This is a genomic window from Streptomyces sp. cmx-4-9 (assembly GCF_046548835.1).
Lineage (GTDB): Bacteria > Actinomycetota > Actinomycetes > Streptomycetales > Streptomycetaceae > Streptomyces.
Window position 1 is genome coordinate 400,794 of sequence record NZ_JAEBEE010000005.1, and the last position, 185,363, is coordinate 586,156.

General features: G+C 73.4%; 161 protein-coding genes and 1 pseudogene (1 of these 162 only partly in view). 82 read left to right on the forward strand and 80 right to left on the reverse strand.

The window, feature by feature from the left end; all coding sequences use genetic code 11:
• Positions 1 to 618: the 5' portion of a xylose isomerase gene (gene xylA, locus ACLJTM_RS17965; RefSeq protein WP_411104614.1), read on the reverse strand. Its footprint begins 555 nt before the window's first position; the window shows 618 of its 1,173 coding nt (coding positions 1-618); its start codon is at positions 616 to 618; the stop codon falls past the left edge of the window.
• Between the two features lie 93 nt (positions 619 to 711).
• Between xylA and xylB the strand changes: the two genes are divergently transcribed.
• Together xylB and ACLJTM_RS17975 are read left to right on the forward strand one after the other, a co-directional pair.
• Positions 712 to 2,142, forward strand: a complete 1,431-nt coding sequence (gene xylB / locus ACLJTM_RS17970) for a xylulokinase (protein WP_411104615.1) — start codon at positions 712 to 714, stop codon at positions 2,140 to 2,142.
• Positions 2,143 to 2,155: 13 nt separating this feature from the next.
• Positions 2,156 to 3,367 (forward strand): ROK family protein, encoded by a 1,212-nt coding sequence (locus ACLJTM_RS17975; protein ID WP_411104616.1) that lies wholly within the window; start codon positions 2,156 to 2,158, stop codon positions 3,365 to 3,367.
• A gap of 186 nt (positions 3,368 to 3,553) precedes the next feature.
• Here ACLJTM_RS17975 and araA read toward each other — a convergent pair whose 3' ends face one another.
• Both araA and ACLJTM_RS17985 read right to left on the reverse strand, forming a co-directional pair.
• A complete protein-coding gene (araA, locus tag ACLJTM_RS17980; RefSeq protein WP_411104617.1) occupies positions 3,554 to 5,065 on the reverse strand; it encodes an L-arabinose isomerase in 1,512 nt (503 codons plus the stop codon).
• A gap of 85 nt (positions 5,066 to 5,150) precedes the next feature.
• Complete coding sequence (locus tag ACLJTM_RS17985; protein WP_411104618.1) at positions 5,151 to 6,845, reverse strand: ribulokinase; 1,695 nt, start codon at positions 6,843 to 6,845, stop codon at positions 5,151 to 5,153.
• A 492-nt stretch (positions 6,846 to 7,337) separates the two neighbouring features.
• Between ACLJTM_RS17985 and ACLJTM_RS17990 the strand changes: the two genes are divergently transcribed.
• The 5 genes from ACLJTM_RS17990 (at position 7,338) to ACLJTM_RS18010 (ending at position 13,369) form a co-directional block, all read left to right on the forward strand.
• The gene (locus ACLJTM_RS17990; protein ID WP_411104619.1) at positions 7,338 to 8,336 is read left to right on the forward strand and encodes an ABC transporter substrate-binding protein; all 999 of its coding nucleotides are present in this window, start codon (positions 7,338 to 7,340) and stop codon (positions 8,334 to 8,336) included.
• A gap of 107 nt (positions 8,337 to 8,443) precedes the next feature.
• Positions 8,444 to 10,003 (forward strand): sugar ABC transporter ATP-binding protein, encoded by a 1,560-nt coding sequence (locus tag ACLJTM_RS17995; RefSeq protein ID WP_411104620.1) that lies wholly within the window; start codon positions 8,444 to 8,446, stop codon positions 10,001 to 10,003.
• The gene (locus ACLJTM_RS18000; RefSeq protein ID WP_411104621.1) at positions 10,000 to 11,100 is read left to right on the forward strand and encodes an ABC transporter permease; all 1,101 of its coding nucleotides are present in this window, start codon (positions 10,000 to 10,002) and stop codon (positions 11,098 to 11,100) included. The genes ACLJTM_RS17995 and ACLJTM_RS18000 overlap by 4 nt, the downstream gene beginning before the upstream one ends.
• Positions 11,097 to 12,119 carry a galactofuranose ABC transporter, permease protein YjfF gene (gene yjfF, locus ACLJTM_RS18005; RefSeq protein ID WP_411104622.1) on the forward strand — a complete coding sequence of 341 codons (1,023 nt, stop codon included), beginning with the start codon at positions 11,097 to 11,099 and terminating at the stop codon, positions 12,117 to 12,119. The genes ACLJTM_RS18000 and yjfF overlap by 4 nt, the downstream gene beginning before the upstream one ends.
• 104 nt (positions 12,120 to 12,223) lie before the next feature.
• Positions 12,224 to 13,369, forward strand: coding sequence for an aldose epimerase family protein (locus tag ACLJTM_RS18010; RefSeq protein ID WP_411104623.1), 1,146 nt, complete (start codon positions 12,224 to 12,226; stop codon positions 13,367 to 13,369).
• A gap of 175 nt (positions 13,370 to 13,544) precedes the next feature.
• Here the strand turns inward: ACLJTM_RS18010 and ACLJTM_RS18015 are convergent, their stop codons facing one another.
• Positions 13,545 to 14,621, reverse strand: a complete 1,077-nt coding sequence (locus ACLJTM_RS18015; RefSeq protein WP_411104624.1) for a LacI family DNA-binding transcriptional regulator — start codon at positions 14,619 to 14,621, stop codon at positions 13,545 to 13,547.
• A gap of 319 nt (positions 14,622 to 14,940) precedes the next feature.
• Between ACLJTM_RS18015 and araD the strand changes: the two genes are divergently transcribed.
• Positions 14,941 to 15,687 (forward strand): L-ribulose-5-phosphate 4-epimerase AraD, encoded by a 747-nt coding sequence (gene araD, locus ACLJTM_RS18020; protein ID WP_411104625.1) that lies wholly within the window; start codon positions 14,941 to 14,943, stop codon positions 15,685 to 15,687.
• Positions 15,688 to 15,759: 72 nt separating this feature from the next.
• Here araD and ACLJTM_RS18025 read toward each other — a convergent pair whose 3' ends face one another.
• Both ACLJTM_RS18025 and ACLJTM_RS18030 read right to left on the reverse strand, forming a co-directional pair.
• Positions 15,760 to 16,092: a hypothetical protein gene (locus tag ACLJTM_RS18025; protein ID WP_411104626.1), complete on the reverse strand. Its 333-nt coding sequence runs from the start codon at positions 16,090 to 16,092 to the stop codon at positions 15,760 to 15,762.
• A 3-nt stretch (positions 16,093 to 16,095) separates the two neighbouring features.
• Positions 16,096 to 16,605, reverse strand: a complete 510-nt coding sequence (locus ACLJTM_RS18030; protein WP_411104627.1) for an RHS repeat domain-containing protein — start codon at positions 16,603 to 16,605, stop codon at positions 16,096 to 16,098.
• A 1,147-nt stretch (positions 16,606 to 17,752) separates the two neighbouring features.
• Here ACLJTM_RS18030 and panD point away from each other — a divergent pair.
• The 3 genes from panD to ACLJTM_RS18045 are packed head-to-tail and all read left to right on the forward strand — an operon-like array spanning position 17,753 to position 19,169.
• The gene (panD, locus tag ACLJTM_RS18035) at positions 17,753 to 18,172 is read left to right on the forward strand and encodes an aspartate 1-decarboxylase (protein ID WP_411104628.1); all 420 of its coding nucleotides are present in this window, start codon (positions 17,753 to 17,755) and stop codon (positions 18,170 to 18,172) included.
• Positions 18,173 to 18,186: 14 nt separating this feature from the next.
• A complete protein-coding gene (locus ACLJTM_RS18040; RefSeq protein WP_411104629.1) occupies positions 18,187 to 18,540 on the forward strand; it encodes a GNAT family N-acetyltransferase in 354 nt (117 codons plus the stop codon).
• The gene (locus ACLJTM_RS18045; RefSeq protein WP_411104630.1) at positions 18,534 to 19,169 is read left to right on the forward strand and encodes an aspartate/glutamate racemase family protein; all 636 of its coding nucleotides are present in this window, start codon (positions 18,534 to 18,536) and stop codon (positions 19,167 to 19,169) included. Before ACLJTM_RS18040 ends, ACLJTM_RS18045 begins: the two co-directional genes overlap by 7 nt.
• Before the next feature lie 411 nt (positions 19,170 to 19,580).
• Here ACLJTM_RS18045 and gndA read toward each other — a convergent pair whose 3' ends face one another.
• Positions 19,581 to 21,026: an NADP-dependent phosphogluconate dehydrogenase gene (gene gndA / locus ACLJTM_RS18050; RefSeq protein WP_411104631.1), complete on the reverse strand. Its 1,446-nt coding sequence runs from the start codon at positions 21,024 to 21,026 to the stop codon at positions 19,581 to 19,583.
• Between the two features lie 186 nt (positions 21,027 to 21,212).
• Between gndA and ACLJTM_RS18055 the strand changes: the two genes are divergently transcribed.
• Positions 21,213 to 22,502 (forward strand): transglycosylase family protein, encoded by a 1,290-nt coding sequence (locus ACLJTM_RS18055; protein ID WP_411104632.1) that lies wholly within the window; start codon positions 21,213 to 21,215, stop codon positions 22,500 to 22,502.
• A gap of 111 nt (positions 22,503 to 22,613) precedes the next feature.
• Here the strand turns inward: ACLJTM_RS18055 and ACLJTM_RS18060 are convergent.
• A pseudogene (locus tag ACLJTM_RS18060) lies at positions 22,614 to 23,336 on the reverse strand (DMT family transporter); the annotation flags it as partial.
• 316 nt (positions 23,337 to 23,652) lie between these two features.
• Between ACLJTM_RS18060 and ACLJTM_RS18065 the strand changes: the two are divergent.
• From ACLJTM_RS18065 to ACLJTM_RS18075, 3 genes are all read left to right on the forward strand, one after another.
• Positions 23,653 to 25,128: an SDR family NAD(P)-dependent oxidoreductase gene (locus tag ACLJTM_RS18065; RefSeq protein ID WP_411104633.1), complete on the forward strand. Its 1,476-nt coding sequence runs from the start codon at positions 23,653 to 23,655 to the stop codon at positions 25,126 to 25,128.
• Between the two features lie 681 nt (positions 25,129 to 25,809).
• Entirely contained in the window at positions 25,810 to 25,980 is a 171-nt protein-coding gene (locus tag ACLJTM_RS18070) for a hypothetical protein (protein WP_411104791.1), read from the forward strand.
• Between the two features lie 161 nt (positions 25,981 to 26,141).
• Positions 26,142 to 27,125, forward strand: a complete 984-nt coding sequence (locus ACLJTM_RS18075; RefSeq protein ID WP_411104634.1) for an NAD-dependent epimerase/dehydratase family protein — start codon at positions 26,142 to 26,144, stop codon at positions 27,123 to 27,125.
• Here the strand turns inward: ACLJTM_RS18075 and ACLJTM_RS18080 are convergent.
• Genes ACLJTM_RS18080 through ACLJTM_RS18090 form a run of 3 tightly spaced genes read right to left on the reverse strand, consistent with a single transcriptional unit; the run spans position 27,111 to position 29,973 of the window.
• Positions 27,111 to 28,550, reverse strand: coding sequence for a lipase maturation factor family protein (locus ACLJTM_RS18080; RefSeq protein ID WP_411104635.1), 1,440 nt, complete (start codon positions 28,548 to 28,550; stop codon positions 27,111 to 27,113). The genes ACLJTM_RS18075 and ACLJTM_RS18080 overlap by 15 nt on opposite strands.
• Before the next feature lie 20 nt (positions 28,551 to 28,570).
• On the reverse strand, positions 28,571 to 29,104 hold the full coding sequence (locus ACLJTM_RS18085; protein WP_411104636.1) for a DUF1990 family protein: 534 nt from the start codon (positions 29,102 to 29,104) through the stop codon (positions 28,571 to 28,573).
• Positions 29,101 to 29,973: a YndJ family protein gene (locus tag ACLJTM_RS18090; protein WP_411104637.1), complete on the reverse strand. Its 873-nt coding sequence runs from the start codon at positions 29,971 to 29,973 to the stop codon at positions 29,101 to 29,103. The genes ACLJTM_RS18085 and ACLJTM_RS18090 overlap by 4 nt, the downstream gene beginning before the upstream one ends.
• Before the next feature lie 228 nt (positions 29,974 to 30,201).
• On the opposite strand from ACLJTM_RS18090, the gene ACLJTM_RS18095 reads away from it, so the two are divergent.
• The 4 genes from ACLJTM_RS18095 (at position 30,202) to ACLJTM_RS18110 (ending at position 35,009) form a co-directional block, all read left to right on the forward strand.
• Positions 30,202 to 31,428, forward strand: a complete 1,227-nt coding sequence (locus ACLJTM_RS18095) for a DUF6777 domain-containing protein (protein WP_411104638.1) — start codon at positions 30,202 to 30,204, stop codon at positions 31,426 to 31,428.
• Positions 31,429 to 31,435: 7 nt separating this feature from the next.
• A complete protein-coding gene (locus tag ACLJTM_RS18100; RefSeq protein WP_411104639.1) occupies positions 31,436 to 33,526 on the forward strand; it encodes a SpoIIE family protein phosphatase in 2,091 nt (696 codons plus the stop codon).
• Positions 33,527 to 33,703: 177 nt separating this feature from the next.
• Entirely contained in the window at positions 33,704 to 34,564 is an 861-nt protein-coding gene (locus ACLJTM_RS18105; protein ID WP_411104640.1) for an Fpg/Nei family DNA glycosylase, read from the forward strand.
• A gap of 25 nt (positions 34,565 to 34,589) precedes the next feature.
• Complete coding sequence (locus ACLJTM_RS18110) at positions 34,590 to 35,009, forward strand: hypothetical protein (protein WP_411104641.1); 420 nt, start codon at positions 34,590 to 34,592, stop codon at positions 35,007 to 35,009.
• Here ACLJTM_RS18110 and ACLJTM_RS18115 read toward each other — a convergent pair.
• Both ACLJTM_RS18115 and ACLJTM_RS18120 read right to left on the reverse strand, forming a co-directional pair.
• On the reverse strand, positions 35,006 to 35,506 hold the full coding sequence (locus ACLJTM_RS18115) for a hypothetical protein (protein WP_411104642.1): 501 nt from the start codon (positions 35,504 to 35,506) through the stop codon (positions 35,006 to 35,008). The genes ACLJTM_RS18110 and ACLJTM_RS18115 overlap by 4 nt on opposite strands.
• A gap of 202 nt (positions 35,507 to 35,708) precedes the next feature.
• Positions 35,709 to 36,248, reverse strand: a complete 540-nt coding sequence (locus ACLJTM_RS18120) for a sigma-70 family RNA polymerase sigma factor (protein WP_411104643.1) — start codon at positions 36,246 to 36,248, stop codon at positions 35,709 to 35,711.
• A gap of 334 nt (positions 36,249 to 36,582) precedes the next feature.
• Here ACLJTM_RS18120 and ACLJTM_RS18125 point away from each other — a divergent pair, with 334 nt between their 5' ends.
• Positions 36,583 to 37,782, forward strand: a complete 1,200-nt coding sequence (locus ACLJTM_RS18125; RefSeq protein ID WP_411104644.1) for a CapA family protein — start codon at positions 36,583 to 36,585, stop codon at positions 37,780 to 37,782.
• A 36-nt stretch (positions 37,783 to 37,818) separates the two neighbouring features.
• Here ACLJTM_RS18125 and ACLJTM_RS18130 read toward each other — a convergent pair whose 3' ends face one another.
• A complete protein-coding gene (locus tag ACLJTM_RS18130; RefSeq protein ID WP_411104645.1) occupies positions 37,819 to 38,280 on the reverse strand; it encodes a universal stress protein in 462 nt (153 codons plus the stop codon).
• 60 nt (positions 38,281 to 38,340) lie between these two features.
• On the opposite strand from ACLJTM_RS18130, the gene lysX reads away from it, so the two are divergent.
• Positions 38,341 to 41,664, forward strand: coding sequence for a bifunctional lysylphosphatidylglycerol synthetase/lysine--tRNA ligase LysX (gene lysX, locus ACLJTM_RS18135; protein ID WP_411104646.1), 3,324 nt, complete (start codon positions 38,341 to 38,343; stop codon positions 41,662 to 41,664).
• Positions 41,665 to 41,774: 110 nt separating this feature from the next.
• Positions 41,775 to 42,665 carry a polysaccharide deacetylase family protein gene (locus ACLJTM_RS18140; protein WP_411104647.1) on the forward strand — a complete coding sequence of 297 codons (891 nt, stop codon included), beginning with the start codon at positions 41,775 to 41,777 and terminating at the stop codon, positions 42,663 to 42,665.
• 94 nt (positions 42,666 to 42,759) lie between these two features.
• Here ACLJTM_RS18140 and ACLJTM_RS18145 read toward each other — a convergent pair whose 3' ends face one another.
• Positions 42,760 to 43,422: a class F sortase gene (locus ACLJTM_RS18145; protein WP_411104648.1), complete on the reverse strand. Its 663-nt coding sequence runs from the start codon at positions 43,420 to 43,422 to the stop codon at positions 42,760 to 42,762.
• A 363-nt stretch (positions 43,423 to 43,785) separates the two neighbouring features.
• Between ACLJTM_RS18145 and ACLJTM_RS18150 the strand changes: the two genes are divergently transcribed.
• Positions 43,786 to 44,304, forward strand: coding sequence for a hypothetical protein (locus ACLJTM_RS18150; protein WP_411104649.1), 519 nt, complete (start codon positions 43,786 to 43,788; stop codon positions 44,302 to 44,304).
• 307 nt (positions 44,305 to 44,611) lie between these two features.
• Here ACLJTM_RS18150 and ACLJTM_RS18155 read toward each other — a convergent pair whose 3' ends face one another.
• The 3 genes from ACLJTM_RS18155 to ACLJTM_RS18165 form a co-directional block, all read right to left on the reverse strand.
• Positions 44,612 to 45,241, reverse strand: coding sequence for a hypothetical protein (locus ACLJTM_RS18155; RefSeq protein WP_411104650.1), 630 nt, complete (start codon positions 45,239 to 45,241; stop codon positions 44,612 to 44,614).
• A 183-nt stretch (positions 45,242 to 45,424) separates the two neighbouring features.
• Entirely contained in the window at positions 45,425 to 46,195 is a 771-nt protein-coding gene (locus ACLJTM_RS18160) for a hypothetical protein (RefSeq protein ID WP_411104651.1), read from the reverse strand.
• Between the two features lie 37 nt (positions 46,196 to 46,232).
• Positions 46,233 to 46,448 carry a hypothetical protein gene (locus ACLJTM_RS18165; protein WP_411104652.1) on the reverse strand — a complete coding sequence of 72 codons (216 nt, stop codon included), beginning with the start codon at positions 46,446 to 46,448 and terminating at the stop codon, positions 46,233 to 46,235.
• A 1,052-nt stretch (positions 46,449 to 47,500) separates the two neighbouring features.
• On the opposite strand from ACLJTM_RS18165, the gene ACLJTM_RS18170 reads away from it, so the two are divergent.
• Both ACLJTM_RS18170 and ACLJTM_RS18175 read left to right on the forward strand, forming a co-directional pair.
• Positions 47,501 to 48,331 carry an SAM-dependent methyltransferase gene (locus tag ACLJTM_RS18170; protein WP_411104653.1) on the forward strand — a complete coding sequence of 277 codons (831 nt, stop codon included), beginning with the start codon at positions 47,501 to 47,503 and terminating at the stop codon, positions 48,329 to 48,331.
• 86 nt (positions 48,332 to 48,417) lie between these two features.
• Positions 48,418 to 50,574: a putative bifunctional diguanylate cyclase/phosphodiesterase gene (locus ACLJTM_RS18175; RefSeq protein ID WP_411104784.1), complete on the forward strand. Its 2,157-nt coding sequence runs from the start codon at positions 48,418 to 48,420 to the stop codon at positions 50,572 to 50,574.
• 699 nt (positions 50,575 to 51,273) lie between these two features.
• Here ACLJTM_RS18175 and ACLJTM_RS18180 read toward each other — a convergent pair.
• Positions 51,274 to 52,356, reverse strand: coding sequence for an FAD-dependent monooxygenase (locus ACLJTM_RS18180; RefSeq protein WP_411104654.1), 1,083 nt, complete (start codon positions 52,354 to 52,356; stop codon positions 51,274 to 51,276).
• A 105-nt stretch (positions 52,357 to 52,461) separates the two neighbouring features.
• Between ACLJTM_RS18180 and ACLJTM_RS18185 the strand changes: the two genes are divergently transcribed.
• Positions 52,462 to 53,109, forward strand: a complete 648-nt coding sequence (locus ACLJTM_RS18185) for a TetR/AcrR family transcriptional regulator (RefSeq protein ID WP_411104655.1) — start codon at positions 52,462 to 52,464, stop codon at positions 53,107 to 53,109.
• A 387-nt stretch (positions 53,110 to 53,496) separates the two neighbouring features.
• Here the strand turns inward: ACLJTM_RS18185 and ACLJTM_RS18190 are convergent, their stop codons facing one another.
• Entirely contained in the window at positions 53,497 to 54,375 is an 879-nt protein-coding gene (locus tag ACLJTM_RS18190; RefSeq protein ID WP_411104656.1) for a LysR family transcriptional regulator, read from the reverse strand.
• Positions 54,376 to 54,469: 94 nt separating this feature from the next.
• Here ACLJTM_RS18190 and ACLJTM_RS18195 point away from each other — a divergent pair, with 94 nt between their 5' ends.
• The 5 genes from ACLJTM_RS18195 (at position 54,470) to ACLJTM_RS18215 (ending at position 60,628) form a co-directional block, all read left to right on the forward strand.
• Positions 54,470 to 55,174, forward strand: coding sequence for a succinate dehydrogenase cytochrome b subunit (locus ACLJTM_RS18195; RefSeq protein ID WP_411104657.1), 705 nt, complete (start codon positions 54,470 to 54,472; stop codon positions 55,172 to 55,174).
• Positions 55,175 to 55,176: 2 nt separating this feature from the next.
• On the forward strand, positions 55,177 to 57,153 hold the full coding sequence (locus ACLJTM_RS18200; RefSeq protein ID WP_411104658.1) for a fumarate reductase/succinate dehydrogenase flavoprotein subunit: 1,977 nt from the start codon (positions 55,177 to 55,179) through the stop codon (positions 57,151 to 57,153).
• Positions 57,150 to 57,896: a succinate dehydrogenase/fumarate reductase iron-sulfur subunit gene (locus ACLJTM_RS18205; RefSeq protein WP_411104659.1), complete on the forward strand. Its 747-nt coding sequence runs from the start codon at positions 57,150 to 57,152 to the stop codon at positions 57,894 to 57,896. The genes ACLJTM_RS18200 and ACLJTM_RS18205 overlap by 4 nt, the downstream gene beginning before the upstream one ends.
• Before the next feature lie 170 nt (positions 57,897 to 58,066).
• Entirely contained in the window at positions 58,067 to 59,914 is a 1,848-nt protein-coding gene (locus tag ACLJTM_RS18210; protein ID WP_411104660.1) for a stealth family protein, read from the forward strand.
• A gap of 63 nt (positions 59,915 to 59,977) precedes the next feature.
• Positions 59,978 to 60,628, forward strand: coding sequence for a hypothetical protein (locus tag ACLJTM_RS18215; RefSeq protein WP_411104661.1), 651 nt, complete (start codon positions 59,978 to 59,980; stop codon positions 60,626 to 60,628).
• On the opposite strand, the gene ACLJTM_RS18220 is transcribed toward ACLJTM_RS18215, so the two are convergent.
• Positions 60,561 to 63,122, reverse strand: a complete 2,562-nt coding sequence (locus tag ACLJTM_RS18220; RefSeq protein WP_411104662.1) for an ABC transporter — start codon at positions 63,120 to 63,122, stop codon at positions 60,561 to 60,563. The genes ACLJTM_RS18215 and ACLJTM_RS18220 overlap by 68 nt on opposite strands.
• A 10-nt stretch (positions 63,123 to 63,132) precedes the next feature.
• Positions 63,133 to 64,164, reverse strand: coding sequence for an LLM class flavin-dependent oxidoreductase (locus ACLJTM_RS18225; RefSeq protein WP_411104663.1), 1,032 nt, complete (start codon positions 64,162 to 64,164; stop codon positions 63,133 to 63,135).
• Positions 64,165 to 64,192: 28 nt separating this feature from the next.
• On the opposite strand from ACLJTM_RS18225, the gene ACLJTM_RS18230 reads away from it, so the two are divergent.
• Positions 64,193 to 64,687 (forward strand): hypothetical protein, encoded by a 495-nt coding sequence (locus ACLJTM_RS18230; RefSeq protein ID WP_411104664.1) that lies wholly within the window; start codon positions 64,193 to 64,195, stop codon positions 64,685 to 64,687.
• Positions 64,688 to 64,927: 240 nt separating this feature from the next.
• Here ACLJTM_RS18230 and ACLJTM_RS18235 read toward each other — a convergent pair whose 3' ends face one another.
• Positions 64,928 to 65,143, reverse strand: coding sequence for a dodecin (locus ACLJTM_RS18235; RefSeq protein ID WP_411104665.1), 216 nt, complete (start codon positions 65,141 to 65,143; stop codon positions 64,928 to 64,930).
• Between the two features lie 166 nt (positions 65,144 to 65,309).
• Between ACLJTM_RS18235 and ACLJTM_RS18240 the strand changes: the two genes are divergently transcribed.
• The 3 genes from ACLJTM_RS18240 (at position 65,310) to ACLJTM_RS18250 (ending at position 68,516) form a co-directional block, all read left to right on the forward strand.
• Complete coding sequence (locus ACLJTM_RS18240) at positions 65,310 to 66,572, forward strand: extracellular solute-binding protein (RefSeq protein WP_411104666.1); 1,263 nt, start codon at positions 65,310 to 65,312, stop codon at positions 66,570 to 66,572.
• Positions 66,573 to 66,726: 154 nt separating this feature from the next.
• Positions 66,727 to 67,608, forward strand: a complete 882-nt coding sequence (locus tag ACLJTM_RS18245) for a GNAT family N-acetyltransferase (protein WP_411104667.1) — start codon at positions 66,727 to 66,729, stop codon at positions 67,606 to 67,608.
• Positions 67,605 to 68,516 (forward strand): lysophospholipid acyltransferase family protein, encoded by a 912-nt coding sequence (locus ACLJTM_RS18250; protein WP_411104668.1) that lies wholly within the window; start codon positions 67,605 to 67,607, stop codon positions 68,514 to 68,516. The genes ACLJTM_RS18245 and ACLJTM_RS18250 overlap by 4 nt, the downstream gene beginning before the upstream one ends.
• On the opposite strand, the gene egtD is transcribed toward ACLJTM_RS18250, so the two are convergent.
• From egtD to ACLJTM_RS18285, 7 genes are all read right to left on the reverse strand, one after another.
• A complete protein-coding gene (egtD, locus tag ACLJTM_RS18255) occupies positions 68,447 to 69,421 on the reverse strand; it encodes an L-histidine N(alpha)-methyltransferase (protein WP_411104669.1) in 975 nt (324 codons plus the stop codon). The two genes, ACLJTM_RS18250 and egtD, sit on opposite strands and share 70 nt — an antisense overlap.
• Positions 69,418 to 70,191 carry an ergothioneine biosynthesis protein EgtC gene (egtC, locus tag ACLJTM_RS18260; RefSeq protein ID WP_411104670.1) on the reverse strand — a complete coding sequence of 258 codons (774 nt, stop codon included), beginning with the start codon at positions 70,189 to 70,191 and terminating at the stop codon, positions 69,418 to 69,420. The genes egtD and egtC overlap by 4 nt, the downstream gene beginning before the upstream one ends.
• Positions 70,191 to 71,504 carry an ergothioneine biosynthesis protein EgtB gene (egtB, locus tag ACLJTM_RS18265; protein WP_411104671.1) on the reverse strand — a complete coding sequence of 438 codons (1,314 nt, stop codon included), beginning with the start codon at positions 71,502 to 71,504 and terminating at the stop codon, positions 70,191 to 70,193. The genes egtC and egtB overlap by 1 nt, the downstream gene beginning before the upstream one ends.
• A complete protein-coding gene (gene egtA, locus ACLJTM_RS18270; RefSeq protein ID WP_411104672.1) occupies positions 71,501 to 72,850 on the reverse strand; it encodes an ergothioneine biosynthesis glutamate--cysteine ligase EgtA in 1,350 nt (449 codons plus the stop codon). Before egtA ends, egtB begins: the two co-directional genes overlap by 4 nt.
• A 617-nt stretch (positions 72,851 to 73,467) precedes the next feature.
• On the reverse strand, positions 73,468 to 73,932 hold the full coding sequence (locus ACLJTM_RS18275; RefSeq protein WP_411104673.1) for a type II toxin-antitoxin system PemK/MazF family toxin: 465 nt from the start codon (positions 73,930 to 73,932) through the stop codon (positions 73,468 to 73,470).
• Complete coding sequence (locus ACLJTM_RS18280; RefSeq protein WP_411104785.1) at positions 73,929 to 75,344, reverse strand: amidase; 1,416 nt, start codon at positions 75,342 to 75,344, stop codon at positions 73,929 to 73,931. The genes ACLJTM_RS18275 and ACLJTM_RS18280 overlap by 4 nt, the downstream gene beginning before the upstream one ends.
• 241 nt (positions 75,345 to 75,585) lie before the next feature.
• Positions 75,586 to 76,746: a glycoside hydrolase family 64 protein gene (locus ACLJTM_RS18285; RefSeq protein WP_411104786.1), complete on the reverse strand. Its 1,161-nt coding sequence runs from the start codon at positions 76,744 to 76,746 to the stop codon at positions 75,586 to 75,588.
• Between the two features lie 333 nt (positions 76,747 to 77,079).
• On the opposite strand from ACLJTM_RS18285, the gene ACLJTM_RS18290 reads away from it, so the two are divergent.
• The 5 genes from ACLJTM_RS18290 to ACLJTM_RS18310 all read left to right on the forward strand — a co-directional run bounded on the left by ACLJTM_RS18290 (position 77,080) and on the right by ACLJTM_RS18310 (position 83,054).
• A complete protein-coding gene (locus tag ACLJTM_RS18290) occupies positions 77,080 to 78,120 on the forward strand; it encodes a LacI family DNA-binding transcriptional regulator (RefSeq protein ID WP_411104674.1) in 1,041 nt (346 codons plus the stop codon).
• A 201-nt stretch (positions 78,121 to 78,321) separates the two neighbouring features.
• Entirely contained in the window at positions 78,322 to 79,521 is a 1,200-nt protein-coding gene (locus tag ACLJTM_RS18295) for a thiolase family protein (RefSeq protein ID WP_411104675.1), read from the forward strand.
• 131 nt (positions 79,522 to 79,652) lie between these two features.
• Complete coding sequence (locus ACLJTM_RS18300; protein WP_411104676.1) at positions 79,653 to 81,092, forward strand: aldehyde dehydrogenase family protein; 1,440 nt, start codon at positions 79,653 to 79,655, stop codon at positions 81,090 to 81,092.
• Between the two features lie 94 nt (positions 81,093 to 81,186).
• Positions 81,187 to 81,582 (forward strand): thioredoxin family protein, encoded by a 396-nt coding sequence (locus ACLJTM_RS18305; protein WP_411104677.1) that lies wholly within the window; start codon positions 81,187 to 81,189, stop codon positions 81,580 to 81,582.
• Between the two features lie 41 nt (positions 81,583 to 81,623).
• A complete protein-coding gene (locus ACLJTM_RS18310) occupies positions 81,624 to 83,054 on the forward strand; it encodes a dihydrolipoyl dehydrogenase family protein (protein WP_411104678.1) in 1,431 nt (476 codons plus the stop codon).
• Between the two features lie 173 nt (positions 83,055 to 83,227).
• Here the strand turns inward: ACLJTM_RS18310 and ACLJTM_RS18315 are convergent, their stop codons facing one another.
• From ACLJTM_RS18315 to ACLJTM_RS18345, 7 genes are all read right to left on the reverse strand, one after another.
• Positions 83,228 to 83,479 (reverse strand): DUF2087 domain-containing protein, encoded by a 252-nt coding sequence (locus tag ACLJTM_RS18315; RefSeq protein ID WP_411104679.1) that lies wholly within the window; start codon positions 83,477 to 83,479, stop codon positions 83,228 to 83,230.
• Between the two features lie 308 nt (positions 83,480 to 83,787).
• Positions 83,788 to 84,438, reverse strand: a complete 651-nt coding sequence (locus ACLJTM_RS18320; RefSeq protein WP_411104680.1) for a hypothetical protein — start codon at positions 84,436 to 84,438, stop codon at positions 83,788 to 83,790.
• A complete protein-coding gene (locus ACLJTM_RS18325) occupies positions 84,435 to 84,989 on the reverse strand; it encodes a DUF6114 domain-containing protein (protein WP_411104681.1) in 555 nt (184 codons plus the stop codon). The genes ACLJTM_RS18320 and ACLJTM_RS18325 overlap by 4 nt, the downstream gene beginning before the upstream one ends.
• Positions 84,980 to 85,612: a DUF6230 family protein gene (locus ACLJTM_RS18330; protein ID WP_411104682.1), complete on the reverse strand. Its 633-nt coding sequence runs from the start codon at positions 85,610 to 85,612 to the stop codon at positions 84,980 to 84,982. The genes ACLJTM_RS18325 and ACLJTM_RS18330 overlap by 10 nt, the downstream gene beginning before the upstream one ends.
• A 107-nt stretch (positions 85,613 to 85,719) precedes the next feature.
• Entirely contained in the window at positions 85,720 to 86,487 is a 768-nt protein-coding gene (locus ACLJTM_RS18335) for a MerR family transcriptional regulator (RefSeq protein WP_411104683.1), read from the reverse strand.
• 28 nt (positions 86,488 to 86,515) lie between these two features.
• Positions 86,516 to 87,709 carry a methyltransferase gene (locus ACLJTM_RS18340; protein WP_411104787.1) on the reverse strand — a complete coding sequence of 398 codons (1,194 nt, stop codon included), beginning with the start codon at positions 87,707 to 87,709 and terminating at the stop codon, positions 86,516 to 86,518.
• A gap of 70 nt (positions 87,710 to 87,779) precedes the next feature.
• The gene (locus tag ACLJTM_RS18345) at positions 87,780 to 88,130 is read right to left on the reverse strand and encodes a tetratricopeptide repeat protein (RefSeq protein ID WP_411104788.1); all 351 of its coding nucleotides are present in this window, start codon (positions 88,128 to 88,130) and stop codon (positions 87,780 to 87,782) included.
• A 104-nt stretch (positions 88,131 to 88,234) separates the two neighbouring features.
• On the opposite strand from ACLJTM_RS18345, the gene ACLJTM_RS18350 reads away from it, so the two are divergent.
• A complete protein-coding gene (locus tag ACLJTM_RS18350; protein ID WP_411104684.1) occupies positions 88,235 to 89,200 on the forward strand; it encodes a pirin family protein in 966 nt (321 codons plus the stop codon).
• A gap of 207 nt (positions 89,201 to 89,407) precedes the next feature.
• Positions 89,408 to 90,721, forward strand: a complete 1,314-nt coding sequence (locus ACLJTM_RS18355; protein ID WP_411104685.1) for a hypothetical protein — start codon at positions 89,408 to 89,410, stop codon at positions 90,719 to 90,721.
• A 166-nt stretch (positions 90,722 to 90,887) separates the two neighbouring features.
• Here the strand turns inward: ACLJTM_RS18355 and ACLJTM_RS18360 are convergent, their stop codons facing one another.
• Genes ACLJTM_RS18360 through ACLJTM_RS18380 form a run of 5 tightly spaced genes read right to left on the reverse strand, consistent with a single transcriptional unit; the run spans position 90,888 to position 95,629 of the window.
• Complete coding sequence (locus tag ACLJTM_RS18360) at positions 90,888 to 91,607, reverse strand: potassium-transporting ATPase subunit C (RefSeq protein WP_411104686.1); 720 nt, start codon at positions 91,605 to 91,607, stop codon at positions 90,888 to 90,890.
• Between the two features lie 20 nt (positions 91,608 to 91,627).
• Entirely contained in the window at positions 91,628 to 93,733 is a 2,106-nt protein-coding gene (gene kdpB, locus ACLJTM_RS18365; protein ID WP_411104687.1) for a potassium-transporting ATPase subunit KdpB, read from the reverse strand.
• Complete coding sequence (gene kdpA, locus ACLJTM_RS18370) at positions 93,730 to 95,394, reverse strand: potassium-transporting ATPase subunit KdpA (protein WP_411104688.1); 1,665 nt, start codon at positions 95,392 to 95,394, stop codon at positions 93,730 to 93,732. Before kdpA ends, kdpB begins: the two co-directional genes overlap by 4 nt.
• 5 nt (positions 95,395 to 95,399) lie before the next feature.
• Positions 95,400 to 95,489 carry a K(+)-transporting ATPase subunit F gene (kdpF, locus tag ACLJTM_RS18375; RefSeq protein ID WP_063789431.1) on the reverse strand — a complete coding sequence of 30 codons (90 nt, stop codon included), beginning with the start codon at positions 95,487 to 95,489 and terminating at the stop codon, positions 95,400 to 95,402.
• Complete coding sequence (locus ACLJTM_RS18380; RefSeq protein ID WP_411104689.1) at positions 95,486 to 95,629, reverse strand: hypothetical protein; 144 nt, start codon at positions 95,627 to 95,629, stop codon at positions 95,486 to 95,488. Before ACLJTM_RS18380 ends, kdpF begins: the two co-directional genes overlap by 4 nt.
• Positions 95,630 to 95,969: 340 nt before the next feature.
• Here ACLJTM_RS18380 and ACLJTM_RS18385 point away from each other — a divergent pair, with 340 nt between their 5' ends.
• Positions 95,970 to 96,185, forward strand: a complete 216-nt coding sequence (locus ACLJTM_RS18385; RefSeq protein WP_411104690.1) for a DUF6243 family protein — start codon at positions 95,970 to 95,972, stop codon at positions 96,183 to 96,185.
• 115 nt (positions 96,186 to 96,300) lie between these two features.
• Here the strand turns inward: ACLJTM_RS18385 and ACLJTM_RS18390 are convergent, their stop codons facing one another.
• Positions 96,301 to 96,978 carry a hypothetical protein gene (locus tag ACLJTM_RS18390; RefSeq protein ID WP_411104691.1) on the reverse strand — a complete coding sequence of 226 codons (678 nt, stop codon included), beginning with the start codon at positions 96,976 to 96,978 and terminating at the stop codon, positions 96,301 to 96,303.
• A gap of 210 nt (positions 96,979 to 97,188) precedes the next feature.
• Between ACLJTM_RS18390 and ACLJTM_RS18395 the strand changes: the two genes are divergently transcribed.
• The gene (locus ACLJTM_RS18395; protein ID WP_411104692.1) at positions 97,189 to 97,725 is read left to right on the forward strand and encodes a TspO/MBR family protein; all 537 of its coding nucleotides are present in this window, start codon (positions 97,189 to 97,191) and stop codon (positions 97,723 to 97,725) included.
• A gap of 59 nt (positions 97,726 to 97,784) precedes the next feature.
• On the opposite strand, the gene ACLJTM_RS18400 is transcribed toward ACLJTM_RS18395, so the two are convergent.
• The 4 genes from ACLJTM_RS18400 to ACLJTM_RS18415 all read right to left on the reverse strand — a co-directional run bounded on the left by ACLJTM_RS18400 (position 97,785) and on the right by ACLJTM_RS18415 (position 100,268).
• The gene (locus tag ACLJTM_RS18400) at positions 97,785 to 98,201 is read right to left on the reverse strand and encodes an STAS domain-containing protein (RefSeq protein WP_411104693.1); all 417 of its coding nucleotides are present in this window, start codon (positions 98,199 to 98,201) and stop codon (positions 97,785 to 97,787) included.
• 122 nt (positions 98,202 to 98,323) lie between these two features.
• Positions 98,324 to 98,692 (reverse strand): ATP-binding protein, encoded by a 369-nt coding sequence (locus tag ACLJTM_RS18405; RefSeq protein ID WP_411104694.1) that lies wholly within the window; start codon positions 98,690 to 98,692, stop codon positions 98,324 to 98,326.
• Positions 98,693 to 98,835: 143 nt separating this feature from the next.
• The gene (locus ACLJTM_RS18410) at positions 98,836 to 99,849 is read right to left on the reverse strand and encodes a DNA topoisomerase IB (RefSeq protein ID WP_411104695.1); all 1,014 of its coding nucleotides are present in this window, start codon (positions 99,847 to 99,849) and stop codon (positions 98,836 to 98,838) included.
• 86 nt (positions 99,850 to 99,935) lie between these two features.
• Positions 99,936 to 100,268, reverse strand: a complete 333-nt coding sequence (locus ACLJTM_RS18415; RefSeq protein ID WP_411104696.1) for a plasmid stabilization protein — start codon at positions 100,266 to 100,268, stop codon at positions 99,936 to 99,938.
• A gap of 371 nt (positions 100,269 to 100,639) precedes the next feature.
• On the opposite strand from ACLJTM_RS18415, the gene ACLJTM_RS18420 reads away from it, so the two are divergent.
• The 9 genes from ACLJTM_RS18420 (at position 100,640) to ACLJTM_RS18460 (ending at position 110,091) form a co-directional block, all read left to right on the forward strand.
• Positions 100,640 to 100,774, forward strand: a complete 135-nt coding sequence (locus ACLJTM_RS18420) for a hypothetical protein (protein ID WP_411104697.1) — start codon at positions 100,640 to 100,642, stop codon at positions 100,772 to 100,774.
• A 56-nt stretch (positions 100,775 to 100,830) separates the two neighbouring features.
• Positions 100,831 to 101,781: an SDR family oxidoreductase gene (locus tag ACLJTM_RS18425; RefSeq protein WP_411104698.1), complete on the forward strand. Its 951-nt coding sequence runs from the start codon at positions 100,831 to 100,833 to the stop codon at positions 101,779 to 101,781.
• Between the two features lie 197 nt (positions 101,782 to 101,978).
• Positions 101,979 to 103,073: a glycosyltransferase family 1 protein gene (locus ACLJTM_RS18430; protein ID WP_411104699.1), complete on the forward strand. Its 1,095-nt coding sequence runs from the start codon at positions 101,979 to 101,981 to the stop codon at positions 103,071 to 103,073.
• A 5-nt stretch (positions 103,074 to 103,078) separates the two neighbouring features.
• A complete protein-coding gene (locus ACLJTM_RS18435) occupies positions 103,079 to 104,140 on the forward strand; it encodes a glycosyltransferase (protein WP_411104700.1) in 1,062 nt (353 codons plus the stop codon).
• Positions 104,137 to 105,156 carry a glycosyltransferase gene (locus tag ACLJTM_RS18440; RefSeq protein ID WP_411104701.1) on the forward strand — a complete coding sequence of 340 codons (1,020 nt, stop codon included), beginning with the start codon at positions 104,137 to 104,139 and terminating at the stop codon, positions 105,154 to 105,156. Before ACLJTM_RS18435 ends, ACLJTM_RS18440 begins: the two co-directional genes overlap by 4 nt.
• Positions 105,141 to 105,956, forward strand: coding sequence for a glycosyltransferase family 2 protein (locus ACLJTM_RS18445; protein ID WP_411104702.1), 816 nt, complete (start codon positions 105,141 to 105,143; stop codon positions 105,954 to 105,956). The genes ACLJTM_RS18440 and ACLJTM_RS18445 overlap by 16 nt, the downstream gene beginning before the upstream one ends.
• Before the next feature lie 7 nt (positions 105,957 to 105,963).
• Entirely contained in the window at positions 105,964 to 106,446 is a 483-nt protein-coding gene (locus ACLJTM_RS18450; RefSeq protein ID WP_411104703.1) for an MSMEG_6728 family protein, read from the forward strand.
• Positions 106,447 to 106,617: 171 nt separating this feature from the next.
• On the forward strand, positions 106,618 to 107,802 hold the full coding sequence (locus ACLJTM_RS18455; protein ID WP_411104704.1) for a zinc-dependent alcohol dehydrogenase: 1,185 nt from the start codon (positions 106,618 to 106,620) through the stop codon (positions 107,800 to 107,802).
• A gap of 36 nt (positions 107,803 to 107,838) precedes the next feature.
• Positions 107,839 to 110,091 carry a catalase gene (locus ACLJTM_RS18460; protein ID WP_411104705.1) on the forward strand — a complete coding sequence of 751 codons (2,253 nt, stop codon included), beginning with the start codon at positions 107,839 to 107,841 and terminating at the stop codon, positions 110,089 to 110,091.
• Positions 110,092 to 110,169: 78 nt separating this feature from the next.
• Here the strand turns inward: ACLJTM_RS18460 and ACLJTM_RS18465 are convergent, their stop codons facing one another.
• On the reverse strand, positions 110,170 to 110,628 hold the full coding sequence (locus ACLJTM_RS18465; protein WP_411104706.1) for an RrF2 family transcriptional regulator: 459 nt from the start codon (positions 110,626 to 110,628) through the stop codon (positions 110,170 to 110,172).
• A 35-nt stretch (positions 110,629 to 110,663) separates the two neighbouring features.
• Positions 110,664 to 111,851: an acyl-CoA dehydrogenase gene (locus tag ACLJTM_RS18470; RefSeq protein ID WP_411104707.1), complete on the reverse strand. Its 1,188-nt coding sequence runs from the start codon at positions 111,849 to 111,851 to the stop codon at positions 110,664 to 110,666.
• 572 nt (positions 111,852 to 112,423) lie between these two features.
• Here ACLJTM_RS18470 and ACLJTM_RS18475 point away from each other — a divergent pair.
• Positions 112,424 to 113,734, forward strand: a complete 1,311-nt coding sequence (locus tag ACLJTM_RS18475) for a hypothetical protein (RefSeq protein ID WP_411104708.1) — start codon at positions 112,424 to 112,426, stop codon at positions 113,732 to 113,734.
• A gap of 55 nt (positions 113,735 to 113,789) precedes the next feature.
• Here the strand turns inward: ACLJTM_RS18475 and ACLJTM_RS18480 are convergent, their stop codons facing one another.
• On the reverse strand, positions 113,790 to 115,757 hold the full coding sequence (locus ACLJTM_RS18480) for a transglycosylase domain-containing protein (RefSeq protein ID WP_411104709.1): 1,968 nt from the start codon (positions 115,755 to 115,757) through the stop codon (positions 113,790 to 113,792).
• Between the two features lie 418 nt (positions 115,758 to 116,175).
• Here ACLJTM_RS18480 and ACLJTM_RS18485 point away from each other — a divergent pair, with 418 nt between their 5' ends.
• Entirely contained in the window at positions 116,176 to 117,321 is a 1,146-nt protein-coding gene (locus tag ACLJTM_RS18485) for an amidase domain-containing protein (RefSeq protein ID WP_411104710.1), read from the forward strand.
• 58 nt (positions 117,322 to 117,379) lie between these two features.
• Here the strand turns inward: ACLJTM_RS18485 and crcB are convergent, their stop codons facing one another.
• From crcB to ACLJTM_RS18515, 6 genes are all read right to left on the reverse strand, one after another.
• Positions 117,380 to 117,757 carry a fluoride efflux transporter CrcB gene (crcB, locus tag ACLJTM_RS18490; protein ID WP_411104711.1) on the reverse strand — a complete coding sequence of 126 codons (378 nt, stop codon included), beginning with the start codon at positions 117,755 to 117,757 and terminating at the stop codon, positions 117,380 to 117,382.
• A 60-nt stretch (positions 117,758 to 117,817) separates the two neighbouring features.
• Positions 117,818 to 118,153 carry an STAS domain-containing protein gene (locus ACLJTM_RS18495; RefSeq protein WP_411104712.1) on the reverse strand — a complete coding sequence of 112 codons (336 nt, stop codon included), beginning with the start codon at positions 118,151 to 118,153 and terminating at the stop codon, positions 117,818 to 117,820.
• 477 nt (positions 118,154 to 118,630) lie between these two features.
• Positions 118,631 to 118,792 carry a hypothetical protein gene (locus ACLJTM_RS18500; protein ID WP_037792689.1) on the reverse strand — a complete coding sequence of 54 codons (162 nt, stop codon included), beginning with the start codon at positions 118,790 to 118,792 and terminating at the stop codon, positions 118,631 to 118,633.
• 68 nt (positions 118,793 to 118,860) lie between these two features.
• Positions 118,861 to 119,985 carry a PP2C family protein-serine/threonine phosphatase gene (locus ACLJTM_RS18505; RefSeq protein WP_411104713.1) on the reverse strand — a complete coding sequence of 375 codons (1,125 nt, stop codon included), beginning with the start codon at positions 119,983 to 119,985 and terminating at the stop codon, positions 118,861 to 118,863.
• 342 nt (positions 119,986 to 120,327) lie between these two features.
• Positions 120,328 to 120,777, reverse strand: a complete 450-nt coding sequence (locus tag ACLJTM_RS18510; RefSeq protein ID WP_411104789.1) for a DUF1622 domain-containing protein — start codon at positions 120,775 to 120,777, stop codon at positions 120,328 to 120,330.
• A gap of 84 nt (positions 120,778 to 120,861) precedes the next feature.
• A complete protein-coding gene (locus ACLJTM_RS18515; protein ID WP_411104714.1) occupies positions 120,862 to 123,066 on the reverse strand; it encodes a SpoIIE family protein phosphatase in 2,205 nt (734 codons plus the stop codon).
• Positions 123,067 to 123,500: 434 nt separating this feature from the next.
• Here ACLJTM_RS18515 and ACLJTM_RS18520 point away from each other — a divergent pair, with 434 nt between their 5' ends.
• A complete protein-coding gene (locus ACLJTM_RS18520; protein ID WP_411104715.1) occupies positions 123,501 to 124,547 on the forward strand; it encodes a fatty acid desaturase family protein in 1,047 nt (348 codons plus the stop codon).
• A gap of 138 nt (positions 124,548 to 124,685) precedes the next feature.
• Here ACLJTM_RS18520 and ACLJTM_RS18525 read toward each other — a convergent pair whose 3' ends face one another.
• Together ACLJTM_RS18525 and ACLJTM_RS18530 are read right to left on the reverse strand one after the other, a co-directional pair.
• Positions 124,686 to 126,164, reverse strand: coding sequence for an ABC transporter substrate-binding protein (locus tag ACLJTM_RS18525; protein ID WP_411104716.1), 1,479 nt, complete (start codon positions 126,162 to 126,164; stop codon positions 124,686 to 124,688).
• A gap of 4 nt (positions 126,165 to 126,168) precedes the next feature.
• The gene (locus tag ACLJTM_RS18530; RefSeq protein ID WP_411104717.1) at positions 126,169 to 128,172 is read right to left on the reverse strand and encodes a hypothetical protein; all 2,004 of its coding nucleotides are present in this window, start codon (positions 128,170 to 128,172) and stop codon (positions 126,169 to 126,171) included.
• Between the two features lie 202 nt (positions 128,173 to 128,374).
• On the opposite strand from ACLJTM_RS18530, the gene ACLJTM_RS18535 reads away from it, so the two are divergent.
• Complete coding sequence (locus ACLJTM_RS18535) at positions 128,375 to 128,752, forward strand: hypothetical protein (RefSeq protein WP_411104718.1); 378 nt, start codon at positions 128,375 to 128,377, stop codon at positions 128,750 to 128,752.
• 138 nt (positions 128,753 to 128,890) lie between these two features.
• Positions 128,891 to 130,006 carry an AI-2E family transporter gene (locus ACLJTM_RS18540; protein WP_411104719.1) on the forward strand — a complete coding sequence of 372 codons (1,116 nt, stop codon included), beginning with the start codon at positions 128,891 to 128,893 and terminating at the stop codon, positions 130,004 to 130,006.
• Positions 130,007 to 130,091: 85 nt separating this feature from the next.
• Here the strand turns inward: ACLJTM_RS18540 and ACLJTM_RS18545 are convergent, their stop codons facing one another.
• Complete coding sequence (locus ACLJTM_RS18545; protein ID WP_411104720.1) at positions 130,092 to 130,832, reverse strand: tyrosine-protein phosphatase; 741 nt, start codon at positions 130,830 to 130,832, stop codon at positions 130,092 to 130,094.
• Positions 130,833 to 130,894: 62 nt separating this feature from the next.
• A complete protein-coding gene (locus tag ACLJTM_RS18550) occupies positions 130,895 to 132,454 on the reverse strand; it encodes a sensor histidine kinase (protein WP_411104721.1) in 1,560 nt (519 codons plus the stop codon).
• 112 nt (positions 132,455 to 132,566) lie between these two features.
• Between ACLJTM_RS18550 and ACLJTM_RS18555 the strand changes: the two genes are divergently transcribed.
• A complete protein-coding gene (locus ACLJTM_RS18555) occupies positions 132,567 to 133,340 on the forward strand; it encodes a response regulator (protein ID WP_411104722.1) in 774 nt (257 codons plus the stop codon).
• A gap of 98 nt (positions 133,341 to 133,438) precedes the next feature.
• Here the strand turns inward: ACLJTM_RS18555 and ACLJTM_RS18560 are convergent, their stop codons facing one another.
• Positions 133,439 to 133,912, reverse strand: coding sequence for an ATP-binding protein (locus tag ACLJTM_RS18560; RefSeq protein ID WP_411104723.1), 474 nt, complete (start codon positions 133,910 to 133,912; stop codon positions 133,439 to 133,441).
• A gap of 231 nt (positions 133,913 to 134,143) precedes the next feature.
• Here ACLJTM_RS18560 and ACLJTM_RS18565 point away from each other — a divergent pair, with 231 nt between their 5' ends.
• Together ACLJTM_RS18565 and ACLJTM_RS18570 are read left to right on the forward strand one after the other, a co-directional pair.
• On the forward strand, positions 134,144 to 134,557 hold the full coding sequence (locus ACLJTM_RS18565; protein WP_411104724.1) for an SsgA family sporulation/cell division regulator: 414 nt from the start codon (positions 134,144 to 134,146) through the stop codon (positions 134,555 to 134,557).
• 310 nt (positions 134,558 to 134,867) lie between these two features.
• Entirely contained in the window at positions 134,868 to 135,746 is an 879-nt protein-coding gene (locus tag ACLJTM_RS18570; protein ID WP_411104725.1) for a SigB/SigF/SigG family RNA polymerase sigma factor, read from the forward strand.
• A 74-nt stretch (positions 135,747 to 135,820) separates the two neighbouring features.
• Here the strand turns inward: ACLJTM_RS18570 and ACLJTM_RS18575 are convergent, their stop codons facing one another.
• The 3 genes from ACLJTM_RS18575 to recQ form a co-directional block, all read right to left on the reverse strand.
• Positions 135,821 to 136,483, reverse strand: a complete 663-nt coding sequence (locus ACLJTM_RS18575; protein ID WP_411104726.1) for a lysophospholipid acyltransferase family protein — start codon at positions 136,481 to 136,483, stop codon at positions 135,821 to 135,823.
• Between the two features lie 168 nt (positions 136,484 to 136,651).
• Positions 136,652 to 137,197, reverse strand: a complete 546-nt coding sequence (locus ACLJTM_RS18580) for a DoxX family membrane protein (protein WP_411104727.1) — start codon at positions 137,195 to 137,197, stop codon at positions 136,652 to 136,654.
• 141 nt (positions 137,198 to 137,338) lie between these two features.
• Positions 137,339 to 139,372 carry a DNA helicase RecQ gene (gene recQ / locus ACLJTM_RS18585; RefSeq protein WP_411104728.1) on the reverse strand — a complete coding sequence of 678 codons (2,034 nt, stop codon included), beginning with the start codon at positions 139,370 to 139,372 and terminating at the stop codon, positions 137,339 to 137,341.
• 327 nt (positions 139,373 to 139,699) lie between these two features.
• On the opposite strand from recQ, the gene katG (ACLJTM_RS18590) reads away from it, so the two are divergent.
• Positions 139,700 to 141,889 carry a catalase/peroxidase HPI gene (gene katG / locus ACLJTM_RS18590; protein WP_411104729.1) on the forward strand — a complete coding sequence of 730 codons (2,190 nt, stop codon included), beginning with the start codon at positions 139,700 to 139,702 and terminating at the stop codon, positions 141,887 to 141,889.
• 148 nt (positions 141,890 to 142,037) lie between these two features.
• Here the strand turns inward: katG (ACLJTM_RS18590) and ACLJTM_RS18595 are convergent, their stop codons facing one another.
• Both ACLJTM_RS18595 and ACLJTM_RS18600 read right to left on the reverse strand, forming a co-directional pair.
• Entirely contained in the window at positions 142,038 to 143,639 is a 1,602-nt protein-coding gene (locus ACLJTM_RS18595; RefSeq protein WP_411104730.1) for a DUF4139 domain-containing protein, read from the reverse strand.
• Positions 143,640 to 143,647: 8 nt separating this feature from the next.
• Positions 143,648 to 145,843: a DUF4139 domain-containing protein gene (locus ACLJTM_RS18600; RefSeq protein WP_411104731.1), complete on the reverse strand. Its 2,196-nt coding sequence runs from the start codon at positions 145,841 to 145,843 to the stop codon at positions 143,648 to 143,650.
• Positions 145,844 to 146,112: 269 nt separating this feature from the next.
• Between ACLJTM_RS18600 and ACLJTM_RS18605 the strand changes: the two genes are divergently transcribed.
• The 5 genes from ACLJTM_RS18605 to ACLJTM_RS18625 all read left to right on the forward strand — a co-directional run bounded on the left by ACLJTM_RS18605 (position 146,113) and on the right by ACLJTM_RS18625 (position 154,456).
• Positions 146,113 to 147,393, forward strand: coding sequence for an extracellular solute-binding protein (locus ACLJTM_RS18605; RefSeq protein ID WP_411104732.1), 1,281 nt, complete (start codon positions 146,113 to 146,115; stop codon positions 147,391 to 147,393).
• Between the two features lie 296 nt (positions 147,394 to 147,689).
• Positions 147,690 to 150,335 (forward strand): class III lanthionine synthetase LanKC, encoded by a 2,646-nt coding sequence (gene lanKC, locus ACLJTM_RS18610; RefSeq protein ID WP_411104733.1) that lies wholly within the window; start codon positions 147,690 to 147,692, stop codon positions 150,333 to 150,335.
• Positions 150,332 to 150,469 carry a SapB/AmfS family lanthipeptide gene (locus tag ACLJTM_RS18615; protein ID WP_411104734.1) on the forward strand — a complete coding sequence of 46 codons (138 nt, stop codon included), beginning with the start codon at positions 150,332 to 150,334 and terminating at the stop codon, positions 150,467 to 150,469. The genes lanKC and ACLJTM_RS18615 overlap by 4 nt, the downstream gene beginning before the upstream one ends.
• Positions 150,470 to 150,536: 67 nt before the next feature.
• The gene (locus ACLJTM_RS18620) at positions 150,537 to 152,498 is read left to right on the forward strand and encodes an ATP-binding cassette domain-containing protein (RefSeq protein ID WP_411104735.1); all 1,962 of its coding nucleotides are present in this window, start codon (positions 150,537 to 150,539) and stop codon (positions 152,496 to 152,498) included.
• Positions 152,495 to 154,456 carry an ATP-binding cassette domain-containing protein gene (locus tag ACLJTM_RS18625; RefSeq protein WP_411104736.1) on the forward strand — a complete coding sequence of 654 codons (1,962 nt, stop codon included), beginning with the start codon at positions 152,495 to 152,497 and terminating at the stop codon, positions 154,454 to 154,456. Before ACLJTM_RS18620 ends, ACLJTM_RS18625 begins: the two co-directional genes overlap by 4 nt.
• A 54-nt stretch (positions 154,457 to 154,510) precedes the next feature.
• Here ACLJTM_RS18625 and ACLJTM_RS18630 read toward each other — a convergent pair whose 3' ends face one another.
• Positions 154,511 to 155,119, reverse strand: a complete 609-nt coding sequence (locus tag ACLJTM_RS18630) for a response regulator transcription factor (RefSeq protein WP_411104737.1) — start codon at positions 155,117 to 155,119, stop codon at positions 154,511 to 154,513.
• A gap of 418 nt (positions 155,120 to 155,537) precedes the next feature.
• On the opposite strand from ACLJTM_RS18630, the gene ACLJTM_RS18635 reads away from it, so the two are divergent.
• Positions 155,538 to 155,900 (forward strand): transglycosylase family protein, encoded by a 363-nt coding sequence (locus tag ACLJTM_RS18635; RefSeq protein ID WP_411104738.1) that lies wholly within the window; start codon positions 155,538 to 155,540, stop codon positions 155,898 to 155,900.
• A gap of 854 nt (positions 155,901 to 156,754) precedes the next feature.
• Here the strand turns inward: ACLJTM_RS18635 and ACLJTM_RS18640 are convergent.
• Positions 156,755 to 156,901: a hypothetical protein gene (locus ACLJTM_RS18640; RefSeq protein ID WP_411104739.1), complete on the reverse strand. Its 147-nt coding sequence runs from the start codon at positions 156,899 to 156,901 to the stop codon at positions 156,755 to 156,757.
• 156 nt (positions 156,902 to 157,057) lie between these two features.
• On the opposite strand from ACLJTM_RS18640, the gene ACLJTM_RS18645 reads away from it, so the two are divergent.
• Complete coding sequence (locus ACLJTM_RS18645; protein WP_411104740.1) at positions 157,058 to 157,570, forward strand: SRPBCC family protein; 513 nt, start codon at positions 157,058 to 157,060, stop codon at positions 157,568 to 157,570.
• 61 nt (positions 157,571 to 157,631) lie between these two features.
• On the opposite strand, the gene ACLJTM_RS18650 is transcribed toward ACLJTM_RS18645, so the two are convergent.
• On the reverse strand, positions 157,632 to 158,861 hold the full coding sequence (locus ACLJTM_RS18650) for a dipeptidyl aminopeptidase (RefSeq protein WP_411104741.1): 1,230 nt from the start codon (positions 158,859 to 158,861) through the stop codon (positions 157,632 to 157,634).
• Positions 158,862 to 159,222: 361 nt separating this feature from the next.
• On the opposite strand from ACLJTM_RS18650, the gene ACLJTM_RS18655 reads away from it, so the two are divergent.
• Both ACLJTM_RS18655 and ACLJTM_RS18660 read left to right on the forward strand, forming a co-directional pair.
• Positions 159,223 to 160,035, forward strand: coding sequence for an NPP1 family protein (locus tag ACLJTM_RS18655; protein ID WP_411104790.1), 813 nt, complete (start codon positions 159,223 to 159,225; stop codon positions 160,033 to 160,035).
• A 109-nt stretch (positions 160,036 to 160,144) separates the two neighbouring features.
• Positions 160,145 to 160,645, forward strand: coding sequence for a histidine kinase (locus ACLJTM_RS18660; protein ID WP_411104742.1), 501 nt, complete (start codon positions 160,145 to 160,147; stop codon positions 160,643 to 160,645).
• 97 nt (positions 160,646 to 160,742) lie between these two features.
• On the opposite strand, the gene ACLJTM_RS18665 is transcribed toward ACLJTM_RS18660, so the two are convergent.
• A complete protein-coding gene (locus ACLJTM_RS18665) occupies positions 160,743 to 161,195 on the reverse strand; it encodes a hypothetical protein (protein WP_411104743.1) in 453 nt (150 codons plus the stop codon).
• 320 nt (positions 161,196 to 161,515) lie between these two features.
• On the opposite strand from ACLJTM_RS18665, the gene ACLJTM_RS18670 reads away from it, so the two are divergent.
• Positions 161,516 to 162,862, forward strand: coding sequence for a hemolysin family protein (locus ACLJTM_RS18670; RefSeq protein WP_411104744.1), 1,347 nt, complete (start codon positions 161,516 to 161,518; stop codon positions 162,860 to 162,862).
• Positions 162,859 to 163,872, forward strand: coding sequence for a hemolysin family protein (locus tag ACLJTM_RS18675; protein WP_411104745.1), 1,014 nt, complete (start codon positions 162,859 to 162,861; stop codon positions 163,870 to 163,872). The genes ACLJTM_RS18670 and ACLJTM_RS18675 overlap by 4 nt, the downstream gene beginning before the upstream one ends.
• Before the next feature lie 101 nt (positions 163,873 to 163,973).
• Here the strand turns inward: ACLJTM_RS18675 and ACLJTM_RS18680 are convergent, their stop codons facing one another.
• Positions 163,974 to 165,233: a cation:proton antiporter gene (locus tag ACLJTM_RS18680; protein WP_411104746.1), complete on the reverse strand. Its 1,260-nt coding sequence runs from the start codon at positions 165,231 to 165,233 to the stop codon at positions 163,974 to 163,976.
• 6 nt (positions 165,234 to 165,239) lie between these two features.
• The gene (locus tag ACLJTM_RS18685; protein ID WP_411104747.1) at positions 165,240 to 165,710 is read right to left on the reverse strand and encodes a cation:proton antiporter regulatory subunit; all 471 of its coding nucleotides are present in this window, start codon (positions 165,708 to 165,710) and stop codon (positions 165,240 to 165,242) included.
• Between the two features lie 308 nt (positions 165,711 to 166,018).
• Here ACLJTM_RS18685 and ACLJTM_RS18690 point away from each other — a divergent pair, with 308 nt between their 5' ends.
• Positions 166,019 to 166,987, forward strand: coding sequence for a HAMP domain-containing sensor histidine kinase (locus ACLJTM_RS18690; protein WP_411104748.1), 969 nt, complete (start codon positions 166,019 to 166,021; stop codon positions 166,985 to 166,987).
• A complete protein-coding gene (locus ACLJTM_RS18695) occupies positions 166,984 to 167,649 on the forward strand; it encodes a response regulator (RefSeq protein WP_411104749.1) in 666 nt (221 codons plus the stop codon). The genes ACLJTM_RS18690 and ACLJTM_RS18695 overlap by 4 nt, the downstream gene beginning before the upstream one ends.
• Before the next feature lie 62 nt (positions 167,650 to 167,711).
• Here ACLJTM_RS18695 and ACLJTM_RS18700 read toward each other — a convergent pair whose 3' ends face one another.
• Entirely contained in the window at positions 167,712 to 168,446 is a 735-nt protein-coding gene (locus tag ACLJTM_RS18700) for a carbonic anhydrase (protein ID WP_411104750.1), read from the reverse strand.
• Between the two features lie 199 nt (positions 168,447 to 168,645).
• On the opposite strand from ACLJTM_RS18700, the gene ACLJTM_RS18705 reads away from it, so the two are divergent.
• The 3 genes from ACLJTM_RS18705 (at position 168,646) to ACLJTM_RS18715 (ending at position 171,786) form a co-directional block, all read left to right on the forward strand.
• Positions 168,646 to 169,980, forward strand: a complete 1,335-nt coding sequence (locus tag ACLJTM_RS18705; protein ID WP_411104751.1) for a cytochrome P450 family protein — start codon at positions 168,646 to 168,648, stop codon at positions 169,978 to 169,980.
• Positions 169,981 to 170,061: 81 nt separating this feature from the next.
• Positions 170,062 to 171,105, forward strand: coding sequence for an amidohydrolase family protein (locus tag ACLJTM_RS18710; RefSeq protein ID WP_411104752.1), 1,044 nt, complete (start codon positions 170,062 to 170,064; stop codon positions 171,103 to 171,105).
• 18 nt (positions 171,106 to 171,123) lie between these two features.
• Entirely contained in the window at positions 171,124 to 171,786 is a 663-nt protein-coding gene (locus tag ACLJTM_RS18715) for a hypothetical protein (protein WP_411104753.1), read from the forward strand.
• A gap of 27 nt (positions 171,787 to 171,813) precedes the next feature.
• Here ACLJTM_RS18715 and ACLJTM_RS18720 read toward each other — a convergent pair whose 3' ends face one another.
• Positions 171,814 to 172,845 carry a medium chain dehydrogenase/reductase family protein gene (locus ACLJTM_RS18720; protein ID WP_411104754.1) on the reverse strand — a complete coding sequence of 344 codons (1,032 nt, stop codon included), beginning with the start codon at positions 172,843 to 172,845 and terminating at the stop codon, positions 171,814 to 171,816.
• A gap of 173 nt (positions 172,846 to 173,018) precedes the next feature.
• On the opposite strand from ACLJTM_RS18720, the gene ACLJTM_RS18725 reads away from it, so the two are divergent.
• A complete protein-coding gene (locus ACLJTM_RS18725) occupies positions 173,019 to 173,696 on the forward strand; it encodes a TetR/AcrR family transcriptional regulator (protein WP_411104755.1) in 678 nt (225 codons plus the stop codon).
• A gap of 31 nt (positions 173,697 to 173,727) precedes the next feature.
• Here ACLJTM_RS18725 and ACLJTM_RS18730 read toward each other — a convergent pair whose 3' ends face one another.
• Together ACLJTM_RS18730 and ACLJTM_RS18735 are read right to left on the reverse strand one after the other, a co-directional pair.
• Entirely contained in the window at positions 173,728 to 174,552 is an 825-nt protein-coding gene (locus tag ACLJTM_RS18730; RefSeq protein WP_411104756.1) for a DUF1206 domain-containing protein, read from the reverse strand.
• Positions 174,553 to 174,713: 161 nt separating this feature from the next.
• The gene (locus ACLJTM_RS18735; protein WP_411104757.1) at positions 174,714 to 175,151 is read right to left on the reverse strand and encodes a hypothetical protein; all 438 of its coding nucleotides are present in this window, start codon (positions 175,149 to 175,151) and stop codon (positions 174,714 to 174,716) included.
• A 178-nt stretch (positions 175,152 to 175,329) separates the two neighbouring features.
• Between ACLJTM_RS18735 and ACLJTM_RS18740 the strand changes: the two genes are divergently transcribed.
• On the forward strand, positions 175,330 to 176,016 hold the full coding sequence (locus tag ACLJTM_RS18740) for a M15 family metallopeptidase (RefSeq protein ID WP_411104758.1): 687 nt from the start codon (positions 175,330 to 175,332) through the stop codon (positions 176,014 to 176,016).
• 123 nt (positions 176,017 to 176,139) lie between these two features.
• On the opposite strand, the gene katG (ACLJTM_RS18745) is transcribed toward ACLJTM_RS18740, so the two are convergent.
• Positions 176,140 to 178,371, reverse strand: coding sequence for a catalase/peroxidase HPI (gene katG / locus ACLJTM_RS18745; protein WP_411104759.1), 2,232 nt, complete (start codon positions 178,369 to 178,371; stop codon positions 176,140 to 176,142).
• A 348-nt stretch (positions 178,372 to 178,719) separates the two neighbouring features.
• Between katG (ACLJTM_RS18745) and ACLJTM_RS18750 the strand changes: the two genes are divergently transcribed.
• Positions 178,720 to 179,145, forward strand: coding sequence for a Fur family transcriptional regulator (locus tag ACLJTM_RS18750; RefSeq protein ID WP_411104760.1), 426 nt, complete (start codon positions 178,720 to 178,722; stop codon positions 179,143 to 179,145).
• Positions 179,146 to 179,229: 84 nt separating this feature from the next.
• On the opposite strand, the gene ACLJTM_RS18755 is transcribed toward ACLJTM_RS18750, so the two are convergent.
• From ACLJTM_RS18755 to ACLJTM_RS18765, 3 genes are all read right to left on the reverse strand, one after another.
• Positions 179,230 to 179,433 carry a hypothetical protein gene (locus tag ACLJTM_RS18755; protein ID WP_411104761.1) on the reverse strand — a complete coding sequence of 68 codons (204 nt, stop codon included), beginning with the start codon at positions 179,431 to 179,433 and terminating at the stop codon, positions 179,230 to 179,232.
• A gap of 147 nt (positions 179,434 to 179,580) precedes the next feature.
• Entirely contained in the window at positions 179,581 to 181,989 is a 2,409-nt protein-coding gene (locus tag ACLJTM_RS18760) for a polysaccharide lyase 8 family protein (protein WP_411104762.1), read from the reverse strand.
• Positions 181,990 to 182,132: 143 nt separating this feature from the next.
• Positions 182,133 to 183,389 (reverse strand): Gfo/Idh/MocA family protein, encoded by a 1,257-nt coding sequence (locus ACLJTM_RS18765; RefSeq protein WP_411104763.1) that lies wholly within the window; start codon positions 183,387 to 183,389, stop codon positions 182,133 to 182,135.
• Positions 183,390 to 184,338: 949 nt separating this feature from the next.
• Here ACLJTM_RS18765 and ACLJTM_RS18770 point away from each other — a divergent pair.
• Positions 184,339 to 184,746, forward strand: coding sequence for a luciferase family protein (locus ACLJTM_RS18770; RefSeq protein ID WP_411104764.1), 408 nt, complete (start codon positions 184,339 to 184,341; stop codon positions 184,744 to 184,746).
• Positions 184,747 to 185,363: the final 617 nt, after the last annotated feature.

The following is a 185,363-nucleotide window of genomic DNA, read 5'->3' on the forward strand; positions in this document are numbered from 1 at the left end:
GATGAACGCCAGGGCGTGGCCGATGGTGGGCAGCAGGATGTCGCCGCGCGGCTCGTTGGGCTTGGGTTCGATCGCGAAGCGCAGGTCGTATCCCTGGTTCTCGACGTACTCGCCCAGCAGGTCGAAGGCCTCCTTCAGCCGGTCGAGTGCGGAGCGCACGTCCTTGGCCGCGCCCGACTCCGCGCCTTCGCGGCCGCCCCAGGCGACGTAGACCGAGGCGCCGAGTTCCACGGCCAGGTCGATGTTGCGGATCGTCTTGCGCAGCGCGTACCGGCGGACGTCACGGTCGTTCGCGGTGAAGGCGCCGTCCTTGAACACCGGGTGGGTGAAGAGGTTCGTCGTGGCCATCGGCACCTTCAGCCCGGCCGTGTCGAGTGCGGTGCGAAAGCGCTTGACCGCCTGCTCGCGGGCGGCGTCCCCGGCGCCGAAGGGGATCAGGTCGTCGTCGTGGAAGGTGACGCCGTAGGCGCCGAGCTCGGCCAGCCGCTCCACGCTCTCGACCGGGTCGAGGGCGGGTCGGGTGGCGTCACCGAAGGGGTCCCGCCCCTGCCAGCCGACGGTCCACAGGCCGAAGGTGAACTTGTGCGCGGGGGTGGGGACGAGCGGGTCGCTGGTCATGAGGCGCTCCGGATCTGGGCCGAGGGCTATTTGTAAGGGCGAAAAACAAATTAGTATGCCGAGACGCCAGACGGAACCCCACCGGAGGAACGCATGTCTGCTCAGCGTGTCGTGATCGGTGTCGACAGCTCGACCCAGTCCACCAAGGCCCTCGCCGTCGACCTGGACACCGGTGCCGTCCTGGGCGAGGGCCGCGCCCCGCACGCCGTCAGCGCGGGCGCCGGACGAGAGAGCGACCCCGAACAGTGGTGGCGGGCACTCGCCGAGGCCGTGGCAGGCACCGGCTGGGCGGATCGCGCCGCCGCCTGCTCGATCGCCGGCCAGCAGCACGGCCTGGTCACCCTCGACGCGGCCGGACGGCCGGTGCGCCCGGCACTGCTCTGGAACGACGTCCGCTCCGCCCCGCAGGCCGCCGAACTCGCGGCCGCATTCGGCGCGGCAGAGCTCGCCCGCCGCACCGGAAGCGTCCCCACGGCCGCCTTCACGGCCGCCAAATGGGCCTGGCTGCACGCGAACGAGCGGGCCGCCGGCGACCGCGTCGCGGCCGTCCGGCTTCCCCACGACTTCCTGACGGAGCGGCTGACCGGTGAGGCGGTGACGGACCGCGGAGACGTCTCGGGAACCGGCTGGTGGGGGCCGGACGGCTACGACCAGGACGTCCTCGGCCGGATCGGCCTCGACCCCGGGATGCTGCCGCAGGTCCTGGCGCCGGGAGCCCGGGCGGGCGTCGTCCGGGCCGGGATGCCGCTGCGCGAGGGCGCACCGGTGGCGACCGGGACCGGCGACAACATGGCCGCCGCCCTCGGTCTGGGCCTGACCCCCGGACGGCCGGTGCTGAGCCTCGGCACCTCCGGCACCGTCTACGCCGTCGGCCGGACCCGGCCCGCCGACCCGAGCGGAACCGTCGCCGGCTTCGCCGACGCCCTCGGCGGCTGGCTGCCGTTGGCCTGCACGCTCAACTGCACCCTTGCCGTCGATCGCTTCGCCGCCCTCGTCGGCCGCGACCGCGAGGCCGTCGAAGGAGGCGGCACGGTGGTGGTGCTTCCCTACCTGGACGGCGAGCGCACCCCCGACCTCCCGGGTGCTTCCGGCCTCGTGCACGGCCTGCGCCACGACACCACGCCGGGCCAGCTGCTCCAGGCAGCCTACGACGGCGCCGCCCACGCCCTGCTCGCGGCACTGGACGACGTGCTGCGCGCCGGAGGCGAGAGCCCAGCACCGGACGAACCCCTGCTGCTGATCGGCGGCGGAGCCCGCGGCCGGGCCTGGCAGCGGACCGTCCTGCGACTGTCCGGCCGAGCGGTCCAGGTGCCCGAGGCCCGGGAACTGGTCGCGCTCGGGGCCGCCGCCCAGGCCGCAGCACTGCTCACCGGTGAGCCCGCCGATGCCGTCGCCCGGCGCTGGCGGACCGCCGAGGGCCGGGTACTGGAGCCCGTACCCCGTGACGACGAAACGCTCGAACGGATCACCAGTACGCTGCGGCGGGCGCGGGCCTTGCAGGAGGTCCCGCCGGGAGAACGATAGGAGAGTCGGGTCGATGACGGGGACCGGCAGGGCGAGCGGGGGCGCGGAGGCCGCGCCCGCCTCGCAGCAGGGGATGCGCCGGCGGAACCTCGCGGCGGTGATCGGCGTGGTCGCCGCGCACGGACCGCTCTCCCGGGCGGACGTGGCCGGGCTCACGGGCCTGACCAGGCCGGCCGTCTCCTCCATGGTCGACGAGCTCATCGGCCGGGGAGCACTGACCGAGACGGAGACCGCACCCAGCGGACGGGTCGGCCGTCCCGGACGGGCGCTGGCCCTGAACGACCGGGGTCCCGCGGGCCTCGGCCTGGAGATCGGCGTCACCCACCTCGCCGCGTGCGTCGTGGACCTGCGCGGTGAACCCCGGGTCTGGCGTCGCGTGGAGCGGGCCAACGCGGGCCGGCCGGCCGGAGAGGTGCTGGCGGAGGCCGCCGCGCTGGGCGCCGAGGCCGAGTCCGAGGCCGCGGACCTCGGCCTGCGCGTCGATGGCCGCGTCCTGGCCGTGCCGGGGGTGGTGCCGAACACGCCGGACGGGCTGGTCGCGAACGCGCCGAACCTCGGCTGGCAGGCAGTGCGCCCCGCCGACCACTGGCCCGACCCCGACACCGCGCCCGAGCCGGAGAACGAAGCCAACCTCGGGGCGCTGGCCGAGCAGTGGCACCGGGGCGACCCCGCCGAGACCTTCGTACACGTCTCCGCCGAGGCCGGAATCGGTGCCGCACTGGTCATTGGCGGAAAGCTGTTCCGGGGCGCCCGCGGCTTCGCGGGCGAACTCGGTCACCTGCCCGTCCACCCGGAGGGCGCCCCCTGCGCCTGCGGGGCACGCGGCTGCCTGGAGCAGTACGCGGGCGAAGCGGCCGTGCTGCGCGAGGCCGGGCTGGGACAGGTCGGCGACCCGGTGGCCCTGCTCGCCGAGCGGGCAGCCGCCGGGGACGCCGCGACCCGGCGCGCCCTGGACCGCGCAGGGCGTGCCCTGGGCCTCGCCCTGACCTCGGCGGTGAACCTGATCGACCCGGACGGCCTCGTCCTGGGCGGCGCCTACGCCGAACTCGCGGAGTGGCTCCTCCCGTCGGTACGCGCCGAACTGGCCGCCCGGGTCACCGTCCGGCCCTGGAACCCGGAGGCGGTACGCCGCTCCGCCCTGGGGCGCAGCGGACCGGTCCTCGGTGCGGCATGGTCGACGGCCCAACAGATCATCGCCGACCCCACCCGCTTGCCGGCCCGGTAGCGCCGTGACCGCGTCGGTTCGCCTGGCTGGTGGCCGCTGTTCCCCGGTGCACCGGGGCGGTGAGCCGTCGACCGCGCTCACAGCGCGTCTCGCACGGACGGGCGGCCGGACACTGCTCCACGGCCGCGAGGTGAACGGCTCCGGCCGGTACCCGGGCTGCGCGGACCGTGCCGGGCTTCGGCTGGTTCACAGCCCCAGTGCCAGCCGGTGGTAGGCCTGGTTCCAGCGGAGGTCGCGCCGGAACTGCTTCGGGGTGGTGGTCTCGTCGATGAGGGCGAGTTCGAGGCGGAGCATCTCCGCCAGGTCGTCCAGGTGGTCGGAGGTGAGGGCGGTGCTGAGGACGGTGTGGTGCGGTCCTCCGGCCGTCAGCCAGGATTCGGTGGAGGTCCGCAGGTCGGGGCGGGGCCGCCAGACCGCGCGGGCGACGGGCAGGGCCGGCAGCGGGTGAGGGGGCGCCACCACCTCGATGTCGTTGGCGATCAGGCGGAAGCGGTCGCCGAGGTCGGCGAGCCCGACCACCACGGCCGGGCCGGGGGCCGCGTCGAACACCAGGCGCACCGGGTCCTCCCGCCCGCCGATGCCCAGGGGGTGGATCTCGCAGCTGGGCCTGGCGGCGGCGATGCTGGGGCAGACCTCCAGCATGTGCGCGCCGAGGATGAGTTCGTTGCCGGGTGTCAGGTCGTAGGTGTAGTCCTCCATGAAGGAGGTGCCGCCCGGGAGGCCGGCGGCAGCCACTTTGAGGGCGCGCAGCAGGACGGCGGTCTTCCAGTCGCCTTCTCCTCCGAAGCCGTACCCCTGGGACATGAGCCGCTGCACGGCGAGTCCGGGCAGCTGGCGCAGTCCGCCCAGGTCCTCGAAGTTGGTGGTGAAGGCCCCGAAGCCGCCCGTTTCGAGGAAGGTGCGCAGGCCGGCTTCGATGCGGGCCGCGTAACGCAGCGCGTCGTGCCGTTCGCCGCCCGGTCGCAGTTCCGGCGCCAGGTCGTACAGGTCGGCGTACTCCTCGACGAGGGAGGCCACCTCGGTCTCGTCCGCGCCGTCGACGACCTCCACAAGGTCGTTGACGCCGTAGGTGTTGACGGAGACGCCGAAGCGCAGCTGGGCCTCGACCTTGTCGCCCTCGGTGACGGCTACGTCGCGCATGTTGTCGCCGAAGCGGGCGACCTTGAGGGTGGCCAGTTCGGACCGCGCGGCGGCCGCCCGCGCCCAGACCGCGACGCGCGCGCTCGTCACCGGATCGGTGACATGGCCCGCCACGGTCTTGCGGGGTACGCCGAGACGGGTCTGGATGTGCCCGAACTCGCGGTCCCCGTGCGCGGCTTGGTTGAGGTTCATGAAATCCATGTCGATGGTGTCCCAGGGCAGGGCCACGTTCGACTGGGTGTGGAGGTGCAGCAACGGCTTGCGCAGCGCGTCCAGTCCGGCGATCCACATCTTGGCCGGCGAGAAGGTGTGCATCCAGGTGATGAGCCCGGTGCACCGATCGTCGGCGTTCGCGTCGAGGCACACCCGGCGGATGGCGTCGGCATCGGTCAGTACCGGCTTCCACACCACACGCGTGGGAATGCCGGAGGCGTCGGCCAGCGCGGTGGCTATCTGCCGCGACTGTTCGGCGACCTGCTTCAGCGTCTCCTCCCCGTACAGGCCTTGGCTGCCGGTGAGGAACCAGATCTCCTGGGCGGGGAATGTTCGGCTGGGCACATGGACTCCTGAAGGTGACGTCCCGCAGCACTGGTGAGGGCGGTGCGCGGGCGGGGATTCGGGAACGGACAACGGGGGCGGGGGGTCAGCCCGCGGTGTGGGTCGCGTCGCGGAGGTGCCGCAGGCGGTGCAGCAGGCCGCCCGTGGCGAAGTGGTCGTGCAGGAGCCGGTATTCGGCGAAGAGGGCGTCGTAAGCGTCGGCCCGCGCGCCGTCGGGCACGTAGACGGCCGGCAGCCGGCGGCCCATGGCGGCGGTGGCCGTCCGTACGTCGCCGTACGCGCCGGCGGCCACGGCGGCGTGGATGGCCGACCCGAGGGCGGGGCCCTGGTCGGACGCGGCGAGGGAGACGGGGCGGCGCAGCACGTCGGAGTAGATCTGCATCAGCAGTTCGTTCTTGGCCAGTCCGCCCGCGACGATGAACTCGTGGACCGGTACGCCGCCTGCTTCCAGGGCCTCCACGATGACGCGGGTGCCGAACGCCGTGGCTTCGAGCAGTGCGCGGTAGACGTCCTCCGGGCGGGTCGCGAGGGTGAGACCCACGATGACTCCGGAGAGGTGGTGGTCGACGAGGACCGAACGGTTGCCGTTCAGCCAGTCGAGGGCGACCAGTCCGTGTCCGCCGACCGGCTGGCCGGCGGCCTTCCGGGTCAGCAGGGTGTGCAGGTCCTCACCCCGCTCGGCGGCCTCGGCGAGGTAGTCCGACGGGACGCCTTGGTCCAGCACCCAGGCGAAGATGTCACCGACCGCGCTCTGGCCGGCCTCGTAGCCGTAGGTCCCCTCGACGATCCCGCCGGCCACGACACCGCAGATGCCGGGGACGTCGGCCAGGACGGGGGCGTTCACGACGTGGCAGGTGGAGGTCCCCATGATGGCGAGCAGTTGTCCGTCCTCGACGGCCTGGGCCGCCGCCGCGGTGACATGGGCGTCGACGTTGCCCGCGGCCACGGCGATGCCGGGCCGCAGCCCTGTCCACGCGGCCGCCTCCGTACTGAGCGAGCCCACGCGTGAGCCCAGAGCGGAGAGGGGGAATGCGAGGCGGGCGCGTGCGAAGTCGGCGAACCCGGGGTTCAGCGCGGCCAGGTACTCCTCGCTCGGATAGGCGCCGTCCTGGTGGATGCCCTTGTATCCGGCGGTGCAGGCGTTGCGGGACTCGCTTCCGGTGAGCTGCCACACGATCCAGTCGGCGGCCTCGATCCACCGCGCGCAGCGTTCGTAGACGAGCGGATCCTCCTCCAGGACCTGCAGCGCCTTCGCGAACTGCCACTCGGCGGAGATCCGGCCACCGTAGCGGGCGATCCACTTCTCCCCGCGGGCGTGGGCGAGTTCGTTGATGCGGTCGGCATGGGACTGGGCGGCGTGGTGCTTCCACAGCTTGGGCCAGGCGTGCGGCCGTCCGGCGAGCTCGGTCTCGGCGAGGGGAGTCCCGTCGGCCAGCGTGGGCAGGACGGTGCAGGCCGTGAAGTCGGTGGCGATGCCGATCACCGCGGCGGGATCGACCCCTGCCGCCGCCAGGGCCTGCGGGACGGCGTGGCGCAGTACGTCCCGCCAGTCCTGGGGGTGTTGCAGGGCCCAGTCCGGGGGCAGCGGCACGCCGCCTTGCGGCAGGTACCGGTCGATGACGCCGTGCCGGTAGGCGTGGACGGCCGCGGCCAGTTCCTGACCGTCGCGAACCCGCACCACCACGGCGCGGCCCGACAGCGTGCCGAAGTCGACGCCGACCGTGTACTGCTCCGATTCCTCGGAACACGGGGCGGGCGCGAGGAGAGGGGGTGACGTCAACAGAGTGCCTTTCGAAGGAGCCGTGGGGCGGCACGCGGCGCGGCGCGGCAGCCGGAGATGCCGTCCCGACCATCCTGGCGGTCGTCGGAGGCCGATGAGCTTGCAGTGTGAGCGCTAACAATGTCGAGAGGCAAGGGTTCTGCGTGGATCATGTGGGAGATCCGCCGGGCGCGGCGGCCCTCGTACACGGGAGCCTCGCCCCGATGTGTCCCTGATTCCAGGCGGGTTGATCTCTCCGACTCGGGGGGCGGGGTCGATGGTCGCGCGAACGGCTGGAGCCTGCCTTGTTGTCGCACACCGCGCGGTAACGGACAGGTAACGCGCGCACAGGGGTTGAGAACCCGGCTTGTTAGCGCTCACAATGCGACGGCGCCCCCTCAAAAGCAGCCAGCTCCTGCCACCCCGCCCCGGCCCCGCCACGCCCTGACCACGGGCGCAGCCCGGCACCGGCCGTGCGGAGCATCATCCGTGGCCCCCGAAAGGACACCCGTCATGGCTCGCAGAGCAGCCCTTGCCCTCACCGTCGCCCTCCTCGCCTCCTCGGCGTTGACCGCCTGCTCGACCGAGGGCCCCGCCTCCGCCCCGGCCGCCGGGGTCACAACGGGCTCCGGCGGCGCCATCACCATGGGCTTCGCCCAGGTCGGCGCCGAGAGCGGTTGGCGTACCGCCAACACCAAGTCCGTCCAGGAGGCGGCGAAGAAGGCCGGTATCGAACTCAAGTTCTCCGATGCGCAACAGAAACAGGAGAACCAGATCAAGGCGATCCGCACCTTCATCCAGCAGAAGGTCGACGTGATCGCCTTCTCGCCGGTCGTGGAGTCCGGCTGGGACACGGTGCTGAAGGAGGCCAAGGACGCGGGCATCCCGGTCATCCTCACCGACCGCGCCGTGGACACCAAGGACACCACCCTCTACAAGACCTTCCTGGGCTCGGACTTCGTCAAGGAGGGCAAGTCCGCGGGCGAGTGGCTGACCGGCGCCTACGCGAACGAACAGGGCCCGGTCAACATCGTCGAGCTCCAGGGCACCACGGGCTCCGCACCCGCCAACGACCGCAAGGCCGGCTTCGCCGACGCCATCGGCGCCGACGGCAAATTCAAGATCGTCGCCTCGCAGACGGGCGACTTCACCCGCGCCAAGGGCAAGGAGGTCATGCAGGCGTTCTTGAAGTCCCAGAAGGACATCGACGTCCTCTACGCCCACAACGACGACATGGCCCTCGGCGCCATCCAGGCCATCGAGGAGTCCGGCAAGAAGCCCGGTACGGACATCAAGGTGATCTCGGTGGACGGGATCAAGGACGCCTTCGTCGCCATGACCGAGGGCAAGATCAACGTCGTGGTGGAGTGCAACCCGATGCTCGGCGACCAGCTGATGGAGCTGGCCAAGAAGGTCGTGGCGGGGGAGAGCGTGCCGACCCGGGTCGAGACCCAGGAGGGCGTCTTCCCGCAGGACAAGGCCGCGGCCGCCCTGCCGACGCGGACCTACTGAACCCGGAACAACTGAACCCGGAACTACTGAAACGGCAGACTCCGGTGCCTCCTTCACCAACCGGAGCCCGCTCCACCACCCCACACTCACACTTGAGAGGAGGGCGGATGGCATCTCCGTCCACCCCGCCGCCCACGGGCGCCGGCGGCCCGCGGCCGGTTCTGGAAGCCCACGACATCCGCAAGCGGTTCCCGGGCGTGCTCGCCCTCGACGGAGTCGGCCTGCGGCTCTTCCCCGGTGAGGTGCACGCCCTGATGGGCGAGAACGGCGCCGGAAAGTCCACCTTGATCAAGGTACTCACCGGCGTCCACCCCACCGACGGCGGCACCATTCTCGTGGACGGCCGGCCCCACGCGTTCACGGACCCCCTCCAGGCGCAGCGGGCCGGAATCAGCACCGTCTACCAGGAGGTGAACCTCTGCCCGAACATCTCGGTCGCCGAGAACATCCTCATCGGGCGCGAACCCCACCGGTTCGGCCTCATCCACTGGTCCGCGATGCGGCAGCGGGCGGCCGAGCTGCTGACGGAACTCGACCTCGACCTGGACGTCACCAGTCTCCTCGACTCGCATTCCCTGGCGGTGCAGCAACTCATCGCCATCGTCCGGGCGGTGGACGTCTCGGCGAAGGTGCTCGTGCTGGACGAGCCCACCTCCAGCCTGGATCGCGAGGAGGTCGCCCAACTCTTCACCCTGGTGCGGCGCCTGCGGGACCGCGGTGTGGCCATCCTGTTCGTCACGCACTTCCTCGATCAGGTATTCGATCTCTGCGACCGCGTCACCATTCTGCGCAACGGCCGGATGGAAGGTGAGTACCCCATCGGCGAACTCACCCCCGTGACCCTGGTGCAGCGCATGATCGGCGGAGAACTGGCCACCCTTGAGCAGCTGTCCGGCCGCGCCCACCAGGAAGCGGCCGAACGGGCGACCGGCGAGCCGTTCCTCCGGGCGCGACAGCTGACCCGTACGGGCTCGATCGAACCGTACGACCTCGACATCCATGCCGGCGAGGTCATCGGCTTGGCCGGCCTCCTGGGCTCGGGCCGCACCGAGGTGGCGCGCCTCCTGTTCGGCGCGGACAGCGCAGACGCCGGAGCAGTGAGCATCGAGGGCAAGAAGGTCCTCCTGCGCACCCCCCGCCACGCCATCGCCCGGGGCATCGCGTTCTGTTCCGAGAACCGCAAGTCCGAGGGACTGGTGGGGGAGCTCACGGTCCGCGAGAACATCGTCCTCGCGTTGCAGGCCGCCCGCGGCTGGAGCAGGCCGCTGGCCCGTGCGAAGCAGGAAGAGCTGGCACGGCACTGGATCGACGCCCTGGACATCCGCCCCGCCGACCCCGAAGCGCAGGTACGCCACCTCAGCGGAGGCAACCAGCAGAAGGTCCTCCTCGCGCGCTGGCTGCTGACCGCACCCCGGCTCCTGATTCTCGACGAACCCACCCGGGGCATCGACATCGGCGCCAAGGCGGAGATCCAGAAGCTCGTGGCCCGCCTGGCGGACGAAGGCACCGCGGTGCTGTTCATCTCGGCGGAACTCGAAGAGGTCCTGCGCCTGAGCCACCGCATCGCCGTCCTCCGCGACCACCGCATGGTGGCCACCCTCGCGAACGACGACACCGTCACGCCCGAACGCCTCCTCACGACCATCGCCACCGGATCGGACTCATGACCACCCAGCCCGCCACGTCCGCGGCGGCCGCCGCGATCGGGAAACGGCTGGCCGGCCACCGCCTGCTGTGGCCCGCGCTCATCCTGCTCGCCCTGCTCCTCGGCAACCTCGCGTTCCACCACGACTTCTTCTCCGTCCATGTACGCGACGGTCACCTCTACGGCAGCCTCATCGACATCCTGCAGTTCGGCGCGCCCCTCATCCTGGTGGCGCTCGGCATGACCCTGATCATCGCCACCCGCGGGATCGACCTCTCGGTGGGTTCCACCGTCGCCATCGCCGGCGCCCTCGCCTGCGGGCACATCTCCACCGCCGCGCATCCCGGCAGCGTCGCCACCCTGCTCACGGCCGTAGCCCTCGCCCTCGGCGTCGCACTCGTGCTGGGCCTGGCCAACGGCTTCCTGGTGTCCGGGCTGGGGGTGCAGCCCATCGTCGCCACCTTGATCCTCATGGTCGCGGGCCGCGGCGTCGCCCAGCTGATCACCGGCGGCCAGATCATCACGGTGACCAGCTCCCCCTACAAAATGATCGGCGGGGGCTACTGGCTGACCTTCCCGTTCGCGGTCCTCCTGGCAGCCGCGCTCGTCGCGCTCACCGCCCTCGTCACCCGCCGCAGCGCACTCGGCATGCTGATCGAGTCCGTCGGCGGCAACCCCGCCGCCAGCCGCCTGGTCGGCATCCGGGCCGGCGGTCTCCTTGCCTTGGTCTACGTCTTCAGCGCGCTGTGCGCCGCCGTCGCCGGGCTGATGATCAGCTCCAACGTCTCCAGCGCCGACGGCAACAACGCCGGACTGTGGATCGAGCTCGACGCGATCCTCGCCGTCGTCATCGGAGGCACCGCACTGACCGGAGGACGCTTCTCCCTCGGTGGCACCGTCCTGGGCGCCCTGATCATCCAGACCCTGTCCACCACCGTCTACACCCTCGGCGTCCCGCCCGAGACCACCCTCGTCTTCAAGGCCTTCGTCGTCATCGTCGTCTGCCTCGTGCAGTCCCCGGTCTTCCGGGCCAAGGTCCCGCGCCGCCGCAGGACGACCACTCCCCGATCCCACACCACTGCGGGCGCCACTCCGCAGCAGCAGGAGGTACGCGCATGACCATCGGCATCGCGAGCGCCGCCGCGCACCTCACCCGACCCTTCGCGGCCGTGTCCGCGCGCACCCGCACCCGTATCCCACTGATCGTCACGGCCGTCCTGCTGGCCGCCATGTTCGGCGTCGGATCGGTGCGCTACGAGGGCTTCCTCTCCGCCCAAGTCGTACTGAACCTGCTGATCGACAACGGATTCCTCCTGGTCGTCGCGGTCGGGGCGACCTTCGTCATCCTCACCGGCGGCATCGACCTGTCCGTCGGCTCCATGGTGGCACTGTCGACCATGCTCACCGCCTGGCTGGTCGAGTCGCACGGCTGGCCCCTGGCCACCGTCATCCCCCTGGTCCTGCTGGTCGGCGCCGCGAGCGGGACGCTCATGGGCTGGATCATCCACACCTTCGAGATCCAGCCGTTCATCGTCACCCTGGCCGGCATGTTCCTCGCCCGCGGGCTCTGCTACACGATCAGCACCGAATCCATCACGATCAGCGACCCCACCACGGCGGGAATCGCGCAGACCCGGCTGTACGGCCCGGGAGGACTGTTCGTCTCGATCCCGGTGGTCATCGCCCTGGCCGTGCTGGTGATCGCCTTCGTCGTACTGCACCACACGCGCTTCGGCCGCAACGTGTACGCGCTGGGCGGCAATGAGTCCTCCGCACGCCTGATGGGCCTTCCGGCGGGCTCCACCAAGATCGCCGTGTACGCCGTCAGCGGCCTGTGTTCCGCACTCGGCGGCCTGTTGCTGACCTTCTACATGCTCTCCGGCTACGCCCTCCACGCCATGGGCATGGAACTCGACGCGATCGCCGCCACCGTGATCGGCGGCACGCTGCTGACCGGAGGTTCCGGCTTCGTCCTGGGCACCGCCCTCGGCGTGCTCGTCCTCGGCACGATCCAGACGGTGGTCAACTTCCAGGGCACGCTCAGCTCCTGGTGGACCCGGATCGTCATCGGCGCCCTGCTGCTCGTGTTCATCGTGCTGCAACGCCTGATGAGCGGACGCCGCCCTGCCGCCGACTGACTCCGGCTCAGCAGCCCGCCCGCCCGCGCCACCGCGTTCGCGCGCCGCGATCACCGCTTGGTCCCGGCACGCCTCCGGTGGACCGACTTCCAGGGAATGCCGTCATGGAACACGCATACGAATCTGTCGCCCAGGATGCCGAGTCTGTCGGCCAGGACACCGAGCCCAGGCAGAAGGCCGCCTGTCCGCGGACGGCCCGCCCCCTGCGTCCGGACGACGACGGAACGGGGGAGAGGTGGCGGTTCGGCTTCCCCGGCAGGGCCGGCGCGGAGGTGCACACGCGCGGCGCCCGGCTCCGTTCCCTGATCCTTCCGGACCGCTGGGGCCACACCGCTGACGTGGTGCTCGCGCCCCGCGACCCCGCGGCCTGCGAGGGTTCCGCACGCTATTTCGGTGCGACGGTGGGCCGTTACGCCAACCGCATCGCACACGGCGGGCTCGTCGTCGACGGCGTCACCCACCGGCTCGCCACCCAGGAGACCGGGCACACCTTGCACGGTGGTCCCGACGGGTTCGACCAGCGCCTGTGGCGGTGCGAACCCTTCCACTCGGCGCACCGCACCGGTGTCCGTCTGTTCCTGCACAGCCCCGACGGCGACCAGGGATTCCCCGGTGCCCTGGACGTGCGCCTCACCTACACACTGGACCGCGACGACAACCTGACGATGTCCTACCAGGCGGTCACCGACGCCCCGACGATCGTCAACCTCGCCAACCACGCCTACTGGAACCTCGAAGGGGAGGGGCGCGGCAACGTCCTGGCCCACCACCTCCAGGTCGCGGCCCCCCTCTACACCCCCGTCGACGCCGAGTTGATCCCCGACGGCCCCCACCGCCCGGTCAGCGACACCCCGTTCGACCTCCGTCGGCACCGGCGGCTCTCCGACGTCCTGACCCATACGGATCCGCAGCTGGCGCTCGCCGGCGGAGGCTTCGACCACAACTGGGTCCTCGACGGCGCCCTGCAGGCCGGTCCTCGTCCGGCCGCCGTGCTGTACGCCCCCGCATCCGGCCGCCGCATGGAGGTGCGCACCACGGAGCCGGGCATCCAGGTCTACACCGCGCAAGGCCTCACCGGTGACATCACGGGCAAGGCAGGCAGGCCGTACCACGCCTACGCGGGGGTCGCGCTGGAGACCCAGCACTTCCCGGACTCCCCGAACCGCCCCGACTACCCGGCGGTCGTGCTGCGCCCGGGCGAGCTGTACCGGTCGACCACGATCCACCGTTTCACCACGGTCGCCGCCTGAGAGGGGGCGGCGGCGGCCGTAGCCGCTGTCCGGTGCCGGGGGGCATCGACAGCGGCTTGCGCGCCGGCGCCGGCTTCCGCCGTACGCGGCGCCCCGGGGCCCGGGGCTTCCGCCGTACGCGGTGCCCCGGGGCCCGGTTCCCTGCGGGAGGGGTCAACAGCCGTTCAGGTGGGGGTCATTCGCCGGGGGACGCGATCCTGCGGGCCGTGCTGGCGCGCACGATGAGCTCGGGCGCCACCACCAGGTGGGTCGACTCCTCGGTCCTGCCCTCAATGTGGTCCAGGAGCAGCCCGATGCTGTCGCGGCCGAGCGAGGCGAAGTCCTGGCGGATCGTCGTCAGCGGGGGCGGGAAGAACTCCGCCTCGGGGATGTCGTCGAAGCCGGCGACCGCCACGTCCTCGGGCGTCCGCAGGCCCGCTTCCCGCAGGGCCCGTAGGACACCGAGGGCCATCTGGTCGTTGGCGACGAACACCGCTGTGAGGCCGGCTCCCGGCCCTCGTGATGCCAGGACCCGCCCCGCCAGCTGCTGGCCGGCCTGGTATCCCGACAGCGGACTCCAGTCGCCTCGCAGCACGGGCGGCACCTCGGCGCCTGCATCGCGCAGCGCGTCCTCCCACCCCTGGGTGCGGGCCTCGCTCTCGAGCCAGTCGGGGGGGCCCGCCACGTGCCACACCGTGGCGTGGCCCGACGCGAGAAGGTGCTCCGTGATCATGCGGGCGCCGAGGTTCTGGTCCAGCGACACCCCCGGCAGGTCGAGGGTGTGGCCGCCTTCCACGGTGACCACGGGGCACGGTGCCTCCAGTGCCGCCAGGGCGCGCACCGCGGCGCGTTGCGGGGTGACGGCGACGATCCCCTCCACGCCCCACCCGGCGAGGTGCTGCATGGCTTCGGCGAGCGCCGTCTGCGTGGCGGTGCGCAGCGTGACGGCGGAGGTCAGGTAGCCGCGGTCCCGAGCCGCCTCCTGCACTCCCGCCACGGTGCTGGCGGGCCCGTGCAGGGTGGTGTTCACCGCGATGACGCCCAGCGTGTGGGTCCGGCGGGTGGCCAGGGCCCGGGCCGCCGAGTTGCGGCGGTACCCCAGCTGCTCGATGACCTGCGTCACCGCGGCCCGGGTCTTGGCGCTGACGTTCGGGTGGTCGCTGAGCACCCGTGAAACGGTCTGGTGGGACACGCCGGCGACGCGCGCGACGTCCGTCATCGTGGGCGCTCGCGAGACGTCTGGGAGCTGGGTCAACTCTCTTCCTTTCCTCATCGAGCGGCCTTCCCTCAAGGTATCGAACCAGCCGCGGTCCGCACACATCTCGGACCGACCGGAAGACTGTCGACCAGGTAGGGATGTTGGCGTTCACATTATGCAGCGTTGATCGCATGTCGTGGGCAGAAATCTGCTCGCATCTCTTGAGATTGCCGCGTGTTAGCGCTCACAATCTGAACGGGGCGCCTAGCCCGGCCAGCCGCGATGCCTGCTGCGGCCCCCGATCAGTCCTGCCCACTCATGTGCGACCGCGGGACCCCCGGACAGCGGTCCCGGAGGAGCCCGCCGCGCATGCCGGAGAGACGGTGAGAGCGTAGTGAGCGAGACCTTCCTGGGGGACCTCCGTCGTGAGGTCCTCGCGGCCAACCTGCGCATCCCGGAGGCCGGTCTGGCCACCCTCACCTGGGGAAACGTCAGCGGAGTGGACCGAGATGCCGGCGTCTTCGTGATCAAGCCGTCCGGGGTCCCCTATGCCGACCTCACCGAAGAGGACCTGGTGGTGGTGGCACTGGAGGACGGGCGGGTCGTCGAGGGACGCCTCAGGCCGTCCACCGACACCGAAACCCATCGATGCCTCTACCGGGCCTTCCCCTCCATCGGCGGCGTCACCCACACGCACTCGACGCACGCCGTCGCCTTCGCCCAGGCGCGCCGCCCGATCCCCGTACTCGGCACCACGCACGCCGACACCTTCAACGGGCCCGTCCCCGTGACGGAGGACCTCACCGCCGAGCAGTGCGCGCGGGACTACGAGTACAACACCGGACAGGTGATCGTCGCCCGGCTCAACGGTGACCCCCGGCTGGCCGACGAGGTTCCCGGAGCGCTCGTCTCACGGCACGGACCCTTCACCTGGGGTGCCACCGCGAAGGCGGCGCTGGAAAACGCCGTCGTCTGCGAGGCCGTGGCGGAGATGGCGCTGCACACGCTGGCACTGGGGCCCCGCCTCGGGGAAGCCTCCGAACCGCCGAAGCACCTGCTGGAGCGACACTTCACCCGTAAGCACGGACCGGACGCCTATTACGGCAACGCCCCTCACGCCCCTCACGCCCCGAGCGTCTGAAGCCGCGCACCGTCTCCGGTCCAACCTGCGCCGAGGCTGGGGTGGCAGGCGGCTTGCTCCCTGTGATGGGCATTACGGCACCGTGAACCAGCAGATGTCACCGGAGTCGGGCAACCGGGAATACCCGTCGACCTCTGCTGCGACTCGCGCCAAAGCCCCGGCCTTGTCCGAATTCCATGGCAGGAAGGGGACCTGTTCCGACTCCGTCAAATCTCCCGGTCGCGCCCCGACGTCGTACAGATCGGCGACGATCCGAAGGAGCAGTCCCAGCTGTTCCTCGAACGTGGCGCCCCGTCCGAACAAACTCCCCACGGCTCCGCTGATGACCGAGAAACCGAGCCAGTCGTCGTGTGCGTACTGGCAGAGATAGTCCAGCTCTCGGCGGTACGCCTCGTCATTCACCATCGCTCAGTCCCCGTGCTGTGGGATGTGGAATCGTTTCATTTCCAGCCCGTCCACGTCGTTGTAGTCAATGGTCGCTCCGCCGGACTTACTGAACGGCCGGTAGGTCACGGTCGATTTCGGGTCGTCCGACAACTGCCACACCTCGATGTTGCCCTTCGGCGTGGGCTTGACCTCGGGATCGCCGAGTTTGGCGTGCAGGTCCAGGCGGATTCTCTCCAGCTCCACGTCGTCGACCATTCTGACGCCAGGGCTGTCCTCCTCACCCCTCATCCTGCCGTCACTGTCGACGGCGGTCTCACGTGCGGAATCATGCCGGACCTGGTCATCAGGGTCGAGACACTTCAGTCCCAGTGGATCCAACCAGACGAAGGGGTTGGGTACGAAGGTGTGGTGGTTGGGCGCGGCGCTCAAGCCCAGTGGGTCGGGTGAGGCATAGCCGGCGAACTGGGGGTCGTAGTAACGGAAGCAGTTGTAGTCGAGGCCCGTCTCCTGCGCTGTGCAGAACTGCGTCATGGCCGTTCACCGTGACCACCTCGGTCTGTGGACCAACGGCGTTGCAGTGTCCTCCCTCGCCTCTGTCAACGGCTCCGGCCAGGGAGGCCGCCATCACCGCGCCGCGCCGTCGGAAGAAGACGTACGGATAGCCGGAGCCCGGATTCAGCCGTTGACGGCCTCCAGGCGTCGTCGGACTGGGTCAATGGACCCATGGCGATCGGGAGCACGGGGCCTGTCGAGCAAGGCCGAGGGAATTGGGTGGTGCACTGCGCCGAGCGGAGACCGTCCGAGTAGGTGGCACCGGCAGATCCGGGAGCGTCCACGCGCGCTTCTTGAATGGTGACGCGACCGGCCTCCAGGAATCGCCATCCGGGCGGATGACGCGGCGGAGCGGGCCCTGGCCGAGACATCGAGGGCAGTGCGGGGAAGCATCGAATTGGAGGCGGCCCGGATGATCCTGGGCTTCGTCCGACCCGAGGGGCGGCTACGTCTGCGTAAGGACTCCTCACAAAATGGGATGGGCGTGTCCTCTGTGGGTGACGCCGTCGGGTGTGTGTGGGCAAGCGCGATCCATCCACGGGTAGACAGGCACGGGGCTGACGGTCGTGGTGAAGGAATGCACCAAGGGCACGATCGCCGAATGCGCGACGGCGTGGTGGACCGAGATTGCCCGGTGCGGCGACGCGATGGCCTTGGCCGCCGAGTGGCACCGCCAGGTGCTGTCACGCGGACAACACCAATGGTCACGAGAATCCCCGGTTTGCTGACCGGGCTCTTGCCGCTAGGTTGCGCGCCCGCCTGGTAGTGCCGTTGCCCATGGCGAGCCGCCGGCGGCGGCGCCCTGGGCGGGTGATCCGTATGCAGGCGCAGGCACGTGCCGACCGTCTGCCCGCCGCCGTGGATCCGCTCACAGTGAAGGTGGTCCTGGACGACTGCCGACGGTCGTTGCGTAGGCTGGCGTCGTCGTCGCGGTGGGGAGTGCGAGTGAGCCGGCTGAGCCCCTCGAAACCCGCCTGACGGTGCGTCAGGAAAGTCGGCAATTGGTCAGCATCAGTCCTCAAAAACCTGGTGAAAGCTGACCGGACACGCGACTCGTTGTAAGGTAGGGAAACCGCACTTGACCTGCAAAAATGCAGGCAGGGAGCCTAGATCCAGGGGTACCTCGATGATGCGTACGATGTTCAAGTCCAAGATCCACCGGGCGACCGTGACGCAGGCCGACCTGCACTACGTCGGGTCCGTGACCGTCGACGCCGATCTGCTCGACGCGGCCGACCTGCTGCCCGGTGAGCTGGTGCACATCGTCGACATCACCAACGGTGCGCGCCTTGAGACCTACGTCATCGAGGGGGAGCGCGGGTCCGGGGTCATCGGGATCAACGGGGCCGCCGCGCATCTCGTGCACCCCGGGGACCTGGTCATCCTCATCAGCTACGCACAGGTCGAGGACGCCGAGGCGCGGGCGTTCAGGCCGCGCGTCGTCCATGTGGACGGCGACAATCGGATCGTCGCGCTGGGTGCGGATGCCTCCGCCCCGGTGCCGGGAACGGACCAGGAGCGCAGCCCCCACGCAGTGGCCGGCTGAGGGGAGTCGGGGACATGGTGCAGAGCACACCGATGGAGTTCACGGACGAACGCGGGGCCGGACGGCTGTTGGCCGTCGAGGACGGGGCGGTGGTCGGGTACATCGCGTACTTCGTGCTCGCCGAGGCCCCGCACGCCCTCGTGGCGGTGCACACCATCGTCGAGCCGGCCCATGAGGGGCGCGGCATCGCGGGCGGACTGGTGCGCCGTCTTTACGGGATCGCCGCCGCCGAAGGCGTGCCCGTGGTCCCGCTGTGCCCGTATGCGGCGAGCTGGGCCGCCAAGCACCCGGACGAGGCCCCCGAGGCCCCGGCCGCGCTCGTCGCGGCGGCCAAGGCGCAGCTGGCCGCCGACCGGGACCAGTGGTGACGGGCCTGCTCCTGCTGCACACCTCACCGGTGCACGTCCCGGTCTTCGACGCCCTGCGTGACCGGGGGCACCCGGGGGCCGGGCTCCGGCACCTCGTCGTCCCGGAGCTGCTGGAGCGGGCCCGGCGGGACGGGCCGGACTCGGTGGCTCCGGCCTTGCGGGAACTCCTCGCCGACGCCGGGCCGGGGCCCGTGCTGGTGACCTGCTCGACGATCGGCGCGGTGGCGGAGGCCCTGGCCCCCGCCTTGGGCCGTCCGGTGCTGCGGGTGGACCGGCCGATGGCCGCCGCCGCGGTGCGCACGGGCCCGCGGATCACCGTACTGGCGACCGTGGAGTCGACCCTGGGGCCCACCCGGGCGCTGCTGGCCGAGGAGGCGGAGGCGGCCGGAGCCGCGGTGTCGGTCCGCACGCACCTGGTCGCCGGGGCCTGGGAGCGCTTCGAGGCCGGGGACACGGAGGGCTGCCTCGCCCTGGTGGCCGCGGCGGCCGACGCCGTGACCGGGGCCGACGTCATCGTGCTGGCCCAGGTCTCGGCGGCCGGCGCCGCGGAGCGGACCACGGCCCGGGTCCCGGTGCTCGCGAGTCCCGCTGCGGGCCTGGCCGCGGGTCTGGCGGCCCTGGCGGGCTGACCGCAGCCCGGCCATGCCCGGCCATGCCCGGCCATGCCCGGCCATGTCTGGCAGTCGGGCAGTCCGCAGGGGCCCGCAGGGCGGGCGTGGGCCGGGGACGGCGTACCGGAGCGCGTATCCGGGGGTTCCCGGGGGAAGGTGGGACACATGGTGCGAGAACCAGAGATGACCCAGCCCCCCGTCCCCGGCCCCGACCCCGTCCCGGCACCCGTCCCCGAGCCCGACCCGGTCCCGGCGCCCGCCCCGGTCCCCGGCCCCGGCCCCGTCCCCTCCCCGGGCCCCTTCCCGGATCCCGGGCCGCAGCCCGCGCCGCCGGCGCCCGGCCCGGTGCCCGAGCCGGACCCCATCCCGCCGCCGCCGGGACCCGCGCCGGTCCCGCAGCCCGGGCCCCTGAGCTGAGCGGTCCGCGGGTCAGCCCGCGGCGACCTCGGAGCGGTCCCCGCCCCAGAGGGTGTGGAACGAGCCCTCGCGGTCGGTGCGCCGGTAGGTGTGCGCCCCGAAGAAGTCGCGCTGCCCCTGGGTGAGGGCTGCCGGGAGACGCTCCGTGCGCAGGGCGTCGTAGTACGCCAGCGAGGCGGAGAACGCGGGCACCGGGATGCCGTGTCCGACCGCGGCCGAGATCACCGCCCGCCAGTCGTCCTGGGCGGCGCCGATCTCGCCCGCGAAGTCCTCGTCGGCCAGCAGGCTCGGCAGGTCGGGCCGCGCGTCGTACGCGGCGCGGATCCGGTCGAGGAAGGCTGCGCGGATGATGCAGCCGCCGCGCCAGAGCGAGGCCATCGCGCCCAGGTCGACGCCCCAGTCGTACTCCTCGCTGCCGGCCCGGATCTGGTGGAAGCCCTGGGTGTAGGCGACGATCTTGGACGCGTACAGGGCCTGCTCCACCTGCGCGGCGAAGGCGTCCGCGGCCTGCGGGGACAGCGCGGCGGCCGTCGGACCGGGCAGCCCCCGCGCGGCCTTGCGCAGGTCCGCGTGGCCGGAGACCGAACGGGCGAAGACGGCCTCGGCGATCCCCGACACCGGCACGCCGAGGTCCATGGCGATCTGCACGGTCCAGCGGCCGGTGCCCTTCTGCTCGGCCGCGTCCGCCACCACGTCGACGAACGGGCGGCCCGTCGCGGCGTCCGTGTGGGCGAGGACCTCCGCCGTGATCTCGATCAGGTAGGAGTCCAGGCGCCCCCGGTTCCAGCCGCGGAAGGTGTCCGCGATCTCGGCCGGCGAGTACCCGGCCACCTCCCGCAGCAGGTGGTAGGCCTCGCCGATGAGCTGCATGTCGGCGTACTCGATGCCGTTGTGCACCATCTTCACGAAGTGCCCGGCGCCGTCGGGGCCCACGTGCGAGGTGCACGGGGTCCCGTCGGAGGCCTTGGCGGCGATCTTCTCCAGCAGTGGCCCGAGGGACTTCCAGGACTCCGCGGAGCCGCCGGGCATGATGCTCGGCCCGAGCAGCGCGCCCTCCTCGCCGCCCGAGATGCCCACTCCCACGAAGTGGATGCCCTGCTCGCGCAGTTCCTTCTCGCGCCGCCGGGTGTCCTGGAAGTGGGCGTTGCCGCCGTCGATGATGACGTCGCCCTCCTCCAGCAGCGGGGCGAACTCGCGGATGACGGCGTCGGTGGGATCGCCCGCCTTCACCATGACGACCAGGCGCCGCGGGCGCTCCAGGGCGTCGACGAACTCCTTGGCCGACTCGGCTGCCACGAAGGCGCCCTCGTGCCCGAACTCCTCCACCAGCGCCGTGGTCTTCGCGGTGGTCCGGTTGTGCACGGCCACCGTGAAACCGTTGCGGGCGAAGTTGCGGGCCAGGTTGCTGCCCATCACGGCGAGCCCGGTGACGCCGATCTGGGCTGTGCTGGTGCTCATCTCATGTGCTCCTGCGTGCTTCGGTGTGCGGGGACTGCCGACGCTACCCCGCTGCCCCCGCCCGCCGGCGGCCCCCACGTCGAGGCCCTGTCAAATTCCGCTGGCACGCGCCCTGTTGCGCCCCTTGTCACGCCCTGTGCGTGCCGTTAGGTTGTGCGGTTCCTGATGTCTTCAATGGGGGCTCCCATGGGTTTACGGGGCCGGCACCGCCGGTATCAGCCGAGCAGTATCAACCGGGCCTCGCTCGCCGTCACCGCCGGCGGTGCGGGTATAGCCCTGCCGCTGATCGGCGCGGGAGTCGCCCAGGCCGCCTCGGTGGACACCTGGAACAAGGTCGCCACCTGCGAGTCCACCAACAACTGGCAGATCAACACCGGCAACGGCTACTACGGCGGGCTGCAGTTCACCCAGAGCACCTGGCGCGCCTTCGGCGGGACGGTGTACGCACCCCGCGCCGACCTGGCCACCAAGGACCAGCAGATCGCGGTCGCGGAGAAGGTCCTCAAGGGGCAGGGGCCCCAGGCCTGGCCCGCCTGCGGCAAGAAGGCCGGGCTCTCCCGCAGCGGACCGGCCCCGGCCGCCGTCACCCCGCAGGGCCACGGCGTCAAGGCCCCGGTGCAGCAGGCCGCGGCCGGAGCGCAGCCGCAGGGCGTCGCCCCCCGGCCGACCGGGACGCCCGTCCTGCCCAACCCGTACGTCGTCGCGCCCGGCGACTCCCTGTCGGCGATCGCCACCCGCCAGCACGTCGAGGGCGGCTGGCAGGCCCTGTACGAGACCAACCGGGCCACGGTGGGCGCCGACCCGAACCTGATCCTCCCCGGTCAGCGGCTCACCCTGCGGATCACGGCCGCGCCGCCGGCCCCGCACCCGGAGAAGCCGCCGCGCACCGCGGAGCCGGTGAAGCCGGTGGAACCGGCCGCCGGGAAGCAGGCCGACAGACCCGCGCCGAAGCCGGCGGAGAAACCGCAGGCCGAGCAACCGAAGAACCAGAAGCCGGCTCCGAAACCCGCTCCGAAACCGGCTGCGAAACCCGCGCCCGAACCCGCCTCAGCGCAGCAGAAGCCGGCCGGGGGAGGCTTCTTCGCCCCGGTCGACGCCGGCCTGGGCACCGCCTACCGGGTCTCCGGTTCGTCCTGGTCCAGCGGCTACCACACGGGCATCGACTTCCCGGTCGCGACGGGCACCACCGTCAAGTCCGTGGGCCCCGGCCAGATCGTCTCCGCGGGCTGGGCCGGTGCGTACGGGTACCAGGTCGTCATCCGCCACACCGACGGGCGGTACTCCCAGTACGCCCACCTGTCGGCGCTGTCGGTCAAGGCCGGGCAGCAGGTGGCGGGGGGCCAGCGGATCGGGCGCTCCGGATCCACTGGCAACACCACCGGCCCCCACCTGCACTTCGAGATGCGCACGGGGCCCGGCTACGGCTCCGACATCGACCCGCTGAAGTACCTCCGCGGCCACGGGGTCTCCATCTGACCCGCGGGTGTGCGCGGGTACGACGGTGAGCAGGACCAGTCCGTACGCCGCGAGCGCGGCGCTGGCCAGCGCCGCCGCCGTGCCCGCGGCCCCGTACCGGAAACCCTCCTCGAAGAGGGAGATGCCGACCACCGCGGCGACCACCGGGTTGACCACGGTGACGGTGGCCAGCGGCGCGGTGAGCCCGGCGCCCCGGTAGGCCGCCTGCGACAGCAGCAGCCCGCCCGCCGCCAGCAGCGCGATGGCCGCGAGGTCGGGCGCCAGGGCGGCCGGGGAACCCGTGCCGAAGCCGTCCGCCACCGATTTGGTGAACACCGAGGCCATCCCGAAGGACAGGCCCGCCGCCGCGGCGAGCAGCACGCTGTGCAGCACCGGCCGGTGCATCCGGTGCGCGGCCAGGAACAGCGCGGCCGCCCCGGCCCCGGTCACGACCAGCAGCAGGGACCGCTCGGAGCCCGCCAGGCTCTGCCCGGCCCGGCCGCCGCCCGTCAGCGCCAGCAGCCCGGCCAGCCCCGCGGTCGCCAGCACCGCACCACGCCAGGCGGCCCGGCCGGACCGGCGGCCGACGAAGAACGCCGCCAGCGGCAGGGCGAAGACGATGGTCAGCGCACCGAGCGGCTGGACCAGGCTCAGCGGACCATAGGCCAGCGCCACCACGTGCAGCAGGGCGCCGAGACCGTTCAGCCCGACCGCCGCCCACCAGCCCGCCCGGCGCAGCGGCGCGTACCGGCGGTCCGGCGTCGTCGCCGCGACCCGTTCCTGGACGATCGCGCCCCCGGCGTACGCGAGCGCGGACACCAGGCAGAGCAGGACCGACAGCGCGAGGGCACTCATGCTGTCCACAATGCCGCACCGCGACGGGCTATTCCTCCCCCTGGAGGAGGTCCCGAGTCATCCTCCAGACGTGGTCCAGGAGGAGTACAGGACCACCGCAGGAGTAGTGCGGTTGCCGTACGGCGCCGGTACAGGTGCAGTACGGCAACCGCGGCCGGCACGGCGCGGGCGGCCGGTCCGGGGTGACGGAGCGGATCGGTCCGTGAGGGGTGCGTGACCGGGTTTTGTCGGGGGCGCAGGGAATCCGTACAGTTTCCCTTTTGGGGACTTCCGCAGCAGGCGGATGCGGACGAGTGATCAAGGAACGGCAGCGGCCATGACGGTGACCGAAGACAGCCAGGAGTACGGGCAAGCCTACGGACCGGGCATCGACCCCGAGCGGCTGGCGCTCTGCCTCAGCGTGCTCGACGAGCTGGACAAGCTCGACGTCGACCACCCTGACGCCGTCACCGTACGCCGCGCCACCGCCGGGCTCTACCGCACGGTCAAGCAGCGCCGCCGCCAGGAGCGCCGCGCCGCCAAGACCGCCAACGACAAGGCCGTCACCGAGGCCACCGCCACCGGCTCCGCCGAGCGGATCGACGACGAGACCCAGGGCAATGCCCTGACCGCCGCCACCAAGGGACCGATCGCCGGAATACTCCAGCGCCCCCGCTCCTGCTACATCTGCAAGACGCGCTACGTCGAGGTCGACGCCTTCTACCACCAGCTCTGCCAGGACTGCGCCGCCTTCAACCGCGCCCGCCGCGACGCCCGCACCGACCTGAGCGGCCGCCGCGCCCTGCTCACCGGCGGCCGCGCGAAGATCGGCATGTACATCGCGCTGCGGCTGCTGCGCGACGGCGCGCACACCACCATCACCACCCGCTTCCCCAATGACGCGATCCGCCGGTTCAAGGCCATGCCCGACAGCTCCGACTGGCTGCACCGCCTGAAGATCGTCGGGATCGACCTGCGCGACCCGGCCCAGGTCGTCGCCCTGGCCGACTCGGTGGCCGCCGAGGGCCCGCTCGACATCCTGATCAACAACGCCGCGCAGACCGTGCGGCGCTCCCCGGGCGCCTACAGCGAGCTGGTCGCCGCGGAGAACGCCCCGCTCCCCGCCGGCGAGCTGCCCTCCGCCGAGGTCATCGGCACCTTCGGCAGCGGCACCGTCGACCGCGTCGCCGCCCTGCCCACCGGCAGGGGCGAGAAGCTCACCGCGCAGGACGTCACCGAGCTCGCGCTGGTCTCCGGCTCCGCCTCCCTGGAGCGGATCGCGGCGGGCACCGCCATCGACGCCGGCGGCCTGGTGCCCGACCTGCACGACACCAACAGCTGGATCCAGACGGTGTCCGAGGTGGACCCGATCGAGCTGCTGGAAGTGCAGCTGTGCAACTCCACCGCGCCGTTCATCCTGATCAGCAAGCTCCGCCCGGCCATGGCCGCGGCGGAGGCCGGGCGCCGCTACGTGGTCAACGTCTCCGCGATGGAGGGGGTCTTCAGCCGCGGCTACAAGGGCGCCGGACACCCGCACACCAACATGGCCAAGGCCGCGCTGAACATGCTCACGCGCACCAGCGCGCAGGAGATGTTCCAGAGCGACCGCATCCTGATGACCGCGGTCGACACCGGCTGGATCACCGACGAGCGCCCGCACCCGGACAAGGTGCGCCTGGCGGAGGAGGGCTTCCACGCCCCCCTCGACCTGGTCGACGGTGCGGCCCGGGTCTACGACCCGATCGTGCGGGGCGAGGCCGGCGAGGACCTGTTCGGCGTCTTCCTGAAGGACTACGCCCCGGCCAACTGGTAGGCCCCGGCCCCAGCCCCGGCCTCACCCGACCCCACCCCACCCCTCCCGTCCCGCGCCCCGCCCGGCCGTCAGCGCGCGGGCCGGGGCCGGACGGCACGTCCGGGCGGGGCGCCCCCGCCCGGACGTGCCGTCCGGCCGGGGGCGCCCCGCCCGCCTCGTCCGGGTGGCGCGGCCACCGCGGCCTCCGCGCCGGAACCGGCCGTCACCACATCGGCCGTCCTCACCCGGACGGCGTACCCGTCCGAGGCCGCGGATCCCCCGCATCCCCGCTGCGATCGGGCATGCCCCGGGCCCCCGGCGGGCGAGCGGCAGACCCTTCGGCCCCCCGACGCAAGCGGCCGCGGTGAGCGGCAGAACCCTCGGCTCCTCGACGCAACCGGCCGCCACCCCAACGGACTTCGCCCCTGGCGGCTCCCTTCCGCCTGCGTGCACCGCCGCGGGCGGACCGCCCGCCACCGGTGCGCGCGCCGACGCGTTCCTGCACGCGCGGCGAAAAGAAGTGGTCGGTGTGGATTTTGCCTTTCCATCGAGCAGGGGTCCGCTCAAATGTGTACGCTGAGGGGCACCAAGACGGCTCGAAGAGGGCCACGCTCCACCACGGCGCCACCGCGTCCGGTATCCCCTTTCTCCCTTGCCCGGCGCGGTCCGCCTGCCGGGTTACGCGACACAGAGGAGTGCGCGGTGACTGACACGAAGAATCCCGACCAGGTCCTGGAAGCCAAGGGGCCGAAGAAGAGCCCCCGCTCGGACGAGCTCGGCAGCCTTGAGGTCTGGGCCCGTTCCGCCCCGATCCGGCTGGCCGGCTACGAGGACGACCTCGCCGAGGCGCACATCCTGCCCGGAATCGACTGACCCGACGCCCCGCCGAGCGCCCCCCGCACCCGCCGGTGCCGGGGGCGCTGCCCCGACCGCTCCCACCAGCCCCGGGTTCCCGCAATCCCTACGCCGACAGCGTCATCGCTGAGGGCGATCATGCCTTCCGGAGCCTTCCGGGCCCCGGAAGGCTGTGCCGCATGAAGCTTCTGATGCTGGGTGGTACCGAGTTCGTCGGACGTGCCGTCACCGAGGACGCCCTGGCCCGCGGCTGGGACGTGACCGTCTTCCACCGGGGCCGCCACGCGCCCCCGCCGGGCGTCACGTCCCTGCACGGTGACCGCACCGCCCCGGAGGGCCTGGCCGCCCTCGCCACGGGGGAGTGGGACCACGTCGTCGACACCTGGGGTTTCGCCCCCATCGCGGTCCGCGACAGCGCCCGGCTGCTGGCCGGCCGGGCCGGCGGGTACGCGTACGTCTCCAGCCGGTCCGTGTACGCCTACCCGGCTCCGGCCGGCCAGGACGAGTCGGGGCCCGTCGTCGAGGGCTCGGCCGATGCCGACGCCACCGCCTACGCCGAGGACAAGCGGGGTGGCGAACTGGCAGCCCTGGACGCCTTCGGGGACCGCGCCCTGCTGCTGCGCGCCGGGCTGATCCTGGGACCGTACGAGAACGTCGGCCGCCTGCCGTGGTGGCTGAACCGGGTGGCCCGCGGCGGACCCCTCGTCGCCCCCGGGCCCCGCGACCTGCCGCTCCAGTACGTGGACGTCCGTGATCTCGCGCGCTTCGCCCTGGACGCCTCGGTGGCCGGACTCGGCGGCGCCTACGACGTGTCCTCCCCGACCGGGCACGCCACCATGGGCAGCCTGCTGGACGCCTGCGCCGAGGCCACCGGCGCCGCGGCCGAGCCGCGGTGGACCGACGCGGCGGCCATCGAGAAGGCCGGGGTCGAGCCCTGGACCGAGCTGCCCGTCTGGCTCCCCGAGGGAGAACTGCACGACTACATGTTCGGCGCCGACGTCACCAAGGCCCACCGGGCGGGACTGGCGTGCCGTCCGGTCGAGGAGACCGTGGCCGACACCTGGGCCTGGCTGCAGTCCCTCGACGGACCGGCCCCCCAGCGCGCCGACCGGCCCAGCCGGCGCATCACCGCGGAGCAGGAGGCCGTACTACTCGGGCTCTGAGCGGGCGGCCTCCGCGAGACGGGTCGGCGGCAGGTACTCGCGCAGCAGCGTGCGGTGCCACCAGTCGCCCGTCTCGCGCCGCTCCCGCCGCGTGGTGAAGCGGTAGCGGTACAGCAGGGCCCGCACATGGCGGGGCGGGGCGTCCGGGAAGGGGTTGTGGCGCAGCAGCCGCAGCGTGTCCCGGTCACCCGCCAGCAGCCGTTCGACGAACGGCCCGAACCAGTCCCGGGCGTAGCCGGGGGACAGCGCGGCGAACCACATCAGCCAGTCCAGCCGCAGATGGTACGGGGCGAACTGGCGCGGCATCCGGTGCGGTTCCCCCGGCTTCCCCTTGAAGCCGTACTCCCGCCAGTCCCCGTCCGGGCGCGGCGCCGCGTCCGCGGTGCCCTCCACCACCACCTCGTCGCGGACCCGGCCCACGCTGCCGAAGGCCCCGTACGAGTTGACCAGGTGCAGCGGGTCGAAGGAGCGGTTCATGACCTGGCGGCGGGAGGCCAGATTGAGCACCGGCCCCCTGCTCAGGGCCAGCACCAGGGCGGTGACGGCGCAGACCAGGACCACGAACCAGAGCGGTGCGGCGCGGGCGGCGGCCGCCGGGGGAGCGCCTGCGAGGGCGGTGAAGTCCACGGCCGACAGGGCCAGCGCGATCGTGAGCCAGTTCAGCCAGGCGAAGTTCCCCGACAGGACCAGCCACAGCTGGGTGGCCGCGATCGCGCCGGCGGCGCAGGAGGCCACCGGCTGCGGGGTGAACAGCAGGACCGGGACCAGGAGTTGGGTGACGTGGTTGGCCGCGCACTCCACCCGGTGCAGGGCGGGGGGCAGATGGTGGAAGAACCAGCTCAGCGGCCCGGGCATCGGCTGCGTCTGGTGGTGGAAGTACAGGCAGGTCAGCTTCCGCCAGCAGGGGTCGCCGCGCAGCTTGATCAACCCGGCGCCGAACTCCACGCGGAAGAGCACCCAGCGCAGCAGCCACAGCACCAGCACGGGCGGCCCGGTGCGGGCGTTGCCGAGGAAGACGGCGAGGAAGCCCACCTCCAGCAGCAGCGACTCCCAGCCGAAGGCGTACCAGGTCTGCCCCACGTTCACGACGGAGAGGTAGAGCAGCCACAGCAGGGCCCACCCGGCCATGGCCGCGGGGAGCGGCACCCGGTCACCGGCCCCGGCGGCCAGCGCCGCGGACAGCGCCGCCCCGGTCCAGGCGCAGCCGGCGAAGAGCCGGTCCGAGTAGTGCAGTCGGAACAGGCTGGGGGCGCGCCGGAAGGGCACCTGCCGTGCGTGGCGCGGCACGGGCAGCATGCCGTGCGCCCCGATCAGGGCCCGGAACTGCAGGGCGGCCCCGACGAAGGCGAGGAGGTACACGCCGGCCAGGGTCCGCTGGAAGACCAGCCGGGCCAGCCAGTAGCCGGGTGCCGTGAACCAGTCCATCGCCTCCAGTATCGGACCGGTCAGGCGCCGGCGGCCAGCCTGCGCACGGTGCGTCCCAGTCGGCGGGCGTACTGCCGCTGGCAGAACGGGACCACGGGGCCCGCGAGCCGGGTGTACCAGGTGCCCGGGCGGCTGAAGGCGCTCACGGTGAACCAGACCGTGCCGTCGGCGTCGGTGCTCACGAGGAAGGACTCCTCCCCGGTCTCGGGATGGCCGTCGAGGGTGCCGTACGCGAAGCCGGTCCGGGTGGGCTCGTACGCGGTCCAGACCACCTCGCACGGAGCGGTGATCCGCAGCGGCCCCAGGCCGATGCCGACCTCGACCCGGGCGCCGGGCCGGACGGCGCGGGCGTCCGCCCGTACCCGCATCCCGGAGGTGCGGTGGGCGAGGAAGGTGGTGACGGCGACGCCGGCGGCCTCGAAGACCCTGCGGCCCTGGCCGATCCGGGTGCGGTGCCGCAGGTGGTGGTATCCGGCGGGCAGGGGCAGGCGGGCCGTGGCCCCCCGGTCCGGGTAGGTGAGGCGGCTGCGGGCCGCGCCGACGAGTCGGGTCATGGGGTGTCCTCCGGATGACGGGTGGGTGCGGGGCGGGTCAGCCGGCGCCAGGCGAGCACCGAGCAGAGGGCGAAGCCGAGGGCGTTGCCGAGGCCGTGGGTCGCGGCCATCCAGGTCAGGGTGGGGTGGACGATGCCGGTGGCCTCGCCGGTCGCCCACCACAGGGCGAGCAGCATGGTGGCGACGAGGACCGCGGCCGACACCGCCAGCAGGGCCCGGGTGGTCCGGTCGCGGCCCGAGGGGCGGATCTCCCGCCAGGTCAGCAGGGCCACGGCCCACATCCCGCCGGTCAGGACCACCGCGCCCAGCAGTTCGGCCCAGTCGTCGACGAAGTAGCCGAGCAGGACCAGCAGGGTGCCGGCGGGGACGCTGTACGCCGCGCCCCGGGTCCAGGGCCCGGGCCGCGCGGCCCGGCACACCAGGCCGGCGACCAGGGCGGCCGCGAAGCCGGCGTAGTGGAAGTGCGGCACGGTGAGCGCCAGGATGTCCAGGTCGAAGCCGAAGAGCCGGTGCCCGGCGCGTTCGGCCACCAGGGCGGTCCCGGCGACCGAGGGCGAGGCCAGCGCGGTGGCCACGGCGATCTCGGGCGGGGTGGGCGCGGTCCGCCGGCCCGCGGCATCCGGGCGCCGGCCCTCCAGCAGCCGGGCTGCGGCCCGGGCCGCGAGGGTCAGGGTGGCCGCCGCATAGAGCGTCGCGAGCCCCGTGGCGAGGGCGCCGCGCGGCAGCCACAGGCTCAGGACCCCCGGTGCGGCGAGCAGGGGCCACAGGCGGGCGGTGCGGCGGAGCCCGGCCGGGTCGATCAGGCGCAGCCCCGCGGGCAGCACGTAGAGCATGCCCAGGGTGACGATCAGGTTCACCAGGACCTGCATGGGCACTCCCTCCCGAGAACCAGAGCACGCTTTGAACGCGTTCAACCGCTGTGTCGACTCTACGAGGTTCCTTGAACATGTTCAAGAAGTGTTCCGGTTGCGGTGTCCGTGCGGATGCGGCAGACAAGAGGAAGCAACCGGGGCGAAAGGGAGAAACGCGTGCACGCTCTGACACCTCCGACATCTCGTCAGGTACCGCGCCGTCACGGGCCCGTCGGCGCCGCCCTCTTGGCGGCCATCGGCCTGTTCGCCGCCGGGTGCGGCAGCTCCGACAAGCCCGTGAGCGCGGCCGGACCCGAGAGCCAGGAGGTCCACCTGGAGGCCGTGGGCGCCGCCGGGCCCGCCCCCTTCACGGCCTCCTCCGCCACCCGCGAGTCCGCACCCGTACAGCCCCCGCTGCCGAACCCCACGGGACGGGGCATCCGGACGGTGAACGCGGCCACCCCCGGCCTGTACGGCGGCACCCAGCGGCTCGGCAGCTGCGACGTGGAACAGCAGGTCGCCCACCTCACGGCCGACGAGGCCAAGGCCCGCGCCTTCGCCGAGGCCTCCGGCATCGAACAGGCGAAGGTCCCCGAGTTCCTGCGCGGCCTCACGCCCGTCGTGCTGCGCGCGGACACCCGGGTCACCAGCCACGGCTTCCGCGACGGCCGGGCCGACAGCTTCCAGTCCGTCCTCCAGGCGGGCACGGCCGTGCTGGTCGACGACCACGGCATGCCCCGGGCGCGCTGCGCCTGCGGCAACCCGCTCCAGTCGCCGCGCGCGGCCAAGGGGTCCCCGGTGCACAAGGGCGACGCCTGGAGCGGCTACCAGCCCAACCAGGTCGTCGTCATCGAGCCGACCCCCCAGGTGATCGGCAACCTGGTGATCGTCAACATCACCGACAACACCTGGATCGAGCGCAAGACCGGCGACGACGGAGCCCAGGACCGCACCCCGGCGACGCCGCCCCCCTACGACCCGGCGGAAGGCATCCCCGACGGCCCCGGCACCCCGCAGAACCCCGCCGACCCCTGCGCCACCAACAGCCTGGCCCGGACGGCCCCGCCGGCGGAGCCCGGCACCCCCAGCACGCCGGGCAGCCCCGCCGCCCCGGCCCCGCTACCCCCGGCGCCTCAAAGCACCCCGTGCCCGCCCAGCCCGCCGGGCACCGTCCCCGACACGCGGCGCGAGAGCCGCCCGGACCGGCCCCTGACCCCGCAGGTCCCGCAGCAGCCGCCGAACGGGCTCACCCGGGAGCAGCCCGGGGACATCCCCCCGGACGGCATGTCCGATGTGCCCTCGGAGCTCCCGCAGACCCCGCAGGCCGACCCGAACGACCCGTTCGCCATCCCGGAGCTCCCGATGGAATCCGACGGCACGACCGGGGTCCCGGTGGATCCGAACGACCCGTTCGCCGTCCCCGAACCCCAGCAGCAGCCCGCGGACGCCGGACTTTCGCTGGAGAGCGCCTGACCGGCCGGTGTGTCATGGTGGACCGGTGCCGAGCACCGTTTCCCTCCCGGACGACTGGCCCGCGCATCCGGACCGGTCGCTGGCACTGAACCGCATGGGCAGCTTCGACTGGGACCTGGTCACCGGGCTCATGCACCTGGACGCCGCCGCCCTCGAAGTCTTCGACACCCTTCCCGAGGCCTACGACGGGCGGCCGGAAGCCCTCTCGCCGCGCGTCCCGGCCGCGGAGGCCACCCGCCTGGACGCCGTGGTCTCCAGTGCCCTCAAGAGCCGGGAGGACACCTACGGCGCCTACTTCCGCATCCGCTGCCAAGACGGCCGGCTGCGCTGGACGCACACCCAGGGCCGCGTCATGCGCGGCCCGGACGGGCGCCCGTACCGGATCATCGGCATCGTCCGCGACGCCACCGAGGAACTCAGCCACTCCGCCGAACGCCTCGGCCTCGACGAGGAGAGGCGGCGCCAGACGACCGTGGTCGAGAGCACGACCGCCGCCCTCGCCCACGCCCGTACGGTCCAGGACGTCATCGACGTGATCGGCGACGCCCACGGCCTCGAACGGCTGGGCTCCATGGGGATGGTGATGGGCCTCGTCGAAGCCGGCCGGATCCACCTCGTCGCCGAGGGCCCGGTCGGCAGCTTCGTCCCCGGCACCCGCTACACCCGCATCGACGAGCCCTACCCGATGAGTGAGGTCGTCCGCTCGCTCCAGCCGCGCTTCCTCGACTCCGCCGAGGAGTTCGCCGAGGGCTACCCCGCGCTCTGGGCGAAGATCTCCCCCATGGACATCTCGGCGGCCGCCTACCTGCCGCTGATCGCCCAGGCCCGACCGATCGGCGCGATCGGACTGCTCTACCGGGACAAGGACGGCTTCACCCAGGACGAGCGGAACCTGCTCGTCGCCCTCGGCAGCAGCATCGCCCAGAGCCTCCAGCGGGCCATGCTGCTGGAACAGGAGCACGATCTGGCGGAGGGCCTCCAACAGGCCATGCTGCCCCGGCGAATCCCGTCCGTGCGGGGCGGTGAGATCGCCGTCCGCTACCGCTCCGCCCGGATGGGCCAGGACATCGGCGGCGACTGGTACGACGTCATCCCGCTCCCCGGCGGCTCCCCGGCGGGCGGCCGGACGGGAGGCCGGGTGGGCGCGGTCATCGGCGACGTGCAGGGCCACGACACCCACGCGGCAGCCGTCATGGGGCAGCTGCGGATCGTCCTGCGGGCCTACGCCGCCGAAGGGCACTCCCCGGCCACGGTCATGGCCCGGGCCTCGGTCTTCCTGCACGAACTCGACACGGACCGCTTCGCGACCTGCACGTACGTGGAGGCCGACCTGTCGACCGGCGTGCTCCAGATGGTCCGCGCCGGCCACATCGACCCCCTGCTGCGCACCCGGGACGGCGAGTGCCACCGGCTCCCGGTGCGCGGCGGGATGCCGCTCGGCCTGTCGGTGGAGTTCGGCCGCCTCGAATATCCGGTGACCACCGTGGAACTGGACCCGGGCGAAACGCTCCTGCTGTGTACCGACGGCCTGGTGGAGCAGCCCGGAGCCGATCTCGACGACGGGATCCGGCTGCTCACCGAGCTGGTCCGCAACGGCCCCGCCGACCTCCAGCAGCTCGCGGACCGGCTGTGCGGGGTCGTCGACGAGCGCGGCGGCGACGACGACATGGCGCTGCTCCTGCTGCACCGCGACACCGAGGACGTCCCGCAGGGCGGCGGCCGCCTCCAGCAGCACGTGGCACCGGGCGACCCGGAGGCCCTGGTCGCGGCCCGGCACATGATCGGGGCGGCGGTCCGGGCCTGGGGCGCACGGGACCGCGCCGACGAGATCGAGCTGGTCGCCGACGAGCTGATCGTGAACGCCCTGATGCACACCGACGGCCCCGCGATCGTGACCCTGCGGGTCCTGAGCGGCGCCGGACGCCGGCTCCGGGTGGAGGTCGAGGACCGCTCCAGCGCCCTGCCGCGCCGCCGGGAAGCGGGGGACTCGGGCGTCTCCGGGCGCGGCCTGCTGCTGGTGGACCGGCTGGCGGACGACTGGGGAGTGGAGCCGCGCGGCAGCGGCAAGTCCGTGTGGTGCGAGTTCGCGATGGCGTGACGGCGCGCCCGGACACCGCGGTCGTCGCCCGCCACCGCCGTCCCCCCCCGGTCCGGTCTCCCGGGCCGACGCGCCGGCGGTCGGCGCCCGGCTGGTTCACCCGGCGCCCGCCCCGCCCGTCACCGCTCCCCGCGCGCCCGGCTCGCATTTCGTCCGGGGCGGCGGCAGGCTGGGAGCATGCCCGAGCTGCCGGAGGTCGAGGCCCTGCGCGGGTTCCTCGACGAGCACCTCACCGGGCGGGTGGTCGAGCGCGTCCACCCGGTCGCGGTCAGCGTGCTGAAGACCTATGACCCGCCCGTCACCGCCCTCGAAGGCCGGCCGGCCGGGCCCACCGCCCGGTACGGCAAGTTCCTCGCCGTGGCCGTCGGCGACCTCCACCTCGTCACCCACCTGGCCCGCGCCGGCTGGCTGCGCTGGCAGGAGGCCCTGCCCGAGCAGCCGCCCCGCCCCGGCAAGGGGCCGCTCGCCCTGCGGGTGGCGCTGGAAGGCGGCGCGGGCTTCGACCTCACCGAGGCCGGCACCCAAAAACGCCTCGCCGTGTACGTGGTCCGCGACCCCCAGGACGTACCGGGCATCGCCCGCCTGGGCCCCGACCCGCTCGCCGCAGAGTTCGACCAGGCCGCGTTCGCCCGGTTGCTGGCCGGGGAGCGGCGCCAGATCAAGGGCGTGCTGCGCGACCAGGGCGTCATCGCCGGGATCGGCAACGCGTACAGCGACGAGATCCTGCACCGCGCCCGGGTCTCCCCGTTCAAGCTGGCCGCGTCCTTCGACGAGGAGCAGACCGCGCACCTGTACGACGCGGTCCAGGACACCCTGCGCGAGGCCGTCGAGCGGGCCCACGGGGTGGCCGCCGGGCAGCTCAAGGCCGAGAAGAAGAGCGGCCTGCGGGTGCACGGCCGGACCGGGGAGCCGTGCCCGGTGTGCGGGGACACCGTCCGCTCGGTGTCCTTCGCGGACTCCTCGCTCCAGTACTGCCCCACCTGCCAGACCGGCGGCAAGCCGCTCGCCGACCGGCGGCTCTCCCGGCTCCTCAAGTAGAGGGTCGCTGCGTAGACTCACCGCCATGGCCGAGGAGCAGCAGGCGCCGCCCCGCCGCGAGACCGTCACCGGGGTGCCCCGCGGCGCGCGCCGCCGCCCGCCCGGACACACCCCGGCCCGCTCGGAGATCTCCGAGCAGACCACCCTCGGCGCCACGTACGTCCGGGCCCTGATGCGCAGCCAGCTGCGGGCCGGGCTGGGGGCACTGGCCGCGCTCGCGCTGCTGGTGGGGGTCCTGCCGCTGGTGTTCGCGCTGCCGTCGGCGCGGTCGGGCCCGCTGGTCTGGGTGGGCCTCGGCCTGCTGGTCTACCCGGTGATGTGGCTGATCGCCCGGCGGTACGTCACCCGGGCCGAGCGCAACGAGGCGGACTTCACGGGGCTGGTGACGGACCCAGCCGAGGCCCCGGGCGTGCGCCGCCCGCCCCGGCGGGACCCTGCGCGCTAGAAGAGGTGCATGGCCAGGTGGCCCAGGGGCAGACCGAGCTGCCAGGCCGGGGTCCAGACGCGGGCGTTCTCGTCCACCTCCGGCGGCAGCTCCGCCCGGACGGCCCGGCCGGAGTCGAGGTTGGTGGCGAAGAGCTCGGTGCGGTCCAGCCAGCGCCAGGCCGCCCGGGCCAGTGCCAGGTCCGGGTCCTCGCCGTCGCCGCGGTCCCTGGCTTCCTCGCCCAGGGCGAGGAAGCGGGTGTGCACCCAGTCGCGCCAGGGGTGCCCGTACGCCGTCAGCGAGAGCCATTCGTCGAGCTGCGAGACCACCCGGATCCCGGAGAGCTCGCCAGCCGCGTCCGAGAGGTAGATGGTCAGGGCCAGGGTGTCGCGTCCGGCCCGGAACTCCAGGGTGCTGACCGGGATCAGCCGGCCCGTGCGCAGCAGTTCGTCCGCGATGTACTCGGCGTAGAGCCATGCCATGGGCACCGCGAGCCCGCCGTCACTGGTGCCGTTCATACCCTCGGGCTGCACCGTTCCACCTTCTCCCGCGCAGTGAGCGTCCCGTCGTCAGCCCCGAGCCTTCCCCCAGTGGCCGCCGGAGCGGGGGATGTTTACTCAACTTGAACGGTCTGGTGCCGATTTTCTTGCGCAATCTGTCGGTTCCGTTCACGTGCGGGTCGCCCTTTGTGCCTCCGGGGAGTGTCTCCGGGGAGTCCCCTCAGGCGCCGAGCCCGTACCCGTACCCCTGCAGCCCCTTGCGCAGGGCGCGCAGGGCGTAGTGGGTGCGCGACTTGACCGTCCCGGCCGGTATGCCGAGTTCCGCCGCCGCCTCGGCCACGGAGCGGTCCTGGAAGTAGACCTGCATGAGCACCTCCCGGTGCTCGGGGCCGAGCGAGCCGACGGCCCGCCGGACGTCGATCGCGGTGACCGAACCGGCCACCGCGTCCACCGGTGCGGCCGCCTGCTCCAGGCCCTCGGGATCCACCTCCTGGGGCCGGGACAGCCGGGCCCGCCGGGCGTCGATCGCGAGCCGCCGCGCCACCGTGAACAGCCAGGGCCGCAGGGAGTCGTGCGCGCTGGCCAGCACCTCGGGATGCTGCCAGACCCGCACCAGGGTCTCCTGGACCAGGTCCTCGGCGCGCTGGGCGTCGCCGGCCGTGAGGCCGAGCAGGAAACCGAACAGGGCCCGCCCGTGGTCGCGCTGGAGTTCGGCCAGGGCCTCGGGGTCCGTGCGGCGGAGCGTGGGGGAGAGCGGCACGAGGGGCTCCTTCCGAGGTGCGGGCCATCCACGGGGCGGGTCGATGCGTTCACCCTGACCTGCACGGGGCCCACCGGGAACCGTCCGGCCCGGGCTTTGCGGCCAAGCCCCCGGGTCGTCCGGTGGGCGGCCGCACGAGTCGGTGAACGGTCGAACGGCACGGCGAACGGCAGGGCGGCGCCGCCGTCCGGGTGGAAGCGGGCCGAGCGGACGGAGCCGTTCCTTGACTTGGCGCGTCGCGTTCTATGGATTACGAGGAGGTAGATAGTCGTATTAAAGCCATATCGCCCTCTCGGTAGGGGGCACGGTGACGTCCGAGAAGGAGCCGCGTCAGATGACCCAGTGCACCCGGCAGACCGTCGCCGTCCTCGCGGCCCTCCTGCTGTCCGCCGCCGCCGGCTGCTCCGGCAGCGGACCCTCCGCACCGGCGCGGCTCGCCCGGTCCGGGGCGCCGGCCCCGGCCCCCACCACCGCCGCCGGCGCCCCGGCGGCCAAGGGCTTCACCCTGGTCGCGAGCGGGGACGTGCTGCCCCACACCTCCGTCATCCGGCAGGGCGCCGCCGACGCCGACGGGCAGAGGTACGACTTCGGGCCGATGTTCTCCGGTGTCCGGCCGGTGGTCTCCGCGGCCGACCTGGCCCTGTGCCACATGGAGACCGTCTACGGCGAGGACGGCGGCCCCTACAGCGGCTACCCCGCCTTCGTCTCCCCGCCCGAGATCGCCGACGCCCTGAAGGACACCGGCTACGACGGCTGCTCCACCGCCTCGAACCACACCCTGGACGACGGCGCCGACGGACTGCGCCGCACCCTGGACCGCTTCGACAAGGTCGGCCTGGGGCACGCCGGTTCGGCCCGCACGGCCGCCGAGGCGGCCGCCGTGACCACCTACCGGGCCGGTTCCGCCAAGGTCGCCCACCTCGCCTACACCTACGGCACCAACGGCTACCCGATGCCCGACGGACAGCCGTGGGCGGTCAACCTCATGCAGCAGGACAAGATCGTCGCGGACGCGCGGGCCGCCCGGAAGGCCGGCGCCGACGTGGTCGTGGTGAGCGTGCACTGGGGCACGGAGTGGGAGACGGAACCGGACGACACGCAACTCTCCCTCGGCAGGTCCCTCACCGCCTCGCAGAGCGCGGGCCGGCCCGACATCGACCTGATCCTGGGCACCCACGCGCACGTCCCGCAGGCGTACGAGAAGGTCAACGGCACCTGGATCATCTACGGCATGGGCGACCAGGTGGCCGGCCAGATGTTCAACCCCTCCGGGGACGAGGACCCGCGCGGCGGATACGGCTCCCTCGGCCGCTTCACCTTCGCCCCGCCGGCCGCAGCCGGCCGGCGCTGGCAGGTCACCAAGGCCGAGTTCGTCCCGCAGCTGATGGACCGCGGCGCCGGACGGGTCGTCAACCTCACGGACGGCCTCGCCGCCCGGCCCGACCGCGAGGACTACCGCACCGCCCGGGACGAGATCACCGAAGCCGTCCTCGGCCGCGGCGCCGCCAAGGACGGACTGGCTGCCGCCCGCTAGTGCCGCGACCGCCCAGGGGGCCGGCGCGCGCCGCGGTCAGGGTACGACGGTCACCGGCCACCGGCCCGCCTTGACCAGACGGATCGCCACCGAGCCCACGAACCGGTGGCCCGCCTGCTCGGACGCGCCGACCACCACGGCATCCGCCGTCAGCTCCTCCGCCGCGCCGACCAGGCCCGCGTACGGGTCCCCGCGGAAGGTGTGGAACTGCCAGCGCACCTCGTAGATGCCCTTGAGCCGCTCCGCCGACGCACGGATCTCCTCCACCAACCCCTGCGCGATCTCCCCGGTGGCATCGGAGACCGGAGCACCCATCGCCGCCCCGGCCGCCATCACCGGCTGGACGTACACCAGCGCCAGCAGCGCGTTCTGCCGGCGCGCCAGCCCCGCCGCGTAAGCCGCCGCCCGCAGGGACGACGGGGACCCGTCAACCCCGGCGAGGATCACCTTCGGACCGTCCGTACCGCGCTCGAATCCCGTGTTCACGTGCTCCGTCACCCTTCCGAGGCTAACCGGTTCGGCGCGCGGACCGGCGCCGCCCTCCCTACAGTGCGAACCATGAGTGCCAGCACGCAGGAGACCCGTACGCAGGAGACCCAAGGGACCGGGACCCGGAACCGCTTCCTGCACCGGGTACCCGACGGATTCGGCGCGTTCTTCGCCGTGCTCGGCCTGCTGTGCGCCCTGCTGGCGCTCTCGCCGACGCTGCGCAGGCTGCTGCGCCACGTCGTGCGCTTCCTCGACCTCGTCGTGGTGCCGGTCAGTGCGAACCTCGCCTACGCCGTCTTCCTCTTCCTCCTCGCCGCGGCCCTCGGCACCCGCAAGAAGGTCGCCTGGTGGATCGTCGTCACCTATCTGGCCCTGCTGATCCTCGACGACGTCGCCGACATGGCCGTCGGCGACTACTGGATCGGCGTCCCCTCCATGGTGCTGGCGGTCGCCGCACTCGTCCTCCTGATCGCCGCCCGCCGGGAGTTCTACGCCGCCTCCCGCCCCGGAGCCCTGTGGCGCGCCCTGATGGTCCTCGGCCTCGGACTGCTCGCCGCCGTCCTGGCCGGCTGGGGCCTGGTCGCCCTGTTCCCCGGCACCCTGCCCCGGGGCCAGTGGCTGGACTGGGCCGCCAAGCAGGTCTTCGGCGGCCTCTTCTCCGCCCGGCAGTTCGACGGGCGCCCGCCCCGCCCGCTGTACTTCCTGCTCGGCCTGTTCGGCGCCGCCGCCCTGCTGAACGCCGCCGCGACCCTGTTCCGCTCCCAGCGGCTGACCGCCGCCCTGCACGGCGACGAGGAGCCCCGCATCCGCGCCCTGCTGGGCGCGTACGGACGAGCCGACTCCCTCGGCTACTTCGCCACCCGGCGGGACAAGGCCGTCGTCTTCGCCCCCAACGGCATGGCCGCCGTCACCTACCGGGTCGAGGCCGGCGTCTGCCTCGCCAGCGGCGACCCGGTGGGCGACCCCGCCGCCTGGACCCCCGCCATCGACGCCTGGCTGGCCGTGGCAGGCCGCTACGGCTGGCAGCCCGCCGTCATGGGCGCCTCGGAGGCCGGGGCCACCGCCTACGCCCGCTCCGGCCTCGGCGCCCTCCAGCTCGGCGACGAGGCCATCCTGCAGGTCGCCCGCTTCGACCTCGACGGCCGTGACATGCGCGTCACCCGCCAGGCCGTCAACCGCGTCCAGCGCACCGGGGCCACCACCGTCATCCGCCGCCACCGCGCCCTCTCCGAGGACGAGATGCAGATGATCGTGGACCGGGCCGACCGCTGGCGCGACACCGAGACCGAACGCGGCTTCTCGATGGCCCTGGACCGCCTCGGGGACGCCGCCGACGGCGACTGCCTGCTGGTCGAGGCCCTCGATGCCGAAGGCGAGCTGATCGCCCTGCTCTCCTTCGTCCCCTGGGGCAAGGACGGCATCTCCCTCGACCTGATGCGCCGCGACCGCACCGCGCCCAACGGCGTCATGGAGTTCATGGTCGCCCAGCTCTGCGCCGCCGCCCCGGGCCTCGGCGTACGCCGGATCTCCCTCAACTTCGCCGTCTTCCGCTCCGCCTTCGAGGAGGGCGGCCGGATCGGCGCCGGCCCCGTCCTCAAGCTGTGGCGCAAACTGCTGCTGTTCTTCTCCCGCTGGTGGCAGCTGGAGGCCCTCTACCGCTCGAACGTCAAGTACGGACCCGAGTGGTACCCGCGGTTCCTCTGCTACCAGGACGCCGGCTCGCTCGCCCGGGTCAGCCTCGCCTCCGGCATCGCCGAGGGCTTCGTCTCCGTCCCCAGCCTGCGCACCCTGTGGGGCAACGGCCACCCCAAGGGCCTCACCAACCCCGCGACCACCGAGGGGCTGCCCTCCCTCGCCTCCCTGAACCTGGACGCGGTACGGCAGGAGGGCGACGCCCTCCCGGCCGAGCGGCTCCCCGAGCAGGTCCGGGTGCGCCACGACAAGCTGGAGCGGATCAGAGCCGCGGGCACCGACCCCTACCCCGTCGGGATCCGCCCGCGCACCCACACCGTCGCCGAGCTGAAGGCCCAGCACCCCGGCCACCCGCCCGGCACCCGCACCGGCGCGGAGGCCACCCTGGCCGGACGCGTGATGGTCGTGCGCGACCTCGGCGGGGTGGTCTTCGCCGTCCTGCGCGACTGGTCGGGGGACATCCAGCTGATGTTCACCCGCGACGAGGCGGGGGCCGGCGTCCTCGACACCTTCACCTCCCAGGTCGACTTCGGCGACCACGTCACCGCGACCGGCGAGGCCGGTACCAGCCGCAGCGGCGAGCTGTCCCTCGTCGTCCGGTCCTGGCAGCTCACCGGCAAGTGCCTGCGCCCGCTCCCCGACAAGCGCAAGGGCCTGGCCGACCCGGAGGCACGGGTCCGGCGCCGCTACCTCGACCTCGTCGCCAGCCCCGGGGCCCGGGACGTCGTACGGGCCCGCTCCAGCGCGGTGCAGGCCCTGCGGCAGGGCCTGCTGGACCGCGGCTACCTCGAGGTCGAGACCCCGATGCTGCAGCAGATCCACGGGGGCGCCAACGCCCGCCCCTTCCGCACCCACATCAACGCCTACGACCTCGACCTGTACCTGCGCATCGCACCCGAGCTGTACCTCAAGCGGCTCTGCGTGGGCGGCATGGAGAAGGTCTTCGAGATGGGCCGGACCTTCCGCAACGAGGGCGTCTCCTACAAGCACAACCCCGAGTTCACGATGCTGGAGGCCTACCAGGCCTTCGCCGACTACGACGTGATGCTCGACCTCACCCGCGAACTGATCCAGAGCGCCGCCACCGCCGCCTTCGGCTCGCCCGTCGCCCACAAGGCGGGCCCGGACGGCAAGCTCGTCGTCCACGACATCTCCGGCACCTGGCCGGTCAAGACGATGTACGGGGCGATCAGCGAGGCCCTCGGCGAGGAGGTCGACGCCGACACCGGGGAGCAGGCGCTGCGCCGGCTGTGCGACCGGGCGAAGGTGCCGCACACCCCTGAGAACACCCGGGGCGATGTGGTCCTGGAGATGTACGAGCGGCTGGTGGAGGAGCGGACCCTGCTGCCCACCTTCTACAAGGACTTCCCGACCGACGTCTCCCCCCTCACCCGCCAGCACCGCAAGGACCCCCGGCTCGCCGAACGCTGGGACCTGGTCGCCTTCGGTACCGAGCTGGGCACGGCCTACTCGGAGCTGACCGACCCCGTCGAGCAGCGGCGCCGGCTCACCGCCCAGTCGCTGCTGGCCGCGGGCGGCGACCCGGAGGCGATGGAGCTCGACAACGACTTCCTGGACGCCCTCGAGTACGCCATGCCGCCCACGGGCGGACTGGGCATCGGCGTCGACCGGCTCGTGATGTTCCTGACGGGCCTGACGATCCGCGAGACCCTGCCGTTCCCGCTGGTACGCCGGGGCTGACGCAGGAGCCGGGGTCCGCGGCGAGCGGCTGCCGGTCCGAACGGGTGAGGCGAAGGAGGTCCGTCCGCGCCCCTCGACATCCGCGGCGATGTCGTTGATACGTAGTAAGAATGAAAAATGACGAGCCGACAGTAGGGCGACGCGTGCTCCTGCGCACCGCCGTCTTCCTCGGAGTCGCCGCCGCCTCCGGACTGCTCAGCGGGGGCGAGGGCGGCACGCCCGGGACCGGCGGCGGGTCCTCCGGCCCCGCCCCGGCGGCCGGACCCGGCGCGAACCCCGCCGCGGGAGCCCCCGGCGCCCTGCCGGGCGCCCTGCCGGAACGGTCCTACCGGCTGCAGCCCATGACCGCCGAAGCCCCCGCCCGGCAGGCCGCCGCGAAACCCGCGGTCCGCACCCGGCCCATCCTGGAACTCCCCTCCGACCGGAGCGCGGCCCCCTCCATGGTGCTCACCTTCGACGACGGGCCCGACCCGCGCTACACCCCGGGCATCCTCGACACCCTCGCCCGGTACGGCGTAAGCGCGATGTTCTTCGTCTGCGGGGAGATGGCCGCCGAGAACCGGGACCTGCTGCGCCGGATGGCCGCCGAAGGCCACGTCATCGGCAATCACACCTGGACGCACCCGCACCTCACCCGCCTCAGCCGCCCCGCCCTCGCCTCCGAGATCGCCCGGACCAGCGACGTGGTCGAGGAGACCCTCGGCGAGGCACCGGTGTGGTTCCGGGCCCCGTACGGGGAGTGGAACCGCGCGGCCTTCGAGGTCGGGGCGGAACTGGGCATGGAGCCGCTCGCCTGGACCGTGGACAGCCTCGACTGGACCGAGCCCGGGACCGCCACGATCGTCTCCCGCATCCTGGGCGGCGCCGCCCCCGGCGTGATCGTGCTCTCGCACGACGCCGGCGGCAACCGCACGCAGAGCGTGCAGGCGCTGTCCTCCTACCTGCCGCAACTCTTGTCACGGGGCTACCGCATGACCCTGCCGACGCTGCCGCCCCGCTGACCTGCGCGGCGCTGCGGGGCGGGGGTCGGCGGGCGCGGGTCGGGGCGGGCGCGGGGTCGGGACGCCCCAGCCCCGCGCCCGCGCCCGCGGCCGCTCAGCGGGCCTCCACCATCCGGGCGAAGACGACCACGTTGCCGTCGTAGCCCCGGGCCTTGGAGTAGCCGCCGCCGCAGGTGATGACCCGCAGCTCCGGGTGGCCGGTGTCCCCGTACACCCGGGCTCCGGGGAAGGTCTCCTTGGAGAACACCTCCACGCCGTACACCTCGAACACGGCGGTGCGCCCGTCGTAGCGCTGGACCTCGATCTGGTTGCCGGGCTTGACCGAACCCAGGCCGTAGAAGACCGCGGGGCCCTGCGCGTTGTCCACGTGGCCCACGATGACCGACGAACCGCGCTGGCCCGGCGAGATGCCGTTCAGGTACCAGCCCGCCAGGTTGCGGTCCTGCGGCGGTGGGGCGTCGATCCAGCCCTCCGCGTCCAGCCCGACCGTCATCACCGGCGCGTCCACGCTGATCGAGGGAATCCTGATGCGCTGCACCGACGAGTGGTCCAGCACCTCCAGGTCCGCCGGCGGTTGCGGTGGATTCGCCGGCAGCTGCCCGGCCGACACCGCGACGGCCGAGGCCGCGGTGGGCTGGGGCGGCCCGTCCTCGAAGTCCACGCCGTTGCGGACCATGGCGAGGCCGCTGAGCATGACGAGGGCGAGTACGCCCCACGGTGAGCGTTTGCGCGACTGCCCGGTCTCGTCCTCGCCCATCGTTCTCCCTTCCCGACGCGGGGGTCCCGACCCGCGATCCTGTCCCGCCCCAGTACGCCCTACGTCACGCACGCTAAGGCTGCGTCGGCAGGACGGCGAGGGGGGAGGGGCGAACGGGTGGCACGGGGCTCGGGGGACCGGAAGGGGTGCGCCCATCCAGGTAATCGTCACATAAATGACTGACGGGTCGTGACCTGCGGATCCGTCAGTTCCGCCCCTTCCTCATCGGCGTGTCGCTCAACCGAGCGGACCAAAGCCGGACATGCGCGGCTTGCGGACCGGCCTGAGGGTTCGTCGTGGGAGGCGTTCTCGTCGATCATCCGGGGCCGACGCTCCGGGGCGCTTCCCGCTGGAGGTTCCACCATGCGTGTCTTCCGCGCTCTCAGCGTGACGGCGGCTGCCTGCGCCGTGATCGCCCTCAGTGCTCCTCTCGCGTCCGCCGACCCCCCGGGCGGCGGGGTGGGCGGCAACGGCGGGGGCAACGGTCCCAGCAACATCTCGGTCAACCCCTACGCCGTGCACCAGGGCTCCACCATGCAGGTGAGCGCCTCGGGCTGCGGCCACGGCGGCACCGTCAGCTCGCACGGCCAGTTCCCGCCGGCGAACCTGTCCGCGGGATCGATCGGCTTCGCGACCGTCCGGATCTTCAACCACGCCTCCCCGGGCAACCACACGCTGTCGGTGAAGTGCAACGACAGCAACCTGATCGCCACCCACCGCTTCCGGATCCTCGAGGGCAACGGCGCCCAGGGCGGCCTCGGCGGGTCCATCGGCCCGTCCACCGCCGAGACGGCGATCGGTGCGAGCCTCGTCGGCGCTGCGGCACTCGGCGCGGGCGCGCACGTGGTGCGCCGTCGCCGGCCGCTCGGCAACCAGGCCTGACCCCGCCCTGCCGGTCGGCGCCCGGAAGCCTTGACCGCTGCTCGCCCCGAGTCCTGAACCAGGGCCCGGGGCGACCGGCGGTCCGGGGGCGGAGCGCCGGAGCGCGGGAGTGCCGGAGCGGTTCGGTCGGCCGGCGGCCTGGGTGCTTCCGGGTGGGTGGGCTGCCCGCAGAGGGCGGGTAGGCGACCGCGGCAGTGCCGGGGGAGCAGCCTGTGGCAGTGCCGGGGAGCAGCGGGGCCGGGGAAAGCAGGGGGCCGGGGAGCAAGAAGGCCAGAGGGGCGGACTGCCGGGCGGTGCCCGGCAGGTCTCAGTGGCTGCGCCCGGAGCTCCGCCTGCGCAGGGCGTACGCGATTCCTCCCGCAGCGCCGAGGAAGAGCGCCGAACCGGCGCCGAGCTCCACCGGGTTCAGGCCGGCCACGCTACCGCCCATACCGCCGCGCACACCGCGCGCGGAGGGGGTGGTCAGGGCGCCGGCGGGCCGCGTCGGGACGGCGGGGACGGCGGGGACGGGCGCCGTCGGCACCGCGGGCGCCGCGGTGGCGGTCCGGGTGGAACTGGCGGTGGGCAGGCTGGTGCCGCCGGCGATGGTCAGATCCGCCGAGCCGTTCTCCCCGTTGCAGGTGAAGGTGACGGAGTAGAGGGCGCCGCGCCGGGCGTCCCGGTCCACCGTGACCCGTGCGGTCTTGCCGCGGTCGATGCTCACGGTGTCGAAGACACCGGAGGACGCGGTGGCGAACGCGGCGTCACAGCCGCTGACGGCGAGCACGACCTGGCCGCCCGGGGCGACGGTCGAGGGGGTGAGGGTGAAGCCGAACGAGGTGATGGGCGCTGCCTCGGCCGCCGTTGCGGCGGGTGCGGCGAAAGCGCCGAGTACGAGTACGGCGCCCGTGGCGCCGGCGCTCAGCAGGGCGGTGGCGGAGGTACGTATCGCACCCATGGTTGATTCTCCGGATCCCCGAGGAGCAGCCGCGGAACGGATTTCCGCACGTGGGGGTTCGTGCGCCTCGATGTCCGCCACGCTAGGCGCGACGACCGGGACCCGCGATCAGGAGCGGGCGAATGGGTCACGGCGTTGCGCCGAACCGGGGACGGGGCCCCCGCCCCCGGTTTGCGGACGGCCCTAACCGCCCAGGTCCAGCTTCGGGAACAGGGCGATGAAGGGCTCCGCGGTCGCGGAGATCCCCCGGCCGAACGGGGCGTCGAAGTCCCAGATCAGGAACAGCAGGAACGCGATGAGCGCGCTGAACAGGCCGGCCAGCAGCAACTCCCGGAACGACCGCCTGATCTGCAGGGTGAAGATCAACCCCACCGTCACCAGGGCCCCGGCGATCAGCCCGAACCACACCACTCCCGGCATGGTCGCCCCGGCGCTCAGGCCCCGGGCGTTGCGGGCGTCGTCGGCCACCGCGACCTGGTCGACGAGCGGCTGGTAGGCCTGCCCCTCGTGGTCGGTCTGCGGCGCGTAGTCGGTGACGTCGCGCCGGATGCGCTCCAGCAGCTCCCCGCCCCGGTCGGTCAGTTCGTTGCTCTTCGTCATCTCCTTCCACTCGGTGTCCACGACGTACGTGACGTACGCGTCGACGTCCGAGCGGATCTTCTGGCGCACTTCGGCCGGGTAGACCTCGGCGCGGACGTGGACTTCGTGCAGGGCCTGCGCTTCCTGGCGCACGTACTCCTGGGCGGCCCCGCGGCCCTCCCAGACGCCCGCGATCGCCAGGCCCAGCACGATGGCGTAGATCACGCCGATCATCATCGTCATGTACTCGATGACATCGGGGGTTTCGTTGGGATCGTCGTTCTCGCCGATCCGGCGGTGATGGAAGAAGACGATGGACAGCACCACGGCGCAGGCCGCGGCCATCGCGAGGGACAGGACGAGCCATTCCGACAAGATGACTCCCAGATGGGTGACAGACAGGGCGCCGCGGCTACCGGGGGCGCAGCGCGACGATGGCGAGCACCGCCGGGGCGGCGGTCATGAGGGTGAAGGCCACCGGTGAGATGTGGTGCTCGACCGGCTTGCGGGCGGGGGCGTGGTACGCGGGACGGGCCACCGCTTTCGGCGGGGGCGCCGGGGTGGTCACCACCGGGGCCGGCGCCGGGGGTGGCGGAGCGGGCGCCGGGATCGCGCGGGGCGGAGCCACGGCGGGCTTCGGCGGGACCGGTGCGGGCAGGACGGGCCGGGGGGCCGGCTGCGGCGGCGCCGGCGGGGGCGGTGGTGGCGGAGTGGGCTTCAGGGGCGGCGGGGTGGGCGGCGGAGGCGGCGGAGTGGGGGTGGGCGTCGGCTTCGGCGGCGGAGGGGGCGGCGGGGTGGGCGGCGGAGTCGGCTCCGGCGGACACGGGGGCGGGGGCGGCGGCGGACAGGGGCGACCGCCGTGGTGACCGCCGTGGTGGCCGCCGTGGTGGCCGCCGTGGTGACCACTGGGGGGACCGCCGGGACGGCTGCCGTGATGGCCACTGGGGGAAGCGCCGTGGTGGCCACCTCCCTGGCCACCGGCGTGAGCTCCGCCCTGGCCCTTTCCCGGGGCGTGGCCAGGGCCCTTGCCCCGGTCCTGGCCGCCGTCCTTCCCTTGGCTGCGACCCGGGCCCGGGCTCGGGCTCGGGTCGGGGGTCCTTCCGTGCGCGCGGGCACGGTCCGTTGCGGGGCCCTTGCCCCGGCCCTCTCCTGGTTCGCCGCCGTGATGTCCGCCACCCGGGCCGCCTCCGCGGCCACCGCTGCCGGCGATCGCGACCACGACGGCGGAGGCCGCGCTGTCGTCGGATCCGGTCGTTGCGTAGGCGCGGCTATCAGCCACGGCCGGCGTGGCGGACAACGCCGCCCACAGCAGCACGGGGACGGCCAGCAAGCGCCTGGCACAGGCTCTGTTCACCCCGGGAGCATGGGGCTCCGCGCGCCCGCGCGCGCGGGCCTCGGCCCTGGTTCGCCTGAACGGGTGGCATGCAGACCGTAGAGGTTTGAGCCAATCTCGGTTCGGTCCCGGGCGGAGTCTGATCGGTCCCCTACCAATTCCCGCAAGGGATGTGCCGGTATCGATCAATGCCGCCGCGGGGTGCGCCGCGGGGCTTTGGTGTGTGACGAAGAACGGATCAGCAATTTCCGCTTTTGCTCGCCCTGTTGGGAAATGATCAGTACATTCGGCTCGGACAGGAGTCCGAACCAGGACGGACCACCGCAGCAACAAGGCTTGGAGACCCGATGGAGCGCCCCGCCTGGGCCCCGCCAGGCATCGACATATCGGTGCCGAGCGTGTCCCGCATCTACGATTACTACCTGGGCGGCTCGCACAATTTCGAGGTCGACCGCCAGGCGGCCCGCCGGGCCATGGAATTCATGCCGGGCCTGCCCAAGATCATGCAGGCGAACCGGGCATTCATGCGCCGCGCCGTCCGGTACGCCGTGGCCGAGGGCATCACCCAGTTCCTGGACATCGGCTCCGGCATCCCGACGTTCGGCAACGTCCACGAGATCGCCCACGCCGCCAGCCCCGAGGCCCGCGTGGTCTACGTCGACCACGACCCGGTGGCCGTCGCCCACAGCCAGGCCGTGCTCGGCGGGGACGACCGGACCGGCGTCGTCGCCGCCGACCTCCGCAAGCCCCAGGACATCCTGGGCTCCCCCGAAGTGGGGCAGCTGCTGGACTTCGACCGTCCGGTCGCCCTGCTGCTGGTCGCCGTCCTGCACTTCCTGGAGGACGCGGACGAGCCGTACGCCGCCGTGGCCGAGCTGCGCGACGCCCTGGCCCCCGGCAGCCTGCTGATCCTCACCCATGCCTCCTTCGAGGGCATCCCGCTCACGGAGGAGGTCGTGGGCGGAACCGTGGGTGTGTACCGGGACATCCGCAACCCCCTCGTGATGCGCAGCGGCGAGCAGATCAGCCGCTTCTTCGACGGCTTCGAGTTGCTGGAGCCCGGCCTGGTGGCCATGCCCAACTGGCGGCCCGACGGCCTGGAGGCCGCGGACGACGGTGAGGCCCAGGAGGACCCGTACGCCTTTTCGGGCTTCGGCGGAGTGGGACGCAAGGCGTGAGACTTCCGGCACAGACAGCGGGTGCGCCGCAGGCAACGGCGCAGCCCGTCCCGGCCCCGGCCCCGCAGTCGGAACCCGCGGCCGCCCTGCAGGGCGGCCTCGAGGACCGGATCGCGCGCTTCGCCACGATCTGGGGGCGGGCGATCTTCCCCGTCACGGCGACCTCGCTGACCCGCGTCGAGTTCGAACGGCACCTCGTCCCGCTGACCCGCACCCTCACCGAGGCCCTGCACGCGCGGCGCTTCGACGCGGGCGTCGCCCAGCGGGTCGGTGCGGAACTGGTCGCCGTGCACTGCACCGACCCGGAGGCGCTGGCCGGCACCCTCGGCGTCATCGAGTCGTACCTGGTGCTCTACTGCGGCTCCCCGAGCCCCGACTGCCCCGGCTCGGAAGGCACCGAGGAGTACCGCTCCCGCTGCGCCCGGCTCCAGCACGGGATCGCGGCCGGCTTCGCCCGCGCCCTGCGCGAGCGCACCCTGCGGGAGCAGGAGGCGATCGCCCGCTCGGCGCTCACCGCGCGGATCGACGCCCAGCAGGCACTGCACGCCAGCGAGGAACGCTTCCGCGCCGTCTTCGAGGGGGCTGCCGTCGGCATCGGCATCGCCGACCTCGACGGCAACGTCCTGGAGGCCAACGACGCGCTGCTCCAGATGTTCGGCGGCCTGGAGGGACACGTCCGCAGTCGCAACGTCAGCGAATGGGGTCACCCCGACGACACCCCCCACGTCTGGCGGATGTACGGCGAACTGGTCCGCGGCGAGCGCGACAGCTACCGCGTGGAGAAGCCCTACTACCGGCACGACGGCACGGTGCTCTGGACCAACCTGACGGTCTCGCTGCTGCGCGACGCCGACGGCAAGCCGCAGTACCAGCTGGCCCTGATGGAGGACACCACCGAGCGCCGGCTGCTCAACCTGCGCCTGCGCTACGAGGCCACCCACGACGCGCTGACCGGGCTGCCCAACCGGACGCTGTTCTTCGAGCGGCTGGAGAAGGCCCTGAGCGGAACGTCGGACGACAGCCGCTTCGGGCTCTGCTACCTGGACCTCGACGGATTCAAGGCCGTCAACGACAGCCTCGGCCACTCCGCGGGCGACCGGCTGCTCGTGGAGGTCGCCGACCGCCTCCAGAGCTGCGCGACCGGACCCGGCGAGGTGGTGGCCCGGCTGGGCGGCGACGAGTTCGTGGCCCTGACCACCGGCTCCGACACCGAGGAGAAGGTGACCGACCTCGCCGTGCGGATCCTCTCCGCCCTCTCCACGCCCATCCGGCTGGAGGGCCGCGAGCTGACGGTGCGCGGCAGCATCGGCATCGTGGAGGGCCGGGCCAGGGAGCGCACCCCGGCCGAGGTCCTGCGCAGCGCGGACATCACGATGTACCGGGCGAAAGCGGCCGGCGGCAACCGCTTCGAATTCGCGGACGCCGAGGCCGACGCCCGCGCCATCACCCGGCACGGCCTGACCAACGCCCTGCCCGCGGCTCTGGAACGCGGCGAGTTCTTCATCGAGTACCAGCCGCTGGTCCACATGCACGACGGCAGCGTGCACGGCGCCGAGGCGCTGGTGCGCTGGTCGCACCCGCAGTACGGGGTACTCGGCCCGGACCGCTTCATCCCGCTCGCCGAGCGCACCGGCCTGATCGTCCCGCTCGGTCGCTGGGTCCTGGAGGAGTCGGTCCGCCAGGCCCGCAACTGGCAGCGTCAGCACGGCGGAGCCTCCCTGCGCATCAACGTGAACCTCTCCCCGACCCAGCTGCACCACCCCGGTCTGGTCGCCGACACCGTGGCCGTCCTGGAGAAGTCCGGCCTGGCGCCCGGCGCGCTGTGCCTGGAGGTCACCGAGTCGGCCCTGATAGGTGCCGACGACGAACTCCTCGAACCCCTGCGCCGCCTCGCCGCCCTCGGCGTGGACATCGCCCTCGACGATTTCGGTACCGGCTACTCGAACCTGGCCAACCTGCGCCGCCTCCCGGTCAGCGTTCTGAAACTGGACCGCTCCTTCACCCAGGGCATGCAGCAGCAGCCCGCCAACCCGGTCGACGTCAAGATCGTGGAAGGCATCGTCGCGCTGGCGCACAGCCTGGAACTCGCGGTCACGGTCGAGGGCGTCGAGACCGGTGTCCAGGCCGCCCAACTGCGAGCCCTCGGCTGCGACACCGCGCAGGGCTGGTACTACGCCCGCCCCGGAGCCCCCGACCGCATCCACACCCTCTCGCTCTCGGACGCCATTCCCACCGCCTCCTGACCCCGCCCCGTCCCGCGGCCCCGACGGCCTGGGCGGCCACCGTGCCGAAGCAGTCTCCGCCGGGGCCCGGGGCCCGGGGCCCGGTGCCCGAGGCCGGAGGCCCGGGGACGGAGGCTCGGGGACCGCGCCCCGGGGCCCAGGAACCGAGACCTGGGGACCGGGGGACGGAGGACCGGAGGACGGAGGACCGGGGACGGAGGTCGGGGACCGAGGCTCGACCTGGGGACCGGGGCCCGGTGACCGAGGCCCGAGACCTGGGGCCCGGGGACCGGTGCGGGGGTCCGGCCCGAGGCCGGGGTGGGGGCTGAGGCTGCGGCGGGGTTGGGGCTGAGCCTGGGGCGGGACTGACCCTGCGGTGGTGCCGGCGCCGACGCCGGGGCCGAGGCTGATGGGTGTCCGGGTGCGACGGCCTGCGTGCTCACGCCCTGGCCGCGGGCCAGGATGGGTGCCGAGAGCCGAGAGCCGAGAGCCGAGAGCCGAGAGCCGAGAGCGGGGAGAGCCCCCTGCCCAGTGCCACGTTCCCGTGGCGTGGCCGGCCAGCCGCCCAGAGCAACCTCCCCATACCTGCGTCGGGTTGTCGGGCATGTCCCGTGTGGCCCGGGGGAGTGGCCGGGTGAGCAGGTCGGACAGGGCGTCCCTGGCAGGGACGCGCGACCTGGACAAGGGCGCCCGGAGGACGCCGGAGTGCCGACGCCGGGGTCAGTCCGCCGCAGGCCGGTCGAGGCCTGCCTCTGTTCCTCTGCCCGGCTCGCGAACTGCCGCCAGGACCCGCTCCATCCGTTCGGCCGTGTCTTCCAGCAGCGCGGCAGCCACCGGCAGGCGCTCGGATTCGTAGGTGTCGAGGAAGCGGTCACCGGCAGGACCGCCGAGTGCGGCGGCCAAGGCCCGGCCGAGGGCGACCGCGTCCCGTATGCCGGTGTTCATGCCGAGCCCGCCGGCTATGGGATGCACATGCGCCGCATCCCCGGCGAGGAGGACCCGGCCTTCGCGCAGGCGTGATGCCATCCGTACGTTGGACCGCCAGGCCGAGAGCCAGGTTGCTTGACCCAGCCGTATGCCCGGCACCCGGGCGTGCCGGTCGAACAGGCGCTGGAAGCTTTCCAGCGAGGGGGGCAGTGGCTCGCCCTGCTCGTCCAGCTCTCGGGAAGCCTGGAACTGGAAGATCTCCGTCCCGGGTATCGGGCACATCAGCACGCCCCCTCCGTCCGAGCTGAACCACTGGTGCCAGAACTCCCGGCTCAGCCCGGGCGCCGTCACGTCTCCCAGCGCCATGACCTCTTCCTCGGCTGTACTCCCCCCGAAGGGGATCCCCAAGAGTTCGCGGACCGTGCTGTGTCCGCCGTCGCAGCCGGCCAGATATCTGCCACGGACGACCGCTCCGTCCGCGAGGTGGGCACTCAGTCCGGACCCGTTCTGGTCGATCCCGGTGAGCCGGGCTCCGTACTCGACGTTCACCCCCCACTCCGACAGCCGCTCCCGCAGCACCTCTTCGACCCGCCACTGTCCGATGAGCAGGCCTCCGACCACCTCGGTGTCTCTGACGTGGGCGCCGTCGAAGTATTTGCGGAGAGTGATCACCCCGCTGCCGGTGGCGGCCATCCGCTCGGCGATCCCCAGCGGCTCCAGGACCTGAAGGCTGGCCGCATCAAGGCCCTTGCCGCGGGATTCGCGGTGCGGTGCGCGGCGCTGCTCGATGACCCGCACGGCCGCGCCGCGTCGGGCGAGGTCGCAGGCCAAGGTGAGTCCGGTGGGGCCGGAGCCGGCGATCACTACGTCGGTCATCGGAGGTCCTCTCGTCGTCGTTGTCCCAAGGAAAGCGGATCCGGGCAGAAAAAGCAACCCGGTAAAAAAAGTTACTCGGTCATGAATCCGTGCTACGGTCTGTCCATGGAGAACACGACGGGTCTGCGCGAGAACAAGAAGCTCCGTACGCGTCGCCAGCTGGCGGCCACGGCGCTGGAACTCTTCCTGGAACGGGGCTTCGATGCGGTGTCGGTGGCCGATGTGGCCGCCGCGGCGGAGGTGTCCAAACCGACCCTGTTCCGGTACTTCCCCAGCAAGGAGGATCTGGTCCTGGACCGGTTCTCGGACCACCAGGACGAGGTCGCCCGCATCGTGCGCGACCGTCCGGCGGAGCAGGGTCCGGTGCGGGCCGTGCATGCGCACTTCCGTGCGGCCCTCGCCGAGCGGGACCCGATCACCGGCCTGTGCGACCACCCCAATGTGCTTGCATTCCAGGAGCTGCTCTACTCCACAGCGAGCCTGCAGGCGCGGATTTCCCACTACACCGCCCGCGAGGTCGAACTGCTGGCCGCCGTCCTGGAGTCCGAGTCCGCATCTCCTCTGGCTGCCCGGCTATCTGCCTTGCACCTGGTGACTGTCCGCCATGAACTCGGCCGGGAGAACTGGCGCCGAATCGCCGCCGGCCAGAGCGCCGATGAGGTCCACCCCGCAGCCGTGGCTGACGCCGACATGGCCTTCGGAATGCTGGCCCAAGGCCTCGAACCGGAGCGGCCGCCGATACCCAGCGCCTGACGGCGACCACCCGCACCGGGCCGCCCGGGCCCCGGGCACGGCCACGGCGGCGCTCCATTCGAAGCCGCCTTCCAGCCCAGCCAGCCCACGAGCCCCGGCCCCGCCCCGGCCTCCGCGCACCAGCGTGACTGCACCCAGCCGTCCCGCCCCAGCCTCCGCGCACACACCCTGAGCGCACCCGGCCGCCCCCCCGCCCCGCCGCCGCCAACCCCCGCCTGCGGCCGGGACCCCGCCCCGCGGCCACCCACCCCGCCTCCGGCCGGGACCCCGCCCCGCGGCCGCCCGCCCCACCTCCGCCCGGGCAGCCCGCCTCCGGCCGGGACCCCACCCCAGCCCCGCGGCCACCAACCCCACCTCCGGCCGGGAACCCACCCACGGCCGGCCCTGTCAGGCCAGCAGGATGCGCTTCAGTTCGCGAGCTGCGCGTGGGGGTGCGACGTCCGTGCGGTGGGCCAAGGCGATCGTGCGGCGAAGGGGGGAGCCGGCGAGCGGGGTGGCCCGCAGGCCCGGGCTGGCGTGGTCCACCACCATGGCCGGGACGACGGCCACGCCGAGGCCGGCTCGTACGAAGCCCAGGACCGCGTCCATCTCCCCACCCTCCACGGTGAACACCGGCTCGAAGCCCTCCGCACGGCAGGCCGTCACGGTCAGCTCCCGCAGGTCGTAACCGTGGCGGAACATCACCATCGGCTCCGTGCGGAGCCCCGACACGGTCAGTTCCCCACCGCCGCCCGGCGGCGGGAGTTCCGCCGAGGACACCACCACCAGGTCCTCCGTCAACAGCTCCACCGTGGTCAGTGCCGGGGCCGAGGGCGGCAGCGGCATCGCGATCACGGCCAGGTCCAAGGCGCCCCGCGCCAGTTCCCGCACCAGGTCGAGGGATCCGCTCTCCTCGATCAGCAGCTCGATCCCCGGGTGCGCGGTGTGGAAGGCGCGGAGTACGGCCGGCAGTAGTCCTGTGCACACGCTCGGGGTGGCGCCCAGCCGCACCCGGCCGCGGCGCAGCTGCGCCAGCTCCTGCACCTCCAGCCGGGCCGTGTCCGCGTCGGCGAGGATTCGCCGCGCCAGCGGCAGGAGTGTCTCACCGGCATCGGTGAGGGTGATGTTGCCGCGGGCCCGGCTGAAGAGTTCCGCCCCCAGCTCCCGTTCCAGTGCCTTGATCTGCTGGGAGAGCGAGGGCTGGGCCACGTGCACGCGTTCCGCGGCCCGGGTGAAGTGCCGGGTCTCGGCAACCGCCACGAAGTAGAGGAGCTGTTGGAACTGCATCACCCCAGGATAGAGAGTCGATAGGAGACAGCTATGGATATCAGCCTCATCATGTCTTGGACCTTTCGGGACGTTGGTCCTTACCGTCGAAGGCATGGCTCTGGCAACGCGGACGGGTCGACGGCCGTCCACCACGCGCACACTCTGGGACTCCACCGTCGGCAAGAAGTCCGTGATGGCCGTGTCCGGCCTGATCATGCTGGGCTACCTGGTGGTCCACATGCTCGGCAACCTCAAGATCTTCTTCGGGGCGGACGAGTTCAACGGCTACGCCCACTGGCTGCGCACCCTTGGCTCGCCCTTCCTGCACCACGAGTGGGCCCTGTGGATCGTGCGCGTGGTCCTGCTCGCAGCCGTCGTCGGGCACGGGGTCTGCGCCTACCAGCTGAGCCGCCGCGATATCGCGGCCCGCCCGGTGAAGTACGTCCACAAGCGCCGCGGGGCCAGCTACGCCACGCGCACCATGCGCTGGGGCGGCATCATCCTCGCCCTGTTCATCGTCTGGCACCTGCTCGACCTCACCACGCTCACGGTCAACGAGCGTGCCTGGGCGGGCCACCCGTACGAGAACGTCCTGGCCACCTTCTCCACCTGGTACGGGAACACGATCTACATCGTGGCGATGGCCGCCGTCGGCCTGCACGTCCGGCACGGCTTCTGGAGCGCCGCCCAGACCCTCGGCGCAGGCAGCGCCCGGCGCGAGCGGACCCTGAAGTTCCTGGCCAACGCCGTGGCACTCGTCCTCTTCGCGGGGTTCGTGTCCGTCCCCGTAGCCGTCATGACCGGAGTCGTGAACTGACCATGAGCGCCCCCACCCACCGCCCGCGGTACGCGGACTACACCACCGGCGACCCCCTCGCCGACACCAAAGCCCCCGAGGGCCCCATCGCGGACCGCTGGGACCGCCGCCGCTTCGAGGCCAAACTCGTCAACCCCGCCAACCGCCGCAAGCACACCGTCATCGTTGTCGGCACCGGGCTCGCCGGCGGCGCGGCGGGCGCCACTCTCGCGGAACAGGGCTACCACGTGGTCCAGTTCTGCTTCTCCGATTCCCCGCGCCGCGCCCACTCCATCGCCGCCCAGGGCGGCATCAACGCCGCCAAGAACTACCGCAACGACGGCGACTCGGTGCACCGGCTGTTCTACGACACGGTCAAGGGCGGCGACTTCCGCGCCCGCGAGTCCAACGTCCACCGCCTCGCCCAGATCTCCGTGGAGATCATCGACCAGTGCGTGGCCCAGGGAGTCCCCTTCGCCCGCGAGTACGGCGGTCTCCTCGACACCCGCTCCTTCGGCGGCGTCCAGGTCTCCCGCACCTTCTACGCCCGCGGCCAGACGGGCCAGCAGCTGCTGCTCGGCGCCTACCAGGCGCTGTCCCGCCAGATCGCCGCCGGCGCCGTCGAGATGCACGCGCGCACCGAGATGCTCGACCTGATCGTCGTCGACGGCGCAGCCCGCGGCATCGTGGCCCGCGACCTGGTCACCGGCGAGATCTCCACCCATTACGCGGACGCCGTGGTCCTGGCCAGCGGCGGCTACGGCAACGTCTTCTACCTCTCGACCAACGCCATGAACTCCAACGCGACGGCCGTCTGGCGGGCCCACCGGCGCGGCGCGTACTTCGCCAACCCCTGCTTCACCCAGATCCACCCCACCTGCATCCCGCGGACCGGCGAGCACCAGTCCAAGCTCACGCTGATGAGCGAGTCCCTGCGCAACGACGGCCGCATCTGGGTCCCCAAAGCCCACGGCGACACCCGGGCCGCCGCGGGCATCCCCGAGGAGGAACGCGACTACTACCTGGAGCGGATCTACCCCTCCTTCGGCAATCTCGTCCCCCGCGACATCGCCTCCCGCGCCGCGAAGAACGTCTGCGACGAGGGGCGCGGCGTCGGCCCCGGCGGCCAGGGCGTCTACCTGGACTTCGCCGACGCCATCCGCCGGATGGGCCGGGACAAGGTCGCCGAGAAGTACGGCAACCTCTTCGAGATGTACGAGCGGATCACCGCGGAGAACCCGTACGAGGTCCCCATGCGGATCTATCCCGCCGTGCACTACACGATGGGCGGCCTGTGGGTCGACTACGACCTGCAGACCACCGTCCCGGGCCTCTTCGCCGTCGGCGAGGCCAACTTCTCAGACCACGGAGCCAACCGGCTCGGGGCCTCCGCGCTGATGCAGGGCCTCGCGGACGGCTACTTCGTCCTCCCCTCCACCATCAACGACTACCTCGCCCGCCGTCCCGCCGAGACCGCCGCCGAAGCGGTCGACGACACCCACCCGGAGTCCCTGGCGGCCCTACGGGAGACCCGGGAACGGCTCGGACGGCTCCTCGCCGTCGACGGCGACCGCACCCCGGACTCCTTCCACCGCGAAATCGGGGAACTCATGTGGGAGCACTGCGGAATGGCCCGCACCGAGGAAGGTCTGCGCAAGGCCCTCGACCGGATCCCCGAAATCCGGGAGGAGTTCTGGCGGCGCGTCAAGGTCCCTGGCAGCGGAGAGGAGTTCAACCAGTCCCTGGAGAAGGCCAACCGCATCGTCGACTACCTGGAACTGGCCGAGCTGATGTGCCTCGACGCGCTCCACCGCACCGAGTCCTGCGGCGGCCACTTCCGCGAGGAGTCCCAGACCCCGGACGGCGAGGCCGAACGGCGCGACGAAAGCTTCTCGTACGTCGCCGCCTGGGAGTTCTCCGGTCCGGGCGCCGCCCCCGTCCTGCACAAGGAAGACCTCGTCTTCGAGTACGTCCACCCCACTCAGCGGAGCTACGCATGAAGCTCACCCTGCGCGTCTGGCGCCAGAGGAACCCCGGCGCCCCCGGCGCCATGGCCTCCTACGAGGTCGACGGCATCTCGGCGGACATGTCCTTCCTGGAGATGCTCGACACCCTCAACGAGGACCTCATCCTGCGCGGTGAGGACCCGGTCGCCTTCGACCACGACTGCCGCGAGGGCATCTGCGGGGCCTGCAGCCTCGTCATCAACGGCGACGCCCACGGCCCCGAGCGGACCACCACCTGCCAGCTGCACATGCGGTCCTTCGCCGACGGCGACACCATCGACGTCGAGCCCTGGCGGGCCGCCGCCTTCCCGGTGGTCAAGGACCTCGTCGTCGACCGGACCGCCTTCGACCGGATCATCCAGGCCGGCGGCTACATCAGCGCCCCCACCGGTTCCGCCCCGGAGGCCCACGCGACCGCGGTGCCCAAGGCCGATGCCGACCACGCCTTCGAGCACGCCGAGTGCATCGGCTGCGGAGCCTGTGTCGCGGCCTGTCCGAACGGTTCGGCGATGCTCTTCACCTCCGCCAAGGTCAACCACCTCAACGTCCTCCCGCAGGGTTCGCCCGAGCGTGAGACGCGGGTGCTGGACATGGTGGCCCGGATGGACGAGGAGGGCTTCGGCGGCTGCACGCTGACCGGGGAGTGCGCCACGGCCTGCCCGAAGGGCATCCCACTGCCCTCCATCACCGCCATGAACAAGGAATGGCTGCGTGCGGTCCGCAAGGGGCCCCGGTGACGGCCCCGGTAACGAGAGCCCCGGTAACGAGAGTGAGAGTCGGATGAGAAACGGACGAAGGTCCTAGGTCCCGGTCACCGGGCGTTCACCACCGCTTATGCTGGCGTTGGCCAAGGGGGCTGCCGGGCACGGCAGAGGCCTGGCGTGTCCACGAACCCCGAGGTGTGCAGATGAGTGTCATCCGACGGTGCCTGAACTGGTCGGGACTGCGACGTGTCGCCCGGGTGCTGAACCCTGAGGGCCGCATCCCCCGCCAGCCCGCGCCCGCCCAACGGGAGCGGACAGCCCCCGCCGACCGGACTGCCGCACCCCGGCCGCCCGGCCGCGAGGACGAGCTCCTGGCCGCCCTGGCCCCCGCCGAGGGCGTCGTACGCTACCGGGGCCGGCTGGCCGTCGTACGGGACGACCTGCTGCCCGCCGACCTGCGCGCTGCGAACCTGCGGGCGGCCGCCGAAGCCCTGGAGTCCGCGGACATCGCCTACGGCCTGGTGCCCGACGGCGGGCTCCTCCACCGCGTGGCCGTCCCGCCGGGCTCTCGGGACGCGGCCCTGCGGGCATGCGCCGCAGCCTTCGCAGCCCGGCCCGTCTACGCCGACCTGCTCGGCGACGGCGGAGTGCTCGCGACGGTCCTCGCCGAATCCCTCCCCGCAGCCGTGGACCGCGCCGAGCGGCCCCCGGCAAGGGCGGCGGACGGCGGCGCCACGGACGCCGCGGGCGCTGCGGACCCGGCCGAGGGGGAGCCGGCAGCACCCGAGGTCAAGGGCGTCCGGCTGTACCAGCAGGTGGTGACCTCCGGCCGCACCCTCCACCTCGGCTCCGACCACGGCTGCGACCTCGAATTCTGGAGCGCCCCGGAAACCGGTACCGGAGGCGTCGCCTCGCTCCGGCAGACGCCCTTCGGCTGGTGGGTGCCCTCCCTGGCGGCCACCGCGACCCGACGCGTCGGCGACCGCGACTACCCCGTCCTGGAAGCCCTCGCCCGGCGCTTCCCCGACGACATCGACTTCCCCATCGACGCCGTCGTCACCTGGGTCGACGCCTCCGATCCGCGCTGGCGCCGCCGCCGCGAGCAGGCCCTGGCCGCTGCCGGCCCCGCGACCGCGCAGGCCCCCGGCGCGGAGTCCGGCGCCGACGAGGCCGTCGACAGCGGCGAGCACCGCTACCGCGACCGCGGCGAGCTGCGCTACTGCCTGCGCTCCATCGCCGCCTACGCCCCCTGGATCCGGCACGTCTTCCTGGTGACCGACGACCAGGTGCCCGCCTGGCTGGCCTCCGAGCACCCCGGCCTCACGGTCGTCGCCCACCGGGACCTGTTCGCCGAACCCGCAGTCCTGCCCGTCTTCAACTCGCACGCCATCGAAACGCAGCTGCACCGCATCCCCGGGCTCGCCGAGCACTTCGTGTACTTCAACGACGACATCTTCCTCGGCCGGCCCCAGCAGCCGCAGAACTACTTCATCCCCTCCGGCCTTCCCAAGGTGTTCCACGACGACCGGGCCGTCCCGCCGTCCCACCCGGACAGCGCGGACGACGTCTTCACCGCCTCCCAGCGCGCCACGCGCCGGGCCGTCGAAGCCGCCGCCGGGCGGACGTACCCGCGCATCCTCGCCCACACGCCCTACCCGCTCAGCCGCTCCCTGTTCGACCGGGTCGAGGACCGCCTGCCCGGCGGCCTCACCGCCACCAGCCGGTCCGTGTTCCGCAGCGCCACCGACATCGCCCCCGTCACCCTCGCCGCGCACCTGGCCCTCGCCGAGGGGCGGGCCGTCGAAGGGGAGCTGACCGCCGCCTACGTCTCCACGGGCCGGGCCGACCACATCGACCGGCTCGGCGACATGGTCCACGAGCGCGCCTGCGACGCCTTCTGCCTCGCCGACGACGAGGGCACCGACCTCTCCCCGCAGGCTCAGCAGCACGCGGTCGCCGCCTTCCTGGAGGCCTACTTCCCGCTTCCCTCCCCGTTCGAGAAGCCGCCCGCGGCGGACGGCGACAGAGCGGCTCCTGCGCCGATCGGCTGACCGTGGCGACCCGGTCCGCGCCGCGGACCGGCCGGCCCGCGGCCATGGGCCACAGTGGGCCGCATGCCACAAGCCCCCGCCGGTTCCGGTCCGCGCCGCAGAGCCGTGCTGGCCGCCGCCCTCGCCCCCTTCGCCGCCTCCGCTTGCGGCGCGCAGGAGGAGCCGGCAGGCCCGGCCCCCGGCGGGCCGGGACAGCCGAAGGACGCCGTGGTCATGATCATCCGGCATGCGGAGAAGCCGTACGCCGGCGCCCTGGGCGAGGACCCCGAGGGCAACGAGGACCCGGGTTTCCTCGCCGGCCGCGGCTGGCGCCGCGCCGAGGAGCTGCCGCGCCTGTTCCGGCCCGCCCGCGCCGCCGCACTGCCCCGTCCGGCCGTGGTCTTCGCGGCCGGCGGCCCGGCGGGCGCCCCGCAGCGCTGCCGGCAGACCGTGACGGCCCTGGCGCAGGCCTTGAAGACCCCCGTGCGCGCCGAGTTCGCCGTCGGCGCCGAACCGGCCCTGGCGCGCGCCGCGCTGGCCGCCACCACCCCTGTGCTGATCTGCTGGGAGCACACCGGCATCCCCCGCCTCGTCCGGGCCCTCGGTGCCCACGAGGTGCTCGGGGTGCCCACGTCCTGGCCCGACCGCCACGACCTCGTCTGGACGTTCACCCGCCACCAGGGGCAGTGGAGCTTCCGTGAGCTTGCGCAGCACCTGCTGCCCGGGGACGCATAGGCGGCGCACCGGCCAGCGCCCGCGCCAGGTAGCCCGCCGTGTGGCCCAGGCCGGCCGCCGCCACCTCGGCAGGGGTGCCCGCCGCCACGATCCGGCCGCCCTGCGCCCCGCCGCCCGGCCCCAGGTCGACGACCCAGTCCGCCTCCGCCACCACCGCCATGTCGTGCTCCACGACCACCACCGAGTGCCCGGCGTCCACCAGCCCGTGCAACTGCCCGAGCAGGACCCGTACGTCGGCGGGGTGCAGTCCGGTCGTCGGCTCGTCCAGCAGGTACAGCGTGTGGTCCCGGCGCAGCCGCTGGAGTTCGGTGGCCAGCTTGATCCGCTGCGCCTCGCCACCCGACAGCTCCGTCGCGGGCTGTCCGAGCCGCAGGTAGCCCAGGCCGATCCCGTCCAGTGCGGCCAGGGTGCGCGCCGCGGCCGGGACCCCCGCGAAGAAGGAGGCTGCTGACTCCACCGTCAGGTCCAGTACCTGGGCGATGTCCAGCCCCTCGTACCGGACCTCCAAGGTCTGCGCGTTGTAGCGGGCCCCGGCGCACTCCGGGCAGGGCGCGTACGTGCTCGGCAGGAAGAGCAGCTCCACCGACACGAACCCCTCGCCCTGGCAGGTCTCGCAGCGGCCGCCCGGCACGTTGAAGGAGAACCGGCCCGCCTTCCAGCCGCGCGCCCTGGCCTCCGGCGCGGCCGTGAAGAGCCTGCGCACCACGTCGAACAGTCCCGTGTAGGTGGCCAGGTTGGACCGGGGGGTCCGGCCGATCGGCTTCTGGTCGACCTCCACCAGCCGCCGTACGGGGAACCCGGGCTCGGCGAGCCGCTCCGCGACCTCCCGGGCCAGCGCCTGGCCCACCAGCGTGGACTTTCCCGAGCCGGACACCCCGGTGACCGCCGTGAACACCCCGAGCGGGAACTCGGCCGACACGTCCCGCAGGTTGTGCCGGTCGACGCCCTCCAGCCGCACCGCACCCGTGGGCGTGCGCGCCGGCCGGGCCGGGGCCGCCTCCGGCCCGGCGAACAGGTGGCGCGCCGTCGCCGACCGCGCCACGTCCGCCAGTCCCTGCGGCGGCCCGCTGTACAGCACCTCGCCGCCGTGCTCACCGGCCAGCGGTCCGACGTCCACCAGCCAGTCCGCGTGCCGCACCACGTCCAGGTGGTGCTCCACGACGAACACCGTGTTCCCGGCGGCCTTGAGCCGGTCCAGTACGCCGAGCAGGGCCTCGGTGTCGGCGGGGTGCAGCCCCGCCGACGGCTCGTCCAGGACGTACACCACCCCGAAGAGCCCCGACTTCAGCTGCGTCGCCAGGCGCAGCCGCTGCAGCTCGCCCGCCGACAGGGAGGGCGCCGTCCGATCCAGGCTCAGGTAGCCGAGTCCCAGCTCCACGACGGGGGCGATCCGGGACCGCAGGTCCTGCGCAAGCACCCGCGCGGCCTCGCCGCCCGTGTGCGCCGAGGCGAGCACGGCGTCCAGCTCGGTCAGCGCGAGGCCTGCCAGCTCCGCGATCGTCCGGCCGTCGACGGTCACGGCCAGGGCCTCGGGCCGCAGCCGGCGCCCCTCGCACACCGGGCAGGGGGAGTCGGTGAGGAACCGCTCGGCGCGGGCCCGCAGGGTGGCGCTTTTGCTGTCGGCAAAGGTCCGCATCACATAGCGGTGCGCGCTCATGTACGTGCCCTGGTAGGGGCGTTGAATCCGGTCCGCCTCCCGCACCGGGTGCACCGTGACCACCGGCTGCTCCTCGGTGAACAGGATCCACTCGCGGTCCTGCGGGGGCAGCTCCCGCCAGGGCCGGTCCACGTCGTGACCGAGCGCCGCCAGGATGTCCCGCAGGTTCTTACCCTGCCAGGCACCCGGCCAGGCCGCGATCGCGCCCTGGCGGATCGACAACCCCGGATCCGGCACCAGGAGGTGTTCGTCGGTCCGGTGGATCCGGCCCAGGCCCTGGCAGGAAGGGCAGGCGCCGGCGGCGGTGTTGGGGGAGAAGGCATCCGAGTCGAGCCGTTCGGCGCCCGCGGGGTAGCGGCCCGCCCGGGAGTACAGCATCCGCAGGGAGTTGGACAGCAGCGTCACCGTGCCGACCGAGGACCGCGATCCGGGAGAGGAGCGGCGCTGCTCCAGGGAGACGGCGGGCGGCAGCCCGGTGACGGAGTCCACCTTCGGGGCGCCGACCTGGTGAATGAGCCGCCGCGCATACGGGGCCACCGACTCGAAGTACCGGCGCTGGGCCTCGGCGTAGAGCGTGCCGAAGGCGAGCGAGCTCTTGCCGGATCCGGAGACCCCCGTGAACACCGTCAGTGCGTCGCGCGGGATGTCCACGTCGGCGCCGCGCAGATTGTGCTCGCGGGCGCCCCGGACGCGCACGTACGGATCGTGGGCGTGGCCGGCGGGGTCGTGGCCGGCGGGGTCGTGGCCCCGGGGATCGCGGTCGCTGCAGCCGTGGACGGAGGCTCCGTGGGGTGCGTGCGAGCCGGAGGCGGCGTGAGGATCGGCGGGCGGATGCATTCGCCCCACTTTAGGGTGTGGTGGCGCGGGGAAGCCCGGCGAGGCGGGCCAGCCGCGTGAAGGAGTCCAGCAGCGCCGTCCGGTCGTACGTGGACGTGGTGACGAGCAGCTCGTCCGCGCCGGTCAGCGCCGCCACCTCGGACAGTTGCGCCGCGACCTGCTCCTCGGTGCCGTGGACGTGCCCGGTGAGGGCGGCCTCGTACAGCTCCCGCTCCTTCGCCGTCATCGGCAGGGCCTCGACCCCCTCGGCGGGCCGCAGCGGCGGGAAGCTGCCCCGGACGCGGGACTGGGCGAGGGCCCAGGCCTCCGGGACCAGGATGCGCCGGGCCTCCTGCTCCGTGGCCGCGACCGCCACGGTCCCGGAGACCACGACGTACGGCTCCGGCGCCAGCGCCGAGGGGCGGAACTCCCTGCGGTACGCGGCGACGGCCGCGCCGAGCCGGTCCCGGGTCCGCAGGTCGCCCACCACCAGGGGCAGGCCGGCCCGGGCGGCGATCCCGGCGCCCTCCCCCGTGGCCAGCACGTACACGGGCGTCCGCAGCCCCTCGGCGGGGTGGGCGTGGACCTGGGGATGAGCCTGCTGGGTGCCGTCGAGCCAGCCCAGGAGCTCGGCCAGCTGCTCCTCGAAGCGGTCCGCGTCACCGAGGTCGCGGCCGAGCGCACGGCGGATCCCGTCGGTGAAGCCGACCGAGCGGCCGACCCCCATGTCGATCCGGCCGGGGAAAAGGGATTCCAGCACACCGAACTGCTCGGCGACCACCATCGGCCGGTGGTTGGGGAGCATCACCCCGCCGGTGCCGACCCGGATCCGCCGGGTCGCGGCGGCGACGGCCGCCGCCAGCACCGTCGGCGCGGATCCCGCCACCCCGGGCACGCTGTGGTGCTCCGAGACCCAGAACCGGCGGTAGCCGAGTTCCTCGGCGGCGCGGGCCAGGTCCACGGTGTCGCGCAGCGCCCGGGAGGCCGGGTGGCCCTCGCGGACGCGGGACCGGTCGAGGAGGGAGAGGGTGCGGATCACACCGGTGTCAACGCAGGACGGCACCGGAGATTCCCGGCCTACGCTGGGCCCCATGAGCGAGAGCAACCACCGTCGTCCGCTGGCCGTGTTCGACCTGGACAACACCCTGGCCGACACCGCGCACCGCCAGCACTTCCTGGAGCGCCGCCCACGGGACTGGACGGGCTTCTTCGCCGCCGCCCCGGCGGACCCGCCGCTGGCCCGCGGAGTGGCGCTGGCCGTGCAGAGCGCGGCCGACTGCGAGGTGGTGTACCTGACCGGACGTCCGGAGCGCTGCCGGGCGGACACGGAGGAGTGGCTGGTCCGCCACGGGCTGCCCGAGGGGCGGGTGTGGATGCGCGGCAACCAGGACCGGCGTCCGGCGCGCACCACGAAGCTGGAGGTGCTGGGGCGGATCGCCCGCGGCCGTGAGGTGCGCATGCTGGTCGACGACGACGAGCTGGTGTGCCAGGCCGCCCGTGCGGCGGGCTACACCGTGGTGCAGGCGGCGTGGGCGCAGGAGGCCCCGGAGCTGAAGGACGCCCAGGAGGGCGAGGGTCGGACCTGAGCCCGCCGGCCGGGGCGCCGCGCCCGGCCCGGGACGGCCCCGGACGGGCCGGTACGGGCTGGGGGCCGGTATGGGCCGGTACGGGCCGGGCCGGGCGCCGCGCCGCAGCGCGGCCTCGGGCGGGGGCCCGGGCCGGTGCTGGTGCCGGTGCGCGGTGCCGGCTCGCGGTGCCGGTGCGCGGCGCCTCCTCGCGGTGCCGGTGCGCGGTGCCGGCTCGCGGTGCCCTGCCCGGGCGCGGCGTCACTCCTCGCCATCGAGGCGGAAGCCGACCTTGAGCCCGACCTGGTAGTGGGCGATCTCCCCGTTCTCCAGGTGCCCGCGCACCTGGACCACCTCGAACCAGTCCAGGTTGCGCACGGTCTCGCCCGCCCGGGCGATCCCGTTGCGGATGGCCTGATCGATGCCCTCGTGGGAGGTGCCGACGATCTCGGTCACCCGGTAGGTGTGGTTGGACATGGAGGTCTCCCAAAAGTGGGGGGCTTTTGCCAGCTTCTACGGTGCCCCAGTAAGTCCCGCTCCGCGAACTTTGCGCGAACAGTTCCGAGCCGCAGGCCCTTGACCCGCCTATTGGTCTATGCCAATTTCTAGCCATCTGAGATCCGTATTCCAGAAGGTGACCTTCGTGAAGATGCGCTTCCTCGCCCTGTGTACCGCCCTCGCGGCCGCGACCGCCCTCACCGGCTGCAGCCTGCTCGGAGGATCGGACGGGGGCCCCGAGGAGGTGACGCTCTGGCTCATGAAGGGCAGTGCCTCCGACGAGTTCATCGACCAGTTCACCGCCGCCTTCGAGAAGGAGCACCCCGGCATCGACCTGAAGGTCGAGATACAGGAGTGGACCGGCATCGGCGAGAAGGTCAACGCCGTACTCGACGGCACCGGCAAGGACAGCGCCGACGTCATCGAGGTCGGCAACACGCAGGTCGCCCAGTACGTGGAGACCGGCGGGCTCTCCGAACTCACCCTGGAGGGCCTGCGCAAGTGGGGGAGCAAGGACTGGCTCAAGGGACTGGCCGACCCGGGAAGCGTCAACGGCGCCCAGTACGGGGTCCCCTGGTACGCGGCCAACCGCGTGGTCATCTACAACAAGGACCTGTTCGCCGCCGCGGGCATCAAGAACCTGCCCAGGAACCGCCAGGAGTGGATCCAGGCGACCCAGAAGCTCGACAAGGGCGACCAGCAGGGCATCTACCTCGCCGGCCAGAACTGGTACGTCCTCGCCGGTTTCATCTGGGACGAGGGCGGTGAACTCGCCGTCGAGACCGGCGGCCAGTGGGTCGGCACCCTCGACGACGAGAAGGCCCTGGCGGGCATGGAGTTCTACAAGCAGCTGCAGGCCCTCGGCGACGGCCCCAAGGCCGCCGACGAGGAGACGCCCCCGCAGTCCGGGGTCTTCGCCCGCGGCCAGGTCGCCCAGATCGTGGCCCCACCCGGCCAGGCCGCGGAGATCGAGGCCGCCAACCCCGCCCTGAAGGGCAGACTCGGCTTCTTCCCGATCCCCGGCAAGACCTCCGACAAGGCCGGCGCCGTGTTCACCGGCGGCTCCGACCTGATCATCCCCGAGCGCACCGGTCGGCGCAGCGCCGCCGTCGACGTGATCACCGCCCTGGTCAGCGAGAAATGGCAGACCGAACTGGCGCGCACGATGAGCTACGTACCGAACAAGACCACCCTCGCCCACGTGGTCCAGGGCAACGAAGGCGCCACCAACATGGCCCCCGGCGCCGCACAGGGCCGGGCCACCCCCAAATCCGCCCGCTGGGCCGAGGTCGAGGCCGAGAACCCGATCAAACCCTTCATGACGGCCGTGCTCACCGGGCAGGACCCCCGGCAGGCCGCCCGGACCGCTTCGGACTCCATCAGCAAGGTCCTCAGCTCCGACCGCTGAGTGCGGCGTGCGGCGTGCGGCGTGCGCAAGTTCAGCGTGCGCACATCCGGCAGCCGCTGCGCTGTCATGTCGAATCCAGCCGGTCACGGAAGAAGTAGAGGAGCCAGGCCGCACACGGCGGGCCTGGCCCCCCGTGCCCGGATCAGGAGCCGCCATGACCATCGCCCCCCTGTCCCCGTCCACCCTTCCCCCGGCCACCACCCCCACCCCGTCCGCCCCCCTCGCCACGCCCCGCACGGCCCCCGCCGCCCCGCAGGCCCCGCACCGCCCGGCGGGCACCGCCACGGCCCCCGCCGCCCCCGCCGAGGGCCCCCGCTACGCCGTCCGTCTGGCCCGCGACGAGGACGAGGTCCGTGCCGCCCAGCGACTGCGCCACCAGGTCTTCGCCGGAGAGCTCGGCGCCCGCCTCGACAGCCCCGAACCCGGCCTGGACCTCGACGCCTTCGACGCGTACTGCGACCACCTGCTGGTCGTCGAGGAGGAGACCGAGCAGGTCGTCGGCACCTACCGGCTGCTGCCGCCGGAGCGCGCCGCCGTCGCCGGACGGCTCTACTCCGAGAACGAATTCGACCTGTCCGCCCTCGCCCCCATCCGGCCCGACCTCGTCGAGGTGGGCCGCTCCTGCGTCCACCCCGACCACCGCAACGGCGCCGTCATCGCCCTGATCTGGGCCGGCCTCGCCCGCTACATGGACCGCTCCGGACACAACTGGCTCGCCGGCTGCTGCTCGGTACCGCTGGCCGACGGAGGGGTCCTGGCCGCCGCCACCCGCAAGGCCGCCCTGGCCCGCGCCCACGCCCCCGAGGCGTACCGGGTCACCCCGCACCTGCCCTGGAACCCCGAGGGCATCGACTTCCCCGACCGCATGGAGCTGCCCCCGCTGCTCCGCGGCTACCTGCGGCTGGGCGCCTGGGTCTGCGGCGAGCCCGCCCTCGACGCCGCGTTCGGCTGCGCCGACCTCTACGTCCTGCTGTCCCTGCGCCGCACCCACCCGCGCTACCTGAAGCACTTCCTCTCGCTCGCCCCGGGCGCATGAGCACCTGGCTGCCCACCTCGCCCTGCACCCCCCGGGCCTGCGCCGGCCACCAGGGGCGCAGCGCGAGCGTCCCGCACGCGGTGCTGAAGCTCCTCACCGCACTCGCCCTGATCCTCCTCGGGATCCTGGGCGCCCAGCCGGTCCGGCTGCTGCCCGCCCGCCCCCGGCACACCGCGGTGCGGGCCTGGGCGGCCGCGCTGGTACGGGCCTTCGGCGTCGGGATCACCGTGCACGGGAACCCCGGACCGGACGGCGGCCGCCTCGTCGTCGCCAACCACATCTCCTGGCTGGACATCCCGCTCGTCGCCGCCGCGCTGCCCTGCCGGATGCTGGCCAAGAGCGACATCCGCGGCTGGCCGGTGCTCGGCCGGCTCGCCCGGGGAGCCGGGACCCTCTTCATCGAACGCGACCGCATCCGCGCCCTCCCGGGCACCGTCGAGGCCGTCACCCGCGCCCTGCTGTCCGGCGACCGGGTGACCGTCTACCCCGAGGGCTCCACGTGGTGCGGACGCGCCGCAGGGACCTTCCGCCGCGCCGCCTTCCAGTCCGCCCTGGACGCACGGGTCCCCGTCCAGCCCGTACACCTGGCCTACCTCGCCGCCGACGGGCAGCCGTCCGGCGCACCCGCCTTCGTCGGGGACGACCCGCTGACCGCCTCGCTGTGGCGGATCGCCCGCGCCCGCGGGCTGCGGGCCGAGGTCAGGCTGCTGCCGCGGATCCCGCCCGGCCGGCACACGGACCGGCGGGACCTCGCGGCAGCTGCCCAGCAGGCGGTGGCCGCGGCCGGACCCGCGCCGCGCACCCTGCCCGCCATCCCCGCCCAGGCCACCCGGCCTCCTCAGACCACCCCGCCCTCGGCCACCGAGAGGGACAGGGCGAAGCGCCCGGCGGAATCCGTCCACCAGTGAGTCAACTCCATGCCCGCGGCCGCCAGTTCCCGGCGGACGCCGTCCTCACGGAACTTCGCGGAGATCTCCGTGAGGATCTCCTCCCCGGCCGCGAACGGCACGACCAGGTCCAGGGCCCGGATCTTCACCCGCGCCTCGGAGCGGGCCCGCAGCCGCATCTCGATCCACTCGTGCTCCCGGTTCCACACCGCCACGTGCGCGAAGTCGGCGGCGTGGAAGTCCCCGCCCAGCTCCCGGTCGACGACGGCCAGCACGTTCTTGTTGAACGCGGCCGTCACACCCTGCGCATCGTCGTACGCCGCCACCAGCACGGACTCTTCCTTCACCAGGTCCGTCCCCATCAGCAGCGCGTCCCCGGGCGACAGCATCGCCCGGACCGACGCCAGGAACTCCGCCCGCTCCGGCGGCAGCAGGTTCCCGATCGTGCCGCCCAGGAACACCACCAGCCGCGGTCCGGGGGAGTCCGGCAACTGCAGCGCCTTCGTGAAATCGGCCAGCAGGGCGTGCACCCGCAGCCGCGGATGGTCCGCCAGCAGCGCCTCGGCCGCCCCGGTCAGGGCGCTCTCGCTCACGTCCACCGGGACGTACGTGTCCAGCCCCGGCATCGCCTCGATCAGGTGCCGGGTCTTCTCGGAGGACCCCGAGCCCAGCTCCACCAGCGTGCGGGCCCCGGTCGCCGCGGCGATCTCCCCGGCCCGCCCCTGCAGGATCTCCCGCTCGGCGCGCGTCGGGTAGTACTCGGGCAGGCGGGTGATCTCCTCGAAGAGCTCACTGCCCCGGGCGTCGTAGAACCACTTGGGAGGCAGCACCTTCGGGGTGCGGGTCAGCCCCTCCAGCACGTCCGTGCGCAGCGCGGTCTCCGCGGTGCGCTCGTCGAGCGTACGGGTCAACTGGAAGTCACTCACAGCACTCCTTCTTCCGGCACGGTCTCCTTGAGCGCGGTCAGTACGACCCGCGTGCGGGTGGCGGTCAGCAGGGTCCGGTCGGGGACCTCGCACCAGGCGGCGTCGTCGTCGTACGGCTCGGACGCCACCACCGTGCGCCCGGCCGCCGCATCGGACAGGTGCCACAGCGAATCGCCCCAGGCCGTCGCCGAGATCGTCACCCCGTCGGTCAGCAGCAGGTTCAGCCGGGAGGCGGGCGAGGCCACGGCCAGCTCCCGGACCGGCTCCGCCAGCGCCGTGCCCAGGTCGTCCCCCGCGCGCAGCCGCCGCAGCACCAGCGCCCAGATGAACGCCGAGTCCGTGCGCGCGGCCAGCCGGAGCAGTTCCCCGGCGGGCAGGGCGGCCGCCAGCGGGGCCGCAGCCCCGGGCCAGTCCCGCACCGCGCCGTTGTGGCTGAACAGCCACGGGCCGTCCGCGAAGGGCGCGGCCGCGGCCTCCCCGTCCGCCCCCGCCGCGGTGGCGTCCCGTACGGCGGCCAGCACGGCCCCGCTGCGCACCACGCGGGCCAGGTCGGCGAAGCCCAGGTCGCCCCAGACCGGTCCGGCGCGCCGGTACCGGGCGGGCACCGGGTCGTCCGGCGCGTACCAGCCGACACCGAACCCGTCGGCGTTGACGGTGCCGTACCGCTGCCGCCGGGGCTCCCAGGACTGCCGTACCAGGGAGTGCTCCGGCTCGCTCAGCACCCGACCGAGGGGAACCTCCGGGCCCAGATAGGCGAGGTGACGGCACATCAGGCATCCCTCGCGGTCCGGAAGCCGGAAAAGATCTGCCGCCGCACCGGGAGGTCCCAGTTGCGGAAGGTCCCCCGGCAGGCCACCGGGTCCACCGCGAAGGAGCCGCCGCGCAGCACCTTGTGCTCCGGCCCGAAGAACACCTCCGAGTACTCGCGGTACGGGAAGGGCCGGAACCCCGGGTACGGCAGGAAGTCGGAGGAGGTCCACTCCCATACGTCGCCGATGAGCTGGCGCACCCCGAGCGGGGACTCCCCGGCCGGGTAGCTGCCCGCGGGAGCGGGGCGCAGATGGCGCTGGCCGAGGTTGGCGTGCGCCGGCGTCGGGTCCGCGTCGCCCCACGGGTAGCGCGTCGAGCGGCCGGACACCGGGTCGTGCCGCGCGGCCTTCTCCCACTCCTCCTCGGTGGGCAGGCGGCGTCCGGCCCACCGCGCGTAGGCGTCGGCTTCGTACCAGCTGACGTGCAGCACCGGCTCCTCACCGGGCACCGGTTCGGTCACCCCGAAGCGGCGGCGCAGCCACTGGCCGCCTTCGAGGCGCCAGAACAGCGGCGCCTCGATGCCGTGCGCGCAGATCTGCTCCCAGCCCGCCGCCGCCCACCAGCGGGGCTCGCGGTAGCCGCCGTCCGCGATGAAGGCCTGGTACGCGGCGTTCGTCACGGGAGCCGTGTCGATCCGGAAGGCCGCCACCTCGCGCACGTGCGCGGGCCGTTCGTTGTCCAGCGACCAGGGCTCCGCCGAGGTGCCCATCGTGAACGGGCCCGCCGGGACGAGGACCTCGGACGCGGCCGGCGGCGGCCCCTGCGCGGGGCCGGGCTCCGGGGCGGCCAGGACCGGCCCGCCCGTGCGCAGCTGATGGGTGATCAGCATGGTTTCGTCGTGCTGCTGTTCGTGCTGGGCGATCATCCCGAAGACGTAGCCGTCGTCGAGCAGGGCGGTTCCCTCCAGCGGGGTGCGTTCCAGCAGGTCGAAGACCCTGCCGCGCACCTCGGCCGCGTACCGGCGGGCCTCCTCGGGGCCCAGCAGGGGCAGCTTCGGCCGCTCGGCACGCGGGTGCTCGAAGGCGTCGTAGAGCGGGTCTATCTCGGGGCGCATCGACTCGCGGCCGGCGACGTTGCGCAGCAGCCAGAGTTCCTCCATGTTCCCGATGTGCGCCAGGTCCCAGACCAGCGGGGACATCAGGGGGGAGTGCTGCGCGGTCAGGTCCTGGTCGCTCACGGCGTCGGTCAGCCCGGCCGTACGGGCGCGGGCGGCGGTCAGGGCGGCGGCCGCGCGCTCCCGCAGGCCCTCCTGGGAGGGGGTCCCGGTGGTCACTTCCTCACGTCCTTCCCGCTGGGCCCGTGCGCGGGCCGGTCGTCGGCCGGGCAGCGGCCGCGCTCGACGAAGCGCTCGGCGAAGGCGCCGACCGCATCCTGAACAAACGTTTCGGCGCCGAGCCGGGGCAGCGCCTCGGCGGCGGCCCGGAAGCAGGTGGCGGCGGCGGTCCGCAGCTCCGGGTCGGCCAGCCCGTCCCGGGCGGCCGCCTGCCAGAGCGGATTGCGCGGTGCGGGCCCGGACCCGTACGCGTCGGCCAGCCCCTTGGCCACCCGGTACGCGGTCTCGGCGGCCTCCTGGTCGTCGAAGAGGGCGTGCACCACCGCCACCGGCACCAGCCAGCCGTCCTCGCCGGACTGCGCGTCGATCATCCGCAGTTCCAGGTGGCCGCGCGGCCGGACCGGCGGGAACAGCGTGCTCAGGTGGTAGTCCAGGTCCTCGGCGGTGGGCGGCCGGGGGCCGCCGTCGCGCAGCCACGCACGAAAGGTGAGCCCCTGCGGGACCTGCCACGGTCCGGGCCCGTCCCCGTCGGGCCGGACGCACATCACCTCGGTGTCCAGCGCGTGCCGCGTCCACGCGGCGCGCGGCTCGGCATCCAGGGGCGGCGCGAGAGTCCGCCGACGGTCGAGGTCGCTCCAGATGCCCTGCCGGGCACTGCGCCCGCCCGCGTACGGCCCCTCGGTGGCGGGCGAGTTCGCGAAAGCCGCCACGAACACCGCACCCAGCAGGTGCGCCATCCGCCAGCGCCGGCCGTGGCCGAAGGGGCCCGGCTCCTCCTGACCCGCGTCCAGGCACACCTGCACGGAGGCGGTGGAGCGCATCATGGCCCGCCCGGCGGGGCCGGTGCGGTCGAAGTAGGCCTCCATCGCCTCGTACCGCGGGCTGTGCAGCATCCGGCGGTGCGGGCGGCGCGGGTCCGCGCCCAGGCCCTGGAGGATGAGGCCCCGGGACCGCAGGGCGGCCCGGACGGCGGTGAGATCGTGCTGGAGGCCGCCCACGCACCCGGTGAGAGAGCTCGCGGGGGCCGAGCTGAGCTCCAGCTGGCCGCCGGGTTCGACGGTGAGCCGGGAGTGCAGCGGCAGGGCGGCGGCCGCGTCGTGCGCGGCGGCAAGCCGGTCGGCCGCCAGCGGCTCCCAGGGCCGCTCGGCGTCCAGCACCAGCCATTCGAGTTCGGCGCCGAGAAGCCGGGGCGGACCGGTCTTGAAACAGATGCCGAGGAGCAGGTCCTCGGCCGCCTCCTCGCTGAGGGGGAGGGTGCCGGAACCGCGCGAGGCCGGGGGCGGCGGGTGGACGGAGGCGTCCGCGCTGCGCGGCGGGGCATTCGGAGCGGGTGAGTCCTGAGGCATGACCGGGATCCTAATCTCCTGTCGCTGACCGAGACTTCACCTCAGCCGACTGCTTCCAGCCGGACTGGAAGATGCTTCGAGGTTTCGGGCCGTGCCGCCGGGCAGGGCGGTGTGAGCAGCGGGCTGCGGGCGGCCGCGCCGGGGATTGCGCAGGTGGCGGCGGCCGGCAGGAGCGGGTCGGGACGGCCGGTCGCCCTCGCCGCCGCCGTGGCGGACGCCAAGGCAGGAACCAGACTATAGGCAGCAAACCGGAATATTCCAGGCGGGCAGCGGTGGCCGGGACCCGGGCGGCGGTGCCCGAAGCGGGCACGGCGGGCCGTCCGGGCGGCGGGGCACCGGGCCGGCGGGCCGTCCGGGCCGCTGCGGGAGAGGGCGCGATGGCGGCGGAGCCCGCCGCGCGGATTCCGGTGCCCCCTCCACCGACCGGGTGAGGAGCGCCCCCCGTTGCCCGGGCCCCGGCACTCCGGCCTTCCCAAGCTGCCCGGCCCTCCGCGGTAACCTGGCCCTCCGCGGTGGCCCGGCCCTCCGCGGTGGCCTGGCCCTCCGCGGCGGTTGGCGGAGGCCTCCCCGGGCCGCCCGGCGCCGCGCTCGTCCGGATGCCCGGGCACGGGTCCGCTCTACCTCCAGCCGTAGCGCTCCCGCAGGCGGTCCACCACCAGCTGGAACCGGCCGCGGTCCAGCGCGCACGCCTCGCGGCGCATGCCCGCCTCGTGGACCCGCAGCACCCGGTCCACATCCACCCAGGACTCCCGGCCGGCACTGTCCCAGGGCCCGGTGCCGATCGGCACCCATTCCCGGTCCCCGTCGTGCCGCCTGCTGGACAGCTGGACGGCGAGCAGGGTGCGCCCGCCCGGCTCCCGGGCCACCACCAGTACCGGGCGGTCCTTGCCGCGCCCGTCGTTCTCCTCGTACGGGACCCAGGTCCACACGATTTCGCCGGGGTCGGGATCGCCGTCCGGGTCGGGGGCGTAGGAGGTCTGCACGGGCCCGATGGCCCGCGGGTCCGCCTCGGTGGTGGCGGTGGCCCCGTCCCGCCCGGGCTGCTGGAGGTGGCCGTTGCCGTGCTGCGAAAGTGCCGTCATCGGGCCGAGGTTACTGGCTCGCCGGGCCCGCCGTCGCGGAAGCCGGGCGGCCAGCGTGCCTCCCATCCGCACGCCGTCTCCACCTGCGCGGCCAGCGACAGCAGCAGCGGTTCCGAGTGCGCCGGACCCAGCAACTGGGCCCCCAGGGGGAGGCCGCCCCCGGTGAAGCCCGCCGGTACGTTGACGCCGGGCCAGCCCAGCACGTTCCACGTCCAGGCGTACGGGCATGCGGCGATCATCGCCCGGTCCGTGGCCATGGCCCCCAGCCCGGCCAGGGCCCCGATCCGCAGGGCGGACGTGGCGGTCGTCGGTGTCAGCACCACGTCGAAGCGGCCGAAGATCTCACCGACCCGGCGCTGCAAGACGGCCTCGGCCCGCCGGGAGACCCGCAGCGCAGGACCGCCCAGCAGCCGGCCCGTCCGCACCGCCTCGCGGGTGCGCCGGTCCAGCAGCGACCGGTCCGGCACCACGGCCGCCCAGTCCCGGACGCCGCCGGTCGCCCGGGGCACGAAGGTCAGGCCCACCGGGCCGTACCGCGGATCCGCGGGGACCACCTCGTGGCCCAGCGCCTCCAGTTGACCGGCCAGTGCCTCGACCGCCGCCCGCACCTCCGGTTCGACCCGCTTGGCGGTGGCGGTGAAGGCCGTGGCGAAGGACAGGGCGATCCGCAGCCGCCGTGGCGGACGCCGCGCCGCCTCCACCGCCGAGATGCGCGCCGGGCGGTGCAGGTCCTGCGGGTGCGGACCGCTCGCCGCATCCAGCAGGAGGGCGGCGTCCGCGACGCTCCGGGCGAGCACGCCGTTGACCGTCAGCCCGTGGAAGGACTCCGGTGCGGGCCAGGTGGAGATGCGTCCCCGCTGCGGTTTCACACCCACCAGGTGGGTCCAGGCCGCGGGGATGCGGACGGAGCCCGCGCCGTCGGACCCCAGGGCCGCGGGGACCAGCCCCGCCGCCACGGCGGCCGCCGAGCCGCCCGAGGAGCCGCCGGGCGTGTACGCGGGGTCCCAGGGGTTGCGTGTTGCTCCGAAGGCCCCGCCCTCGGTGAAGGGCCACTGGCCCAGTTCCGGCGTCTGGGTCTTGCCGACGATCACCGCACCGGCCGCGCGCAGCCTCCGTACGGCCTCGCTGTCGGCGGTCTTCGGCGCGAACGTGCCGGCGCAGCCGAAGGCGGTCGGCTCGCCCGCCACATCCATGTCGTCCTTGACGGCGAGCGGTACGCCGAGCAGCGGCAGCCGCTCCCCTGCGTCGAGCCGCCGGTCGGCGGCGTCCGCCTCGGCGAGGGCCGCTTCGGCGCGCACGATCCGGAAGGCATTGAGCGCCGGCTGGGCGGCCGCGATCCGGCGCAGAGCCCGCTCGGTCAACGCGCGTGCCGATACGCTGCCTTCGGCCAGTGCGGTGGCCATGGCGACCAGTCCGCAGGGCGTACCGCCCGTGGTGGCGGGCCAAGTCGCCCCGACCGTGGACGCTGACGTATCCGACACCGCGACCTCCCCTTACCGCACACCGTGTTGCGGTCACGGCACCGGACGGTAGCGGGGAGCGGTCCGGGACGGCCAGGGCGCCTTCGGCCGGCGGGCCCTGACCGTGCCGCGGCCGGGCCCGCCCTGTCCGGTGACGGACGGGACGGGCCCGGGAAATCCCTGAGCAGACGGCCTAGTTGTACGGATTCAGGGTCATGAAGGCCTCCTGCGGATTGCCGTCGTGGACCAGCGACTCATGGGCCCCCACATCGTCGAAGGCGAAGCCGTAGGCCTTGCCGTCGGCCATCTGCCCGTGGATGACGCGGGAGTAGTGGTTGGTGACGGCGTCACGGTAGAAGTCGGCGCCGTTCGCATCGGGCTGGTTGGGATTGCTCAGGAGCGTCGACCGGTTGAAGCCCGCGCACAGGGTGCGGGAGATCGGGCCGCGGACCAGGTCGTTGGGGGCGTCCAGGAGCTTGTAGCAGTCGAAGATGCTGTCGGAGTCCGGCTTCTGGAAGCTGGTGACCACCGCCCCTGCACTGTTGGTGAAGTTCATGACGTTGCCCGAGACCCGGCCGTAATACTTGGTGCCCGGCTGGTTCGCGAACGGCGTCACGGTGAGGGTGGAGGAGCTGTACTTGCTCCATACCCGGTTGACGTAGTCGTTCATGACGCCGGCGGGAAGGGCGCCGGTCTGGACGCCGTGCCCGGGGGAGAGCGCCCGCAGCGGAGTCCCGTCGGAGCGGTTCTGGATCAGCCCGCCCCAGCCGGCTGAGCGCAACTGGTTGAAGACGGCCTGGTAACCGCCCGGCTTCAGGCGGCCGGCGTTGGTGACCGTGCCGTTCGCCGCCTTCACGCCCACCGCGTAGGGGGCCGAGAACATGTCGACCTGGGTGCTGTTGATCCACAGGCCGGCATCGTTGAGGGTGTACTCCGACCAGTTGAACAGGATGTTGCGGTTGGGGTCGGAGGGGTTCTGGACGGCGGGCTGGACCAGACCGCCGGTGGTGAGCCTGAAGACGATCTTCTGGCCGACGGAGAAGTAGACGCGGCCGGAGAACTTGGGCATCCGGATCGTCTTGGTCTGGCCGGCGGCCGGACCCGGGATCGACGCGTCGGGGGCGGGCGTGGGCGGATTGCCTCCCACGGGCCAGGGGTGGAACGTGCCGTTGGCATCGGCCCAGCCCTGTTGCCCCGTACTGAGCTGGGTGCCCAGGTTGTACAGGTACACCGGCTCGCTGCGTCCCGAGTCGTTCTTGATCGTGAGGGGGATGGTCGCCGGTACGGCCTCGGCGGACGACGGGCCGAAGACCATCAGCCCGGCGGCGACGACCAGTGCCGAAACGCCGGACAGGAGCACTTTCGGTAAGCGGAACACGCTCTTCCTCCTGGTGGGGGGATCCTGCCGGGGGACGTTGTCGTGCCCGCCTCCTGTGGGGGAGGGGCGGACGGGTGGCAGGAAAAGGCCTGAAAGCTGAGAGCGCTCTCAGAGTCGTGCCGCGTACAACTCCTGTCAATGACATTGGCACGGCATGACAAATCCCTTGCGGCCCGGCTGCTCTCACCTGGAGGGCAGGCCCCGGCGGCGCCGACGGAGGAGTCGCGGACACCGTGCTTCCCGGCCACTCGGCAGGGCGCCGGACCCCCGACCAGCCCGTCCCGGCCGCTCTGGAAAGATGCCACGGCAATGCCTCAGTCATCGAAACCGCCGAAGCCGCACGCCCCGGCCGCCGGACCGCCCGCCCCCGCCGCGCCGACCAGCGCGGACGTGGCCCGCCTGGCGGGCGTGTCGCGTGCGACCGTCTCGTACGTGCTGAACAACGCGGAAGCCGTCCGCATCAGCGAGCCGACCCGCCGCAAGGTCCGGGAGGCCGCCGAAGAGCTCGGCTACGTCCCGCATGCCGCCGCGCGCAGCCTGCGCGCCGGGCACACCCGGATCGTCCTGCTGCCGACCTCGCACGTCCCGGTCGGCCCGCTGTACAGCACCTTCCTCAACGAACTCCAGGGGGGTCTGCGGCGTCTGGACTACACCGTGGTCCAGTACGGCAGCCTCGGCCTCAACGGGGACGAGGCGGCGCGCGCCTGGGCGGAACTGCGCCCCGTGGCCGTGATCTCGCTCGGCGAGATCACGCTCTCCGCACACAACGTCGCCACGCTCAAGCGGGCCGGGGCCCGCGCGGTGATAACGATGGGGCCGGTCGGCGTGCCCGGCGCGCACGCACTGGTCATGGACCAGCAGGAGGTGGGCGCGCAGGCCGCCGCCCACCTGGTACAGCGGGGCCACCGCCGCATCGGCGTGGTCGTCCCCGAGGAGGAGGGACTGGAGCTCTTCTCCGCGCCCCGGCTCGCCGGCGCCCGCGCGGTGCGGGGCGCGACGACCGAGACCGTGTCGATGGCCTACACGGAGGAGTCCGCGGCGGCGCTGGCCGCGCGCTGGCGGGGGCTCGGCCTGGACGCGGTGTTCGCGTACAACGACGAGTACGCCATGCTGCTGATGCGCGCGTTCCAGGACGCCGGACTGCGCATCCCCGAGGACGTCGCCGTCATCGGGGCGGACGACCTGCTGCTGGGCCGTCTGCTGCGGCCCCGGCTGAGCACGGTCCAGGTCGAGATGCCGACCGGGGACCGCCTGGCCGCACTGGTGGACCGCGCGGTGCGCGAGCCCTCGGAGGTCACCGAGCGGCACGACCTGATGGTGGCGGCGCCCGTCCACCGCGAGTCCACCTGATCCGGAGGCCGGCTTCCCTGCTCCGGGCGGCCCGGGCCGCGGCCCGGGCCCGGACCGGAGCGCCCGGGGGACCGTTGACAGGCGGTGACGGTCGGACGGACACTGCGGGCGCGCCCCACCCGGGCGCGCCCGGCGGTGCGGCCGTGCGGACCCCCGTGCCGTTGCGTCGCCGCCCGAACGGATCCGCCCAGGAGAGCCGCGATGAGCACCCGCACCGTCCGTGACGTCTACGTCGTCGACGCCGTCCGCACCCCGATCGGCAAGTTCGGCGGTGCGCTCGCCGGGATCCGGCCGGACGACCTGGCCGCGCACGTGGTGCGGGCGCTCGTGGACCGGACGCCCGACCTCGACCCGGCCCGCATCGACGACGTCGTCTTCGGGGACGCCAACGGCGCCGGCGAGGACAACCGGGACGTGGCCCGCATGGCGGTGCTGCTGGCAGGCCTGCCCGTGACGGTGCCCGGGGTGACGGTGAACCGGCTGTGCGGGTCCGGTCTGGAGGCCGTCGTCCAGGCCGCCCGCGCCATCGCCCTGGGCGATGCGTCCGTGGCCATCGCCGGGGGCGTCGAGTCGATGTCCCGCGCCCCCTGGGTCGTACCGAAGCCCGAACGGGGCTTCCCCGCCGGACACCAGCAGATGTGGTCCACGACCCTCGGCTGGCGGATGACCAACCCGCGCATGCCCGAGGAGTGGGCCGGCTCGCTCGGGGAGGGGGCCGAGCTGATCGCCGAGAAGTACGCGATCACGCGGGAGGCGCAGGACGCCTTCGCGCTGGAGAGCCACCGCAAGGCGGCCGCCGCCTGGGCGGCAGGGCAGTACGACGCCGAGGTCGTTCCCTACCCGGACGTGGACCTCCCGCGGGACGAGAGCATCCGCGAGGGCTCCACCCCCCAGGCGATGGCCAAGCTGAAGCCCGCCTTCCGTACGGATGGCGGGGGTACGGTCACGGCGGGCAACGCCTCGCCGCTCAACGACGGAGCGGCGGCCCTGCTGCTGACCGACGAGGAGGGGCTGGCGGCCACCGGGCGGGAGCCGCTCGCCCGCATCAGCGCGTCCGCCGTCACCGGGATCGAGCCGCAGCTCTTCGGCCTCGGCCCGGTGGACGCCGTGCAGCGGGCCCTCGCCAAGGCCGGGCGCGGCCTGGCCGACCTGACCGTCCTGGAGCTGAACGAGGCCTTCGCCGCGCAGGCCCTGGGCTGCCTCGCGGCCTGGCCGGAGCTGGACCCCGCCGTGGTCAACCCGCGGGGCGGGGCCCTGGCGATCGGGCACCCGCTCGGCGCCTCGGGTGCGCGGCTGGCCGGTGCGGTGGCCCACCAGCTGGCCGCGGCCGGCTCCGGCACGGGTATGGCGACGCTGTGCATCGGTGTCGGGCAGGGCATCGCGCTCGTCCTGGAACGCTGAGTCGAGGCGATCGTTTCCGGTCACCATGCGCCGTCAACTGCCCAATAACTGAACAGAAGTCGGGCCTCCGGTCTGGCACGATGGCGCGTGCCGCCGCACCCCCGCCCATCCCCCTCCGGAGGCCCCGCGCCATGCCGCTCCTCGATCCGACGTTCTGGCAGGACGGACCCACCCTCACCGGAGGCACCGCCCCGGTCGCCGAACCCGCCACCGGCCAGACCCTCGCCACGCTCGACCTGGCCTCGCCGGCCGACGTGGCGGAAGCCGCCGTCCGGGCCGAGGCAGCCCAGCGCGACTGGGCGCAGGCCCCCTACACCGAGCGGGCCGCCGTGCTGCGCCGGGCCGGGGACCTGTTCGCCGAGCACGCCGCCGAACTGCGCGACTGGCTGGTGCGGGAGTCGGGCTCGGTGCCCGGCAAGGCCGACTTCGAGCTGCACGTGGCCGCGCAGGAGTGCTACGAGGCCGCCGCACTGGCCTCGCGCCCCGCCGGGCAGGTGCTGCCCAGCGCCTCGCCGCGGCTGTCCTTCACCCGCCGCGTCCCGGTCGGCGTGGTCGGTGTGGTCGCCCCGTTCAACGTCCCGCTGGTGCTGGCCGTCCGCTCGGTCGCCCCGGCACTGGCGCTGGGCAACGCCGTCCTGCTCAAGCCGGACCGGCGCACCGCCGTGTCCGGCGGGCTGGCCCTCGCGGCCGTCCTCGCCGCCGCGGGCCTGCCCGCCGGGCTCCTGCACGTACTGCCCGGCGACGCCGGTACCGGGGCCGCGGTGGTCGCCGACCCCCGGGTCCGGGTGGTGTCGTTCACCGGGTCCACCCGGGCCGGACGCGCCGTCGGCGAACTGGCGGGCCGTCACCTCAAGCGCGCCCATCTGGAGTTGGGCGGGAATTCGGCCCTCGTCGTGCTCCACGACGCCGACGTTGAAGCGGCCGTGGCGCAGGCCTCCTGGGGGTCCTTCTTCCACCAGGGCCAGATCTGCATGACCGCCGGACGCCACCTCGTGCACGCCTCCCTCTACGACGAGTACGTCGAGCGGCTCGCCGCACGCGCCGAGGCCCTCGCCGTCGGCGACCCGTACCGCGAGCAGGTGCATCTGGGCCCGCTGATCGACCGCGCCCAGGTGGAGCGCGTGCACGCCCTGGTCGAAGCCAGTACCGCGCAGGGCGCCAAACTCGTCGCCGGCGGTACCCACCGGGAGCTGTTCTACCGGCCGACCGTGCTCGCCGCCGTCGCCGACGACACCCCCGCCTACGCGGAGGAGGTCTTCGGCCCGGTCGCCCCCGTACGGTCCTTCACCACGGAGGAGGAGGCGGTGGCACTGGCCTCGGCGGGCCCCTACGGGCTCGCCCTCGGCATCGTGACCCCCGACGTCGCGCGCGGCCTCGACCTGGCGCAGCGGATCCCCACCGGGATCGTCCACGTCAACGACCAGACGGTCGAAGACGAGGCCGTCGCCCCGTTCGGCGGAGTGGGCGCCTCCGGCAACGGCGCCCGCTTCGGCGGCGAGGCCAACCTGGACGCCTTCACCGAACTCCGCTGGACCACGGCCCGCACCGCCCCCGCCGGGCATCCGTTCTAGCCCGCCTCCAGGCACCGGTCCCCGGCCTGCGGAATGCTGGAGGGGGGCCGTTCGTTCAAGGGGCAGACGGCACAACACAGGAGGTCTGGACACCGTGGCTACAGTCGAGCTCACCAAGGACAACTTCGACCAGACGGTCAGCGAGAACCCGTTCGTGCTGATCGACTTCTGGGCGGGCTGGTGCCGGCCGTGCCTCCAGTTCGCCCCCGTCTACGAGAAGGCCTCCGAGGCCCACCCCGACCTGGTATTCGCCAAGGTGGACACCGAGGCGCAGCAGGAGCTCGCGGGCGCCTTCCAGATCACCTCGATCCCGACGCTGATGATCGTCCGGGACCAGGTCGCCATCTTCTCCCAGCCCGGCGCCCTGCCGGAAGCGGCCCTGACGGACCTCATCGCACAGGCCCGGGCCCTGGACATGGACGAGGTGCGCGCGAAGATCGCCGAGTCCCCGCAGCCGGGTGCCGGGGCCCCCGGCACGCCGGAGGCGTGAGTGCGTGACGCAGGCCCCGACCAGCGGTGACACTGGTCCGTATGACTGAAGCAGTGGAGTACGACGTCGTGGTCCTGGGCGGGGGTCCGGCCGGCGAGAACGTCGTCGACCGGACCCGCGCCGCCGGGCTGACCACCGCCCTGGTGGAGAGCGAACTCGTCGGCGGTGAGTGCTCGTACTGGGCCTGCATCCCCAGCAAGGCCCTGCTGCGTCCCGTACTGGCCCGGTCCGAGGCACGCAGGGTGCCGGGCCTGGCCGAAGCCGCCGGCGGCCCGCTGGACTCGGCGGCCGTGTTCGCGCACCGGGACTACTGGACCGCGAACTGGAAGGACGAGGGCCAGATCGACTGGCTCGACTCGATCGGCGCCCACGTGTACCGGGGCCACGGCCGCCTCTACGGCGTCCGCAAGGTCGCCGTCACCAGCCCCGAAGGCGAGCACCACGTGCTCTCCGCGCGGCACGCCGTGGTCGTCGCCACCGGCACCGCCGCGGTGATCCCCGATGTGCCGGGGATCGAGGGCGCCCGGCCGTGGACCAGCCGCGAGGCCACCTCCGCGCAGGAGGCTCCGGAGCGGCTGCTGATCGTCGGCGGTTCCGTGGTGGCCGCCGAAATGGCCACCGCCTGGCAGGGCCTGGGCTCCCGCGTCACCGTCCTCGTACGCGGCTCCCGGCTGCTGCCGCGGATGGAGCCGTTCGCCGGCGAACTGGTGGCCGAGGCGCTGACCGGGGCCGGCGCGGTGGTCCGTACGGACGTGTCCGTGGAAGCGGTCGTGCGCGACGGGTCGACCGGTCCCGTCACCGTCGTCCTGGAGGGCGGCGAGACCCTGGAGGGCGACGAGCTGCTGGTGGCGACGGGACGCTCGCCGCGGACGCGGGACATCGGCCTGGAGACCGTCGGCCTGACGCCGGGGGACTGGATCGGGGTCGACGACAGCTGCCGGGTCCCCGGCCACGACTGGCTGTACGCCGTCGGGGACGTCAACCACCGGGCTCTGCTCACCCATCAGGGCAAGTACCAGGCCCGGATCGCCGGCGCCGCCATCGCCGCCCGCGCGGACGGCGCCCACGCCGTGGACGCGGCCCCCTGGGGAGCCCACGCCGCGACCGCCGACACCCGGGCGCTGCCCCAGGTGGTCTTCACCGACCCCGAAGCCGCGGCGGTGGGCCTCAGCCTGGCCGAGGCGGAACGGGCCGGACACCGGGTGCGCGCCGTCGACTACGACCTGGGGAAGGTCTCCGGCGCCGGCCTGTACGCCGACGGCTACACGGGCCGCGCCCGGATGGTCGTCGACATCGAACGCGAGGTCCTGCTCGGCGCGACCTTCGTCGGCCCGGGCGCCGCGGAGCTGCTGCACGCCGCCACGATCGCCGTGGCGGGCGAGGTCCCGATCGCCCGGCTGTGGCACGCGGTCCCCGCCTTCCCCACCATCAGCGAGGTCTGGCTGCGCCTCCTGGAGGCCTACCGGGGCTGACCGGCCCGGCGCGCGGACCCGGGCACGCCTCGCGGAGGCGGCCCGGGCCGTCCGAGGCGCAGGAGGGCCCGAGCGCCGTGTGTGCCCATGTGCCGCGTGCGGTCGCCTTCCCTGTGCCGGTGACGGCCGGGTGGGTGACGGCCGGGTGGGTGACGGCCGGTGGGTGACGATCGCTACCCCGCGGTGGCGGCCCGCCGGTAGCTGCTGCCGTCCCGGGTGCGGGTGAGCCGGCCGGAGGTGATCAGGTACCGGCGCAGGGCCGAGCAGTCCTCGTGGACCGTGCGCAGCGCGTCGTTGACCTCGGGTTCGGTGTAGTCCCGGTCCATCGCGAAGAGGGTCTCGGCCAGGTGGGAGAGCAATTGCTCACGCCGCGCCACCTTGCGCGGAATCACCGTGAGGCGCCCGCCGGAGAACAGGTCGCGCACGTCTCGCCGGCTCCGGCCCCCGGGTACGCCGTCTGTTGCTGCTCCGACTCCGGGCGTACCGGGTGCTCCGGGCGTCCCGGACATATCGGCTCGGGCTTCGGCGGGGGACTGTGCGGGGTTGTGGGGCATGCGGGAAGCCTTCCCGGTCGGTGCCCACCGGGGCAACGCATTTTCCGGGGCCCCCGCCGGGCTGCCCGCCCCACCGGGTCGGCAGCGTGGTGGCCGGCCGTGCGGCGGCCCGCCCGCCCCGGGTGCGCTCCGGGACGGGCGGGCCTGGTCCCGGGGCCGGGACCGGGGACCGGGGGCGGTCAGGGTCCGACGGTGATCTGCTGCGCCGGGTTGGTGGTGTCGGTGACCTTGTACACGGCATTGAAGGTGGAGAAGGTCGCGCTGGTCGGGCAGCCGAAGCCGCCGGTGACCGTGACCGGCACGGACGCGTTGGTGAAGGTCAGCGCGGACGGGGCGCCGTTGGCCCAGGTGCCGCCGACGTTCGCGGGGGCGGTGGGCGCGGCGGTGACGGTGCAGTTGGCCAGGCCGCTCGTCGTCACGACGAGCCCGCCGACCGGGACCTTGAGGGTGGCGGTGACGGGGGAGCCGTTCTGCATGGACACCGTCCAGGCGCCGCTGGTCGTGACGGTGGGGGTCACCCCCGGCAGGCTGGCGGTGCAGGAGCTGTAGGTGGGCGGCGTGATCGGTGAGCTGACCGGACCGGCGGGGTTGGTGTTGCCGGGAGCGGCGGGCACCGTGCCGGTGGCGACGGAGACCGAACACGTCACCGTGACCGAACCGGCCTTGAGGGTGGCCTTCCCGCTCAGGGTGGCCTTGAACGCGTGCCCGGCCGGGGTGACGGTGGTCGATCCGGCCAGCGGTAAGGGGGCGGCGGACGCGGTGACCGAGGCCACCGAGAGGGCTGCGGCTGCGACTGTCCCGAGGGTGAGCGAGGTGCGCGTGCGGCTCATGGCTGGGCTCCTTGGGGATCGGGGTGCGCGGTGGAGGTGGGGGTGGGGGTGGACACGGGTGCAGGTGCAGGTGCAGGTGCAGGTGCGGGTACGGCTGCGGGGTCGGGAGTGGCGGACTCCGTGTCCCCGGTGTGCTGGACGGCGTACGGCTGCCACGCGAACATCAGGCCGCCGCCGAGAATGCCGAGCAGGGTGCCGATCAGGAACCCGCCCAGGTTCGACAGGACCAGCGCGCCGGTGGCGATCAGGGTGGTGAGGACACCGGCGAGGACGCGCTGGGGCGGCGCGAACCAGGCGGTGAGACCGAGCACGATCATGACGATGCCCATCAGGACGGACGGGATCCCCGCCACCCCTTGCTGGAGCATCACCTTCAGCGGTGCCAGCGGCAGGACGCAGATCTCGGCTCCCGCCAGGACGGCGAAGAAACCTCCCCAGAAGGGTCTGCTGCGCCGCCAGCGGCGGAACCGGCCGCGGGTGGGGGCGGCGTCCCCGCGCCCCTGCCCGACGGCGCCCGCGGCTTCCCGTCGGGCGGTGCGGCTCAGAAGCATTCCTTCTTTCCCTTGCTGATGTTCATGTTCAGCCCGGAGAGCTTGAAGGTGCCCGCGTTGGTGGCCCACGCGGTCTGCTGGAGGTTGCTGATGCTGACGGTGTCGGCCTGCTGGGCGAAGAGGTCCTGCATGCCCTGCGCGTCGGCCGGCCCCTTGTCGAGGGTGGAGGCGTCGCGGCCGATCTCGATGTTGCTGAAGACTGCGTCCCCGGACAACTGGGTCGCGTCCACGAACAGGTTGCTCGCCTCGACGGGGGACTTCTGGCCCGCCGTGAGGTTGAGCGAGATGTCCCCGATCACCGGGAGCGTGGTGACCACGGACTGGCAGAGGCTGTGGAGCTTGGCCTCCTTGATGGCGGTGACCGCCACCGGGATGAGCTCCTGGCGGGCATTGACGTCGACGCTGCCGTACTGCGCGAAGCCCTCGCCCTCCAGACTCTTGGCCGAGACCTTGAACTGCTGGCCCGACACGGCGAAGGAGGCGGCGAGCGCGCCCTGCGCGAGGGCGATGCCGAGGCCTGCCGTGACGGCGACGGCGGGAACGGTCAGGACGGCGAACCGGCGCCACCGGACGCGGCCTGCGGACCCGCCGGGCGGCTCGGATAACTTCGGGGAATCTGCCATGAGATCGTCCCTTATTTCGGCTGTGCACCGTTGTTACCGACGAGTTGAATGTAAGAGTGCCAATGGAGGTTGGCAAGGTTGTGCGACTGCACCTTTTCGGCCGACTCCTACTGCTCCGTACGCAGCAGTTCGGCGACCTCCGCCTCCACCCGCCGGGCCATCGCCCGCGCGAACTCCGTGGCCACGACGTCGCCGGCGACCGGCCGCAGGGCGGCCACCGCCTCCGTGATGTGCTGGAGCTGCGTGGCCGAAAGCTGCTCCAGGCCCTCGGCGCCGATCACATGCCGCCGGAACAGTCCGACGAACAAGTCCGCCAGCGCCGCCGCCTGCACCTGCAGGAAGTCCCCGGCGTCCAGGATCTCCGCGAGCGGCACCCCCTGGCGCACCAGGGCCAGCGTCGCGTCCAGCAGCCGCCGGTTCGGGTACGTCACACGGTCCCCGTCCACCGTCACGTACCCCAGCTCTGCCGCCCGCCGGGTGTCGGCGGCCGTCGCCGTCGGACCGAACAGCTCCCGCAGCTCGGCCCGGGTCATCGTGACCGGCTCCTCCTGCACCCAGTCGCGGGTCATCTCCCGCTCCAGGCCCAGCAGTCGCGACAACCCGTCGCCCTGCTCCCACGCCTCCAGGAGCTCCGCGATGCCGTTGACCGTGTAGCCGCGGCCCAACAGGTCGTTGATCAGCCGCAGCCGGGTCAGGTGGTCGTCGGAGTACCAGGCGATCCGGCCCTCCCGCCGCGGCGGCGGCAGCAACCCGCGCTCCTGGTAGTAGCGCAGGTTGCGCACCTTGACGCCGGCCGCCTGCGCCACGTCCTCCCGTCGGTAGCGCCGGCCGCCGCCGGCCGCCGCTTCCTCGTCATCCCGCACCTGGCTGCTCACGCGGCCGAGTGTAGGACGTACCGGCAGGTCACATAGGCCGCGGACGGTCCTGCTTGACCGCCCGCAGCACGACGAACTTCGGTTCGGACGCCGCGACTTCACTGTTGCCGAAAAGCCGGCGCAAATGCGTGTGGTACCCCATGTGCCGGTTGGCGACCACCCACAGCTCGCCGCCGGGCCGCAGGACCTTGCGCGACTGGGCGAACATCCGCAGCGCCGTCGCATCGGTCGTGGCCTGGTGGGAGTGGAACGGCGGGTTGCACAGCACCAGGTCCACGGAACCGGGATCCAGCATGGCCACCCCGTCCCCGACGTGGAACTCGGCCGTCCGCCGGCCCGCGGGCACGTTCGCCTCGTACGTGGCCCGCGCCGAGGCGACCGCCTGGTAGGACTCGTCGGTGAAGACCACCGCGGCATCCGGGTCGGCGACCGCGACGGCCGTTCCCACCACGCCGTTGCCGCAGCCCAGGTCCACGACGCGGGCGCCGTCGGTGTTCGTCGGGATGCTCTGCAGGAAGAACCGGGTGCCCACGTCGAGGCGGTCCGCGCAGAAGATCCCCGCATGGTTGACGACGGTCAGCCCGGCCCCCGAGCCGCCGTCCTCGTCCACCGTGTACGTCACCGGCCACGGCGCGTTCCCGGCCGGCCGGGCCGACGCCTGCGCGCTGGGCGTGCAGAAGATCAGCCGGGCCTTCTTCTCCGCGAGCGAGGTCTTCGTCGGGCCCAGGATCTTCTCGAAGAGCCGCAGCGTGGAGGTGTGGATCTCCTTCACCATGCCGGCGCCGACCACGACCGTGCCCGCGTGCACGTGCGGGGCCAGCCGGTACAGCTGGTCCTCCAGCAGCGCCAGGCTCTTCGGTACGCGCACCAGCAGGACGTCGATCCGCTCCGGCGGCGGGTCCTGCGCGGTCAGCAGGGTCACCTTCGCCTTCGAGGTCCCGATCCCCGCCCGGTCCAGGTTCGCCGCGGTGGCGGAACGGGCCAGGGAGGAGTCGGTGATCTGCGTCGGGCGGAAGGCGGCGAGCGCGGTGGTCAGCGCCCCCCAGCGGTCGCCGAGCACGGTGATCTGCCCGGCGTTCGCCAAGTCCACCGGCCCGCGCTCCCCGGTACCGGAGTCGAGGTGGCGCAGCAGGTACTCGTCGGCGGCGTCCCAGGCGAAGAGCCGGTCGCGCGGGTCCTCGGGGAAGCGGGTGAGCTCGTAGGAGCCGAAAGGTGTGGTCAGACGGTTCATATGGGACCCAGGCTAACCGAGGCGGCGGCCCGACCCCGCACGGGCGGGGCCGGGCCGCGCCCTACTCGGGGAACTCGCCCGCCATCGCCGCCGCCATCCGCAGGTACGGACGGGCCTGCGCGGGCCGGCCGCTGCGCTCCAGCGTGCGGCCGAGCATCAACTGCGCGTAGTCCTCCACCGGCCACCGCTCCAGGATCGCCCGCAGCTCGGTCTCCGCCCGGGAGAGCTGCGCGGAGTGGTAGTAGGCCCGGGCCAGCAGCAGCCGGGGCGCCAGCTGCTCCGGGGCCTCGCCGGCCAGCGGGGCCAGGATGCGGGCGGCCGTAGCGTACTCCTTGGCGTCGAAGAAGAGCCGAGCCCGCTCCCAGCGCTCGGCGGGCGAGCCGTGCTCCAGGTAGGCCGTCGGCGTGTCCATCGCGTCCATCCGTCCTCCAGGTGCTGTGTCCGGAGCCTGGAACACCCGTGCAGGGGGGAACATTCCACCTCACACCTGCGCCGCCGCGCCGCTAGGTTGTCCGCATGAGCAATCTCGATCGCCAGCCCGCTCTCTCCGCCTGCGGCGGCCGCGGCTTCGTCGTGGCCGAACCCGTCCGCGAGCTCCTCAGCCCCCGCACCGTCAAGCTCGGGGAGTCCTCGGAGGTCCGCCGGCTCCTGCCCAACCTGGGGCGCCGCATGGTGGGGGCCTGGTGCTTCGTGGACCACTACGGCCCGGACGACATCGCCGGCGAACCGGGCATGCAGGTCGCACCGCACCCCCACTCGGGGCTGCAGACGGTGAGCTGGCTCCACGAGGGCGAGGTGCTGCACCGCGACAGCGTCGGCAGCCTCGAGACGATCCGCCCCCGCGAGCTGGGCCTGATGACCTCGGGCCGAGGCATCAGCCACTCGGAGGAGAGCCCGCGCGAACACGCCCGCCTGCTGCACGGCGCACAGCTGTGGGTGGCCCTGCCCGACGCCCACCGCGACGTCGCCCCGCACTTCCAGCACCACGCCGAGCTCCCGCAGGTCACCGCCCCCGGCCTGACCGCCACCGTCATCCTGGGCACCCTGGACACGGCGACCTCGCCCGGCACGGCGTACAGCCCCCTCGTCGGCGCAGACCTGGCTCTGGCCGCCGGCACGGACACCCGCATCCCGCTCGACCCGGACTTTGAGTACGCGGTCCTGTCGATGTCGGGCGAAGCCCACGTCGACGGCGTACCGGTCCTCCCGGGCTCGATGCTCTACCTCGGCTGCGGCCGCACCGAGCTTCCCCTGCGCGCCGCCTCGGACGCGGGGCTGATGCTCCTGGGCGGCGAACCGTTCGAGGAGGAGATCGTGATGTTCTGGAACTGGATCGGGCGGTCACACGAGGATGTCGCGCAGGCCCGGGAAGACTGGATGAACGGCTCGCGCTACGGCGAGGTCAAGGGCTACGACGGCCCGCCGATCCCGGCGCCCGAGCTCCCGCCGACGCACCTGAAGCCCAGAGGAAGGGTCCGCTGACCTGCTGGTCCGGATGTGACGAGGGTCGGGCGCGGTGCTCGCTCCCGACCCTTCGTTGTGGCTTGAGCTGCACAGGGGGGATCTCGCCCGGTACGGCATGGCGGCTCGGCTCGGTTCGGCGTGTGTGCAGTGGCTTCGGACGGGGCGGACACGCGCCGGCGGGTGCGGCGTTGGACGTAGGGTGCTGGCGGAGAGGTGGGGGAGACGATGACTGACGACCGCAAGACGAGCGTGCCGGTATGGACGTTGGCGACCACGGATGTCCGCGTGCCAGGGCTGACCGCGGGTGACTCGATGACGGCTGAGCGCCTGGCCGAACTGCGCGGCGTGCTGGCCGTCCTGGCCGGTGAGCCGATCGTCACCCTGGAGGCGCATCCGCTGCCCGACACGGTCGACCGGAGCCGTGGCATCCCCCTCGACGCCGCGAGTCCCCTCGCGCAGCACCTGTCGCAGTTCATCACGCAGTCGGCGCGCAGTTCCCTCACGGTGGCCAGAGCGACCTCTTCCGGCGAATGCCTCTACCGCATGGTGGTCCCGGCGAAGTTCGCCGCCCAGTTCGGGCAGGGCATCGTTCGGCACATGGTGCCGAAGGGGGCCGATGGCATCTTCGATGCACTCGTCGACTCGACGGGCAGGATCGCCGCGAAGGTGACATTCGTGCCGGTCGGGGGAGCGGCAGCGGCGGGTACGGCCGGCGGGGCCGGTGTGACCGCCGGCGCCGTGGCCGCCGGCGGTACGGCGCTCACCGTGGCAGCGCCGCTCGTGCTCATGGCGGTGGCGGTCGGAGTGAGCGCGCACGCCGACCGACAGCGTCAGCGGGCCATCGGACACCTCACGAAAATGCTGGAGCAACTCCACGAGGACAAGCTCGACGACGAGCAGAGCGAACTCGACGGCTGCCGCGACGCGATCGACAAGGCCACGGCCCTTCTCCTCGACCAAGGCAGGCTCGGTGTCTCGCTGGGACTCGACTCGGCCGTGCACGCCATCAACCAGGCGCTGGGCAGAGCCGACCGGCGTGTGGCGGGATGGCAGAGTGCACTCGACGGGCTGCCTGCGGGCGAAGCCGTCGAACTCGGCGCGCTGACCAAGTCGTTCCCCGGCGTCGACGACCACGGCGGCACCTTCCGCACCCACCTCCAACTCATCTCCCTGGCGGTCGCGCTGAAGCGGCGGGTCGTTGTCCTGCAGGCCGTCGAGCACGCCCAGAGCGACCCCGGCAATCCGTTCGAGAACTTCACCCGCGCGCTCAAGCGCGACCAGCAGCGCCTCGACGCACTGGAGTCGAGCATCGCCGGTGTCCTGATCCGTCTGTCGGCACTGGAACTGGCCCGCCCGACCGGTCGGCGCCCCGTCTTCACCACGGGTGAAGTCGACCGCCTGCTGGGCGCGGCACACCGGATTCACCAGCTGGGTGACGGCGTCACGGTCACCGGCCGGATGGCCGACGTGGCGATCGAGATCGCCCGCGACAAGGACGGTTCCGTGGTGGTGTTCCCTGCACTGCCCGTGGAGGCGTAGGCGCGCCCGTACGGCTCTGGCGTGTCGTGCGCGAGCCGTTCGCTCCGTTGCGCTGCCGTCGGAGGCCGCTTTGGGCTCGTCATCGTGCTCGCGCAGTTCGGGCGGGCCGGGCCGGGCCGGCAGGGGGCGCGGGGCGGTCTGCCGGCCGGCGGTCCGGGTGCGGGCTTCAGTTGCTGCTGGTCAGGGCTCGGAGTGCGGTGTTGAGTGCGAGCACGTTGACGCGTGGCTCGCCCATGAAGCCGAGGGTGCGGCCGGTGGTGTGGTCGGCCACGAGGTCCTCGACCTGCCGGATGCCGAGGCTGTTCTGCTCGGCGACCCGGGGGACCTGCAGCTGAGCGTAGGCGGGGGAGATGTCCGGGTCGAGGCCGGAGCCGGAGGAGGTCACGGCGTCAGCCGGTACGTCCTGCGGCCTGACCGGGTGGCCGGCGGTGGAGTTGTCCGCGACCACGGCTTCCCTGGCGGTGGTGACCTGGGCGCAGAGGGTGCCCTCCTCGGCGTCCTCGGGGCACCGGCCGTCCACGGCGCCGCTGTCGGCCGAGCGGTTGGTGGCGCCGGAGAGGATCAGCGCGTACTGCGTGTTGATGCTGTTGACGCCCAGCCCGCTTGCGGGACGCGGCTGGAACCACCTGAGGTCCGGCCTGGACGCCTCCTCGGCGTCGTCGGGGTCCTTCTTCGGCAGGGTGTACCGCTGGCCGATGAGGGAGGAGCCGACGACCTGGCCGCTCTTGTCCTTGACCTCGGAGCCGTTGGCCTGGTCGGGGAAGAGGGCCTGGGCGGTCCCGGTGACGGCGAGCGGGTAGAGGACCCCGCAGATCACGGTCAGGACGAGCAGGGCCCGCACACCCGCCCCGAGCAACCGTGCTGCGCTTCCTACGGAGTTGTTCATGGGATCAGCACGTTCCTGTTTCAGGCGAGACCGGGGATGAGGGAGAGGAGCATGTCGATGGCCTTGATGCCGATGAACGGGGCGATCAGGCCGCCCAGGCCGTACAGGCCCAGGTTGCGGCGAAGCATCCTGTCCGCGCTGGTCGGCGTGTACCGCACGCCCTTCAGGGCGAGCGGCACCAAGGCGATGATGATCAGCGCGTTGAAGACGACCGCGGACAGGATCGCGGACTCCGGCGAGGCCAGACCCATGATGTTGAGCTTGTCGAGGCCCGGGTAGACCACCGCGAACATGGCCGGGATGATCGCGAAGTACTTGGCGACGTCGTTGGCGAGCGAGAAGGTCGTGAGCGCGCCCCGGGTGATGAGGAGTTGCTTGCCGATCTCGACGATCTCGATGAGCTTGGTGGGGTCGGAGTCCAGGTCCACCATGTTCCCGGCCTCCTTGGCGGCCGAGGTGCCGGTGTTCATCGCCACGCCGACATCGGCCTGCGCGAGCGCCGGCGCGTCGTTCGTGCCGTCGCCGGTCATCGCGACGAGCTTGCCCCCCGCCTGCTCGCGTTTGATGAGGGCCATCTTGTCCTCGGGGGTGGCTTCGGCGAGGAAGTCGTCGACGCCCGCCTCTTCGGCGATGGCCCGGGCGGTCAGCGGGTTGTCACCCGTGATCATGATCGTCTTGATGCCCATGCGGCGCAGTTCCGCGAACCGCTCGCGCATGCCGTCCTTGACGACGTCCTTCAGGTGGACGACCCCCAGGACGCGGGCGCCCCTGCCGTCCTCGACGGCGACGAGGAGCGGGGTGCCTCCGGCCTCGGAGATGCGGTCGGCGAGGAGGCCGGCGTCCGCGGGGACCTCGCCGCCCTGCTCCTCGACCCACCTGATGACGGAACCGGCCGCGCCCTTGCGGATACGCCTGCCGCCGACGTCCACGCCCGACATACGGGTCTGGGCGGTGAAGGCGACCCACTCGGCGTGTGCCAACTCGCCCTGGTGGCGCTCGCGCAGGCCGTACTCCTCCTTCGCCAGGACGACGACGGAGCGGCCCTCCGGCGTCTCGTCCGCCAGGGACGAGAGCTGGGCGGCGTCCGCCAGCTCTGCCTCCGTCACCCCCCTGACCGGGACGAACTCCGAGGCCTGGCGGTTGCCGAGGGTGATGGTGCCGGTCTTGTCGAGCAGCAGCGTGGACACGTCACCGGCGGCCTCGACGGCGCGGCCGGACACGGCCAGCACGTTGCGCTGGACCAGGCGGTCCATGCCCGCGATGCCGATCGCGGACAGCAGCGCCCCGATGGTGGTGGGGATCAGGCAGACCAACAGGGCCGTCAGCACGATCATCGACTGCTCGGCGCCTGCGTGGATCGCGAAGGGCTGGAGGGTGACCACCGCCAGCAGGAAGACGATCGTGAGGGACGCGAGAAGGATGTTCAGCGCGATCTCGTTGGGCGTCTTCTGCCGTGCAGCGCCTTCCACAAGGGCGATCATGCGGTCGATGAAGGTCTCGCCGGGCCTCGTCGTGATCCTGATGACGATCCGGTCGGACAGCACCTTCGTTCCGCCGGTGACCGCGCTGCGGTCGCCGCCTGACTCCCTGATCACCGGGGCGGACTCACCCGTGATGGCGGATTCGTCCACCGAGGCGACCCCCTCGACGACGTCGCCGTCGCCGGGGATGACGTCGCCGGCCTCGCAGACCACCCGGTCGCCGATCTTCAGCGCGGCCCCCGGGACCCGCTCCTCGCCCGTGCCGTCCTGCGTCAGGCGGCGGGCGACGGAGTCGGTCTTGGCCCGGCGCAGCGTGTCGGCCTGGGCCTTGCCGCGGCCCTCGGCCACGGCCTCGGCCACATTGGCGAAGATCGTGGTCAGCCACAGCCAGGCGGTGATGGCCCAGCCGAACCAGTCCGTCGGGTCCTTGACGGCCAGCACGGTCGTGACGACCGAGCCGATCAGGACCACGAACATCACGGGCGACGCGACCATGACCCGGGGGTCGAGCTTGCGCACGGCGTCCGGGAGGGATTTCAGCAGCTGCTTCGGATCGAACAGGCCGCCGCCCACGCGTGCGGTGTCCGGCCTGCGGCCGGTGGGCACGTCCTGGTGCGGGGCCCTCGTGGGCGTGGCGGTGCTCATGAGGCGAGCCCTTCGGCGAGCGGTCCCAGCGCGAGGGCGGGGAAGTAGGTCAGACCGGTGACGATGAGGATCGTGCCGGTGAGGAGGCCGGTGTAGAGCGGCTTGTCGGTACGGAGCGTGCCCGCCGTCTCGGGGACGGGCTGCTGCTCGGCGAGCGAGCCGGCCAGTGCCAGGACGAACACCATGGGAAGGAAGCGGCCGAGCAGCATGGCGATGCCGATGGTGCTGTTGAACCACTGCGTGTCGGCGTTCAGGCCGGCGAGCGCGGAGCCGTTGTTGTTGGCGCCCGAGGTGTAGGCGTACAGGACCTCGGAGAATCCGTGCGCGCCCGCGTTCAGCACCGAGTTGCCCGGCGTGGGCATGGCCACGGCGGCCGCGGTGAAGCACAGCACCAGAGCCGGGGTGACGAGGAGGTAGCAGGCGGCCAGCTTGATCTGCCGGGTGCCGATCTTCTTGCCCAGGTACTCGGGGGTGCGGCCGACCATCAGACCCGCGATGAACACCGCGATGACCGCCATGATCAGCATGCCGTAGAGGCCGGAGCCCACACCGCCGGGTGCGATCTCGCCGAGCTGCATGCCCAGTAGCTGGAGGCCGCCGCCGAGGCCGGTGTACGAGGAGTGGAAGGAGTTGACCGCACCGGTCGAGGTCAGCGTGGTGGCTACCGAGAAGATCGCGGAGGCGCCGACACCGAAGCGGGTCTCCTTGCCCTCCATCGCCCCGCCCGCGATCGCGAAGGCCGGCCCGTGGTGCGCGAACTCGGTCCACATCATCAGCGCGGTGAACCCGAGCCAGATCGCCGCCATCGTCGCGAGGATCGCGTGGCCCTGGCGCAGGCTGCCGACCATCCGGCCGAAGGTACGGGTCAGCGCGAACGGGATGAGCAGGATGAGGAAGACCTCGAAGAGGTTGGAGAACGGACCGGGGTTCTCGAACGGGTGGGCGGAGTTGGCGTTGAAGTAGCCGCCGCCGTTCGTGCCGAGTTCCTTGATCACCTCCTGCGAGGCGACCGCGCCGCCGTTCCACTGTTGGGCGCCGCCCGTGAACTGGCCGACCTCGTGGATCCCGGCGAAGTTCTGGATGGCTCCGCAGGCGACCAGGACGATCGCGCCGAGGACCGCGAGGGGGAGCAGGATGCGGACGGTGCCGCGCACCAGGTCGGCCCAGAAGTTGCCGAGCTCACCGGTGCGGGAGCGCGCGAAACCCCGTACGAGTGCCACGGCCACGGCCATGCCGACTGCGGCCGAGACGAAGTTCTGCACCGCCAGGCCGCCGGTCTGCACGACGTGCCCCATGGCCTGTTCGCCGGCGTACGACTGCCAGTTCGTGTTGGCCACGAACGAGGCGGCCGTGTTGAAGGCCTGGTCGGGATCGATCGCCGCGAAGCCGAGCGAGCCGGGCAGCACGCCCTGGGCGCGCTGGAGGGCGTACAGGAAGAGGACACCCACCGCGGAGAAGGCGAGGACGCCGCGCAGGTAGGCGGGCCAGCGCATCTCGGCGCTCGGATCGGCGCCTATCGCCCTGTAGATCCACTTCTCCGGTGCGTAGTGCTTACCGGACGAGTAGACCCGGGCCATGTGGTCGCCCAGCGGCCGGCAGGCCAGGGTGAGCGCGGCGATCAGTGCGAGGAGCTGGAGCACCCCGGCGAGGACGGGACTCATCGGGGCTAGAACCTCTCCGGGTACACAAGGGCGAGGACGAGGTAACCCAACAGGGAGACGGCCACGACGAGGCCGACGATGTTTTCGGCGGTCACAGCTTGGTCACCCCTCGGGCGATGAGGGCCACCAGCGCGAACACCGCGACCGTGGTGACGACGAAGGCCAGATCGGCCATCGTGAGCTCCTGGGTGAAGAGGGAGGAAAGGAATCGGCCGGGTGGCCGATGACGAGACAACCGCGTCTTCCTCCCGCCGGTGGGACACCTTGACGCGCTCGATACGGCTACCCGCGAACTCTTGACGCCGCCCATGCGGGAAAGGCCGCAAAACCGGGGTCGCGCCTGGTGGGACGGGCGGGGCGGGTCGCGGGGCCGGGGCAGGGGCCGGGGCAGGGGCCGGGGGAAAGGCTGGTGTGCGGGGTCGGCGGAACAAGGTAACGTCTTTGTCATGTTCTTCCAGACGCCGATTTACGAGTGAGCGCGTGACGGGCCCCCGCTGACGCCCTCCGACGTCGCCGCGCCCGTCCCCCACCGATGAATCCGCAGATCACTCCACCTGTACCGACCGGGAGAACCCGTGACCGTGAGCAAGAACATCAACAATCCCGTGGGCATGGGCGGCGGCCAGCGCAAGAGGCTGTCGCGGGCCGAGCGGCAGAACAACGGCCCGCACCGCAACCTCGACCGTCGCGGCGCCGCCGACCAGAAGGCCGAGCTGGTGCGCAAGATGCGCGAGAAGGCCGCCGCCACCGAGGACGCCGGGCAGACGGGCGACGACACCGCACAGGGCTGACCGACCCACCGCCGCCCGAGGGCGGCGCCACACGGGGCAGGGCCCGGACCACCACCACAGATGGTCCGGGCCCTGCTGCTGTGTCCGGGGACCGGGGTGGCGCCCCGCGCGTCGCTCAGCGGGGGACCGCCTCGAAGGCGGTGGTCTTGCTCGCCGTCTGGCCCCAGTCGGTGGTGATGTCGGCCGTCAGGGTGTACGAACCGACCTCGTCCAGGCTGTCCTCGAAGCTGAAGAGGGTGATGCCCGGCGGCCTGCACCGTTCGCTGCGTGCCATCCGGACGACCTCGCCGCCCCGCTTGACCGTCCACTGGACGTAGCAGCCCCGGTCCAGGCGGCCCCCCGCGTCCTGGACGACCGTGTTCGCGCCGGGGGTGGACCTCGCCCGCCAGGTGGTCGGCCCCACCTTGCCGCTCGTCCCCATGTCGATGCGTACGATCAACGGCCCTGTGTGGCCCGGAGGTTCGGGCTTGGCGCTGGAGCCGACACCGTCCGGCAGCGGAGCCCTGCCCTGCGGCGCGGGGTCCTCGGGTGCGGAGGCCTCCGGGGGCGTGCCGGGTCCGGCGCCGACCGACCGCGGCAGGGTGGGCGACGGCGAGGCCGGCGCACCGTCGTCACCGGAGTCCGGCGGCGACGCGGGGCGCGCCGAGGCCGGGGCCGAGGCGGAGGCCTTGGGCGGCGGGTCCTCCGAGGAGAACAGGTCCTTCCCGGCCGCCAGCGCGCCGATGATCGCCGCGATCACGCCGATGACCACGAGCACCGGGTGCTCGGCCAGTTTCGTCTGCCCACCACTCAAGGCGGCCTCCCCCTACCCGGCCCCGGCCCTGCCCACGACCGCCGGGGCGACATTGTGCGCTGCCGACCCTAACGTTCCGTGGTCCGCCGCGAAGGGCGAATGCCGAAGGCGTGACCTCGGACCGGAACGGCCGGGTGTGCCCGCCCGCCGACCGGATCGGGCTGCGGGTGTGGAATGCGTACGGAGGCCGGACCGGGGAAGGCGTCCGGCATGATGCTCAGGCAGGCAGGCGGTCCCGCCGGCGGCGTGACCGGACGCACGGCGTACGGGGCGAGTGCGACGGCCGTCGCCGCGGCCGCGGTCCTCGGCGCGCTCGCCGTGGACCCGGACAGCCGCTGGTACCGGACGCTGCGCACACCCGGCTGGCAGCCACCGCCGTGGGCGTTCGGAGCGGTGTGGACGCCCCTCTACGGAGCCTTCGCCTGGGCGGCCGGGCATGCGGTGCAGCGCACCGCCGGGCAGGAGCGCCGCCGCCTGGCTGCGAGTCTGGGCACGAACCTGGCGCTGAACGCGGCATGGAACTGGCTGTTCTTCGGCCTGAGGAGCCCCGCGTCCGGACTGGCCGGCACGCTCCTGCTGGACGCCTCGAACCTCGCGCTGCTGCGGCGGGTCCGGCGATCGGACCGGTCCGCGGCGCTTGCGCTGGCGCCGTACGCGGCTTGGTGCGCCTTCGCCACGCTCCTCAACGCGGACATCGTCCGGCGCAACCCGCCGCGGCTGCGGGTGCTCGGGCGGCTGCGCGCCTGACGGCGACCGTCGCGCCGCGCGGCACTCCGCAGGGCGCAGGACTCAGGGGTGCGCGGGTCTCAATGGGCTCCGGGGCCCGTGCCGGAGCCGTCGTCCTCCGGGTCGGCGAGGGCCTGGGCGAGCAGGCGGGAGAGTGCCACCCGGTTCCTGAGGCGGTCCCGGAGCGTGCCGGGTTCGGCCGTGAGGCGGACCTCGGCGGTGGACGCGATCAGGCGGCGTGGCTGCCGCTGCCAGGCGTGGGTGTGCAGGGCCCCGCCCCGGTCCTCGCAGTGGCTGCGCAGGTCGAGCAGGAAGTGCAGGCCGGCGAGGTCCATGAACGGTACCGCGCCCAGGTCGACCACCACCGTGGCCGACTGTCCCAACAGGTCCAGGGCGCGCCGGAGTTCGGGTCCGGAGCTGTCGTCCATCGGGCCGGCGGGGGTGACCAGGACGGCATCGTCGACGGGGACGACGGTCACGGTGAAGGCAGGGTCCATGCGGTGGTCCAATGCGGTGTCCCTCGGTAGGGGCGGTCGGGCTGTTTCCGGTGCGGCGGCCGCCGGTCTCCGGGCCCTGCGGCCCGTTCGGCGTTCGCCGTTCGCTGTTCGGCGTGCGGGCGTCAGGCCATGTGCAGGACGGTGGTGACGGTCTTGCCGTGGGCGCCGGTCACGACGGCGGCTTCCTCGGTGAGGCACTGGACGAGGGGCCAGCCGTAGCCGCCCGTCCGTCCGGGGGAGGGGGCGCGGGCGACGGGTGGCGCCGTGCTCGCGTCTCCGACGCTCAGGTGCAGGCGGGCATCCGAGAAGCGCGCTTCGAAGGAGGTCAGGCCGCCGCCGTGGCGGATCGCGCTGGTGACGAGTTCCGAGACCACGAGCAGGGCGTCGTCCGCGGCGGTCGTGTCGAGCGGCCGGCCCTCGGCGACGAGCAGGGCGGCCACCGCGGCCCGTGCGGCCGCCGCGGTGGGCGGCAGCGCTGTCGGGAAGTCCATGTCCACCGCCTGTCTCCGGCGGCGGCGGCGCCCCCGTCCTCGGCCGTAGCCTATGCGAGCGCGGCGGCCCCCCGCCCCGGCGGCCCCCCGGCTCCGGCGGCCGTCCGGCGGCCCCGCATCGAGCGGGCGGGCCCCGGGGAGGCTCAGCCGAGGAGGCGGAGCACCGCCGCCTCCACCTGTCCGTGGGTGGCGGGATGGCCGTGGACGACGTCGGTGCCCAGGCGGTCCAGGACCGGCCTGATCGTGACGCCGTTCTCGAAGAGTTCGAAGAGGCGCGGGTTGATGTAGGAGGCCCGGCACACCGCCGGGGTGTTGCCGAGGTAGCCGCTGACCTCGCGCACCGCCCGGGACACGGCCTGTGTGCGCTGGGCCCGGGAGCCGGAGGCCACGTCGGTGGAGACGGCCAGGGCGACCGCCGCCAGGACGGTCGCGTGCCAGGTCCGGAAGTCCTTCGCGGTGATGTCGGTGCCGGTCCGGGCCTGCAGGTACGCGTTGACGTCGTCGGCCCGCACGTCGCGCCAGGCGCGCCCCTCCCGGTACACGAACAGCTGGGGTTCGGGACCGCTGCGCCGCAGCAGCGATCTGACGACCGCGTACGCCGCCGGGTCCACGAGCGCCCGCGCCTGGTCCTGCCCGGACTTGCCGGGGTAGGCGAAGCAGACCTCGCCCCGGCTGCATGCGGCGTGCTCGCGCAGCAGCGTGGTCAGTCCGTAGGCCTGGTGGTCCCGCCGGTACACCGCCCCGCCCACCCGGAAGAAGCCGAGGTCGAGCAGGCGCGCGGTGCAGGCCAGCACCCGGTCCCGGCCCAGGCCGCGGGCGTCGAGGTCCGCGGTGATGCCCTGGCGCAGCTGCGGCAGCCGGGTGGCGACGTCGAGCACGTGCTCGTGCTTGGACTGCTCCTGCTGCTCCCTGAACCGCGGGTGGTACAGGTACTGGCGCCGCCCGGCCGCATCGGTGCCCATGGCCTGGATGTGGCCGGACGGCCACGGGCAGATCCACACGTCGTCCCATGCGGGCGGGATCACCAGGGCCCGCAGCCGGGCCCGTTCCGCGGAGTCCCGCAGAGGGGTGCCGTCCGGGCCCAGGTAGCGAAAGCCCCGGCCGTGGCGCACCCGGGTGTACCCCGGCCGGTCGGGACGGCTCGTACGCAGCCGCATGGCCCTCCTCGTCCGACGTGCCCGGCCCTGCGCGGCGCCCGCGTCCGCCGGGCGCGGCGGGTCCCGCCGCGGCCCGGGGGCGGAGGTCAGCGGCCGAGGGCGTTCGCGAGCTGCTGCTTGGTCATGGTGGAACGGCCGTCGATGCCGCGCTTCTTCGCCTCGTCGTACAGCTGCTCCTTGGTCGGTTCGGACGAACCGGAACCGCCCCCACGGGACCTCTCGCCGCCGCGCTGCGACGCAGACTTCCCCCGGGTGGAGCTGCCGGCGGCCGTTTTGCTCTCCCCGGCGCGGGCGCGTTCCTTGTTCACGGTGCGGGAGGCCATCTCCTTCGCCCGGCCCTCCGGCATTCCGCGCTTCTCGGCGGACTCTTTGACGTGCTCGTACTGGCGCTCGCGCTTGGGGCTGGATCCTCTGGGCATGGCGAAACCTTTCAGCGACGGTGTGCTGTCAAGGTCATGCTGCGGGCAGCCCGACCGGTCCGCATCCCGCGTACCGGCGGGAGGATGGGCCGGCGCGCGGCGGACCGGACGCCGCCGCGGGAGCCGGAAGCGCCCCGGGCACGGCTGTTTCGTGACCGTACGAGGGGTAGGAGCACGGGCATATGGGGCCGCAGCCGCAGCCGCAGCCGCAGCCGCAGCCGCAGCCGCAGCCGCAGACCAGGCCGCCGCCTCGGCACCGGGGACGGGCCTGGCCGCCGCGGTCCTGCCCGGTCCGTACGGGCAGCAGGCGGGACCGAAAGACGGTCGGGCCGGATCCCGCCCCGAGGACGGAGGCACGCTGGACCGGACGGATGACCACGCACTCCACGCACTCCACGGACTCCCCCTGCTCCACGCAGTGCACCCACTCCACGGACTCGACGGACTCCACGAAATCCACGGACTCGACGCACTCCACGCACTCGACGGACTCGACGGCCTGGTGACCGCAGGCGCCGACCGGCCGCTGACCCGGCAGCGGCGCCCCACATCGGGAGGACTCATGTCACACGCCGCACACCCCCAGCCCCTGTCCGGCCGCGTGGCCGTGGTGACCGGCGCCGCGCGGGGACTGGGCGCCGCCACCGCACGCGAACTCGACCGCCGGGGCGCCCGGGTGGCCTTGCTGGGACTGGAGGGCGAGCACCTGGCCCGGGTTGCCGCGACGCTGCACCACGAGGCCGCCTGCTGGGAGGTCGACGTCACCGACGACGCCGCGATGGCGGATGCCGCGGCGCAGGTCGCGTCCCGGCTCGGACCCGTGTCCGTGGTCGTCGCGAACGCCGGGGTCGCCGAAGGCGGACCGTTCGTCACCTCCGACCCGCGCAGCTGGCGCCGGATCATCGAGGTCAACCTCGTCGGCAGCGCCGTGACCGCCCGCTCCTTCCTGCCGGCACTGCTCGCCACCCGCGGCTACTACCTGCAGGTCACGTCACTGGCCGCCATGGGGACCTCGCCGCTGATGAGCGCCTACTGCGCGTCCAAGGCCGGCGCCGAGTCCTTCGCCCACGCCCTGCGCGCCGAACTCGCCCACCTGGGCGCAGGGGTCGGCATCGCCTACCTCAACTGGATCGACACGGACATGATCCGGGACGGCGACCAGTACGCGGTCCTGCGTGAACTGCGCGCCCACATGCCCCGGCCGGCCCGCACGATCTACCCGGCCGACCATGTCGCGGCCCGGCTGGGCGCCGCCGTCGAACGCCGCAGCACGTCCGTGTACGTGCCCGCCTGGCTGCGTGCCGTCCAGCCGGTGAGGGCGTTCCTCCCGCCGATCGTGACCCGTGTCGCCCGCACCGAGCTGCCCCGCCTCGCCCGGTCGGACCCCTTCGAGGCCACGGGCCTGCTCGGGGCCGGGGGCCGCGCGGACCAGGACGCCCAAGACGCGCGGGACGCCCGCAAGGACGGGTCCTCGGGCGCCGCAGCGGGGTGGGGGCCGGCGCCCGAGGGATGAGGGCTCCCCGGGACCCTCAAGGTGAAATATCCGTTTCCATCCTGTTTTCTGGGGCAGGTGCCGACCCGTGGCCCTGCGGAAGAACCCCTGTTCGACGCGGCGGCCCGAGCCCACCCGTACCGCCCGAGCCCACCTGTACCGCCCGCCCCGCCGTACCGCCCGCCCCCACCCGTACCGCCGGACCCGAGGAGCAGACCGTGGCCGAGACGCCGACGCAGCCCGCCCGGTCCCCCCACGGAATCCGGGTCGCCTCGGTACCCGCGGGCCACGTCTACGTACGGCACTGCTCCGCGCCCACCCCCGACGGGGTCCGACGCCTGGCCGACCCCCGGCCCGACGGTTCCCCCAGCACCTCGCAGCGCTGGTGGCCGCCGGTCATGCTGGACCCCGCCTGGGTACGCGTCCACCACGAGCAGTTCGACCTCTTCCACCTCCACTTCGGCTTCGACGCGCAGAGCCCCGACCAGCTGACCGCACTCGTGCAGGAGCTCCGGCGCCATGGCAAACCCCTGGTCTACACCGTCCACGACCTGCGCAACCCGCACCAGGCGGACCCCAAGCCGCACGACGCCGCCCTCGACGTCCTCGTCCCGGCCGCGGACCAGCTGATCACCCTGACCCCGGGCGCCGCCCAGGCCATCCGCAGCCGCTGGAACCGGGTGGCGACCGTGCTGCCCCACCCGCACGTGGTGGAACTGCCGCGCCTGGCCCGCCCCCGGCCGGCCCGCGAACGCTTCCGCATCGGGGTGCACGCCAAGAGCCTGCGTCCCAACATGGCCGTCCTGCCCGTGGTGCGCGTCCTCGCGGACACCGCGGCAGAGCTCCCGGACGCGGAGCTGCTGGTCAACATCCACCGCGAGGTGGCCGACCCCGCCGCCCCCGCCTACGCCCCCGAACTCCTGCGCGAGCTGGGCGCACTCGCCGACCACGGCCTCCTCGCCCTGCGCATCCACGACTACTTCGACGACGACCAGCTCTGGGACTACCTCGCCTCCCTGGACCTGTCGGTGCTGCCCTACCGGTTCGGCACCCACTCCGGGTGGCTTGAGGCCTGCCACGACCTGGGCACCGCCGTGGCCGCCCCCGACTGCGGGTTCTACGCCGAGCAGCACCCCTGCCCGACCTACGGCCACAGCCAGCGGGGCGGCCTGGACGAGGAGTCGCTGCGCGAAGCCGTACGCACGGCCTACGAGGAGCGGCCGGCCCCCCGCGCGACCACCAAGGAACGCGCGCGGGAGCGCGACCGGATCGCCGCCGCCCATCAGGCCCTCTACGCCCAAGCACTGGGATGAGCGGCATGCGCGTCGCCCTCATCGCCTCCGCGCGCTTCCCGATCGCGGAACCGTTCGCCGGCGGCCTCGAAGCCCACACCTGGGCGCTGGCGCACGCCCTGACCCGGCGCGGCCACCATGTGGAGCTCTTCGCCGCGCCCGGCTCCGACCCGGAGCTGGCCGCGCGCGAACTGCCCGTCCACCGGGTGGAGCTGAGCGCCGCGGCCCGCTCCGACGCCAGCATGCCCAGCGCCGCCTGGATGGCGGAGCACCACGCCTACCTCGGCCTGATGCTGGACCTCGCACGCGACGGCGAGCAGCGCTTCGACGTCGTGCACAACAACAGCCTGCACCACCTCCCCGTCGCCATGGCCCCGGCGCTGCGGGTGCCGGTGGTGACCACCCTGCACACGCCTCCGACGCCGTGGCTGGAGTCCGCCATCCTCACCGGCCCCGGCAGTCCGGTGACCTTCACCGCGGTCAGCCGGTTCACCGCCGCCGCCTGGCGGCCGACGGTGCCCGCCGCACGCGTCGTGCGCAACGGCATCGACACCGGCGTCTGGAAGCCGGGGGAGGGCGGCGGCGACCTCGTATGGTCCGGCCGGCTCGTCCCCGAGAAGGCACCCCACCTGGCGATCCTGGCCGCGCGCGAGGCCGGGGTGCCGCTGCGCCTGGCGGGGCCGGTCCCGGACGGTCGGTACTTCCGGGAACAGGTGGAGCCGCTGCTCGGCGAGGGCGCGCGGTACGTCGGCCACCTGGACCGGCGCGGCCTCGCGGAACTCCTGGGGACGGCCGCCGCCGCCCTGGTCACACCCGGCTGGGACGAACCGTACGGCCTGGTGGTCGCCGAGGCACTCGCCTGCGGCACACCGGTCTGCGGCTTCGACCGCGGCGCCCTGTCCGAGATCCTCACCCCGGACTGCGGCCTGCTGGCACCCCCGGGGGACGTGAAGGCCCTGGCCGCGCTCATCCCGCAGGCCATGGGACTCGACCGCCGCGCGGCCCGCCGGCGCGCCGAGCAGTTCTGCTGCCTCGACCGCATGGCCGACGCCTACACGGCCCTGTACGAGGAGGTGATGCTGCGGTGATCGGCTACTACGTCCACCACCAGGGCCTCGGCCACCTGCACCGCGCCCTGTGCATCGCCGCCGAGGCGCAGGAGGAGGTCACCGTCCTGTCCTCGCTGCCCCGGCCCCGGACCTGGCCGGGCCCCTGGGTGGCGCTGCCGCCCGACACGGCCGGCAGCCCCGTCGACCCGACGGCCCGCGGACGCCTGCACTGGGTGCCCGTACACCACCCCGGCCACCGCGAGCGGATGGCGGTGATCGCCGACTGGATCCGGCGGGCCCGCCCCGCCCTCTTCGTCAGCGACGTGTCCGTCGAAGCCGCCGCCCTGGCGCGCCTCATGGGCGTCCCGGTCGTCGTCGCCGCCATGCGGGGCGACCGCCGGGACGAGGCCCACCGGCTGGCCTACGACCTTGCGGACGCCCTCCTCGCCCCCTGGCCGGCCCGCCTCCCGGAGCCGGGCTGGCCCGCGCACTGGTACGCCAAGACCCTCTGCACCGGGAGCATCTCCCGCTACGACGGCCGGCCCCGCCCGGCGTCCGCCCCGCGCGGTCCCGGCACCCGCAGGAACGTGGTCGTGATGCTGGGCGCCGGCGGAGCCGAGCTCACGGCACGCCAGATGCGGGAAGCCGCGGAGGCGGCCCCCGACTGGTCCTGGACCGTCCTCGGCGGCCCCGGGGCAGCCTGGGTCGAGGACCCCTGGCCGGTGCTGTGCGGGGCGGACCTGGTGGTCACCCACGCCGGGCAGAACGCCGTGGCGGAGTGCGCCGCCGCGCGGGTTCCGACCCTCGTCATCCCGCAGGACCGCCCCCACGGGGAGCAGCAGGCCACGGCCCGCGCCCTGGAAGCGGCCGGGCTGGCCACCGTACGGACCGCCTGGCCCGCACCGCAGGCCTGGCCCGCGCTGCTGGCGGAGGCGGCCGCACGACCCGACCGCTGGGCCCTGTGGTCGCCGGGCGACGGCGCCCGGACCGCCGGCCGGCTCCTGACCGGGCTGGCCCGGCGCACCCGGCAGGAGGTCGCGTGCGCACCGCGGTGATCACCCTCGCGGCAGGCCGGCACGCCCACCTGCTCCTCCAGCAGGACGGCCTCGCCGCCGGCACGCGCGCCCCCGACTCCTACGTCGTCGTGTCCATGGCGGACGACCGGATCGGCGCGCTGACCGCCGGCAGGAAGCCCGCCGCGGAGGTCGTCACCGTGCCCCTGGACGACGGCCGCCTCCCGCTGGCCGCCGCCCGCAATGCCGGCGCCGCACGGGCCCTGGCGTCCGGCGCCGACCTGCTGGTCTTCCTCGATGTGGACTGCGTCCCGGGACCGGGCCTGCTCGCGGCGTACGCGGGCGCCGCGCGGGACGGCGCCCTGCTGTGCGGCACCGTCGCCTACCTGCCGCCCGCACCCGCGGGGGGCTACCGGCTCGACGCCCTGCCCGGCCTGGCCCCACCGCACCCCGCCCGTCCGGCGCCCCGGGACGGCCAGGTGCTGCGCGGGGGAGACCCGGCGCTGTTCTGGTCCCTGTCGTTCGCCCTGACCTCCGCGACCTGGCACCGCACCGGCGGCTTCTGCGAGGCCTACTCCGGCTACGGGGCCGAGGACACCGACTTCGCCGCCACCGCCGCCGAGCGGGGCGTGGACCTGTGGTGGGTGGGCGGCGCCCCCGCCTACCACCAGCACCATCCGACCCGGCACCCTCCCGTGCAGCACCTCGACGACATCCTGCGCAACGGAGCCCTCTACCGGGAGCGGTGGGGGACCTGGCCGATGGAGGGATGGCTCCGGGAGTTCGCCGGCCTCGGCCTGGCCGCGTACGAACCGGCCACCGGCACCTGGCACAGGAGGTGAGTGATCCGTGCAGACCTTCCTGCCCTTCCCCTCCTTCGACGAGTCGGCCGGGGCACTGGACCCCCGGCGGCTCGGCAAGCAGCGGGTCGAGGCCCTGCAGGTGCTGCGGGGGCTGACCGTGCCGGACTACGGCTGGCGCAGGCACCCCGCGGTGCGGATGTGGGCCGGGTACGAGGAGGCCCTCGTCCGGTACGGCCTGGACGTGTGCAGCACCTGGACCGCCGAGGGCCGCTCCGACACCTGCGCCACCACCCTGCTGCGGGACTTTCGGGCCTGGCTGCCGGGCGCCGGAATCCGTACGCAGACGCAGCTGGCCGCCGACGGGGACCTGCCGCCGTGGCTGGGCGCCCCGGACTTCCACCGCAGCCACCAGTCCGCGCTGGTCCGCAAGGACCACGACTTCTACCGCGACCGCTTCCCCGGCGTCCCGGACGACCTGCCGTACGTATGGCCCGTCTCCGACCGCGACCCGCAGCGGCCGTCACCCTGATCCCCCCGTGTCCTGACTCCGGTGTCCCGACTCCCGTGTCCTGACGCGCCGGGGTCCTGACGCGCCGCCGTCCTGCGCTGCCTCCCGGTCGCCGGGGTTGGGCGCCACCTTCGGGGGCAGGCGCCGGAGGCAAAGGCACGCCCGACACGGAACGGCTGACAGGGAGGCGTCATGAGGGCACTCACATGGCACGGCAAGCGGGACGTACGCGTCGACACCGCGCCGGACCCCGTCATCCGCGACGACGACGACATCGTCGTCCGAGTGACGACCACCGGCCTGTGCGGTTCCGACCTGCACCTCTACGAGGTGCTCGGCGCCTTCCTCGACCCCGGCGACATCCTGGGCCACGAGCCCATGGGCATCGTGGAGGAGGTGGGCCCGGCCGTCACGGCCGTGAAGCCGGGCGACCGGGTCGTGATCCCCTTCAACGTCTCGTGCGGAACGTGCTTCATGTGCACCCGCGGGCTGCACTCGCAGTGCGAGACCACCCAGGTGCACGAACACGGAACCGGAGCCTCGCTGTTCGGGTACACCAAGCTCTACGGCCAGGTCCCCGGCGGCCAGGCGCAGTTCCTGCGCGTGCCCTTCGGCAACGCGCTGCCGATCCCGGTCCCGGAAGGGCCGTCCGACGACCGCTTCGTCTACCTGAGCGACGTCCTCCCCACGGCCTGGCAGGCCGTCGCGTACGCGGACGTCCCCCCGGGCGGCAGCGTCGCCGTCCTCGGGCTCGGCCCCATCGGGGACATGAGCTGCCGCATCGCGGCCCACCAGGGCGCCGGGACGGTCATCGGCATCGACCTGGTGCCCGAACGCCTGGCACGGGTCCGCCGGCGCGGCATCCACACCCTGGACCTCACGGAGTGCGGCGACGACCTGACCGACGCCGTACGGGCACTGACCGGCGGGCGGGGTCCGGACGCCGTCATCGACGCCGTGGGGATGGAGGCGCACGGCAACCGGGTGGCCGGCGCCGCCCAGCAGGCGACCACCTTCCTCCCGGACGCCCTCGCCGCGGCCATGATGAAGCGCGCCGGAGTCGACCGGCTCGCCGCGCTCCACACGGCCATCAGCCTGGTGCGCCGCGGCGGCACCGTCTCCGTCTCCGGGGTGTACGGAGGCGCGGTCGACCCGCTGCCCCTGCTGACCATGTTCGACAAGCAGCTCCAACTCCGCATGGGGCAGGCCAACGTCCACCGCTGGGTCGACGACATCCTGCCCCTGCTCACCGACGGCGACCCCCTCGGGGTGGACGACTTCGCCACCCACCGGCTGTCGCTGGAAGAGGCCCCGGACGCCTACGAAATGTTCCAGAAGAAGCGGGACGGCGCGGTCAAGGTGCTCTTCACACCCTGACGGCGCGGTCCGGCACATCGTTTTTCGGGAGAACAGATGACCACTGAGAACAACGCTGCACCCACGGCCGCCGACGCACAACTGCCGGGAAAGCCGGGGCCGGTCTCCCCGGCCGTGGCCGAGCCCGTCCAGCCGGCCGAGCCGCTCCCGCCGAAGGCGGACCAGCGCGGCCCGGAGACGGTCAGCCCGACCGGGCAGCCCACCGGCGCGGACCAGGCACGCAGGGCGCAGAGCGGGGCGTACCTGACGACCGCGCAGGGGGCCCGGCTGCCCGATACCGACCACTCGCTGAAGGCCGGTGCGCGCGGCCCGGTCCTGCTCCAGGACCACCATCTGCGGGAGAAGATCACCCACTTCGACCACGAGCGGATCCCGGAGCGCGTCGTGCACGCCCGGGGCGCCGCCGCCCACGGCGTCTTCCAGGGGTACGGCACCGCCGCCGAGGTCAGCAAGGCCGCCTTCTTGGGGAAGGACGTGGAGACGCCGGTGTTCGTCCGCTTCTCCACCGTCCTCGGTTCGCGCGGCTCGGCCGACACGGTGCGCGACACCCGCGGGTTCGCGACGAAGTTCTACACCGAGGAGGGCACCTTCGACCTGGTCGGGAACAACATCCCGGTGTTCTTCATCCAGGACGCGATCAAGTTCCCCGACGTCATCCACGCCGGCAAGCCCCATCCGGACCGGGAGATCCCGCAGGCGCAGAGCGCCCACGACACCTTCTGGGACTTCGTCTCCCTGCACACCGAGGCCACGCACCACACCCTGTGGAACATGTCCGACCGGGGCATCCCCCGCTCCTACCGGATGATGGAGGGCTTCGGCGTCCACACCTTCCGCCTCGTGAACGCCGCCGGGGACACGGTCCTGGTCAAGTTCCACTGGAAGCCGAAGCTGGGCGTGCACTCCCTGGTCTGGGAGGAAGCGCAGATCATCAACGGGATGGACCCGGACTTCCACCGCCGGGACCTCGCCGACGCCATCGAGTCCGGCGCGTACCCGCAGTGGGAGCTGGGCATCCAGGTCTTCCCCGACACGGACGACCAGATGTTCGAGGGGATCGACCTGCTCGACCCGACCAAGATCGTGCCGGAGGAGCTCGCGCCGGTCCAGCCCATCGGCCTGATGACGCTCAACGCCAACCCGAAGAACTACTTCGCCGAGACCGAGCAGGTCGCCTTCCACCCCGGCCACCTGGTCCCCGGCATCGACGTCACCGACGACCCGCTGCTCGCCGGACGGCTCTTCTCCTACCTCGACACGCAGATCAGCCGGCTCGGCGGACCGAACTTCGGCCAGATCCCGATCAACCGGCCGCACGCCCCCGTCAACGACATGCTCCGCGACGGCATGCACCAGAGCGCCGACCACACCGGCGTGGCCCCCTACCGGCCGAACAGCCTCGACGGAGGCTGCCCCTTCCTCGCAGGAGCCGACACCGCCGCCTTCATCGAGACGCCCGTCACGATCCCCGCGGCGAGCAAGGTGCGCGAGGCGCCCGCCTCGTTCTCGGACCACTTCAGCCAGCCGCGCCTGTTCTGGCTGAGCATGACCCCGACCGAGCGCGAGCACATCATCGCCGCCTACACCTTCGAGCTGAACAAGTGCCACGAACAGGCCGTCAAGGAACGGACTCTGCAGGTACTGGCGAACATCGACCCGGAGCTGTGCGGTCAGGTCGCCGCGGGCCTGGGCCTCCCCGCCCCGCAGGCCACGGTCGAACTCGCCGAGGCCGAGGCCAGCCCGGCCCTCTCCCAGCTCGGCGGGACCTGGCCGGCGGACGGCCGCGTGATCGGCATCGTCGCCGACGGATCGGCCGATCTGGCCGGCGTCCGCGCCGCCCGGCAGGCCGTCCTCGACGGGGGCATGGTGCCGCTCGTGATCGCGCCCGCCGGCGGCACGCTCGACGCGGACGGCGACCCCGTCACCGTCCAGCGGACCTTCGCCACCGCCCGCTCGGTCGAATTCGACGCCCTGCTCTTCGCCGGCGCCCCCGCACCGGGCGCCGACGCCTACGGGGCCCGCGACGCCAAGGCCGGGGCTTCCGGGGCACAGGCCAAGGCCGGCGCGCAGCGGACCGACCCGCGGGTGGTGCTGCTGCTGACCGAGGCCTTCCGCCACGGCAAGGCGGTCGGCGGATGGAACGACGCCGCGGAACTCCTGGCAGCCGCCGGCATCGACGCGGACGGGCCGGGAGTCGTCCTCGGCGCCGACGGCGCGGCCGCCGCGGAGGCGGCGGCCACCGCACTCGCCGGGCACCGCGCCTGGGACAGGTTCCCGCCTGCCCTGTGACCGCTGCCGCGCCGGGCCCGCACCACCGTGCGGGCCCGGCGCCGTGCCCGGCGGCCCGGCCGCCGGCGGGTTGTGGGATCAGGGATTGGTCCAGGCGCCCGGGGTGCGGGTCAGCGCGGACACCTCGGCGGGCAGGTCCGACGCCGCGACCTCGGCCAGCGACACCCCGTCGAGGATTTCGCGGACATTGGCCCGCAGGGCGATCCACAGCGGCAGCAGCGCCTGCGCGGGACCGGTGTAGGAGAGGTCCGGGGGGCGGACCCCGCGTACCGAGACCAGCGGCCCGTCCACGACGCGGATGACGTCCGCGATGCTGATGGCCCCGGCGGGCCTGGCCAGCCGGTAGCCGCCGTTGAGGCCGCGCCGGCTGAGTACGAGACCGCCCCGGCGCATGTCGTTCAGGATGCCTTCGAGGAACTTGTGCGGGATGTCCTGGGCCTCGGCGATCGCCTCGGCCTTCAGTGGCCCGTCCTCCTGTGACGCGGCGAGCTGCAGCGCGGCACGTACCGCATAGTCCGCCCTGGCTGAGATCCGCATGCGGACAGTATCCCGTACGGCTTCCGGGCGGGCGTTCAGTGGAAGGCCGCCGCCACGGCGCGGTGGGACCCGTTGAGGTAGTGCTCGCCGATGGAGCGCAGCCGGTGCGCGGCCGGATGCTGGGCCGTCAGGACGCGGGCATTGCGCCAGAAGCGGTCCAGGCCGGGGGCGTCGGCCAGTTCCAGCACCCGCGCGGTCACGTGCAGGGCGGCCTTCGAGGCCACCGTCTCGGCCGTGGCGACCAGGGCGGCGACCCCCGCGGGCTCCTCGGCGTCGAGCCGCGTACCCGTGTCGAGGGCCTGCGCCATCACCTCGGTCGCCCGGTCGACCACGGCGGTGGCCGTCTGGGCGGCCGAGGCGAGCTCCCCGTAGGTCAGGAAGAGGTCCGGGTCCGCACCCGGCAGCCGGTAGGCGCGCCCGCCCCTGCTGAGGTCGCGCGCCTCCGAGAGGGCGCCTTCGACGATGCCGAGGGCGACGTGGCACAGGGCGAGGCGCAGCGCCGGCTCGGCGAGCGCGGTGAACGGGGCGGTCGACTCCTCGTCCTGGGGCCGCCGGCCCAGCACCTGCGCGGGCGTGACGGCGACCCGGTCGAAGACCACCCGGCCCGCGCCGACCACGCGCTGCCCGAGGCGGTCCCGGGCCGGTTCGGTGGTCATGCCGCGCACGCCGCGGGGGACCCGTACGACGAGGACGTCACCGGTCGCGCCGCAGACGGCGTCGACCACGAACTGGTCGGCCACGGCCACCGAGGCCTCCACGAACCGGATCCCGTTCAGGACGTGGCCCGCGTCGCGCGGCCGGAGCGTGAGGTCCGGTCCCTCGGTGTCCTCGTCGGGTACGGGCACGCGGACGGCGCCGGTCCACAGCCACTGCTCGCGCACCGACTGCTCTTCGAGGGCGGCCGCATCGTGTCGGCCCGCGTAGAAGCGCCCGCTCCACGCGTGGACGTAGTGGCGGGCGAGGACGTCGCCGACGGAGCTGTCCGCCGCCGCGATCCGCCGGATGACGGTGCATCCGGTGCGCCAGTCCGTGCCGCGGCCGGGCCCGGGCGGGGTCAGGGCCGCCAGCACCCCGGCCTCGCGCAGCCGCGCCGCCTCGTCGGTGGGGGGCTCGCCCGCCTGGTCGCGGACGATGGCGTCCGCGGCCAGGTCGTCCGCCACGTCACGGGCGGTACGCAGCAGTGCGGGGCGCTGCTCGCCGGCGATCACCGGTGTGCTCGGCACGGCCGTCACCGACGGGCCCGGCTGCCGCTGCCGCTGCCGGGCGCGGGGTCCGGGCGGTGGGCGCCGCCCTGGGGGATGGCAGTGGTCATGTCGGCTACTCCGGAGTGGTCGGGCGGCGTCGGCCGGTGGCGGGGAGCGGGGGAGGGGGGATCCGCGGGGACGGACCGGGGAGCGCAGGGGGGCGGGCCCTCCGGGGGTGAAGCCCGGCAGGCGCACGGCGGTGAACTCCCGTCAGGAGCAGCGCGCCGGAGGTGGTGCGGGCCCGCGGCGCGACCGGTCCGCTTCCGGCCCCATGGATGATCCCCACCTTCCCCATCGGATTGATAGGGATACTTGCCCGAAGTGACCTTGGCGGCAAGGGTGCGACCGGATCGTGGACAGTCCCGTCTTGGCATGCAAGACACTGCCGACCGGCATACGCGCCCGGGCGCGGCAGCGGGCGGGCAGGGTTGGGGGATGGCTGTGAAGTGCCGTCCGGGGGGAGTCGGCGTACGGAGGATGGGCGGACAAGTTCTATATTCGTACGAACCATCCAACGCGGCGGGGCTGCGGTGATCAGGAGGACGACTGCCATGGCCGACACCGACACCGACGCCGCTCCACGCTCGCGGGCGGAGTCCCGCAGTACCCGCAAGGAGCGCAGGAAGGCGCAGAACCGCCGGCGCCTGGGCGTGGCCGTCGCCGTGCTCGCCCTGGGCGGGGTCGGCGCCACCGCGTACGCCTTCACCCTGGGCGGTTCCTCGGGCAGCGGCAAGGGCGACGCGAAGCTCGCCGGGGAAGCCGCCGCCGCGAAGGGTGCGGAGGAGGCCTGGGACGGCAAGGTCAAGGTGCTCGGGGACGGCTCCACCTCCTACACGGGGCCGCAGCCCGGCCAGCTCAAGCCGGAGCGCCTGAAGCCGGGCGAGAAGCCGCCGCAGTTCGTCGTGTTCTCCTGGGACGGCGCACTGGAGGGCGACGACCACCTCTTCTCGCACTTTCGCGAGGTGGCCCGGGAGAACAAGGCCCACATGACCTTCTTCCTCACCGGCATCTACCTGCTGCCGGAGAGCAAGAAGTCGCTCTACGCCCCGCCGCAGCACAGCCAGGGCGCGGCCGCCATCTCCTACCCGACCATGCCGCACGTGAAGTCCACCCTGGGGCAGCTGCGCGGCGCCTGGACCGACGGCAACGAGATCGGCTCCCACTTCAACGGGCACTTCTGCGGGCCCAAGGGCGGCGGGGACTGGAGCCCCGCCGAATGGAAGAGCGAGATCGACCAGACGTACTCCTTCATCAAGAACTGGAAGACGAACACCGGCTTCACCAAGGAGGCGCCCCTGCCCTTCGACCCGGACCGGGAAGTGGTCGGCGGCCGCGCGCCCTGCCTGGAGGGCCAGAAGAACCTCCTGACGGCGATCAAGCCGTACGGCTGGCGCTACGACGCCAGTTCCTCCGGGGACTTCCAGCTGTGGCCGTCCCGGCAGAACGGCATCTGGAACTTCCCGCTCCAGCTCCTGCCCCTGCACGGCAAGGAGGTGCAGGTCCTCTCCATGGACTTCAACTTCCTGTACAACCAGTCCGGCGACAGCACCCAGGGCGACCCGGCGAAGTTCGCCGCCTGGCAGACGCAGACCCGGATGTCGTACATGAACGGCTTCAACCGGGTGTACAACGGCAGCCGGGCGCCCATGTTCATCGGCAACCACTTCGAGGACTGGAACGGCGGCATCTACATGAAGGCCGTCGAGGACGTGATGAAGGACGTCTGCCCCCGCGACGACGTCCGCTGCGTGTCGTTCAAGGAGCTGTCGGACTGGCTCGACGCCCAGGACCCGAAGGTACTGGCCCAACTCCGCCTGCTCGACCCCGCACAGGCGCCGGAGTGGGCCGCGCTGATCAAGTAGCCGGACCGGGCGGTGGCGTGCGGGGAGCCCGCCGCCCCGGCTGCCGCCGCCCCGCCTACTTCACCGACTTGATGTAGTCGGCCCACAGGCGCACCGCCCGCTCACTGCCGGGCGCACCCGCGGGATCGCCCCCCAGCCCGGTCAGCGGCAGCGGCACCAGGTCGGTCAGCGACATCCGGTACACCACCACCGCCGTCGACTCCTGCTCGGTGCTCGCCACGAACCAGCCGGCCGTGTTCGCGGCGGTCGTCCCGGTCTTGCCCGCCGCCCCGGGGTGCGCCTTGCCCGCCGTCTTGGCCGATCCGGCGGTCAGGGTGTCCCGCAGGGCGTCCGTCACCGCCCGGGCGGTCGCCGGAGTCACGGCGCGGACCGGCTTCGGCGCGTCGAACGGCAACGCGGTGCCGTTGCGGGTGACCGAGCGCACCGAGTAGGGGTCGGTGTGCATCCCGTCGGCGGCGAAGGTCCCGTAGGCGCCTGCCATGCGGATCGCACTCGGGGTCGAGTTCTCGCCGAGGGCGAAGGCGGGGATCCGCGGACCGAGGCTGGAGCCGAGCAGCCCCGAGCGCTCGGCGAACGCCTCCACCCGGTCGAGGCCGACATCGAGCCCGAGCTGCAGCAGCGGGGTGTTGACGGAGTTGGCGACGGCCTGGCGCAAGGTCACCTGGCCCCAGCTGCGGCCTCCGTCGTTGCGCCCCTTCAGCACCTTGCCGCTGCGGTCCCAGTACGGGCCCTCGGGCGTCTGCACGGTCACCTGGTCGTTGCCGTCGTACGGGGTGGACGGGGACACGGGCGTGCGGGCCTTGCCCCGGGTGCGCACCACCCCTTCGTCGAGCGCGGCCGCATAGACGAACGGCGTGAACGCGCTGCCCGCCGGGATCGTCGTCGCGTTCGACTCGTTGAAGCCCTGCTTCAGGTAGTCGGGGCCGCCGTACACGGCCAGCATCCGACCGTCGGGAGCCACGCTCGCCGCCCCGATCTTCGCGTGCTTGTCGGTGTCGGGGCGCTTCTCGGCGTCGAAGTCCTTCTGCGCCTGCTGGACCGCGCTGGTCAGGGCCGTCATGCGGGCCTGGTCGAAGGTGGTGTAGATCTGGTAGCCGCCCAGGTCGAAGTCGGAGTCCGAGATGTGGCCGGCCTTGATCGCGTACGCCTTGGCCAGTTCGACCAGGTAGCCGGTCTGCGCGCCAGGGGTGTTGCCGAGGGAGGTGCCCGAGGGCTCGGGGAACTGCGTGTACCCGGCGCGCTCGGCGCGCGTGAGCCGGCCGGTGTCGACCATGCGGTCCAGGATCCAGGCCCAGCGCTCGACGGCCCGCTCGTGGTTCTCCTTGCTCAGCGCCGGGTCGTAGAGGCCGGCGCCCTTGAGGAGGGAGGCCAGGAAGGCGCCCTCGCTCGCGTTGAGCTGCGAGACGTCCTTTCCGTAGTAAGCCTGGGAGGCGCGCTGGATGCCGTAGGTGCCGCGGCCGAACCAGCTGGTGTTCAGGTAGTCCTGGAGGATCTGCTCCTTGCCCTTCTGGTTGTCCAGTTTCAGGGCGAGGAGCAGTTCGGTGAACTTCCGGGAGAGGGTGCGGTCCTGGTTCAGGTAGGCGTTCTTCACGTACTGCTGCGTGATGGTGGACCCGCCCTGGGTCTCTCCCCCCGTCACCGTGGCGCGCACGGCGCGCAGGAAACCGGACGGAGAGACTCCGGGATCGGAGTAGAAGCTGGAGTTCTCGGCCGCGAGCACCGCCCCCTGGACCTGCGGAGGCACCTTCTCCAGCGGCATCTCCTGCCGGCTGACCCAGCCCGTCCGGGCCATCGTGGACCCGTCGGCCCAGTAGTAGACATTGTCCTGCTGTGTGGCGAAAGAATTGAGGTCGTCCGGGATGTCCGTGGTGGCGTACGCGAGCGTGACGAACCCCGTCAGGGCCAGGAGCACGTACAGGCCGGCGCCGAGCCACTGGCGCCAGGAGGGTATCCACCGGCGCCACCCGCTGCGGCCCGGCCGCGGGAAGGCGGGCCGCAGGCGCCGCAGTTGGGTACGCGCCACGGCGGCGGCCGGTGCGAGGGCGGCGAACCGGCTGCTCCCCGCCCAGGGGCGGCGGCGCGCCCCGGACTTCGCGCGGCGGCCCGACCGGGCTCCGCCGCCGGCGGCGGGAGCCGCCCGCCTGCCCCGAGATCGCCCTCTTGCGGCTGTATCCTTCCTGCCCACTCTGAATGCCCCCCCTGTGCTGTGCTTTCCCGCACACCCTAGATGCACCCGCCGTGCGGCCCGCGGGGTGGTGGCCGCATCCCGCCGTGCGGTCCGGGGGCGCGGTGCGGGCGGGGAAGCGGAGGCGGGCCCTTCGGCACACGGAGCGGCCTTGCCGGTCGGCCGCCGGGGAAGCGGAACGGGACGATGGGCTCGCCCAGTTGTGCGAAGATGCCGTCCCCCGGTTCGTGCGGACCGGGTGACAAGGGGAAACACAGTGATACCTAAGAGGTTCAGGCCCGCCGCCATCGCGGCCCTGACCGTGGCCCTGGCGTCCGGCAGCATGCTGGCCTACTCCGCCGGCGCGGCCTCCGGGCCCAAGGCGGCCGACCGTGCCACCACCGACACCTTCGCCCGCATCGCGGACGACGTGCTCTCCCAGCGCACCGACGCCCTGGTCGAGGACCAGGCGGGCAAGCGCGGTTCCGGCCAGGCGGGCGCGGGCTCGAAGACCCGCATGTCGGCCAAGCTGAAGAAGGACGAGGACGCCGCGCTCCAGTCGCTGCGGTCCCGCAAGGTGCGGCTGGCGGAACTCGGCGAGGCGTACACGGGAGCCGACACCCGCGTCGTCGTGGACCGCGCCACGGTCACCGGCGGGAAGGCGACCGTCCAGGTCACCGAGCAGACCAAGCTCACGTACAAGAAGCTCCGCGGCGACGAGCCGGACACCACGGACATCGGGACGCGGTACGAGCTGACCCTCACCAGCAAGCGGGGCGGTGCCTGGGAGCTGGTCTCGATCACCTCGCAGGACAGCGGCCCGGTCGCGGTCAACGAGCCCGTGGCGGCCAAGGTGAACGTCGTCAAGGACGACGGCAACCAGTACCCGGACGGCACACCCGCGTCCACCAAGTACCCGGCGCCCGCGAAGCCCAAGGTGAAGACCGGCGGTGCCTACGACTACACCGCCATGGCGAAGTACGCCGAGAAGCACTGGAGCAAGTACAACCCCGCTTACCGCAAGTTCAACGGGGCCGGGGGCGACTGCACCAACTTCATCAGCCAGGCCCTCAAGGCGGGCGGCTGGAAGGCCGCTCCGGGCTCCTCGTCCGACTACCGCAACTGGTGGTACGACGGCACCCGCCAGTCCGACTCCTGGGTCGGCGCGAACGAGTTCGCGTGGTTCACGCTGTCCAACCAGCGGGCCGCCAACCTGGCCAACGTCTACCAGGCCGACATCGGCGACGTCGTGCAGCTGGACTTCAACAAGGACGGGTCCAAGGACCACTCCATGATGGTGACGTACCGCAGCAGCGCGGGTATGCCGTACCTCACCTACCACTCCACGAACACGTACCGGAAGTCGCTCGCGAGCCTCATCGCGTCCTACCCGGACGCGGTCTACTTCGCGTACCGCACCTGACGGTTCCCCCCGGCCTCCCCCGCCCCGGCACCCCCCGGCGGGGGAGGCCTGCCCCGTCCTAGGGGAGCAGGGATCGGCCCAGGGTGAGGCCCAGGGAGATCGCGCCGAATGCGGTGGCGACGGAGGCGAGGACGTTGGCCGCGGCGGCGGCCTTCGCGCCGGACTCGGCCAGCCGCAGGGTCTCGTACGAGAACGTCGAGTACGTGGTCAGGGCGCCGCACAGGCCGGTGCCCAGCAGGAGCTGCACGGTGTGGCCGGCCGCCCCGGACAGGGCGGCGCCGGCGAGGACGCCGAGGACCAGGGAGCCGGTGACGTTGACCGCGAAGGTGCCCCACGGGAAGGCGGTGTCGTGGCGTGCCTGGACCGCGCGGTCGGTGAGGTAGCGCAGCGGCGCCCCGACCGCGCCGCCGAGGGCCACCAGGAGGAAGTCCTTCACCTGTCTGTCTTCTCCGCCTTCTCTGCACAGTCGAAGTGGTCCACGGGCCTCGGGCGCACGTCAGGCAGGGGCCTCGCCGGGCGGGAGCGGGTCCACGGGGAACAGGTCGAGGGCCCCGGTCATCTCCAGCAGGTGCATCATCTGCGGGGGCGGGGCGGCCAGCCGCAGGACGTGGCCGGCCTCGTGGGCGTGCAGCCGCGCGCCCAGCAGGGCGTTGAGGCCGGAGGAGTCGCAGAAGGTCAGGGCCGTCAGATCGACGACCACCTCGACCGCGGCCGGCGCCGCCGCGACGGCCGCGTCGATCTCCGCACGGAACGCCCGTGCGCGGTCCATGTCCATTTCGCCCGATGCGCGGATCACGACCGGCCGCGGCCGGGCCCCATCGTCCTGCTGCACGCCGTCCACCCTTCTCGAACCGTCCCGGCTGTCGGTCCAGACCGTACCCGTCCGGCGGCCGGGACACCCGGGTCGTCCGCGTCACGGCGCTCCCGCGTCACGGCGCTCCCGCGTCATCGCGCTACCGCGTCAGGCCGGCGTCCGCCGGGCCGGTGCGGCGCAGGGCGGCCGGCGTGGTGCCGTACCAGCGCCGGACCGCCCGGCGCAGCGGCGCCCGCTCCCAGGGAGTCAGCGGTTCCCCCGGCCCTACTGGGGTGATCGTTCCTGCCTGGCGCCGGCGCACGCAGTGAACGGACCGACCCGGGCAGTGCGGGAGTTCCCGCCCCGCCGGAGCGGAGCCCCCCACGGGGGCGGGGGCCCGTCCACGGAACGCGGAAACGGCGGTGGCCCGCCGTCCCCCTGCGGACAGGGGGACGGCGGGCCACCGCCGGGCAGTCTCGCGCTGCGCTGCGCGTCACAGGACCCCCGGTCTCAGGGCTACCAGCGGTACCAGCGGCCACTGCCGCCCTTGGGACGCGCGACGAAACCGATCAGCCAGAGCACCAGGACCGCAATCGCAACCCACCAGAGAATCTTCACCGCGAAACCCGCGCCGAAGAGGATCAGTGCCAGCAGAAGAACAAGAAGCAAGGGAACCATGGTCATCAACCTCCGAGGCACCGTCTGCCCCGTGCCTGCGGGGCATGCACGTCCGCCTTATGTGTTTCTTATTTCCGCACCGGGGCAGGAGGGAGGGCCCGCGCGGCCGGCGCACCGGAGGCGGCCGGAGCGCCGATCGCGATGGCGGCGGCATCGTCGTCCAGTCGGCCCCCGGTGTGGCGGTGGAGCTCGTCGAGCAGGGTCTGCATGCGGTGGCCGGCGCCCGTGTGGCGGTGGTGCGCGACGGCGCCGGGGAGGTCGAAGAAGGCACGCTGCCCGTCACGGGCCTCGGTGATGCCGTCGGTGGTGGCCAGCAGGCAGGCGCCCGGCGGCAGTTCGTGGGCGGCCGCCACCGGCATCCCGGGCAGGCCGGCCTGGAGGCCGAGGAGGCGGTTCGGGGGCAGCGACAGCTCCCGGACCCGGGCGTCGTGGTCGATGAGCAGGGGCGGTACGTGCCCGCAGTTGACGAGGGTCAGCCGGCCGGCGGTGTCCGCCTGGACGAGCAGGGCGCTGGCGAACCTGCTGTCCCCGGTCGACTCCTGTCGCCGCATCAGGGCCTGGTCCATGCGGTCGGCGACCCTGCACAGGTCGGGTTCGAGGAAGGCGGCCTCCCGGAAGGCGCCCAGGAGCGTCACCGTGGCATCGACGGCGGGCAGCCCCTTCCCGCACACGTCACCGATGACCAGGCGCAGCCCGTGCGGGGTGTCCAGGGCCTCGTAGAAGTCGCCCCCGACCTTGTTCTCGGCGCCGGCCGCCCGGTAGAAGCCGGCCACCTGGTAGCCGCCGACGGACTCGGGCAGCGGCCGCAGCACCGCCTGCTGGACCGTGCCCACCGTGGCGCGCAGCTCGTCCAGCCGCCGTTGCTCGCGGCTGCGTCCCGCAGCGGACAGCGCACCGGCCGCGGTGCCCGCCAGGATGGCCAGGACCACGACGAGGGCGGACGGACGCCCCGCGGGCTCGTACCAGCGGAAGGCGGCCAGCGTGGTGAGCGAGAGGGCGCCGAAGGCCAGCACCGCGCGCCAGGTGTGACTGGCCGCGGCGAGGGCCGGAACGGCCGCCAGGAGCGGCCCCAGGCGCACGTCCCGGGCCGTCCAGAGCTCCGCCGCGATGCTCAGGGCCCACAGGCCCCAGGGCAGCAGCCGGTGGATGCGCGCCGTCGCCGCGCGGGCCGTCGGTACTTCGAACCGTTGCACGATCAATGCCCTCGGGAGCAGGAAGGGGGCCGAGCGGTACGGCCCGCCGTCGGATGCGGCGCGGGCAGCCCGGGGGAGGGGGAACCGGCCCCGACCGGTGCTGGCCGCTCGCCTGTCCCCTACCCCTTGCACCCGAGGCCCACGTCGGGACCTAGGTCCCGAGGAACAGCCGACGCCCGCGCGACCGCCCGGCCAGGCGGCAGACGCCCGGCGGACCCGGCCGCCCCGGCCGGCGCGGGACGGAAGTCCCGCAGCGCGGCGGTATCGCGCCCGCCCCGCGCAGCCCTGCACGGGCGGGTCCCGGCCCCGGCGGCGCAGTGCGATGCGGCCGGCGTACGCGGCTCAGACGGACGCGGACGGGGCGGGGGCGGACGCGGATGCGGATGCGGATGCGGACGCGGCCTTCCGCGGCGGGGCGGGCTCCTCCCGGTCGCGTTCGATCTCGGCTCGCTCCTGGGCGATCTCCCGGGTGAGGAAGAAGTTCAGGACCGTGCGGATGGCGGCGATGGCCGCCAGCTGCCCGATCTCCGTGAAGCTGGGCGCGACGGCGGTGCGCAGGACGTCCCCCGCGAGCTGGAACTCCAGGCCGAGGACGAGGAAGCGGCCCAGGCTCAGCCGGATCTTGTTGAACTCGCCGATGAGGGAGCGCCGGCGGATCCCGGTCGCGGCGAAGCGGGTGAACGCCCACACGGCGCCGACGAAGATGATCAGCGCACCGGCCGCTTCGATCACGTGGACGAGCGACCCGATGGCGTCCCGTACCGCGGATTCGGACAGAAGTTCTCCCGACAGTGTCATGCGGGCCGCTTACCCGGCCGCAGGTCCCCGACCCCTCCTGGTGGGGGACGCGCCCCGGGCCGCCTGTACAGGGGGCTCTCATGGCCGGGTGGCGGTCAGGACGAGGACGGCCTGGTCGTCATCGGCCACATCGTCGCCGGTGAAGGCGCCCACCGCCGTGATGACGCCGTCGAGGACGTCCCGGGCGCGGTCGGGGTGCGCCACGCCCGACAGGGCCTCGGCGACGCGGGCGTCCCCGAACTGCTCCCGGCGGCTGTCGCGGGCCTCGGTGATGCCGTCGGTGAACAGCACCAGGCTCTGCCCGGGGTGCAGGTCCACGTGGTGCGGCTGCAAGGAGAGGTCGCGCGAGATGCCGAGCAGGGCGCCCTTGATGTCGAGGGGGCGGACCCCCTGCACGGGGTCCAGGACCAGGGGGCCGGGATGGCCGGCGCGCACGAGTTCCAGGGCGAGCCGCCCCTCGGCCGGGCGCAGCTGGCCGTAGACGAGGGTCACGAAGCCGTTGCCGTGGCTGCCGGGGCGCTCCAGCAGGGCCCGGTTGACGGCGTGCACGACGGAGGCGGGGTCGGGCAGCAGCGGGGCCACGGCGCGGGCGGTGTGGCGTACGAGGGCGGTCGTGGTGGCGGCGTGCGCGCCGCGCCCGCAGACGTCGCCGAGCATGAAGGCCCAGGTCCCGTCCGGCAGGGGGAAGGCGTCGTAGAAGTCGCCGCCGATGTCGAGGCCTTCGCCCGCGGGGTGGTAGTGCAGGGCCAGCTCGGCCCCCGGCAGCTCGGGCGGGTCCGGGAGCAGCAGTCCCGCCTGCAGGTCGCGGGCCAGGGTGGCGCGCTGGGTGTACTGGCGGGCGTGTCCGGCGGCGGTGGAGGCCCGGCGGGCCAGCTCCTCGGCCAGGGCGACGGTGTGGCCGTCGAGCGCGCCGTCCCCCGTGGCGAACAGGGTGAGCGTGGCGAAGGGGCGGCCGCGGTGGACGAGGGGTGTGCAGACGTACCCGGTGACCGCGAGGTCCGTCCAGGGGCCGGGCCCGGCAGGGGCGCGGCGCGCGACCTCGGTGACGCCGGAGGCCAGCACGCGGGCGAACACGTCGGCCTCGGCGTCGAGGGCCGTGACGGGGGCGGCCGCCAGGAGGTCCGTGTGGGCCGGGGTCGGGCCGGCGGCGGCGATGCGCCGCACCCGCCCGGCGTCCACGGCGTCGACCGCGCACAGGGGGGCCAGAGCGGGCGAGGCGAGTTCCACGAGCCGCTGCATGGTCTGGGTGTAGTCGAGGTCCTCGGCGAGCGCGGTACCGGCCCTCAGGAGGAACGCCAGGTCGTCGCGGGCGGCCCGTTCCTTCGCCTCGGCGGCCAGGCGGGCCTGCTCGGCGCGGTGGCGCTCGACGGCCAGCGCCGCGGTGTCGGTGAAGACCCGGCTGAGCGCGAGGTCCGCTTCCTGGGGCGCCCGCGGCGTCCGGTGGTACATCGCGAAGGTGCCGAGCAGGCTGCCGTCGCGGGCCAGGATCGGCGTCGACCAGCACGAGGCGAGCCGCGCACGGCCGGCCAGGTCGCGGAAGTCGTCCCAGAACGGGTCGGTCCCGATGTCCGTGACGATGACGGGCTCCCGGCGGTGGGCGGCCGTACCGCACGATCCGACCCCCTCGCCGGTGGCGATGCCGTCGATGGCCTCGTTGTAGAAGCCGGGCAGGCTCGGCGCGGCGCCGTGGCGCAGGTGCCGGCCGTCCTCGTCGGCCAGCAGGACGGACACGATGACGTCGGGGGAGAGGTCCTCGATCGCCCGGGCCATCCCGTCCAGGACCTCCTCCAGCGGGGCCTGCCGGGCGATCTGCTCCAGCAGCGCGCGGTGCTCGGCCGCCAGCCGGGCCGCCTGCTTGACCTGGGTGGTCTCCACCCCCAGCATCCGGACGCCGGTGATGCCGCCGTCCGGGTCCCGCCGCGGCTCGTAGGAGAAGTCGAAGAACGCCTCCCGGACCCGTCCGCCGCCGCCCAGCAGGGCGCGGGCGCTGCGGCCCGCATAGGGCAGGCCGGTGCGGTAGACCTCGTCCAGGAGCGCGGTGAAGCCCTGCTCGGCGAGCTCCGGCATGAGCTGTCCGATCGGCAGGCCGGTACGCTCCCGCTCCCCGCCGCCGATGGCCTGGAAGAACGCCGGGTTGGCCGCCTCCACCACGTGCTCGGGCCCCGACATGGACGCGAACAGCACCGTGGACCGGCCGAACAGCGCCTGGAGGTCTTCCTCCGCGCTGCCCTGCCCGCCGCCGTGCGCCGGGGCGGCGGTGGGACGACCCTGCTGAATGTTCACCGTGCGTGCCCTCTGCTGCTGCCTGCTGCTGCCCGGCCAGCGGGTGGACGCCGCTGACGCCCGCTGCGCGGGCCCCGCCCGCCGTGATCGTGGCCCGGGCGCCTCACACTGTCGCACAGACGGCCGCCCCGTGACCGGCGGGGCCGCGGGCCCTGCGGCCCACGGCAGTTGTCCGCGGACCGGCGGGTCGTGATCGACGTGCGACCGGCCCCCCACCTCCACCCGCGCGGCATGATCATGCAGGCCACCCACGGGACGGGCCCCCGCCTCGGTGCTTCCGGCGAAGTATCCGCACGGGTCCGCGTACGTCAACCGGTCCACAGCGGGTAGACGCAGCGCGCAGGGTCCCGGTGCGCCGGAGGGACGCTGCCCCCCACAGACTGCGGCGCCCCGCCGCCGTCGCGGCGGACGACAACGGAAAGAGACCCCTGACCATGACTTCCTTGCAGAAGGTGCGCCCCCCGCCCGACCCCGCGGAGACGGGCAGCGACTTCGCCCGCCTCGCCAGGAAGGTCCAGGCCGCCGGACTGATGGCCCGGCGCCCCGGCTACTACACGATCCGCATCGCCCTCGTGGCGGCCCTCTACGCCTCGGGCTGGGCCGCCTTCGTCCTGGTCGGCGACAGCTGGTGGACCCTGCTCGTCGCAGGATTCCTGGCCTTCGTGTTCGGCCAGGTCGCCCTCCTCGCGCACGACATCGCACACCGGCAGGTCTTCCGCCTGCGCAGGGCCAGCGAACTGTCCGGGCGCCTCGCGGGCAACCTCGGCATCGGCATGGGCTACGGCTGGTGGCAGGACAAGCACACCCGCCACCACGCCAACCCCAACCACGAGACCCTCGACCCCGACCTCGACCCGGACATCCTCGTCTGGACGCAGGACCAGGCCCGTGCGGCCAAAGGGCTGCCGAGGCTCCTGGGGCGCTCGCAGGCGTACCTGTTCTTCCCGCTGCTCACGCTGGAGGGCTTCAACCTGCACGTGGCCGGCATCCGGTCGCTGGCGGACAGGTCGCTGAAGAAGAGGGCGCTGGAGGGCGGACTCCTCCTCGCGCACATCGCGGGGTACCTCGCCGCCCTGTTCCTGGTGCTCCCGCCCGGCAAGGCAGTCGTGTTCCTGGTCGTCCACCAGTGCCTCTTCGGCATCTACCTCGGTTCGATCTTCGCCCCGAACCACAAGGGCATGCCGACCCTGCAGGGGAGCGACCGCCCCGACTTCCTGCGCCGCCAGGTGCTGACCTCACGCGACGTGCGGGGCGGCCGGTTCACCGACCTGATGCTCGGCGGGCTGAACTACCAGATCGAGCACCACCTCTTCCCCAGCATGCCCAGCCCGCACCTGCGCCGCGCCCAGGCCATCGTCCGCAGCCACTGCCGGGAACTCGGGGTCGGCTACCTGGAGACCAGCCTGATCGGCTCCTACCGGCAGACCCTCGCCAGCCTCCACCGCGCCGGCGCCCCGATCCGAGAGGCCCGGGCCGCCTGAGGCCCCCCGGCCCCAGGGCGCCGCCCCGCCGGCGGCACACGGGCGGCGTACGGGCTGCGCCGTCCGGGCCGTCCGGGCCGTCCGGGCCGTCCGGGCCGTCCGGTTCCGCCCGGCCGCAGCGGCCGGGCGGCGGCGGGATCACTGCTCCTGCGGCGGCTTGCCGTCCGCCGCGGACACCTCGACGAACTCCACCTGCCCCTTGGCGTTGAGCCGTAGGACCGGCACGGCCTTGTTGCGCGGGTTGCCGTTGTTCTGGAAGGAGATGAACCCGCTCGCCCCGGCCACCTGCTGGGTCCCGTCCATCTGGTGGAACATCCGGGCCACCGCGTCGCCGACGACCTGACCCTGCCAGCGGGCGGCCATCTGGATGCCGTGGGCCGCGGAGAGGACCGCGTCGTGCCCCATCAGGGCCCCGCCGTCCTCACGGGGGTCGTGCGGGAACCACTGGTCCAGCAGACCGCCCGGCTGGAAGTTCTTCGCGGACGGAGCGGACACCGCCTGCGGGGCCGAACGGTACATGTCGGGGTGGGAGAGGCCCGTGTAGAGCACCTCGACGCCCGTCTCGGCGGCGTGCGCGAGCTGCTCGGCGCTCAGATTGCTGGTGTCGTCCCCGGTGAAGACGGTGAACTGCTGGTCGGTGCAGCTGCGGTTGGAGAGCGCGTCGAGGAAGTGCGTCAGATGCCGGCCCCGCCCGGCGAAGTACACGAGCTGGGGTCGCTGCTGGCACAACTGGCCGGGCATGTAGCGCAGTTCGTTCTGCCAGGCACTGCTCACCGAGGAGTCGTAGGTCATCCGCTCGGCCACCAGCCGGTGTTTCGCGCCGTCCTGGAAGGCCTGCGTGAAGGCGGTGCCCAGGGTCGAGGCGTAGAGGTTGCCCTGCGCCACGTCCTGGATGACGACGGCAGTGGCGACGCCGCGCCGCTTGAGGTACCCGGCGGCCGCGTACGCCTCGTCCTCGTTGGTGGGGGCGATCCGGACGAAGCCGTTGATGCCCTGGATGTTCGTGGCGGTCAGGGTCGCGCCGACCATGGCGATGCCGTGTTCCGACAGGCGCTGTATGGCCGCCAGGTTCTCGCTGTTGCTGGGTCCGAGGCCGGCCACCGCGACGAGCCGGTCGGGGGAGTCCTTGCGGGCGATCAGCTCGTCGACGGTGTGCTTCCACTGGGTGGACCGGCTGCCCGGATTGGCGATCAGCAGGCGGATCTTCGGGGACGCGGCGAGGTCCCCCTGGTTGTGCCGGTACTGCGCCAGGTAGGCGCCCTGCAGCTCGTGGCGCACGCCCTCGGCGGAGTTGCTGTCGTCGGCGGTGGTCGTGAAGGAGGTGAAGTAGGCGACGCTGACGTACGGCTCCGTGTCCGCGTGGGCGAGGACCCGCCGGTTCTCCTCCTCGATCTTCGCGCTGACCGCGTCCAGGTGCGGGGCGAAGACGTAGGAGCCGTCGCTGATGCCGACGCACTCGTCCTCCGGGCCCTGTTCCACGACCCCGTCGGCGCACCTGGCCTGGCGCTCCTGCAGCCAGCCGACCCCCAGCCAGAGCGCTGCGACCAGGGTGACGGCGGCCGCGGTGGCCAGCGCGACCCGGCGTACGACGTGCAGGGGCCATTCGAGTCTGGGCACGCGCTCAGCCCTCCCAGCCGGCGGTCTGCGGGTCGCGCCAGTGCCGGTACCGCTCCGCCTCGTTGAACAGGGCCACGATGTCGTTCCTCCGCAGTTGGGACAGCTGGGTGCAGCCGTCGGCGATCATGTCGTTGAGCCGCATGGCGGGGTCGGCGAGGGGATCACTCCACACCCAGCGGGTGGTCACCAGGGTGTGGATCACGGATTCGGTGTCCACCACGCGCCCGGGCCGGCGCGGGGCGAGCCCGGCCAGGAGTTCCAGCGGGCCGCTGTCGGCGGGGAGGCGGTTGGGTGCCGCGGTGATCGCGTCGAACTCCGCGATCCACTGCGCGGCGGGCACGGCGCCGAAGCGCCGCGCCAGGTGGGTGGCGACCTCCTCGGTCCGCCCGCGGGCGAGCTGGTGGTACATCTCCTGCACCGGCTTGCCCTCCTCGCGGTAGTGCTCCGCGAGGAGTTCGTGCACGGCGTCCCACCCCTCGGGCCGCCGGGCCAGCCGCCACAGCAGCAGCCGGCGCAGCCACGGGTGCAGTACGGGGACGACGGCCACCGGCCCGGTCAGCAGCCAGCGCGAGCGGATCTCGCCGAACAGCGCGTCGTCCGGGCTGAGCAGCCGGGTGGCGACCGAGAAGTCCCGCGCGGCGGCGCATTCGGCGAGGACGGCGCGCTGGGACCCGTCGAAATCGCGCAGCAGATGGCCGAGGGCGGCGTCGGCGAGGGTGGCGGAGTCCTCTCCGGTGCGCAGCTGCCGGTCGGGCAGCGTACGCAGCCAGTGGTCCTGCTGCGGGCCCGGCGCGGGGGGCGGGCCCGCCTGCCGCAGTACGTCGAGCACCTGGTGGACGGCGCGCGGCAGTCCTCCGGTGAGCCGGTGCACGAAGGGGGTGAGGCGGGTCAGCGGAGCCAGGTCGCCGTTCCCGCCCAGCTGCAGCTCTATCCGGATCCGCACCTCGTCGAGGTTGAGGTCCCGCAGGCGCAACGGGTACCACCAGGTGTCCTCGCTGTCGCGGGTCGGCCGGTGGGCGTGCCAGTCGGCCAGCGAGGCCCGGTCGGGCCCGCGCAGCTGCCAGGGCCAGGAGTCCCCGGTGGCCGGGCCCCAGCGGGGCAGCCAGCGGTTGGAGCTGGCGACGACCGTCAGCGGGTCGCTGGCGTGGCCGGCCACGACCGTCTCGTCGTGCCGGGAGCGCAGCAGCAGGTCGAGGAAGCGGCGGCCGTAGTCGGTGTGGGCGTTGTCGAGGAGCAGCAGGTAGGAGCGGGGCATGAAGTTGCGGGCGGTGTTGCGTCTGAGGTCTTCCAGGAAGGCGGAGAAGAGGACCAGGTCGAGCCGTTCCTGTTCGGTCTCGTCCCCCTCGTGGCGCCACAGGTTCAGCTCGACGAGGGCTTCCCAGGGGTCCGCGCTGCGGGTCTGGGGGTGGCGCCCGTACCAGTGGGCCCCGGCGGTGAGGCGGCCGCCCAGCCGGCCGCCGAACACGCCCGGCATGGTGTGGCGACCGCGCCGCAGGGCGTCCTGGAACAGCGCCAGCGCCGCGGTGGAGGCACCCTCGGGCATACCGACCGCGCCCATGCCGACTTCGAAGAACGCGGCGAGGTAGTCGCCGTGCCGGGCCTCGTTCTCCTCCTGGAAGCGGTCGAGCCGGCGCTGCACCGTGCGCCGCCCCTCCGCGAGGCTGCGCATGCGCAGCTCCTGGTCGGAGGCGAGCAGGCCGAGGCTGAGCAGGGGGAAGCGGGAGCGGCCGTACCGCGGCAGCTTGCGTTCGAGCTGGCGGGCCAGGAGCCCGAGGGCGTAGCGCGGCAACAGGGACTGCGCGCCGCCGAAGTTGACGAAGGCGAAGGGGTAGTCCGGCCCGAAGTGCTCCATGAGTGCGCTGTGCGCCTCGATGGCCCCGCTGCCCGCCGGACCGAGGAGCATGGTCAGGGGCCGCTCGGCGGCCGGGTCCTCCTTGAGGCTTGCGTCGACCAGCGACAGGATGCCGCTGCGGCCCCGCAGGCCCATGCCCGTACCCGGCTCCCTCACGTGTGATCCCCCCCAGGACGACGCTTCCGAGGAGTAGAGCCTGCCATCCGCAGCCGGTGTCAGACAGGGGTTTCCCCGCGTTGCCCCGTACCGGCCCGCTTTCCGCGGCGATTCGGTGCGAGCCGCGATCCGTGGGTAGATGGTCCACCGGACACCGTCGGCCGGGAACGGCTCCGACAGGCCGTTGACGACAGGAGAACCAATGAACACGGGCAAAACGGCAGTTACCCTCTCCGCTCTGGTCCTGGCCGGTCTGCTTGCGGGCCCGCAGGCGGCCGCCCAGCCGTCGGCCCCGGGTCCGCGCACCCAGGCGGTTGCCGCGGCGCAGGCCGGCGCCGGCTCCGCTGCCCTCGCGGCTCCGGCCGCCGACGCCCGGTCGGCCGCCACCGGAACGGCCCTTGCGCAGGCCGAGCAGAGCGACAGGAAGGGCGGCAAGAAGAGCGGCAAGAAGAAGAAAAAGAGCGGCTTCTTCAAGAAGTTCGGCATCGCCGCACTCCTCGGCATCCTCCTCGTGGTGCTCGTCGTCGTCGTGGTCGTCCTGGCGCTGCGCCGCGCCGCCCGACGCCGTCGCGGGGCCTGAGCCGGCCGCCGGCGCGGCGCCGGGGCGGGGGCAGGCAGGCCCGGCGTGCGGGCATCCGTCCGACAGGCGGCGCCGGGCTCCGGGGAGGCGGTGCGGGCGCCCGCGGAGGCAGGGCAGCCCTGCCCATAGGGTGACCCCATGTCTGACACGTTGAGTTCCAGAAAAACCGCCGCCGCCCTACGGGTGTCCGCCCGTGTCTCCGTCCAGTTGCTGCTGGTCCTCGTGGCGGCCGCGGTGGCCCTGTGGATTCTCGGCCGGATGTGGTCGGTCGTCTGGCCGCTGATAGTGGCCCTGTTCCTCACCACGCTGACCTGGCCGCCGGCCGCCTTCCTGCGTCGTCGCGGTTGGGCTCCGGCCCTGGCCGCGTCGGTGGTGACGTTGCTGTTCCTCGTCGTCGCCGCGGGCATCGCGGCACTGATCGCGCTTCCGGTGGCGTCCCAGTCCGGCGAGTTGGCGGACGGCGTGGTCGAGGGGATCCAACGGCTGCGCGAGTGGGCTGCCGGGCCGCCGCTGAACATCGGCGACGACCAGATCACCGGGGCCTTCGACGCCGCGGTCGCCCGCATCCAGAACAGCGCCGGCACCGCGGTCTCCACCGTCGTCACGGGCGTGAGCACGGTCTTCAACGGCCTGGTCACCGCGGTCCTCGCGCTCTTCCTGATGTTCTTCTTCCTCAAGGACGGCCCCCGGTTCCTGCCGTGGCTCACCCGGCAGCTGCCCGGCCGCCTCGCCACCGACGTCCCGGTCGTCGCCGCACGCAGCTGGGAGACCCTGGGCTCGTTCGTCCGGTCCCAGGCCTTCGTCGGCCTGCTCGACGCCGTCTTCATCGGCCTGGGCCTGTGGATCGTCGGCGTACCCCTGGTGCTGCCGCTGGCGGTGCTGACCTTCGTGTCCGCGTTCGTCCCGATCGTGGGCGCCCTGTTCGCCGGCCTGGTCGCCGTCCTCATCGCGCTGGTCTCCAACGGCCTGACCGACGCACTGATCGTGCTGGCGATCATCGTGCTGGTGCAGCAGCTCGAAGGCAACGTGTTCCAGCCCATGATCCAGAGCCGCGGACTCGGCCTCCACGCGGCCGTGGTCCTGCTGGCGGTGACCCTGGGCGGCAGCCTGGCCGGAGTCGTCGGCAGCCTGCTGGCGGTACCGCTCGCCGCGTTGATCGCGGTGTTCTGGAACTACCTGCGCGAGCAGCTCGTCGCGGTGCCGCCGGGCCCGGCCGCCGGGGAACCGGCCGCCGGGGCCACCGCCCCCGCGTAGGCTCCGTTCCGGCCGGACCTGCCCCCGTACGGACGGCGGCCGGGCTCCCCGTCCGTACGGGGCCCGGGTCGGCAGGAGCGGCGGGTCAGCCGGCGGCGGCCGTCGTGAGCAGGCGGGCGCGCAGGCGCTCCACCGTACGGTCCGACAGCTGCACCCGGTCCTTCAGGTAGCGCTGCACCGACCCGTGACGGGCGGTCAGGTCCGCCAGCACCAGTTCCATGACCACCGCGGGGGCGCGCCCGTAGCCCGGCCACTTCATGACCCGGCCGGGGTTCGCGGCGCGCCAGTCCGCGGTGAGGCGCTCGGTGGCCAGCTCGGTCAGTGCGAAGTCCGACAGGACCTGCTCCTCGGACACGCCGAGCAGCGTGAGGACGAACGCGGCGATCAGCCCGGTCCGGTCCTTGCCCGAGGTGCAGTGGAAGACCACCGGGCCGGGCGCTTCGGCGATCTGCTCCAGCACCTGCCGGATCTCCGCCGCCCCGTCCTCGGTGACCTCGGCGAACCGGTCCGCGAGGTAGCGCCAGGGGTCGACCGCGGGGTCGATCTCGGCCTGGTCGTAGGGCCGGTGCTCGATGCTCAGGTTGACGTAGTGCAGCCCGTCCGCTTCCGGCACCCGTCCCTTGGCCTCGATCTCCCACGGGTAGCGAAGGTCGATCACCGTGCCGATGCCCAACTCCCGGAACGTCTCCCGGTCGGCGCCGTCGAGCTTGCCCAGCGAGTCGGCCCGGTACAGCGTCCGCCACGCGACGGTGCGCCCGTCACAGGCCCGGTAGCCGCCCAGGTCACGGAAGTTGTGCAGGCGCTCGAAATCCACATGCCGGTCCATCGGCTCGCTCCCCGTTCACGGTCATCGGTCGCGCCCATCCTCGCCGATGCCGCGCCGCCCGGTCACGGGGCCGCGGCCGGCGCCTCCGGGGCGAGGGTGAACGTGATGCGGGCGCCCGCCCGGTACTCCTGGTCGACGTGGATGCTCCCGCCGTGGAACTCGACGATCTTCTTGCACATGGCCAGGCCGATGCCGCTGCCCTCGTAGGCGTCCTTGGTGTGCAGCCGCTGGAAGATCACGAACACCTTCTCGGTGTACTCCGGCGCGATGCCGATGCCGTTGTCGGTGACGATGAACCGCCACAGCGCGTCCTCCCGGACCGCCGACACGTGGATCTCCGGAGCCCGGTCGGGGCGGCGGAACTTGACGGCATTGCCGATCAGGTTCTGCCAGAGCATGCCCATCTGGGTCGGGTCGGCGACCAGGGTCGGCAGCGGATCGTGGGTGATCACCGCGCCGGACTCCTCGATGCCGATGCTGAGCGCGGACAGGGTCTGCTCCAGTACCGAGCCGAGGTCGACCTCCTGATGGGTGTGGTGGACGCGGCCCACCCGGGAGAAGGCGAGCAGGTCGTTGATGAGGACCTGCATGCGGTTCGCCCCGTCGACCGCGAAATCGATGTACTGGTCGGCCTTGGAGTCGAGCCGGCCCCCGTAGCGCCGCTGCAACAGCTGGGTGAAGCTGGAGACCTTGCGCAGCGGCTCCTGGAGGTCGTGGGAGGCGACGTACGCGAACTGCTCCAGCTCGGCATTGGACCGCTGCAGGTCCGCCGCCTGCGCGTCGAGGCGCAGACGGGCCTGCTCACTGAAGTCCAGCTCCCGGACGAGCCGGCGCCGCATGGAGTCGATCTCGCCGCTCAGCTGCCGGAGGTCGGCCGGGCCGGTCGGGGTGATGGGGTGGGCGAAGTCGCCCCGTGCGACGGCGCGGGCGTCCGCACCCAACTGCTGCAGGGGCTCGGTGATACCGCGGCGCAGTCCTTCGAAGACCAGTCCGGCGAGGACGGCGATGAGCACCGCGATCGCGCTGAACACCCCGTTGCGCAGCCCCATCATCGCGTTCAGGTCGTCGCGGGCCCCGGTCCGGTCCGCGAGCAGGTGCTCCTGTTGCCCGCTCAGGGCGGCCCGCACCTCGTCGAAGGCGGCTTTGCCCTCCGCGGCCCGTTCGGCGGTCAGCGGCGAGGGCGCCCCGGCCGGCGCGGCGGCGATCGGCACCGCGATCCGCTCCTGCCACGTCCGCACGGCGTCCCGGACCCGCTCCAGGTCCTCCAGCCGAGGGGCGTCGTCGCGCAGCAGCCCGGTGAGCTGGGCGGTGAACGCCGTCTGGTCGGTGAGTCCCTGCCGGTAGGGCCCGAGGAACTCCGGGGCGCCGGTGACCCCGTAACCGCGGATGCCGGTCTCCTGGTCGAGCAGCGCCGCCTCCAGGCGGAAGGAGGTGCTCAGCGCGGGGGACTTCACGTCCACGAGGTTCCTGCTGAGCGACGCCGTCCGCTCCAGCACCCAGGCCCCCGTGGCCCCGAGCAGGGCCAGGAGCACCAGCGAGGCGGTCACGCCGACGCGCAGCCACCGCCGGGTCGTCCACGCGGCGAGCCCTCCCGCGGGCCCGCTTCCCTCGTCCTCGGTCATCTTCCGAACCCCTCCGCTGTACCGGCCGCCGACCACGGGCGCAGCCCACACTGTAGAGGCCAGGTGACAACCGTTGTTGTCGTGGGGTCGGTCGGGGGCTACTGTGCCGGGTATGCCTGGCAAGAACTCCGCACCGCGGACCCCTGCGCACGAGACGGCCGCCCCGGTGGACGCGGCGGTCGGCGAGCTTGCGCGGCGCATCGCCCTCCAGCTCGTGGCGGACCCCGCGCACCGGGCCGCGGACGACCCGGCGCACGCGCTGGCGCTGCTGCACGTCCTGGACCAGGTCCAGCGTTCCGCGGAACGGCTCCAGCGCGCAGCCGCCGTCGAGGCCGCGCGTGCCGGGGCCGGATACCCGCAGATCGGCGAGGCATGCGGCCTGACCCGCCAGGGGGCCCGACGCCGCTGGCCGGGGCTCTTCCACCACTCCCACGAAGCACCCACGGAGCAAGCGATGACCAACGCCCCCGCCCGCCCCTTCGACGTCCTGCTCGTCGAGGACGACGTGGCCGACGCCATGCTCATCGAAGAGGCGCTCTCCGAGCGCGGGGCCCGCAACCTGGTCCGGGTCACCGACGGGGTCGCAGCCCTGGAGTACCTGCGCGCCCCGGACAGCGTGCGCCCCGACCTCATCGTGCTCGACCTGAACATGCCCCGCATGAACGGCCGGGAGCTGCTGCGCATCCTGAAGGCCGACGAGGACCTCCAGACCATTCCGGTCGTGGTCCTCACCACCTCCTCGGCTCCGGACGACGTGACGGGCGCCTACAGCAGCCACGCCAATGCCTACGTGACGAAGCCGGTCAACCTGGAGGAGTTCGAGCGGGCCGTGCAGAGCATCGACACCTTCTACCTGGACACGGCCGCCCGCGCGCCCCGCGGCTGACTTCGGGCGTGCGCCTGCGGTCCGGTCGGTGACCGGGTACGGCGTCCCGTACGCGGAGGGCGCCGCCGCGCCGGCGGAGGGTCGCCTCGAAGGGCGGGTCAGCGGCCGGCGGCGCCCGCCCAGCCGGGGCATCCGGCCGAAGCCGGGCCGTCCAGGCGGAACCACAGCCACTTGCCGAAGCCGTCCGTGCTGACGCCCCAGGCCGCACTGAGCGCGGCGATGATGCCGAGGCCGCGCCCGGACTCGTCCAGGGCGTCCTCTGCGTCCTCTGCGTCCTCTGTGCCCGCCGCGTCCCTGCCGGGCGCTCCCGTGCGGGGCTCCGGGCGCGACAGCTCGGCGTTCCCGTCGCGTACGGCGCACATCAGCGCACCCGTCTCGGCGTCGTGGCGTATCACCAGGCGCAGCCGTTCGCTCTCGGTGTGCTCCACGGCATTGGCCACGGCCTCGGAGAGCAGCAGGGCCCCCTCGTCGGCGAGCTCGCGGTCCCGCACGCAGGTGTTCAGGGCGCGACGGGCGTGGCCGGGTGCCTCCAGGGTGCGGGGCAGGGAGATCTCGATCATCTGCGGGGACATCTCGGACTCCTGACTGTGGGGCGGGAGGGGGGAAGGGCGGCGTGCTCGTTCCGCCCATTCACGGTAGGTGCGGGCCGTTTCCCGCCACCACGGCCGAGCGGCCAGTGTCACCCCGGCCATGTGGGGGAGGCGCCTGCGTTTCCCCCGATCGGGCGAGTGTGGCCGGGGTGGGCCCGGGCAGACGGCTGCCGCCCTGCGCAGCCCTGTGCAGCCCGTCCCGGAGGCCTGTCGATGTCCTGTGTGTCTGCCCTGATCGTTGTCCGCCTCGATGCGCAGACGCCGGGCCCGGTGCGGCTCCTCGCCCGTTTCGCCTATGACGACCGGGACCCCTTTGCGGTCCGTGCGACCTTCTTCGACGGCTCCACCGTGCTCGCACGCTGGCACTTCGACCGGCAGATGCTGGCGGACGGGCTGCACCGGCCGGTCGGCGTGGGAGACGTCGCCTTCCGTCCGTGCAGGGGCGCCGGTGTCGACGAGCTCCGCGTCACCCTGCGGGCCTCCGGTGCGGGGCAGGGGCACAAGGCCGTCCTCCTGGTGGACGCGCGGGCGCTGCGGGTCTTCCTGGAGCAGACGTACGCGGTGACGGGCGCGGGGGAGGAGTTCCTCGACCTCGATGCGCTCCTGGAGGAGTTGCTGGCCCGCTGACGATCCGGCGGCGGGACCGAGCGAGCGGCGGACCGGCGGCGGACCGGCGGCCCGGCGGCGGGCCGACGCGGCGGAGCCCGCCGTTCGTTCATGAACGCGATACCTGAGGCGAGTAGTTGGGTGTTTTATGGGTTTATGTACTGATTCATCCTGCCGGATTATTTTCAGGCTATGAAACTCATGAAACGCGTTTCACGTATCGCTTGACGGGTGTGGGGGAAAAGCGCGATGCTCTGGGGGCAGCCGCACAGTCCGCGGTGGCCGGGGGGCGTCCTCGGCTGAGAATTCGAGTGCCTCCAGGGAGCCGAGAGTGAACACCCTCACCACGCAGCGGACGACCGGTACGACCCGGAGCCAGTCGGACGTCACCGACGCCCCCGCGCCGCTGCCGCGCATCCCGGACGCCCGGGAGGTCGCCCCCTCCGATGCCCGCGAGCTGTCGAAGGCCTTTTTCGAGCGGCTGAGCACGCTGGAAGAGGGCACCCCGGAGCGGCAGTACGTCCGCAACACGCTGATCGAGATGAACCTCTCCCTGGTCCAGTTCGCGGCGCGCCGGTTCCGCAACCGCACCGACGGCACGGAGATCGAGGACCTGATCCAGGTCGGGACCATCGGCCTGATCAAGGCCATCGACCGCTTCGACCCCTCCCTGGGCAACGAGTTCACCACCCTGGCCCTCCCGTACATCACCGGCGAGATAAAGCGCCACTTCCGGGACACCACCTGGGCGGTCCGCGTCCCGCGGCGGCTGCAGGAGCTGCGCATCGAACTGGCCCGCGGCAAGGAGCAGCTGAGCGCCGAACTCGACCGCGCGCCCACCGTGCGGGAGCTCGCGACCCACCTCGGACTCACCGACGAAGAGGTCATCGAGGGCCTCGTCGCCGCCAACGGCCACTCCAGCCAGTCCCTGGACAACGACCAGGACGATTCCTCCGACAACGCCCCGCGCCCGCTCGCGGACGTACTCGGCTCGGACGACCCCGCCATGGAGCTCTTCGAGGACCTCCACGCCCTCGCCCCGCTCCTGGAGAAGCTCGAAGGGCGCGAGCGGCTCATCCTCCAGATGCGCTTCGGCCAGGAGATGACGCAGGCCCAGATCGGTGAGCGGCTCGGCATCTCCCAGATGCAGATCTCCCGCCTCCTCACCCGGACCCTCACCCGGCTCCGCGAGGGCATGCTCGCCACCTGAGAGCGGCCGGTCCCGCCACGCGGCCCCGCACGGCTCCCGGCCCCCGCCGGGAGCCGCGTCGCGTCCCGCCCCGCTCAGGCCGCAAGGGCGGCGGATTCGCCCAGGTGGGCGGCTGCCGTCCGCCACGCGCCCGTCACCGCGGTCCGGGCGCGCTCCGTACGCACCTCGTGGTCGCCGGCCAGCCGCACCGGCGCCCCCACGTGCACGTGCAGGTCCGGTCGGCGCACCGGCGCGGTGGCCAGCCCCGCGAGCTGCTTGGCGAAGCCCCCGGAGGTGATGCGCCGGGCGCCCGCCTGACCCACCGGGACGACGGGAGCGCCCGTACGCCCCGCGAGGCGGACGAGCCCGCTGCGGAAGGTGCCCGGCGCCGCCTCGGCCGCGTCCTTGCGGCGCGGCAGACCCCCCTCCGCGTAGATGAGCACCAGCCGTCCCCGTTCCAGGGCCCGCGCCGCCGTCTCCAGCGCGTCCGCGGCCCGCCGGTCCCCGCGGAACACCGGGATGTGGCCGCCGCCGGCGAGGACCCGGCCGAGGAGCGGGACGCGCCAGAGACCGGCAGCCGCCATCACCACCGGCTCCGCGCCGAGGCGGCGCAGGGCGGCGAGCACGACGGCCGGATCGGCGAGCGAGGTGTGGTTCGCGGCCACGATGCTGCCCGGCGCGAGCACGGCGGCCGCGTCGGTGGTCACCGACAGCCGGCCGAAGGCCGGTACCAGGACGTCGGCGAGGGTGCTGAGCATGGCGGTTCTCCCGGTCTGGACGGTGTCGGTGTCGGGACCCATCGTCGGCGGCCGGCGCCGCCGGGGCCTGAGTCCCCGTACTCATCCCGGCGCACGCCCTACCTACTCCTTCCGGGCCCCGTACCCCGCCCCCGTCCGCGGGTCCGCCGGTCCCCGGCTCGCCGGCGTTCAGGCCTCCGGCCGGTCTTCCGCCGGCTCTGCCTGTGCCTGAGCCTGGGCCTGTGCGCGCTTGGTGACCACCGCGGCTGCCGCGACCGCGCTGCCGGCGAAGGCCAGCGCGAGCATCCACCGCTGGTCGAAGGTGTGGCCGGTGGCGTGGTCCAGGGAGTACCGGCCCGCGCCGGCCAGGCCGATGGCCGCTGCCGTGAACCCGAGGAAGGCCGGGTACTCGTAGCCGCCCGCCTGCGCGAAGAAACCGGCCGGGGCGTGCACGGCCACGGCGCCCGCCATGGCTCCCGCAGCCGCGGCTCCGGCGGCCGGAGTGGCCAGGCCCAGCACGAGCAGGGCCCCGCCCCCGGCCTCTCCGAGCCCCGCGGCGACTGCGCTGTGCCGACCGGGGGTGAAGCCCATGTGCTCCATCGCGGCGGCCGTCTTGTCCAGGCCTCCGCCGCCGAACCACCCGAACAGCTTCTGCGTACCGTGCGCCATCAGCACCGCCCCGGTCCCGGCCCGCAGGGCCAGCAGAGCGAGGTCACGCCGGTTGATGCAGCTCATCGAAGTCTCCCTGGAAGTGGTCCGGGCAGGGTGCGCCGAACCCCATCCGTATCCCCTCCGGGAACCGGCATCCCGCAGCCACCCGCAGATCCGCCGAACGGTCCGCCATCCGGCGGCCCGGAAGCCCCCTCCGGCGGCCCCCTACTGCCAGTCGTCCCAGGGCGCGTCGTCCAGGTCGGCCGGCGGCTCCTCGTCGAACGGGGCGTCGGGGTGCTCCTGCGCTCCGGCCCCCGCGGCGGCCGCGGACCCCGGACCCGAGGCGGGCCGGCCGGTCGCCCGGGGCCCGGCCACTGCGGCCGGGCCGGCGGCGGGCCCCGGGGAGGCGCCGCACTCCGCCAGGGCGTCGAGGACCCCCTGCCCGTACTTGGTGAGCTTGGCCTCGCCCACCCCGCCCACCGTGGCGAGCTCCTCCACCGTGGCGGGCAGACGCGTCGCGATCTCCCGGAGCGTCGCGTCGTGGAAGACCACATAGGCGGGCACGCCCTGCTCCTTCGCCGTCGCCGCCCGCCAGGACCGCAGGGCCAGGAACACCGGCTCGGCCTCAGCCGGCAGGTCCACCGGCACCCGGGCGCCCTTCCCGGAGCGCGCCCCGGACTCCTTGCGGGACGGGGCGGCCGGCGCCTTCTCCTTGCGCATCTCGACGGTCCGGCGACCGCCCAGCACCTCACCGCTGGCGTCCGTCAGCACGAGCGTCCCGTAGTCGCCCTCCACCGCCAGGAGGCCCTGGGCCAGCAACTGGCGGACGACCCCCCGCCACTCCGCGGTGCCGAGGTCCGCTCCGACGCCGAACACCGACAGGGCGTCGTGGTCGAACTGGATGACCTTGGCCGTCTTCTTCCCCTGGAGGATGTCGATGACCTGACCGGCGCCGAACTTCTGGCGCCGTTCCTTCGCGAGCCTCCACACCGTGGACAGCAGCTTCTGCGCCGCGACGGTCCCGTCCCAGGACTCGGCCGGCGTCAGGCAGGTGTCGCAGTTGCCGCACGGTTCGCCCGACTGCCCGAAGTACGCGAGCAGCCGCACCCGGCGGCAGTCGACCGTCTCGCACAGCGCGAGCATGGCGTCCAGGTGCATGCCGAGGGACCTGCGGTGCGCCTCGTCGCCTTCGGAGCCTTCGATGAGCTTGCGCTGCTGGACCACGTCCTGCAGGCCGTACGCCAGCCACGCCGTGGCCGGCTCGCCGTCACGGCCGGCCCGGCCGGTCTCCTGGTAGTAGCCCTCGACGGACTTCGGCAGGTCCAGATGGGCCACGAAACGCACGTCCGGCTTGTCGATGCCCATGCCGAACGCGATCGTCGCCACCACCACGACGCCCTCGTCCCGCAGGAAGCGGGCCTGGTTCGCCGCGCGGGTGCGCGCATCCATGCCCGCGTGGTACGCCACCGCGTCGATGCCCTGCTCCACCAGGAAAGCCGCGGTCTTCTCCACCGACGCCCGCGAGAGGCAGTAGACGACTCCGGCGTCCCCCTCGTGCTCGGTGCGGATCAGTGCCAGCAGCTGCTTGAGCGGGTTGTCCTTGCCGACGATGCGGTACTGGATGTTCGGCCGGTCGAAACTCGCGACGAAGTGCCGCGCCTCCTCCAGACCCAGCCGGGCCACGATCTCGGCGTGGGTGGCTTCCGTGGCGGTCGCGGTCAGCGCGATCCGCGGCACCTTCGGCCAGCGCTCGTGCAGCATGGACAGCGCGAGGTAGTCGGGACGGAAGTCGTGGCCCCACTGGGCGACGCAGTGCGCTTCGTCGATGGCGAAGAGGGACACCCGGCCACGGTCGAGCAGCCGCTGCGTGCCCTCGGTGCGCAGCCGCTCGGGTGCCAGGTAGAGCAGGTCCAGCTCGTCCGCGAGGAAGGCCTGCTCGACGGCCTGCCGCTCGTACGGGTCCTGCGTCGAATTGAGGAAGCCGGCCCGCACCCCGAGCGCGGTCAGCGCGTTCACCTGGTCCTGCATCAGGGCGATGAGCGGGGAGATCACGACGCCGGTGCCGTCCCGGACCAGCGCCGGAATCTGGTAGCAGAGCGACTTGCCGCCGCCGGTCGGCATCAGGACGAGTGCGTCGCCACCGCCGACGACCTGCTCGATGATCTCCTGCTGCTCGCCGCGGAAGGAGCTGTATCCGAAGACGCGGTGCAGCACCTGCAGAGCATCGGAGATCTCAGGGGAAGCGTCGGGAAGGGCCATCCGTGAAGCCTATCGGCCCCCGCCCACACCCCCGCCCCGCCCACCGGAACCTGTGGACAACCGGACCGCCCCCACCGCAGGGACCGCGCCCCCGCCCGAGGGCTCACCCGTCCGGCCCCGTCGGGAAGGCGGCAGCGCCGGGAAGCGGAGGCGGCAGTCCCCGGCTTCCGGCGATGGCCGTGCGGGTGCCCTGCGTGTTCTCGCAGCCCGGCGGTCTGCGGTGCGCGACCATACGGACGCCGATACACGCGCGACGGTCGGCGCCGTTCGGGCACGGGTCCCGTGCTCGCCCCGGAGGGAAACACCGAGACAGGAAGAAGGACGGACGTGTCCGGCAGCGAAAGCGAAAACCCAGTAATCCCCGCCCCGACCCCCGCACCGAGTCGCCCCAGGACGAACCGGGACTGGTGGCCGAACCAGCTGGACCTCCAGGTGCTGCACCAGCACTCGCCCCGGGCCGATCCGATGGGTGAGGACTACGACTACGCGCAGGAGTTCTCGGGTCTGGACGTCGAGGCGCTCAAGCGCGACGTCTTCGAGGTGATGACGGCGTCGCAGGACTGGTGGCCCGCGGACTACGGCCACTACGGGCCGCTCTTCATCCGCATGAGCTGGCATTCCGCCGGGACCTACCGCATCGAGGACGGCCGGGGCGGCGGCGGCGCCGGCGCCCAGCGCTTCGCGCCGCTGAACAGCTGGCCGGACAACGCCAGCCTCGACAAGGCGCGCCGTCTCCTGTGGCCGGTCAAGCAGAAGTACGGCCGGCAGATCTCCTGGGCCGACCTGCTGGTGTTCGCCGGGAACTGCGCCATGGAGTCCATGGGCTTCAAGACCTTCGGATTCGGCTTCGGGCGGCAGGACATCTGGGAGCCGGAGGAGATCATCTGGGGGCCCGAGGACACCTGGCTCGGAGACGAGCGGTACAGCGGTGACCGGGAACTCAGCGGTCCTTTCGGCGCGGTGCAGATGGGACTGATCTACGTCAATCCGGAGGGTCCCAACGGGAATCCGGACCCGGTCGCCGCCGCCCGCGACATCCGCGAGACGTTCGGGCGCATGGCGATGAACGACGAGGAGACGGCCGCGCTGATCGTCGGCGGCCACACCTTCGGCAAGTGCCACGGCGCCGTCGACCCCGAGTACATCGGTCCGGAGCCCGAGGCCTGCCCCCTGGAGCAGCAGGGCCTCGGATGGCGGAACACCTGCGGCAGCGGCGCCGGCGCGGACGCGCTCACCAGCGGCCTGGAGGGCGCGTGGACGTCCGAGCCGACGAAGTGGGACAACGGCTACCTGGACAACCTGTTCGGGTATGACTGGGAGCTGACGACGAGCCCCGCCGGTGCCAAGCAGTGGACCCCCACGGACCCCTCGGCCCGCGACACCGTGCCCGATGCCCACGACCCGGCGAAGCGGCACGCCCCGATGATGCTGACGACGGACCTCGCGCTGAAGCTGGACCCGGTGTACGGGCCGATCGTGAAGGGCTTCCACGAGAACCCGGACAAGCTCGCGGACGCCTTCGGCAAGGCCTGGTACAAGCTGCTGCACCGCGACATGGGCCCCCTCAGCCGCTACCTGGGGCCGTGGGTCGCCGCGCCGCAGCTGTGGCAGGACCCCGTTCCCGCGGTCGACCACGAGCTGGTCTCCGAGGCGGACGTCACGGCGCTCAAGGCCCGGATCCTGGAGTCGGGCCTGTCCGTCCCCCAGCTGGTCACCACCGCCTGGGCGTCGGCGGCGAGCTTCCGCGGCACCGACAAGCGCGGCGGGGCCAACGGGGCGCGCATCCGGCTCGCTCCGCAGAAGGACTGGGAGGTCAACGACCTGCCCGAGGTGGCCGAAGCGCTGGAGACCTTCGAGCGCATCCAGCAGGACTTCAACGCCTCGCAGTCCGGAGGGAAGAAGGTCTCGCTGGCCGACCTGATCGTCCTGGGCGGCTGCGCGGCCGTCGAGAAGGCCGCGCAGAACGCGGGCCACGCCGTCACGGTGCCGTTCGCCCCTGGGCGTACGGACGCCTCGCAGGAGCAGACCGACGTGGAGTCGTTCGCCGTCCTGGAGCCCCGGGCGGACGGGTTCCGCAACTACCTCCGGGCGGGCGAGAAGCTGTCGCCGGAGACCCTCCTGCTGGACCGCGCCAACATGCTCAACCTGACGGCGCCGGAGATGACGGTGCTGACCGGCGGCATGCGCGTGCTGAACACCGGCTTCAAGGGGTCCGCCCACGGCGTCTTCACCGACCGCCCGGAGGCGCTGACCACGGACTTCTTCGTCAACCTGCTCGACATGGGGACGGAGTGGAAGGCGTCGGCCTCCGAGGAGAACGTCTTCGAGGGCCGCGACCGTGCCACGGGCGCCGCCCGGTGGACCGCCACCGCCGTCGACCTCGTCTTCGGTTCGCACTCCCAGCTGCGGGCGGTCGCGGAGGTCTACGCCTCCAAGGACGCCGGCGAGAAGTTCGTCCGGGACTTCGTGGCGGCCTGGGACAAGGTGATGAACCTCGACCGGTTCGACCTCGGCTGATCCTCGCCCGATCCCTGCCTGATCCGCCGTCCCGGCCGGCCCCCGCCAAGGCCGGCCGGGACGTCCGGGCCGGGGCGCCGCCGGGCTCCCGGGGCAGGAGGCTAGGTTCGGGCCCCGGCTCCCGGGGCGGACCTCGCGGGGGACGGGATCAGAGGCCGGAGACCTTGCCGCTCGCCGTCACCTCGTACACCAGGGTGACCGTACGCTTCCCGCCGGGCGGGAGGGCCACGTCCCACTGCACGATGCCCTCGGCGTCCACCGCGGTGGGCGCCGGGGAGCACCCGTCCTTCCGCAGGCGCACCTCCACCGCCGACACCTCGGACACCGGAATCCGCTCCCGCAGGACGACCATCCGGTCACCCTGCTCCCCGGGAGCCGAGAACCGGGACAGGTGCAGCCTGACCGTACGGGTGAGCACGGTCCGCTGCGCGAGGCCGGCGGAGCCGCGGGACTCCTCGGTCTCCCGCACCACCGCGTGGTCGTCGCAGCTGCCGAACGCGAGCTCGACGGCGGCGCCGGGGGCCGTGAAGTCCAGCGTGCCGCGCCCGCTGAACCCGCTGCCGCGGACCAGGTCCACCGGGCCGGCGAGCAGGGCGTGGCCCGACCGGTTGTCGAACCGCACCACGTGGGTGACGTGCGGCGACAGCTCGGGTGCGCAGCCGAACTCGCTGTCCGCTGCCGTGCTGAAGGCGGAGAGCGGCACGCGGTGGGCGCGGCCGTCCCCGGGGACCGACACCGGTGCGGGGGAGTGCAGCACCCGCGCCTCGCCCCCGTCGGCCACTCCCGGCAGCCCGAGCACCGTCGCCGGGCCGAGCGCGCCGACCTCCTCCTCGCGCAGCTCGACGTCGACCGTACGGCGCTCCGCCGGATCGCGGTCCTCCAGCGTGAGCCGGTCCTCGCGCAGCCGCGGAGGTTCACCGGCCAGGGCCGAGCGGGCGGTCGACAGGGTCAGCCGTACGTCCGGCCAGTCCTCGCCGGTGCGCTGCCAGACCATCGCGTCGGTCTCCAGCGTCAGCGCGTCCCCGTCCAGCACGGCCCGGTAGGCGGGCCGCCACAGTGCGCACGGGACGAGGTGGCGCAGACGCAGCTCGACGGGGCCGCCGACGGCAGCCTCCACGGTCAGTTCGACGTACCCGACCAGTTCGGCGGGTTCCTCCTCGGACAGGGTCATGGCACGCTGGACCGAACCGAGTTCGGCCGCGAGGGAGAACAACCGCGCTTGGACGACGCGCAGCTGCTCCTCGCGCGTGTCGCGCTCGGCATCCAGCCGGTCCAGTTCGGCTGCCCAGCGGGGCGGTTCCCCCTCCCCTGAGCCGGCTCCCTCGCCGATGTCCCGCAGCAGGTCGGCGGTGAGGCGCCCGAGCAGGTCGAGGCGGACGAGCGCCCGGTCGCGCTGCTGCTCCAGGGTGCGCCGCTCCTCCTCCAGGCCGTGCACGCGGTGGCGCAGGGCGGAGTCCTCAGCACCGGGGGGCTGCGGCCCGCGCGGTGTCCAGCTGCGGACGATCCGCACGTCGAGGACTTCTGCCGGGTGCCCGGCGGCCAGTTCGGCATGGAGGGTCCGGTCGACGGCCAGCGCACTGACCGGGCCGAGACGCAGCCGCTGCACCCCGGCCTCCAGGTCGAGCACGAGGGCGCGTTCGACCTGGGCGCGGTCCTCAAGGCAGGTGACCGCGGTGACGGGGGCCGCAAGGACGGGGACGGCGGGGACGGCGGTGACAGGGGGGTCGAGCGGCTTCGGGGCCGTGGTCATGGGGTGTGTCAGCTCCTGCGGTTGCCGCCGGCCAGGGCCTTGCCGGTCGGGATGCGGATCTCGTAGCCGCCGTCGAGTGCGGCCTTGGCGCCCGGAGGCAGGTCCAGGCGCCAGACGCGGGTGCCCGCGGGGTGCTGCTCGCCGCCCGCGCCGGGCTCGGGCGCCGTCCAGTCGGCCCGCTCCTCGATCCGGATGTCCGGATCGGAGGTGACCGGCACCCGCTCGCGGACCTCGACGGTGACGGATCGCGCGAGCCGGTTGGCCAGCTCCACCTGGACGCGATGGTCCAGCACGGTGGTGTGGTTGCGCAGGCCCGAGGTCGACTCGTTCAGATGGGTGCGGCGCACCACCCGGATCCCTTCGGCGGGCCCGAGCCCCATCCGGCGGACACCGCCGGGGGCAAGTGTCGCCAAGGCGGCGGTGCGCAGGAACTCGTCGTCGACGACGACCTCCACCGGCCCGGCCAGCAGGGCCTGGCCGGTGGCGTTGGAGAGGACCAGGGTCGCGTACGCGGTCTGCTCCACGGACGGGACACAGAGGTACTCGGTGCGCAGGCCGACCGGGACCTCCGTGACGGTGACGGTGTGCCAGGTGCCGTCCGAGGGGATGTCGGCGCGGGCGACGGCGTCGAAGCGGTGGTCGAAGGAGCCCGCCGACTCGCGGGGCCGCACGGCCTGCCCGGGCAGCGGCAGCAGGGCCACGGCCTCGGCGCGGCGCCGGCAGGCGGCCGCCTCCGGGTCGAAGGGGGAGCCGGGGAACAGCCTTCCCCTGCGGTCGCCCTGCTCGTCGGGTCCGCACAGGACGAGGGCGGCGTAGTCGAGCTCCGCCCCGCTCGGCTGCGGCGGACCGGCCGCCGGGAGCGGTGCCGCTGCGGGTGGCGGGGCGCCCCCGCCGGGAGCCGCCGGAGCCGGCACCGCCCGGGCGGGCGGCGGGGCCGCCGCGAAGGCCGGGGCGCCGCCGCGCGGCTGCGCGGGCCCCCGCTGCCTGAGATGGGTGCTCGCACTGCCGAAGGTCTCGTTCACGAACCCGTCGGCGCCGGCCGGGCCGGCCGCGGTGAGCGTGGCGGGGGGACCGCCGTAGCCCTGCGGCGCGGGCGGCGGCGGGGGCGGCGGCAGGGGCGGTACGGGACCGGTCGGTGCGAGGCCCGCGGCCACCGGGGGAGCCGCGGGGGCGGGCCGGGCGGCGGCCCCGCCGGCCGCACCGGCGCGCGGGCGGGGGCCGGCCGCCTCATACCCGGCGAACAGGTCGGCGAGCCCTGCCGGCGGCTCGCGCCAGCCGGACGGCGCCGGGGCGGCCTGGCGCCGCCCGATGCGCATCGAGCGGAGCTTCGGCAGGTCGGTGCGGCGCCCGAGGTCGGCGGTGGCCAGGGCGATGCGCACGCCGGTCCAGTCCTCGCCGGTCTGCTGGGCGAGGGAGGCGCGCAGTACCAGGCGTCCGCTGTCGTCGCCCTGACGGTACGTCAGTCGGTAGGAGGGAACCCAGACGGCGCCCGGCACCGCGTACTCCAGCTCCACCTCCACCTCCCCATCCGCGTCCCCATCCGCCTCGACCTCGGCCGCGGCGGATGCCGGGCCGGCGGCAACAGCGGTGGCCGCGGCGGCGGGGGAGTCCAGGGTCAGGACGGCGCAGACGGTGGTCTGCACGTGCGCCGAGGGTGCGTCGGTGGAGGCGCGGGCGAGCCGGTCGGCGGCCACCCCGAGTTCGTGTTCGGCCTCGTGCAGCTCCTCCTGCGCCTGGACGAGGCGGGCGTGCAGCGCCGCCAGCCGCTCGTCGACGAAGTCGGCGAGTTCCAGCCACGCCTCTACGGGGGTGCGGCGGTGCGGGTCCTCGGGGTTGCGGGGCGGCGGGACCGGGTGGAGGGACCTGGCCTCCTCGATCCGGCTCAGCAGGCGGTCCCGGCGGCCCCGGGCCGCCGCGCACGCGTCCGTCAGCCGTTCGACCTCACGCCGCAGCCCGTCGGGCGCCGCCGCGCCGACCGGCCCGGCCTCGGCCTCCACGCGGGCCTCGGTGACGCGTACGCCGGAGCCTTTGAGGACGCGTGCCCGCAGCGAGCCCGGGTCGAGCGAGCGGGGCAGCCCCGACACCCGTACCCGGCCGTCGGCCGGCACGCTGCCGCGCGCCAGGCGGCGGCAGACCGCGCCCTGCGCGTACACCACGACCGAGTCGAGGGTCGCCGCCCACCTCTGTGCTGTTCCTGACGCCATGTGCTCCGCCCCCGTCGCCTGCGTACCGAGCGAAGCCTACGCCCGCACCCGGCCTGCGGGTGCCGGGCGGCGGGGACCGGCTGCGCGGGACCCGGATGGTGCGAAGACACCAGCCGCGGTGGCTCCTCTTGGATCATCGCCCACACCTGCGGCAGGAGTGGAATCAATCACTCCAACATCGGGAGACAATCCCGGCCACCGGGCCACGGTGTGCCCCGCGCCCGACTGACGTAGCAGTGCGAGATCCAAGGGAGACAGGGGAACCACCCGTGCGACGAAGGATGTTCGGTACGGCCGCCACCGCGGCCGTCCTCGGCCTGCTGACCCCGCTGTCCGGATGCGCCGGCGCGGCCGGCGGCGGGGACGTCACGCTCCGCCTGGTGGCCGCCGAGTACGGCGACACCCCGGCCACCGGCTCCCAGACGTACTGGGACAAGGTGACCCGGGACTTCACCGCCGCCCATCCCGGGATCGAGGTCGAGGTCCGGCTCCTGCCGTGGGCCGACATCGACCGCGAGGTCTCGCGCATGGTCGAGGCCGGCAAAGCCCCCGACATGGCCCTGATGGGCTCCTACTCGGACTTCGCGGCCCGGGGCGAGCTGTACTCCGCGGAGGAGCTTCTCTCGGTGGGGGCCGAGGCGAACTTCCTGCAGCCGCTCGCCGAGGCGGGGACCGTCAACAGCCGCCTGTACGGCCTGCCGTTCGTGGCGAGCAGCCGCCTCCTCTTCTACAACGAGGCGCTCTTCACGAAGGCCGGCATCGCCGAGCCGCCCAAGACCTGGTCCCAGCTGAAGGCGGCGGCCAAGGCGCTCAAGGAGAAGGGGGTGGCCTACCCGTACGCGATGCCGCTCGGCCCGGAGGAGGCGCACGCCGAGGCGCTGATCTGGGAGCTCAGCAACGGCGGCGGCTACGCCGACGGCAACGGCAACTACCACCTGGACTCCGACCAGAACATCCGGACCTGGCAATGGGTCAAGGACAACCTGGTCACCCCCGGCCTGACCGGCCCGACCCCGCCGTCCCGGCTCAACCGCGCCGACGCCTTCGCCGCCTTCCTGCGCGGCGAGGTCGGCATGCTCAACGGCTACCCGTCGCTCGCGCACGAGGCGGCGGCCAAGGGCATCGGCGTGGGCACCGTCGCCATGCCGGTCTCGGATGCACTCGGCCCCGGGGAGAAGGCGCCGACCGTGGGGGTCGCCGACTGGATGACGGCCTTCAGGCAGAACGGCCACCGCGAGGAGGTCGGCGCGTTCCTGGAGCACGTGTACCAGGACAAGAACCTCTCCGACTTCGCCGGCCGCTACCACCTGCTGCCCGCCACCGCCTCCGCCGCACGCACCCCCGCCGGCGGCGGCCTCGGACAGACCGACCTGGACTTCCTGAGCGCCCTGAGGACAGCCCGCCTCTACCCGGTGAACGACCCGTCCTGGATGACGGTCAGCGACACCATCAAGCGCACCATCGGCCGCGCCGTGGAACCCGGCGGCGACCCGAGGGCCGTCCTGGGGGAGATCGCCGACAAGGCGGTCGAGGCAGGCCGCAAGGCCTGATGCCCGACGCCGCTCCACCCCCGCCGCCCCGCGGCCGCCCGCCCGCCGGCGCACCCCCGGCGTACCCCCGGACCGCCCCGGCGCCCCCCGCCCGGGGCGAATGCCGAGATCTCCCCCCATGTCACCGCCTCCAGGCCTGATGCACCGCCGGGGCGGCCGGCAAGTGTGCCCGTTCCGTCCGGTCCGTCCCGGTCTGCGGATGTGCGGATTGCATACCGCAGCGGTGACAGGCGTGACTGTCGCGGGGCGCGTGCCGGGTGGCAACGTTGGTCTCGCCACCGACCGAGGGAGCAGGAGTGAACAAGGGGTACGCGGCATTCTGTGATGCCGACCGCTGGTTCTACGACGCGCCGTACCGGCGGTCCGAGGAGCTCTACCCCCTGGCGCTCGCCCCCGTCCCGACCGGGTGGCGGTCGCACCGCAGTGGGGACTGGCTGGCCTTGCGGCCGGCCGGTGTCCAACTGCCCGCACAGGGCTGGAAGATCCACGTCTCGGCATGCCTCGACAATGCCGAGTCCGTCCTGGAGCGGGTCCACGCCTACTGCGTGGAACGGCAGATCGCCTTCAAGTTCGTCCCCGGCCGCTACCTGCTGCACATGCGCAACGCCAAGTACGCGGACCGGGCGGCCAGCGGCAAGTTCCTCACCGTCTACCCGGCGGACGAGGAGCAGTGCGGCCGGACGGCCGAGGAGCTCGACGCCCTGCTGGCGGGCGAGCCCGGCCCCTACATCCTGAGCGACCTGCGCTGGAACGACGGCCCGGTCCACCTGCGCTACGGCAGCTTCACCCTGCGGCACTGCTACGACGAGCAGGGCGAGCTGGTGCCCGCCATCGAAGCCCCCGACGGGCGGCTCGTACCGGACCCCCGCGGACCGGTGTTCCAGCCCCCCGAGTGGATCGAGCTGCCGGTCTTCCTGCGGCCGCACCTGGAGCGGCGGGCGGCCGTCACCCTCGCTGACGTCCCCTACACGGTCGAGCGCGCCCTGCACTTCTCCAACGGCGGCGGCGTGTACGCCGGCCGGGACAGCCGCACCGGGGAGCCGGTGATCCTCAAGGAGGGCCGCCCGTTCGCCGGGCTCGCCGCCGACGGCGCGGACGCCGTGACCCGGCTGCACCGCGAACGGGAGGCACTGGAGCAGCTGGCCGGACTGGACTGCGTGCCCACCGTGCACGGCACCTTCACCGTCGGGGACCACCACTTCCTCGTCATGCAGTACCTGGAGGGCAAGCCCCTCAACACCTACTTCGCCCGCCGCCACCCGCTCATCGAGGCCGACCCCGACCCCGCGGAGCTCGCCTCCTACACCGAGTGGGCGCTGAAGATCCACCAGCGGGTCACCGAGGCCGTCGAGGCGGTGCACGCACGCGGGGTCGTCTTCAACGACCTGCACCTCTTCAACATCATGGTCGCGGAGGACGAGGGCACCGGCGAACCCTCCGTCGCCCTGCTCGACTTCGAAGCCGCCTCGCGCATCGGAGACGGACAGCGGCAGACGGTCGCCAACCCGGCGTTCGTCGCGCCCGCCGACCGGCGCGGCGCCTCCGTCGACCGGTACGCCCTGGCCTGCCTGCGCCTGGCCCTGTTCCTGCCGCTGACCAGCCTGCTGGTCATGGACCGGAGCAAGGCGGTGCACCTGGCGGAGATAGCCGCCGACCAGTTCCCCGTACCGCGGAGCTTCCTCGACGAGGCGGTCGAGGAGATCCTTGCCGGCCCCGGCGCGGACGACGCGGCGACCGGCCGGATCGCGGCCCCCGCCGGCCCCTACCTGCCGGTGCAGCCGGGGGACTGGGACGCCGCCCGCGCCTCGATGACGGCCGCCCTGCACGCCGGCGCCACCCCGGACCGCGAGGACCGCCTCTTCCCCGGCGACATCGCCCAGTTCACCACCGAGGCCGGCGGGACCGGCTTCGGGTACGGAGCCGCAGGCGTCCTGTACGCGCTCGCCGAAACCGGCGCCGACCCCTGGCCCGAGGCCGAGGAATGGCTGCTGGCCCGGACGAAGGAACCGGCTTCCGGCACCCCGCTCGGCTTCTACGACGGACTCGCCGGCCTCGCCTGGACGCTGGACCGGCTCGGCCACCGCGACCGCGCCCTGGCCCTCGCCGAGCAACTGCTGCACCAGCCCTGGCAGTCCGCCGGACCCGACCTGCACAGCGGCCTCGCCGGCATCGGCCTGGCCCTGGACGCCCTGGGCACGGCCACCGGGGAGAGCGCACTGCACGCCGCGGCCCTGCGCTGCGCCGACCTGGCGTCCGAGGCGACGCCCGGCCTCAAACGGGCCGGGCTGCTCCACGGCCACAGCGGACCGGCGCTGCTGTACCTGCGGCTCTACGAACGCACCGGCGAGACCGAGTTGCTGACCCGGGCCGGCCTGGCCCTGCACCGCGACCTCGACCGCTGCGTGACCAGCGCCTACGGCACCCTCCAGGTCGACGAGGGATGGCGGACGATGCCCTACCTCGGAGGAGGCAGCGTCGGCATCGGCATGGTGCTGGACGACTGGCTGGAGCACGCACCCGAGGAACGCTTCGAAACGGCGCGGGTGCAGATCGTGCAGGCCGCCCAGGCCACCTTCTACGCGCAGCCCGGCCTGTTCCGCGGAGCTGCCGGGATGATCCTCCACCTGGCCCGGACCACCACGCCCGGTCCCGGCACCCGTGCCGAGGACATCACCCGGCAGATCGACGCCCTGGCCCGGCACGCCGTCCCCTACCAAGGCCACCTGGCCTTCCCCGGCGAGCAGTTGATGCGCCTGTCCATGGACCTGTCCACGGGCACGGCCGGCGCGCTCCTCGCCCTCGGCAGCGCCGCGCCCGGCGGGCGCGCGCACCTGCCGTTCCTCCCGCCGCTGCGGTCCACCGCGGCGGCCCCAGAGCCGGTCCCCCTTCGGGGGGCCGTGTCCCATCGGAACACCACACCAGTGAAGAGGATTCAGCCATGATGCTTCTGGACCTGCAGTCGATGGACACCGTCAAGGAAGAGACCACCGAGGCCGCCCACCTCACGGGCGGCGGCAGCCGCGCCAGCCTGCTCCTGTGCGGTGACAGCAGCCTGAGCATCACGACCTGTAACTGACCGGGTCGCTGCCGGGCCCGGGCGGCATGCCGCCCGGGCCCGTTCCCCACCCCTGGAGCCGCCGCACATGAGCCCGCCCGACGCTGTCGTGGTCGCCGAGGCCGACGAGCCCGCGACCGTCCGCGCCGCCGACCGGGTGCTCAAGGCGGCGGCGCGCCACAGCTCCGGCCGCACCGCCGCCGTGTTCGGATGCTCGGTGGCCGCCGCGGTCGCCGCCCTCGCCGAACCGGCCGTCCTCGGCCACACCCTCGACCTGCTGCTGCGCCGCGACCCCGCCGGCAGCCTCTGGACCCTGTGGTGCGCCCTGGTGATCGCCGCCGAAGTGCTCTTCGACGCGGCGGCCGCACGTCTCACCGGCAGCGTCGACGCCCGCTCCACCGGCTGGCTCCGCAGGCTCGCCGCGGCGCGGTTGCTGCGCACCGCGCCGCACCACGCCGCCCGCCACGCACCCGGCGAGGTCGCCGCCCGGCTCACCGCGCACGCCACCGAGGCGGGCACCGTCCCCGGCGCCCTCGCACACGCCACCGCCGCCCTGCTGCCGCCGCTCGGCGGGATCGTCGCCCTCCTGCTCATCGACGTGTGGACCGCGCTGGCCTTCCTCGCCGGACTTCCCCTGCTCGCGCTGCTGCTGCGCGCCTTCGCCCGTGACTCCGGTGCCAGCGTGGGCCGTTACCAGCAGGTGCAGCTCGCCATGGCCGGCCGGCTCGCCGAGGCCCTCGGCGGTGCCCGTACCCTCGCCGCGGCGGGCACCGAACGGCGCGAGGGGTCCCGCGTCCTGGCCGGGCTGCCCGAACTCGGCCGCGAGGGACGCACGATGTGGCGGGTCTATGGCGCTGCCACGGCCCGCACCGGCGCCCTGATGCCCGTGCTCCTGTACGTGGTGCTCGGCGTGGGCGGCATCCGGCTCGCGGCCGGGGCCCTCGGGGTCGGCGGGCTGCTGGCCGCCGTCCGCTACGCGGGCCTCGCTGCCGGGGTCGGCGCCGTCACCGGCCGGCTGGCCGCGGTGATCCGCGGCAGGGCGGCCGCCCGCCGGGTGGCCGCCCTGTGCGCACTGCCCGAACTCACCACCGGAACCGCGGAACTGCCCGACGGCGGGCCCGGAAGGCTGGAGCTGCGCGGAGTGCGGGTGGTGCGCGCGGGTACCGCCGTACTGCGGGACGTCGACCTGGTCGTCCCCGGAGGGGCCACCGTGGCGGTCGTGGGGCGCTCCGGGTCGGGCAAGACCCTGCTGGCCGCCGTGGCCGGGAGGCTCACGGCCTGTGACGAGGGCGCCGTCCTGCTCGACGGCGTGCCCCTGGAAGAGCTGACTGCCGATGCCCTGCGCCGGGAGGTCGGCCACGCCTTCGACCGGCCCGCCCTCTTCGGGGAGAGCGTCGGCGCGGCCATCGCCTTCGGGGCGGGCCCGGCGCCCGGACCCGGGGCCGTGCAGGCCGCGGCGCGGGCGGCGGGGGCCGATCCCTTCGTACGGCGCCTGCCCGAGGGGTACGACACGGCCCTTGCGGATGCGCCGCTGTCCGGCGGCGAACTGCAACGCCTGGGCCTGGCCCGGGCGTTCTGCCATGCGGGTCGGCTGCTGATCCTGGACGACGCCACCTCCAGCCTGGACACCGTCACCGCCCGCGAGGTGGAGCGGGCCCTGGCCCGCGACGTGCGTGCCACCCGGCTCGTGGTCGCCCACCGGATCTCCTCGGCCGCCCGCGCCGACCTCGTCGTCTGGCTGGAGGCGGGGCGGATCAGAGCCACGGGCCCGCATACGCAGCTGTGGCAGGACCCGGACTACCGGGCCGTGTTCGCGGCCGGAGCGGCAGCCGAGTCGACGGCCGTCGCCGCCGGCGCCGCCGGCGGCCCCGGTGCCACCGTGCCCGGGGGAGCCGGCGCACCAGCCGGGGAAGCGGTACCCCTCGGGGCCCCGCGCGGGTCCGCCCCGGAGGCCCCCGCGGCGGTCGTTGACGGGCCGGCGGACGAGCCGTCGGCCGGTCCGGGAGGTGGTCCGGGCGGCGGTCCCGGCAGTCGGGAGGCGGTGCGGTGAGCGAGTACGGCACGTGGCGGCGGCTCGCCCCCGACGGACGCCGCTTCCTGCGCGGCCGTGCCCGGACGCTCGTCCGCCTCGCACTGTGGTCCCTGCTGGAGTCCGCCCACACCTTCCTCGGCGGCTACGCGGTCGCCCGCGCCCTCGACGACGGCTTCCTCGCCGGACGGACCACGACCGGCCTCGGCTGGCTCGCCGCCGCCGCGGCCGGCGCCCTGCTCGGCGCCGTCGCCCTGCGCGGAGTCTTCGCAGGCCTCGCCGACCTCGTCGAACCCCTGCGCGACGGCCTGGTCAGGCGGGCCGTGCGCCAGGCACTGGGGCGGGCCGTTGCCGACCCGGGCAAGGCCGGTGACCTCGGCGCGGTCTCCCGGCTCGCGCAGCAGACCGAGATGGCCCGCGACTCCTTCGCGGGACTGGTCCTGGTGGCCCGGTCCTTCGTCTTCACCGCGCTGGGGGCCCTGGCCGGACTGGCCGCGCTGGCACCCCTGATGCTGCTGCTCGTCCTGCCGCCGCTGCTCCTCGGGGCCGCCGGTTTCGCAGCGACCCTGGGCCCCATGGCCCGGGTGCAGCGGCAGGCCCTCGACACCGACGAAGCGCTGGCCGCGCGCTCCGGCGCCCTCGCGACGGGCCTGCGCGACGTGGTGGCCTGCGGCGGCGGGACCGCGGCGGGAGCCCCGCTGGAGACGCTGATCGCCCGGCAGGAAGCGCTGACCGGCCGCCTGGCGCGGTGGACCGCCCTGCGCACACTCGCGCTCGGCGTGGCCGGCCGTCTCCCGGTCGTCGCGCTGCTCGCCGGAACCCCCTGGCTGCTGGACCGGGGGGTGAGCGCAGGGGCCCTGGCCGGTGCCCTCACCTACCTCGTGCAGTCACTGCTCCCGGCGCTCGACGCACTGATGACGGCGGTGGGTTCGGCAGGCACGAGGCTGCTGGTGGTGCTGGACCGCTTCGTCCCGGACGCGCCCGGCCCGGCCGGCGGCGCACGCCCGGCCGGGCCCCGCGGCGGCCCGGACGCCGTGCCCCCGACCGAGCCCGGCGGCCGCCCGGACGCCGTCACCCGCACCGAACCCGCCGACGGTACGGTCCCCCCGAGCCCCACCGGTCCCGCTCGCACGGCCCGCCCCGCCCCCGCCACCGCCCGGGCCGGCCGAACCCGCTCCGCGCCTTCGGCGGCGGCCGAAGCCGCGACCCCCGCACCCGAGCCGCTGCTGCCGCCGCCCCCCGGGGCCGGTGCGGAAACCCGGCCCGCCGTCGAGCTGCGCCGGGTCCGCTTCGCGTACGGCGCCCACGCCCACCCGGTGATCGACGGCCTCGACCTTCGGGTCGAGCCCGGCGAGCACCTGGCCGTGGTCGGCCCGAGCGGCATCGGCAAGTCGACGCTCCTGGCCCTGCTCGCCGGGCTGCTCACGCCCGATCAAGGGGCGGTCCTGCTGGACGGTTCCCCGGCCCGGCGTCCTCACGCCGACCATCCCGATGGCCGCAGGACCCTGCTGCCGCAACAGCCGTACGTGTTCACGGGGACGGTCCGGGAGAACCTTACCCACCTGTCTCCCGGTCCCGTCGGCGCGGCCCGGGCGCACGCGGCCGCGGCTGCCCTCGGGGCCGGCGCCCTGCTGGACCGGCTGGGCGGCCTCGACGCCCCCGTGGACCCGGCCCGGCTCTCCCAGGGCGAACGCCAGCTGCTGGCCCTCACGGCCGCCTACCTCTCACCGGCACCGCTGCTCCTGCTGGACGAGGCCACCTGCCACCTCGACCCCCGGGCCGAGGAACACGCCGAACGGGCCCTGGCGGCCCGTCCCGGCACCCTGGTGGTCGTGGCCCACCGCGTCTCCTCGGCCGTCCGGGCCGACCGGGTGCTCGTACTCGACGGGACCCGGGCGGTGTGCGGCACGCATGCCGAGCTTCCGGCCAGGTCTGACCTGTACCGGGATCTGGTGGGGTTGTGGAGTGCGGATGCCTGAGGGCGCCCGGCCCGGCGCGTCCTGCCCGGGCCGGCCCGCGGGGGATGCGGCGGCTCAGACCCAGCCGGCCCGCCGGGATATCCGGATGGCGTCTATCCGGTTGCGGGCGCCGGTCTTGCGGGTCACGGCGGCCATGTAGTTCCGTACGGTGCCGCTGGTCAGGTGCAGGGCGCGGGCTATCTCCGCGACCGAGTCCCCCTCGGCGGCGCGGGCCAGCACGCTCAGCTCCCGCGGGCTCAGCGGCATGGGTTCGGCCTCCATCAGGGCGGAGGCCAGCGAGGCGTCGACGAAGCGCTCGCCCGCCGCGAGCTTGCGGACGGCCCGAACGAGCCGGCCCGGCGAGCCGTCCTTGTCCACATAGCCGAGGGCCTGGGCCTGGAAGGCCTTGCGCAGCGGGCCCGGGGTGCGGGACGTGGCCAGCACCAGCAGCGGGGTCGGCGGGGCGAGGGCCAGGCGGTGGGACCGGCCGTCCGGGACGAGCAGGGCGGATGCGCCCGGACAGTCGAGGTCGACGACGGCCACGTCTGGTCGTAAGAACTCCGCCTGACGGGCGGCAGTACGCCAGCCGGCGGAGGTCACGTCGAAATCCCCCTCGGATCTCAGCAGCGCCGCGAGCGCCGACCTCACGAGACTGATGCTGTGCAGGACGAGGACTTTGGTCATCGGGCTCTCCTCGGGCGGGTGGCGATCGATCAGCACCAAGCGGGTGCCCAGCTACCGCCCGGCCGGAACGTGCCTGCGGGAGGCGCGCGGGGGCGCGTGGCCGAACCGCGTGCCCCCGTGTACTCCGTGCAGGCGCCCTTACCCCCTGGTCCACCTCCGCAGGTGCCCCCTCGACGTGGCCAAACACGCTGCGGCGGGGAGATCCGGATGGGCCGGTTCCGGGCGCATGGCGCGCGCTGGACGCCTCGGTCGGGGTCATAGAGCGTCCGTTCGGGTGGCGTCATCCCTTCGCCGACCGCAAGTGCCGCTGGAAGCGCGCCGGTCCGTGCTGTGCTGTGCCAACGGCCCGAGGACGGCCGTACGCGGGCCCGCCCGCTGTTCGTGGCAGGCCCACCGCCCCAACAGCGAAGGAGGACTGATGTCGCGCCAACCGAAGGACCGGCAAAGCCGGAGCAGGATCGGTCAACTGCTGGCGTCTGCGGTCTTGTTGACCGTGGCCCTACTGGACGTTTCCGGGGCGCATGCCGCCGCGGTCCACTCCAAACCGAGCCCCGACTGGGACGCCATCGCCCGGTGTGAATCCGGGGGCAACTGGCGGGCGAACACCGGCAACGGCCATTACGGCGGGCTGCAGTTCACCCAGTCCAGCTGGAACGCGGCAGGAGGCCGCAGATTCGCACGGCGAGCCGACCTCGCCACGAAGGCGGAGCAGATCGCCACGGCGCGAAGGCTCGCCACGATGCAGGGCATGGGAGCCTGGACCTGCGCACGGCGCCGCTGAGGGGACACCCCCGACAGGGCGGCGCAGCCGCCCTGTCGGCCCGGTCCCGCACCGGCATCCCTCTCTGGACAGACCACGAGCCGCAGTGCCGCCCCCAACTCCCTAATGGCCGGGTGTGGTTGCCGCCGTGGCGGTCGGCCGGCGGCGCACCGGGGGCGACGGCCGCGCGCCCGTTCCCCCCGGACCGCTCATTTGCTCGGCCGGGTGGAAGTCCCGCACGGACGGCGTGTGTTCACGAAGCGAAGCTCTTGGAAGCTCTTCGAACCTCTGGAGTTCCTCAAGTGCGGTTGCTCCACCGGCGGTACGGGGGATCCCCCTGACACGGGCCGCACGGGACCGTGACGGGGAACGGGGAGCGGGGGGCAGGCGCATGGACATTCTGGTGGTGCTCGGTTTCGTCCTGATCGTGCTGATCGTGGCGGCCATGGGCGGAGGCGGTGGCGGCAGGTCGTCGCGCAGACGGGGCCGCAGGGGCTCGTGGAGTGACGGCGGAAGCGGTGGGGGCGGCTGCGGGGGCGGCGACTCGTCCTGCGGGGGCGGCGGAGGCGGTTGCGGAGGCGGCGGCGGAGGGGACTGACCTCGCGACTTGCCGTGGCGTGCAGGCCGGAGCGGATCCGTACGGTAGGGTGGATCTTGTTCCCGCGGCCGCTCGCCGGTGGCGGGACCGGCGTTGGTGGTCCAAGGAAAGACACCCCACTTCCCGTGGGGGGATGCAGGTGCAAGGCCTGCCCAGCGCTCGATCAAAGGCCCCGGCCTCCTTCAGGAGGCCGGGGCCTTTGCGTTCCGCGTGCCCGGGCCGCCGCCCGCCGGACCGTCACATGCCCGGACCGCCGGATGTCCTGGCCGACGCGGGCTCAGCGCTTGGTGCGGAGTCGGCCGAGCAGCCCGCGAGCCTGTTCCCGCTTGCGCGGGTCGGCTGCGGCCCGGCGTACCGAGTCGATCGTCCGCCGGCCCTGGGGGCTGCGGCTGAACTGCTTGAGCTTGGCGAGTAGTGCGGACATGAGCCCTCCCGGTGAGTCCGTCGTGACGCTCCCTCGTCTGCCCGGGCACGGCCCGTCGAAACAGACGGACCGGCGGCGGGTCCGGCCTGAAGTTACCGCCAGGTAGCCAGGTGGTGTGCCCGGAGGGTAGCGTCGGCGGCCGAGAAGAGGAGAGCCATGCCTCGTACGTTCACGGTGTCCGACAGCATCGTCGTCCACGCCCCGCCCGCCGACGTCTACCGGCATGTCGCCGACCCCGCCCGGATGGGGGAGTGGAGCCCGGAGAACCTGGGCGCCGTCGTCCACGGGGAGCCCGGTGAGACCCGGGTCGGGACCGTCTTCGACGGGCGGAACAAGCGCGGGGCCTTCCGCTGGACCACCCGGTGCACGGTGACGGCAGTCGAGAAGGACCGGCTGTTCCGTTTCCGGGTGCACGCCATCGGCATCCGCAGCCCGCGCGTCCGCGGACCCATCGCGACGTGGGAGTACCGCTTCGAGGAGGTCCCCGAAGGCACCCTGGTGACCGAGACGTGGACCGACGACCGGCGGTCCTGGCCCGACGCCGTGGCCCACGCCTTCGACCGGGTGGCGACCCGCGGGCACACCTTCGCGGTCTTCCAGCAGCGCAACATCGGCACCACCCTGCGCAACCTCAAGAAGGTCCTGGAGACGGCGTCCGGCACGGGGTGACCCCGCTGCGCACCCAGCCCGCGCCCCCGGGTCCGCCGGGGGCCGGCAGTGGTGCGCCGGGTCAGTGCGTGCGGTGCGGGCGGTCCGCCAGGCGGTCCGCCAGCCAGTCGAACACCCGCTGCTCGAACACGGCCCGCCCGAGCGGCTCGCAGTGCAGGTCCGCGCCCTCCGCGGCCGTGAACTCCACCAGCGCCTTCTCGCCGGGCAGCGCCTCGTACAGCGCCCGGGACTGGCCGGGCCAGAACTGCTCGCCCTCCGGCGCGGTGACCAGCAGGGGCACGGTGATCCGGCCCGGCAGTCCGGACAGCTCGTACCGGCCCACCTCGGCCAGCAGGTCGTAGGGGGAGCCGATCCCGTACGGCTTGGCCCGCCACTGCCAGTACGCCGCGAAGGCCGGGTCCTGCGCCATCCCCTCGCGCATCGCCCCGTCGAAGGCCTCCCGGTCGCCCGAGTCGAACAGGGCCCGCAGCTCCGGCGGGAAGTTCCCCCACCAGCTCGATGCCACGTCCACCACACCGGGGTCCGCCACCCCCGCAGCGATCCGCTGCTCGAAGGCCAGCGCCCGCGGCACCCAGTAGCCGGCCTGGCTGACGCCGGCGAGGACCAGCCGCTGCGGGTCCACGTACGGGCAGGCCAGCAGGAAGTCCACGACCGGGGTGATCACGTTCTCCCAGTCCGGCCGGAAGGGCATCCCGTGCTCGAACAGCATCGTCTGCTGGCCCGGGCCGTCGAAGAGGAGGGCGTTCCAGCCCCGGGCCACGGCCGGCGCCCCGAGCATGGACCATGCGGCGCTGACCGGCCCGTCGCTGCCGTTGTTCACGATCACCGTCGGCGCGGGCGATCCGCCCGCCGCCCCGGCCGACGCCGGCCGGAACAGGTAGCCGGGCAGCTCGGTCCCCTCGTACGGCACGGCCACCCGCTCCGCCGCCGGCTCCCACGCCGCCGCGAACCGGTCGAAGCACGCCCGGTGCTCGCGGAACACCTCCAGCAGCTGCTCCTCGTCCCCGAGCGCGTCCGCCGCCACGAGGCCGGCGCCGAAGTACGACGCCGCCCGCAGCCATGCGTCCCGCGCACTCACCTCGTGGCCGGCTGCGGCCGCCCGCTCCCCGTCCGCGCGGACCCGCCGGGCCAGTGACGTCCACGCCGCGAACCAGCGGGGGCCGTCGGCATCTGCCAGCCCGTCCGCGGTGACCAGCACCTCCCCGGGATCGGCGCCCTTCTGCCAGGCGGCCCCGAGCAGGGCCCGTACCTCGAAGTCGAACTGTCCGTTCTCGCAGAACCGGTGCGCCACGATGCCTCCCGGAGGTCACTCTCCACCGTAGGAGCGGCCGCCGCGGCCCGCACCCGAGGCCACCGTCAGACGGTGTTCATCAAGATGATGGCCAGCAGGTTCAGCAGGATGACGGCGACGACGCCGCCGATCATGAGCCAGGCCCTGCGCGATTCGTCCATGGGCACGGGTCGCCTCTCCTCCTGGCCGTACGAAGGCCCCTGTCGGCCTTCTGTCATCTTGACCCGGTTCCGCCCCGTGCACAGTCCGGCGCCCGGCCCGCACCCGGGGCGCCGGGCGGCCGACGGGGCCCGGTGGGCATCAACTCCCTTGCGGTCCAGTGCTGTTCGCACTCTTGCCGCATGGCGCCCGGTCGCCAATGATGCTCCCGGCACCGCCCCCCTTACGGCCGACCAGGAGGCATGTCGTGCGGACCCACCGTCACATCCGGAGATCGCTCGTGGTCGTCGGCGCAGCCCTCGCGCTGGTGCTCGGCGTCCCCCAGGCGGCCTTCGCGGCGCCACCCCCCGCCCTGCCCTCGCACGCCGACGCGATCGAGCTGGCCTTCCAGCCCGCCTACGACTACGACACCGACGGCTGCTACCCGACGCCGGCCGTGGGCCCGACCGGAGTCCTGAACACCGGGCTCAAGCCCACCGGAGCCCTCGACGGCAACTGCCGGGACGCCTCCGACCTCGCCAACACCAACGGCTACTCCCGCTGGACCTGCAACAACGGGTGGTGCGCCGTGCTCTACGCCCTGTACTTCGAGAAGGACCAGGCGATCCCCGGGATCAGCCTGGGCGGCCACCGCCACGACTGGGAGCACGTCGTGGTGTGGATCCAGGACAACCAGGCGAAGTACGTCGCCACCTCCGCCCACGGGGACTTCGTCGTCCACGCGCGCGACCAGGTCCGCTGGGACGGCACCCACCCCAAGATCGTCTACCACAAGGACGGCGTCGGCACCCACTGCTTCCGCACCGCCAACACCAACGACGAGCCCCCCGAGAACCACCGCGGCACCTGGCAGTACCCGGCACTGGTGGGCTGGTCGGGCTACCCCGGCACGTTGCGCGACACACTCACCCGGGCCGACTTCGGCAGCGCGCACTTCGGCCTCAGGGACGACTCCTTCGCCCACCACCTGGCGGAGGCCAAACCCGCGGGCATCCCCTTCGACCCGTACCTCTAGCGGGTGTCTTGCCGGCCGCACCGGTTGCGCCGCGTGTGGCGGGGAACGCTAGTGCGGGTTCCCCTGCGAGGGGGACGTGCGGTGGTGCACAGACAGGAGTGATGACGACATGGCGGACAGCCACCAGGTGCTGCTGATCTCGTTCAAGGATCCGGCGGCCGCCCGCGCCGCGTACGAGGAGTCCCTCGAACTGCCGGGGCTGCAGCAGGCGGCGCTCATGGAACGCTCCGCCGACGGACTGCTCGACGTACCGGAGACGCATGTGCACGGGGCCGGCCGGCGGACGGCCGGAGGCGGGCTCGTCGGAGGGCTCATCGGCATGCTGGGCGGACCGCTCGGCGTCCTCCTCGGCACGGCGGCCGGGGCAGCCCTGGGCGGCGCCGTGGAGAACCAGCAGCAGCTGGAGAGCGGCGCGGGGCTGATCGTCCTGAGCAGCCGCATCGACGACGGCACCTCGTTGCTCGTCGTCGACGTGGAGGAGGAGACCCCGGAGCCGGGGGACGCGCTGGCCCGGCGGCACGGCGGGGTGCTGGAGCGGATGTCCGCCGCGGAGCTGACCGCCCGGGTCAGCGCCGCGGAGAAGGCCGCGGAGGAGGCGTCCGGGGAGTAGGGCGCGGCCCCGTACGCGTACGGGTGCACGCGTACGGCCCGCCTGCCGAGGAAGCGGGCGGGCCGTACGGCCGTGCGCAGGGCACGGGGAGAGCGGGTCAGGCGGCGTTGCGGGTGCGGCTGTCGTCGTGGCACAGCGCCCAGATCACGAACACCGCGATGGCGATCGAGATGATGGCCCACACAGGTGTGTAGGGCAGCCACATGAAGTTGAGGATGATGTCGATGCCGGCCAGCACCACACCCAGCGCCCTGGCCCAGTAGGCACCCTTGAGGAGCCCGGCGCCCACGACGATCAGGATGATGCCGAGGATCAGGTGGATCCAGCCCCAGGCGGTCAGGTTGAACTCGAAGACGTAGCGGCCCAGCCGGGTGTAGACGTCGTCCTCGGCGATGCCGGCGATGCCCTTGATCACCCCGAGCACGCCGTCCACGAGCAGGAGGACGCCGGCGAACACGGTGCCACCTGCCGCCCATGCGCTTCGGCTGTCGTGCGGCCCACTGCCGCGGGCGGTGCCGGGGGGAGGGGTGGTGGGGGAGGTATGTGCCACGAGAAGCTCCTTCATCGGGCGGAGCGCCGGATTCGGGCGCCTGCCCCAGCGTCCAGGAGCCGACGGACCGCGAACACCCGGGCGCGTCCGTTCGGGTGAATCCGCAGTCCGCGGGCCGGTCGCCGCTCCGCTGCCGGGAATCGCCTGACTTTACTCATCGTTTACCCTTCTGTTGTGGATACTGTCCGTAGCCACACCCCCGGACGGAGCCGTCCGCCGAGAAGCGAATGGAGTGCAAGACCCGCAATGGGTGAACCTCCCAGTCCATGCCGTGCCACGCCCTGCCCGCAGAGTCCCAGCCGGGGAGCGGGGGTGGCACGGTGACCGAAGTCCTGCTGCTCCTCCTGGCCCTGGCCCTCACGCTGGCCTGCGCCGTTTTCGTGGCCGCCGAGTTCTCCCTCACCACCGTCGAGCGCAGCGAACTCGAACGCGCCGTCGCAGCCGGTGAGCGGGGCGCCGAGAGCGCCCTCAAGGCCGCCAAGCGGCTGACCTTCCAGCTGTCCGGCGCCCAGCTCGGCATCACCGTCACCTCACTGGTGATCGGCATGCTCGCGGAGCCCTCCGTCTCCGCCCTGCTGCGGGGCCCGCTGGAGGCCGCAGGCCTGCCCGCCGGCGCCGTCCCCACCGTGGCCACCCTGCTGGGCGTCGCCCTCTCGACGGTCGTCCTCATGGTCGTCGGCGAACTGGTCCCCAAGAACTGGGCGATCTCCCGCCCGCTCGCGGTCGCCAAGGTCGTGGCGGGGCCGCAGCGCGCCTTCACGGCCGCGTTCGGCCCGCTGATCCGGCACCTGAACAACACCGCGAACCGCCTCGTACGCCGCTTCGGCCTGGAGCCGGCCGAAGAGCTGGCATCCGCCCGGACGCCCGAGGAGCTCGTCGCCCTGGCCCGCCACTCGGCCCGCGAGGGCGCGATCGAGGCGGACTCGGCGGAGCTGTTCGTGAAGACCCTGCACCTGGCGGAACTGTCCGCCGAGAACGTCATGACCCCGCGCATCGACGTCCAGGCCCTGGAACTGCACGCCACCGCCGCCGACGCCGCGAACCTGACGCACGCCACCGGCCTGTCGCGGTTCCCCGTCTACCGCGACTCCCTCGACGAGGTGGTCGGCACCGTCCACATCCGCGACGTCCTCGACCTCGACGAGGACAAGCGCCCGCTGACCCCGGTGCTCGGCCTGATGACGCCGCCGCTCCTGGTGCCGCACTCCCTGCCCGTGGACACCCTGCTCGGGCGTCTGCGCGCCTCCCGCACCATGGCCGTGGTCATCGACGAGTACGGCGGCACCGCCGGTGTGGTCACCGTCGAGGACATCGTGGAAGAGGTCGTCGGCGAGGTCCGCGACGAACACGACCCGATTGAGGTCCCCGACCTCATCGAAGGCCCCGAAAGGGAAGGCCGCAAGGTCTGGGAGGCGGGCGGCAGCGTCCGCATCGACGAGCTGGAGGAGATCGGCTTCACGGTCCCCGAAGGCCCCTACGAGACGCTCGCTGGCCTCGTCGCGACCCGGCTGGAGCGCATCCCCGTCGAGGGGGACACCGTCGTCGTCGACGGCTGGCACCTCACCGTCCTCGACATAGACCACCACCGCGCCGACCGGGTCACGGTCACCGCACCCGCCCCCGCCGCCACCGGCGCCGGGACCGACACCGGGAAGGCGGGCCGATGACCGCGATCCAGCTGCTGATCGGCGCGCTGACGCTGGTCACCAACGCCTTCTTCGTCGGCGCCGAATTCGCCCTCATCTCGGTGCGCCGCAGCCAGATCGAACCGGCCGCCCTCAAGGGCGACCGGCGGGCCCGGACCACCCTCTGGGGTCTCCAGCACCTCTCCGCGATGATGGCCACGGCCCAGCTCGGCATCACCGTGTCCTCGCTGGTCCTCGGCGCCGTCGCGGAGCCCGCCATCGCCCACCTGCTGGAACCGCCGCTGCACGCCGTCGGCGTACCCGAGGGTCTGATCCACCCGATCGCCTTCGTCGTCGCGCTCACCGCGGCGACCTACCTGCACATGCTCATCGGCGAGATGGTCCCCAAGAACATCGCGCTCGCCGCCCCGGCGCCGACCGCGATGCTCCTCGCCCCGCCGCTGGTCGCCCTCACCCGTGCGCTGCGGCCGTTCGTCTTCGGCATCAACGCCTTCGCGAACCTCCTGCTGCGCCTGCTCAAGGTCGAACCGAAGGACGAGGTCGGCTCCGTCTTCACCGACGACGAGCTCGCCCGCCTGGTCAAGGACTCCAGCGCCGCCGGGCTCCTCGCCCCGGAGGACGGCGAACGGCTGCGTGACGCGCTGGAACTCGGGAAGCGGCCCGTCGGCGAGATCATGATCCCCCGGGCTGACTTCGTCACGGTCCCCCTCGGGACCACCCCGCGGGGGCTGGAGCGCACCGCGGCCGACCACGGCTTCTCCCGCCTGGTCGTGACCGGCCCGGGCGAGCACATCATGGGCTTCCTGCACATCAAGGACGCCCTCGGAGTGAGCGACCGTACGGCGCCGTTCCCGCCCTCGGCCCTCCACACGGTCACCCGGGTCGGCCGGACCACCCCGCTGGACGACACGATGGACGCCATGCGCGAGGCGGGCACGCACCTTGCGGCCGTCACCGACGCCGACGGCGCGGTCATCGGCTTCGTCACCATGGAGGACGTCCTGGAGGAACTCGTCGGCGAAGCGGCCTAGCGGTCCGACGCGGGCCGTACGGGCGCCGCCGTACCGATGCCGCCGTACGGGCGCCGCCCGCACGGCGGCGCCCGTACGCGGCGGCCCGCCGGAAGCCCGTCTCAGGGGCGGCCGGCGGGGTCCTGGGCCTGGTCGGGCGCCTCCGCCTGGGCCGTCACCGGACCGGGCCGGAGCGGAGCGGCGGCCGCCGCGGGCCGCGCGGCGGCACGGCGGGCGCCGAACCAGGCGGCCGCCGGCTCCGTGTAGCGGGCCGTGAGCGGGCCGATCACCACGAGGATCAGGACGTACGCGGTCGCCAGCGGCCCCAGCGCCGGCTCGATGCCGGCGGTCACCGCCAACCCCGCGATGACGATGGAGAACTCGCCGCGGGCGACGAGGGTGCCGCCCGCCCGCCAGCGGCCCTTGACCCCGACCCCGGCCCGTTTCGCGGCCCAGTAGCCGGTCGCGATCTTCGTGAGCGCGGTGACCACCGCGAGGGCCAGCGCGGGCAGCAGCACCGGCGGGATGCTCGCAGGATCGGTGTGCAGGCCGAAGAACACGAAGAACACGGCGGCGAACAGGTCGCGCAACGGGCTCAGCAGGGTGTGCGTACCCTCGGCGACCTCACCCGACAGGGCGATGCCGACGAGGAAGGCGCCGACGGCCGCGGAGACCTGGAGCTGCTGGGCGATGCCCGCGACGAGCAGCGTCAGCCCGAGGACCACCAGGAGCAGCTTCTCCGGGTCGTCGCTGGAGACGAAGCGGGAGATGTGCCGTCCGTAGCGCACCGCCACGAACAGCACCGCCCCGGCGACGCCGAGGGCGATGGCCAGGGTCGCACTGCCCGCGGCCAGGCTGACCCCCGCCAGCAGGGCGGTGACGATGGGGAGGTAGACGGCCATGGCGAGGTCTTCCAGCACCAGGATGCTGAGGATGACCGGGGTCTCGCGGTTGCCGACGCGGCCCAGGTCGCCCATCACCTTGGCGATCACCCCCGAGGAGGAGATCCAGGTGACCCCCGCCAGGACCACGGCGGCGACCGGCCCCCAGCCCATCAGCAGGGCGGCGGCCGCTCCCGGCACCGCGTTCAGGCCGAAGTCCACCAGCCCCGCCGGGTACTGGGTCTTGAGGTTGGACACCAGGTCGCTGGCGGTGTACTCCAGGCCGAGCATCAGCAGCAGCAGGATCACGCCGATCTCGGCGCCGATCGCGACGAACTCCTCACTGGCGCCCATGGGCAGCAGCCCGCCGGTGCCGAAGGCCAGCCCGGCCAGCAGGTAGAGGGGGATGGGGGAGAACTTCAGGCGTCCGGCGACCCGGCCGAGCAGGCCGAGGCCGAGGATGATCGCGCCGAACTCGATCAGGAAGAGAGCGGAATGCACAGGCGGTCACTCCCGTCCGAGTATCGAGGCGGCCGCCCCGACGCCCTCGCGGGTGCCGATGACGATGAGGGTGTCCCCGCCGGCCAGGCGGAAGTCCGGCGCGGGGGAGGGGCGGGCCTCGGCGCGGCGCAGCACGGCGACGACGGAGACCCCCGTCTCCGTCCGCATCCGGGTCTCGCCCAGCAGCCGCCCGTTCCAGTGCGAGTGAGCCGAGAGTTTGATCCGCTCGGCGACCAGGCCCAGGTCGGTGGTGTGCAGCACGTTCGGGCTGTGGTGCGCCGGCATCAGGGCGTCGATCAGCGAGGCCGTCTCCGCCCCGCTCAGGTGCAGCGACTGCGCACAGGCGTCGGGGTCGTCCGCGCGGTACACGTTCACCGTCCGCGTGCCGTCGCGGTGCGCGATCACCGACAGGTGCCGGTGCTCGCGGGTGGTGAGGTCGTACTGGACCCCGATGCCGGGCAGTGGTGTGGTGCTCATCCGTGGAGCAGGCACGGCTGTCCCCCTTGTGTTCGTTCCGTACGTGTGGTGCCGTCGGGCCCCTCGCGGTACCGCGCGGCGGCCGGTCCGGGCGGCGCCGGCCCGGGCGGGAGGCGGCCGCCCGACGTGCCCATCGTGCCATTTTCCGGGTGGCCGGAATATGGGTGCCGGCACGGATGGACACGACGGTCCGGCTCCGGGAAGGATGGCGCGGGGAACCCGGTCACGCCGCAGGTCAGAATGCTCGGAGGCGAGGTGGCGCGGAGCGCGGAGCGAGGTCGGGGAACCGGCCGGAAAGGGGCGGGGCCGTGTCGCTGTACTGGCGGATCTTCCTGCTGAACGCCGGAGTCCTGGCCGTCGCGGTGGCCCTGCTGCTCGGCCCCGTCACCGTCTCCACGCCGGTCCTGTTCGGCGAGGCCCTGGTGGTGCTCGCCGGACTGGCCGTCATGCTCGTGGTCAACGCGGTCCTGCTGCGGATCGGTCTGGCCCCCCTCGGCCGGCTGGCCCGGGCCATGGCCACGGCCGACCTCCTCAAGCCCGGCTCCCGCCCCGAGGCCGCCGGCGACGGGGAGGTCGTCGGACTCACCGAAGCCTTCAACGCCATGCTCGACCGGCTCGAAGCCGAGCGGGCCGCCAGCAGCGGCCGCGTCCTGTCCGCCCTGGAAGCCGAACGCAAGCGCATCGCCCAGGAACTCCACGACGAGGTCGGGCAGACGCTCACCGCCGTACTGCTCCAGCTCAAGCACGCCGCGGACCGTACCCCCGAACCGGTCCGCGCCGACCTGCACCAGGCCCAGGAGACCACCCGCGCCAGCCTGGACGAGATCCGCCGGATCGCCCGCCGGCTGCGCCCCGGCGTCCTGGAGGAACTCGGCCTGCACAGCGCGCTGCGCTCCCTGGCCGCCGAGTTCACCACCCCGCGCCTGGGCGTCACCGCCCACATCACCCCAGGCCTGCCCCACCTGGACCCGGCCGCGGAACTCGTCCTCTACCGGGTCGCGCAGGAAGGCCTGACCAACGCGGCCCGGCACTCCGGCGCCGCCCGGGTCGAACTCCACCTGCGGCCCCTGCCGCACGGCGGCGTCGGACTCCTCGTCCGCGACGACGGACGCGGACTCGGGCGCGCGCCCGAGGGCGCGGGCATCCGCGGGATGCACGAGCGCGCCCTGCTCATAGGCGCCGAACTCGCCGTCGGCGCCGGCCCGCACGGCGGCACCCAGGTCCGCCTCGACACTCGGGCCGGCCGCGACACCGCCGCGACCGCGGTGACGGCATGACCGGGCCGCCGGCCCGCCCGGCCCGGATCCTGCTCGCCGACGACCACACCCTCGTCCGACGCGGCGTACGGCTCATCCTCGACGCCGAACCCGACCTGACCGTGGTCGCCGAGGCCGCCGACGGCGCGGAGGCCGTCGCCCGGGCCCGCAGCTGCGACGTCGACCTGGCCGTACTGGACATCGCGATGCCCCGCCAGACCGGCCTGCAGGCCGCCCGGGAACTCGCCCGGATCCGCCCGGGCCTGCGCATCCTGATGCTCACCATGTACGACAACGAACAGTTCTTCTTCGAGGCCCTGCGCGCCGGGGCCTGCGGCTACGTCCTCAAGTCGGTGGCCGACCGCGACCTCCTGGAGGCCTGCCGGGCCGCCCTGCGCGACGAGCCCTTCATCTACCCCGGCGCGGAGACCACCCTGATCCGCACCTACCTGGACCGCGCCCGCTCCGGCGGCCCCCTCCCCGACCGGCCGATCACCGAACGCGAGGAGGAGATCCTCAAACTCGTCGCCGAAGGCCACAGCTCCAAGGAGATCGGCGACCTCCTCGTGATCAGCCCGAAGACCGTCGAACGCCACCGTGCCAACCTGTTGCAGAAGCTCGGCCTGCGCGACCGGCTCGAACTCACCCGCTACGCCATCCGCGTCGGCCTGATCGAGCCCTGACCCCCCGCCCGGCCCCGCCCGCCCAGCCGTCCCCGCCCGCCCGGCCTGCCTGCCGCGGCCGGTCAGCCGAGGGTCCGGACCCGTTGGGTCGTCAGCTCGTAGCGCGCACCGACCACCGACAGGGCGCCGGCCCCGATGCGGGAGGCGAGTGCGGGCTCCGCGGCCAGCCGAGCCCGGACCAGGAGCACGTTCGCGCTGATGGCTGCGTCCACCCGGTCCGCTCCGCGCAACCGGTGGTCGATCGCGGGACGGATCCGGTCGGCCAGGTACTGCATGTGGCCGGGCAGCCGGTCGCCGGACCCGTCGGCGCGGACCGCGGCCGTCACCGCCCCGCACGACTGGTGCCCGAGCACCACGATCAGCGGGATGCCCAGTTCCAGGACCCCGTACGTGACGCTGGCCAGCACCGCCTCGTCGAGGACCGACCCGGCCGAGCGCACGGACAGCAGGTCGCCCAGCCCCTGGTCGAAGACCAGCTCGGGCGGCACCCGCGAGTCCACGCAGCCCAGCACCACCGCGAAGGGGTGCTGCCCGGTCACCACGGTCCGGCGTACCGCGGAGCCCTCGTCGGGATGCCGTTCGTGCAGGGTGCACCAGCGCTGGTTCCCCGCCGCCAGTGCCTGCCACGCCGACGTGGGGGAGGCCGGCCGGGCACGGTTCGGGCCGGAGGAGACGGGGGCCGGGACGACGGGGGAGCCGCAGACCGCTCCCGCTGCCACCGCAGCCGCCCCCGTCAGTCCCGCCCGCACGAACCACCGCCGCCCCGGCTGACCCTGCCGTTCCGAATATGGCGTCATAAGCACCCAAACTAGGCGGCCCTCGGCGTCCCGGCCCGGCCACGCAGCCCGCACCGCACGCGCCGTACGCACCGGCGCCGCGTCCCGGCTCGCCGACGCCGGGCCGCCTCACTCGAACGAGCCAACCACCGTTTGGCCGTCCGCCTCCACAGGGAACCGGTGTCTGCGCGGAACGCGAGCCTCACGAAGGGTGTGCACCATGGCGCAGGAGAAAGCGGCCCCGGACGGCGCCGGAACGCTGCCGGACATCGTGTCGGCCGTGTCCAGGGGCGCCCCCGAGTTCCGGGCCTGCCCCCACCCCGCCTACGCGGCGCTGCGCGCACAGGCACCGGTGTGCCGGCTGACTCCTCCGCACGGCGTGGACACGTACCTGATCACCCGGTACGAGGACGCCCGCGACGCCCTGTCGGACCCCCGGTTCAGCAAGGACATGCACGGGGCCATCGACACGTACCACGCCGTGTACGGCAGCTTCTTCGACGCCCTCGACGACAACGTGCTCTTCTCGGACCCGCCACGGCACACCCGGCTGCGCCGGTCCCTGCGCGGGGCCTTCACTCCGCGGCGCGTCGAGGGGATGAGGGCCCGGGTCACCGAGATCACCGAGGACCTCCTCGGGGAGCTCCGCAGGAGCGCCGGGGCCGGCCGGGAGATCGACCTGATGCCGTCCTTCGCGTTCCCGCTCCCGATCGCCGTGCTGTGCGAACTCATGGGCATCCCGCAGGAGGACCGCCCCGAGATCCTGCACCAGTTCGCCGTGGTCAGCCGCTCCCGGTTCGACCCCTCCAAGGCCGCGGAACTCCACGCCGCCGAGGAGTGGCTGCAGAACCGGCTCGGGCAGCTGATCGCCCACACCCGGGCCAACCCGTCCGACAGCTTCGTCGGCGACCTCGTCCGAGCGGAGGAGGGGCTGGCCGACGCGGACCTGGTCGCCTCGCTGTGGGTGATCTTCTTCGCCGGCCACAAGACGACGGCCTTCCAGATCGGGAACTCCGTCCTGCACCTGCTGCGACGGCCGGACCAGTGGGAGCGCCTGCGCAGGGACCCGGCGCTGATCCCCGGGGCCGTCGAGGAGATCGTCCGCTTCGAAGGGTCGGTGGAGACCTCCACCTTCCGGTACGCGGTCGAGGACGTGGAGTTGCGCGGCACGCTCATCCCCCGGGGTGCGCTCGTCCAGATCGCCCTCTCCTCGGCGAACCGGGACCCGGGGAAGTTCGCTTCCCCCGACGTCCTGGACGTGACCCGCGAAGGGCTCCAGGGGTCGCACCTCGGGTTCGGCCACGGAACGCACTACTGCCTGGGCGCGCCGCTGGCCCGGCTCGAACTCGAGGTCGCGCTCGCCGCGCTCCTGCGGGAGTTCCCGGACATGGCCCTCGCGGACCCGGAGGAGGATGCGGCCGCCTGGCTGCGCGGGCCGGTGGCGGCCTTCCGCGGGCTGGAGCGCCTCCCCCTGGTCCTGGAGCCCTCGCACCGGCCGGCGGGCCGGGCCCCGGGGGACCCCGACGCACCGGAACTGGCCGCCGTGTCCCGGTAGCCACCTCACACGCCCCCGGGGACCACGGGCCCCCGGGGGCGGCCCCCGAACGCAACCGAACCGACAGGCGGTGGATGGACCGTGCCCGAGTACGCGAGCACCTCCGGACTGGGACTCCTCGGAACGCCGGAAGGGGTCCCGCCGCTCTCCGGCGCCGCCGGGGCCCACGGCCACCGGGCGAAGATCGACATGCACCACCACTACTGCGCTCCGCAGTGGCGGGAGTGGGCCGAGCACCACGGGCTGGTCAAGCCGGGGCAACTGCCGCCCTGGACCCAGCTCGACATCGAGGCGGCGATCGGCTTCATGGACCGGGCGGGAGTGGCGACCGCGGTCCTGAAGCCCATGCTGCCCGCGCGCTACCCCTCGTCGGCCCAGCTGCGCGAAGCGATCAACATCACCCTCCAGTCGATGATCGAGGTGGCGACCTCGCATCCGGGCCGTTTCGCCTTCTACGTCCCGCTGTTCCTGGACGACCCCGACGCCTCCTCGTGGGCCGTGCGCCGCGGGCTCGGGCAGTTGGGCGCCGTCGGGGTGAACGTGACGGCCAACTACGGCGGCGTCTACCTCGGGGACCCCTCCTACGACCGGCTCTTCCACGAACTGGACGAGCACCACGCCGTCGTGGACACCCACCCGCACAACCTGCCCGGCTGCGCCCCGGGCGCGACGACGGTCCCCGGCATCCCCAACTTCCTGTGCGACTTCCTCCTGGACACCACCCGGGCCGCCGTGAACATGATCAACATGCGGGTCCTGGACCGCTTCCCGAACCTGTCGGTGATCCTGCCGCACGGCGGAGGATTCCTGCCGTCCCTCGCCCCGCGGATGCAGGCCCTCGGGCGCTTCTGCGACCCGCCCCTGGATTCCGGTGCCGTCCGGGACCACCTGCAGCGCTTCTACTACGACACGGCGGGCCCCATCGCCCCGACGGCGACCTTGCTGACGCAGGTGCCCGCCGACCGCCTGCTGTTCGGCACGGACTGGCCGGCCGCTCCGGGCGACACGGTCACCGACCTCGCGCTGCCCGCCCTCGACACCGACCCGGCCCTGACGCCGCAGCAGCTCCAGGGGGTCTACCGCGACAACGCGCTGCGGCTGATCCCCCAACTGGCCACCGTCTGAACCCGCGAAGGAGTACCCATGGCCCGCAGTCCCGGTCCGCTCGCCACGACCGCCGTCTCACTCGCCCTGGCGGCAGCCGCCGGCCTGGCCGGCGCACCGTCCGCCGCGGCGTCCGCTCCGGCCGGCCCCGGTCCGCGACCGCACGGTCCGCACATCCCCGGTCCGTACGCCCCCGGCCCGAACGTTCCCGTGCCGGCCGACGCCGACCGGGCGATCACCTACCGGGCGACCGTCCCGTTCACCCTGCACGCCAATGCGGTGAAGGCCGGCTACGTGCCGGACAAGTACTGCGTCACCGACCGGACGGGCGGCAAGGGCTCCCTGGGCTACCCGCACTTCAACCACGCCCACGACAACTCGGTCGACCCGGCGGTCCCGACGGCGCTGTTCTACGAGGACGACGCGAAGGGGGGCAAGCGCCTCGTCAGCGTGCAGTGGATGGTGTACGACCGCGACCAGAACCCGGCGACGGACGAGGACCGGCCCACCCTCTTCGGCCGGAAGTTCACGGGCCCCCACAAGGGCAACTACCCCGGCCAGCCGCTGCACTACGCCCTGCACCTGTGGCTGTGGAAGACGAACCCGCTGGGCAGCTTCGCCACCTACAACCCGGCGGTCACCTGCCGTCCCGGCACGACCCGCCCGCTGCCCGGTGCCGTGCCGGGCGCCGCGGCCCGGTGAACCCCTCCGGTCACGGCACCGGGGGGTTCACGGGACGAGGACGACCTTGCCCGCGACCGTGCCGGACTCCGCCAGCCGCATGGCCTCGGCTGCGCGGGCCAGCGGGAGTTCGGCCGCCACCCTGGCGGTGATCTCGCCGCGCTGGAGGGCGGTGAGGACCTGGGTGAGGTCGGTGCGCAGGCGGGCCCGGAAGCGGCCCTTGGCGTAGGCGCGGCCCGCCCAGACGTTGAAGAAGTAGGCGCGGCGGCCGTTGGGCAGGGCGTTCCACCACCAGACCCGGCCCAGCAGCCGGAGCACGGGCCACGCCCCGGAGCCCTCGTCGTCGCGGGTGGCGGCGCTGCCGTAGGAGACGAGGGTGCCGCCGGGGGCCAGCAGCCGCCACGAGTCGAGGACCCCCTCGCCGCCGACGTGGTCGAAGACGGCGTCCACCCCGCCGGGGGCGATCTCGCGCACCTGCGCGGGGACGTCGCCGGCGCGGTAGTCCACCGGGAACACCCCGAGGGAGCGCAGCGCGTCGTGGTGGCGGGGCGAGGCGGTACCGACGACCCGGGCGCCGGCGGCGAGCGCCAGCTGGACCAGGACCGAGCCGACCCCGCCGTTGGCGCCGTGCACCAGGACGGTGTGCCCGGCACGGACGCGGGCCTTGCGGTGGAGCATCTGCCAGGCGGTGATGCCGTTGACGACGGCGGTCTCCGCCTCGGCAGCGCCCACTCCGTCCGGCACCTCCACCACGTCGGCGGCGTCCAGCAGCACATGGCTGGCCCAACTGCCGGTCTTCGTCATGGCGGCGACCCGCCGGCCCGTCAGGCCGGGGTCCACGCCGCGGCCGGCGGCCAGGACGGTGCCGACCAGGTCGTAGCCGGGGACGAAGGGGAACGCGGGCTGGTCGTAGTACCGGCCGCGGCGCATCTGCTGCTCGGCGAAGGACACGCCCGTGGCCTCCATGGCGACCAGCACCTGTCCCGCCGCGGGCGCCGGGACCGGACCGCGGTGCAGCTGGAGCCCCTCCGGCTCGACCTTGCCGGGCAGTACGACCTCGACGCGCTCGACGGTGTCCATCACGACCTCCGGGATTCCTGGTTTGCAGCTCTCATGTTTGTTAGAGCCTGTAACCAATATGAACAGCCGTAGCCGGGAAGTCAAGGGAAGTGCCTCAATCGATCGTGAGCGGGCATGCCGATGGTGATAGGTTCTCACCAGCTGTGGCGGACAGGACGGCGAAGGTGGAGGACATGGCAGCAGACCCTGGAACGAGCCCGCGGGAGCGGTACCGCCGGCAGGTGCGCGAGGAGGTGAAGGAGAAGGCCTGGCAGCAGATCGCGGGATCCGGGGCCTCGGCCCTGTCGCTCAACGCGATCGCCAAGCAGATGGGGATGAGCGGGCCGGCGCTGTACCGGTACTTCGCCAACCGCGACGAGCTGATAACGGAGCTGATCACCGACGCCTACCGCAGCCTCGCGGACGCCTTCGCCGCCGTCGGCGCCGCCGGGCCCGGCCCGGCGCACCTGGCCGGACTCGCACAGGCGCTGCGCCGCTGGGCCCTGGCGGACCCGCACCGCTACTTCCTCGTCTACGGGACCCCGGTGCCCGGATACCACGCCCCGCAGGACGTCACGGCGATCGCCTCCGAGATGATGTCGGTCCTGCTCGACGCGTGCGCCGCCGCGGGAACGCATCCCGGCGGCGGCGGCAGTGCTGCGGTGCAGGCCTTCGAAGTCCAGCTGGCGGGCCACCGGGAGTGGGCTGCGGACCACCCGGACGCGCCGGCCGGGGTCCTGCGTCTGGCCCTGGCCTTCTGGAGCCGGCTGCACGGCGCTCTGTCCCTGGAGCTGGCCGGCCACTTCGCCGGCATGGGCCCGGACCCGGCCCTGCTCTACGCGGCGGAGGTGGAGGGCCTGACCACCGCGTGACCGCGGCGCCCGGCCCGGCCCGGTACGGCGCTCAGACCTTGCGCCAGCGGGCCATCGCCCAGGAGAACACTCCGAAGAGGATGAGGCCCACGGCGACCAGGACCAGCAGCCACGGCCCGGCCGGCGTGCCACTGAAGGTCCGCAGCGTGTCGTCGACGCCGCGGGCCTGGCCGGGATCGTAGTTGACCGCCGCGTAGGTGATGAAGCCGCCGACGGCCGCGAAGACCGCCCCCCGGGCCAGCCCACCGCACACGCCGAGGAACACCACGGCCTTGCGCACCCGCGGGGACACCCCGCTCATGTCCAGGTGCTTGCGGAAGCTCCGGCGGGCCGCCTGGACGGCGATCACCGCACCGCCGATCGCGATCGCCACCCCGACCGCCCCGACCAGCCACTGGCCGGCGGGCCAGCCCAGCGCCTGCGCCGTCACATCGCGCGACTGCTCGTCGCCGGACTGCCGCCCGCCCTCGCCGGCCGCGAAGGACAGTACGGAGAAGGCGACCACCGCGTAGAACACCGCCCGCGCCCCGGCCGCCAGGCGCTTCGTGGCCTTGCCGCCGTCGGGGCCCGCCGTGCCGAAGCAGGCCTCCGTCAGACGCCACAGGGCCATGCACACCAGACCGATGCCGATAGCCCACACCAGCGCACCGCCGAAGGGCTTCCCGGCGAGTTCCTGCAGGGCGCCCTGCCGGTCAGCCTCCTCGCCGCCCCCCTCGCCGAAGGCCATGCGTACCGCCAGCACGCCCACGAGCACGTACAGCACGCCGCGCGTCGCCAGTCCGCTGCGTGCCATGACCGGGACGATCCGCTTGCCGGTTCCACCCCGCCGTGCCGTGCCCGTCGCTCTGCTGTTCATCCCGACCCCGCTCCGCAGTCCGTCGCCGCCCCGGACGGCCTGCTGACCGCCCGCCGCACGTGTACCCGGGCCGCTTCCGTCCATGCCCGGCAGGTCTCACCGCGGGCAGGCATGCCCGGCTGCCGCAGGGGTAGGTGCCCGACGGGGTGCGGCTCCGGCCATCAGGGCTGCGACGGGGGCCGCACCCCACGACCCGGCGCCCCGTCCCCGCCGTCCGCGGTGCCGCGTTCCGTACTCCGGCCCGGCATCGCCGCCCGCACGATCCGCGCGGCCGCCTCCGGATCGCGTACGGACACCGCGATCCGGCGCAGCAGCCCCCCGGCGGCCAGATCCAGATCCAGTACGAGAGCGGGCCGGCCGGCCCGCACCGCGACGAAGTCCACGCCGCCCTCCGGCAGCTTCCGGAAGCCGGTGCAGCGGCCCGGGCGCCATACGCCACGGCCGGGCGTCCCGCGCAGTACCCGCCACCAGCCGGGCTCCACCGCGACCTGCCGCACGTCCGCCACCGGCACGCGGAACCCGCGCCGACGCAAGGCCGCCCGTGCCCGCAGGGAAAGCCGCACGATGACCTCGGAGCCCTTCACCGATACGCGGGGCACGGTTCCTCCTCCGGCGATTCGTTTCCGGTGTGCTGGTCTCCGGCATGTGCGCCGTCCTACCCGGGCGCCTTGCCGGAATCCCCGCAGGTATGCCGCCCCCGCCCGCCCGCCCGTACGACCCGCCCGTACGACCGCCCGTGGGGAGGCGCGCCGCCGCGGGCCCGCTTACGGTGATCCGGTGAGCTCTGCCTCCGCCGGCGTCGCGGTCGTGGTGCTGTGCACCACCACGCTCGCCTGTACGAACGCGGCCGCGCCGCCCTCCCCGCCCCCCTCGGCAGCCCGCGTCCGGGCCGCCGGAATCGGACTGGCCGCCCAGGTGGAGCGGGTGACGGCCGCCGATCTGGGCGCCTCGTACCGGCCGGGATGCCCGGTCGGGCCCGACCGGCTGCGACTGGTCCGGATGAACCACTGGGGCTTCGACGGCAAAGTCCACCGAGGGGGGATCGTCGTCAACGAACGGGCCGTCCGACCCGTCCTGGCGGTCTTCACCAAGGCCTTCGACGCCGGCTTCCCGATCCGGCGCATGCGGCCCGTGTCGGCGTACGACGGCGACGACCTGCGCTCGATGGCCGACGACAACACATCCGCGTTCAACTGCCGCCAGGTCACCGGCGACCCCGGCCGCACCTCCCGGCACGCCCACGGGGACGCCGTGGACCTCAACCCGGTGGAGAACCCCTACGTGGACCGCCGCGGCACCGTGCGCCCGCCCACCGGCCGCATCCACCTCGGGCGCGAACGCCCCGTAGCCGGCATGGTCCTGCCCGGCGACGCCGTCGCCCGGGCCTTCGAGGACGCGGGCTGGCACTGGGGCGGCCGCTGGCCCAACCCCGACTACCAGCACTTCTCCGCGACCGGGGACTGACCGGGGACGACCGGGGCGGAGCCTCGGGCACGGCGGCCGCCACCTCGGCGAGAACCGCCGGCGCGCAGGGCGTGCAGGGGCGGCGTCCGGGCCGGCCGGTGCGGGCCGGCCCGGACGGCGGGATCAGACGAGGTCGAACCGGTCCAGGTTCATGACCTTGTCCCACGCGGCGACGAAGTCCGTCACGAACTTCGTCTTCGCGTCGTCGCTCGCGTAGACCTCCGCGAGCGCGCGCAGCTCGGAGTTCGAGCCGAAGACCAGGTCGGCCCGGGTCCCGGTCCACTTGAGTGCGCCGGTGGAGGCGTCACGGCCTTCGAAGGTGTTCCCGTCCTGCGAGGTCGGCGTCCACGTCGTGCCCAGGTCGAGCAGGTTGACGAAGAAGTCGTTCGTCAGCGTCCCCGGGCTCTGGGTGAGGACGCCGTGGGCGGACTGCTGGTGGTTGGCCCCCAGCACGCGCAGCCCGCCCACCAGGACGGTCAGTTCGGGGGCGCTCAGGTTCAGCAGGTTCGCCCGGTCGATCAGCAGGTACTCCGCCGGCAGGCGGTTGCCCTTGCCGAGGTAGTTGCGGAATCCGTCCGCCGCAGGTTCCAGCGCCGCGAAGGACTCCACGTCGGTCTGTTCCTGCGAGGCGTCCACGCGGCCCGGCGTGAAGGGGACCCGGACCTCGACCCCGGCGTCCTTGGCGGCCTGCTCCACCGCCGCCGCACCGGCCAGCACGATCAGGTCGGCGAGCGAGATCCGCTTGCCGCCTGCCTGCGCGGAGTTGAAGGACTCCTGGATGCCCGTCAGGGTGCGCAGCACCGTCGCCAACTGGTCGGGCTCGTTGACCTCCCAGCCGCTCTGCGGCTGGAGGCGGATCCGCGCTCCGTTGGCGCCGCCCCGCTTGTCGCTGCCGCGGAAGGACGCCGCCGAGGCCCACGCCACGGACACCAGCTGGGACACCGTCAGCTCCGAGGCGAGCACCTGCTGCTTGAGGGCGGCGGTGTCCTCGGGGCCGACGAGCTCGTGCTCCACGGCGGGCAGCGGGTCCTGCCACAGCTGGGTCTCGGCCGGGACCTCCGGGCCGAGGTAGCGCACCACCGGGCCCATGTCGCGGTGGGTCAGCTTGAACCAGGCACGGGCGAAGGCGTCCGCGAAGGCCGCCGGGTCGGCGAGGAAGCGCCGCGAGATCTGCTCGTACGCCGGGTCGACCCGCAGCGCGAGGTCGGTCGTGAGCATCGTCGGCGCGTGGGTCTTCGACGGGTCGTGCGCGTCGGGGACGGTGCCCGCGCCGGCGCCCGCCTTCGGCCGCCACTGGTGGGCGCCCGCAGGGCTCTTGAACAGCTCCCATTCGTAGCCGAAGAGGATCTCGAAGAAGCTGTTGTCCCAGCTGGTCGGGGTGTTCGTCCAGATGCCCTCAAGGCCGCTGGTGATCGTGTCGGCGCCCTTCCCGGTCCCGTGGGAGTTGCGCCAGCCCATGCCCTGCGCCTCGATCGGGGCGGCCTCCGGGTCGTCGCCGACGCTCTCCGACGGCCCGGCGCCGTGGGTCTTGCCGAAGGTGTGGCCGCCCGCGACGAGGGCCACCGTCTCCTCGTCGTTCATCGCCATCCGGCGGAAGGTCTCGCGGATGTCGCGGGCCGCGGCGACCGGGTCGGGAGTGCCGTTCGGGCCCTCCGGGTTGACGTAGATGAGGCCCATCTGGACCGCGCCGAGGGGGTTCTCCAGCTCGCGGTCGCCGGTGTAGCGCTCGTCGTCCAGCCAGGTGGTCTCGGGGCCCCAGTACACGTCCTCGTCGGGCTCCCAGACGTCGGCGCGTCCACCGCCGAAGCCGAAGGTCTCCAGGCCCATCGACTCCAGGGCCACGTTGCCCGTGAGGACCAGGAGGTCGGCCCACGACAGGCTCTGGCCGTACTTCTTCTTCACCGGCCACAGCAGGCGGCGCGCCTTGTCCAGGTTCGCGTTGTCCGGCCAGCTGTTGAGCGGGGCGAAGCGCTGCTGCCCGGCTCCGGCCCCGCCGCGACCGTCGCTGATCCGGTACGTGCCGGCGCTGTGCCAGGCCATGCGGACCATGAACGGCCCGTAGTGGCCGAAGTCCGCCGGCCACCAGTCCTGCGAGGTCGTCAGGACCTCCGCTATGTCCTGCTTGACGGCGGCGAGGTCGAGGGAGGCGAACGCGGCGGCGTAGTCGAACTCCGCGCCGAGCGGGTTGGCCACGGCCGGATTCTTCGCGAGGATCTTCAAGTTGAGGCGTTCCGGCCACCATTGGCGGTTGCCGCCGCCCTGGGTGGGGTGCGGGGCTCGTCCGTGCGCGACGGGACAGCCACCGCTGCCCTCCGACTTCGCGTCGACGACGAGGGCATCGTGGTTCTCAGACATGGGAATCCTTCCGGACCGAGCGGATCACGGGGCTCAATAACGCATGCGGGGGAGAACGTTCCGGGCGTGGGGCGCAGGTCGCAGGCCGGTTCAGGGAAAGGATGGCCTCGCAACGGCAGGGAGGTGGCTGTCCACGGACGGTGTGGACCGGCGGAATCTCGGAACGTTTCGGTCTCCTGCCGCTTCGGAGTCTTCCCGTACCTTGGCGGGCAACAGATCCGATCCTACGATGGACGCAATCCAAGTCAAGAAGCACACCAAGCCGATATCCCCTCGGACACCGGACGTCCTCAAGGGCGTTCGGCGGTGATGTCCCGGTACGCGCCGAGCTGATTGGGTGAGCCGCATATGAGTGACCTGCTGGAGCGACTGCGTGGGCGTGGCTGGCGGATGACCTCCCAACGGCGGGTGGTCGCCGAAGTCCTCGACGGGGATCACGTGCACCTGACCGCGGACGAGGTGCACGCCCGCGCGGCCGAGCGGCTCCCGGAGATCTCCCGGGCGACGGTCTACAACGCCCTGGGCGAGCTGGTGTCCCTCGGCGAGGTCGCGGAGGTCTCCACCGACGGCCGCGCCAAGCGGTACGACCCGAACGCGCACCACCCGCACCAGCACCTGGTGTGCTCCGGCTGCGGGCTGATCCGCGACGTCCACGCCACCGGCGACCCGCTGGCCGGCCTGCCCGCCGAAGAGCGGTTCGGTTTCACGGTGTCCGACGTCGAGGTCACCTACCGCGGGCTGTGCCCGGACTGCGCCCGGGCCCCGCAACGCTAATGCGGTGACGGGAACGGTGTCGGGTCCGCCCGCCCGGCCACGGGCGGGGCCGTGCGCGCGGGGTCGTGCGCGGGGGAAGCCGGCTCAGGCCCGGCGGAACCGGTCCTCGTCGTCCATGCGCCGCCAGCCGCCCGGGCTCACCGGCCGCGGCACGGTCTTGCCCGCGCGCAGCCATTCGAGTTCCAACCGGTCGTAGATCGGCGAGTCGGACCTCGCCCGGGCCGTCCCGAGCGCACCGAGCGGTCTCGGCGCGGCCGGTGCTTCCGTCACGACGTGCGTCTGCTGCATGCCGGAGCAACGATCCTGCGACCCCGCGCGTGGCGGTGCGTGACCGCATCGTCACCGTTGCGTAACCGCCATGACGGCCGGCGGGCTGCGGGCCCACCGGCTCGGTGCCCGGCTCCCGGCCGTCGAGGTCGTCCCGGTCGGGCCCTGTCAGCGCAGGGCCACCAGGATCCGCTGGGTGGCCCCCGCCTGCCCGGCGAGGTTCCCGAACGTGAGGGCGAGCGCCGGACCGGTGGCGACGGACACGACCGTGGCCGGCCGGGACAGCACCGCGGCCACCGGACGGTTCCAGGTGACGGTGAGGCCGCTCTGCGCCCGCATCGGATCGCTGACGCAGACGCCGGCCGTGCCGTCGCCGTACTCCCGTACGAGCACACAGGCGGGCCGGTCGGCGGTCAGGGGGCCCGCGGTCCCCGCGAACCAGAAGTTCACGGCGGTGACCCCCAGCGAGGCAACCGCGATGCCCTGCTGGTCGTTGCCGTTGGCGAGGAGCGTCAGCCAGCCGGCGTCGGCGGCCCGCGCGGCGGTCGCCCCGGCCCCGGCCCCGGGCATCAGGACGTAGGAGGCGGCGGCGCCCGACGGGTCGACGCCGTGGTCGAACCAGAGCGTCAGATAGCGGCGGGTGACCCGATCGGCGCTGCCCTCCGTGTTGATGTCGCGCCAGGAGCCGGTCCGCGCCTCCCGCCGGGCCCTGACCGTGGCCCCGCCGGGGAAGACGTACCCGCCGTGGCCGGCGATCTGAGCCCAGCGCGCCCCGTTCAGGGTGGCCGACCAGCCGAGAGCGGCGGGCTGGACGGCTCCGTTCACGGTGAGGGCGGGGGTGCCTGCCGCGCCGAGGTTGCGGTTGTCGACCACGGTCTCCACGGAGGAGCCGTCGGTACAGCGGACCGCTCCCGCCAGGCACACGATCGCATCGGCCAGGCAGAACCAGGACTTCTTCGCGTACAGCGTGCTGGACAGGCCGCGGACGAACTGGCCGACGGCCGCGTACTCCCCGTCCGTCGCGCCGCCGACCCAGCTCACGTCGGGCCTCGGCAGCCCCCAGGCGCCGCCCTCGGCGTCCCGGAGCGGGGTGCGCGAGACGGTGGTCCCGGGCAGCCGGTACGGGTCCACGGTGGGCCAGAACGCGTCGGTGTACTGCCCGTTGCCGAAGGAAGCCCCCCACCACTGGAGCATCCCCGCCCCCGCGTGCCAGCCGCGGAGGTTCTCGCCGTTGCCCGTCTCGTAGAAGCCCATCCGCTTCGAGGCCATGCTGATCGATGCCGCCCAGCCGGGCCGCCGGTGCACGGCCCGGTCCATCGAGGGGAAGAGCCGGTGCCCGGTCGGTTCGGCGAGCGCCGTGACACCGGTGTCGCCCTGCACCGCCCCGAGCCGGGCCAGGGCGGCCACGCCCAGGTCGGTGTCGTCCAGCGGAGGGCTGTAGTAGTCCCGCTGCATCCAGCCCTTCACCAGGGCCCGCCAGCGCCGGTTCTCGGCCTCGCTGGCGGCCGTCCCGAGCAGGGCGATGGCCGCCAGTGCACCGTGGCCCCGGCCGTGGTCGCCGCCCTGCAGCCCGTAGGAGGTGGCCCGTGCACTGCCCCGGCTGGTGGAGCGGCCGGAGACGGCGTCCATCATCAGCCCGTTGAACAGGAAGGGGGCGAAGGACCGCTCCACGGAGTCGAGGACGATCTGCCGCGCCGGGTCGCCCACCTCCCATGCGGAGCCCTTCAGCAGCGAGAGGAGCCCGGCCAGCCCGCTGAGCAGCACCACGCCGTAGGAGCCCGTGTACGAGAGGTGGGTGTGCTGGACGAAGGAGCCGTCGGCGTAGAAGCCGTCCCCGCTGGTCACGAACGGGAAGACCGGGGAGAGGGCGTCCCGGGCCAGCGCGATCCGGGCCGGGTCCCTCGCCAGGATGCCGTGCAGGGCCAGCGAACGGCACAGGTCGACCCGGTTGGCGCCGGTGCTGGTACCGCTGTACGCGGCCACCGACGAGTCCGGGACGAAGTGGGCGACGGCCGCGAGGCAGTCGGCGAGCTGCGCCGCGGAGAGCCGGTCGTAGAGGATCGTGCAGGTGTCCAGCAGGCTCTGCGGCGAACCGATCCGGAAGTCCCACCAGTTGCCGAACGGGGTCTTCGCCGGGTGGTACACCTGCCGGTGGAGGTGGCCGAGGCCGGCCTCCACCTCGGCGGCCAGCGCGGACGAGCCGGTCAGGCCGGTGCCGGGCTGGGCGTACGCCTGGGCCATGGTGCCCAGCCGGGTGTAGCTGAAGGTCACCGAACTCGACACGGTCAGGGGCAGGTCGGGCCAGAGCGAGCCGTCCACGGCCGCCATGCCCGCGCGGAATTCCCCGGCCTGCCGGCCCAGCAGCGCCAGCTTTCCCGCGAAGGGTTCGGCGGCCGGGTCGAACCCGTCGCCCAGCACCGCGGTCCGCCAGGCGGCCCGGAGCGTGTCGTACGGATCGCCCGCGGCGGGGGTGGCGGAGCCGGTCGCGGCCAGTCCGCCGGCGCCGGAGAGGGAGGCCAGCAGGGCGCTGCTGCCGGAGAGGTGGAGGAAGGAACGGCGGGACCATGGAGTGGACATGGAGCCTCCAGAGGGGCGCGGGGCCGGGAGGGGGCGCCCGCTGTCCGGATTTCTAGCACGCGCTCGAAAGAGCGCTCAAGAGGCGCGTAAGGATCGAATCGATCGCTCGACCGTACGTCTTGAGCGATCGATCTGCGCAGCGTTCACACCCGGACGGTCTCCACCGTGCCCTCCCGCCGGGCCCGTTCAGCGGCCAGCACGGTCAAGTGGCTGATCAGGGACTCCTGCGGGCCCGACCGCACGAGGCCCGGATCCCCGGTGGCGACCGCCCGGACGAACGCGTCCATCAGGCCCGCGTCCCCGCCGCCGTGGCCGCCCGCAGCCGTCATCTCCCCCTCCCTGCGGGTCCCGATGAGCTCCTCGGAGCGGGTCAGGAAGTCGTACACCTGCACCTGTGCGCCGTCACCGCGCAGTTCACCGCGGGTGCCGAAGATCCGGGTCCGGCGGTCCGCCTGCTCGGTGAAGGCGGTCATGGTGAAGGCGGCGGTGGCTCCGGAGGCGAACTCCATCGCGACCACCTGGTGGTCGACCACGTCGTTGTCGCAGGCGTAGACGCAGCGGCCGTAGGGCCCCTCCCGCAGCGCCGTCTCCAGAGCCTGCGGGGTGAACTCCTCGATCACCACACTCAGCGGCCAGCCGTGCCGGCCCCGGGCGAGGCGCTCGCCGTACTCGCGGGTGGCGGAGTACGGGCATGCGGCCTCGACCGTGCAGTCCAGGCAGCGGTCGGCGGCCCCGGCGGGCCGGTTCCCGGGGCGGAAGTGTGACAGCCGGCCGAAGCTCGACACCCGCACGGGCGGCCCGCCCAGTACGTACTGGAGCCAGTCCAGGTCGTGGCAGGACTTCGCCATCAGCATCGAGGTCGCCTCGTCCGCCCGGCGCCAGTTGCCGCGGACGAACGAGTGGGCCTGGTGCCAGAAGCCGACCGGCTCCAGGTGCTGGACACTGACGACCTCCCCGATCCGGCCCGAGTCGACAATGGCCTTCAGCACCTGCGTGTACGGGGTGTAGCGCAGCACGTGGCCGACGCTGAGGATCACCCCGGCGTCCTCCACCGCGGCCACGATCCGCCGGCACTCGTCCTCGGTCAGCGCCATCGGCTTCTCCAGCAGGATGTGGTAGCCGAGCGCCGCGAACGCCAGGACCGGGGCCAGGTGTTCGCGGTCCAGAGTGCAGATCAGCACCGCGTCCGCGACCCGCCCGCGAGCCGCCAGCTCCCGCCAGTCGGCCACTGCCGCGGAGGCCTCCAGAGCGTGCTCGGCGACCAGCCGGTCGCGCCGGACCCGGCGCGGTTCGGCCACCGCGACGATCGCGGCCCGGTCCGGGTGCGCGTGCACCCAGCGGGCGTACCCGCTCCCGCGCTGCCCGGCGCCGACCACGGCCAAGGTGATTCCGGAGGGCATGCGTTCCCCGTCCCTGAGGGCTGTCCCGGTCCACGGGCAGGCGGGGCGAGGCTAGCGAGCCGGGCCGCCGCGGACAAGACGGCAGGACGGCCCCGCCCCCGGACCGCGGTGCCCGCCGGGGCCTCCGGGCCCCGGTCAGCGGCCGGACAGCCGGGACAGGGTGCTGCCTTCAGAAGCCGGCACTGATCCTGCCGTGCCTGGCGGAAGTCCGCCCGGATGTCCGCCAGTTCGTCGGCGAGCCAACGCGGGCCGCCGAAGCCGGTCCGGAGCCGGTGCAGCAGCGGTGCGAGCAGCTCCAGGGCCCGCGCCCGGTCCCCGGCCTGGCCGATGCAGCGGACCACCCGGCAGGCCACCTCCGCGTCGCCCTCCTCGACCCGTCTCTGCGGATCGGGGAACAGCCGGGCGTACACGGCGCGGCCGACGCGAAGTCGCCGACCAGCCAGGCATCGTGGGCCAGCCGGTGCCACACGTCCAGCAGAGCCGGTCCGCCGGCGGGCAGGCCCCGGATCGGGCAGCAGCGGCCCCGGCCGGGCCCGTTCGCTCTGCGCCCATCCGGGGGGGGGGCGCTCGTCCCGCTGTCCGTCCAGCGGAGCGCTTCGGCGGTGTCCTCGGCACACCGTGCGGAGAGCATGATCCGCGACCCCCTTAGCCCGCGAACGCCTGACGGCGCCGAGGCGGCGGGGTACGCCCCGGGTGCAGTGACGCTGGTGCAGACCTTGCATTTCGTGGACTCTGCGGACGTTCCGGGCGGCGGGCTGTATCGTCACGGCCAGGGCCTCGCCGCAACCCCCGTCGGCGAGGCCCTGCCCCCGCGGACGTACGGAGAACGGACCGGTTTCCCCTGCTCCGGGCGGGCGTTGGCGTGAGCGCACCGCAACACCCCGTGCCGGGTCGAGGGTATTGGGCCACGGGCCTTGTGCGGCGGCCTCCAGGCGGGCAGGCTCGGGTCATGAACACAGCTAGCCACGCCAGTGAACGGCTGATGAGTTGGCCCGCGCTGAGCGAAGGCCGACCGGCTTGTGGCGTCGGACTCGCGCTCCACGCGGGTACGCAGGAGATCGTCCACTTCCACGGGACGCACGAGGCTGATGTACACCTCACCCGTGCCATGATCACGAAACTTCGGCCGGCCCTCGCCGGCTCCACGGCCATCCGGCTGTCCACCGGCTCGGACTGGGTGACCGTACGGCTGGACATCAGCTCGGACGTCGACCTGCTGGCCACCCTCGTCAGCGCCGCCCTCCAGGCGGCCACCCGGCCCACGGGCGACGCTGCCGCCGGCGGCGGCATGCCCGACCCCTGCACGCACCAGGGGAGCCGGGTCGCCACCGTCGTCGTCGGCGCCGCCTGCGCCTGACCGGCGGACCCGGGCCGGGGTGGTCCAGCGCGGGCTGCACTCCCGCTGCATCGCCGCGTTGGTGCTCCGGACGGCAGCCCCCCAGCGGCCCGCCGCCGGGAACACGGCTGCCGCGTGAGGGCGACCTGAGTGGCTGCCTTCCACGGCAGCGCTGCGCACGGCCCTGCCCGGCTCAGGGCATTGCGCCGCGGAGCTGCACACGCCCAGGGCGGCGGCGGCTCCTGTGATTGCGGTACTCCGCGCCCCGAAAACCTCGGTTTTGGGGGTTTCGTCCCGGTTGCACCACCCCCTTGAAAGGGGTACGGGTGGTCACGGTGGGTGAGTTTCGGGGTGGGCGGGGGTGAGCCGCCCCATAGGACCCAGGTCACATACGAGCCGGGCTAGTAGTTTGCGGGGCCCTGGTGGGGGTCGGCTGCATGGGTGCTCACCTGCGTGGACGGGGTGGGTGGGGGGTGGGGGTCCCGGGTGGTGTGCTGCGAGGCTGCCTAGTACCGGGGCTCGTTGCCAGGGGGGCGGGGCGTCGGTAGAACTGGATGAGTCGCCAGGCGGTACGGGTGCTGCACCCGGTGGGAACCCCCGCTGACGAACCCCTCTCCCTTGCGTGAGTGGCTCACGCA

Coding starts and splice junctions, on each gene's coding strand:
- xylB (WP_411104615.1), top strand. CDS start 712: ATGTCTGCTCAGCGTGTCGTGATCGGTGTCGACAGCTCGACCCAGTCC.
- ACLJTM_RS17975 (WP_411104616.1), top strand. CDS start 2,156: ATGACGGGGACCGGCAGGGCGAGCGGGGGCGCGGAGGCCGCGCCCGCC.
- ACLJTM_RS17990 (WP_411104619.1), top strand. CDS start 7,338: ATGGCTCGCAGAGCAGCCCTTGCCCTCACCGTCGCCCTCCTCGCCTCC.
- ACLJTM_RS17995 (WP_411104620.1), top strand. CDS start 8,444: ATGGCATCTCCGTCCACCCCGCCGCCCACGGGCGCCGGCGGCCCGCGG.
- ACLJTM_RS18000 (WP_411104621.1), top strand. CDS start 10,000: ATGACCACCCAGCCCGCCACGTCCGCGGCGGCCGCCGCGATCGGGAAA.
- yjfF (WP_411104622.1), top strand. CDS start 11,097: ATGACCATCGGCATCGCGAGCGCCGCCGCGCACCTCACCCGACCCTTC.
- ACLJTM_RS18010 (WP_411104623.1), top strand. CDS start 12,224: ATGGAACACGCATACGAATCTGTCGCCCAGGATGCCGAGTCTGTCGGC.
- ACLJTM_RS18015 (WP_411104624.1), bottom strand. CDS start 14,621: ATGAGGAAAGGAAGAGAGTTGACCCAGCTCCCAGACGTCTCGCGAGCG.
- ACLJTM_RS18025 (WP_411104626.1), bottom strand. CDS start 16,092: ATGGTGAATGACGAGGCGTACCGCCGAGAGCTGGACTATCTCTGCCAG.
- ACLJTM_RS18030 (WP_411104627.1), bottom strand. CDS start 16,605: ATGACGCAGTTCTGCACAGCGCAGGAGACGGGCCTCGACTACAACTGC.
- panD (WP_411104628.1), top strand. CDS start 17,753: ATGATGCGTACGATGTTCAAGTCCAAGATCCACCGGGCGACCGTGACG.
- ACLJTM_RS18040 (WP_411104629.1), top strand. CDS start 18,187: ATGGTGCAGAGCACACCGATGGAGTTCACGGACGAACGCGGGGCCGGA.
- gndA (WP_411104631.1), bottom strand. CDS start 21,026: ATGAGCACCAGCACAGCCCAGATCGGCGTCACCGGGCTCGCCGTGATG.
- ACLJTM_RS18055 (WP_411104632.1), top strand. CDS start 21,213: ATGGGTTTACGGGGCCGGCACCGCCGGTATCAGCCGAGCAGTATCAAC.
- ACLJTM_RS18065 (WP_411104633.1), top strand. CDS start 23,653: ATGACGGTGACCGAAGACAGCCAGGAGTACGGGCAAGCCTACGGACCG.
- ACLJTM_RS18075 (WP_411104634.1), top strand. CDS start 26,142: ATGAAGCTTCTGATGCTGGGTGGTACCGAGTTCGTCGGACGTGCCGTC.
- ACLJTM_RS18080 (WP_411104635.1), bottom strand. CDS start 28,550: ATGGACTGGTTCACGGCACCCGGCTACTGGCTGGCCCGGCTGGTCTTC.
- ACLJTM_RS18085 (WP_411104636.1), bottom strand. CDS start 29,104: ATGACCCGACTCGTCGGCGCGGCCCGCAGCCGCCTCACCTACCCGGAC.
- ACLJTM_RS18090 (WP_411104637.1), bottom strand. CDS start 29,973: ATGCAGGTCCTGGTGAACCTGATCGTCACCCTGGGCATGCTCTACGTG.
- ACLJTM_RS18105 (WP_411104640.1), top strand. CDS start 33,704: ATGCCCGAGCTGCCGGAGGTCGAGGCCCTGCGCGGGTTCCTCGACGAG.
- ACLJTM_RS18110 (WP_411104641.1), top strand. CDS start 34,590: ATGGCCGAGGAGCAGCAGGCGCCGCCCCGCCGCGAGACCGTCACCGGG.
- ACLJTM_RS18115 (WP_411104642.1), bottom strand. CDS start 35,506: ATGAACGGCACCAGTGACGGCGGGCTCGCGGTGCCCATGGCATGGCTC.
- ACLJTM_RS18125 (WP_411104644.1), top strand. CDS start 36,583: ATGACCCAGTGCACCCGGCAGACCGTCGCCGTCCTCGCGGCCCTCCTG.
- lysX (WP_411104646.1), top strand. CDS start 38,341: ATGAGTGCCAGCACGCAGGAGACCCGTACGCAGGAGACCCAAGGGACC.
- ACLJTM_RS18140 (WP_411104647.1), top strand. CDS start 41,775: ATGAAAAATGACGAGCCGACAGTAGGGCGACGCGTGCTCCTGCGCACC.
- ACLJTM_RS18145 (WP_411104648.1), bottom strand. CDS start 43,422: ATGGGCGAGGACGAGACCGGGCAGTCGCGCAAACGCTCACCGTGGGGC.
- ACLJTM_RS18150 (WP_411104649.1), top strand. CDS start 43,786: ATGCGTGTCTTCCGCGCTCTCAGCGTGACGGCGGCTGCCTGCGCCGTG.
- ACLJTM_RS18155 (WP_411104650.1), bottom strand. CDS start 45,241: ATGGGTGCGATACGTACCTCCGCCACCGCCCTGCTGAGCGCCGGCGCC.
- ACLJTM_RS18170 (WP_411104653.1), top strand. CDS start 47,501: ATGGAGCGCCCCGCCTGGGCCCCGCCAGGCATCGACATATCGGTGCCG.
- ACLJTM_RS18180 (WP_411104654.1), bottom strand. CDS start 52,356: ATGACCGACGTAGTGATCGCCGGCTCCGGCCCCACCGGACTCACCTTG.
- ACLJTM_RS18185 (WP_411104655.1), top strand. CDS start 52,462: ATGGAGAACACGACGGGTCTGCGCGAGAACAAGAAGCTCCGTACGCGT.
- ACLJTM_RS18190 (WP_411104656.1), bottom strand. CDS start 54,375: ATGCAGTTCCAACAGCTCCTCTACTTCGTGGCGGTTGCCGAGACCCGG.
- ACLJTM_RS18195 (WP_411104657.1), top strand. CDS start 54,470: ATGGCTCTGGCAACGCGGACGGGTCGACGGCCGTCCACCACGCGCACA.
- ACLJTM_RS18200 (WP_411104658.1), top strand. CDS start 55,177: ATGAGCGCCCCCACCCACCGCCCGCGGTACGCGGACTACACCACCGGC.
- ACLJTM_RS18205 (WP_411104659.1), top strand. CDS start 57,150: ATGAAGCTCACCCTGCGCGTCTGGCGCCAGAGGAACCCCGGCGCCCCC.
- ACLJTM_RS18210 (WP_411104660.1), top strand. CDS start 58,067: ATGAGTGTCATCCGACGGTGCCTGAACTGGTCGGGACTGCGACGTGTC.
- ACLJTM_RS18215 (WP_411104661.1), top strand. CDS start 59,978: ATGCCACAAGCCCCCGCCGGTTCCGGTCCGCGCCGCAGAGCCGTGCTG.
- ACLJTM_RS18220 (WP_411104662.1), bottom strand. CDS start 63,122: ATGCATCCGCCCGCCGATCCTCACGCCGCCTCCGGCTCGCACGCACCC.
- ACLJTM_RS18230 (WP_411104664.1), top strand. CDS start 64,193: ATGAGCGAGAGCAACCACCGTCGTCCGCTGGCCGTGTTCGACCTGGAC.
- ACLJTM_RS18235 (WP_411104665.1), bottom strand. CDS start 65,143: ATGTCCAACCACACCTACCGGGTGACCGAGATCGTCGGCACCTCCCAC.
- ACLJTM_RS18245 (WP_411104667.1), top strand. CDS start 66,727: ATGACCATCGCCCCCCTGTCCCCGTCCACCCTTCCCCCGGCCACCACC.
- ACLJTM_RS18250 (WP_411104668.1), top strand. CDS start 67,605: ATGAGCACCTGGCTGCCCACCTCGCCCTGCACCCCCCGGGCCTGCGCC.
- egtC (WP_411104670.1), bottom strand. CDS start 70,191: ATGTGCCGTCACCTCGCCTATCTGGGCCCGGAGGTTCCCCTCGGTCGG.
- egtA (WP_411104672.1), bottom strand. CDS start 72,850: ATGCCTCAGGACTCACCCGCTCCGAATGCCCCGCCGCGCAGCGCGGAC.
- ACLJTM_RS18275 (WP_411104673.1), bottom strand. CDS start 73,932: ATGACGGCACTTTCGCAGCACGGCAACGGCCACCTCCAGCAGCCCGGG.
- ACLJTM_RS18290 (WP_411104674.1), top strand. CDS start 77,080: ATGCCTCAGTCATCGAAACCGCCGAAGCCGCACGCCCCGGCCGCCGGA.
- ACLJTM_RS18295 (WP_411104675.1), top strand. CDS start 78,322: ATGAGCACCCGCACCGTCCGTGACGTCTACGTCGTCGACGCCGTCCGC.
- ACLJTM_RS18300 (WP_411104676.1), top strand. CDS start 79,653: ATGCCGCTCCTCGATCCGACGTTCTGGCAGGACGGACCCACCCTCACC.
- ACLJTM_RS18310 (WP_411104678.1), top strand. CDS start 81,624: ATGACTGAAGCAGTGGAGTACGACGTCGTGGTCCTGGGCGGGGGTCCG.
- ACLJTM_RS18320 (WP_411104680.1), bottom strand. CDS start 84,438: ATGAGCCGCACGCGCACCTCGCTCACCCTCGGGACAGTCGCAGCCGCA.
- ACLJTM_RS18325 (WP_411104681.1), bottom strand. CDS start 84,989: ATGCTTCTGAGCCGCACCGCCCGACGGGAAGCCGCGGGCGCCGTCGGG.
- ACLJTM_RS18330 (WP_411104682.1), bottom strand. CDS start 85,612: ATGGCAGATTCCCCGAAGTTATCCGAGCCGCCCGGCGGGTCCGCAGGC.
- ACLJTM_RS18345 (WP_411104788.1), bottom strand. CDS start 88,130: ATGGACACGCCGACGGCCTACCTGGAGCACGGCTCGCCCGCCGAGCGC.
- ACLJTM_RS18350 (WP_411104684.1), top strand. CDS start 88,235: ATGAGCAATCTCGATCGCCAGCCCGCTCTCTCCGCCTGCGGCGGCCGC.
- ACLJTM_RS18355 (WP_411104685.1), top strand. CDS start 89,408: ATGACTGACGACCGCAAGACGAGCGTGCCGGTATGGACGTTGGCGACC.
- ACLJTM_RS18360 (WP_411104686.1), bottom strand. CDS start 91,607: ATGAACAACTCCGTAGGAAGCGCAGCACGGTTGCTCGGGGCGGGTGTG.
- kdpB (WP_411104687.1), bottom strand. CDS start 93,733: ATGAGCACCGCCACGCCCACGAGGGCCCCGCACCAGGACGTGCCCACC.
- kdpA (WP_411104688.1), bottom strand. CDS start 95,394: ATGAGTCCCGTCCTCGCCGGGGTGCTCCAGCTCCTCGCACTGATCGCC.
- ACLJTM_RS18395 (WP_411104692.1), top strand. CDS start 97,189: ATGATGCTCAGGCAGGCAGGCGGTCCCGCCGGCGGCGTGACCGGACGC.
- ACLJTM_RS18400 (WP_411104693.1), bottom strand. CDS start 98,201: ATGGACCCTGCCTTCACCGTGACCGTCGTCCCCGTCGACGATGCCGTC.
- ACLJTM_RS18405 (WP_411104694.1), bottom strand. CDS start 98,692: ATGGACTTCCCGACAGCGCTGCCGCCCACCGCGGCGGCCGCACGGGCC.
- ACLJTM_RS18410 (WP_411104695.1), bottom strand. CDS start 99,849: ATGCGGCTGCGTACGAGCCGTCCCGACCGGCCGGGGTACACCCGGGTG.
- ACLJTM_RS18415 (WP_411104696.1), bottom strand. CDS start 100,268: ATGCCCAGAGGATCCAGCCCCAAGCGCGAGCGCCAGTACGAGCACGTC.
- ACLJTM_RS18420 (WP_411104697.1), top strand. CDS start 100,640: ATGACCACGCACTCCACGCACTCCACGGACTCCCCCTGCTCCACGCAG.
- ACLJTM_RS18425 (WP_411104698.1), top strand. CDS start 100,831: ATGTCACACGCCGCACACCCCCAGCCCCTGTCCGGCCGCGTGGCCGTG.
- ACLJTM_RS18435 (WP_411104700.1), top strand. CDS start 103,079: ATGCGCGTCGCCCTCATCGCCTCCGCGCGCTTCCCGATCGCGGAACCG.
- ACLJTM_RS18455 (WP_411104704.1), top strand. CDS start 106,618: ATGAGGGCACTCACATGGCACGGCAAGCGGGACGTACGCGTCGACACC.
- ACLJTM_RS18460 (WP_411104705.1), top strand. CDS start 107,839: ATGACCACTGAGAACAACGCTGCACCCACGGCCGCCGACGCACAACTG.
- ACLJTM_RS18465 (WP_411104706.1), bottom strand. CDS start 110,628: ATGCGGATCTCAGCCAGGGCGGACTATGCGGTACGTGCCGCGCTGCAG.
- ACLJTM_RS18475 (WP_411104708.1), top strand. CDS start 112,424: ATGGCCGACACCGACACCGACGCCGCTCCACGCTCGCGGGCGGAGTCC.
- ACLJTM_RS18500 (WP_037792689.1), bottom strand. CDS start 118,792: ATGGTTCCCTTGCTTCTTGTTCTTCTGCTGGCACTGATCCTCTTCGGC.
- ACLJTM_RS18520 (WP_411104715.1), top strand. CDS start 123,501: ATGACTTCCTTGCAGAAGGTGCGCCCCCCGCCCGACCCCGCGGAGACG.
- ACLJTM_RS18535 (WP_411104718.1), top strand. CDS start 128,375: ATGAACACGGGCAAAACGGCAGTTACCCTCTCCGCTCTGGTCCTGGCC.
- ACLJTM_RS18540 (WP_411104719.1), top strand. CDS start 128,891: ATGTCTGACACGTTGAGTTCCAGAAAAACCGCCGCCGCCCTACGGGTG.
- ACLJTM_RS18545 (WP_411104720.1), bottom strand. CDS start 130,832: ATGGACCGGCATGTGGATTTCGAGCGCCTGCACAACTTCCGTGACCTG.
- ACLJTM_RS18550 (WP_411104721.1), bottom strand. CDS start 132,454: ATGACCGAGGACGAGGGAAGCGGGCCCGCGGGAGGGCTCGCCGCGTGG.
- ACLJTM_RS18555 (WP_411104722.1), top strand. CDS start 132,567: ATGCCTGGCAAGAACTCCGCACCGCGGACCCCTGCGCACGAGACGGCC.
- ACLJTM_RS18560 (WP_411104723.1), bottom strand. CDS start 133,912: ATGTCCCCGCAGATGATCGAGATCTCCCTGCCCCGCACCCTGGAGGCA.
- ACLJTM_RS18565 (WP_411104724.1), top strand. CDS start 134,144: ATGTCCTGTGTGTCTGCCCTGATCGTTGTCCGCCTCGATGCGCAGACG.
- ACLJTM_RS18575 (WP_411104726.1), bottom strand. CDS start 136,483: ATGCTCAGCACCCTCGCCGACGTCCTGGTACCGGCCTTCGGCCGGCTG.
- ACLJTM_RS18580 (WP_411104727.1), bottom strand. CDS start 137,197: ATGAGCTGCATCAACCGGCGTGACCTCGCTCTGCTGGCCCTGCGGGCC.
- recQ (WP_411104728.1), bottom strand. CDS start 139,372: ATGGCCCTTCCCGACGCTTCCCCTGAGATCTCCGATGCTCTGCAGGTG.
- ACLJTM_RS18595 (WP_411104730.1), bottom strand. CDS start 143,639: ATGACCACGGCCCCGAAGCCGCTCGACCCCCCTGTCACCGCCGTCCCC.
- ACLJTM_RS18600 (WP_411104731.1), bottom strand. CDS start 145,843: ATGGCGTCAGGAACAGCACAGAGGTGGGCGGCGACCCTCGACTCGGTC.
- ACLJTM_RS18615 (WP_411104734.1), top strand. CDS start 150,332: ATGATGCTTCTGGACCTGCAGTCGATGGACACCGTCAAGGAAGAGACC.
- ACLJTM_RS18620 (WP_411104735.1), top strand. CDS start 150,537: ATGAGCCCGCCCGACGCTGTCGTGGTCGCCGAGGCCGACGAGCCCGCG.
- ACLJTM_RS18630 (WP_411104737.1), bottom strand. CDS start 155,119: ATGACCAAAGTCCTCGTCCTGCACAGCATCAGTCTCGTGAGGTCGGCG.
- ACLJTM_RS18635 (WP_411104738.1), top strand. CDS start 155,538: ATGTCGCGCCAACCGAAGGACCGGCAAAGCCGGAGCAGGATCGGTCAA.
- ACLJTM_RS18640 (WP_411104739.1), bottom strand. CDS start 156,901: ATGTCCGCACTACTCGCCAAGCTCAAGCAGTTCAGCCGCAGCCCCCAG.
- ACLJTM_RS18645 (WP_411104740.1), top strand. CDS start 157,058: ATGCCTCGTACGTTCACGGTGTCCGACAGCATCGTCGTCCACGCCCCG.
- ACLJTM_RS18655 (WP_411104790.1), top strand. CDS start 159,223: ATGCTCCCGGCACCGCCCCCCTTACGGCCGACCAGGAGGCATGTCGTG.
- ACLJTM_RS18660 (WP_411104742.1), top strand. CDS start 160,145: ATGGCGGACAGCCACCAGGTGCTGCTGATCTCGTTCAAGGATCCGGCG.
- ACLJTM_RS18675 (WP_411104745.1), top strand. CDS start 162,859: ATGACCGCGATCCAGCTGCTGATCGGCGCGCTGACGCTGGTCACCAAC.
- ACLJTM_RS18685 (WP_411104747.1), bottom strand. CDS start 165,710: ATGAGCACCACACCACTGCCCGGCATCGGGGTCCAGTACGACCTCACC.
- ACLJTM_RS18695 (WP_411104749.1), top strand. CDS start 166,984: ATGACCGGGCCGCCGGCCCGCCCGGCCCGGATCCTGCTCGCCGACGAC.
- ACLJTM_RS18700 (WP_411104750.1), bottom strand. CDS start 168,446: ATGACGCCATATTCGGAACGGCAGGGTCAGCCGGGGCGGCGGTGGTTC.
- ACLJTM_RS18705 (WP_411104751.1), top strand. CDS start 168,646: ATGGCGCAGGAGAAAGCGGCCCCGGACGGCGCCGGAACGCTGCCGGAC.
- ACLJTM_RS18715 (WP_411104753.1), top strand. CDS start 171,124: ATGGCCCGCAGTCCCGGTCCGCTCGCCACGACCGCCGTCTCACTCGCC.
- ACLJTM_RS18720 (WP_411104754.1), bottom strand. CDS start 172,845: ATGGACACCGTCGAGCGCGTCGAGGTCGTACTGCCCGGCAAGGTCGAG.
- ACLJTM_RS18725 (WP_411104755.1), top strand. CDS start 173,019: ATGGCAGCAGACCCTGGAACGAGCCCGCGGGAGCGGTACCGCCGGCAG.
- ACLJTM_RS18730 (WP_411104756.1), bottom strand. CDS start 174,552: ATGAACAGCAGAGCGACGGGCACGGCACGGCGGGGTGGAACCGGCAAG.
- katG (WP_411104759.1), bottom strand. CDS start 178,371: ATGTCTGAGAACCACGATGCCCTCGTCGTCGACGCGAAGTCGGAGGGC.
- ACLJTM_RS18750 (WP_411104760.1), top strand. CDS start 178,720: ATGAGTGACCTGCTGGAGCGACTGCGTGGGCGTGGCTGGCGGATGACC.
- ACLJTM_RS18755 (WP_411104761.1), bottom strand. CDS start 179,433: ATGCAGCAGACGCACGTCGTGACGGAAGCACCGGCCGCGCCGAGACCG.
- ACLJTM_RS18760 (WP_411104762.1), bottom strand. CDS start 181,989: ATGTCCACTCCATGGTCCCGCCGTTCCTTCCTCCACCTCTCCGGCAGC.
- ACLJTM_RS18765 (WP_411104763.1), bottom strand. CDS start 183,389: ATGCCCTCCGGAATCACCTTGGCCGTGGTCGGCGCCGGGCAGCGCGGG.
- ACLJTM_RS18770 (WP_411104764.1), top strand. CDS start 184,339: ATGAACACAGCTAGCCACGCCAGTGAACGGCTGATGAGTTGGCCCGCG.